This window comes from Mesorhizobium sp. Root695 (genome assembly GCF_001428185.1).
In the GTDB taxonomy this organism is placed as follows: Bacteria; Pseudomonadota; Alphaproteobacteria; order Rhizobiales; family Rhizobiaceae; genus Mesorhizobium.
This window is the reverse complement of record NZ_LMHO01000012.1, coordinates 1-226,061: the sequence shown is the minus strand read 5'-3', so window position 1 is coordinate 226,061 and position 226,061 is coordinate 1. Positions and strand designations below refer to the sequence as shown.

General features: G+C 63.6%; 214 protein-coding genes and 1 riboswitch (1 of these 215 running past the window's edge). Of the genes, 93 read left to right on the top strand and 121 right to left on the bottom strand.

All coding sequences use genetic code 11. The features are described 5' to 3' along the window. Nucleotides 1-745: the 3' portion of a 3-keto-5-aminohexanoate cleavage protein gene (locus ASD99_RS14165; protein WP_057144006.1), read on the top strand. The gene continues 218 nt to the left of window position 1, outside the view; only the last 745 of its 963 coding nucleotides appear in the window; the start codon falls outside the window, past its left edge; the stop codon is at nucleotides 743-745. A gap of 48 nt (nucleotides 746-793) precedes the next feature. Continuing rightward, on the top strand, nucleotides 794-1,672 hold the full coding sequence (locus tag ASD99_RS14160) for an SMP-30/gluconolactonase/LRE family protein (protein ID WP_056581755.1): 879 nt from the start codon (nucleotides 794-796) through the stop codon (nucleotides 1,670-1,672). Between the two features lie 127 nt (nucleotides 1,673-1,799). Here the strand turns inward: ASD99_RS14160 and nanR are convergent, their stop codons facing one another. Next, nucleotides 1,800-2,501 (bottom strand): transcriptional regulator NanR, encoded by a 702-nt coding sequence (gene nanR / locus ASD99_RS14155; RefSeq protein ID WP_320410770.1) that lies wholly within the window; start codon nucleotides 2,499-2,501, stop codon nucleotides 1,800-1,802. 199 nt (nucleotides 2,502-2,700) lie between these two features. Here nanR and ASD99_RS14150 point away from each other — a divergent pair, with 199 nt between their 5' ends. The 5 genes from ASD99_RS14150 (at nucleotide 2,701) to ASD99_RS14130 (ending at nucleotide 9,250) form a co-directional block, all read left to right on the top strand. After that, entirely contained in the window at nucleotides 2,701-4,302 is a 1,602-nt protein-coding gene (locus ASD99_RS14150) for an ABC transporter substrate-binding protein (protein ID WP_082525201.1), read from the top strand. A 93-nt stretch (nucleotides 4,303-4,395) separates the two neighbouring features. Then, the gene (locus ASD99_RS14145; protein WP_057144004.1) at nucleotides 4,396-5,352 is read left to right on the top strand and encodes an ABC transporter permease; all 957 of its coding nucleotides are present in this window, start codon (nucleotides 4,396-4,398) and stop codon (nucleotides 5,350-5,352) included. Beyond that, nucleotides 5,345-6,253 carry an oligopeptide ABC transporter permease gene (gene opp4C, locus ASD99_RS14140; RefSeq protein ID WP_056581747.1) on the top strand — a complete coding sequence of 303 codons (909 nt, stop codon included), beginning with the start codon at nucleotides 5,345-5,347 and terminating at the stop codon, nucleotides 6,251-6,253. Before ASD99_RS14145 ends, opp4C begins: the two co-directional genes overlap by 8 nt. Next, nucleotides 6,250-8,325, top strand: coding sequence for an ABC transporter ATP-binding protein (locus ASD99_RS14135; protein ID WP_200950994.1), 2,076 nt, complete (start codon nucleotides 6,250-6,252; stop codon nucleotides 8,323-8,325). Before opp4C ends, ASD99_RS14135 begins: the two co-directional genes overlap by 4 nt. A 28-nt stretch (nucleotides 8,326-8,353) precedes the next feature. After that, nucleotides 8,354-9,250 carry a dihydrodipicolinate synthase family protein gene (locus ASD99_RS14130; RefSeq protein WP_056581745.1) on the top strand — a complete coding sequence of 299 codons (897 nt, stop codon included), beginning with the start codon at nucleotides 8,354-8,356 and terminating at the stop codon, nucleotides 9,248-9,250. Nucleotides 9,251-9,326: 76 nt separating this feature from the next. Here ASD99_RS14130 and ASD99_RS14125 read toward each other — a convergent pair whose 3' ends face one another. Then, nucleotides 9,327-9,779, bottom strand: a complete 453-nt coding sequence (locus ASD99_RS14125) for a GntR family transcriptional regulator (RefSeq protein ID WP_056581742.1) — start codon at nucleotides 9,777-9,779, stop codon at nucleotides 9,327-9,329. A gap of 273 nt (nucleotides 9,780-10,052) precedes the next feature. On the opposite strand from ASD99_RS14125, the gene ASD99_RS35120 reads away from it, so the two are divergent. Then, complete coding sequence (locus tag ASD99_RS35120; RefSeq protein WP_274533694.1) at nucleotides 10,053-10,412, top strand: GntR family transcriptional regulator; 360 nt, start codon at nucleotides 10,053-10,055, stop codon at nucleotides 10,410-10,412. After that, nucleotides 10,400-10,753: a GntR family transcriptional regulator gene (locus tag ASD99_RS35115; RefSeq protein ID WP_274533693.1), complete on the top strand. Its 354-nt coding sequence runs from the start codon at nucleotides 10,400-10,402 to the stop codon at nucleotides 10,751-10,753. The genes ASD99_RS35120 and ASD99_RS35115 overlap by 13 nt, the downstream gene beginning before the upstream one ends. Here the strand turns inward: ASD99_RS35115 and ASD99_RS14115 are convergent. The 8 genes from ASD99_RS14115 to ASD99_RS14080 form a co-directional block, all read right to left on the bottom strand. Continuing rightward, complete coding sequence (locus ASD99_RS14115) at nucleotides 10,720-11,175, bottom strand: MaoC/PaaZ C-terminal domain-containing protein (protein WP_056581932.1); 456 nt, start codon at nucleotides 11,173-11,175, stop codon at nucleotides 10,720-10,722. The two genes, ASD99_RS35115 and ASD99_RS14115, sit on opposite strands and share 34 nt — an antisense overlap. Continuing rightward, nucleotides 11,172-12,248 (bottom strand): Gfo/Idh/MocA family protein, encoded by a 1,077-nt coding sequence (locus ASD99_RS14110; RefSeq protein WP_057144003.1) that lies wholly within the window; start codon nucleotides 12,246-12,248, stop codon nucleotides 11,172-11,174. Before ASD99_RS14110 ends, ASD99_RS14115 begins: the two co-directional genes overlap by 4 nt. After that, on the bottom strand, nucleotides 12,241-12,570 hold the full coding sequence (locus ASD99_RS14105; protein ID WP_056581739.1) for an L-rhamnose mutarotase: 330 nt from the start codon (nucleotides 12,568-12,570) through the stop codon (nucleotides 12,241-12,243). Before ASD99_RS14105 ends, ASD99_RS14110 begins: the two co-directional genes overlap by 8 nt. 9 nt (nucleotides 12,571-12,579) lie before the next feature. Further along, nucleotides 12,580-13,692: a mandelate racemase/muconate lactonizing enzyme family protein gene (locus ASD99_RS14100; RefSeq protein WP_057144002.1), complete on the bottom strand. Its 1,113-nt coding sequence runs from the start codon at nucleotides 13,690-13,692 to the stop codon at nucleotides 12,580-12,582. Between the two features lie 5 nt (nucleotides 13,693-13,697). Further along, nucleotides 13,698-14,795: an ABC transporter ATP-binding protein gene (locus ASD99_RS14095; protein ID WP_056581735.1), complete on the bottom strand. Its 1,098-nt coding sequence runs from the start codon at nucleotides 14,793-14,795 to the stop codon at nucleotides 13,698-13,700. A 4-nt stretch (nucleotides 14,796-14,799) separates the two neighbouring features. Continuing rightward, on the bottom strand, nucleotides 14,800-15,666 hold the full coding sequence (locus ASD99_RS14090; RefSeq protein ID WP_056581733.1) for a carbohydrate ABC transporter permease: 867 nt from the start codon (nucleotides 15,664-15,666) through the stop codon (nucleotides 14,800-14,802). Between the two features lie 2 nt (nucleotides 15,667-15,668). Beyond that, nucleotides 15,669-16,565 carry a carbohydrate ABC transporter permease gene (locus tag ASD99_RS14085; protein WP_057144001.1) on the bottom strand — a complete coding sequence of 299 codons (897 nt, stop codon included), beginning with the start codon at nucleotides 16,563-16,565 and terminating at the stop codon, nucleotides 15,669-15,671. A 135-nt stretch (nucleotides 16,566-16,700) separates the two neighbouring features. Further along, the gene (locus ASD99_RS14080; RefSeq protein WP_056581721.1) at nucleotides 16,701-18,020 is read right to left on the bottom strand and encodes an ABC transporter substrate-binding protein; all 1,320 of its coding nucleotides are present in this window, start codon (nucleotides 18,018-18,020) and stop codon (nucleotides 16,701-16,703) included. Nucleotides 18,021-18,188: 168 nt separating this feature from the next. Between ASD99_RS14080 and ASD99_RS14075 the strand changes: the two genes are divergently transcribed. After that, nucleotides 18,189-18,974 carry an IclR family transcriptional regulator gene (locus tag ASD99_RS14075; RefSeq protein WP_056581718.1) on the top strand — a complete coding sequence of 262 codons (786 nt, stop codon included), beginning with the start codon at nucleotides 18,189-18,191 and terminating at the stop codon, nucleotides 18,972-18,974. A 63-nt stretch (nucleotides 18,975-19,037) separates the two neighbouring features. Further along, nucleotides 19,038-19,877 (top strand): amidohydrolase family protein, encoded by an 840-nt coding sequence (locus ASD99_RS14070; protein WP_056581712.1) that lies wholly within the window; start codon nucleotides 19,038-19,040, stop codon nucleotides 19,875-19,877. Between the two features lie 21 nt (nucleotides 19,878-19,898). Here ASD99_RS14070 and ASD99_RS14065 read toward each other — a convergent pair whose 3' ends face one another. The 8 genes from ASD99_RS14065 to ASD99_RS14030 form a co-directional block, all read right to left on the bottom strand. Further along, the gene (locus tag ASD99_RS14065) at nucleotides 19,899-20,870 is read right to left on the bottom strand and encodes an ABC transporter permease (RefSeq protein WP_057144000.1); all 972 of its coding nucleotides are present in this window, start codon (nucleotides 20,868-20,870) and stop codon (nucleotides 19,899-19,901) included. 1 nt (nucleotide 20,871) lies between these two features. After that, nucleotides 20,872-21,822 carry an ABC transporter permease gene (locus ASD99_RS14060; RefSeq protein WP_057143999.1) on the bottom strand — a complete coding sequence of 317 codons (951 nt, stop codon included), beginning with the start codon at nucleotides 21,820-21,822 and terminating at the stop codon, nucleotides 20,872-20,874. After that, on the bottom strand, nucleotides 21,819-22,562 hold the full coding sequence (locus ASD99_RS14055; protein ID WP_057143998.1) for an ATP-binding cassette domain-containing protein: 744 nt from the start codon (nucleotides 22,560-22,562) through the stop codon (nucleotides 21,819-21,821). The genes ASD99_RS14060 and ASD99_RS14055 overlap by 4 nt, the downstream gene beginning before the upstream one ends. Beyond that, on the bottom strand, nucleotides 22,555-23,292 hold the full coding sequence (locus ASD99_RS14050) for an ATP-binding cassette domain-containing protein (protein ID WP_057143997.1): 738 nt from the start codon (nucleotides 23,290-23,292) through the stop codon (nucleotides 22,555-22,557). The genes ASD99_RS14055 and ASD99_RS14050 overlap by 8 nt, the downstream gene beginning before the upstream one ends. A gap of 72 nt (nucleotides 23,293-23,364) precedes the next feature. Continuing rightward, entirely contained in the window at nucleotides 23,365-24,552 is a 1,188-nt protein-coding gene (locus tag ASD99_RS14045) for an ABC transporter substrate-binding protein (RefSeq protein WP_057144115.1), read from the bottom strand. Nucleotides 24,553-24,577: 25 nt separating this feature from the next. Next, complete coding sequence (locus ASD99_RS14040) at nucleotides 24,578-25,747, bottom strand: extracellular solute-binding protein (protein WP_057143996.1); 1,170 nt, start codon at nucleotides 25,745-25,747, stop codon at nucleotides 24,578-24,580. Beyond that, complete coding sequence (locus ASD99_RS14035; RefSeq protein WP_057143995.1) at nucleotides 25,744-26,904, bottom strand: CaiB/BaiF CoA transferase family protein; 1,161 nt, start codon at nucleotides 26,902-26,904, stop codon at nucleotides 25,744-25,746. The genes ASD99_RS14040 and ASD99_RS14035 overlap by 4 nt, the downstream gene beginning before the upstream one ends. Before the next feature lie 2 nt (nucleotides 26,905-26,906). Continuing rightward, on the bottom strand, nucleotides 26,907-27,458 hold the full coding sequence (locus ASD99_RS14030; protein WP_056581681.1) for a MaoC family dehydratase: 552 nt from the start codon (nucleotides 27,456-27,458) through the stop codon (nucleotides 26,907-26,909). A gap of 197 nt (nucleotides 27,459-27,655) precedes the next feature. Between ASD99_RS14030 and ASD99_RS14025 the strand changes: the two genes are divergently transcribed. Beyond that, nucleotides 27,656-28,753: a lactonase family protein gene (locus ASD99_RS14025; RefSeq protein ID WP_156388988.1), complete on the top strand. Its 1,098-nt coding sequence runs from the start codon at nucleotides 27,656-27,658 to the stop codon at nucleotides 28,751-28,753. Nucleotides 28,754-28,799: 46 nt separating this feature from the next. Here the strand turns inward: ASD99_RS14025 and ASD99_RS14020 are convergent, their stop codons facing one another. The 3 genes from ASD99_RS14020 to ASD99_RS14010 all read right to left on the bottom strand — a co-directional run bounded on the left by ASD99_RS14020 (nucleotide 28,800) and on the right by ASD99_RS14010 (nucleotide 31,361). Continuing rightward, nucleotides 28,800-29,783, bottom strand: a complete 984-nt coding sequence (locus ASD99_RS14020) for a Tim44 domain-containing protein (protein ID WP_056581675.1) — start codon at nucleotides 29,781-29,783, stop codon at nucleotides 28,800-28,802. A 72-nt stretch (nucleotides 29,784-29,855) separates the two neighbouring features. Beyond that, nucleotides 29,856-30,149: a zf-TFIIB domain-containing protein gene (locus ASD99_RS14015; RefSeq protein WP_056581674.1), complete on the bottom strand. Its 294-nt coding sequence runs from the start codon at nucleotides 30,147-30,149 to the stop codon at nucleotides 29,856-29,858. Nucleotides 30,150-30,371: 222 nt separating this feature from the next. Next, nucleotides 30,372-31,361 carry a zinc-dependent alcohol dehydrogenase family protein gene (locus ASD99_RS14010; RefSeq protein WP_056581672.1) on the bottom strand — a complete coding sequence of 330 codons (990 nt, stop codon included), beginning with the start codon at nucleotides 31,359-31,361 and terminating at the stop codon, nucleotides 30,372-30,374. A 102-nt stretch (nucleotides 31,362-31,463) separates the two neighbouring features. Here ASD99_RS14010 and ASD99_RS14005 point away from each other — a divergent pair, with 102 nt between their 5' ends. Both ASD99_RS14005 and ASD99_RS14000 read left to right on the top strand, forming a co-directional pair. Further along, nucleotides 31,464-32,366 carry a LysR family transcriptional regulator gene (locus tag ASD99_RS14005; protein ID WP_057143994.1) on the top strand — a complete coding sequence of 301 codons (903 nt, stop codon included), beginning with the start codon at nucleotides 31,464-31,466 and terminating at the stop codon, nucleotides 32,364-32,366. Between the two features lie 223 nt (nucleotides 32,367-32,589). Next, complete coding sequence (locus tag ASD99_RS14000) at nucleotides 32,590-34,236, top strand: acetolactate synthase large subunit (protein WP_057143993.1); 1,647 nt, start codon at nucleotides 32,590-32,592, stop codon at nucleotides 34,234-34,236. Nucleotides 34,237-34,287: 51 nt separating this feature from the next. On the opposite strand, the gene ASD99_RS13995 is transcribed toward ASD99_RS14000, so the two are convergent. From ASD99_RS13995 to ASD99_RS13960, 8 genes are all read right to left on the bottom strand, one after another. Beyond that, complete coding sequence (locus ASD99_RS13995; protein WP_027036162.1) at nucleotides 34,288-35,457, bottom strand: substrate-binding protein; 1,170 nt, start codon at nucleotides 35,455-35,457, stop codon at nucleotides 34,288-34,290. 42 nt (nucleotides 35,458-35,499) lie between these two features. Continuing rightward, nucleotides 35,500-36,201, bottom strand: coding sequence for an ABC transporter ATP-binding protein (locus ASD99_RS13990; protein WP_057143992.1), 702 nt, complete (start codon nucleotides 36,199-36,201; stop codon nucleotides 35,500-35,502). Nucleotides 36,202-36,203: 2 nt separating this feature from the next. Continuing rightward, nucleotides 36,204-36,908: an ATP-binding cassette domain-containing protein gene (locus ASD99_RS13985; RefSeq protein WP_056581654.1), complete on the bottom strand. Its 705-nt coding sequence runs from the start codon at nucleotides 36,906-36,908 to the stop codon at nucleotides 36,204-36,206. Continuing rightward, complete coding sequence (locus ASD99_RS13980; protein ID WP_056581652.1) at nucleotides 36,905-37,891, bottom strand: branched-chain amino acid ABC transporter permease; 987 nt, start codon at nucleotides 37,889-37,891, stop codon at nucleotides 36,905-36,907. Before ASD99_RS13980 ends, ASD99_RS13985 begins: the two co-directional genes overlap by 4 nt. Next, the gene (urtB, locus tag ASD99_RS13975; RefSeq protein WP_057143991.1) at nucleotides 37,888-38,745 is read right to left on the bottom strand and encodes an urea ABC transporter permease subunit UrtB; all 858 of its coding nucleotides are present in this window, start codon (nucleotides 38,743-38,745) and stop codon (nucleotides 37,888-37,890) included. The genes ASD99_RS13980 and urtB overlap by 4 nt, the downstream gene beginning before the upstream one ends. Nucleotides 38,746-38,749: 4 nt before the next feature. Beyond that, the gene (locus ASD99_RS13970) at nucleotides 38,750-39,871 is read right to left on the bottom strand and encodes a class II histone deacetylase (protein WP_057143990.1); all 1,122 of its coding nucleotides are present in this window, start codon (nucleotides 39,869-39,871) and stop codon (nucleotides 38,750-38,752) included. An 83-nt stretch (nucleotides 39,872-39,954) separates the two neighbouring features. Next, nucleotides 39,955-42,681, bottom strand: coding sequence for a LuxR C-terminal-related transcriptional regulator (locus ASD99_RS13965; RefSeq protein WP_056581643.1), 2,727 nt, complete (start codon nucleotides 42,679-42,681; stop codon nucleotides 39,955-39,957). Then, complete coding sequence (locus tag ASD99_RS13960; RefSeq protein WP_057144114.1) at nucleotides 42,678-43,364, bottom strand: GNAT family N-acetyltransferase; 687 nt, start codon at nucleotides 43,362-43,364, stop codon at nucleotides 42,678-42,680. The genes ASD99_RS13965 and ASD99_RS13960 overlap by 4 nt, the downstream gene beginning before the upstream one ends. 182 nt (nucleotides 43,365-43,546) lie before the next feature. On the opposite strand from ASD99_RS13960, the gene ASD99_RS13955 reads away from it, so the two are divergent. From ASD99_RS13955 to ASD99_RS13940, 4 genes are read left to right on the top strand one after another with little or no spacing between them, the layout of a single operon-like run. Next, nucleotides 43,547-44,848 carry an ArgE/DapE family deacylase gene (locus ASD99_RS13955; RefSeq protein ID WP_057143989.1) on the top strand — a complete coding sequence of 434 codons (1,302 nt, stop codon included), beginning with the start codon at nucleotides 43,547-43,549 and terminating at the stop codon, nucleotides 44,846-44,848. After that, nucleotides 44,845-45,903 carry a phosphotransferase gene (locus ASD99_RS13950; RefSeq protein ID WP_057143988.1) on the top strand — a complete coding sequence of 353 codons (1,059 nt, stop codon included), beginning with the start codon at nucleotides 44,845-44,847 and terminating at the stop codon, nucleotides 45,901-45,903. Before ASD99_RS13955 ends, ASD99_RS13950 begins: the two co-directional genes overlap by 4 nt. A 4-nt stretch (nucleotides 45,904-45,907) precedes the next feature. Beyond that, on the top strand, nucleotides 45,908-47,212 hold the full coding sequence (locus ASD99_RS13945) for an aspartate aminotransferase family protein (RefSeq protein ID WP_057143987.1): 1,305 nt from the start codon (nucleotides 45,908-45,910) through the stop codon (nucleotides 47,210-47,212). Nucleotides 47,213-47,228: 16 nt separating this feature from the next. Continuing rightward, nucleotides 47,229-47,885 carry a GntR family transcriptional regulator gene (locus ASD99_RS13940; protein WP_056581622.1) on the top strand — a complete coding sequence of 219 codons (657 nt, stop codon included), beginning with the start codon at nucleotides 47,229-47,231 and terminating at the stop codon, nucleotides 47,883-47,885. Between the two features lie 4 nt (nucleotides 47,886-47,889). Here the strand turns inward: ASD99_RS13940 and ASD99_RS13935 are convergent, their stop codons facing one another. From ASD99_RS13935 to ASD99_RS13915, 5 genes are read right to left on the bottom strand one after another with little or no spacing between them, the layout of a single operon-like run. After that, on the bottom strand, nucleotides 47,890-49,194 hold the full coding sequence (locus ASD99_RS13935) for an NAD(P)/FAD-dependent oxidoreductase (RefSeq protein ID WP_056581619.1): 1,305 nt from the start codon (nucleotides 49,192-49,194) through the stop codon (nucleotides 47,890-47,892). Next, nucleotides 49,191-50,174 carry a branched-chain amino acid ABC transporter permease gene (locus ASD99_RS13930; RefSeq protein ID WP_056581931.1) on the bottom strand — a complete coding sequence of 328 codons (984 nt, stop codon included), beginning with the start codon at nucleotides 50,172-50,174 and terminating at the stop codon, nucleotides 49,191-49,193. Before ASD99_RS13930 ends, ASD99_RS13935 begins: the two co-directional genes overlap by 4 nt. Continuing rightward, a complete protein-coding gene (locus tag ASD99_RS13925; protein WP_056581615.1) occupies nucleotides 50,171-51,079 on the bottom strand; it encodes a branched-chain amino acid ABC transporter permease in 909 nt (302 codons plus the stop codon). The genes ASD99_RS13930 and ASD99_RS13925 overlap by 4 nt, the downstream gene beginning before the upstream one ends. After that, nucleotides 51,076-51,843: an ABC transporter ATP-binding protein gene (locus ASD99_RS13920; RefSeq protein ID WP_057143986.1), complete on the bottom strand. Its 768-nt coding sequence runs from the start codon at nucleotides 51,841-51,843 to the stop codon at nucleotides 51,076-51,078. Before ASD99_RS13920 ends, ASD99_RS13925 begins: the two co-directional genes overlap by 4 nt. Beyond that, on the bottom strand, nucleotides 51,840-52,637 hold the full coding sequence (locus ASD99_RS13915) for an ABC transporter ATP-binding protein (RefSeq protein ID WP_057143985.1): 798 nt from the start codon (nucleotides 52,635-52,637) through the stop codon (nucleotides 51,840-51,842). Before ASD99_RS13915 ends, ASD99_RS13920 begins: the two co-directional genes overlap by 4 nt. Nucleotides 52,638-52,763: 126 nt before the next feature. Between ASD99_RS13915 and ASD99_RS13910 the strand changes: the two genes are divergently transcribed. The 7 genes from ASD99_RS13910 to ASD99_RS13880 all read left to right on the top strand — a co-directional run bounded on the left by ASD99_RS13910 (nucleotide 52,764) and on the right by ASD99_RS13880 (nucleotide 58,667). Next, nucleotides 52,764-53,498 carry a GntR family transcriptional regulator gene (locus ASD99_RS13910; RefSeq protein WP_082525230.1) on the top strand — a complete coding sequence of 245 codons (735 nt, stop codon included), beginning with the start codon at nucleotides 52,764-52,766 and terminating at the stop codon, nucleotides 53,496-53,498. Further along, the gene (locus ASD99_RS13905) at nucleotides 53,495-53,977 is read left to right on the top strand and encodes a DUF3830 family protein (RefSeq protein ID WP_056581606.1); all 483 of its coding nucleotides are present in this window, start codon (nucleotides 53,495-53,497) and stop codon (nucleotides 53,975-53,977) included. The genes ASD99_RS13910 and ASD99_RS13905 overlap by 4 nt, the downstream gene beginning before the upstream one ends. 1 nt (nucleotide 53,978) lies before the next feature. After that, nucleotides 53,979-54,332 (top strand): TIGR04076 family protein, encoded by a 354-nt coding sequence (locus ASD99_RS13900; protein WP_057143984.1) that lies wholly within the window; start codon nucleotides 53,979-53,981, stop codon nucleotides 54,330-54,332. Then, the gene (locus tag ASD99_RS13895) at nucleotides 54,329-55,384 is read left to right on the top strand and encodes an aldo/keto reductase (RefSeq protein ID WP_057143983.1); all 1,056 of its coding nucleotides are present in this window, start codon (nucleotides 54,329-54,331) and stop codon (nucleotides 55,382-55,384) included. The genes ASD99_RS13900 and ASD99_RS13895 overlap by 4 nt, the downstream gene beginning before the upstream one ends. Next, on the top strand, nucleotides 55,381-55,809 hold the full coding sequence (locus ASD99_RS13890) for a hypothetical protein (RefSeq protein ID WP_056581601.1): 429 nt from the start codon (nucleotides 55,381-55,383) through the stop codon (nucleotides 55,807-55,809). The genes ASD99_RS13895 and ASD99_RS13890 overlap by 4 nt, the downstream gene beginning before the upstream one ends. A gap of 48 nt (nucleotides 55,810-55,857) precedes the next feature. Next, the gene (locus ASD99_RS13885; RefSeq protein ID WP_057143982.1) at nucleotides 55,858-57,117 is read left to right on the top strand and encodes an ABC transporter substrate-binding protein; all 1,260 of its coding nucleotides are present in this window, start codon (nucleotides 55,858-55,860) and stop codon (nucleotides 57,115-57,117) included. 146 nt (nucleotides 57,118-57,263) lie between these two features. Then, entirely contained in the window at nucleotides 57,264-58,667 is a 1,404-nt protein-coding gene (locus ASD99_RS13880; protein WP_057143981.1) for an FAD-binding oxidoreductase, read from the top strand. Between the two features lie 15 nt (nucleotides 58,668-58,682). On the opposite strand, the gene ASD99_RS13875 is transcribed toward ASD99_RS13880, so the two are convergent. The 8 genes from ASD99_RS13875 to ASD99_RS13840 form a co-directional block, all read right to left on the bottom strand. Next, complete coding sequence (locus ASD99_RS13875) at nucleotides 58,683-59,483, bottom strand: ABC transporter permease (protein ID WP_057143980.1); 801 nt, start codon at nucleotides 59,481-59,483, stop codon at nucleotides 58,683-58,685. Further along, a complete protein-coding gene (locus ASD99_RS13870) occupies nucleotides 59,480-60,352 on the bottom strand; it encodes an ABC transporter permease (protein WP_056581591.1) in 873 nt (290 codons plus the stop codon). The genes ASD99_RS13875 and ASD99_RS13870 overlap by 4 nt, the downstream gene beginning before the upstream one ends. Then, the gene (locus ASD99_RS13865) at nucleotides 60,349-61,452 is read right to left on the bottom strand and encodes an ABC transporter ATP-binding protein (RefSeq protein ID WP_057143979.1); all 1,104 of its coding nucleotides are present in this window, start codon (nucleotides 61,450-61,452) and stop codon (nucleotides 60,349-60,351) included. The genes ASD99_RS13870 and ASD99_RS13865 overlap by 4 nt, the downstream gene beginning before the upstream one ends. A 76-nt stretch (nucleotides 61,453-61,528) precedes the next feature. Next, nucleotides 61,529-62,554, bottom strand: coding sequence for an ABC transporter substrate-binding protein (locus ASD99_RS13860; RefSeq protein ID WP_057143978.1), 1,026 nt, complete (start codon nucleotides 62,552-62,554; stop codon nucleotides 61,529-61,531). A 52-nt stretch (nucleotides 62,555-62,606) separates the two neighbouring features. Further along, nucleotides 62,607-63,605, bottom strand: coding sequence for an AraD1 family protein (araD1, locus tag ASD99_RS13855; protein ID WP_057143977.1), 999 nt, complete (start codon nucleotides 63,603-63,605; stop codon nucleotides 62,607-62,609). A gap of 32 nt (nucleotides 63,606-63,637) precedes the next feature. Beyond that, nucleotides 63,638-64,414, bottom strand: a complete 777-nt coding sequence (locus ASD99_RS13850) for an SDR family NAD(P)-dependent oxidoreductase (RefSeq protein WP_057143976.1) — start codon at nucleotides 64,412-64,414, stop codon at nucleotides 63,638-63,640. Between the two features lie 11 nt (nucleotides 64,415-64,425). Next, nucleotides 64,426-66,153: an IlvD/Edd family dehydratase gene (locus ASD99_RS13845; RefSeq protein ID WP_057143975.1), complete on the bottom strand. Its 1,728-nt coding sequence runs from the start codon at nucleotides 66,151-66,153 to the stop codon at nucleotides 64,426-64,428. After that, nucleotides 66,150-66,908: a FadR/GntR family transcriptional regulator gene (locus ASD99_RS13840; protein ID WP_244497733.1), complete on the bottom strand. Its 759-nt coding sequence runs from the start codon at nucleotides 66,906-66,908 to the stop codon at nucleotides 66,150-66,152. Before ASD99_RS13840 ends, ASD99_RS13845 begins: the two co-directional genes overlap by 4 nt. A 94-nt stretch (nucleotides 66,909-67,002) precedes the next feature. On the opposite strand from ASD99_RS13840, the gene ASD99_RS13835 reads away from it, so the two are divergent. After that, complete coding sequence (locus ASD99_RS13835; protein ID WP_057143973.1) at nucleotides 67,003-67,932, top strand: aldose 1-epimerase; 930 nt, start codon at nucleotides 67,003-67,005, stop codon at nucleotides 67,930-67,932. Between the two features lie 33 nt (nucleotides 67,933-67,965). Here ASD99_RS13835 and ASD99_RS13830 read toward each other — a convergent pair whose 3' ends face one another. The 8 genes from ASD99_RS13830 to pcaQ all read right to left on the bottom strand — a co-directional run bounded on the left by ASD99_RS13830 (nucleotide 67,966) and on the right by pcaQ (nucleotide 76,037). Beyond that, complete coding sequence (locus ASD99_RS13830; protein WP_057143972.1) at nucleotides 67,966-69,411, bottom strand: aldehyde dehydrogenase; 1,446 nt, start codon at nucleotides 69,409-69,411, stop codon at nucleotides 67,966-67,968. Between the two features lie 33 nt (nucleotides 69,412-69,444). Continuing rightward, nucleotides 69,445-70,230, bottom strand: a complete 786-nt coding sequence (locus ASD99_RS13825; protein ID WP_057144113.1) for a coniferyl-alcohol dehydrogenase — start codon at nucleotides 70,228-70,230, stop codon at nucleotides 69,445-69,447. A 2-nt stretch (nucleotides 70,231-70,232) separates the two neighbouring features. After that, nucleotides 70,233-71,294, bottom strand: coding sequence for a branched-chain amino acid ABC transporter permease (locus tag ASD99_RS13820; protein ID WP_057143971.1), 1,062 nt, complete (start codon nucleotides 71,292-71,294; stop codon nucleotides 70,233-70,235). Beyond that, nucleotides 71,291-72,187 carry a branched-chain amino acid ABC transporter permease gene (locus ASD99_RS13815; RefSeq protein WP_056581564.1) on the bottom strand — a complete coding sequence of 299 codons (897 nt, stop codon included), beginning with the start codon at nucleotides 72,185-72,187 and terminating at the stop codon, nucleotides 71,291-71,293. The genes ASD99_RS13820 and ASD99_RS13815 overlap by 4 nt, the downstream gene beginning before the upstream one ends. Continuing rightward, nucleotides 72,184-72,912 carry an ABC transporter ATP-binding protein gene (locus ASD99_RS13810; protein ID WP_057143970.1) on the bottom strand — a complete coding sequence of 243 codons (729 nt, stop codon included), beginning with the start codon at nucleotides 72,910-72,912 and terminating at the stop codon, nucleotides 72,184-72,186. The genes ASD99_RS13815 and ASD99_RS13810 overlap by 4 nt, the downstream gene beginning before the upstream one ends. Beyond that, nucleotides 72,909-73,652, bottom strand: coding sequence for an ABC transporter ATP-binding protein (locus tag ASD99_RS13805; RefSeq protein ID WP_057143969.1), 744 nt, complete (start codon nucleotides 73,650-73,652; stop codon nucleotides 72,909-72,911). The genes ASD99_RS13810 and ASD99_RS13805 overlap by 4 nt, the downstream gene beginning before the upstream one ends. A 21-nt stretch (nucleotides 73,653-73,673) precedes the next feature. Further along, nucleotides 73,674-74,990 carry an ABC transporter substrate-binding protein gene (locus ASD99_RS13800; protein WP_056581555.1) on the bottom strand — a complete coding sequence of 439 codons (1,317 nt, stop codon included), beginning with the start codon at nucleotides 74,988-74,990 and terminating at the stop codon, nucleotides 73,674-73,676. Nucleotides 74,991-75,119: 129 nt separating this feature from the next. Further along, entirely contained in the window at nucleotides 75,120-76,037 is a 918-nt protein-coding gene (pcaQ, locus tag ASD99_RS13795; protein WP_056581551.1) for a pca operon transcription factor PcaQ, read from the bottom strand. Nucleotides 76,038-76,130: 93 nt separating this feature from the next. On the opposite strand from pcaQ, the gene pcaD reads away from it, so the two are divergent. The 6 genes from pcaD to pobA are packed head-to-tail and all read left to right on the top strand — an operon-like array spanning nucleotide 76,131 to nucleotide 80,943. Then, nucleotides 76,131-76,940: a 3-oxoadipate enol-lactonase gene (gene pcaD / locus ASD99_RS13790; protein WP_057144112.1), complete on the top strand. Its 810-nt coding sequence runs from the start codon at nucleotides 76,131-76,133 to the stop codon at nucleotides 76,938-76,940. Continuing rightward, nucleotides 76,933-77,340, top strand: coding sequence for a 4-carboxymuconolactone decarboxylase (gene pcaC, locus ASD99_RS13785; RefSeq protein ID WP_056581543.1), 408 nt, complete (start codon nucleotides 76,933-76,935; stop codon nucleotides 77,338-77,340). The genes pcaD and pcaC overlap by 8 nt, the downstream gene beginning before the upstream one ends. Beyond that, nucleotides 77,330-78,085, top strand: coding sequence for a protocatechuate 3,4-dioxygenase subunit beta (gene pcaH, locus ASD99_RS13780; protein ID WP_057143968.1), 756 nt, complete (start codon nucleotides 77,330-77,332; stop codon nucleotides 78,083-78,085). Before pcaC ends, pcaH begins: the two co-directional genes overlap by 11 nt. Then, nucleotides 78,085-78,699 (top strand): protocatechuate 3,4-dioxygenase subunit alpha, encoded by a 615-nt coding sequence (gene pcaG / locus ASD99_RS13775; protein ID WP_057143967.1) that lies wholly within the window; start codon nucleotides 78,085-78,087, stop codon nucleotides 78,697-78,699. The genes pcaH and pcaG overlap by 1 nt, the downstream gene beginning before the upstream one ends. Nucleotides 78,700-78,718: 19 nt before the next feature. Then, a complete protein-coding gene (locus tag ASD99_RS13770; protein WP_057143966.1) occupies nucleotides 78,719-79,771 on the top strand; it encodes a 3-carboxy-cis,cis-muconate cycloisomerase in 1,053 nt (350 codons plus the stop codon). After that, nucleotides 79,771-80,943 (top strand): 4-hydroxybenzoate 3-monooxygenase, encoded by a 1,173-nt coding sequence (gene pobA, locus ASD99_RS13765; protein ID WP_057143965.1) that lies wholly within the window; start codon nucleotides 79,771-79,773, stop codon nucleotides 80,941-80,943. The genes ASD99_RS13770 and pobA overlap by 1 nt, the downstream gene beginning before the upstream one ends. Nucleotides 80,944-80,953: 10 nt before the next feature. On the opposite strand, the gene ASD99_RS13760 is transcribed toward pobA, so the two are convergent. Next, complete coding sequence (locus ASD99_RS13760) at nucleotides 80,954-81,424, bottom strand: NUDIX domain-containing protein (RefSeq protein WP_056581522.1); 471 nt, start codon at nucleotides 81,422-81,424, stop codon at nucleotides 80,954-80,956. Between the two features lie 172 nt (nucleotides 81,425-81,596). Here ASD99_RS13760 and ASD99_RS13755 point away from each other — a divergent pair, with 172 nt between their 5' ends. Then, nucleotides 81,597-82,130: a sterol desaturase family protein gene (locus ASD99_RS13755; RefSeq protein WP_056581519.1), complete on the top strand. Its 534-nt coding sequence runs from the start codon at nucleotides 81,597-81,599 to the stop codon at nucleotides 82,128-82,130. Between the two features lie 24 nt (nucleotides 82,131-82,154). Here ASD99_RS13755 and rsgA read toward each other — a convergent pair whose 3' ends face one another. Then, nucleotides 82,155-83,192 (bottom strand): ribosome small subunit-dependent GTPase A, encoded by a 1,038-nt coding sequence (rsgA, locus tag ASD99_RS13750; RefSeq protein ID WP_057143964.1) that lies wholly within the window; start codon nucleotides 83,190-83,192, stop codon nucleotides 82,155-82,157. A 395-nt stretch (nucleotides 83,193-83,587) separates the two neighbouring features. On the opposite strand from rsgA, the gene ASD99_RS13745 reads away from it, so the two are divergent. Then, nucleotides 83,588-84,622 (top strand): LacI family DNA-binding transcriptional regulator, encoded by a 1,035-nt coding sequence (locus ASD99_RS13745; protein WP_057143963.1) that lies wholly within the window; start codon nucleotides 83,588-83,590, stop codon nucleotides 84,620-84,622. Between the two features lie 10 nt (nucleotides 84,623-84,632). Here the strand turns inward: ASD99_RS13745 and ASD99_RS13740 are convergent, their stop codons facing one another. Both ASD99_RS13740 and ASD99_RS13735 read right to left on the bottom strand, forming a co-directional pair. Further along, a complete protein-coding gene (locus tag ASD99_RS13740) occupies nucleotides 84,633-85,556 on the bottom strand; it encodes an alpha/beta hydrolase (RefSeq protein ID WP_082583286.1) in 924 nt (307 codons plus the stop codon). Between the two features lie 10 nt (nucleotides 85,557-85,566). Then, nucleotides 85,567-86,715, bottom strand: a complete 1,149-nt coding sequence (locus ASD99_RS13735) for a Gfo/Idh/MocA family protein (protein WP_056581509.1) — start codon at nucleotides 86,713-86,715, stop codon at nucleotides 85,567-85,569. 173 nt (nucleotides 86,716-86,888) lie between these two features. Here ASD99_RS13735 and ASD99_RS13730 point away from each other — a divergent pair, with 173 nt between their 5' ends. From ASD99_RS13730 to ASD99_RS13685, 10 genes are all read left to right on the top strand, one after another. Next, nucleotides 86,889-88,235, top strand: coding sequence for an ABC transporter substrate-binding protein (locus ASD99_RS13730; RefSeq protein ID WP_056581508.1), 1,347 nt, complete (start codon nucleotides 86,889-86,891; stop codon nucleotides 88,233-88,235). Nucleotides 88,236-88,300: 65 nt separating this feature from the next. After that, a complete protein-coding gene (locus ASD99_RS13725; RefSeq protein WP_244482709.1) occupies nucleotides 88,301-89,164 on the top strand; it encodes a carbohydrate ABC transporter permease in 864 nt (287 codons plus the stop codon). After that, on the top strand, nucleotides 89,161-89,997 hold the full coding sequence (locus tag ASD99_RS13720) for a carbohydrate ABC transporter permease (protein ID WP_056581503.1): 837 nt from the start codon (nucleotides 89,161-89,163) through the stop codon (nucleotides 89,995-89,997). Before ASD99_RS13725 ends, ASD99_RS13720 begins: the two co-directional genes overlap by 4 nt. A gap of 5 nt (nucleotides 89,998-90,002) precedes the next feature. After that, nucleotides 90,003-90,824, top strand: coding sequence for a sugar phosphate isomerase/epimerase family protein (locus ASD99_RS13715; protein ID WP_056581928.1), 822 nt, complete (start codon nucleotides 90,003-90,005; stop codon nucleotides 90,822-90,824). Between the two features lie 11 nt (nucleotides 90,825-90,835). Then, complete coding sequence (locus tag ASD99_RS13710; protein ID WP_056581500.1) at nucleotides 90,836-91,912, top strand: Gfo/Idh/MocA family protein; 1,077 nt, start codon at nucleotides 90,836-90,838, stop codon at nucleotides 91,910-91,912. Beyond that, the gene (locus ASD99_RS13705) at nucleotides 91,912-92,730 is read left to right on the top strand and encodes a sugar phosphate isomerase/epimerase family protein (protein ID WP_056581496.1); all 819 of its coding nucleotides are present in this window, start codon (nucleotides 91,912-91,914) and stop codon (nucleotides 92,728-92,730) included. The genes ASD99_RS13710 and ASD99_RS13705 overlap by 1 nt, the downstream gene beginning before the upstream one ends. Next, the gene (locus ASD99_RS13700) at nucleotides 92,730-93,563 is read left to right on the top strand and encodes an alpha/beta fold hydrolase (RefSeq protein ID WP_057143961.1); all 834 of its coding nucleotides are present in this window, start codon (nucleotides 92,730-92,732) and stop codon (nucleotides 93,561-93,563) included. Before ASD99_RS13705 ends, ASD99_RS13700 begins: the two co-directional genes overlap by 1 nt. Further along, nucleotides 93,560-94,282 (top strand): ribulose-phosphate 3-epimerase, encoded by a 723-nt coding sequence (locus ASD99_RS13695; protein ID WP_057143960.1) that lies wholly within the window; start codon nucleotides 93,560-93,562, stop codon nucleotides 94,280-94,282. The genes ASD99_RS13700 and ASD99_RS13695 overlap by 4 nt, the downstream gene beginning before the upstream one ends. Then, entirely contained in the window at nucleotides 94,279-95,301 is a 1,023-nt protein-coding gene (locus ASD99_RS13690) for an ROK family protein (RefSeq protein ID WP_057143959.1), read from the top strand. Before ASD99_RS13695 ends, ASD99_RS13690 begins: the two co-directional genes overlap by 4 nt. Continuing rightward, nucleotides 95,294-96,394, top strand: coding sequence for an ABC transporter ATP-binding protein (locus ASD99_RS13685; RefSeq protein ID WP_057143958.1), 1,101 nt, complete (start codon nucleotides 95,294-95,296; stop codon nucleotides 96,392-96,394). Before ASD99_RS13690 ends, ASD99_RS13685 begins: the two co-directional genes overlap by 8 nt. A 74-nt stretch (nucleotides 96,395-96,468) precedes the next feature. Here ASD99_RS13685 and ASD99_RS13680 read toward each other — a convergent pair whose 3' ends face one another. After that, complete coding sequence (locus tag ASD99_RS13680; RefSeq protein WP_057143957.1) at nucleotides 96,469-97,797, bottom strand: dicarboxylate/amino acid:cation symporter; 1,329 nt, start codon at nucleotides 97,795-97,797, stop codon at nucleotides 96,469-96,471. 172 nt (nucleotides 97,798-97,969) lie between these two features. Between ASD99_RS13680 and ASD99_RS13675 the strand changes: the two genes are divergently transcribed. The 3 genes from ASD99_RS13675 (at nucleotide 97,970) to ASD99_RS13665 (ending at nucleotide 101,827) form a co-directional block, all read left to right on the top strand. Next, a complete protein-coding gene (locus ASD99_RS13675; protein WP_057144111.1) occupies nucleotides 97,970-99,946 on the top strand; it encodes a sensor histidine kinase in 1,977 nt (658 codons plus the stop codon). Next, nucleotides 99,943-101,334, top strand: a complete 1,392-nt coding sequence (locus ASD99_RS13670) for a sigma-54-dependent transcriptional regulator (RefSeq protein WP_056581480.1) — start codon at nucleotides 99,943-99,945, stop codon at nucleotides 101,332-101,334. Before ASD99_RS13675 ends, ASD99_RS13670 begins: the two co-directional genes overlap by 4 nt. A gap of 67 nt (nucleotides 101,335-101,401) precedes the next feature. Continuing rightward, entirely contained in the window at nucleotides 101,402-101,827 is a 426-nt protein-coding gene (locus ASD99_RS13665; protein ID WP_056581478.1) for a GNAT family N-acetyltransferase, read from the top strand. Here the strand turns inward: ASD99_RS13665 and ASD99_RS13660 are convergent, their stop codons facing one another. The 9 genes from ASD99_RS13660 to murA all read right to left on the bottom strand — a co-directional run bounded on the left by ASD99_RS13660 (nucleotide 101,828) and on the right by murA (nucleotide 112,439). After that, on the bottom strand, nucleotides 101,828-102,943 hold the full coding sequence (locus ASD99_RS13660; RefSeq protein ID WP_056581477.1) for an anhydro-N-acetylmuramic acid kinase: 1,116 nt from the start codon (nucleotides 102,941-102,943) through the stop codon (nucleotides 101,828-101,830). After that, entirely contained in the window at nucleotides 102,943-103,956 is a 1,014-nt protein-coding gene (locus ASD99_RS13655; protein ID WP_413813935.1) for a serine hydrolase domain-containing protein, read from the bottom strand. The genes ASD99_RS13660 and ASD99_RS13655 overlap by 1 nt, the downstream gene beginning before the upstream one ends. 5 nt (nucleotides 103,957-103,961) lie before the next feature. After that, complete coding sequence (locus ASD99_RS13650) at nucleotides 103,962-105,710, bottom strand: ABC transporter ATP-binding protein (RefSeq protein WP_057143955.1); 1,749 nt, start codon at nucleotides 105,708-105,710, stop codon at nucleotides 103,962-103,964. Further along, complete coding sequence (locus tag ASD99_RS13645; protein WP_056581469.1) at nucleotides 105,707-106,546, bottom strand: ABC transporter permease; 840 nt, start codon at nucleotides 106,544-106,546, stop codon at nucleotides 105,707-105,709. Before ASD99_RS13645 ends, ASD99_RS13650 begins: the two co-directional genes overlap by 4 nt. Beyond that, the gene (locus ASD99_RS13640; RefSeq protein ID WP_057143954.1) at nucleotides 106,546-107,505 is read right to left on the bottom strand and encodes an ABC transporter permease; all 960 of its coding nucleotides are present in this window, start codon (nucleotides 107,503-107,505) and stop codon (nucleotides 106,546-106,548) included. Before ASD99_RS13640 ends, ASD99_RS13645 begins: the two co-directional genes overlap by 1 nt. A gap of 34 nt (nucleotides 107,506-107,539) precedes the next feature. Further along, nucleotides 107,540-109,057 carry an ABC transporter substrate-binding protein gene (locus tag ASD99_RS13635; RefSeq protein ID WP_057143953.1) on the bottom strand — a complete coding sequence of 506 codons (1,518 nt, stop codon included), beginning with the start codon at nucleotides 109,055-109,057 and terminating at the stop codon, nucleotides 107,540-107,542. Between the two features lie 146 nt (nucleotides 109,058-109,203). Then, nucleotides 109,204-110,127, bottom strand: coding sequence for an N-acetylmuramic acid 6-phosphate etherase (murQ, locus tag ASD99_RS13630; protein WP_057143952.1), 924 nt, complete (start codon nucleotides 110,125-110,127; stop codon nucleotides 109,204-109,206). Between the two features lie 177 nt (nucleotides 110,128-110,304). Then, nucleotides 110,305-111,186 carry an N-acetylglucosamine kinase gene (locus tag ASD99_RS13625; RefSeq protein WP_057143951.1) on the bottom strand — a complete coding sequence of 294 codons (882 nt, stop codon included), beginning with the start codon at nucleotides 111,184-111,186 and terminating at the stop codon, nucleotides 110,305-110,307. Further along, nucleotides 111,183-112,439 carry a UDP-N-acetylglucosamine 1-carboxyvinyltransferase gene (gene murA / locus ASD99_RS13620; RefSeq protein WP_057143950.1) on the bottom strand — a complete coding sequence of 419 codons (1,257 nt, stop codon included), beginning with the start codon at nucleotides 112,437-112,439 and terminating at the stop codon, nucleotides 111,183-111,185. Before murA ends, ASD99_RS13625 begins: the two co-directional genes overlap by 4 nt. A 179-nt stretch (nucleotides 112,440-112,618) precedes the next feature. Here murA and ASD99_RS13615 point away from each other — a divergent pair, with 179 nt between their 5' ends. Beyond that, nucleotides 112,619-113,479 carry a MurR/RpiR family transcriptional regulator gene (locus tag ASD99_RS13615; RefSeq protein ID WP_056581443.1) on the top strand — a complete coding sequence of 287 codons (861 nt, stop codon included), beginning with the start codon at nucleotides 112,619-112,621 and terminating at the stop codon, nucleotides 113,477-113,479. 152 nt (nucleotides 113,480-113,631) lie between these two features. Then, a complete protein-coding gene (locus ASD99_RS13610; RefSeq protein ID WP_057144110.1) occupies nucleotides 113,632-114,321 on the top strand; it encodes an SDR family NAD(P)-dependent oxidoreductase in 690 nt (229 codons plus the stop codon). Between the two features lie 447 nt (nucleotides 114,322-114,768). Here ASD99_RS13610 and ASD99_RS13605 read toward each other — a convergent pair whose 3' ends face one another. Then, on the bottom strand, nucleotides 114,769-116,124 hold the full coding sequence (locus ASD99_RS13605; protein ID WP_057143949.1) for a glutamine synthetase family protein: 1,356 nt from the start codon (nucleotides 116,122-116,124) through the stop codon (nucleotides 114,769-114,771). Between the two features lie 246 nt (nucleotides 116,125-116,370). Then, nucleotides 116,371-117,069 carry a GntR family transcriptional regulator gene (locus ASD99_RS13600; protein WP_057143948.1) on the bottom strand — a complete coding sequence of 233 codons (699 nt, stop codon included), beginning with the start codon at nucleotides 117,067-117,069 and terminating at the stop codon, nucleotides 116,371-116,373. Between the two features lie 392 nt (nucleotides 117,070-117,461). On the opposite strand from ASD99_RS13600, the gene ftsZ reads away from it, so the two are divergent. From ftsZ to ASD99_RS13570, 6 genes are all read left to right on the top strand, one after another. Next, complete coding sequence (gene ftsZ / locus ASD99_RS13595) at nucleotides 117,462-118,499, top strand: cell division protein FtsZ (RefSeq protein WP_056581926.1); 1,038 nt, start codon at nucleotides 117,462-117,464, stop codon at nucleotides 118,497-118,499. Between the two features lie 184 nt (nucleotides 118,500-118,683). Further along, nucleotides 118,684-120,081, top strand: a complete 1,398-nt coding sequence (locus tag ASD99_RS13590; protein ID WP_057143947.1) for an SWIM zinc finger family protein — start codon at nucleotides 118,684-118,686, stop codon at nucleotides 120,079-120,081. Beyond that, nucleotides 120,078-121,499 carry a DUF5691 domain-containing protein gene (locus ASD99_RS13585; protein WP_057143946.1) on the top strand — a complete coding sequence of 474 codons (1,422 nt, stop codon included), beginning with the start codon at nucleotides 120,078-120,080 and terminating at the stop codon, nucleotides 121,497-121,499. The genes ASD99_RS13590 and ASD99_RS13585 overlap by 4 nt, the downstream gene beginning before the upstream one ends. A 31-nt stretch (nucleotides 121,500-121,530) precedes the next feature. Further along, a complete protein-coding gene (locus ASD99_RS13580; RefSeq protein WP_057143945.1) occupies nucleotides 121,531-122,610 on the top strand; it encodes an ATP-binding protein in 1,080 nt (359 codons plus the stop codon). Between the two features lie 4 nt (nucleotides 122,611-122,614). Next, nucleotides 122,615-124,864 carry a DUF5682 family protein gene (locus ASD99_RS13575; RefSeq protein WP_057143944.1) on the top strand — a complete coding sequence of 750 codons (2,250 nt, stop codon included), beginning with the start codon at nucleotides 122,615-122,617 and terminating at the stop codon, nucleotides 124,862-124,864. After that, nucleotides 124,857-126,083, top strand: coding sequence for a VWA domain-containing protein (locus tag ASD99_RS13570; RefSeq protein WP_056581419.1), 1,227 nt, complete (start codon nucleotides 124,857-124,859; stop codon nucleotides 126,081-126,083). The genes ASD99_RS13575 and ASD99_RS13570 overlap by 8 nt, the downstream gene beginning before the upstream one ends. 60 nt (nucleotides 126,084-126,143) lie before the next feature. On the opposite strand, the gene fba is transcribed toward ASD99_RS13570, so the two are convergent. From fba to ASD99_RS13555, 3 genes are all read right to left on the bottom strand, one after another. Then, on the bottom strand, nucleotides 126,144-127,208 hold the full coding sequence (gene fba, locus ASD99_RS13565; RefSeq protein ID WP_013532928.1) for a class II fructose-bisphosphate aldolase: 1,065 nt from the start codon (nucleotides 127,206-127,208) through the stop codon (nucleotides 126,144-126,146). Between the two features lie 163 nt (nucleotides 127,209-127,371). Further along, nucleotides 127,372-127,845: a 6,7-dimethyl-8-ribityllumazine synthase gene (locus ASD99_RS13560; protein ID WP_056581416.1), complete on the bottom strand. Its 474-nt coding sequence runs from the start codon at nucleotides 127,843-127,845 to the stop codon at nucleotides 127,372-127,374. Between the two features lie 77 nt (nucleotides 127,846-127,922). Next, nucleotides 127,923-128,123, bottom strand: a riboswitch (FMN riboswitch). 70 nt (nucleotides 128,124-128,193) lie between these two features. Continuing rightward, nucleotides 128,194-129,363 carry an MFS transporter gene (locus ASD99_RS13555; protein ID WP_057143943.1) on the bottom strand — a complete coding sequence of 390 codons (1,170 nt, stop codon included), beginning with the start codon at nucleotides 129,361-129,363 and terminating at the stop codon, nucleotides 128,194-128,196. 49 nt (nucleotides 129,364-129,412) lie between these two features. Between ASD99_RS13555 and ASD99_RS13550 the strand changes: the two genes are divergently transcribed. Further along, the gene (locus tag ASD99_RS13550; RefSeq protein WP_056581410.1) at nucleotides 129,413-129,952 is read left to right on the top strand and encodes an Lrp/AsnC family transcriptional regulator; all 540 of its coding nucleotides are present in this window, start codon (nucleotides 129,413-129,415) and stop codon (nucleotides 129,950-129,952) included. A gap of 10 nt (nucleotides 129,953-129,962) precedes the next feature. On the opposite strand, the gene mtnA is transcribed toward ASD99_RS13550, so the two are convergent. Both mtnA and mtnK read right to left on the bottom strand, forming a co-directional pair. After that, complete coding sequence (gene mtnA / locus ASD99_RS13545) at nucleotides 129,963-131,057, bottom strand: S-methyl-5-thioribose-1-phosphate isomerase (protein ID WP_057143942.1); 1,095 nt, start codon at nucleotides 131,055-131,057, stop codon at nucleotides 129,963-129,965. Next, a complete protein-coding gene (gene mtnK, locus ASD99_RS13540; RefSeq protein ID WP_057144109.1) occupies nucleotides 131,054-132,328 on the bottom strand; it encodes an S-methyl-5-thioribose kinase in 1,275 nt (424 codons plus the stop codon). The genes mtnA and mtnK overlap by 4 nt, the downstream gene beginning before the upstream one ends. A 135-nt stretch (nucleotides 132,329-132,463) precedes the next feature. Between mtnK and ASD99_RS13535 the strand changes: the two genes are divergently transcribed. From ASD99_RS13535 to ASD99_RS13520, 4 genes are all read left to right on the top strand, one after another. Then, nucleotides 132,464-133,975 carry a sugar ABC transporter ATP-binding protein gene (locus tag ASD99_RS13535; RefSeq protein WP_057143941.1) on the top strand — a complete coding sequence of 504 codons (1,512 nt, stop codon included), beginning with the start codon at nucleotides 132,464-132,466 and terminating at the stop codon, nucleotides 133,973-133,975. Between the two features lie 82 nt (nucleotides 133,976-134,057). Beyond that, entirely contained in the window at nucleotides 134,058-135,053 is a 996-nt protein-coding gene (locus tag ASD99_RS13530; protein WP_023808756.1) for an ABC transporter permease, read from the top strand. A 49-nt stretch (nucleotides 135,054-135,102) separates the two neighbouring features. After that, nucleotides 135,103-136,155, top strand: a complete 1,053-nt coding sequence (locus ASD99_RS13525) for a substrate-binding domain-containing protein (RefSeq protein ID WP_057143940.1) — start codon at nucleotides 135,103-135,105, stop codon at nucleotides 136,153-136,155. A gap of 102 nt (nucleotides 136,156-136,257) precedes the next feature. Further along, nucleotides 136,258-137,103 (top strand): acyl-CoA thioester hydrolase/BAAT C-terminal domain-containing protein, encoded by an 846-nt coding sequence (locus tag ASD99_RS13520; protein ID WP_057143939.1) that lies wholly within the window; start codon nucleotides 136,258-136,260, stop codon nucleotides 137,101-137,103. Between the two features lie 75 nt (nucleotides 137,104-137,178). Here ASD99_RS13520 and ASD99_RS13515 read toward each other — a convergent pair whose 3' ends face one another. Beyond that, nucleotides 137,179-139,233, bottom strand: a complete 2,055-nt coding sequence (locus tag ASD99_RS13515) for a bifunctional aldolase/short-chain dehydrogenase (protein WP_057143938.1) — start codon at nucleotides 139,231-139,233, stop codon at nucleotides 137,179-137,181. 91 nt (nucleotides 139,234-139,324) lie between these two features. Next, nucleotides 139,325-140,290, bottom strand: coding sequence for a sugar-binding transcriptional regulator (locus ASD99_RS13510; protein WP_056581392.1), 966 nt, complete (start codon nucleotides 140,288-140,290; stop codon nucleotides 139,325-139,327). Between the two features lie 197 nt (nucleotides 140,291-140,487). On the opposite strand from ASD99_RS13510, the gene ASD99_RS13505 reads away from it, so the two are divergent. The 4 genes from ASD99_RS13505 to ASD99_RS13490 all read left to right on the top strand — a co-directional run bounded on the left by ASD99_RS13505 (nucleotide 140,488) and on the right by ASD99_RS13490 (nucleotide 147,526). Next, nucleotides 140,488-142,128: an acyl-CoA synthetase gene (locus ASD99_RS13505; protein ID WP_056581389.1), complete on the top strand. Its 1,641-nt coding sequence runs from the start codon at nucleotides 140,488-140,490 to the stop codon at nucleotides 142,126-142,128. Between the two features lie 227 nt (nucleotides 142,129-142,355). Beyond that, nucleotides 142,356-142,961: a TetR family transcriptional regulator gene (locus ASD99_RS13500; RefSeq protein ID WP_056581385.1), complete on the top strand. Its 606-nt coding sequence runs from the start codon at nucleotides 142,356-142,358 to the stop codon at nucleotides 142,959-142,961. Between the two features lie 49 nt (nucleotides 142,962-143,010). Next, complete coding sequence (locus ASD99_RS13495) at nucleotides 143,011-144,153, top strand: efflux RND transporter periplasmic adaptor subunit (protein ID WP_056581382.1); 1,143 nt, start codon at nucleotides 143,011-143,013, stop codon at nucleotides 144,151-144,153. Nucleotides 144,154-144,385: 232 nt separating this feature from the next. Beyond that, nucleotides 144,386-147,526, top strand: coding sequence for an efflux RND transporter permease subunit (locus tag ASD99_RS13490; RefSeq protein WP_057143937.1), 3,141 nt, complete (start codon nucleotides 144,386-144,388; stop codon nucleotides 147,524-147,526). 80 nt (nucleotides 147,527-147,606) lie between these two features. Here the strand turns inward: ASD99_RS13490 and ASD99_RS13485 are convergent, their stop codons facing one another. The 16 genes from ASD99_RS13485 to ASD99_RS13415 form a co-directional block, all read right to left on the bottom strand. Then, complete coding sequence (locus ASD99_RS13485; protein ID WP_056581377.1) at nucleotides 147,607-149,316, bottom strand: APC family permease; 1,710 nt, start codon at nucleotides 149,314-149,316, stop codon at nucleotides 147,607-147,609. 256 nt (nucleotides 149,317-149,572) lie between these two features. After that, nucleotides 149,573-151,942: a DUF1989 domain-containing protein gene (locus ASD99_RS13480; RefSeq protein WP_057143936.1), complete on the bottom strand. Its 2,370-nt coding sequence runs from the start codon at nucleotides 151,940-151,942 to the stop codon at nucleotides 149,573-149,575. A gap of 127 nt (nucleotides 151,943-152,069) precedes the next feature. Next, on the bottom strand, nucleotides 152,070-152,699 hold the full coding sequence (locus tag ASD99_RS13475) for a sarcosine oxidase subunit gamma (protein ID WP_057144108.1): 630 nt from the start codon (nucleotides 152,697-152,699) through the stop codon (nucleotides 152,070-152,072). Further along, entirely contained in the window at nucleotides 152,692-155,673 is a 2,982-nt protein-coding gene (locus tag ASD99_RS13470) for a sarcosine oxidase subunit alpha (RefSeq protein ID WP_057143935.1), read from the bottom strand. Before ASD99_RS13470 ends, ASD99_RS13475 begins: the two co-directional genes overlap by 8 nt. Next, the gene (locus tag ASD99_RS13465) at nucleotides 155,673-155,948 is read right to left on the bottom strand and encodes a sarcosine oxidase subunit delta (protein ID WP_056581369.1); all 276 of its coding nucleotides are present in this window, start codon (nucleotides 155,946-155,948) and stop codon (nucleotides 155,673-155,675) included. Before ASD99_RS13465 ends, ASD99_RS13470 begins: the two co-directional genes overlap by 1 nt. Nucleotides 155,949-155,965: 17 nt before the next feature. Beyond that, the gene (locus tag ASD99_RS13460) at nucleotides 155,966-157,219 is read right to left on the bottom strand and encodes a sarcosine oxidase subunit beta family protein (RefSeq protein WP_056581365.1); all 1,254 of its coding nucleotides are present in this window, start codon (nucleotides 157,217-157,219) and stop codon (nucleotides 155,966-155,968) included. 36 nt (nucleotides 157,220-157,255) lie between these two features. Continuing rightward, on the bottom strand, nucleotides 157,256-158,563 hold the full coding sequence (gene glnT / locus ASD99_RS13455; RefSeq protein ID WP_057143934.1) for a type III glutamate--ammonia ligase: 1,308 nt from the start codon (nucleotides 158,561-158,563) through the stop codon (nucleotides 157,256-157,258). Between the two features lie 97 nt (nucleotides 158,564-158,660). Further along, nucleotides 158,661-159,989, bottom strand: coding sequence for an FMN-binding glutamate synthase family protein (locus ASD99_RS13450; RefSeq protein ID WP_056581359.1), 1,329 nt, complete (start codon nucleotides 159,987-159,989; stop codon nucleotides 158,661-158,663). Nucleotides 159,990-159,995: 6 nt separating this feature from the next. Further along, nucleotides 159,996-160,721, bottom strand: coding sequence for a GXGXG domain-containing protein (locus ASD99_RS13445; protein WP_057143933.1), 726 nt, complete (start codon nucleotides 160,719-160,721; stop codon nucleotides 159,996-159,998). Nucleotides 160,722-160,725: 4 nt separating this feature from the next. Next, nucleotides 160,726-161,622 carry a class II glutamine amidotransferase gene (locus ASD99_RS13440; RefSeq protein WP_057143932.1) on the bottom strand — a complete coding sequence of 299 codons (897 nt, stop codon included), beginning with the start codon at nucleotides 161,620-161,622 and terminating at the stop codon, nucleotides 160,726-160,728. Nucleotides 161,623-161,707: 85 nt separating this feature from the next. Further along, nucleotides 161,708-162,031 carry a hypothetical protein gene (locus ASD99_RS13435; protein WP_056581350.1) on the bottom strand — a complete coding sequence of 108 codons (324 nt, stop codon included), beginning with the start codon at nucleotides 162,029-162,031 and terminating at the stop codon, nucleotides 161,708-161,710. After that, nucleotides 162,028-162,717, bottom strand: coding sequence for a hypothetical protein (locus tag ASD99_RS13430; RefSeq protein WP_057143931.1), 690 nt, complete (start codon nucleotides 162,715-162,717; stop codon nucleotides 162,028-162,030). The genes ASD99_RS13435 and ASD99_RS13430 overlap by 4 nt, the downstream gene beginning before the upstream one ends. A 45-nt stretch (nucleotides 162,718-162,762) precedes the next feature. Next, on the bottom strand, nucleotides 162,763-164,157 hold the full coding sequence (locus tag ASD99_RS13425; protein WP_056581344.1) for an APC family permease: 1,395 nt from the start codon (nucleotides 164,155-164,157) through the stop codon (nucleotides 162,763-162,765). A gap of 14 nt (nucleotides 164,158-164,171) precedes the next feature. Beyond that, nucleotides 164,172-164,333: a hypothetical protein gene (locus ASD99_RS34080; RefSeq protein ID WP_082525195.1), complete on the bottom strand. Its 162-nt coding sequence runs from the start codon at nucleotides 164,331-164,333 to the stop codon at nucleotides 164,172-164,174. Nucleotides 164,334-164,347: 14 nt separating this feature from the next. Then, nucleotides 164,348-164,725, bottom strand: coding sequence for a hypothetical protein (locus tag ASD99_RS13420; protein WP_056581341.1), 378 nt, complete (start codon nucleotides 164,723-164,725; stop codon nucleotides 164,348-164,350). A gap of 12 nt (nucleotides 164,726-164,737) precedes the next feature. Then, nucleotides 164,738-165,025: a hypothetical protein gene (locus ASD99_RS13415; RefSeq protein ID WP_056581339.1), complete on the bottom strand. Its 288-nt coding sequence runs from the start codon at nucleotides 165,023-165,025 to the stop codon at nucleotides 164,738-164,740. A gap of 287 nt (nucleotides 165,026-165,312) precedes the next feature. Between ASD99_RS13415 and ASD99_RS13410 the strand changes: the two genes are divergently transcribed. Genes ASD99_RS13410 through ASD99_RS13395 form a run of 4 tightly spaced genes read left to right on the top strand, consistent with a single transcriptional unit; the run spans nucleotide 165,313 to nucleotide 169,096 of the window. Next, a complete protein-coding gene (locus ASD99_RS13410) occupies nucleotides 165,313-166,446 on the top strand; it encodes an aminomethyltransferase family protein (protein ID WP_057143930.1) in 1,134 nt (377 codons plus the stop codon). 41 nt (nucleotides 166,447-166,487) lie between these two features. After that, nucleotides 166,488-167,084 (top strand): dimethylamine monooxygenase subunit DmmA family protein, encoded by a 597-nt coding sequence (locus ASD99_RS13405; RefSeq protein ID WP_056581333.1) that lies wholly within the window; start codon nucleotides 166,488-166,490, stop codon nucleotides 167,082-167,084. Continuing rightward, entirely contained in the window at nucleotides 167,081-168,046 is a 966-nt protein-coding gene (locus ASD99_RS13400) for a PDR/VanB family oxidoreductase (protein WP_056581330.1), read from the top strand. Before ASD99_RS13405 ends, ASD99_RS13400 begins: the two co-directional genes overlap by 4 nt. Nucleotides 168,047-168,055: 9 nt before the next feature. After that, on the top strand, nucleotides 168,056-169,096 hold the full coding sequence (locus ASD99_RS13395) for a heme-dependent oxidative N-demethylase family protein (RefSeq protein ID WP_056581326.1): 1,041 nt from the start codon (nucleotides 168,056-168,058) through the stop codon (nucleotides 169,094-169,096). On the opposite strand, the gene ASD99_RS13390 is transcribed toward ASD99_RS13395, so the two are convergent. Continuing rightward, the gene (locus ASD99_RS13390) at nucleotides 169,093-169,812 is read right to left on the bottom strand and encodes a helix-turn-helix domain-containing protein (RefSeq protein ID WP_056581322.1); all 720 of its coding nucleotides are present in this window, start codon (nucleotides 169,810-169,812) and stop codon (nucleotides 169,093-169,095) included. The genes ASD99_RS13395 and ASD99_RS13390 overlap by 4 nt on opposite strands. A 258-nt stretch (nucleotides 169,813-170,070) precedes the next feature. Between ASD99_RS13390 and ASD99_RS13385 the strand changes: the two genes are divergently transcribed. Continuing rightward, complete coding sequence (locus ASD99_RS13385) at nucleotides 170,071-171,429, top strand: NAD(P)-binding domain-containing protein (RefSeq protein ID WP_057143929.1); 1,359 nt, start codon at nucleotides 170,071-170,073, stop codon at nucleotides 171,427-171,429. A gap of 15 nt (nucleotides 171,430-171,444) precedes the next feature. Here ASD99_RS13385 and ASD99_RS13380 read toward each other — a convergent pair whose 3' ends face one another. The 6 genes from ASD99_RS13380 to ASD99_RS13355 all read right to left on the bottom strand — a co-directional run bounded on the left by ASD99_RS13380 (nucleotide 171,445) and on the right by ASD99_RS13355 (nucleotide 178,229). Continuing rightward, a complete protein-coding gene (locus ASD99_RS13380; protein WP_057143928.1) occupies nucleotides 171,445-171,822 on the bottom strand; it encodes a GFA family protein in 378 nt (125 codons plus the stop codon). 31 nt (nucleotides 171,823-171,853) lie between these two features. Then, entirely contained in the window at nucleotides 171,854-173,836 is a 1,983-nt protein-coding gene (locus ASD99_RS13375; RefSeq protein ID WP_057143927.1) for an ABC transporter permease, read from the bottom strand. Then, the gene (locus tag ASD99_RS13370) at nucleotides 173,833-174,918 is read right to left on the bottom strand and encodes a quaternary amine ABC transporter ATP-binding protein (RefSeq protein ID WP_057143926.1); all 1,086 of its coding nucleotides are present in this window, start codon (nucleotides 174,916-174,918) and stop codon (nucleotides 173,833-173,835) included. The genes ASD99_RS13375 and ASD99_RS13370 overlap by 4 nt, the downstream gene beginning before the upstream one ends. A 76-nt stretch (nucleotides 174,919-174,994) precedes the next feature. Further along, nucleotides 174,995-175,969 (bottom strand): ABC transporter substrate-binding protein, encoded by a 975-nt coding sequence (locus ASD99_RS13365; protein ID WP_057143925.1) that lies wholly within the window; start codon nucleotides 175,967-175,969, stop codon nucleotides 174,995-174,997. 417 nt (nucleotides 175,970-176,386) lie between these two features. Then, nucleotides 176,387-177,151 carry an SDR family oxidoreductase gene (locus tag ASD99_RS13360; RefSeq protein WP_057143924.1) on the bottom strand — a complete coding sequence of 255 codons (765 nt, stop codon included), beginning with the start codon at nucleotides 177,149-177,151 and terminating at the stop codon, nucleotides 176,387-176,389. A 289-nt stretch (nucleotides 177,152-177,440) separates the two neighbouring features. Continuing rightward, nucleotides 177,441-178,229 (bottom strand): 2OG-Fe(II) oxygenase, encoded by a 789-nt coding sequence (locus tag ASD99_RS13355; protein WP_057144107.1) that lies wholly within the window; start codon nucleotides 178,227-178,229, stop codon nucleotides 177,441-177,443. A gap of 103 nt (nucleotides 178,230-178,332) precedes the next feature. Here ASD99_RS13355 and ASD99_RS13350 point away from each other — a divergent pair, with 103 nt between their 5' ends. Next, nucleotides 178,333-179,265, top strand: a complete 933-nt coding sequence (locus ASD99_RS13350) for a LysR substrate-binding domain-containing protein (protein ID WP_056581300.1) — start codon at nucleotides 178,333-178,335, stop codon at nucleotides 179,263-179,265. A 21-nt stretch (nucleotides 179,266-179,286) separates the two neighbouring features. Here the strand turns inward: ASD99_RS13350 and ASD99_RS13345 are convergent, their stop codons facing one another. Genes ASD99_RS13345 through ASD99_RS13335 form a run of 3 tightly spaced genes read right to left on the bottom strand, consistent with a single transcriptional unit; the run spans nucleotide 179,287 to nucleotide 183,875 of the window. Beyond that, nucleotides 179,287-180,438 (bottom strand): efflux RND transporter periplasmic adaptor subunit, encoded by a 1,152-nt coding sequence (locus tag ASD99_RS13345; RefSeq protein WP_057143923.1) that lies wholly within the window; start codon nucleotides 180,436-180,438, stop codon nucleotides 179,287-179,289. A gap of 15 nt (nucleotides 180,439-180,453) precedes the next feature. Then, complete coding sequence (locus ASD99_RS13340; protein WP_057144106.1) at nucleotides 180,454-183,630, bottom strand: efflux RND transporter permease subunit; 3,177 nt, start codon at nucleotides 183,628-183,630, stop codon at nucleotides 180,454-180,456. Then, the gene (locus tag ASD99_RS13335; RefSeq protein ID WP_056581291.1) at nucleotides 183,624-183,875 is read right to left on the bottom strand and encodes a hypothetical protein; all 252 of its coding nucleotides are present in this window, start codon (nucleotides 183,873-183,875) and stop codon (nucleotides 183,624-183,626) included. Before ASD99_RS13335 ends, ASD99_RS13340 begins: the two co-directional genes overlap by 7 nt. A 244-nt stretch (nucleotides 183,876-184,119) precedes the next feature. Here ASD99_RS13335 and ASD99_RS13330 point away from each other — a divergent pair, with 244 nt between their 5' ends. Beyond that, on the top strand, nucleotides 184,120-184,710 hold the full coding sequence (locus tag ASD99_RS13330; RefSeq protein ID WP_057144105.1) for a TetR/AcrR family transcriptional regulator: 591 nt from the start codon (nucleotides 184,120-184,122) through the stop codon (nucleotides 184,708-184,710). Between the two features lie 333 nt (nucleotides 184,711-185,043). On the opposite strand, the gene ASD99_RS13325 is transcribed toward ASD99_RS13330, so the two are convergent. The 14 genes from ASD99_RS13325 to ASD99_RS13260 all read right to left on the bottom strand — a co-directional run bounded on the left by ASD99_RS13325 (nucleotide 185,044) and on the right by ASD99_RS13260 (nucleotide 199,630). After that, entirely contained in the window at nucleotides 185,044-186,066 is a 1,023-nt protein-coding gene (locus tag ASD99_RS13325) for a LacI family DNA-binding transcriptional regulator (protein WP_056581922.1), read from the bottom strand. Between the two features lie 124 nt (nucleotides 186,067-186,190). After that, nucleotides 186,191-186,982, bottom strand: coding sequence for an ATP-binding cassette domain-containing protein (locus ASD99_RS13320; RefSeq protein WP_057143922.1), 792 nt, complete (start codon nucleotides 186,980-186,982; stop codon nucleotides 186,191-186,193). 3 nt (nucleotides 186,983-186,985) lie between these two features. After that, complete coding sequence (locus tag ASD99_RS13315) at nucleotides 186,986-187,972, bottom strand: ABC transporter permease (RefSeq protein WP_056581921.1); 987 nt, start codon at nucleotides 187,970-187,972, stop codon at nucleotides 186,986-186,988. A 120-nt stretch (nucleotides 187,973-188,092) separates the two neighbouring features. Then, the gene (locus tag ASD99_RS13310; protein ID WP_056581285.1) at nucleotides 188,093-189,028 is read right to left on the bottom strand and encodes a substrate-binding domain-containing protein; all 936 of its coding nucleotides are present in this window, start codon (nucleotides 189,026-189,028) and stop codon (nucleotides 188,093-188,095) included. Between the two features lie 235 nt (nucleotides 189,029-189,263). Further along, complete coding sequence (locus ASD99_RS13305) at nucleotides 189,264-190,298, bottom strand: ABC transporter permease (RefSeq protein ID WP_056581282.1); 1,035 nt, start codon at nucleotides 190,296-190,298, stop codon at nucleotides 189,264-189,266. Next, the gene (locus tag ASD99_RS13300; RefSeq protein ID WP_056581279.1) at nucleotides 190,295-191,833 is read right to left on the bottom strand and encodes a sugar ABC transporter ATP-binding protein; all 1,539 of its coding nucleotides are present in this window, start codon (nucleotides 191,831-191,833) and stop codon (nucleotides 190,295-190,297) included. The genes ASD99_RS13305 and ASD99_RS13300 overlap by 4 nt, the downstream gene beginning before the upstream one ends. Before the next feature lie 104 nt (nucleotides 191,834-191,937). Then, nucleotides 191,938-193,089: a fumarylacetoacetate hydrolase family protein gene (locus ASD99_RS13295; protein WP_057143921.1), complete on the bottom strand. Its 1,152-nt coding sequence runs from the start codon at nucleotides 193,087-193,089 to the stop codon at nucleotides 191,938-191,940. Nucleotides 193,090-193,258: 169 nt separating this feature from the next. After that, nucleotides 193,259-194,128, bottom strand: coding sequence for an aldose 1-epimerase (locus ASD99_RS13290; RefSeq protein ID WP_082583264.1), 870 nt, complete (start codon nucleotides 194,126-194,128; stop codon nucleotides 193,259-193,261). Between the two features lie 16 nt (nucleotides 194,129-194,144). Then, complete coding sequence (locus tag ASD99_RS13285) at nucleotides 194,145-194,900, bottom strand: SDR family oxidoreductase (protein ID WP_057143920.1); 756 nt, start codon at nucleotides 194,898-194,900, stop codon at nucleotides 194,145-194,147. Between the two features lie 16 nt (nucleotides 194,901-194,916). Continuing rightward, entirely contained in the window at nucleotides 194,917-195,648 is a 732-nt protein-coding gene (locus ASD99_RS13280; protein ID WP_056581269.1) for an ATP-binding cassette domain-containing protein, read from the bottom strand. 3 nt (nucleotides 195,649-195,651) lie between these two features. Next, the gene (locus ASD99_RS13275; protein WP_057144103.1) at nucleotides 195,652-196,629 is read right to left on the bottom strand and encodes an ABC transporter permease; all 978 of its coding nucleotides are present in this window, start codon (nucleotides 196,627-196,629) and stop codon (nucleotides 195,652-195,654) included. Between the two features lie 76 nt (nucleotides 196,630-196,705). Further along, complete coding sequence (locus tag ASD99_RS13270) at nucleotides 196,706-197,683, bottom strand: sugar ABC transporter substrate-binding protein (RefSeq protein WP_057143919.1); 978 nt, start codon at nucleotides 197,681-197,683, stop codon at nucleotides 196,706-196,708. 25 nt (nucleotides 197,684-197,708) lie between these two features. Further along, nucleotides 197,709-198,911, bottom strand: coding sequence for a mandelate racemase/muconate lactonizing enzyme family protein (locus ASD99_RS13265; RefSeq protein WP_056581260.1), 1,203 nt, complete (start codon nucleotides 198,909-198,911; stop codon nucleotides 197,709-197,711). After that, nucleotides 198,908-199,630, bottom strand: a complete 723-nt coding sequence (locus ASD99_RS13260) for a FadR/GntR family transcriptional regulator (protein ID WP_056581258.1) — start codon at nucleotides 199,628-199,630, stop codon at nucleotides 198,908-198,910. Before ASD99_RS13260 ends, ASD99_RS13265 begins: the two co-directional genes overlap by 4 nt. 100 nt (nucleotides 199,631-199,730) lie before the next feature. Here ASD99_RS13260 and ASD99_RS13255 point away from each other — a divergent pair, with 100 nt between their 5' ends. The 8 genes from ASD99_RS13255 to ASD99_RS13220 all read left to right on the top strand — a co-directional run bounded on the left by ASD99_RS13255 (nucleotide 199,731) and on the right by ASD99_RS13220 (nucleotide 207,388). Continuing rightward, nucleotides 199,731-200,636 carry an SMP-30/gluconolactonase/LRE family protein gene (locus ASD99_RS13255; RefSeq protein ID WP_057143918.1) on the top strand — a complete coding sequence of 302 codons (906 nt, stop codon included), beginning with the start codon at nucleotides 199,731-199,733 and terminating at the stop codon, nucleotides 200,634-200,636. Between the two features lie 141 nt (nucleotides 200,637-200,777). Then, nucleotides 200,778-202,061: an NAD(P)/FAD-dependent oxidoreductase gene (locus ASD99_RS13250; protein ID WP_057143917.1), complete on the top strand. Its 1,284-nt coding sequence runs from the start codon at nucleotides 200,778-200,780 to the stop codon at nucleotides 202,059-202,061. A 105-nt stretch (nucleotides 202,062-202,166) separates the two neighbouring features. Further along, nucleotides 202,167-203,051 carry an ABC transporter permease gene (locus ASD99_RS13245; protein ID WP_057143916.1) on the top strand — a complete coding sequence of 295 codons (885 nt, stop codon included), beginning with the start codon at nucleotides 202,167-202,169 and terminating at the stop codon, nucleotides 203,049-203,051. Then, a complete protein-coding gene (locus ASD99_RS13240; protein ID WP_057143915.1) occupies nucleotides 203,048-203,920 on the top strand; it encodes an ABC transporter permease in 873 nt (290 codons plus the stop codon). Before ASD99_RS13245 ends, ASD99_RS13240 begins: the two co-directional genes overlap by 4 nt. Next, entirely contained in the window at nucleotides 203,905-204,969 is a 1,065-nt protein-coding gene (locus tag ASD99_RS13235; protein WP_057143914.1) for an ABC transporter substrate-binding protein, read from the top strand. The genes ASD99_RS13240 and ASD99_RS13235 overlap by 16 nt, the downstream gene beginning before the upstream one ends. A 267-nt stretch (nucleotides 204,970-205,236) precedes the next feature. After that, nucleotides 205,237-205,845 (top strand): cupin domain-containing protein, encoded by a 609-nt coding sequence (locus ASD99_RS13230; protein ID WP_057143913.1) that lies wholly within the window; start codon nucleotides 205,237-205,239, stop codon nucleotides 205,843-205,845. Next, nucleotides 205,835-206,920 carry an ABC transporter ATP-binding protein gene (locus ASD99_RS13225; protein WP_056581235.1) on the top strand — a complete coding sequence of 362 codons (1,086 nt, stop codon included), beginning with the start codon at nucleotides 205,835-205,837 and terminating at the stop codon, nucleotides 206,918-206,920. The genes ASD99_RS13230 and ASD99_RS13225 overlap by 11 nt, the downstream gene beginning before the upstream one ends. Nucleotides 206,921-207,073: 153 nt before the next feature. Beyond that, nucleotides 207,074-207,388, top strand: coding sequence for a hypothetical protein (locus ASD99_RS13220; RefSeq protein ID WP_057143912.1), 315 nt, complete (start codon nucleotides 207,074-207,076; stop codon nucleotides 207,386-207,388). Between the two features lie 29 nt (nucleotides 207,389-207,417). Here ASD99_RS13220 and ASD99_RS13215 read toward each other — a convergent pair whose 3' ends face one another. Further along, complete coding sequence (locus ASD99_RS13215) at nucleotides 207,418-208,122, bottom strand: SOS response-associated peptidase (RefSeq protein ID WP_057143911.1); 705 nt, start codon at nucleotides 208,120-208,122, stop codon at nucleotides 207,418-207,420. A 167-nt stretch (nucleotides 208,123-208,289) separates the two neighbouring features. On the opposite strand from ASD99_RS13215, the gene ASD99_RS13210 reads away from it, so the two are divergent. After that, nucleotides 208,290-208,643 (top strand): nuclear transport factor 2 family protein, encoded by a 354-nt coding sequence (locus ASD99_RS13210; RefSeq protein ID WP_057143910.1) that lies wholly within the window; start codon nucleotides 208,290-208,292, stop codon nucleotides 208,641-208,643. A gap of 98 nt (nucleotides 208,644-208,741) precedes the next feature. Here the strand turns inward: ASD99_RS13210 and ASD99_RS13205 are convergent, their stop codons facing one another. Then, the gene (locus tag ASD99_RS13205) at nucleotides 208,742-209,221 is read right to left on the bottom strand and encodes an SRPBCC family protein (RefSeq protein ID WP_056581225.1); all 480 of its coding nucleotides are present in this window, start codon (nucleotides 209,219-209,221) and stop codon (nucleotides 208,742-208,744) included. Then, the gene (locus ASD99_RS13200; RefSeq protein WP_056581221.1) at nucleotides 209,218-209,574 is read right to left on the bottom strand and encodes an ArsR/SmtB family transcription factor; all 357 of its coding nucleotides are present in this window, start codon (nucleotides 209,572-209,574) and stop codon (nucleotides 209,218-209,220) included. The genes ASD99_RS13205 and ASD99_RS13200 overlap by 4 nt, the downstream gene beginning before the upstream one ends. A gap of 159 nt (nucleotides 209,575-209,733) precedes the next feature. Here ASD99_RS13200 and ASD99_RS13195 point away from each other — a divergent pair, with 159 nt between their 5' ends. After that, nucleotides 209,734-210,084 (top strand): ArsC family reductase, encoded by a 351-nt coding sequence (locus ASD99_RS13195; protein ID WP_057143909.1) that lies wholly within the window; start codon nucleotides 209,734-209,736, stop codon nucleotides 210,082-210,084. A gap of 56 nt (nucleotides 210,085-210,140) precedes the next feature. On the opposite strand, the gene ASD99_RS13190 is transcribed toward ASD99_RS13195, so the two are convergent. From ASD99_RS13190 to ASD99_RS13180, 3 genes are read right to left on the bottom strand one after another with little or no spacing between them, the layout of a single operon-like run. Further along, nucleotides 210,141-210,497, bottom strand: a complete 357-nt coding sequence (locus tag ASD99_RS13190) for a DUF488 domain-containing protein (RefSeq protein WP_057143908.1) — start codon at nucleotides 210,495-210,497, stop codon at nucleotides 210,141-210,143. A gap of 19 nt (nucleotides 210,498-210,516) precedes the next feature. Then, complete coding sequence (locus ASD99_RS13185; RefSeq protein ID WP_057143907.1) at nucleotides 210,517-211,773, bottom strand: aminopeptidase; 1,257 nt, start codon at nucleotides 211,771-211,773, stop codon at nucleotides 210,517-210,519. Then, nucleotides 211,770-212,762: a LysR substrate-binding domain-containing protein gene (locus ASD99_RS13180; RefSeq protein ID WP_057143906.1), complete on the bottom strand. Its 993-nt coding sequence runs from the start codon at nucleotides 212,760-212,762 to the stop codon at nucleotides 211,770-211,772. The genes ASD99_RS13185 and ASD99_RS13180 overlap by 4 nt, the downstream gene beginning before the upstream one ends. Nucleotides 212,763-212,857: 95 nt before the next feature. On the opposite strand from ASD99_RS13180, the gene ASD99_RS13175 reads away from it, so the two are divergent. The 3 genes from ASD99_RS13175 (at nucleotide 212,858) to sbmA (ending at nucleotide 215,748) form a co-directional block, all read left to right on the top strand. Continuing rightward, entirely contained in the window at nucleotides 212,858-213,082 is a 225-nt protein-coding gene (locus ASD99_RS13175; protein ID WP_056581919.1) for a hypothetical protein, read from the top strand. Nucleotides 213,083-213,212: 130 nt separating this feature from the next. Then, complete coding sequence (locus ASD99_RS13170; protein ID WP_057143905.1) at nucleotides 213,213-214,373, top strand: YbfB/YjiJ family MFS transporter; 1,161 nt, start codon at nucleotides 213,213-213,215, stop codon at nucleotides 214,371-214,373. Nucleotides 214,374-214,488: 115 nt separating this feature from the next. Then, a complete protein-coding gene (sbmA, locus tag ASD99_RS13165) occupies nucleotides 214,489-215,748 on the top strand; it encodes a peptide antibiotic transporter SbmA (RefSeq protein WP_056581204.1) in 1,260 nt (419 codons plus the stop codon). Between the two features lie 36 nt (nucleotides 215,749-215,784). On the opposite strand, the gene ASD99_RS13160 is transcribed toward sbmA, so the two are convergent. After that, entirely contained in the window at nucleotides 215,785-216,783 is a 999-nt protein-coding gene (locus tag ASD99_RS13160) for a polysaccharide deacetylase family protein (RefSeq protein WP_057144102.1), read from the bottom strand. 193 nt (nucleotides 216,784-216,976) lie between these two features. Here ASD99_RS13160 and ASD99_RS13155 point away from each other — a divergent pair, with 193 nt between their 5' ends. Continuing rightward, on the top strand, nucleotides 216,977-217,642 hold the full coding sequence (locus ASD99_RS13155) for a tetratricopeptide repeat protein (RefSeq protein ID WP_056581202.1): 666 nt from the start codon (nucleotides 216,977-216,979) through the stop codon (nucleotides 217,640-217,642). Further along, nucleotides 217,639-219,072: a ribosome biogenesis GTPase Der gene (gene der, locus ASD99_RS13150; protein ID WP_056581199.1), complete on the top strand. Its 1,434-nt coding sequence runs from the start codon at nucleotides 217,639-217,641 to the stop codon at nucleotides 219,070-219,072. The genes ASD99_RS13155 and der overlap by 4 nt, the downstream gene beginning before the upstream one ends. A 28-nt stretch (nucleotides 219,073-219,100) precedes the next feature. Here der and ASD99_RS13145 read toward each other — a convergent pair whose 3' ends face one another. Continuing rightward, nucleotides 219,101-220,024: a LysR substrate-binding domain-containing protein gene (locus tag ASD99_RS13145; protein WP_057143904.1), complete on the bottom strand. Its 924-nt coding sequence runs from the start codon at nucleotides 220,022-220,024 to the stop codon at nucleotides 219,101-219,103. Nucleotides 220,025-220,143: 119 nt separating this feature from the next. Between ASD99_RS13145 and ASD99_RS13140 the strand changes: the two genes are divergently transcribed. The 7 genes from ASD99_RS13140 (at nucleotide 220,144) to ASD99_RS13110 (ending at nucleotide 225,720) form a co-directional block, all read left to right on the top strand. Next, nucleotides 220,144-221,433: an MFS transporter gene (locus ASD99_RS13140; protein WP_057143903.1), complete on the top strand. Its 1,290-nt coding sequence runs from the start codon at nucleotides 220,144-220,146 to the stop codon at nucleotides 221,431-221,433. Nucleotides 221,434-221,582: 149 nt separating this feature from the next. Next, nucleotides 221,583-222,767, top strand: a complete 1,185-nt coding sequence (locus tag ASD99_RS13135; protein WP_057143902.1) for a cell wall hydrolase — start codon at nucleotides 221,583-221,585, stop codon at nucleotides 222,765-222,767. Nucleotides 222,768-223,021: 254 nt separating this feature from the next. After that, nucleotides 223,022-223,429 carry an AtpZ/AtpI family protein gene (locus ASD99_RS13130; RefSeq protein WP_056581189.1) on the top strand — a complete coding sequence of 136 codons (408 nt, stop codon included), beginning with the start codon at nucleotides 223,022-223,024 and terminating at the stop codon, nucleotides 223,427-223,429. Between the two features lie 59 nt (nucleotides 223,430-223,488). Continuing rightward, a complete protein-coding gene (locus ASD99_RS13125; RefSeq protein WP_056581917.1) occupies nucleotides 223,489-224,247 on the top strand; it encodes a F0F1 ATP synthase subunit A in 759 nt (252 codons plus the stop codon). Nucleotides 224,248-224,330: 83 nt separating this feature from the next. Then, on the top strand, nucleotides 224,331-224,555 hold the full coding sequence (locus ASD99_RS13120; RefSeq protein ID WP_006206606.1) for a F0F1 ATP synthase subunit C: 225 nt from the start codon (nucleotides 224,331-224,333) through the stop codon (nucleotides 224,553-224,555). A 63-nt stretch (nucleotides 224,556-224,618) separates the two neighbouring features. Continuing rightward, on the top strand, nucleotides 224,619-225,218 hold the full coding sequence (locus ASD99_RS13115; protein WP_056581188.1) for a F0F1 ATP synthase subunit B: 600 nt from the start codon (nucleotides 224,619-224,621) through the stop codon (nucleotides 225,216-225,218). Nucleotides 225,219-225,228: 10 nt separating this feature from the next. Next, a complete protein-coding gene (locus ASD99_RS13110; protein WP_056581186.1) occupies nucleotides 225,229-225,720 on the top strand; it encodes a F0F1 ATP synthase subunit B in 492 nt (163 codons plus the stop codon). The last annotated feature ends 341 nt before the right edge of the window (nucleotides 225,721-226,061 follow it).

The following is a 226,061-nucleotide window of genomic DNA, read 5'->3' as shown; positions in this document are numbered from 1 at the left end:
GCCCGAGGCCTTTGCCCGCTTCCTGCCGCGCGTCAAGCAAGGCACCAACGCCGCCATCAACATCACCACCGGCGGCAGCCCCTACATGAAGGTCGAGGAGCGCGTGCGCCCGGCCGCCCAATTCAAACCCGAAGTCGCCTCGCTCAACATGGGTTCGATCAATTTCGGGCTCTATCACCTCGCCGACAAATACGAGACCTTCAAGTTCGACTGGGAAAAGCCGCATCTGGAAGCGACGCGCGATCTCGTCTTCCGCAATTCGTTCAAGGACATCGAGTACATTCTGGCGACTTGCTACGACAACGGCACGCGCTTCGAGTTCGAGTGCTACGACATCGCCCATCTCTACAACCTGTCCCACTTCGCCGACCGCGGGCTGGTGAAGCCGCCTTTCTTCGTGCAGTCGGTGTTCGGGTTGCTTGGCGGCATCGGCACCCATCCCGAAGACGTCGCGCATATGAAGCGCACCGCCGACCGGCTGTTCGGCGACCAGTTCCGCTGGTCGGTGCTGGGCGCCGGCGCCAGCCAGCTCCGCATCGCCGCGCAATCGGCGGCGCTTGGCGGCAACATCCGCGTCGGGCTGGAGGACAGTCTGTGGGCGGGCAAGGGCAAGCTTGCCAAATCGAACGCCGAGCAGGTCTTGCTGGCCCGCAAGATCATCGAGGGGCTCGGCATGGAAGTGGCGACGCCCGACGAGGCGCGCGAGATCCTGTCATTGAAGGGCGGCGACAAGGTCGCTTTCTGACGCCGCCAGACCAATCGCTGCGTGACGCCAATACCCGAGGAGGACGGCATGAAGATCGAAGTCGTTGTGGACGTGAAGACTACGCTGGGCGAGGGACCGCTGTGGGATGTCGAACAGGAGCGCCTGTACTGGATAGACAGTTTCGACGGACGCGTGTTTCGGGCGACCTCCGACGGGCGCGAGATACGGTCCTGGGACGTGCCGATGAAGATCGGCTCGATGGCGCTGCGCAAGGACGGCAACGGTGCGGTGGTGTCGCTGCAGCGCGGCTTCCATCTGCTCGATTTCGCCACCGGCGATGTGACGCTGATCCACGACCCGGAGCCGGACAAGCCGATGAACCGGCTCAACGACGGCAAGGTCGACCGGCGCGGCCGCTTCTTCGCCGGCTCAATGGATACGATGGAAGAGGGGCCGTCCGGCGGCCTCTACAGGCTCGATCCGGATTTCTCCGTCACCCGCATCGATTCCGGCATCATCTGCTCCAACGGTCCATGCTGGAGCCCCGACGACCGTACCTTCTATTTTGCCGACACCTGGACCGGCGAGATCTGGGCCTATGATTATGATATTGCCACCGGTGCCGCCACCAACCGGCGCACCTTCGTGCGTGTCGACACCAGCCGGGGCGGTGCGGCTGACGGCTCGACTGTCGATGCCGAGGGCTATCTGTGGAATGCGCTGGTCTATGACGGCCGGCTGGTGCGCTACGCGCCGGATGGCAGCATCGACCGCGTTATCGACATGCCGGTCAAGAAGATCACCAGCGTCATGTTCGGCGGACCGAAGCTCGACACCCTCTACGTCACCTCGATGGCCAAGCCGCCGCTGCCGCGTTTTCCCGGCGACGGCGTTTTGCGCGGCAGCCTGTTCGCCATCACCGGCCTTGGCATCAAGGGCGTTGCCGAACCACGCTTCGGTGGCTAACGGTAGGAAGCATTGAGCCAGCCTCCGAAGCCGGTTTGATCAGTGCAACAGGCTGTTGGCCGCAGCGGTCAAGCACGGTTTCGTGCTGCTGATTTAAGTTCGAGAGACGCTGGCTGCACGGGCGCGTCTAGTCCGATTTCGCAAGGCTCGAATTGAACTTGCGGCGGGCGTTTTCCAGATGCTCGCGCATCGCTCGGCCGGCCGCCTCCGGATCATGCTGCTCGATGGCTTCGAATACGTTTTTGTGGCCGGCAAAGCTCCTGCGGTTCTCGACTTCGGTGTTGGCCATGTGGATGCGCTGGTTGATCAGCCATTCCACCAGCGCTTCGTGCGCGGCGAGGAAGATCGGGTTGCCGGGAATCGCGGTCAGCACCCGGTGAAAGGCGACATCGGTGACGGCGAAGGCACGGGCGCGCGGAATGGCGCGTTCGTTCTCGGCAAGTGCCGCCGCAAGCGCCTCGACCTGTTCGCGCGTCGCCACCTCGGCGGCATGGCGCGCGATCGAGACTTCGAGAAACAGCCGCAGCTGCTCGAAATGGCCAATACCGTCGGGCTGGTCCATCAACAGATGCGCCGTGCCGGTCAGTTGCTCTAGCATGTTGCGCGGCGTCGGCCGCGTCACCTTTGGCCGCTCGCCGCTGTTGATGCGCACCAGTCCCATTTTCTCCAGCGCAAACAGCGCTTCGCGCACCGAGGGGCGGCCGACATCGAACATCGACATCAGGTCGCGCTCGGACGGCAGCGAGGCGCCGACCGGATAGACCTTGTCGCGGATCATCTCCTCCAGGCGGAGGCGGACTTCATCGGACAATTTTTTTCGAACCGGCATATTGTGCATGGTCTACCTTTTAAGCTATTAGACCAGTCGCCGCAAGTGAGGACTTGCGGGACGGAAGGGTTGGAGGAGGCCGCCGCCGGCCGATGGCGCGGCGGTCGGCGCGACAGACGAGGGTCTGACGCGGGAGCAGGCCTGGAGCAGGGGCATCGCCCCGATTTCGGCCGGCGGAAAGCAACGGGAGGAGAATTCCATGAGACGACTGTTGATGAGCCTTGTGCCGGCGCTGGCGTTGATGTTTGCCGCCGTGGCCGCCAAGGCCGAGGGAGGCGGCACGTTCCGTTCCGCCATGCGCACCGGCTGCATCGAGATGGGCACGCTGCACACCACCTGCGGCCACCGGCTGGACGAGACGGTGCTGCAGGGCCTCGTCCACATCAAATGGACAGGCGACGGCGTGCAGCCGATGCTGGCCGAAACCTGGAAGACGCCGGATGGCGGCAAGACCTATGTCTTCAGCCTGCGCCATGGCGTCAAATGGCATGACGGCACGCCCTTCACCGCCAAGGATGTAGTGTTCAGCCTCAACCTTTATGCCAACCCCAAGGTTGGCTCGCCCTGGGCGCAGAAGCTCGGCGCAGTGGCTGGGTACAAGGCTTTCCAGGATGGCTCGGCCTCCTCGCTTGCCGGGGTCAAGGCGATTGACGACATGACCGTCCAGATCGAACTCGACAGCGCCAAGCCGCTATGGGTCGAGCTGCAGCTTATCGCCATCAGCATCTTTCCCGAACACATTCTCGGCAAGGTCGCGCCCGGCGACATCAAGGGCAACGCCTTCTGGGTCAACCGCGTCGGCACCGGTCCGTTCATCTGGAAGAAATACGAGAGCGACCAGTATGTCGAGGTCGACCGCAATCCCGATTATTTCCTCGGTGCGCCCAAGCTCGACCGCATCATCTACCAGATCTACAAGGACGTGCCGCCGATCATCGCCGCACTCGAGACGCAGGAGGTCGACGCCATGTCCTATGAGGGCGGCGGCGTGCCCATCTCCGAACTCGCCCGGCTGCAGAAACTCGACTACCTGACGGTGCTGCCGAAATTCTCCGCCGGCCTGCCGACCTACCTGCAGTTCAATCTGGAGAACAAGCGCTTCGCTGACGTGCGCGTGCGACAGGCGATGCTCTACGCCATCGATCGCAAGGCGATCATCGAGACGGTCAAGCAGGGCGCCGGCGAGCTTCTAAACACGCTGTTCCCGCAAGATTGGGCGCGCGCCAAGGATCTCGAGCCCTACGACTACAATCCCGACAAGGCCAAGCAGTTGCTTGCCGATGCCGGCTGGGACGCCAGCCAGCAGGTGGATTTCATCTACTATTATTCCGACCAGATGAACGTCGACACCGTCACCGCCATCCAGAGCTATCTGGCCGCCGTCGGCGTCAACATTGAACCGCGCCTGCTCGATCCGGCGGCGATCAACCAGGTCTATGCCGACGGCAGCTTCCAGATGGGCTTCTTCGCCAACGGCATGGGGCTCGATCCCTCGCTGGGCTCGCCGCTGGTGGTCTGCGGCGCCAAGCCGCTCGGCTTTGGCTACTGCAACCCCAAGGTCGACGAACTGTTCAACAAAGGGCTGGAATCGAACGATCGCGCGGTGCGCGCCGAGAGCTACCAGGAAGCCTCGCGTATACTCAACCAGGAGCTGCCAAAGGCCTGGCTGTGGAACGAGGTGCGGCCACTGGCTTTCAACAACCGCATCGTCGGCCTGCCACAGCACTTCAAGGAACAGCCGCTCGTGATCTTCAACCACCCCGTCTACAACGAAGTCGAGAAGTGGGAAGTGGCGAAATAGGCCCCTGCGTAGACGTCCTCATCGGTGGGGCATCAGCTCTGGAACCTCATGCCCCATCGCCTCAACAGCCGCCTTCAACGATAGGAGAGGCCGGTGCTCAGCTATCTCCTGCGAAAGCTGCTGCTCAGCATCCCTGTGCTGTTCGGCGTCACTGTCATCGTCTTCAGCATCGCGCACGCCATGCCGGGCGACGCCGTGCTGGCGATGATCACGGCGGAGGCGCCATCGAGCGAGGCTCTGATCGCGATGCGTCGCGGCGAACTCGGCCTCGACCAGCCACTCTACGTCCAATACCTCAACTGGATCGGCCAGATCCTGCACGGCAATCTCGGCCGCTCCTTCGTCAATGGCCGCAGTGTCGGCGACATCATCGGTGAGCGCCTGCCGATGACGCTGGAACTGATGGGGGTGGCGCTGCTCGTCGCCTTCATCATCGGCACCACGCTGGGGGTGATCTCGGCGCTCAGGCAATACCGGCTGACGGACTATTCGCTGACGCTGGGCGGTTTCGTCGGCGTGTCGATCCCGGATTTCTTCATGGGATTGCTGCTCGTCTACGTCTTTGCGCTGGAACTGCGCTGGCTGCCGTCGTCGGGCATTTCGACGGCGGGCGACAGCTTCTCGCTCGTCGACAATCTCAGGCATCTGATTCTGCCGGCTGCCGCACTCGCGCTGTTCCGCGCCGCGATCTTCATGCGCTATGCCCGCGCCGGCATGCTCGAAGTACTGAACCAGGACTATATGCGCACCGCCAGGGCCAAGGGCTTGCGGCCCAGCACGATCACGTTACGCCACGGCCTGCGCAACGCGCTGATCCCGCTGGTCACCGTCTTCGGGCTGACCTTGCCGACCCTGTTCGGCGGCTCGGTGGTGATCGAGACCATTTTCCAGTGGCCGGGCATCGGCCTGATGTTCATCGATGCGGTGGTGAACAGGGATAGCCCTGTGATCATGGGCTATGTGCTGATCACCGCCATCATCGTGATGCTGGCCAACCTCGCGACCGACCTTGCCTACAGCGTGCTCGACCCTAGGGTGAGCTATGACTGACGCCACCGCCGCCGACTTGACGATTGCCTCCGGCGCCTCGCGCGGCCTGTGGAGCGAGGCAGCGCGCCGCTTCCTCAACCACCGCCTGGCGACGCTGGGGCTGGTCATGCTCGCCATCGTCGTGCTCGCCTGCGCACTGGCGCCGCTGATCGCGCACTATGGCCCCAACGACATCGACCTGCGCGGCCGCAATCAGCCGCCGGGCGGCGGCCACTGGCTGGGTACCGACGGCACCGGCCGCGATATCTTTGCCCGCATCCTTTATGGCGGTCGCATCTCGCTGACGGTCGGCTTCGTCGCCGTGGCAATCTCGGCGGCCATAGGCATTTTCATCGGCTGCGTCGCCGGCTATTTCGGCGGCAAGGTCGACCTCTTCCTGATGGGCCTGATCGACATGGTGCTGACCTTTCCGCGCCTGGTCATCATCATCGCTTTTGTCGCCGCGGTCGGACCCAGCATCCTCAACACCATGGTGGTCATTGGCCTGCTCAGCTGGCCGTCCATCGCCCGGCTGACGCGTGGCGAGATCCTGGCGCTGCGCAACCAGGAATTCGTCCTCGCCGCGCGCTCACTCGGCACCTCGCCCTCGGTCATCATCCTCGAGCATATCCTGCCCAATGTGCTGAGCCCGATCCTGGTGGCGATCACGCTCGACGTTGCGACAGTCATCCTGCTCGAGGCCTCGCTGTCCTTCCTTGGCCTCGGCGCGCAGGCGCCGGCTGCCAGCTGGGGCAACATGCTGCGCGATGCCCGCACGCTGTCGATCCTTGAGAGCCAGCCCTGGATGTGGATCCCGCCCGGCGCGATGATCGCGGTCGCCGTGCTGAGCATCAACTTCGTCGGCGACGGCCTGCGCGACGCGCTCGACCCGCAGCACATCATGGGCGGGAGCACGAAATGATGGGCGCCGACGCACTTGCCATCGACGGGACCGCAAAGTGGATCGGGCAGCAAGCGGTGCTTTCCGTTCAGGGGCTGAGCGTCGAGTTCGGGCCTCGGGACAGTTCCGTCTATGCCGTCAACGACGTCTCCTTCGAGCTTGCCGAAGGCGAGTCGCTGGCCATCGTCGGCGAGAGCGGCTCGGGCAAGTCGGTCACCGTGCAGACGCTGATGGGGCTGATCCGCAAGCCGCCGGGCCGCGTCACCGCAGGCCGAGCGCTGTTTCGTGGCCGCGATCTTCTGGCCATGCCCGACAGCGACTTGCGCCAGATACGCGGCCGCGACATCGCCATGATCTTCCAGGATCCGATGTCGTCGCTGAACCCGGTGCTGAGCATCGGCCTGCAATTGACCGAGGCGCTGCGCGAGCACCAGGGGTTGAATGAGGCCGAGGCCGAACGTCAGGCGCTCGACATGCTGGACCTCGTCGGCATCGCCAACGCGCCGCAGCGCATGCGTGCCTTTCCACACCAATTCTCGGGCGGGCAATTGCAACGTATCGGCATCGCCATGGCGCTGGTCTGCAAACCGTCGATCCTGATCGCCGACGAGCCGACCACGGCCCTCGACGTCACCATCCAGGCGCAGATCGTCGAACTGGTGGTGCGCCTGCAAAAACAGCTCGGCATGGCGATCATCTGGATCAGCCATGACCTCAGCCTTGTCGCCGGCTTCGTCGACCGAGTTGCGGTGATGTATGCGGGCTCGATCGTCGAACAAGCACCGGTCGATGAGCTGTTTTCGGCGACGACACATCCTTACACGATCGGCCTGTTGAACTCGATTCCGTCGCTGACTGCGGCAAACACCAGGCTGGTGCCGATCAAGGGCGCGCCACCCAACGTCACTCTGCCGCCGACATTCTGCGCCTTCGCGCCGCGCTGCGATTATGCCGAGGTGCGCTGCCGCGAGCAGAGACCGCCGCTGGAAACGGTCGGCGCCGGCCACACCACCGCGTGCTGGCGCTGGCGAGAGGTGGCACGATTACCGCGCACGCCGGCAGCCGCATCAAGCGCGGCACCGGCAGCGGCGCCCAAGCAGGAACCGCTGCTTGTCGTCTCCGATCTCAAGGTGCATTTCCCCATCCGACGCGGTGTGCTCAAGCGGCAGGTCGGCGCTGTGCACGCGGTTGATGGGGTCAGCTTCGAGGTGCTGCGCGGCGAGACGCTGGCGCTGGTCGGCGAAAGCGGCTGCGGCAAGTCGACGACCGGCCGCGCCGTGCTCGGCCTGGAGCGCCCGAGCGCCGGCAGCGTCCTCTTCGAGGGCAGGGACTATGCCGGCGCGACAGGCGATGAGCTCAAGCAGCGCCGTCGCGACATGCAGATGGTTTTCCAGAACCCGTTCGGCTCGCTCAATCCGCGCATGACCGTCGGGCGCATCATCGGCGAGGGGCTGCGCGCCCAGAAGATCGGCACCCGGGCGACGCGTGGCGTCCGTGTCAGCGAATTGCTGGCGCTGGTCGGCTTGCGGGAAGCGCTGCGCAACCGCTACCCGTTCGAACTCTCCGGCGGCCAGCGCCAGCGCGTCGGCATTGCCCGCGCGCTGGCAGCCAATCCGAGATTCATCATTGCCGACGAGCCGATCTCGGCGCTCGACGTCTCCATCCAGGCGCAGATCGTCAACCTGCTCGACGACCTCAAGGCGCGCCTCGGCCTGACCTATCTGTTCATCGGCCACGATTTGTCGATGATCCGCTATCTCAGCGACCGCGTCGCGGTCATGTATCTGGGCCGGATCGTCGAGATCGGCACCACAGCAGCGGTGTTCGGCAGTCCGCTGCATCCCTATACAAGCGCGCTGCTGTCGGCGATCCCGGTGCCGGACCCCAAGGCTGGCGGCACACGCCGGCGTATCGTGCTCGGCGGTGGCGTACCCGATCCGTCGAAGCCGCCGCCCGGCTGTCATTTCCATCCGCGTTGCCCGATGGCCACCGACATTTGCACCAGGGCAGACCCGCAGGTGCGCGATTTCGGCTCTGGCGTCTCCGGCCAGCATCTCGTCGCCTGCCATCATGCCGGCGATGCCACCCCATGACTCTCCTGGAAAGACCGAGGATCCCCAAATGACCAAGGAATTGGCGGGCATGTATGCCGCCCTGATGACCGGACTGAGCGATGCCGGCGAATTCGATCCGCAGCGCCAGCGCAACATCAGCGACTATGTCCTGCGCCAGGGCCTGGCGGGACTCTATGTCGGCGGCAGCAGCGGCGAATCCGGCCTGCTGACGGTGGACGAATTGCTGGTTCAGCAAGAGGTGGTGTTCGCTGGCGCCACAAGCACCGGCGTCAGGCTGATCGCCCATGTCGGCATGCCGAACCTGCGCGATTCCATCCGTCTGGCGCGGCAGGCGCAAAAGCTCGGCTATCACGCGCTGTCGGCGCTACCGCCGCATTCCTATCCGTTCTCCGACGAGGAGGTCTTTGGCTATTACCAGGCGCTGGCGGCGGCAACGGATCTACCGCTGATCGTTTACGAAATCCCTTTGCGGACCGGCCGGCCATTGCCGCTCAGCCTGCTGGTGCGGTTGCTGGATCTGCGCAATGTCGTCGGCATCAAATACACCTCCACCGACCTGTTCAAATATTCGCTGCTGCGCAAACGGCAGCCGCAAAAATTGTTCTACTATGGCTTCGACGAAATCTATGCCGCCGCCGGCATGCTTGGCACCGATGGCGGCATCGGCACCACCTACAATCTGCTTGGCAGGCTGTACGTGGCGGTGGATCAGGCGATCCGTGCCGGCGACCTGGCCCGAGCGAAAACACTGCAGATGGTCTCGCAGGACTTCGTCGAGGTGCTGCTGGAAACCGGCGTGCTGCCGGGCATGAAAGCGGCCTTCCGCGTCATCGGCGTCGATTGCGGCCCGACCCGTGCCCCAATGGCGCTGGCTGTCGCCGACGCCGAGGACAGGATGCGCGCGGTTCTCTCCCGCCCGGCGGTGAAAGAGTGGCTTGCGTGAGAAGCGTCAGCGCGACGGCCATGCGGCCGCGTGAAGATTGGGGCGGCTCCTCACCCAATGACACTATGAGCGGCGGTCAACGGATCACTGGCCAAAGAGATCCGGACGGGCGACGTTGAGCCGCTGCACCGTGCCCAACACTTCGCGCAGATGCCGCCATGCGCGCGCCTGCCTGTTTTGCCTCGCCGATTTCCACGGCCTCGAGGATCGCCAAATGCTGGGCGAGCAGCGTTTCCAAGTATCCGGGCTCGGGCAGGCTCAGATAGCGCACACGGTCCATCTGCAGCTTGACCACCTGGATCACCCGCCAGCTCTTGGGCAGGCCGGCCTCTTCGCACAGGTTGCGATGGAAGGCCTCGTCGAGTTCGAGGAACAGCTCGCGGTCGCCCTCGGCCACCGCCTTGGCCTGCTGGGCAAGGTTCACCCTGCCTGCCGCGATCAAGCCGCCGGAGCCGTGGCCGTCCAGTCTCTGCACGACGGAGACCTCGAGCGCCTCGCGAATGAACTGCGCTTCCTCGACGTCGCTCACCCGGATCGGCGCGACGAAGCTGCCGCGCTGCGCCAGGATGTCGATCAGCCCTTCATCGGCAAGCCGGAGGCGATGGCCGGCTGCGGCGCGCCGAGGATGGCGTGCAGGTTAGCGGCCACGTTCGGTCGGGCAAGTCTCGAAAATGATGCTGAATGTGTGCGTATACGGGCATACTTATAGCCACTCGGGGAGTCTTCGGTTCCGCTGGCACCATGTGAACGGGAGCGTCGGTTGCGAGGATTTGCGGAAAGCGTGATGCAGGGACCGCGGACCGTGGCCGAGCAGGTCGCCAATGTCCTGCGCGAGGCCATTGCCAATGGAACCATCAAGGCAGGCACTCCGCTGCGCCAGGACGAGGTGGCCGAGCAGCTCGGCTTCAGCCGGATGCCCATTCGTGATGCCCTTCGCCAGCTTGAAGCCGAGGGCATTGTTTCCATCCACCCGACAAAGGGCGCGCAGGTCGCCCGGATGGACAGCGTCGAGATCAGTGAAATCTACGCCCTGCGCGAACTGCTCGAAAGCGAGGCGCTCCGGCTCTCGGTACCCAGCCTCGCCGACGAGAAGCTCGATGAGGCGGAACAGGTGCTCGATCAGATCGATGCGGAGCGCAATGTCGGCCGTTGGGGGCCCTGAACGGGGACTTTCATCTGGCTCTCTACGACGCCTGCGGCAACCATCGACTGCTCAGCCTGATCGAGGCCCACCACAATGCAGCCGATCGCTACGTCCGCATCCTGCTGTCGAACCTGGACTATCGCAACCGCTCGCAGACGGAGCATCGCGACCTGCTGGCCGCCTGTCGGCGGCGCGATGGCGACAAGGCCACAAGAATTCTGAGGCAGCATCTGCGCGAAGGAAGCGAGACGCTGGTCAGCGCAATCAGGGAGATGGCCTGTCGCGAAAATCCTGACGGCGTGGCTCACGGGCATTGCGATGGGCTTCAGCCCTGCGCCGGCCTGCGTTCGACGATGTAGATGTGGTCGGCCGCGAGCACCACGTCACCGCGCTGGTTGATCACCTCGCAGCGCTCGATCACCCGCCCTGAACCCGGCCGCTTCGGATCGTCTTCCTTGGCCGCGATGGTGGTGCGCGTGCGGATCGTGTCGCCGATGAACACCGGCTTGATGAAGCGCAGCCGATCATAGCCATAGGAAAACGCGACGGGGTTGATGACGGTTGCCGTCAGCCCGATGCCGACCGAGAACACCAGCGTGCCATGCGCAATGCGCTGGCCGAATGGCGTCGTCTTCATGAACTCGGCGTCCATGTGGTGCGGGAAGAAATCGCCGGTGTGGCCGGCATGGACGATGAAGTCGGTCTCGGTGATGGTGCGGCCGCCGGTGAGGCGCGAGGAGCCGATCTCGTAGTCCTCGAAATACTGGATCTGTTCCATCAGGGTCTTTCCGCGATCGGTGTCGCTGGTGCCGCACTCGACTGATAGGCGGCCTCGACCAGCGCCATCGTGCTCCACGCATCCTCAACTGGACTGATCAGCGTAGCATCTTCTCCGATAGCAAAACGCTGGACATTGGCCATGCGGCCAACGAAGGCGTCGGGGAACCACTCGCCGGCGAGCGGCACCGCGACCCAGTCCGTTCCGCCTTTCGGATGGATCTCCAGCACATCCGGTTCGCCTGTGGGATAGTCGAGATTGAGGCCGAGCTTGAGATAGGCGGCGCCCTCGGTGCCACAGATGCGGAACTCGCAGGCCTGGTGCCGGCGGCCGAACTTGTGGTCATGATTGATCGACAGGGCGCAGCGCACGGTGTCGCCATAGTCGAGAATGGCACTGGTGCGCGTCTGCGCCACGGCATGGTTGGGATGGCCAAGCGTCTTGGCGTGGACACCTCTGGGGTCGCCGAGCAACTGCCGGATCAAGTCGAGATAGTGGATTGAGTGCATGGCGATCTCGACGCGTGGCGCCTTGAGCAGGAATTCCCACAGCTCCCACGGCGTCGCCAGCGCCAGCCAGGCGTCGAAGTCGACGACCTCGCCGAGCCAACCCTTGGCGATGGCGTCCTTGAGCGCCAGCATCATCGGTGCGAAGCGCAGCTGGAAGTTCACCGCCGCATGCAGCTTCATGGCGCGGCAGATTTCGAGGATCGCGGTCGCCTCGGCAAGGTTGCTGCCCATCGGCTTCTGGATCAGCGCCACCGCGCCATTGGGCAAGGATTTCAGCACATCGGCATGACGCGACGGCGGCGTGGCGAGATCGAAGATCGCACCCTCGACGGCAGCAGCCTCCCCGGCCGAGCGAAAGGCTGTCACACCCCATTGGCTGGCCAGTTTTTCAGCTCTGGCATGGTCCGGATCGTAGAGGCCGGCGACCGGAAAACCGGCTTTCCGGTAGGCCGGGAAATGCGCGTCGCCGACGATCGATCCGGCGCCGAAGGTGACTATCGGCCGGGGCTTGGAGGGTTTGGGCCAGGACTGGACGAGCAAGGCAGGGTCGAAACCGCCTTCAGTCATGATGGAAGACCTCATCCATCTCGGCCCACCACTCGCCTTCCTTGCGCGTCGCCAGCGGCTCCTGGCAAGGCATGCAGACAGCCCACCATTCTTGCGTCTTCGGGTCGGCCGCCATCTTGGCCATGTCGGCTTCGTAGTCGCTACCGTGGTATTCGAATGTGCTGAACAACAGGTTCTCCGGCCGCTTCAGGTAGATCGAATAATTCTTGATGTTGCAGGCCGAGATCATCGTCAGCACGTCAGGCCACACGGCGGCATGCAGGCGGACATACTCCTCGACCTTTTCCGGCTTCAGCCCCAGAACCATTCCCATCCGCCGCATGCCCGTCTCCTATCTGGTGATCGCCGTGGTGAATTCGGCGATGCTCATGGCCTTGACCGCGTCCCAGTCCCAGTCGATGCCGATGCCCGGCTCGTCGGGCGCCAGCGCCTGGCCATCCTCGATGCGCATATGCTTGCCAGTTAACTGGTCGAGTTGCGGAATGTACTCGACATATCGGCCGTTCTGAACAGCGCAGGTCAGGCTGACATGCAGCTCCATCAGGAAATGCGGACAGACCGGAATGTCGAAGGCCTCCGCCGCGTGCGCGATCTTGAGCCAGGGTGTGATGCCGCCGATGCGGCCGACATCGACCTGGACGATCGAGCAAGCGCCTTTCTGCATGTATTCACGGAAATGGCGGATGGAGTAGAGCGACTCGCCAATCGCAATCGGCGTCGGCGTCGAGTTCGACAATCGCACATGCCCGTCGATGTCGTCGGCCGGCAGCGGCTCCTCGATCCAGGCGAGGTCGAGCTCACGCAGCCTTGCGGCGCGCCGGATCGCCTCGTCGATCGAAAATCCCTGATTGGCGTCGGTCATGATCTCGTAGCCGTCGCCGACCGCCTTTCGCACCGCCGACAGGCGGGCAAGATCTTCCGAGCCGTGCGGCCTGCCGATCTTCACCTTCGAGCCGCGAAAGCCCTTGGCCTTTGCGGCCAGCGCGTCGTCGACCAGCGCCTGCGTCTCGATGTGCAGCCAGCCGCCCTCGGTCGTGTAGAGCGGGCAGCGATCCTTGGCGCCGCCGGCCAGCTTCCACAGCGGCAGGTTCTGCTTTTTCGCCCGCAGATCCCAAAGTGCGGTATCGATCGCCGCGATCGCGATGGCCGTGATCGCTCCGATGGTGGTGGCATGGGTGGCGAATTCGAGATCGTGCCAGATCGCCTCGATCATGTCGGGGTCGCGGCCGATCAGGCGCGGCACCAGATGATCGGACAGGAGCCGCATCACCGACGAACCGCCAGTGCCGATCGTGTAGCTGTAGCCGGTGCCGACCGCGCCGTCGGAATCGGTGATCGTGATGATCGGCGTTTCCTGGCTGACGAAGCTCTGGATCGCGTCGGTGCGCTTGACCTTGGGCACAAGGTCCACCATCCGCAGTTCGACTTTCTCGATTCTGGCCATGCCGATCAGCTCCGCAATGTCTTTCCGGTCTCAGTGGCAAACAGATGAGCCTGCGACATGTCGAGGCTCATGGCGATCCGCTCGCCCGGCCTCAGCGGTCTCGGGTTCAGCATGCGTGTCACCCAGTCTTCGCGGTTGAATTCGACGAATACCAGCGTCTCGTTGCCGAGCGGTTCGGTGACCGTGATCGGCAGTTCGATCTGATGGACATCGGCAGCACCCCCGGAGCTGATACCATGCCCGGTCGGATAGATGTCGTCCGGCCGCAGTCCGAACACGACCTTGTCGCCAGTCGCGACATTGGCCTTGAACTGGCCGGGCAGTGGCAGTCTTTCGCCGCTGGCGAAAACCATCTGGCCGTCATCGATCGTCGCCTCGTGCAGGTTCATCGGCGGCGAGCCGATGAAGCCGGCGACGAAGCGCGTCGCCGGCCGCCGAAAAACTTCGTCAGGCGTGCCGACCTGTTCGATATGGCCGTCGCGCATGATGACGATGCGGTCGGCAAGTGTCATCGCTTCGACCTGATCATGGGTGACGTAGATCACCGTCGACTGCACCTTGGCATGCAGCTTCTTGATCTCGGTGCGCATTTGCGTGCGCAATTTGGCGTCGAGGTTGGAAAGCGGCTCGTCGAACAGGAACACATCGGGGTCGCGCACGATGGCGCGGCCCATGGCGACGCGCTGGCGCTGGCCGCCCGACAGTTGCGACGGGCGGCGGTCCAGCAGCGTGTCGAGGCCGAGGATGGCCGAGGCCTCGGCGACCCGGCGCTCCATGTCTTCCTTGGCCGCCCCCGCGATCTTCAGCGAGAAGCCGAGATTCTCGCGCACCGTCATGTGCGGGTAGAGCGCGTAGGATTGGAACACCATCGAGATGTTTCGCGAGCGTGGCGGCAGGTCGTTGACGACGCGCCCGCCGATCTCTATCGAGCCGGCGCTGATCTCTTCCAGTCCGGCGATCATGCGCAACGTCGTCGACTTGCCGCAGCCGGACGGGCCGACCAGCGCGATGAACTCGCGGTCGGCAATATCGAGATCGATGCCGTGCACGATCCCGATGTTACCGTAGCGCTTGGTTAGCTTGGAGAGGGAGACGGTTGCCATTGGATCAGCCTTTCACCGCGCCGGAGGTCAGGCCCCCGACAAGGTGTTTCTGGACGATGTAGGTGAGGGTGAGCGCCGGGATGATCATCACCACGGCGAGCGCGCACATGCCGCGCCAGTCGATGGTGAACTCGGCGGTGTAGTCGAGCAGCCCGACCGGCAGCGTCTTGGCGCTTACCGACCGGGTCAGCTGCGAGGCCAGCGCGAACTCGTTCCAGCAGGTCAGGAAGGCGAAGATCGCGGCCGACGCGATGCCCGGCCCGGCGAGCGGAAACTCGACCTGCCAGAAAGCCTGCCAGCGCGTGCAGCCATCGATCTGTGCCGCTTCCGCGAGATCCTTAGGCACCTGACGGAAGAAGCCGTCGATCAGCCAGATGGTGAACGGCACGTTGAGCGCGACATAGGCAAGGATCAGCCCGAAATGCGTGTCGATGATGCCAAGCCGCACGTAGAGGAAGAACAGCGGCAGCGAGAGCGCGATGCCGGGCACCGTGCGCGTCAGCATCAGGCCAAGGAACACGCTGGACTTGCCGCGGAAGCGGTAGCGCGCGAAGGCATAGCCGCCGGCCATGCCGATGGCCACCGCAATGACCGTCGAGGTCACCGAGATGATCAGCGAGTTGCGGAAATATTCGATGACAGGGATGCCACCCTTGCCGATGCCGCTGAACATCGAGACATAGGCGTCGAACGAAATCTCCTGCGGGATCCACACCGGCGGCTTGGCCATGATCTCGACGGTCGGCCGCAGCGACGAGATGACGATCCACAGGCCCGGCAGGCAGATCGTCAGCATCGCCAGGAACAGGCCGATGCGATAGACGACGCTGAGCAGGCGGCGCTTCAGGCGGGCGGAAGAATTCTCGTCCATCTTCACCACTCCGCACCGATCTGCGTGCGCGCCGCAGCGAGCTTGTTGAAGAAGTAGACGGTGAAGGCGATCGACAGCAGGATCGAGAAATAGGCCATGGCGTTGGCCATACCCATGCGCCCGTCGCTGTAGGCGGTGCGCGCCACCAGCGTCCACAACAGCTCTGTGCGGCCCGCCGGTCCACCATCGGTCATGATCTTGACGATGTCATAGGCGCGCGCCACGTCGAGCGAGCGGATGGTCATGGCGATGTAGGCGAAAGGCATGACGAACGGCCACGTCACATAGCGGAACGTCTGCCACGGCGTGCAGCCGTCGACCCGCGCCGCCTCGATCGGCTCCTTGGGCATGGCGAGCAGACCGGCGAGGATCAGGATGGCGAAGATCGCGGTCGACGACCATATCTCGGCGATCGAGATGGCGATGAAGGCGAGATGGCCCTCGATCAGCCACGGTATGGCGTCTTGCGTGATGCCGAGCGACTGCAGGGCATTGTTCACCAGGCCGATATTGTCATTGAACATGAACTTGAACTGGAAGCCGACGAGGATCGGCGAGAACATCATCGGAAACATCATCAGCGTGCGCAGGATGCGCTGGCCGCGCGTCGCCTTCTCGACCAGCATCGCGAGGCCGAGGCCGAGCAGCATTTCAAGATTGAGCGCGATGGTCAGCAGCAGCACCGTGCGGCCGAAGGCCCACCAGAAATCGGTGTTGGACAGGATCGAAATATAGTTCCGGATGCCGATGAAGACGTAGAACGTTTCGGGTCGCGTCAGGCGGAAAGGCGTGAAGCTGGAATAGAGCGATAGCAACAGCGGGATCACGACAACCGCCGCCAGCACGATCATGGCCGGAAGCAGCAGCAGGAATGGCGCGGATGGCTTGAAGCCCTTCATCAGAATCCTTGAGGTGTTTGCATTTGGACGGCGCTGCGTGGGCCGGGAGCGAAGGTTAGCGTAAACCGCCGGCATCCCGCGAAACGCGATCACCTCCCCCATTCATGATGGGGGAGGCAGCCTCGGGAGTGGTTTCTACAGCTTGCCTGCGTCCTGGAGGATTTGCGTCGCCTTGACGGCAGCTTCATCCAGTGCCTGCTTCGACGTCTTGTCGCCGAGGATCGCCGCCTGCAACTCGGGATAGACGGCGTTCGAGATCTCGATCCATTCAGGCGTCTGCGGCACGGCAAAGGCGTGCTTGGCCTCCTCCTGGAAGGCGGTAAGAACCTCCTTCTTGTAAGGATCGTTTTCGGCCTGCTTCAGGTCCCAGTCCCAGACCGCGGTGCGGGTCGGCAGCGGACCTGCGGCGGCCTCCAACTTCTGGCTGTCTTCGTTGGTCAGCCACCAAACCAGGGAAGCCGCGGCCTCCTTGTGGGGGCAGTTCTCGGTCACCGAGAAGCCATGGAAACCGGACCAGCCGGTGCGCTTGCCCGAAGAGCCCTTAGGCGCGACCTTGACGCCGACATTGCCGGCGACCTTCGACGATTTCGGATCGTTGAAGAAGCCGGCCCATCCCGGCCAGTCGAGATTGATGGCGACGGTGCCCGAAGCAAAGCCCTGGCCGAGATCGTCCCAGAGATAATTGGTGGTTCCGGCTGGCACGGCCTTGGCCTTGTAGAGGTTGACGAACCAGTCGAGCGCCCGGACGCCAGCCTCGGAATTGAAGACCGGCTTGCCGTCCTTGTCGAGATACTCGCCGCCCTCGGCGACGACCATCTCGAAGAAGCGGCCGTTGATCGCCTCTTCCTTGCCGGCGAACTGCGTGCCGTAGAAATTGGGCGGATTGGCGAAGAACTCGGCCTGGTCGGTGACTTCCTTCCACGTGTCCGGCGGCACCAGGTCATAGCCGTATTTCGCCTTGAACTTGGTCTTGTTGTCGGCGTTCTCGTACAGGCTTTTCTGGTAGTAGAGCGCTGAAACGTCGAACTGGGCGCGCGGCAGCATCTCCAGCTTGCCGTCGATGGTAGCCGACTTGATGGTCGACGGCACGAAGGCGTCTATCTCTGCCTTGGGCAGCAATTTGCTCAGGTCGGTGTAGAGGCCCGTATATTGCGGCGCGAAGGATGAATGGTTCCAGCCGACGCACCAGTTGGTGCTGCCCGAAGCGATGTCGGACTTGAGCTCCTTGTCGATGTCGAAGCCGTTCTTCTTGGTCAGGATGTTGACCTTGGCGCCGGTCGCCTTTTCCCATTCGGGAATGCGCTCGTAGAGTTTTTCATATTGCTGGCCGCCGATCAGCTTCACGTCGACGGTCACGCCTTCGAACTTACCGGGCAGGTCGCCGGCAAGGGCAGCGCTTGCACTGAATGCAAGCAACAATGCGCCGGCGGACACGCCGGAAAGCAGTCTGTTCATTTGTATCCTCCCTTGGTGCGCCTCAGCGGCGACCGCAACTCGTCTGATGACAAGAAGTGCTACATTCATATACAAACAAAACATTCATGGATACGTCAAGGCGAAATTTGTTTCCGCCGGACGCGTTGCTGCGTATATGAAGGGTGAAATTCACTGGAGGGATGAGTCATGGACGACAGCGAAGACGAGCGTTATCGCGCGCCGGCGCTCGACAAGGGGCTCGATATCCTCGAACTGCTGGCGGGCGTTGATGGCGGTCTGACGCAGGCCGAAATCGCCAAGAAACTCGACCGCAGCCCCAACGAATTCTACCGCATGCTGGACCGGCTGGTGCGGCGCGGCTACGTCACCAGGCTCGACGGCGACCGCTATTCGCTGACGCTCAAGCTGTTCGGCCTGGCGCAGTTGCATGCTCCGGTGCGGCGGCTGGTTTCCTACGCCACGCCGCTGATGCGCGAACTGGCCGAGACTTCGCAGCAGGCCAACCAACTCGTTGTTTTTGATCGTGGTTCTGCCGTCGTCATCGGTCAGCAGGAGGCGCCGAACTATTGGGGCATATCGATCCGGGTCGGCTCGCACATCAGCCTGTTCGACACCGGGTCGGGGCACGTGCTGCTTGCCTTCCGCTCGCCGGAAGAGCGGCAGATGATGATATCGGAGCATGTCCGCAGCACCGACAAGACGGCGCAATCGGCCGAGTTCTTCACCCGTCTCGACCAGATCCGCGACCGCGGCTACGAGATGATGGCTTCGATGCAGACCGCCGGCGTCTTCAACCTCTCCGCCCCGGTGCGCAGTTCCGACGGCAAGGCGATCGCCGCGCTGTCGATTCCCTACATCACCGTCGTCAACGCGCCTTCGGCGCCCGACATCACAAGGACGATCGAACTGCTGCTGGTCACGGCTGGAAAGCTGTCGCACCTTGCCGGCTCCGCAGTCGGCTCATCGGCATAAATTCTTATTTGAATGAAGAATTCTTCCGTGAGATGATTTGAAAAGCCGGAGGAGAAGCCAGCCATGATAATCGACACCCATCTGCATCTCATCGATCGCTCGGCCCTGCGCTATCCCTGGCTCGCCGGTGTGCCCGCGCTCAATCGCGATTTCTCCTATGAGGACTACGCCGTGGAGGCGCAGCGTGTCGGCATCGAGCGCGTGCTGCATATGGAGGTCGATGTCGATCCGGCCGACATCGAGGCCGAAACCGTTCGGGTCGAGGGGCTGTCACGGCAGCCCGGCAGCATGCTGGCCGGAGTGATCGCGTCCTGCCGGCCCGAAGAGGCGGACTTTCCCGCCTATCTCGAAAGGCAGCGAGCAAACCCATTCGTCAAGGGCTTCCGCCGCGTCCTCCATGTGATGCCCGACGAGCTCTCGGACGGCGCCGTGTTTCGCGACAACATCAAGCGGCTTGGCGGCACCGGCCTGACCTTCGATCTCGTCGTGCTGCCGCACCAGATTCCCAAGGCGATCGCGCTTGCCGACCTGGCGCCCGACGTGCAGTTCGTCCTCGACCATTGCGGTGTGCCCGACATCAAGGGCAACAGCGAACATCCGTGGCGCGAACACATGAGCGAGATTGCGCGGCGCCCGAATGTGGTGGCCAAGATTTCCGGTGTCGTCGCCTATGCCGATGCCGGCAACTGGGCGGTTGAGACGCTGCGCCCTTACGTTGAGCACACAATCGGTGCGTTCGGCTGGGACCGCGTTGTCTGGGGCAGTGACTGGCCGGTCTGCACGCTTGGCGGCGGGCTGTCGACCTGGGTGGCGGCGACCCATGCGCTGCTTGTCGGTTGCAGCATTGCGGAGCGCGACAAGCTCCTGTCCGCGAATGCCCGCAAGCTGTGGCGGCTCGACTAGCCCAGTTGCGTCGCCGTCGCGTCAGATCGTCGTCGAGACGTGCCGTTCGCGGCCATAGAGCGAGACCAGCAGCACGATGATGAAGCCGAGCGCGGCCTGCACCGCGGACGGCTGGAAGCCGAGGCCGATCAGCAGCGTGTTGATCTCGGTCAGCACCAATACGCCGGCGATCGTACCGAGATAGCTGCCCCGGCCACCGACAAGTGCTGCGCCTCCTACGACGACCGCTGCGATGGTCTGGAACAGATAAGGCTGGCCGACATCGCCATAGGCCGAGCCGGTGAAACCGAGCAGCAGCACGCCTGCCACGGCGGCGAAGAAGGCGCTCGCCGCATAGGTGACGACCCACATGCGAACCGGATCGATCAGCGCCAGCGGTGCCGCGCCCGGATTGCTGCCCAGCGCGTAGAGCCGCCGACCATAGGGCGTCCGATCAAGCACCAGCACGACGAGCGCCGCCAGCACGACCAGGCTTGGCACCAGCCACGGAACCGGCAGTGGCCCGGCCGATCCGCCGATCGACACGAAGCTGGAAACCGCTTGTGGCGCGGAGCCTGAGGGGAAGCCGGCTGTCCACAGCAGCACCAGCCCTTGCACCACCATGCCGATGCCGAGCGTGACGATCAACGGCTGTATGTCGAGGCTGCGCGAGATCAGCCCGTTCAGCCCGCCGATGACGAGCGCCAGCACGCCGACGAGGCCGCAGACCAGGACAAAATTCCAGCCATCGCCATAGAGCTGCGCGGCCACGACATTGGCAAAGCCGATGACGAAAGGTATCGACAGGTCGATGCCACCCATGATGACGACCAGCGTCTGCCCGATCGAGGCCACGGCGAGCAGCGAAGCGAGCACAAGCATGGCGCGTATCGCAAACGGCGCCGAGTAGCCGGGAATGAGAACTGTGCCGGCGAGATGCAGAAGGGCAGCGACACAGAAGGCCCCGACGACGCGGGCGTTGGATGTGGCGAACAGGTTTCGGCGCAAAACCATGTCAGCGACCCCTCATGGAAAAACGTTCCTGAAGCGCGGTCAGCATCACGGCCAGCACCAGTATCGCGCCATAGGCGATCTGCAGCACGAAGGTCGAGACATTGAATGTCGTCAGCACGCTTTGCAGGAGGAAGATGTCGATGGCGCCAATGGCGGCACCGGGGACGCCGCCACGGCCGCCGGCCAGGCTGACGCCGCCAAGCGCGACGGCGGCGATGGCGATCAGCGTGTAGGTCGGCCCGATATTGGGGTCGGCGGAGCCGATGAGCGCGGTTAGCATCAGTCCGGCGCATCCGCTGAAGATGCCGGTCATGACATAGGCGATGAAGCGCACGCGCGTGACATCGACGCCGGCGGTGTAGGCGGCACGGTCGTCGCTGCCGACTGCCATCAGTTGGTCGTAGTAAGGGGTGCGCCGCACCAGCCACCAGGCAATGAACATCAATGCCAGCGGCAGCATCGACAGCGAGCCGGACAGTGCCTTGAGCCAGGCCGGCGCCGGGCCGATCGGCGCTGGCAGGATCGTCAGCGTCACACCGGTCAGGATCAGATAGGTGCCGAGCGTGGCGACGATCGGCTGGATGCGCACGATGGTCGCCAGAAAGCCGTTCGCGGCACCTACCAGCGCGCCGACGAGCAGCGCCGCCGGAACGAGCACCAGGGGCGATGAGATGCCGGCGCCGAGGAACAGCAACTGGATCGCAAAAGCGTTGACGAAGCCCATCAGCGGCCCGACCGAAATGTCGATACCGCCACGGCCGGCGAGGATGACAGGCGTGGAGGCGATGGCCGCGCCGATCAAGGGCGCAGCCAAGCCGACCAGTGCACCCCAGGAGCCCGGCTGGAACCGCCCCGGGCTGAGGATGAGATTGACCGCGAGCAGAATGACCAGCAGCACGACCGCGAAGCCGACGTTTCGCCCAAGGGACAGGAGACGCGCAACAGGGCTCATGCCGCACGTCCGAACATGGCTGATATGACGCTGTCAGTGGTGAGCAGGTCGCCGGCGATCTCGGCCGCGACCTCGTTTTCGCGGAACACCAGCACGCGATGGCACAGGAGAAGAATCTCCTCGATCTCGCTGGACAGGATGACGAGCCCCATACCGTCGGCGGCTAGCGCGCGAAAGACGTCGTAGAGAACGTGCCGCGTCGCCACGTCGACGCCGCGCGTAGGATCGTTGAGAAGCAGGATCGCGGGCTCCAGCGCCAGCGCGCGAGCCAGCAGCACCTTCTGCTGGTTGCCGCCCGACAGGGTGGTGATCGGCGCATCGGGCCGGGGGGCGACGATCGACAATTTTTCACGGTAGATATCGTAGCGCGCCTTGCGCGCCGCCGGGCTGATCAGCCCAAGCCGCGTATCGCGCGGCAGTGTCGAGACGGCGAAATTGTCGAGCACCGACTGCGTCGGAAAAATGCCGTTCGCACGCCGGTCGCGCGGCAGGTAGGCGATGCCGCTGGAGACGGCCTTGCGGAAGCCGGTGATCTTGCGAGGCTCACCGGGCAGGTCGAGCATGATCGAGCCCCCATGCGGCGGCTCCAGGCCAGCCAGCATCTTGAGGAACAGTTCCTGGCCGTGGCCGTCGAGGCCGGCAAGGCCGACGATCTCGCCCGGAGCGACCGCCTGCGTGATCGAGCTGGCGCCGGGCGCAATAATGAGGTCACGAACTGTGAGGGCAGCGCGATCAGCCATGCGCCAGCTCCGCCGCCGTGCGTGGCGCCATCGCCTTGAGAAGTTCCGCAGGTGTCGAGGCGCCGCGCTCTTCGGTGCGCACGACGCTGCCGCCACGCAGGATCGAGATGCGATCCGAAAGCGACATCACCTCATCCATGCGATGGGTGATGAACAGGATGAGGCAACCTTCGCCGGCCAGCGCGCGCATCAGGGAAAACACGGATTCGCGATCGGCGAAGTCGAGCGCGGCGGTGACCTCGTCGAGGATCAGGATTTTTGGATTGCGCACGATCGCACGAGCGAGAACGACAAGCTGTTGTGCTGCGAGCGGCAACAGGCCGGCTGGCATGTCGAGAGACACGTCGGTGACGGCGAAGCGTTTCAGCGCGGCGGCGGCCCGGTCGCGGCGCTCGTTGCGGGGAACGACGCGCTGGACCAGTCGGTCGAGGCCGAGCAGGATGTTGTCCATCACGCTGCGGTCCGGTGCGATCAGCACCTCCTGGAACACCGTGGCGAAGCCTTGCGCCTGAAGCGCCGACGGGCTGGCGCCTGAAAACGGCTTGCCCTGCAGCAGGATCGCGCCGCTGTCCGGCTGGACGATGCCGGACAGGAGCTTGACCATGGTGCTTTTGCCCGAACCGTTCTCGCCCAGGATCGTGTGGATCGTCCCCGCCCGGAACGCGATCGACGCGTCCGCGAGCGCGACCGTCTCGCCGTAGCGTTTGGATATGTTTTTGATTTCAAGCATGTCGCGTTTCGATGCTGGCAAGCCGGCTCCGCGAAGGGAACCGGCTTGCTGAGAGGCTGGTTCGCGCAGGCGTCACTTTGCGCAGGGGTCTGGCACCTTCGAGTAATCCCATCCCTTGGTCGGCGCCGGGTTCGAGAAATAGGCGTCGAGCCATTCCTCCGGCATCGGATCTTTTGGCGGGATCGGGAAGATCGAGACGGCATCGGTCGTCATGCAGTCCTTGTACCAGGCGCCGAGATCGGCGCTGTGCACCGGCGGGATCGGGATCAGCAGCGTGTTCAGCTTCGGCTTCTGGCCGTCGAGCATGCGCTCGCCGACGCGGAACAGCGTCTCGGCGGTCCAGTGCGGCAGCACCGCATGGCCTTCGAAGCGGTACTTGTCGGGGTTGGCCTTCCAGTAGCCCAGCGCATCGCCGGTGATCGAGCCGGTGATCAATGGCGTCGGCCGGCCGGCTTCAGCGAAGGCCTCGGCGACGACGCGGCTTTCGCTGCCGGTCGTCCACACCGCATCGATCGGCGCCGGATTGGTGGCGATCGCCTGCAGCACCACCGTCTTGGTGACGTTGGCCGTCCAGTTGCCGTTGACGTTGCGCGAGATCTTCAGCTTTGGATTTTCGGCCAGCGCCTTGTCCGCGCCCTGGCGCTCCTGCACCACGATCGGGTGACCGGCAATGCCTTCGACGAGCAGGATGCTGGCACCGTCCGGCTGCGCCTTGCCGATCGCCGTCATCATGTCATAGCCCCAGCGCGCATAGTTGGAATCGACATTGATCGCGTTCGGGCTGGTCACCGAACCGGCCGCGGTGATGAACGGAATGCCGGCCTTGGCGGCGGCATCAATGGCATCATCGAGTGCCGTCGCCGAGCCCGGGATCGAGGTGATGATCGAGCACTTCTTGTCGATGAAGGCACGGATCTGGTTGATCTGTTGGCTGGCGTCGTTGTTGGAGTCCGACACCTCGAAGCTGGACACCGTTCCGTCGGCGATCAGCCCGTCGACGAGACGCTTCAGCTCCTTGGTCACCGTCACCCGCCATGGATTGCCCTGGTAGGATTCCGAGTGGCACCACTTCCACGGCTTCGGCGGCGCGGTGAAATTGTCCCAGGCCGAGGGCAGCACCTTCTGCGGCGCGCCGTCATACTGCGCCTTGAGTTCGGTCGGCAGCCCGCCGATGACCCCTTGCACATCCTGCGCAAAGGCGGTCGTTGCAAGCGAGGCAAGCGCCGTTGCGGCCAGCAGGCCGCGGATCATTCCTGTCATCTTGTTCTCCTCCGTTCGGTTTCGTTCAGGCTCCTCCACCGGCAGCGCCGGACACCTGCGTCGGAGAACTTTCCCGAAACAGGCGATTGTGATCGGCAACGACCTCGGCGGCTTTGTGCCGGGAGGTCATGCCGGAAAGGATGCGGTCGGACGCCGCCTGCTGAAACGCCATGTAGCCATCATGGCGTGGCCGCACCCATGCGCCTTCCAGCGTCGCGCGCGTATCCCGATAGAAATTGCCGGTCGCTTCATTGACGGTCTGGTCCTCCCAGGCCGCGGCATGGCCGGGCTGACCGCCGGCAGCGGCATAGGCGCCGCGCTGGACGTCGCCGCTCGCGGCCCAGTAGGCGAAATCGATCGCGGCATCTCTGGCCTTGGAAAAGGCTGATACGGCTATCCCGGTGCCGCCGAGCGCTGAGCCGATGGGGCCGCTATAGCCAACGACCGGGATGTCGGCGAACGCCAGCCGGTTCGCGCGAAAACCCGCCATTGCATAGGAAACGTAACCGTAGATCAGCGGTGCACAGACGATGCGGGAGCCAGCCTCCGCCATGCGCTCCGAGACGGCAATCGGATCCATCTCGAAACACGCAGGTTCGACCAGCGATGCGATCTCGCGCATCGTCTCAAACACTTCACTGCCGGCCTCAAGATCAATGAGATCGTGGGACGGATCGGTTGTGCAGGAATGCCCGAGATTGCCGGCAAGCGTGTAGAACACCATCAGCACATGAGGGGGGCGCAACGGCAGCAGCACGCCGCCTTGCCGGGCGAGATCGAGCACCTCGCTCCAGCGCGCCGGCGGCGCATCGAGCGCATCCGGCCGCCATGCCTGGACTTGGGCCGCCGCGTCGATAGGAAACGCCCATTGCCGTCCCTGCCAAGTGTAGCTTGGATAGGACCGGCCGACACTGCCGGAACTGAGGGCAGCACGCTCCGCCTCGCGGCCGGCTATATCCAGCGGCTCGAGGCAGCGCTCAGCCGTGATCTGGCCGACATGCGGATGGTCGATGACGATCAGGTCATAGGCGCGCGCCAGCTCTTCGACCGGGAAGGATTCGAAATCCTGCAGCGAGCGCTTGTCCCATTCGATGGCAATACCGGTCTTCTGCTCCCAGAGAGAGGAGCAGGCGACCATCGGATCGTAGCCGCGCGGATGGCTCCAGGTCATGCCTTTGAGCTTGGGCGAACTCACAGGCCGAACTCCGCGCGGATTGCAGCACTGTGCTCGCCGATGCGCGGTGCCGCCCGATCGACCTTGGCTCTGACGCCATCGACCCTGAGCGGCGAACTGGTGGTGAGGATCGAGACATCGTCTTCGCGCGTCACCGTCTGCAGCATGTCGAGCGACTGGAAGCCCTCGCTTGCCAGCATCTCCGGCCAGGTCAGCACCTTGGCGCACCAGATGTCGGCGGGTTCGAGGATGGCAAGCCATTCGTCGATGGTCTTGGTGGCGATCCTCTGCGCGATGATCGCCTTGATGTCGTCGCGCGCCGTGAACCACGATGCGGGCTTGTCGCGATAGGGTGCCAGCGCGCTGAGCGACAGCAGATCGGCCAGCTTGGGGATCGGCGTCATGGCGATGGCGAGATAGCCGTCCTTGGCCGGGTAGACACCGTAAGGCGCCGACAGATAGGCATGCGCGCTGCGGAAGTTGGAGCGCTTGGGCAGGCGGCGGCCATCGTTGAGATGCGTCGTCAGCACCTCGAACTGGAAATCGACCAGTGCTTCCAGCAGGCTGGTCTCGATATGGCTGCCCTGGCTGGTAATGCCGCGCCGCACCAGTGCTGCCAGAATGCCTTGCGCGCAGGCCGCACCCGCCAGCATGTCGCCGATGGCAAGTCCGAACGGCACCGGCCCCTGGTCCTCGTCGCCATTCAGCCACATCACGCCGGAGCGCGACTGCGCCAGCAGGTCCTGGCCAGGGCGTTTGACCCAAGGACCGTCCTCGCCATAGCCGCTGATCGAGGCATAGACCAGCCGCGGATTGATCTTGCGGACCGCCCCGTAGTCCAGGCCGAGCCGTTCGATGACGCCCGGCCGGAAATTCTGGATCAGCACGTCAACCTTGGCCAGAAGGCCGCGCAGTACCGCAAGATCCGCCTCGTTCTTGAGGTCGATAGCGAGACTTTCCTTGGCCCGGTTGATGGCATGGAAGATGGTGGAATCGCCGCCGATCTCGGTGTCGCTGAGATAGAGCCGACGCGACAGGTCGCCGCCATCCGGACGCTCGATCTTGATCACACGGGCGCCGAGATCGAGCAGCCTGAGTGAGCAATAGGGCCCGGACAGGAACTGGCTCATGTCGACGACGACGAGACCGGCGAGCGGCAATTCGGCTGCTGCCGGCATCTTCACTTCTCCGTCTTGCCGACGAAGTCGGCCGGGTTGCGGTACTTCACCGTCTGCAGATGCTCGCAATAGAGAACGAGCTCGCCCTCGCCCTTGAACACTTCATAGCTGGCACGGATCAGGCCCATCTCCTTGTAGCGGGGCTTCTTGTCGAGGTTGGAGCGGATCGAATAGATCGTATCGCCAATGAAGACAGGCTTTATGAAGCGGAGCTTGTCGTAGCCGTAGGAAAAGGCGTTGACGCAGTTGGTGGCGACCAGCCCCAGGCCGGCTGAAAAGACGAAGGCGCCGGCGATCAGTCGCTTGCCGAAAATACCTTCGCTTTCGGCAAACATCTGGTCCTGCACATAGGGGTGGATGTCCAGCACCAGCGTGTTGAACAAATGGCTGTCGCCTTCAGCCATGGTCCGTCGCAACGACCGGATTTTCTGGCCGACCGGCCAATCCTCGTAGAACCAGTTCTCGGCATTCCACACCGGCAGCGCGGCATGGTCCTCGGGCATGTCTTTTGGGTGCGTCGAGGCGACGCCGACGGTGGGCGCAAGATCGTTCATGGCCGACACCGCCAGCCCTGCGTGGAGCGCGTCTTAGCTGTCGGAGAACGCATCAAGGCGTCGAAATGCAAGACGTTTCCTCCCGTCAATCTTCTTTTGTAAATAGTATTTTCACATATGGGGTTGCGTTGCAAGCGTGAACAGGCGAAATTTTGGCTGGTCCCGCGCCCCGAAGCGGCGGCGGGGCAGGGGAGGAAATCATGCGTGCCTGTCTGGTCTTTGTCGGCAGCCTGAACCGGGAAGCGCCGTATTTTCAGGGCGCGCGGGGCGTCGGTCTCGGCGTCTACAGCTTTGACGAGACGACGCTGGAAACACGAAAACTGGCCGAGACCAATGAGGTCGACAACCCGACCTTCCTGTCGGTGACGCCGGACGGCTCGCATCTCTATGCCAATTCGGAAGTCTTCAACTGGCGCGAGGGCACCGTCTCCGCCTACAGCTTCGATCGAGCTTCGGGGACACTCATTTATCTGAACAAGCAGCCGTCGCTCGGCAGCATCACCGCCCATAACACCATCACCCGTGATGGCACGAAGCTGCTGGTCGCCAACTATGGCATGGGCGAGGGCGGCCCGGATCGAGCCGTGGCTGTCTATGGCTTCGACAAGAGTGGCGCGCTGTCGGCGCCGCTGGCCAGCGTTTCGCATTCCGGCACCGGCCCGAATGCGGCGCGGCAGGAGCGCTCGCATGCCCACAGCGTCACCGAAACCATTGCCGGTGGCATGGCCATCGTCGCCGACCTCGGCATCGATCGGCTGGTGTCCTACCGTATCGGGCACGATGGCAGCCTGAGCAAATCAGCCGAATCCGCTTTGCCGCCGGGTGCCGGCCCGCGTCATCTTGCCTTGCATCCGAACGGTCGCTTCGTCTTTGTCATGAACGAGCTGGATTCGACCATCGTGTCGATGGCGCTGGACGAAGCCACCGGCAAGCTGTCGATCATCGATGCAAAGCCGGCAGTGCCGGCCGAGGCGCGCGACAGCAATCATTGCGCCGATATCCAGATCGCTTCCGACGGCCGTTTCGTCTACGGCTCCAACCGTGGCCACGACAGCGTGGTCATCATGGCGGTCGACCAGAACACCGGCGCGCTGAGCCTGGTCGGCTATGTCCCTTGCGGGGGTGCGACGCCGCGCAACCTGGCGCTGACGCCGTCAGGCGGCCATCTGTTCTCGGCCAACCAGAATGGCGACCGCATCTCGATCTTCGCGCGCGACGCCGACAGCGGCATGCTCACCGACACCGGGCGCGCCATCGAGATCGGCACGCCGATGTGCGTCAAGATCGCGCGTTGAACGACCGCAACTCCGCATCGAAGCCTCGGACATAACCGGCCGGGGCTCAAGCCTGTTGTATTGCCGAGAGCTTCCAGCTCGATCCATTCTCACGCACGAATGTCCACAGCTCAGTCGTCTCTGTCGGATGGTCCTCGTCGCCCGCGACGACTTTGCCACTGGCCCGTTCGCGCATCACGTCACGAGACTCGTAGCGCAATGCGGCCGTGGCGTAGTCGCGCTCATCCTCGCGCCAGCTTTCCGCGATGTCGGCCTGCAGCAAAGTAATGTCCGTTACCTCGTTCCTGAGACCTTTCTGGGCATTGTCTGCCAGCTCTTCCGACAGATAGGACACCATTTCGGGGGTCGTCGCCCGGCGCAGAGCGGCATGGTCTTCGCGCCCGAATGCTTCCTGGACATCGGTCAAAAGCTGCTGGAATGCGTCGAGGTCGGTCTGAGCCAGCGTGATCTCCTCAGAGCCGGTGGCCGGAGAGCCTCCGCCCGAACCGCCGCCGAAGCCGGGAATTGTGAAGGAGCCTGCAGTCTGCTGCTGTGCCGTTGCGCGGTTCTCAAATCGCGAAGCCTGGGCATTGCCGGCACCGGCGAGCGCCGGGGCAGGACCACGGGCCGATTGCGAGCGGAAGAACCTGATAGCCAGCATGATCGCACCACCGATGAGCAGCGCCTGAAGCAAGAAGCCGAACATGCCGGCGAGGCCGCCGAAGCCTTGGCCCACAAGCAGGCCGATCAGGCCGCCGAGCAGCAGACCGCGCATCATTGTTCCACCGAAGCCGCTCATGAAGCCGGGTCTCTGCAAGCCGGCCGGTTGCCGGGCCGCGTTGTTCACACCGGTGTTGGGCGTCATCGAACGCTCGACCGGAGCGGTCGGCGCTGGCGCGGTCCTGGTCGGCGGTGCCGATTGGAACGTACGCATGCCACGACTGCCGAAACTGCCGCCGCGACGAGCCTCGGCATGATCCATCGCGACCATCGAGAATGCCAGGAACAGTCCTGCAAAGAGGGCGGTAAATCGGCTTGTGCGAGTCATCATCGGGATGGACCTTATCCATGTGGTTTCGGAAATCTTCTGTAAACGCCCGCACGCGTATCGGGCGTCATGCGGTCAATCGAACAATTCTTCGAAGAATGATTTCTTGCGCTTCGGATAACGGTGGCCCTGCGAGCGGGAATAATCGTCATCGCGGCCCTGCCCATGTTGCGGCTGGGAGAATGCTGCCGGCTGCGGCGCGGGCGACGCCCCCCTGCCGGAACGCTCGATGATCTTGTCGAGTTCGCCTCGATCAAGCCAGACGCCGCGGCACTGCGGGCAGTAATCGATCTCGATACCCTGGCGTTCGCTCATCACGAGCGCGACGCGGCAGGAGGGGCAAACCAAACCAGGGAGGGAAGATGTCATATGGGGCTCCAAACCAAAGGAATGAGCCCGCTTGACCGAAAAGGATGGAAACGGGCCCGTTAAAGCGGTCCGACATCACAATCACCAGAAGCGATCGTCAGAGGGGCCCGGCCCGCACGAGACAGTTAGGAATGCGGAGCCGCGCCTTCAAGGGCGATCTTGCCGGCAAGAATGAATTGTTCGCCATCGCGGCTGGTGTCTGAAGACGAGGATGGTTGCTGCTTAGAGCGTCACCACGATCTTGCCGAACTGCTCGTTCGATTCCAGATAGCGATGCGCCTCGACGATCTGGTCGAACGCAAAGGTCCGGTCGATGATCGGCCTTAGGGTCCCGGTCTCAAGTCCTTCGAAGATGAACGCCTTGGCGGCCTCCAGTTTGGTCGGGTCGCTAGTGATCTCGTGGACGAGGTAGCCGCGCAGCGTCAGCCTCTTGGCCAGCACGGCTGACAGCGGGAACGGCGTCGGCTCGCGGCTGAGGCCGCCATATTCGATGAGGATGCCGCCACGCGACATCGCCGCTGTCAGGGACTCGAAGATCGGGCCGCCGATCGGATCGAACACGACGCGCACGCCTTCAGGCCCTGCGATCTCATTCAGCCGTGCCGTCAGACCCTCCTCAGCCAGGACCACGACTTCAGCCGCACCGGCGTCGAGCAGCGTCTGCTTCTTCGCCGAAGTCCGCGTCACCGCGATCGCGGTCGCGCCGACCCTGTTGGCGATCTGGATCGCGGCAAGCCCGACACTGCTCGATGCCGCGGTGATGACGACATGGTCTCCGCTGTGCAGCTTCGCGATGTCGATCAGGGCGCCATAGGCGGTGAGATACTGCATCCAGACGGCCGCCGCCGCTTGCCAATCAAGTGACGGGGGATTCCTCACGACGAGTCCGGCGGGATAGGTCGCAAGCTCGCCATAAGCCGGCCAGCGGATCATCGATTGCGGTGGGATGACACTGACGCTGTCGCCTGGCGCGAAATCCTCAACACCTTCGCCCACCGTCTCGATGACACCCGCCGCCTCGAGGCCAAGCCCCGAGGGCAGCTTCGGCGTCTCGATATAGGCGCCAGCACGCAGCAGCGCTTCGGCGCGATTGAGGCCGAGCGCCTTGACGCGGATTTGAACTTCGCCGGGACCCGGTCGGGGAACTTCGACATCCTCGATGCACAGAACCTCGGGGCCGCCATGCTGGTGAAAGCGAATCATGCGTGTCATTCGGGATACTCCAAATCATCTGAACCGAATGAGCTATGCAGCTGGGCTTTCCGGGGATAAATGGCTGTAGGAGGAGAACAATAGAAACCAGGAGTTTTGAATATGGATCGGCTTGAGAGCATGGCCGTGTTCGTCAGGGCCGTTGACCTCGGTTCGTTCGCGGCCGCGGCAGTCGCACTCGATCTGTCCGGACCGATGGTCGGCAAGCATGTCCGGTTTCTCGAGGAACGGCTGGGCGTGCGGCTGCTCAACCGGACCACGCGCCGGCAGAGCCTGACCGACTTCGGCCGTGCCTACTATGAACGCTGCCGCCTGGTGCTGGCCGAGGCCGAGGCCGCCGACGCGCTCGCCGCCGACCAGTTCTCCGAACCGCGTGGCAAACTGCGCGTCACCATGCCGGCGCATTTCGGTCGCCACTGCGTGACCCCAGTGCTGCTGGGGCTGGCGCGGCAATATCCGATGCTGGAACTGGACCTTTCGCTCAGCGACCGCTTCGCCGACCTTGCCGAGGATGGCTACGATCTGGCGATCCGGACCGGCACCCTTGACGACAAGGCAGGCGTGATCGCGCGCCGCGTCGCGCGCCAGGGCATGGTCGTTTGCGCCGCGCCCTCCTATCTGGAAACCCATGGCGAACCGCGGCGGATCGAGGATCTCGCCGACCATCACGCCATCGTCTACCGCCGGGTTGGCCAGATCGTTCAGCCGTGGCTGTTTGCGCGCGAAATGCAGCCAGCTCTGGAGATCATGCCGGTCGGTCGGATACGCCTCGATGATCTCGATGCCATCGCCGATGCGGCCGTCGACGGCATGGGACTTGCCTGGCTACCCTATTGGCTGGTCCGCGATCGCCTTCAGGCCGGCGCATTGGTGGCGCTGTTGCCGGATGAGCCGCGCTTTCTCTACGACTGCTACGCGCTTTGGCTGAAGACGCCACATCTGCCGCTGAAGGTGCGGCTTGCCGTCGACGCGCTGGCGGCTGCCTTGCAGAAATCGATGGCCTAACCTTGGCGTCCGCCTCTCGGTGAGGATCGCGCCGATATTCCTTGACCTTGGCACGGTCAACGATCAGTTCATCGCCGCCATCACCCGTCGACAACAAGGACACAATTCGGGTTTCTTCTGCAAAGCCGGTAAAAGAGTGCACACTTCGGGTCTTTGAGGCGTCGCGTTCCAGTGCCATATGAAAGTGGCTGACGGATTGAGCGCATTGCGGGAGAGACGGTCTATGACCAAAGGTTCGGATCTGTTCGTCGCGGCCCTCGAAAACGAAGGGGTCGAACGGATTTTCGGCATTCCGGGCGAAGAAAATCTCGATATCGTCGAATCCATCCGCCGCTCCTCGATCCAGCTGATCCTGACCCGCCACGAGCAGGCGGCGGCCTTCATGGCCGCCACCTATGGCAGGCTCACCGGCAAGCCGGGTGTCTGCATCACCACACTTGGCCCCGGCGCGCTCAATCTGACAACCGGTTCGGCCTATGCGCTGCTCGGCGCGATGCCGATGATCATGATCACCGGCCAGAAGGGCATCCTGTCATCCCGGCAGGCGCGCTTCCAGATCGTCGACATCGTCGCGGCGATGAAGCCGCTGACCAAGCTGTCGCGTCAGATCGTCTCGCCGAAGATGATCCCGTCGCTGGTGCGCGAAGCCTTCCGTGTCGCCCAGGAAGAACGCCCAGGCCCCGTGCATCTGGAGCTGCCGGAAGACATTGCAGCGGCGGAGTGCGAATCGGTCGCGCTCGTGCCGACGCATCCCGTCGAACTGCCCCTGGCCAGTGCGGTCGCGCTCGATCGCGCGGCCCGGATGATCATGAAGGCCAAGCGTCCGCTGTTGATGTTCGGCGCGGCGGCGTCGCGGCCGCGCTCGACCTCCGACCTCGCGCAGTTCGTGTTGCGCACGCAAATTCCCTACTTCACCACGCAGATGGGCAAGGGCACCGTGCCTGGCGGAACCGAGCTCTACATGGGAACGGCGGCACTTTCGGAGCGCGACTATGTGCACGAGGCCATAGAGCAGGCCGATCTGATCATCACCATCGGCCACGACACGGTCGAGAAACCGCCCTTCATCATGGGCGCCAAGGAGCCTGAAGTCATCCATGTCGGCTATCAGTCCGCGGATGTCGAGCAGGTCTATTTCCCGCAAGCGGAGATTGTCGGCGACCTCGGGCCTTCGCTCAAGCTGCTGGCGGACCGCATCGAGGGCAACATCCCCAACGCGCAGGCTTTGCTGCCGCTGCGTGAAGGTATTTTGAGTCGGATCGCCGCGCGCGCCACCGAAGATCGCTTCACGCCGCAGCGCATTGTGCATGACGTGCGCGCCGTGATGCCGGCCGACGGGATCCTCGCCCTCGACAACGGCATGTACAAGATCTGGTTCGCGCGCAACTACCGGACGCGCATGGCAAACACGATCCTGCTCGACAATGCGCTGGCCACCATGGGCGCGGGCTTGCCGTCCGCGATGATGGCGGCACTGCTCTATCCGCAGCGCCGTGTCATGGCGATCTGCGGCGATGGCGGCTTCATGATGAACAGCCAGGAATTGGAGACCGCCGTCAGGCTCAAGCTCAACCTCGTCGTCCTGCTGCTCGAGGACCACGCCTACGGCATGATACGCTGGAAGCAGGCGGTCGACGAGTTTCCGGATTTCGGCATGACCTTCGGCAATCCGGATTTCGTCAAATATGCCGAGGCCTATGGCGCCAAGGGGACCAGAGTTGGCGCGATCGCCGAATTGCGGCCAACGTTGGAACAGGCCTTCACCGGCGGCGGCGTGCATCTCGTCGTCGTGCCGATCGACTATTCCGAGAACACCAGAGTGCTTGTCGACGAGTTGCGCGAGCGGCTCCCTGCGCCCCAGGCATCCTGACGGCGGCAACAATGCCGCCGTCAGGGTTGCCTGGAACTGGTGCCGAAGCGCCTAGACCTTGCAGTAGGGCGTTACCGGGGCGATGGTGCCGAAATCCTTGACGATCTCGTAGCCGATGCCGTCGGCCGCCGCCTTGCCGACATAGGAATGGCACAGCGTGTGGTTGTTGGTGGCGTCGACGCGGATCTTGCCTTGCGGTGCGTCGAACTCGATCGACGGCAGCGCGGCCAGCACATCGTCGTCCTTCAGCGATCCGGCCTTCTCTGCGGCCAGCGCGTAGAGATGAAGGCCGTTGTAGCCGGCCTCGCCGATGCCGTTGACCATCTTTTCCTGGCCGAACTTCTCCCGGAAGCTCGAGATGAACTTCTTGTTGACCGGGTTGTCGAGCGCCATCCAGTAGGGCTGCGGCGCGTAGGTGCCGGCGGCCACGCCCGGCGGCAGCGCGTCCTTGTTGAAGACCTCGTCGAGTGGCGCGATCAGCGGCTGCTTGATGTCGAAGCTGCGATACTGCTTGAGCTGGGTGACGGCGTCGTTGCCGACCACCATCGACCAGACGACATCGGGCTTCAGCGACTTGATCTTCTGGAAGGCCGGGCCGAAATCGGTGGTGCCGAACGGATAGTAGTCGGCACCGATGATCTTGCCGCCGGCCTTCTCATAGGCCGCCGTGATCGCCTCGGTCATCTTCTGCGGCCATGCATAGTCCGAAGCCATGACATAGATCGTCTTGCCCAGGGTCTCGGCCACCCATGGCATCATCGGGTCGACCTGCTGCATCGGGATCGGTCCGGTGGCGACGAAGTAGCGGTTGCATTCACCACCTTCGAAATTGGTCGGGTAGAAGAACAGCTTCTTGGCCTTCGAGGTGACCGACAGCGTCGCGCTGCGCTCCGGCGAAATGATCGTGCCCATGATCACGTCGACCTTGTCTTCGTTGATGAGCTTGCGCGCCTTGTCGATGGAGCCCTTGGTCGTGGTCTGGTTGTCTTCGATGATGAGTTCGACCTGGCGCCCGCCAATACCGTTCGCGGCGTTGAGCTCGGCGGCGGCGAGCTTGTAGCAATTGAGCAGCGTCTCGCCGAGGATCGCCTGCAGCCCGGTGATCGGGATCGACAGGCCGACCTTGACTGTGTCTGCGGCGCGCAGGATCGACGGCGCGCCGACGATGGCGAAGGCGGCTGCAGCGCCGCCGGATTTCAAGACAGTTCTTCTGCTTATCATTGTTGTGTTCCCTTCCAGTCCCAGGCGCGCCCCATGCACGCCTTACAAAGCCAACAGGTCCTTCAGCAGGGTTTCGTCGGCGAACGCTTCCGGTGCGCCTTCATGGACAATCCTGCCCTTCTCCATCACCAGGCAGCGGTCCGCCGCCTTGAGAACGAGATCGAGATTCTGCTCGACGAGAACGATCGCGATGCCGCGCTCGCGGGCGATGCGCGGCACCAGTTCCGCGATCGACTGCACGATGTTCGGCTGAATGCCTTCCGAGGGCTCGTCGAGCAGCAGCACCGAGGGCAGGCCGCACAGCGCGCGGCCGATCGCCAGCATCTGCTGCTGGCCGCCCGAAAGCGTGCCGGCGACCTGCGCTTCGCGTTCGCGCAGGATCGGAAAATAGCCGAAGATGTCGGCCGGAATGCCGCCGTCGCTACGGTCCTTGGCGGCGCGGGTGCCGACTTCGAGGTTTTGCCGCACCGTCAGCTGGTTGAAGATGCCACGGCCCTGCGGCACATGCGCGATGCCCGCCCGCGCGCGGCGGAAGGCCGGCGCATTGGTTAGGTTCTGGTCGCCGAGGATTATCGCGCCACCGCTCGCCCGCAAGCCGCCGGCGATGACGCGCAACAGCGTCGTCTTGCCGGCGCCGTTGCGGCCAAGCAGGCCAACGACTTCGCCGGGCGCGACACTGAGGTCGATGCCGTTCAGCACCGGGAGCAGACCGTAGCCGGCGGAGACCGCCATTGTCCGGAGCATGGTCAGCGCCTCCCCAGATAGACGTCGCGGACCATTTCGTCGGTCTCGATGTCATGGAAAGGGCCGTTGCGCAGCCGGCGTCCCTGATGCAGCACCAATGTCTCGCAGTTCAGCGCCCGCACGAAGCGGATGTCGTGCTCGACGGCGACGATCGAGAATTCGCCCTTGAGTCGCAGCAGCATGTCGGCCGTCGCCAACGTCTCTTGCGGTGTCATGCCGGCGGTCGGCTCGTCGAGCAAAAGCAACCGTGGCTCGATTGCCAGCGCCATGCCGATCTCCAGCCATTGCTTCTGGCCGTGTGCGAGTTCGCCCGCCAGCGTAGCAGCACGGTTGGTGAGCGCGACCAGTTCCAGCAGTTCGCCAACCGAGCGCACAGGCGAGGGCGCGCCCCAGCGCGCGACCTTCAGATTGTCCTCAACCGAGAGGCTCGGGAAGACAGACGGGATCTGGAACTTGCGGGCGATGCCGAGCCGGGCGATGCGGTGCAACGGCAGGCCGGCTATGTCTTGGCCGAGGAAGCGCACGCTGCCGCTGGTCGGGCGAAGCGTGCCGGTCAGCACATTGAGGAACGTGCTCTTGCCGGCACCGTTCGGCCCGATGATGCAGCAAAGCTCCTTGTCTCGTACGGTGAGGTTCAAGGCTTCCAGCGCCTGCAGCCCGCCAAAGCGGATGCCGACATTTTCGGCCTGGAGCAGGATGTCGCTCATTGCGCGCGCCTCCCGCCTTTGAACAGGCCTTTCAGCCGCGCGTAGATCGACAGGATGCCGTCCGGCAGGACGAAGACGATGATGACGAAGACGCAGCCGAGCAATAGCGGCCATAGGCTCGGGTTGAAGCTGCTGATCGTCTGCTGCGCCCGTTGGATGAAGATGGCGCCGAGCACCGGCCCAAGCAGCGTGCCGCGCCCGCCGACCGCCACCCAGACGATGACTTCCGTCGACAGCAGCAGTCCGGACAGATCGGGCGCCACCAGCCCTGCCATGCAGACGTAAAGGGCGCCGGCAAGTCCGGCGATCGCCGCCGACAGGACGAAGGTCACGAGCAGCCGCAACGGCGCATTGTGGCCGAGCGCTGCCGCGCGGACTTCATTGTCCTGGATGGCGGTCAGCACCGTGCCCCAGTGGCCGCGGCTGATCGACCACAGCGCCAGCACGGCCACCGCGACGATGGCCGAGACGAAAATGTAGCTGGGCAAGTCCTGGCTCAGATCGACATGCAGCCCGCCGAGATCGAACTCGATCGGCGGGATCCCGATCAACCCGCTATCGCCGCCGGTGACCGAACTCCACGAGACTGCAGCCTGCTGGCAAATGACGCCCATCGCCAGCGTGACGATGGTGAAATAGCTGCCCCGAATGCCGCCGAAGAACAGGAAGTAGCCGATGATGGCGGCGACGAAAGCAGCACCAGTGACTGCGCCGGCAAGGCCGAGCAGGCTTCCGAAGGGAATGGCGTCGTTGAGCGTGACCAGCGCCATGATGTAGCCGCCAATGCCGAAAAAGGCGGCGTGGCCGAAACACAGGATCCCGGTGCGGCCCCAGAAGAAGTCGAGGCTCGCCGCGAACAGGCCGAAGATCAGCGCGTCGCGGATCACCGTTAGCTGGTAGCCATCGGCGAACAGGGGATAGACGACCGCGAGCACCACGCAGACAACGAAGACCAGCAGCCAGTTGCGGTCGCGGGCGATCATCGCGACGCTCCATTGAACAGGCCGTTGGGCCGCAGACGGACAGCGACGATGGCCGCGAGCAGCACGATCGCCTGCGCCAGTGATGGCGAGATCTGGTAGTTGAGGACGCTGGTCAGCCCGCCGACGAAGACGCTGCCGGCGACGAGGCCGCCGATCGAGCCGACGCCGCCGACAATGACGACGAAGAAGGCGTTGGCGAGATAGTTCACCCCCATCTGCGGCAGCACGATCGCCAGCGGCGCGACCAGTCCGCCGGCAAGCCCTGCGATGGCCGCGCCGAAGGTGAAGGCGATGGCGTAGGTGCGTCGCGTGTTGATGCCGACGCCCTCGGCCATCTCGCGGTTCTGGATGACGGTGCGGATGTCGAGCCCGAAGGATGTCCGGCTGATCAGCAGGATGACTCCAAGCAAGGTCAGCATGGCGATGCCGATCAGGATCAGCCGGTAAGCCGGATAGACGGTGAAGAAGAGATCGAGCGTGCCCTCGATCGGCGGCGTCACCGGTTTGGCACCGAGACCGAAGGTCAGTTCCAGCCCTTGCTGCAGGATCAGGCTGACGCCCCAGGTGGCAAGCACGGTCGAGACTGGCCTGGAATAGAGATGGCGGATGATGGCGAACTCGAGGATGCAGCCGACTACCGCGCCGGCGATGGGCGCCGCGGCCAGGCCCAGCCAGAACGAGCCACCCACGCTCTGGATGAAATAGACCGCGAAGGCGCCGACGGTGACGAACTCGCCATGCGCTAGGTTGGTCACGTTCATCAGCCCGAAGCTGATCGCCAGCCCGAGCCCGACCAGCATAAGGATGCTGATCAGCGTCAGCGCATTGAGAAGCGTGGTGATGACAAAATCCATCGCGTCAGGCCGCACTGGCGAGGCGTTGGCGCAGGCCGGCGAGCAGCCCCTCTGCGGCGTCGATCACCGCGGCCTGGTGCGGCTGCAAATCTTGCCCGGCCCATTCGTCGATATGCTCCGACAGCGGGTCGACCACCTCGGTGCGGTGATTGGCCAGCGTCTCGATCACGGCATGGCCGCAGAACGGCACATAGCCTTCTGAGTAACCGCCTTCATGGGTCATGATCAATCGACCGTTCGATGTTTCGGCGGCCAGCGCCACCATCCGCGCGGCGAGCCGCCGGAAGCACTCGCTGTTGAGCATCATGCGGCCGAGCGGATCAAAGCCGGACGCATCGAAGCCGGAGGCGACGATGACGAAATCCGGCCTGTAGGCGCGCAACGCCGGGGCGACGACGCGGTCGAAGGTCGCTTCATAGGCGCCGGTCCCGCTGCCGGCGGGCAGCGGGATATTGATGTTGTAGCCTTCGCCGGCGCCCGTGCCGTTGTCGGCCAGCGCGCCCCGCCCGGTCGGGTAGAGATTGTCCTGATGCAGGGAAATGGTCAGCACCGACGGGTCGGAATAAAACACCCTCTCGGTGCCGTTGCCGTGGTGTACATCCCAGTCGACCACGGCGGCGCGGCCGAGCAGGCCTTCGTGCTGCAGCCGGCGCACGGAGACGCCGATGTTGGAGAACAGGCAGTTGCCCATCGCCTGGTCGGGTTCGGCATGGTGCCCCGGCGGCCGCGCCAGCGCATAGGCATTGTCGACGCGGCCGGTCAGAACGGCGCGCATGGCGGCGTAGGTGGTGCCGGCCGACAGCAGGGCGATGTCGAAACTGTTGAGGCCGATGGGCGCCTGCGGCCCGGCGAAACCGGAGCCGCGCTCGCTGAGCATGCGGATATCGTCGACATGGCGTTGCGTGTGCACGCGCAGCAGGTCCTCGACCGAGACCGGCTCCGGGATGATCGGCACCAGATGGCGCGACAGGCCGCTGACCTGGATCAAATTGTTCAGCCGGCGCTTCGAGCCGGGCGATTCCAGATGGCGGCCGGGTTCCACGAAACGGCCGGGAGGCATCATGTCGGCGCTGGAGCCGGTGTCATGCCACATCAGCTGTTCGTGAAAAACGTAGCCTGTCGCCATCCGCAGCGTCCTCTGAAAACCCGGTGACGCTAGCAGGCTAACGATCATGTGGCCCGACCCGAAAGAGGGGTTAAGCCGGTTATCTATGCCCCTCCTTTCGGAGGGGTATGGGCGCCTGCGGACCCTTGCGTGGCGCGCACCGCCTGGACTCGGTTGGTCACCGCCAGCTTGCCGAAAATGTTCTTCAAATGCCATTTCACCGTGGTTTCGCTCACCGACAATGCAAGGGCGATATCGCGATTGGACATGCCCTCGGCGAGATAGCGCAGCAATTCGGCCTCGCGCTGGGTGAGCTGTTCCTTCTCAACGGCTGGTGCGGCCAGCTTGCGTGTCGCCACGGGCATCGCCTGCGCGGCGTCGATGATGCGCGTCGCATAGGCTGACAGTGCGGGATCGGTCTTTGCCTGAGCCGCACGCAGGCGCATCAACCCTTCGACCACAGACCTTCCCTCGTCGACGAAGGAACGGATGAAGCCGGAGGGCTGGGCAAGGCGCAGCGCGCCGAGCAGAGTGCGGTCGGCCTCGCGTTGGTCATGGGCGGCGCTGGCTGCCTTGGCGCTCAGGATCAGCGCCAATATATGGCGGCGCATGCGCCCGCTGCTTCGCGTTCGCTCCAGCAGCGCGTCGAAGACCCGCGCGGCATCGGCATAGGATTTCTCAGCGGTCAGCAGGCGGCCCTCGGCAAAGAACTCGAACTCGTTGGCGGTGGTGATGATGGTCGACGCGTCGGCCTCTCCGCCGCGATGCTCGGCCAGCAGCGCGCGCGCCTCGGCATTGCGGTTCTGGTCGAGCAGCACGCGTATGCGATCATGCATGATCATCGATGCCAGGCGGCGATACACCGTGCCGCGCACGCGTTGATAGACGCGCTCCAGCATATCCAGTGCTGCTTCGGTGCGACCGGTCAACTGCAGCACGCGGGCGTAGGTCGGCACGCTGGCCAAGGGATAGACGATGACCGCCGCGCCTTCGATCTGCGGGCCGAGATTCTCGACCAGGGTCAGCGCCTCGCCCGATGCATTGGTTTCATAGGCAAGCTCGGCAAGCAGCGTTCCGGCCAGGGCCTCGGCATAGGAGTTTGCACCGATCCGCGCCCTGGCCTCGATGATGGCGTTGCGCAGCAGCCGCTCTGCGGCGGGCAGGCGGCCCGCCGAACGCTCGACGACGGCCATGTAGCAATTGGCAATGGTGACGCCGAGCAGGCTACCGCTTCGCTCATGCGCCCGTCGCGCCGCATCGATCGCGGCGCGCGCACCTTCGAGGTCGCCCAGCGCATAGAGATTGTAGCCAATGACATTGGCGGTCGCGCCCTCCATGAACCAGGCATCGGGCGCGATGACGCGCAGGGCCGCAAGTGCCGTGTCGCGCGCCTGATCGAACTGCTCCAGCGTGCTGTGCACGGCAGCGGCGAGAACCACGAGCTCGGCCTCGATCGTGGTTCCGGTCATGGTGCCTGGGTCACTGCTGTCAGCCGGTCCGGTCTCGACCAGCTTGCGCGCATTGCTTAGCGTCTGTTGGGCAATCTCGGGCTGGCTGCTGTGCACCGCCAGCCACAGCACGACGAGCTGCAGCCGGATGCGCTGGTCGATCAGTTGCCTCGGCAGCAGCGCCAGCAACTGGCGTACGTAAAGAAGCTGGCACTGGGCGATGAGGTCGAGCGCATTGTTCTCCACGAACACCGCCGCGCGAGCCTGGTCGCCGGCGGCCAGCGCGTGCCCGATCGCCTCGGTCAGCATCTTGCGCTCGCCGAACCATTCGGCGGCCGCCAGATGCAACGGCGCGATCATTTCCGGTTCGCGCCGTTCCATTTCGCGGGTGAGGAAATCGTGGAACAGATGATGATAGCGGAACCAGCGCCGTTCTTCGTCGAGCGGCACCAGGAACAGGTTGCGCGTCTCGATTTCGGTTATCGCCGCCTCGGCGTCGGCCGCCCGCATCACCGCCCGGCAGGCCTCCGCGCTGAAGCGTTCGAAGATCGAACTGTAGAGCAGAAACTTCGCGATCGCCGGCGGCAGTTCCAGGAACACTTCGCCCATCAGGAAGTCTGCGACGTTGCGGTTGGCGCCGGTGAAATTGCCGATGACGGTTTCAGGTGCATGCGCGGCACTCAGTGACAGGGAGGCCAGTTGCAGGCCGGCGGCCCATCCTTCTGTCCGTGAACACAAGGTTTCCACCGTGCCGCTGCTGACGCTCAGGCCCAGCTTCTCGTTGAAGAAAGCTTCGGCTTCGGACGAGGCGAAACGCAGATCGTCGGGACCGATTTCGAAAACGTCGCCAAGCACCCGGAGCTTGCCGAGCTGCAGGTCGGGCAGGCTGCGCGAGCCGATGACGAAGGCGACGTTGGCCGGCGCCTGCCGGGTCAGGCGCTCCATGAACCGCTTCACCGCCGGCGCCTCGACAGCGTGGTAGTCGTCGAAGAACACGGTGATGTCGGCCTCGCGCGCCGCCAGACCCGCCACCAATGCTGCGAGCACGACATCGAGCTGCGGTATCGGGCTCGACTGGAAGGCGAGGTCGAGCTCGGCAGGGCTCTGGACCAGATGGCGCAGCGCGCCCACCAGATGCGACAGGAAGGCGCCCTCATCATTGTCCGTCGCCTCGCACGACAGCCATGCCGTCAACCGGCCGTGGCGCGCGACTTCCGCAGCCCATTGCGCCATCGTCGTCGACTTGCCGAAGCCCGCCGGCGCGGCGAACAGCACGATGCGCGTGTCGATATGGCGCTCCAGCATCGACAGAATGGTCTCGCGGCGCACCCATCGGCGATGCTGCGGCGACGCTTGGCTGACGGATTGCGGACCTGTTCTCATCTAGGTCGCGCAACCTGTCGGTTCTCCGAGGAGAGCGAGGCTCCTTTGCCATTGCTCCACTCCGCTTCGATCAGGGGAATCTGCGGTGCGGCATCGCGCGGCAAGGTTCCCTTGATCCGGGGATCGTCGACTATTTCAAATCCGGTCGCGAAGGGCACGAACCCGCAGGCACTGTAGAAGCCGATGACGCTGTGATGATCGAAGCTGCTTGTATGCAGCCAGATACGGTTAGGGTTAAGGCGCCAAGCGAGATCCAGAGCGCCGGCCATCAGCCGCTTGCCGAAACCTTTGCCGGTCAGGGACGGGAACAGGCCGAAATAGGTGATCTCGATCTCGCTGCTGTCAGCGACGACGAATTCAACCATGCCGAGATGGGCGCCGGTCTCGTCATGGCCGTAGTAGAGATGCTGGCGCGGGTCGGCAAAATGCGCCGCAATCTCGGCGTCAGACATTTCGGAAACGCGATCCCACAGCCAGGGCGCGCCGATCTCGAGAAAGATCGCCCGATACGAAGCGCAGTCGGGCATGGTGATCCGGGTCATGGCCAAGGGCTTTGCGAGACCGGGCTGCGGCGCGCGCGCCTCCATCCACGTCACTGCATTGGCGAGCTTGCCCGCCGGCAGGCGCCAGTAGCCAGTGGCGAGATCGGTGATGTTGGCCGGCATCGTGTCTTCGCTGATCAAGTCATTCCTCGTCATGTCTTCCAGACAGCAGTATCGGCTTGCTGCATCCGATGCCAACTCCCCAGCAGCGTGGCGGCATCGAACGGCAAGCTCTGGCCTGACGTTTCGGCCCATATGCCTCTTGTAATTCACAGGAATGGCATATGAGATATGATACACCACCCAGACGAAAGTGAAATATCATGCCTGAACGGATTGCGAACGAGGCCATTCTCAGCGCGGTCGATGACGGCTTCGCGCGACAGGTAGCGTTCCTGCAAGACCTCGTGCGCTTTCCCTCCCAGCGTGGCGAGGAACACGCCGCGCAATCGTTCATGGCGGCTGCCTACGAGGCTGACGGCTATGCGGTCGACATGTGGCGTGTCGATGTCGACGCGATTCGCGACCTGCCGGGTTTTTCACCCGTGGCGGTTTCGTATGACGACGCCTTCAATGTCGTTGCCACCCACACACCGAGAAACGCGACCGGCCGCTCGCTGATCCTCAACGGCCATATCGATGTCGTGCCGACAGGGCCATCCGACCGCTGGCTGCGCGATCCCTACGATCCGGCGATCGAGGATGGCTGGATGCATGGCCGAGGTGCCGGCGACATGAAGGCAGGTCTGTCCGCCTGCCTCTATGCGCTGACCGCCTTGCGCTGTCTCGGCTATCAGCCGGCCGCGAACGTCTACCTCCAGTCGGTGGTCGAGGAAGAATGCACCGGCAATGGTGCGCTCGCCTGCCTGCAGCGCGGCTACCGCGCCGATGCCGCCTTCATTCCCGAACCGCTGGAGCCGAGACTGATGCGGGCACAGGTCGGGCCGATCTGGTTCCGGGTCGAGGTCGACGGTGATCCGCAGCATGCGTCGGGCGCTTTCTCGGCCGGCGCCAACGCCATCGAAAAGGCGTTCGTCATCATACAGGCGCTGAAGCAGCTCGAAATCGTCTGGAACGCGCGCAAGGTTGATGACAAGCATTTCCGCGATCACCCGCACCCGATCCGATTCAACCTCGGCAAGATCGAAGGCGGCGAGTGGACATCGAGCGTTCCGGCGCGCTGTGTCTTCGAGATGCGGGTCGCAACCTATCCCGGTCAGAGTCTCGAAGACGCCAGGGCCGAGCTCGAGGCATGCATCGCCGATGCAGCGCGTGCCGACCCGTTCCTGGCCAACCGCCCGCCGAGCCTCACCTACAACGGCTTCATGGCCGAGGGTTATGTTCTGGAGGGTGCCGACGAGATGGAAGCCGTGCTGCGGCGCAGCCACACCGCCGTCTGGGGCGAACCGCTGACGGAACACGTCACCTCGGCGACCACGGATGCGCGTTTCTTTGGCCTCTACGCCGACACGCCGGCGATCGTCTATGGCCCGATCTGCCGCATGCCGCATGGCTATGACGAGGCCGTCGATCTGGATTCTGTACGCAAGGTTACCCAGACCATAGCGCTGTTCATCGCCGACTGGTGCGGTCTTGAGCCGCTCGATCCCGAGGCGAGCTCATGAATGCAGCTGTGCCCGACGGTTTCGGCGAAACGCTCGCCGAGGACGCGCCTGACGTTTCGATCGCCGACGCGCTGGCCATCTTGCGCCGGCACTACGGGCTCACCGGCACTGCGCGTCCGTTGCCTGGCGAGCGCGATCATAACTTCCACATCCAGGCCGACGGCGAGGGCGAGTTCGTCCTGAAGATCTCGCACCCGGCGGAAGAGGCCGGCTTCACCGATTTCCAGAACAAGGCGCTCGACCACATTTTTGCAGTCGACCCCACCTTGCCGGTTCCCTCGGTGCGCAAAAGCCTTGAGGGCGAGGCGCAGTTCGCGGTCAGTGTCGGTGGATCGGCACCGCGCATCATCCGGTTGGTGACCTATCTGCCAGGCCAGTTGCTGTCGCGCTCGCCGACTTCCGAAGCGCAGGATCGCAACCTCGGCATCTTCCTCGCCCGCCTTGGCCGGGCGCTGCGCGGCTTCTTCCATCCCGCCGCCGGCAGCGACCTGCTCTGGGATATCCGAAAGGTCGCCAAGACGCGGCCGATGATGGCGCATATCGCCGATGCCCATCACCGGGCCATGGTCGAGCGCGCGATCGACTCCTTCGAGGAGCATGCGGCGCCGGTCATCCCGACCCTGCGCGCGCAGATCGTCCACAACGACATGAATTCCTACAATGTGGTCATGGACGCGTCGCGGCCGGAGGTCGTGAGCGGCATTCTCGATTTCGGCGATATGATCCATTCGCCGCTGATCTGCGATCTTGCCATCGGCGCCGTGTACCGCTGGCCGGCGGAAGGCCATCCGCTGGCACCGGCCGCGCGCTTTGTCGCCGGCTATCAATCGGTCCAGCGGCTTGAGGAGCAAGAGATCGGCATTCTCTTCGATCTGATCCGCGCCCGCATTGCTCTGATCGCCAACATCGCCAGCTGGCAAGCCGAGCGCTTTCCGGCCAAGCGCGACTACGTGCTCCGGCTCATCACCGAGGTCTGGGCGTCACTCGAACGGCTGGACGAGCTTTCGTCCGTGGATGCCCGCCGCTATTTTCTCGACCATTCCAATCCGGAGTAGATGCGTGTCCCAGTCTTCGCCTTATCCTGCAAATGCCGACGCGGCTGCGTCGGAGCACGCGCTGCTCGAGCGCCGCGCCAGGCTGCTCGGGCCGACCTACCGCGCCTTTTATCGCAACCCGATCCATCTGGTGCGCGGCAGCGGTGTGTGGCTCTACGATGCACAGGGCCGCAAGTTCCTCGACGCCTACAACAACGTCGCGTCGGTCGGGCACTGCCACCCGCGCGTCGTCCAGGCGCTTGCGGGGCAGGCCGCCACGCTGAACACCCACACGCGCTATCTCAGCGAGATCATCCTCGACTACGCGGAGAAACTTCTCGGCACCGTTCCAGCCCATCTCGGCCACGCCATGTTCACCTGCACCGGCAGCGAGGCCAATGATCTTGCCATCCGCATCGCCCAGCACTCCAGCGGCGGCGCCGGGGTGATCATCACAGACTTTGCCTATCATGGCGCTACGATCGCGACGGCGCAGCTGTCGCCGGCGGCGGTCGGAGCAAAGGGCGTGCCCGCGCAGCACCGCACCGTGTCGGCGCCGGACACATTCCGAGACCATGGCCGAGCCGCGCATGATTTCGCCAGGAATGTCGCCGCCGCGATCGAGGACATGCGCGCGCAAAACATCCGGCCGGCCGCGCTGCTTCTCGACTCAGCCTTTTCCAGCGACGGCATCTTCTTTCCGGATGCCGCGGTCATGCGCGAGGCTGCCGACCACGTGAAAAAGGCCGGCGGCATCGTCATTGCCGATGAGGTCCAGTCCGGCTTCGGACGGCTTGGCCAGGGCATGTGGGGATTCGCCAATTATGGCATCGAGCCCGACATCGTCACGATGGGCAAGCCGATCGGCGACGGGCATCCGATGGGCGCGGTGCTCGTGCGGCCGCAGCTTGTTGCCTCCTTCGGCTCAAACACGGGCTACTTCAACACATTCGGCGGCAATCCGGTCGCGGCCGCAGTCGGCCTCGCCGTTCTCGAGGTGATCGAAGGCGAAGGACTGATCGAGAATGCCCGCAACGTCGGTGCCTACACAAGTGAGCTGCTGTGCGCGGTGCAGAGCCGGCATGCCATGGTCGCTGACGTCAGGCACAACGGCCTTTATTTCGGCGTCGAGCTGACGGCGGACGGCGACGAGGCTCTGGCCGCCACCAAGACATCGGCGGTCGTCGAAGCCATGCGAGAGGACGGCGTGCTGATCTCGTCCTGCGGTCCGCGCGGCAATGTGCTGAAGATCAGGCCACCTCTGCCGTTTGCCAGGGACAATGCCGAGCAACTGGCCGAGACACTCGATCGCGCATTGTCGAACTGGTGATCGGAGCGGGCCGCGTATGCTGAAGCTTGAACATCAAACCCTGAATGACCGCGCCTATGGCGCGCTCAAGCAGGAGTTGATTTCAGGTGGCTTCAGCCCAGGGCAGACGCTGGTCATTCGCAAGCTCGCCGAGACGTTCGGCATCTCGACGACGCCGATCCGCGAGGCGCTGCAGCGGCTGGTCGCTGAACGGCTGCTCGAGATGCAGAACAACCGCTCGGTCATCGTGCCGTTGCTGTCCGCGCCAGCCTTCGAGGAACTGACCCGCATCCGTATCGCCGTCGAGGGACTGGCGGGCGAGATGGCGGCGTCGCGGATGACAGAGAGCGGGCTCGTTGACATACAGGGCACGCTCACCGGCATGCAGTGCGCCATCGAGGCCGGCGACGCCAGAGCCTACCTGACACTGAACCAGGCGTTCCACTTCGCCATCTACCAGCAAGCGGGCGCGCCGATCCTGCTCAACATGATCCGCGACCTCTGGGGGCGGGTTGGGCCCTATCTCAAGCTGCTGATGCAGGCCGATCGCTACATCCCGCAGTCGAACGACGCGCATCGCAAGATCGTCGCCGCACTGGAGCAGCGTAGCGGCCCCACTGTGCGGACTTTCATAGAAGAGGATATCGCTATGGCGGCCGCCGTGCTGTCGGCAAACCTGGGCAAGGTGAAGTGACCGCCTAGCTCGTCCCGTCCAGCCGGTCGCGCAGCATGCTCCAGCCCAGCAGCAGGTTTGGTGCATGCCGCAGCACGGTATGGAACGGGATTGGCGCCGGCGCAGCAAAGGACAGCGGCAGGTCGCGCGCGTCGGTTCCAGCGGCCCAGTCCGCCAGCACCTTGCCCATCGCCGTGGTCATGGCGATGCCCCGGCCGTTGCAGGCGCGCCCGGCGATCAGGCCCGGCCCGAGGTCGATCAGGTGCGGCAGGAAATCAGGTTCGACCGCTGCCATTCCCGACCAGCTATAGGCAAGCGGCGGCAAGTCGGGCAGACCAAGATGCCGGCCAAGCCGCCGCCAGATCGTCTGCGGTACACGCGAGTCGGCGCCAGCGCCGAGAATATGCATGCCGCCGCTGATTAGACGGTTGTCCGCGTCGAAGCGGAAGGTGAAGAGATTTCGCCTGGTGTCGCCGACACCTTGCCCGCCGGGAAGCAACCCGCTGCGCACGTCACGAGGCAGTGGCGCTGTGGCGATCTGGAAAACCCTCAACGGAAAATAGGTTCGTTGCAATGACGGGTTGAGGGACCAGCCATAGGCGTTGGTGGCAATCAACACCTTTGCGGCGCGCACCGAACCCGTAGGCGTCTTCAGCACCCAGCCACCGGCCATGCGATCGACCGAGGTGACGCGCGTCTGCTCGAAGATCTTCGCGCCGGCCTTCTCCGCCGCATCGGCGAGCCCGCGCGCATAGGCGACCGGATTGAGCACGCCGCCGGAACGATCCATCCAGCCGCCGACATAGCCTGGCACACCCGTCAGTGCTTCGATTTCCTGCCGATCCAATGTGGCTGCCGGCCGGCCACGCTGTGCCCATTGACCGGCACGTGACTTGACCTTCTCGAAGGCGGCAGGCGAATGCGCCGGCTGGATCCATCCGTTCTGGACCGCGTCGCAGTCGATGCCGTGCTGCCGGATCAGGCGGAAGACCAGGTCGGCGCTGCCAGCGGCGAAATCGATAAGCCTTTCGCCGCGCGAAGGTCCGAGGTGGGCCAGTATGTCGGCCGGGTCCATCTTGGCGAAGTTCGGCACGACGAAGCCCGCATTCCTGCCGGTCGCGCCCCAGGCGATGAATTCGGCTTCGAGAAGGGCGACGGAAAGTCCTTTCCCGGCGGCGTGCAGCGCGGTTGAAAGGCCGGAAAAGCCGCCACCGACGATGGCCAGGTCGACATCGAGGTCGTCCTGCAGCGTCGGACGCTCGCGGCGGTTGCGGCTGACAGCATGCCACAGCGAAGCGCCTTGTGCCTCCTGCCGGACCACGGCATTCATGACCCGGAACTGCTCTCGCCCGCAGCGATCTTCGCCCGCTTGCTGAAGCGTGGCCGTCGCGGCCTGTCGCCGAACAGGCCGTTCGGCCGGATCAGCAGGATGACGCAGAGCATGACGCCGATGGCGGCGATCTGCAGCGCGGCGGCGCGAGCCTGTTGTTCCGGCGGGAACAGGATGCTGGTCAGCGTGCCCGATCCGGCCCATATCGCCCACACCAGGATGCTGCCGATGACGGCGCCGAGATTGCTGCCCGAGCCGCCGACGATCAGCATCACCCAGACCTGGAAGGTCAGGATCGGCAAATAATTGTCCGGCGCGATGAAGCCGGTGAAATGCGCCTGCAGCGCGCCGGCCAGCGCCATGATGGCGCCGCCGACGGCAAATGCCTGGACGCGGTAGAAACGCGCGCTCTTGCCAAGCGAGATCGCCGCCCGCTCATCCTCGCGCAGCGCCTTCAGGACACGTCCCCATGGACTGCGCGAAAGATGTTCCAGAGCGAGATAGGCGACCAGCGTGACCACCGAAACGACGGCGAGGTTCGACAAGTTGAACAGCAGCGGCGTCTCGGCAAGGCCGCCGAACGGGCGCGGGATGAAACCGATGCCGAATGGTCCGCCCGTCAGCTTCTGCGCATTGAGCGCGACCAGTTGCACGACGACTGCAACACCGAATGTGGTGATCGCCAGATAGTCGGATCTGAGCCGCAGCGTCGCCATGCCGGTAAGGGCTGCGGCGATGCCGCCGACGACCATGGCGCCGAGCCAGCCGACAAGGATCGGCAGGCCGAAGCCGCCAAGCCGTGCGGCATCGTCCGGTGTCGTCAGCAGCGCCGATGTATAGGCGCCAATGGCGACAAAGCCGGCAAGGCCGACATTGAACAGGCCGGTCAGACCCCATTGCAGATTGAGCCCCAGCGTGACCAGCGAGAAGATCAGCGCGGTGGTCAGGAAGAAGGCGCCGTAGCCGAGCAGGTCCATCAGCGTTCCCTCACACCAAACAAGCCGATCGGCCGCACGAACAGCACCGCCATCAGGATGATGAAGGAGACGGCGGCGCGCCATTCGGCGCCGATCAGCTGCACCGCACCGGCTTCGGCGAGCCCGATGATCAGGCCGCCGAGCACGGCGCCGGGGATGCTGCCGATGCCGCCGAGAATGGCGGCGGCGAACATCGGCAGCAGCATGTCGAAGCCCATGAACGGGCGGATCTGCACCAGAATGCCGATCATCACGCCGGCCACGCAGGCGAGCGCCCCGCCGATGACCCAGGTGACGCGCACCACGCTGGCGACGTCGATGCCGACGATGCGGGCCAGTGCCGCGTTCTGGCTCAAGGCCTGCATCGAGCGGCCGGTCTGCGTACGCGTCATCAACAGATGCACGCCGAGCACCAGCACCGCGGTCAGCAGCAGCAAGGCGATCTGGTCAGGCGTGATGCGGATGCCGAAGCCGACCGGCATGGCGATCTGGATCGCCCGGCTGAAATAGGTCGGCCGCGAGGTGAAGGTGAATTCGAGCAGGCTTCTCAGCGCCATCGAGGCGCCGAAGCTCGCCATCACCACGATGATCGCCTGCCCTTGCGAACGCAGCCGCGCGAACAGCACCTTGTCGAGCAGCAGCGCCAGGAGCGCGGTGAAGGCCATGCCGACGACCAGCGCGACAATCAGCGGCCAGCCAAAGGAGAGCGGTGCGATCGGCGCCACCTTGCCGAAGGTCGCGCCGATGGCGCTGACGACGGCCAGCGTCGCATAGGTGCCCCAGGCCATGAAGTCGCCATGGGCAAAGTTCGAGAAACGCAGGATCGAATAGGTAAGCGTCACGCCGATGGCGCCGAGGCCGATCATCGAACCCGTCAGCAATCCGTCGACGACAAATTGCAGGCTCATGCCGTGCCTCCTTTGCCGGCGTGCCCCGTCTTCTCTGCACCAAGCGGGCGCTGGCCGAGATAGAGTTCGGCGACGACCGGGTCGTTCCACAGTTCGGCGGCGATGCCCTCGTGCCGGTCCTTGCCCTCGACCAGCACATAGGCGCGGTCGCCGATGGCGAGCGCTGCTTTGGCGTTCTGTTCGACCAGTAGGATGGTGACGCCGGACTTGCGGATGCCGGCCAGCATCTCGAACACCGTCGAGACGAATTTCGGCGACAGGCCGGCCGACGGCTCGTCCAGCACCAGCACTTTGGGGTGGACGATCAGCGCTCGTGCGACGGCCAGCATCTGCCGCTGTCCGCCCGAGAGGTTGCCGGCGGCGGTGCGACGCTGGCGGACGAGGTCGGGGAACGCCGCATACATTTCCTCGATGCGGGCTGGGATTTCGCGCCGTTCGAGGATGCCGCAGGCAACTTTCAGATTGTCCTCGACCGACATCAGCGGAAAGATGTTTTCGGTCTGCGGCACGAAGGCCAGCCCAAGCCGCACCATGGTGTGCGCGGGGGCGGCGGTGATATCCTTGCCGTCCAGAAACACCGTGCCGCCGGTGATCGGGACGAGGCCGGCGATGGCCTTGATGAAGCTCGACTTGCCGGCGCCGTTGGGGCCGAGGACGACGACGATCTCGCCCTTTTTGACGGTGATCGAGGCGCCGCGCACGATCGGCACGCCGGGCTCGTAGCCGGCTTCGAGGTCGCGGACATCGAGAACGATCTCGCTCATGCCACGCCTCCGAGATAGGCCTCGATGACGCGCGGGTCGTGAGCGACTTCTTCGGCCGTGCCTTCGCTGAGCAACTGGCCGCTCGCCATGACCAGGACGCGATGGCAGAGCCGCGTCACCATGTCGATGTTGTGCTCGATCAGCAGGAAGGTGATGCCGCGCGCATTTATGTCGCGGATGCGGTCGATGATGACTTCGAGCAGCGTCGCGTTGACGCCCGCGGCCGGTTCGTCGAGCAGGATGATCGCCGGATCGGCCATCACGACGCGGGCGAGTTCGAGCAGCTTGCGCTGGCCGCCGGAAAGCACGCGCGCCGGCTCATGTGCAAGGTGGGTGAGGGTAACCAACTCAAGCAGTTCGAGCGCCTTTGTCCTGGCGGCTCTTTCCTGTGCGGCGACGCGCCATGGCCTGACGAAATTTGCGAGCAGCTCCTCGCCGGCCTGACCCTGTGCCGCCAGCATGATGTTTTCGATCAGCGTCAGATTGGGCAGCGGGCGCGGGATCTGGAAGGTGCGGCCAAGGCCACGGCCGATGCGCAGATGTGCAGCTTCGCCCGAGACAGACGTGCCGTTGAGAAGAATCTCGCCGCTGGTCGGCAGGATGCTGCCGGCGAGCAGATCGAACATCGTCGTCTTGCCGGCGCCATTGGGGCCGATCAGGCCGAGGATTTCTCCCGCTTTGACGTCAAACGAGACGTTGTTGACCGCGACAAGGCCGCCGAACCGCCTGACGACATTCCTTGCCGTCAGAACCGGCGCGCGGGTTTCCCCTTGCCGCTTGGTTGCCTCGCTCATCAAACCCTCTGGCCGAAGACGATCGTTGCCGTCTCCTGATTATGATTTGTGATCACACTTGCTTTGATCACGCTATTCGGCTTTAATTTCATCCGCAAGCCGAAAACCGGCCAAGAACGGAATTCCATGCAAAAGGCTGCCATCGAAAAGAACAACGAGGCGATCGCGGCCCAGCTTGCGCCGGTCGGCCGCGAGACAGTGCAGGATCGTGTGTATTCCGAACTGCGCCGCGCCCTGATCGGCGGCCTGTTCGAGCCGAGTCAGGTGCTGACCATCCGGGGTTTGGCTGACGCCTTGGTCACCTCGACCATGCCGGTGCGCGAGGCGCTCGGCCGGCTGATCACGGAAAAGGCGCTGGAGGCGCTGCCCAACCGTTCGGTGCGCGTGCCGCCGATCACACTGGAACGCCTCGATGATCTCTTGCGTGCCCGCATCCTGATCGAGGGCGAGGCGATCGCGCTGGCCGCCGCCCGCATGGGTCCGCGCCAGATCGCCACCATCGAAACCATTCTGGGCGAATGGGACGAGATGCGGGCGCTGAAGCACAAGAAGGACGTCGATCGCGAAGTGACGCTCAACCAGAGCTTTCATTTCGAGATCTACCGCTCCTGCGGTTCGGCCGTGCTGATCCCGATGATCGAGAGCCTGTGGCTGCAATCGGGTCCCTGTATTCGTGTCGCCATCTATGCCTTCTCGGAAGCCGGCGAGGTAGACACCGCCCAGTACCACCGCCGCATCGTCACGGCGCTGGCCACGGGGGATGCGCAGGCGGCGCGCGAGTCGCTGGTCGCCGACATCAGCCGGCCCTTCACCTTCCTGCGCAGCAAGCTGCAGGCTGCCGCCGCGAAAGACCAGACATGACCTCCATCAGGATCACCGAGCCGCGCTCGAAGCTTTCCGTCACGGCGCTGTTGCTGCCCGGGAAAGCACCGGAAAACGCTGCCTTCCTCAAGGCGTATCTCGGCACGCCACGTGTCGTGCCAGGCATCCATGCGATGTGGACGGGGCCGGAAATCTCCTGTCCGGTTCCCGCCGCCGATATTGAGGGCCAGGCCTATGCCAGGCCCTTGCCGGCCGAGAACGCGACGCTGACGCCGCAGCCAGGCGACATCGTGCTGTCCTATGTGCCGCCACGCATGTGGGGCGGCAACCCCAATGCGATCTTCGACATCGGCCTGTATTACGGGCAGGGGGCGCGGCTGCTGTTTCCGATCGGTTGGCTGGCCGGCAGCGTGGTGGCGCAGGTACGGGTCGAAGAGCGTGATCAGTTCGCCGCCGCTTGCGGTGTCATCCGCCGCAACGGCGCCTGCGATGTCACCTTCAGCCTGGTGGAGGCCTGAAATGGCCGACGACAGTTTCGAGCTGTTCGACCTTCGCGTCGAGGCGGTCATCCCTGAGGGCAAACCGATCTATTGCGGCGCCAAGGCCGGCGACTATTTCGAGCTCAAGGGCGAGATGCTGTCGATGCCTGCAGGGCAGGGGTTTTCGATTTATTCGATCTCCGCCGTGTTGCCGCTGCTGGCAGCCAAGCAGCGTCCTACCCACCCGAACGACTGGATGACCTCGGACGCCGAGATCGCCTGTCCCGATCCCAATTGCGCCAGCCGGCTGAGGATCGTCAGGCTGGCCAAGCGGCGGTTCAGCCATGCCGAGACCACGGCCGTGCCGCTGCCGAAGGAGAATGACCTGACATGATCGCCAAGACCTTCGAACTCGGCCCCGGCTACACCATCTCGCGCGTCATTCGCGGCGGCTGGCAACTGGCCGGTGGCCACGGCGCCATCGACCGCAGCCAAGCGGTGGCCGATCTGATCGCCACCTTCGATGCCGGCATCTGGACCTATGATTGCGCCGACATCTACACCGGCGTCGAGGAACTGATCGGCGCCGCTCGTCTGCGACTGGCCAGCGAGCGCGGCCTCGACGTTGCGGCCAGGATGAAGGTGCACACCAAGCTGGTGCCCGACCTTGAACGGCTGGCCACCATCAGCCGCGATTACATCAGGGGCATCGTCGACCAGTCGTTGCGGCGGCTGAAGACCGAGCGGCTCGATCTCGTCCAGTTCCACTGGTGGGATTATGACCAGCCTCGCTACGTCGAGGCCATGGGCTGGCTCAACGAGCTTCGGCTGGAAGGCAAGGTGCGCAATCTCGGCACCACCAATTTCGACACGCCGCGGCTTGCCGAAATCCTCGCCGCCGGCATCCCGCTGGTCAGCCAGCAACTGCAATATTCGGTGCTCGATCAGCGGCCGGGCACCAGCCTGGCGGCGCTGGCAAAACAGAACGGCGTCAGCTTCCTCTGTTACGGCTCGGTGGCCGGCGGCTTCCTCAGCGACAAATGGCTCGGTGTGGCGGAACCGGCCACGCCGCTCGAAAACCGCTCGCTGGTCAAATACAAGCTGATCATCGATGATTTCGGCGGCTGGGACTTGTTCCAGCAGTTGCTTCAGGCGCTGAAGGCCGTTGGCGATCGTCACGGCGTCGACCTTGCCACCATCGCCAGCGCCTGGGTGCTGGAGCAGCCGCAAGTGGCGGCCGTTATTGTCGGCGCCCGCAATCAGGCGCATGCGCTGGCCAATGCGGGCATCATGGATGTTGCGCTCGATGCCGAGGACCGGGCGCGGATAGCGGCCATCATCGCGCAAGGCACCGGCCTCGAAGGCGATGTCTACACGCTGGAGCGCGACCGCCACGGCCGCCACGGTTCGATCATGCATTACAACCTCAATGCGGGGAAGAAATGAGCGGCGAACCCTCCCTGTTTTCGCGCGCCAGCGCCGAGGTCATCGACCTGCATCGCTTCTTCGTCGACTGGTTCGTCGCCGCGCGAGCCAACACGGTGGACTTCGGCCGCTTCGAAGGCGCCATGGGCGAAGACTTCGGCATGGTCGCGCCGGATGGGCAGATCCTCGATCGCCAAGCGGTCGTCGATCATGTTCGCACCAGCCGCGCCTCTTGTGACGACGGTTTCGCGATTTCGATCGAGGACATCCGGCCCGGCTGGCAGGACGCCGACACGATCGTCGTCTTCTACGTCGAGGCGCAGCTGCGCGCAGGCAAGCATAGCCGCCGCCAGTCGAGCGCCGTCTTCACCACCAGTTCATCGGCGCCCAACGGCGTCGAATGGCGACATCTGCATGAAACCTGGCTGCAGGTGCCGGAACGCTGAACAGGCTCCAGAGATCAGATACAGTTGAGTAACGAAAGGGGAACAACAATGACAAAGACGATACTCCAACTCACCACCGCGCTCGCCCTCGTGACGATGGCGGGTGCCGCGCAAGCCGCCGATTGCAAGATCACCGTCGGCCTCGTCATGGAACTGACCGGGCCTGCCGGCGAATACGGCCAGGCCGGCGCCAAGTCGGTCGAGATGGCCTTCCGTGACATCAACGCCGCCGGCGGCGTGCGCGGCTGCGATCTCGTCACCGACACGCGCGACAGCCAGAGCCAGGGCAACATCGCGGTCGATGCCGCCACCCAGCTGGTTCAGGTCAAAAAGGTCCCGGTCATCATCGGCGGCATCATCTCGTCGGTGTCGATCCCGATCCTGACCTCGGTGACCGCGCCAGCCAAGATCGTCCAGGTCTCGCCGGCGTCGTCCTCGCCGACGCTGACGGCGCTCGGCCGCGACGGCAAGACCAACGGCATCTTCTTCCGCACCATCACCTCGGATGCGCTGCAGGGCGTCGCCGCCGCCAAATACGCCATCGACAAGGGTTTCAAGAAATTGTCGATCATCCATGTCAACAACGATTTCGGCGTCAACATGGTGGCCGAATTCTCGCGCGCCTACAAAGCGCTCGGCGGCACCATCGTCTCCGACACGCCTTACAATGAAAAGCAGTCGAGCTATGCCTCGGAAGTCACGGCGGCGATGGCCGGCGAACCGGACGGGCTCTATCTCGTCAGCACGCCGGTCGATGGCGCTACGGTTGCCCGCACCTGGATCTCGCAGGGCGGCGTGCAGAAATTCCTGCTCAATGATGGCATGAACAGCCCTGATTTCATCGAGTCCGTCGGCGCCGACTATCTGAAGGAAGCCTACGGCACCTCCTCCGGCACCAGCCCGACGGCCTCGACGGAGTATTTCACCAAGAACTACAAGGAATTCTCCGGCATCGAGCCGTCCAATCCGGCGGCCGACCGTTCCTATGATGCCGGCGCGATTGTTGGTCTCGCCATCGCCATTGCCGGCTCGGAGGATCCGGCCAAGATCAAGGACGCGATGTACAAGGCGGTCGATCCGGCCGGCACGCCGATCTTTGCCGGCAAGGAAGAGTTCACCAAGGCGCTCGGCCTCATCAAGGACGGCAAGCCGATCCGCTACGAAGGCGTCATCGGCCCGGTTGCCTTCGATAAATATGGCGACATCACCGGCCCGTTCCGGCTGTGGAAGATCGTCGACGGCAAGGTGGCGACCGATGGCGAAATGACCACCGATGACGTCAACGCGTTGCAGGCGAAACTTCAGTAAGACAACGTATTTCTCCGGTATCGATCACGGTCCCATCGTGGTCGATACCGGACGATTGTCCTGTTTCACATTACCGCGGACACGGACGACGTCGCTTTGCGTGGACGAGCGTTTGACCGGCAGGCGATCATCGATAGGATCGGCCGATGTCGCCTGAAATCCAACAGCTCCTGTCTGTTCTCGACAACCGGCTAGGTGCGGGCGGCGTGCTCGCCGGCGCGGATGTGGACCAGCGCTATCGTGACGATCCCGACGGCAAGCTGGGTGCGCTTCCCGAAGCGGTGCTGCGCCCGCGCGACACACAAGGCGTCGCGGCAGCACTCGCCGCATGCAACGATCTCGGTCAGCCACTTGCCGTGCAGGGCGGACGCACCGGGCTGACAGGTGCTGCGCGTGTGCAGCCGGGTGAGGTGGTGCTGTCGCTGGAGCGGATGACCAGCCTCGCCGTTCCGGATAGCCGGGCTGCGAGCATCGTCGCTGAAGCGGGCGCGACATTGCAGGTAGTGCAGGAAGCAGCCGACGGCGCCGGGCTGATGTTCGGCATCGATATCGGCGCACGCGGTTCGGCCACGATCGGCGGCAATATCGCCACCAATGCCGGCGGTATCCGCGTGCTGCGCTATGGCATGTGCCGGGCGCAGGTTCTGGGGCTGGAAGCCGTGCTTGCCGACGGCAGCGTGCTGACGTCGCTCAAGGGCCTGCCCAAGGACAATTCCGGCTACGACCTCAACCAGCTCTTCATCGGCACGGAAGGGACGCTCGGGGTCGTCACACGCGCCGCGCTCAGGCTGCATCCCAAGCCGGCGTCCGAGGTCAACGCTTTCTGCGCGCTCTCCTCGCTCGATGCGGCGATCGCGCTGCTTGGGTTGCTGCGGCAAAAGCTCGGCCCGCTCCTGTCCGCCTATGAGGTCAATTTCGCACCGCTCTATGACCTCATGGTCGCCAGCATGGCCATGCCGGCGCCGCTGCCGGCCGGCTCGCCCGTCTATGTGCTGGCCGAGATCCAGGGCAGCGAGCCCGAACGTGACGGCGAGCGCTTCGCCGAGGTGTTGATGCAGGCGGTCGAGGACGGCGTCATCGACAATGTGGTCGTCTCGCAGTCACCGCGCGAATTCCGTGCCCTCTGGGACGTGCGGGAGGACGCCAATCGCGTCCTGTTTTCGATCAAGGGTTTGATCGGCGTCGACGTCAGCATCCCGTTGGCCCGGATGGGGGCATTCCTGCGGGAAGCGGATATCGCCATCCATGCCGTGGATCCCGGCGCCGACATCTATGTCTTTGGCCATCTCGGCGACGGCAATCTGCACTATCAAGTCCTGACGGTCGATCCGGCGGCGGCATATGACATCGTCTATCGCGGCGTGGCAGCTGCCGGAGGTGGTGTTTCGGCCGAACATGGCATCGGCATCGACAAGAAGAAGTGGCTGCATCTGGTCCGCAGTGATGCCGAAATCGCCACGATGCGGCGGCTGAAGGCAGCCCTTGACCCCAGAAACATCCTCAATCGGGGACGGGTCTTCGACCTCAACCCAATCGCCTTCTCCCGATGACGATTGCCCGGCAACTCAAGTCCGTTCCGTCGCGACTTGCCTGGGGATGAGAAAACGGGCGGCGAGCACGCAGAGCAGCACGGTGAACATCAGGATCAGCGCCACTAGCGCATTGATGTCGGGTGAGAAACCAAGCCGCATCATCGCCCACAGCCTGACCGGCAGCGTGCTTTGCGTGCCGGTGACCAGGATGGTGATCATGGTCTCGTCGAACGACAGGGCGAAGGCCAGGATGGCGCCGCCGACGATGGCGCTCGACAGGTTTGGCAGGATAATGCGCCAGAACGTCTGCCAGCCCGTGGCACCGAGATCGTAGGACGCTTCGATCAGCGTGCGGCTCATCGACTGCAGCCGCATCAGCACCGTGCGGTAGACGATGGCCAGCACGAAAACCGTATGGCCGATGACGACCGTCAAAAGCGAACGTTCGAGGCCGATTTCGCGGAAGAAGATCAGCAGCGCCAGACCGCTGATGATCGGCGGCATCAGGAACGGCAGGAAGATGATGAACTGCAGCAGCGACCGCCCGGAGCGGCGACTGTGATAGTAGAGCGCCAGCAGCGTTCCGCTGACAACCGACAGGATGACGGTGCTGACACCGACGATCAGCGTGGTGCGCAAGGCAACCAATATGTCGTGATTTTCGGCCAGCGCGACATAGGTCGAAAGGGTCGGAGACGACCAGTCGACATTGCCATGCGAAATGGTGAAGAACGACGACACGATCGGTACGAACAGCGGGCTGTAGAGCAGCAGCGCAACCAGTGTCGTGATCGCGGCCAGAAAGATGGTGGACAGCCGGGGCAGGGCGCTCATACCGAAATCCCCCGATTGCGCCCGAAGCGTTCGCCGATGAGGATCGCCGCGATCACCACGACTGCCAGCGCCACCGACAGCGCTGCGCCGAACGGCCAGTTGTAGGCCGTGCCGAACTGGCTGTAGAGGATGCGGCCGAAGGTGAAGCCGCTGATCCCGCCGACCATTTGCGGCGTCAGGAAATCGCCGATCGCCAGCACGAAGACGAAGCTCGCCGCAGAAGCGACGCCGGGCAGGCTGAGCGGCAAGGTGATGCGCAGGAAGGTCTGCAAGCCGCTTGCTCCGAGATCGTCGGACGCCCGCAGCAGCACCTGCGGAATCCGCTCCAGCGACAGGAAGATCGGCAGGATGGCGAAAGGGATCAAGAGCAGCGTCAGCGTCAGCAGGATGGCGTTCATGTTGAACACGAAAAGCGTCGACGGCTCCTGCAGGATGCCGAGCGCCACCAGCGCCTTGTTGAGGAAGCCGTTGAGGCCGAGGATGCTGCGGATCGCATAGATCTTGATGACGTAGCTCATCAGCAGGGGAACCAGCAGCAACATCAGCAAGGCATAACGCCACCGCCCTTTCAGCGTCGTCAGGAAATAGGCGGCGGGATAGGCAAGCAGGATGCAGATGATGGCCACCGAGACGCACAGCACGATGGTATTCCAGAACACCGGGAGAAAGATCGGATCGGTGAAGAACCTGATATAGTTGCCCAGGGACAAGCCGTAGACGATCGTGCCCTGGTCGACGCTGAAGAAACTGTAGCCGAGGAAGATCGCCAGCGGCACCAGGACGAAGATCACCGGCAACGCAAACGCCAGCACTGTCACCAGCAGCGACAGCCGTCTTTCGGCAGGCAGTGTCGAGCCGGTTTCGCTCATGCCAGCACCAGATGGCCTTCATGCGGCGCAAACGAGAGCGATACAGCCTCGCCGGATTTGAGCGCGCTGCCGTCGACCCGGCTCGGCACGCGCAGCCGCAAGCGTTGCGCGGCATTGTCGGCGCCAGCCGTGATGGTGACGACGGTCGACGAGCCAGCAAAGGCCATGTCGGAGATCGTGCCGGAAAAACGGTTGTCGGTGTCCTTTGCATCCGCAAGATGCAACGCTTCTGGACGGAACGCAGCGTAGGCGCCGGCGCCTTCCGCTGCGACCTTCAAATGCGGCTGGTCGCTGATCGAACAAATCAGGTGCCCGAGCGGTGTCTCGATCGACCTCAGCTCGCCCCGGACGGCGCCAAGTTTTCCGGCCACCAGATTGTTCTCGCCGAAGAAGCGCGCGACGAACTCGCAATTCGGCTTGTAGTAAAGGTCGTGCGGCGTGCCGAGCTGGCGGATATGGCCGGCCTCCATCACGCAGATCCGATCGGCCATGCCGATGGCTTCTTCCTGGTCATGGGTGACGAACAGGAAGGTGGTCTTGATTTCGCGCTGGATGGATTTCAGGAACTCCTGCATCTGCCGGCGCAGTTCGAGGTCGAGTGCGGCGAGCGGCTCATCGAGCAGGATCAGGCGCGGCTGGCAGATCAGCGCACGGGCGAGCGCGACGCGCTGGCGCTGGCCGCCGGAGAGCTGCGCCGGAAAGCGGTCGGCGAAACGCCCGAGTTGGACCAGGTCGAGGGCCTCCGCGACACGGCGCGCAATCTCCTTGCGCTGGATATGGCGAACCGAAAGCCCGTAGCCGACATTACCGGAAACGGTCAGGTGCGGAAACAGCGCATAGTCCTGGAACACGGTGTTGAACGGCCGTCGGTTGATCGGCATTCGGCTGATGTCTTGCCCGTCAAGCCGGATCTCGCCTGACGTCAGCGGCTCCAGTCCGCCGATCAGCCGTAGCACCGTGGTCTTGCCGGAGCCCGAAGGCCCGAGCACGGTGAGGAACTCACCGTCCCGGATCGACAGGTCGATGTCGTGCAGCACGGGGACCGTGCCGTAGGATTTCGAGACGGACCGCAGCGTCAGCAGGTCGGTGTTTTGGTTCATGAGATACTCTCGCATACGCTTCGGCGGTCCGGAACCTCCGGACCGCCGGGTCCTTCGAAGGCACAGTGCGGAAATATCAGGGCGTCGCCTTGACCTCGTTCCACATGTCCGAACGCTTGAGCGGGTCCTCGACATTGTTGAGCCAGACCAGCTTGTCGTTGCCGCCGGCGCTGCCGGTTTCCGTCACCGTGTTGCCGAAGCCGGTGCGCTCGGAAAGCTCGCCGCCGACCTTCTTGCTCAGCATGAAGTCGATCCATTTCTCGGCCGCCGCATTGTCGCGGACACCCTTGGAAATGACCCAGTTGTCGAGCCAGGCAAGCGCGCCCTCGCTTGGATTGACGTAGGCGACATGGGCGCCGATCTTCTGCAGTGCCTTGACCTGCTGCTGGCCATAATTGGCCCAGATCAGGGCCACATCATTGTTCTGGTAGATCTGCTGCGCCTCGTCGGCGGTGGTGTAGAAGCTCAGCACGTTGCGCTTGAGTTCGACCAGCTTGGCCTTGACCGCCGCCATCTGCTCTTCGCTGAGGTTGAACGGATCCTTGTAGCCGAGCGTCAGTGCGGTGAACGAGAAATTGTGCTCGCCATTGTCGTATGCCAGCACCTTGCCCTTGTAGGCCGGGTCCCACAGAACCGACATCGAGGTCGGCGCCGGCTTGACCTTGTCGGTGTCGTAGATCAGGCCGATGGAGTCGAAGCAGAACGGAATGCCGTAGACCTTGCCATCCTTGGTGACGCCGCTCACCGCCGTCAGATCGCGGAAGCGCGGCAGCACTTCTTTCTGGTTGGCGAGCTTCGTGACGTCGATCGGCGACACCAGATCGGCCTTGATATAGCGCTGCAGCTGGGCGGTGTTGACGGCGAAGACGTCGAAGTCCTGGCCTTCGCTGCCCTTGATCTTGGCCCAGATCTCGTCATCGCTGCCGATGAAGACGACATCGACGCCGATGCCGGTTGCAGCGGTGAAGTCCTTGACCCAGTCGGCATCGGCGTAGCCGTCCCAGGCCAGAACCCGCAGGTTCGCGGCGAGCGCCGCCGATGTCATCAGGCCGATGCCAAGCCCGATCGTTGCCATTCTTAGAAACAGTTTTTTCAGTCCCATTTTCAATCTCCCATTATCATTCTGGTGGACCGCACTTTCCGGACTTTCGCCGTCACAGCTGGGTGACAGCGACCAGTCCCTCGTCCGGCACCGACACCATCCGGTTGCGCAGTGGCTTGCCGAATGTCTGTGCCTGGATTTCATATTCGTCGCCGGAAGCCGTCTTGACGCCGGAGGCGTAGCTCATCACCGCGGCGCCGAAGAAATAGGCATGCAGGTCGCCCGCCCTGCGGTGCATCGGGTAGCGGAAATGGAAATGTTCGAGATTGGCGATCGAGTGCGACATGTGCGCTTCGCCCGACAGGAACTCCTGCTCCCAGATAACAGCACCGTCGCGCAGGATGCGCGAATGGCCGCGCACTTCGTCGGGCAGGTCGCCGATCAGCAGCTCCGGCCCGATCGAGCAGCAGCGCAGCTTGGAATGGGCGAGATAGAGGTAGTTCTCCGCCTCCGTCACATGGTCGGAATATTCGTTTCCGAGCGCATAGCCGATGCGGTAGGGACGGCCGTCCGGCCCATTGACATAGAGGCCGACGATCTCGGCTTCTTCGGCGCCGGCGCGCGCGAAAGCGGGCATCTGCAGCGGCGCACCGGGCGGTACGACACAGGTGCCGACACCCTTGAAGAACCATTCGGGCTGGATTCCGATCTGCCCGGGGGCGGGCTTGCCGCCTTCCAGGCCCATGCGGAAGATCTTCAGCGAGTCGGACTCCTCGGCGTCTTCGCCATGGGTCAGCACATGCATCTTGTCGCGTGCGGCGGCACTGCCGGTATGGGTCAGGCCCGTGCCAGTGACGAGGAAGCGCGCCGGTTCCGGGTGGTCGACCGGGGCCAGCACACGGCCATCGCGCAACAGTTGGTCGTAGTCGATCGTCGCTGTGCCGGTCCGCTTCTCGACCAGCGCTGCGATCGACGCGCTCTGGGCGATCGCCGCTTCGGCCAACTCCAGCACGGTGCTGGTCTTTTCGAGCGGGTGCAGATGATTGCCGTCATCCGAGACACGGCCAACCCGTCTCTTGCCGTCGGCCATTTTGAACTGAACAAGACGCATGAACTAACCTTCTTTCTTTGAAGCCGTACGGGTCACACCCAGCCCGCATCAACGATGAACTGCTGGCTCGTGCACATGCGGCTGTCGTCGGCGGCGAGGAACAGCGCCATGCGCGCGATATCGGAGGGTTGCAGCCGGTCGGGCAGGCACTGCCTTTCCGCGATCTGGCGTTCGCCGGCCGGGTTCAGCCAAAGGCGCATCTGGCGCTCTGTCATCACCCAGCCCGGCACCATGCAGTTAACGCGGATGCGTTCGGGGCCAAGCTCGCGGGCCAGCGCCCGCGTCATGCCGTAAACAGCGGCTTTCGCGGTGACATAGGCTGGGCAATCCGCATCGCCGACCATCCAGGTGATGGAGCCGAAATTGATGATCGAGCCGCCGCCCAGCGTGCTCATCTGCGGACGCACCGCCTGCGCCGCGAAGAACTGGTGGCGCAGATTGACCGCCATGCGGTCGTCCCAGTAGGCAACCGTCACGTCCTTGGTCTGGTGGCGGTCGTCATTGCCGGCGTTGTTGCACAGCGCCTGGATAGGGCCATTGTGCTGCATCGCCTGGACGGTTGCCGCCTGCAACTCTTCGACGTTGCGCAGGTCGCAGGGAATGAACAGCGGTGCGGCATGTCCCTCGGCCGCAATCGCATCGGCCAGACGCCGTGAAGGCTCCTCGGCCATGTCGACGAAGGCGACGCGGCTGCCTTGCGCGCAGAAATGGCGCACCAGGCTTTCGCCGATGCCACTGCCGCCGCCGGTTATGAAGACGCTGCGGCCCTTGAGACTTGGATAGATCGCGTAGCCGATTTCATCCGTCATCGCGCCCCTCTCTAGTGCGAATGCCGAGGAATGCCGGCATCGCGCCGGCCGACGAGAAAGTCGAAATCGCAGCCCTTGTCAGCCTGCAGAACGCGCTCGACATAAAGGCTCTGATAGCCGCCTTCCGGCGGCGCCGGCGGCTTCCAGTCACGCCGGCGGATTGCGAGCTCTTCATCCGATACCAAAAGCTCCAGCCGGCGGCCGGCGACGTCGAGCTCGATAAGATCGCCGTCGCGCACCAGCGCCAGGGCGCCACCCGCGGCGGCTTCCGGCGCCACATGCAGCACCACGGTGCCGTAGGCGGTGCCGCTCATGCGCGCGTCCGAAATGCGAACCATGTCGGAGACGCCTTGCTTCAGCAGTTTGGCCGGCAGCGGCATGTTGCCGACCTCGGCCATTCCGGGATAACCGCGGGGCCCGCAGTTCTTGAGCACCATCACCGAGGAGGCGTCGATGTCCAACTCCGGATCGTCGATGCGGGTGTAGTAGTGCTCGATGTTCTCGAACACCACCGCCTTGCCGCGATGCTGCATCAGTTCGGGCGTTGCCGCCGACGGTTTGATGACCGCCCCGTCAGGCGCCAGATTGCCGCGCAGGATCGAGATGCCGCCCTCCTTGGTCAGCGGCTGGCTCAGCGGCCGGATCACCTCGCTGTTGTAGTTGGGCGCGCCGTCGATCAATTCACCGATGGTCTTGGCGCTGACGGTCATGGCGTCGCGATGAAGAAGCCCCACTTCATCAAGCGACGCCATGACCGCAGCTAGCCCCCCGGCGTAGTAGAAATCTTCCATCAGGAACCGGCCCGACGGCATCAAATCGACAATCGTTGGAACGTCACGGCCAAGGCGGTCCCAGTCGTCGAGGCTGAGATCGACACCGACCCGGTTGGCGATGGCGATCAGATGCAGCACCGCGTTGGTCGAGCCGCCGATCGCGCCGTTTACGCGAATGGCGTTCTCGAACGCTTGCCTGGTGAGGATCTGCGCGATCGTAACGTCCCTGCGGACCAGATCGACGATCTGGCGTCCGGCCATCTGGGCGAGCACGCCACGGCGCGAATCCACCGCCGGGATCGCGGCATTGTCCGGCATGCCGATGCCCAGCGCCTCGACCATGCTGGCCATGGTCGAAGCCGTCCCCATCGTCATGCAGCTGCCGGCCGATCGACTCTGGCCCTGCTCGGCGGCGAGGAAGTCGGCGACCGGCATCCGGCCGGCCTTCACTTCTTCGGCGAATTTCCAGACATGCGTGCCCGAGCCGATATCCTGTCCGCGGAACTTGCCGTTGAGCATTGGCCCGCCGGAAACCGCGATGGTCGGCAGGTTGCACGACGCAGCGCCCATCAAGAGTGCAGGCGTGGTCTTGTCGCAACCGACCAGCAGGATGACGCCGTCGATAGGATTGCCGCGGATGGACTCTTCGACATCCATGCTGGCCAGATTGCGAAACAGCATGGCGGTGGGGCGCATGTTGCTCTCGCCCAGTGACATCACAGGGAATTCGAGCGGCAAGCCGCCGGCTTCATAGACGCCGCGTTTGACGTGATCGGCGAGCGCGCGCAGGTGGGCATTGCACGGGGTCAATTCGGACCAGGTGTTGCAGATGCCGATCACCGGGCGGCCGTCGAAAGCGTCGGCGGGAATGCCCTGATTCTTCATCCAGCTGCGGTGCATGAAGGCGTTCTTGCCTTCACCGCCGAACCACGCCTGGGAACGCAGCTTGCGTTTCTTGTCCGTCACGATGCCTCTTCCCGATCCTGGCGACGCTTGTTGCGGTTCTCGACGCTGCGGCGCACGTCTTCCTCGGCATTGTCGATGAGCACCAGCAATGCCTTTTGCGCGCCGATCGCGTCGCCGGCGGCAATCTTCTCGGCCACTTCCCGATGCAGCGGCAAAGAATGGCGCTGCCCGTCCGGATTGTCGTTGGAGAGGCGAAAGCTCATCACCAACGCGGTTTCGACCAGTGCCGCCAGTGAGCCGATCAGCTCGTTGCCGGTCATGCGCAGAATGGTCTGATGGAACAAAAGGTCTGGCTTGGCGAAGCGGTCGCCATCGTCGACAACCGCTTCCATTTCGGCCAGCGCGGCATTGATCTCGGCAATCTGCGTCGGTGTGGCGCGCTGGGCCGCGAGGGCGGCCGACATCGGTTCGATGGCGCGCCGCAGCTCGAACAGCGCCCGGACATCCTCGGCGCTAACGCCGCTGGCGTAGCGCCATGACAGGACGTCCGGATCGAGGAAATTCCAGTCGGAGCGGGGACGCACCCTTGTGCCGGTCTTCGGCCGCGATTCGACTAGCCCTTTGCCGGCCAGAACCTTGATCGCCTCGCGCAGAACCGTGCGGCTGACCCCCAGCATCTCGCTGGAATCGTCGGCATTGGGCAGTGCCTCGCCGGGCAGGAAATCGCCTTGCACGATGCGCAATCCGATCTGCTCGACAACAGTCGCATGCAACGCCGTAGAGCCGCTGGAGACCGCCACTGCAACCCTTGACATGCGCGCAGCGCTGAAAGATTTCTTATTCTTCATACTATTCATATGATATGTCTTATAGGCGTTGCGGGTGGAGTCAAGGGATGGGGGAGTGCCGATGACAAAGAATTCCGCTGCCGTTGCCGGGCAGCACCAAGCGCTGATCTCGATCAGCGATCGCATTGCGACAGTTGAAATTGCTCCGGCCGCCGGCGGCGCGCTGGCATCGTATCGCTGGCGGCAAAACGGATCCGTCATGGACTGGCTGCGCCCTGCGGATCAGGCGGCGATCGACAGCCGCGATGCCGGCGCCATGGCCTGCTTCCCGCTGGTTCCCTATTCCAATCGCATAAGGGGCGGGCGGTTCGAATTCGCGGGCCGCGCCGTCGAGCTGCCGACCAGCTCCGACGATCCTCATCACGAGCATGGCCATGGCTGGCGTCGGCCATGGACAGTCGTGCGGCACGAAGCCAGCACCACCGTCCTATCCTATCGCCATGCCGCCGATTCCTGGCCGTGGAACTATGAAGCAAGGCAAGCGATCTCGCTTGTCGATGGCGGGCTGGTCATTGCCATCTCGCTGCGCAACCTGTCGGATGCGCCGATGCCGGCAGGCTTCGGCCTCCATCCCTATTTCCCGTCGACGCCGTGGACACATATCCAGGCGCGGGTGTCCGGCATGTGGGAGACCGACGCGGAAATCCTTCCCACCCGGCACGTCCTGCCGCTCGCTGGCTCCAACCCGACCACGGGCTTCGACGTGTCGGAGACGGACTTCGACACGGTCTTCACCGGATGGGCGCGCCGCGCCCGGATCTCCTGGCCGGAGCATGGGCGGCAGCTGGACATCGAGGCCGAGGCGCCGCTCGATTTCCTCGTGCTCTACACACCGCCCGGCGAGCCGTTCTTTTGCGCCGAGCCGGTCAGCAACATCACCGATGCCTTCAACCGCAAAGGTGACGCTGGCATCGACACCGGCTGCATCATACTGGCGCCTGGGCAAACGCGGTCCGCAAGCGTTCGCTTCACGCCTTCCCAGGCGGTCTGATCGCCCATGCCGAGCCGCCCAAGCGAGGCCGGGTCAGAACGGATAATGTTGGCCCGGATCCTCGATCGTCACCCAGCGCAAATCGGTGAACTCGGCGATCGAGGCCTTGCCGCCGAAGCGGCGATAGCCTGAGCCCTTGACGCCGCCGAACGGCATCTGCGCCTCGTCGCCGACGGTCGGGCCGTTGATGTGGCAGATGCCGGCTTCGATGCGTGCGGCGACGGCAAACGCGCGCTTGATGTCGCGGCTGAAAACGGCTGACGACAGGCCATACTCGGTGTCGTTGGCGACACGCACGGCCTCATCCTCGCCCTTCACCCGGATCAGCGGCTTGACCGGTCCGAAGGATTCTTCGGCGTAGACGCGCATCGCCGGCGTGACATGGTCGAGCAATGTCGCCTCCACCACGGTGCCTGTGCGCTTGCCGCCTGCCACCAATTTGGCGCCCTTGGCGACAGCGTCGGCGACGAGCTCCTCCATCTTGTCGGCCGCTTGGCTGCTGATCAGCGATCCGAGCACGACATGGCCGCGCGGATCGCCGGCCGGCAGTTGCGAGGCGCGGGCGGCCAGCTTGGAAACGAACTCGTCGGCGACCTTGTCATCGACGATCAGGCGCTCGGTCGACATGCAGATCTGACCCTGATGCATGAAGGCGCCGAACGTGGCCGCGTTGACCGCCGCGTCGATGTCGGCATCGTCCAGCACCAGCAGCGGCGCCTTGCCGCCGAGTTCGAGCAGCGCCGGCTTCAGATGCCGCCCAGCGAGTTCGGCGATGATCCTGCCGACCTTGGTCGAGCCGGTGAAGTTGACACGCTTGACCGAGGGATGCGCGACCAGCGCCTCGACAATGCCGGCGGCATCCTTGGGATCGTTGGTGACGACATTGATGACGCCCTTGGGCAACCCTGCCTCGACCAGCACCTGGCCGATCAGCCGGTGCGTACCGGGGCACATTTCGGAGGCTTTCAGCACCACCGTGTTGCCGCAGGCGATCGCCATCGCCACGGCGCGGGTGCCAAGAATGACCGGCGCGTTCCACGGCGCGATGCCGAGGCAGACGCCGGCCGGCTGGCGGATCGCCATGGCCAGCGTGCCCGGCTTGTCCGAAGGGATGATCTCGCCGGAAATCTGCGTCGTCATCGCCGCCGCCTCGCGCAGCATGTTGGCCGCCAGCATGACGTTGAAGCCAGCCCAGGGGCCGGTCGCACCGGTCTCTTCCATCATCAGCTTGGTGAATTCGCCGACCTTGGACGCCATCACGTCAGCAGCCTTTGACAGCAAGGCGCGGCGCTCGCCAGGCCCGGTCTTCGACCATGCTGGGAAGGCGGCCGTTGCAGCTTCGACCGCGGCATTGGCGTCGGCGATGCTGGCCGCGGCGGCGCGTGTCGCCAGTTTGCCGGTGAACGGATCCATGCGGTCGTAGGAGGCCGAGCCGGACGCATCCCTTTTGTCGCCGTCGATCAGAAGTCCGATATCCATTGTAGTCTCCATCGCTCCGATTAGGCTTCCTGGTTAGAAGCCGAGCACTTCGGCATTGATCGACGCCTCGAGGCCGCCGTCGACCGGCACGTTGGCGCCGTTGATCCAGCGCGCCCCATCCGAGCACAGGAACAGCACGACAGGGGCGATATCGCCCGATGTGCCGGCGCGCCCAACCCTGGCGATGTCGCTGTCGACACGGGCGTCGCCGAGCACGGTGCGGAACTGTTTCAGGATCGGCGTCTCGACCGGTCCGGGGCTCACCGCATTGACGCGGATGCCACGCCGTCTGAACAGATCATTATGCGCCGCGCGGAAGGTCCACAACAGCAGCAGTTCCTTCGAGACGGGATAGCCTTCCTCGTTCTGGACAGCATGGTCTTCGACCACCTTGGCGACATCGGGAAACCCCTTGATGCCGACCATCGTGGCGGCGCGGTTGAGATTGGCGCGCCAGCCGTATCCGGCAATCGACGCAACGTTGACGATCGCGCCGCCTTCACGAAGTCTTGGCGCCAGGCCTTCCGACAGAGCCCGCAGCCCGAAGAAATTGACAGCCAGCGTCGACGCCGCGCCGGTGTTGCCGGAGAGGCCGGCGACGTTGCAGAGCGCGTCGAGGCGCTGCGGCAGGCGAGCGATCAACTCGTCGACACCGGCCTTCGACGAGATATCGGCCTTGACGAAGCTGCCGACCGGAGCAGTCGGCTCACGCACATCGACACCGATCACGTCGGCGCCAACCTGGCCGGCAAGTTCCGCCGTGCGCGCGCCGATGCCGGAGGCGACACCGGTGATGAGGATCGTCTTGCCGAAAAGCATGGTCATGCCTTCTCCCGATATGGTGTGGCTTGCGGTGGCGAAGGCATTGCATCGCCATCGGCGGCGGCTGGGAACCTGACGCGGTAACCGACCGGCAGCAGGCGAAGCCCAAAACGCTCCTCGATCGTCCCCCACAGGCCGCGCGGCAGGAAAAGCGAGAACAGCACGGCGGTGGCGCCGAGCCCGACCAGGTACCAGACGCCGGTGCCGCCGAACCACGTCTCGATGAGGAAGAACACCAGCGCGCCCAGAATGGCGCCCTCGAACGTGCCGATGCCGCCGACCAACACCATGAAGATCATGTAGGCGGTCCACTGGACATTGAAATAGGTCTTCGGCTGAAAGGTGATCGAGGTCGCCAGCCACAGCGCCCCGGCAATGCCGATACCGAAGGCGGCAAGCACGAACAGCAGCCGCTTGGTGCCGGTGACGCGCACGCCGACCGACGCGGCGGCATCCTCATTGTCGCGGATCGCCCGGATCGCAGCACCGGTGCTGCCGCGCAGCAGGCCAAACAGGATGGCGAGCAGGGCGGTCATCGACGCCAGCGCGAGCCAGTAGATCGCTGCCCGCCTGGCGCCCGCGTCATAGACATTGAGCGAGATCAGCGATGTGCCGGTTTCGCCCTGCACCAACCGGTCGAGATTGACCAGAAGATGCGTCAGCGCCGCGATCACCCACATGCCGATGGCGAACTCGCCATTCCTCAGCCGCAGCATGAACAGCGAGAGCGGCCAGGAGACGGCGCCGACAATAATTCCGGAGGTGAACAGTGCGAGGAACGGGTTGATGCCGGCATCGGCCAGCCGGATGGCGAAATAGGCGCCGAGCCCGAAGAACACCTGTTGGCCGACCGAGACCAGGCCGCCGAAGCCGGCCAGCGCGTTCCACATCGCCGCCAGGATCACATAGATGAACAAAGCCGTGATCCGGTCGACCGCGCCGGCCGACAGGAAGTGCGGGGCAACTGCAAGCAGCGCGATGATGACAGCCACCGCAATCGCGGCGATGCGCGACGTCGCCGTGCCGCGCTCGATGACTGGCGAGGTCGAGACGGCGCTCATGTTGGCTTCCTCGTGGGCAAGCGCTGCAGGCCGCGCAGGCCGAGGCCCGAAGTGGAGAGCCGAATGAACAACACGATCAGGAATGCGACATGGCCGCCGATCAGAAAACCTTGCGGATGCACCTGCGCGCCGAGTGTCTGCGCAAGCGCCAGCACGATGCCGCCGATCAGCGTTCCCCACAGCGACCCGGCGCCACCGATGACTGCCGCCTCGAAGGCGAACAGCAGTTGCGGTGCGCCGGCATAGGGATCGAAGGTGGAGCGCATGCCGAGGAATGCGCCGGCAAGGCCGACCGTGACCATGGCGATGGAAGCGGCGATGGCATTGGCGCGGCGCGCGTCGACCCCGACCAGGCCGGCTGTATCCGGGTCCTCCGAGGTGGCGCGGATTGAGCGTCCGAGCCTTGTGTGGGTCAGGAACAATTGCAGCCCACCCAACAGGATGACGGCACTGGCGAACATGATCACGGCGAGCTTGCCGACATAGATGCTGCCCGGCCATTCCCAGGAATCATAGGACAGGCTGCCGATATAGGGCGCCAGCGAACGCGTATCGGCGCCGAACTGCTCGAAAAGCAGGTTGTCGATGACGATGGCGAGGCCGAACGTCGTCAGGATCGGCAGCAGGGCTCCGCCGCGCGCGCTGCGTTCAAGCAGGAAGCGCTGCAGCACCCAGCCGATCGCCGCCATCAGCGGCAGCACGATGAGCAGGCCGACAAAGGGTGAGATGTGGAACCGCGCGGCGAGCCACCACAGGGCAAAGGCGGCGAACACGGCAAGGCTGCCATGGGCGAGGTTGATGATGCGCATCACCGAAAACATGAAGGACAGGCCGCAGGCGATCAGCGCGTAGTAGCCGCCGAGAAGGATGCCCTGGATGATCTGGTTGCTCATGCGGGAACGCTCCCGGGGCTTTTCCGGTGCAGCCCGAAATAGGCCTTCGTCACATCCTCGCGCGAAACTGCCTTGCTCGGCCCTTCGAGCGCGACACGCCCTTCGAGCATGCAGATAACCCTGTCGGAAACCGCGAGGGCGCGGTTGAGGTCCTGTTCGACGAGGATGATGGTCGTGCCTGAAGCGATCAGCCCTTGCAGTGCGGCATAGACACGGTCGACGATCAGCGGCGACAGGCCGAGCGAGACTTCGTCGAGCAAAAGCACGTCGGGATTGCTCATCAGCGCGCGGCCGATCGCCGTCGCCTGCTGCTCGCCGCCTGACAGATGGCCCGTCTTGGCATGGCGGCGCGGCTTCAGATTGGGGAACATCTCCAGCACCTTGTCGACGCTCCAGTCGCCCGGCCGGCCGGCGGTCTTGCCAAGCAGAAGGTTCTCCTCGACCGTCATCTGCACGAACAGTTTTCGTCCCTCCGGCACCAGTGCAATGCCCATGCCGACACGCTTGTGCGATGGCACATTGCTGAGATCGGCACCGCTGAGCAGCGCGCGGCCGGCCGCCGGCTGATGCGCGCCGGCGATTGCCCTCAGCAGCGTCGTCTTGCCTGCGCCGTTGGCGCCGACCAGTGCCAGCGTTTCTCCGCGTTCGATCGTAAAGCTCACACCACGTACCGCTTGCAGCAAGCCATGCCGCACAACCAGGTTCTCGACCGAAAGCAGGCTCATTTCGGGCCTCCGCCGAGATAGGCTCGCACGACCTCGGGGTCGGCCATCACCGTTTGCGGATCGCCATCGGCGATGATCTTGCCGGCGTCCATGCAGATCAGCCGCTCGGCCACCTGCAGGAGAATATGGACGATGTGCTCGATCCAGACGATGCCGATCTTGCGCCGGCGCAATTCCTTGATCGTGTCTACGAGTTCGCCGGCTTCACCGTCGGTCAACCCGCCGCCGATCTCGTCCAGCAAAAGCAGCGTTGGTCTTGCGGCAAGCGCGCGCGCCAGTTCCAGACGCTTGCGGTCGAGCAGGCCGAGCGTTTCGGCGCGCCGGTTGGCAACGCCGAGCATGCCGCACAGTTTCAAGGAGCCGAGTGCTTCCTCATAGGCCTCGTCGCGGCCAAGGCCGGCGCCATGCGAAGCGGCGACGAAGACATTCTCGAAGGCGGTCATGCCGCTGAACGGTTTCGGCACCTGGTGCGTGCGCACCAGGCCGAGCCGGCAGCGCTGCATCGCCGATAGCGGCGTCACCTCGCCACCCTTGAAGCTGACCGTACCCGAGCTTGGTGGAAAGGCGCCGGCCAGCACGCTGAGCAGCGTGGTCTTGCCGGCGCCGTTCGGGCCGACGATGCCGACAGCCTCATTGGCAGCCATGCTGAAATCGACGGCATCCAGCACCACAAGCGCGCCGAAGCGCTTGCAGATACCGGCGGCAGCGAGGATCGCCTGTTGCTGCGGATGGGTCACCAGGCGATCCTCGTCAGCGGTCCATCAGCCGTTGTAAGGCAGAAGCTTGGCTTCGACGGGCACTTTCGGATCGGTGGCGTTCTCGGTCACGACGTAATCGAGCGGGAATTTGCTGCCTTCCTTGGCGGCGACCCACTGCGTGCCGATAATCGGGCCGGGCGACACATTGGCCACCGGCCCGCTGGTGAAGTCGACCTTGCCGACCATCGTCTCGGTTTTCAGTGTGCTAAGCGCCTTGGCCACGGCGGCCTTGTCCTTGGCGTTCGTGCTTGCCTTCAGCGCCTCGAAGCCGGCGTCGAGCAGCGACATCGAAGCACCGAGCTGCTGCGTCCACTGCTTGCCGCTCGCCGCCTCGTAGCCATCGGCCAGCTCGATGCCCGAAACACCGGTCAGCGGCGACTTGTAGGGGAAGGCCTTGTGCCAGTAGGCGGCGCTCGAAATCTTCATGCCGAGATCGCCGAGTGCCTCGATGTCGGACGGGAAGAGGCCAGTCTTGGCGACCTGGCAGATCTTGATCTGCTTGATCAGCCCCTGCTGCGCCGCCTGCCGCCAGAACGCCGCGAAATCCGGCGGGATCGGGAACGAGTTGAAGATCTCGACGCCTTCCTGCTTGAACAGGGCGATCTGCGAGGAATAGTCGGTGGTGCCGGTTTCATAGGCGCCGGGATCGACAATGGTGAAACCTTGCTTGGCCAGCAGCGGCGCCAGGTGGGCGCGGATGGCATTGCCGTCGGCGTCGTTCGGATACATGACGCCGACCTTCTTGTTGGTCTCGATCAGGTTCCATTGCGAGATATAGGCCTTGAAGAACTCGCCGACGCCGAAGCCGAAATGATAGGTCCATTTGAACGGCGAGGGCGCATCGGGCTTGGCGCCCCGGCCGAAATACCAGGCCTCCCACGGCATGACCGTCGACAGGCACGGCACGCCGGCAGCCTCGCAGGCGTCGGCCACCGGATTGATCACCTCCGGCGTCGATACCGCCAGCATCAGGTCGATGGCCTGGTTGTTGATCAGGTCCTTGGCCAGCTGGCCCGCGCGGGAGGGATCCGATTGCGTATCCTGATCGAGTATCTCCACGCTGTATTTCTTGCCGCCGATCTCAATGCCGCCGGCCAGCGCCTTGCGGGCGAGATCGAGCACATAGCCGTCGGTTTGGCCGAAGCCGGCGAGCGGCCCGGTGCGCGGGCTGACGAAGCCAACCTTGAGCGTGTCGCCGGCCTGGGCAAGGGCGCCGCGGCCGCCAAGCGTGAGCGCCGCGCCGCCAGCGATCGAGGTGGCGATGAACTGGCGCCGCGAAATGCCTGGAATACTGGATTTGCTGCCTGGTGCGTGAGTCATGCGTTCCTCCCTCTGTGCTCCTCAGTCGCCACAGTGCACCAGCGGTTTGGTTCGGTAAAATGATATTTTGCGGTGTTTCGTTAACCCCTGGGTTAGGAAACTCGGGACGGACAGCGGCCATCTCTAGCCCTAGCTGCCCCGCCTTGCCGCTTCGCGGACGGTCTGCAGCAGGATGGAGAAGGCCGGCGAGGGCGCGGCATCGGTCCGCATCGTCAGGCCGACCGGTCCCTTGGTTTCCTCGGTGTTGACCGGCAAGGCAACGAAGGCGCCGCTGCCCAGCTCGTTGGCGACGACGCCGGCCGAAATGATCCAGACGGCATTGCTTTGCCGCAGGAAGGCGCGGCCGAAGGAGTCCGAGACGGTTTCGATCTCGGTTGCCGGCGCCGTCATGCCGTTGGTGATGAACAGGCGGTCGACGAAGGGGCGGATGACCGATTCCCGCGTCGGCATCAGCATCGGGAATTCGTCGAGCCGTGCGAACACATCCTGTTCCGGATCGAGCAGCGGATGTCCCGCCCGCACCACGAACAGCACCGGTTCGGAGTAGAGGTGCTCGAAGAAGAAGCCGGTCATGTTTTCCGGCGCCGCCAACCGTCCGACGACGAGATCGAGCGCGCCGGTGCGCAACTGTTCGAGCAGCACCGCATTCTCGCCGGTGACGATCTTGATCGCCGCACCGGTACCCTCCTTGAGGAACAGGCTCATGGCAAGCGGCATCACCCGAGCCGACACCGTCGGCAGCGCGCCGATGCGGATCGGGTGCCGGTTGACCGCTCCGTCCTGGCGGACGGAATCGACGCCTTGCTTGAGTGCCGTGATCGCCGTGCCGGCATGGCGAAGGAAGATTTCACCGATGCGCGTCAGTCGGATGCCGCGGCCGTCGCGCTCGACCACCGCCACCCCCAGCGCCTCTTCCAGTTCCCGCAATGTCTTGGTGACCGCCGGCGGGCTGACATGCAGCAAGTCAGCCGCTCGCGCCACGCTTCCTTGTCGCGCAACTTCCAAGAATGCCTGCAGGTGGCGGAACCGGATGCGGCTCTCGGACATGGATTTGATAACCCCTGAGTTAAGGAAATGGCGTAAAATATCATTTTACCGAACCAAACGCCTTGTGCAATGTGGGGACGGAGGACCGAAATCGTGCCATTCGTAACCATAGGCGGCATCACGCTGCATCATCGCCACATCACAGCGGCCGGCAATGCGCGCCCAATCATATTCATCAATTCACTCGGCACCGACTTTCGGATCTGGGACGAAATTGTCTCGGCGCTTGATGGTGAAATGCCGCTTCTGGTCTATGACAAGCGCGGTCACGGGCTATCCGATATCGGCGACATCAGGTCAATCGACGATCATGTCGATGACCTCTTAGGCCTCATCGATCATTTCGGGTTGAGCAAGGTGGTGCTGTGCGGTCTGTCGGTCGGAGGTCTGATCGCACAAGGCTGCTATCGCAGGCGCCCAGAAATTGTCGAAGGCCTGATCCTGTGCGACACGGCCCACAAGATCGGCACGACAGAGAGCTGGAACACACGCATCGCGACGGTCGAAAGCAAGGGCATCCAGGCCATTGCGGATGGCGTGCTCAAAGTGTGGTTCACCCCCGCCTTCCACGCGGCGCGTCTGGCCGAGCTCGACGGCTATCGGAACATGATGACGAGGCAAGCGCTTGCAGGTTACATTGGGACTTGCGCGGCCGTTCGCGATGCGGATTTCACCGATGCTGCACGTCACATCGCGGTGCCAACGCTTTGCGTCGCCGGCGACCAGGATGGCTCGACGCCTCCCGATCTCGTCCGCTCGCTGGCCGAGCTGATCCCCGGCGCTCACTTCGAGATCATTCCCGATGCAGGGCACATTCCTTGCGTCGAACAGCCTGAAGCACTGATCGCGCTGATCCGCAGTTTTATCGCATCGCTTGCCCCTGGAGCAGAAACCCATGGATGAAGTCCCCGGCAACGCAGCCAGATATCGCACCGGCCTCGCGGTGCGGCGCTCGGTGCTCGGCGACCGCCATGTCGACCGGGCCGAGGTCGCCGCGACCGATTTCGACCAGCCTTTCCAGGAGCTGATCACCGAGGCGGCCTGGGGAACCGTGTGGGCACGGCCGGGCTTCACCAAGCGTGAGCGTTCGATCGTCACGCTGGCGCTGCTGGCCGCACTCGGCCATGATGAGGAGGTTGCCATGCATGTGCGCGCCACCGTCAACACCGGTGCTTCGCGCGACGATATCTGCGAGGCGTTCCTGCATGTCGCCATCTATGCCGGCGTGCCGGCCGCCAACCGCGCCTTCAAGATCGCCAAGGACGTATTTTCGGAAATGGACGGAAGCCAGAATGCCCGCTAAGTCCGGCTCGAACCGGAGACCCGAGACCGGCGCCTTCTTCCAGCGCGACCGGACCTGGCATCCGCCGGCGCTGACGCCGAACTACAAGACCTCCGTGCTGCGTTCGCCGCAGAAGGCGCCGCTGTCGTTCGACAACACGCTGTCGGAGATTGCAGGCCCGGTCTTCGGTCACGCCATGCTGGGCGAGCTCGACGCCGACCTGATCCACAATTTCGCCAGACCCGGCGAGAGCGCCATTGGCGAGCGCATCATCGTCTATGGGCGGGTGCTCGACGAACGCGGCGTTGGCGTGCCCGGCGCGCTGCTCGAATTCTGGCAAGCCAATGCCGGCGGCCGCTACCGCCACAAGAAGGACGGCTATCTGGCGCCGCTCGACCCGAATTTTGGCGGCTGTGGCCGCGCTATATCAGGCGAGGGCGGCGGCTATGCCTTTCGCACCGTCAAGCCCGGTCCCTATCCCTGGCCGAACGGGCCGAACGACTGGCGGCCATCGCACATCCATTTCTCGGTCTTCGGACACGGCTTCGCGCAGCGGCTGATCACGCAGATGTATTTCGAGGGTGACCCGCTGATCTGGCAATGCCCGATCGTGCGCGGCATCCCCGACAAGGCAGCCATCGAAACGCTCATCGCCACGCTCGACATGCAGGTGACAATCCCCTTCGACGCGCGCGCCTACAAGTTCGACGTCGTGCTGCGCGGCCGGTGTTCGTCGCTGTTCGAAAACAGGCTGGAGGGCAATTGATGGCCCAGTCGCTCGACCGGCTCAGGGAGAGCCCCTCGCAGACCGCCGGACCCTACGTCCATATTGGGCTGACGCCCAATTTCTGCGGCATCGGTGGCGTCTATCCGACCGACCTTGGCACCACGATGGTCAACGACAAGACCAAGGGCGAGCGCATCGGCCTGCGCATCCGGGTGCTTGACGGCACCGGTACGCCGCTCAAGGACGCGTTGATCGAGATCTGGCAAGCGGATGCGGATGGGCTCTACAACTCGCCGGCAGAACTGCGCGGTGCCGCCGATCCGAACTTTCTCGGCTGGGGCCGTTGCCCGACCGACATGGACACGGGCCTGTGCACGTTCGAGACGATCAAGCCGGGCCGCGTGCCTTCGAGCGATGGCCGCCTGATGGCGCCGCACATCACGCTCTGGATCGTCGCCCGCGGCATCAATCTCGGCCTGCACACACGGCTGTATTTTTCCGATGAGGAAAAGGCCAATGCCGGGGATGCGATCCTGGCGCGCATAGAGCACCGCGTTCGCGTGCCGACGCTGATCGCCGAGCGCCAGGGCGACACCTACGTCTTCGACATCCATCTCCAGGGGGAGAAGGAAACGGTCTTCTTCGACAGCTGATGGTCAGGAGGAGCAGGACATGACCGTATCGCCCTTCGACCATCCACTGCTCTCCGCTCTTCTCGGCGACGAGGAAGCGGCGAGACACTTTTCCGTCGAGGCGGAAATCGATGCGATGCTCGCCTTCGAACGGGCGCTGGCGCAAGCCGAGGCCGAAAACGGGATCATCACCAAGGATGATGCCGCAGCGATCCTGGCCACACTTGCCACATTCCGGCCCGACACCGCCTTGCTGCGGGCTGCCATCGCCAGGGACGGCGTCATCGTGCCGGAGCTGGTGCGCCAGATCAGGGCGGCGGTCGGCGAACCGCACGGCCAGAAAGTGCATTTCGGCGCAACCAGCCAGGATGTCGTCGATACCGGCCTGATGCTTCGGCTGAAATACGTCGTCGAGCATCTCGGCCTGCTTCTGACCGAAACTGTCATGCGCATCGCCTCGCTCGAAGAGCGTTTTGGCGGTAGGGCGCTGACCGGGATGACGCGCATGCAACCGGCGATTCCGATCAAAGTGGCGGATCGCACAATGGCGTGGCGGGCGCCGCTGCAACGGCACCAGGAGAGGCTGTCGGAGCAGTCCGAGCGTCTGCTGGTGGTGCAGTTCGGCGGTGCCGCAGGCACGCTGGAAAAGCTCGGCGGCAAGGGGCCTGCGGTGCGCGCAGCCCTTGCCACCAAGCTGGGCCTTGGCGACGCCCCGCAATGGCATAGCCAGCGCGACGCGCTCGCCGACTTTTCCGGCCTGATGTCGCTGGTGACCGGCAGCCTCGGCAAATTCGGCCAGGACATCGCGCTGATGGCGCAAGGTGGAACCGAGATAGAGCTTTCCGGTGGCGGCGGCTCGTCGGCCATGCCGCACAAGCGGAACCCCGTGAAGGCCGAAGCGCTGGTGGCGCTTGCCCGCTTCAACGCCACGCAGCTTTCCGGCATGCATCAGGCGCTCGTGCATGAACAGGAGCGCTCGGGCACCGCCTGGACGCTGGAGTGGCTGCTGCTGCCGCAAATGATCGTCGCGACCGCCGCGTCGCTACGCCTTGCCGCCGAACTGGCCGCACAGGTCGAAGGTCTCGGCCACTGATGCGCACACAAATCGTCATCATCGGGTCCGGACCGTCCGGCCTGCTGCTCGGCCAGCTTCTGGCCGGCATCGGCGTCGAGACGGTCATTCTGGAACGCGCGAGCCGGGAGCATGTGCTTGGCCGCGTGCGGGCAGGGGTGCTCGAACAGGGCACGGTCGAGCTGCTGGAACAGGCCGGCGCGGCGGTGCGGCTGCATGCCGAAGGGTTGCCGCATTCCGGCATCTCGCTCGCCTTCGACGGACGCCTGCACCGTATCGACCTCGAGGTACTCACCGGCGGCAGGCATGTCACCGTCTATGGCCAGACCGAGGTGACGCATGATTTGATGGACAAGCGCGACGCGGCAGGACTGACCACGATCTACGAGGCGGCAAATGTCACGCTGCACGATTTCGACGGCGCCGCGCCTTTCGCCACCTATGACCGGGACGGGGTCACGCATCGCATCGATTGCGACTTCATTGCCGGCTGCGACGGCTATCATGGCATCAGCCGCAAATCGGTGCCCGAGCGTGCGCTGAAGACCTTCGAGCGGCAGTATCCGTTCGGCTGGCTCGGCGTGCTGGCCGAAGTGCCGCCGGCCGACCACGAACTGGTCTACGCCAATCATGAGCGGGGTTTTGCGCTGTGCTCGATGCGCTCGACGCATCGCAGCCGCTACTATGTGCAGTGCCCCGAGGGCGACCGCGTCGAGGCGTGGTCGGATGGGCGCTTCTGGGACGAGTTGCGCCGCCGCTTGCCCGAGCAGACGGCCGCAAGCGTCGTCACCGGGCCATCCTTCGAGAAATCGATCGCGCCGCTGCGCTCCTTCGTTGCCGAGCCAATGCGCTTCGGCAGGCTTTTCCTGGTCGGCGACGCCGCCCACATCGTGCCGCCGACCGGCGCCAAGGGCCTCAACCTCGCCGCCAGCGACGTGCGCTATCTCTTCTCGGGTTTGCGCGACTTCTACCGCGACAAAACCATGGCTGGCATTGATTGCTATTCGCAGAAGGCGCTGGCACGGGTCTGGAAGGCGGTGCGCTTTTCCTGGTGGATGACGACGATGCTGCACCGCTTTCCCGACACCGGCGAGTTCGGCCAGCGCATCCAGGAGGCCGAGCTCGACTACCTCGTGCAGTCGCGTGCCGCATCGACCGCGCTCGCCGAGAACTATGTCGGCCTGCCCTACTGAGGGCTGCGGATCATCCGGCGCCTTGTTGCCTGGCAAAATCCAAAAGCATCGGGCGCTGCCCCACGAGGATCTTCACTTCGGCCTCGGGCAAGGTGAACCACCCCGCTTTGTCGACCTCTGGGAACGCCTTGAGGGATCCCGACCTTGGCGGCCATTCCATGGTGAAGCTGTTGCTCTTGATGGTGGCCACATCGATGTCGATGGTCGCCTCGACAGACCAGGCCGAGACGATCTTGCCGCCCGGTTGCCTGTAGTCGCCGAGACGCTCGAAGGAGCCATCGACCTTGACGCCGAGCTCTTCCTCGGTCTCGCGTTGCGCTGCCGTCAACTCGTCCTCATTCTCGTCGACAAGACCTTTCGGTATCGACCACGCACCATCGTCCTTCTTCGCCCAGAACGGTCCGCCTGGGTGGACCAGCAGCACCCTGAGATCGCCGTCGCTGCGGCGATAGATCAGCAATCCCGCGCTGCGTTTTGCCATTTTATACGTCCGTCTGCGAAGCCGGCAGCCTGCCGATGGTCCTTGAATCGTTGACGCGAACCTTGCACCAAGGGATTGCGACGCTATGTCTGGCGCGTCTGCATTGCACCTCACTCGCGAGTCCGGCAATGTGACACCATCGCTTATTTGGCGGCACGAAGGCTAGGTGACGATGCAACTCGGTCTTATTGGCTATTATAGCGACTTCGTGGTGTATCCGCTGGTGATCGCCGTGCTGGCGGTGGCCGGGCTGCTCGAGGCCGGCGAAGAGAGTGCGCCAGGCTGGATCGGCACGGTCCTCGCCTGTCTCGGCCTCTGGACGCTGACCGAATACCTCCTGCACAGGTTCGTTCTTCACCACATCCCCTACATCAAGGACCTGCATGATCGTCACCATGTCGAGGAGCGCAGTTCGGTGGGCACGCCGACCTGGCTCAGCCTCGGGGTGCATGCCCTGGTCGCGTTTGTGCCCGTTTGGGCGGTCTCGGACTTCGCAACCGCGAGCGCGGTAAGCTGCGGGCTGATGCTGGGATATCTCTGGTACATCAGCGTCCACCACATGATTCATCATTGGCATCCAACCCATCCGAGCTATCTCTACACGCTCAAGCGTCGCCATGCCGTGCACCATCACATCGACGAAACGGCCAATTTCGGTGTCACGTCGGCGCTTTGGGATCGGATCTTCGGTACCGCGCGGCTCTGAAACAAGGGGCCTGCGTCCCGCCGCTCAACGCCTCTTTCCGCGACCGCCAGGAAACTTGGCTCCGCGCGGCCCGCTCTGGACCGGTGTGTTGTTCTGGTTTTCGTCGGACAGTTTGCGCCAGCGGGCAAGGCGCTCCGGATCGAGCGTTCCGGCCTTTAGGGCCGCCTGCACCGCGCAGCCCGGCTCGTGCACATGCGTGCAGTCGCGGAACTTGCACAGCGGCGCGAGTTCGGTGATTTCGGCAAACAGCGTGTCGATGCCGGAGGCGACGTCGCTGACCTGCAGCGTTCGCATTCCCGGCGTGTCGATCACCCAGCCGCCGCCGGCAATGGCGTGCAGCGATCGCGACGTGGTGGTGTGGCGTCCCTTGGAATCGTGCTCGCGAATGCCTCCGGTCTGTTGCGGCGATTGCTGCGCCGATCCGGCCAGCGTGTTGACCAGTGTCGATTTGCCGACGCCGGAAGAGCCGATCAGCGCCACCGTCTGGCCTGCACCGCACCATGCGGCGAGCGCGGTCGCGGCATCCGATGTGCGGGGATTCAGCATCACCACCGGCAATCCACGCTGCAACGCGGCAGCCCGCCTTTCATACGTCTCGGCGTCTTCAGCGGTATCGGCCTTGGTCAGCAAAATCACCGGCGTCGTTCCGGCCTCGTTGGCCAGCGCCAGATAGCGCTCGAGGCGGGCGGGATTGAAGTCGGCATTGCAGGAGGTGACGATGAACAACGTGTCGACATTGGCCGCGGCGAGCTGCGGCACCCTGCCGCCCTGGGTGCGGCGTTCCAGCACCGTCTTGCGGTTCAGGCGGCGCTGCACAAGGTGGTCATGCCCATCAACCAGCACCCAGTCGCCGACGGCATAGTCGCCGGTGTTGGCCTGCGCCGGCAGCGTCAGATCGAATGGCCCTGCCTGGGACAGGCCGGTCAGGCGGTCGCGATGGACCGAGGCGATCCGCGTCGGGATAAGATTGGCTTCGCCGGGCTCGAGCTGGTCGCCAAAAAATTCCGTCCAGCCCAGGCTGGCAAGCGATGGCGTGGAGTGATCCGTCACGGCTTTGACCACAGCGTCGCAGACATTAGACAGTATCCCTGGCAAAATCGAAGGAGAGGCGGACCACCCTCGGGCGGGCGATTGCTCAGCTGTATGGGCGGCATGGTGGCATTTGGCAAGATGGAGCCTTGCTGATGGCTGAGCGGCAATCTTGCGTTCGAAACCAATCCCTTGATCGCCGAGCCGACGATACGCGCCATGCCCCGTTTTGTACCTCGAAGCCTGTATTGCCAGCTTCGCGGCGTCAATAAATTATTTGACGTACGCAATATTTTTGCGCTGTATTGGGAACTGTAAAAATTTGACTGAATAAGTTCGCTCACGCATTGCCGCTTCCGGTCAACGGTCGCATGACTGGTGACAGCCCAATCGTGTCGGCAATGACGGCAAGGGGACCTGAAATATCGATGGCGGAGAAGACACACCGCACGATGGATGACTTCGCCCAGGCATGTGGCGTGTCTCGGCCGACGCTGTCCAAGTATTTCGACGATCCGGCGAGCGTGAAGCCGGCGACGCGGGCGCGCATCGAAGCCGCGCTGCGCTCTTCGGACTATCAGCCGAACCTTTTCGCGCGCAACCTCAACCGCAAGCGTACCCGCAACATTGGCATCGTCGTACCGACGATCACCGATCCATTTTATGCCGAGATGGTCAGCCGTATCGAATTTCGCTGCCGCGACGAGGGCTATTGGCCGATCGTCATCTCCTCGCATGGCTCGCCGAAGCTGGAAGCGGAGTCGGTCAGGACGCTGCTGTCGCTCAAGGTCGCCGGTGCGATCATCGCCCCGCTTGGGCTGGCCTCCGACCGCGGCGTTTTCGACAAGCTCGGACAGGACATTCCTATCGTCTATTTCGACACCTATATCGAGGGCGATACGCCGTTCGTCGGCAACGACAACCGGCAGAGCGTGTCGACCATCGTCGACTATCTGTGCCGGTCGGGCGAACCGCCGATCTATCTCGACATTCCGCATGTCAACCACAACTCCGGCGAACGCCAGGAAAGCTACATCGTCGCGATGGAGAGCGCCGGGTTCAAGCCAGTCGTCATCGAGGCCGCGCGCGACTACACCTGGGACTTCGAACGCATCGGCTATGAGCAGACGGAAAAAATGCTGGAGGCCGGCACCTTGCCCGGCCGCACCATCCTGTGCGCCAATGATCGTCTCGCCTTTGGCGTGATGGCGGCCGCGTACTCGCGGGGCCTGAAGGTCGGCCGCAAGCCCGATTGCGATCTGCGGGTTGCCGCGCATGACGATCATCCGCTGAGCCGCTACACCTGTCCGGCGCTGACCACCATGGCGCAGGATTTCACCGCCATGGCCGGGCGCAGCGTCGAGATCCTGTTGGCCTTGCTGGACGAGGCCGATCCGCCGAAGCAAAGCTTGGCCCGCACGGTCAAGCTCGGCGCCACCCTGGTGATGCGTCAGTCGGCCTGATCTTTCGGGGTCAGGGCCCCTTGTCGAATTGGCGCCAGGCCGCCGTCGCCTCGGCCACCGCTTGCCGCGCGGCAGGGATATGGCGTCCCATCGAGACGAAGCCGTGGATCTGGCCCGGCCATTGCCGCAGGATCACAGGCACGCCTTCGGCTTGCAGGCGCGCTGCATAGGCTGCCCCTTCGTCGGCCAGGATATCGCAGCCGGCAAGCGCCACGAATGCCGGTGTGACGCCGGCGAGATCAGGCGCCAGCAAGGGCGAGACGCGCCAGTCCATGATGTCGTCGGGTGTTCGTACATAGTGGTCGCGGAACCATGCCATGGTGGCGGCCGTAAGTCCGAAGCCTTCGCCGAAAAGCCGGTAGCTGTCCGATGTCTGCCGCGCATCGGTGTTGGGATAGATCAGGATCTGCGCGGCAAGCGGCGGAACGAGCCCATCGCGGGCAAGCAGCGCCAGCACGGCGGCGAGATTGCCGCCGGCGCTGTCGCCGGCAACACCGATGCGCGCCTTGTCGATGCCGAGATCGGCGGCATTCTCGGCCATGAAGCGAAGTGTTGCCAAGCAATCCTCGAGCCCGGCGGGAAATTTGTGTTCCGGCGCCAGGCGGTAGTCGGGGCAGACAACGGCGCCAACGAGATTGGCCAATAGGCGGCAGATCTCGTCATGCGAATCGAGATTGCCGATGACCCAGCCCCCGCCATGCGCCCCGGTTTGCGGCGCGCCGATGCCGCGATGGATGCGGAGCGCAATAGGCCCGTTCGGCCCGTCGATCTGCTGTTCCAAGGTCGTTGCGACCGGCTCACGCTCGCCCTGTAGCGTCGGGAACGAGGCGTTGTAGGCGGCGCGTGCCGCCGCCACGCTGCCGGTCTCGAACGGCTCGCCGCCGGCTGCACGACCAATTTCGAGGACGCGCAACGCATCCGGATCGAGCTTCATGATCATACCCTCAGGCCAGCAGGTCGCTTGCCTCTTCCTCGGTCAGCAGGGCCGGCTGGACGACATCGCCCGCGACGGCGACCGAGCCCTGTGTTTCACCGGAGCGCAGGATCGCCTCCATGATCTCCAGCACATGCAGCGCAAGGCTGCCGGAGGCGCGTGGCGCGTTGCCGCTTTGAAGCGAGCGCACCAGATCGGCGACGCCGAGCATGCGGTAGTTGGCGCGGTCGGGTGCCGCATAAGGCCAGTTGCGGGCGCCGTAGAGCTCACCTTCGCTGGCGAAATCCCTCCACTCGGCGCCGCGTTCGGACAGCGACACGGTGCCGCCGAACGTATCGGGGTCAGGCAGGCGCAGCGAGCCTTCCGTGCCGTGCAGTTCGATCGGATGGTTGGAGTGGCGAAAGACATCCCAAGAGGCGCCGAAGGTGACGGTCGCGCCGGAGCGGAATTCGAGAAGCGACAGCACGTTGGTCGGCGTGCCGACCTTGAACGTGGTGTTCTTGAATGGTCCCTCGGCTGATATCAGCCGCTCCTCCTGGCCGCGCGTCGCCATCGCCATGACGCGCTCGACCGGACCGAGCAGATTGACCAGCATGGTCAGATAGTAGGGGCCCATGTCGAACACCGGGCCGCCGCCCGGCTGGTAGTAGAATTGCGGGTTGGGATGCCAGTGCTCCATCCCGCGGCCCATCATGAAGGCGGTGCCGGTGACCGGGCGGCCGATGGCGCCGTCGTCCATCAGCCGGCGGGCGCGGCGTCCGGCAGCACCGAGGAAGGTGTCGGGCGCAGAGCCGAGCAGCAGGCCGCGTGATCTCGCCTCGTTGACCAGGCGTTGTCCGTCGGCGGCCGAGGTGGCGAGCGGCTTTTCGGTGAAGACGTGCTTGCCGGCCGAAAGCGCGGCAAACGAAATGTCGAAATGCGCAGCCGGAATGGTCAGGTTGAGGACAAGATCGATCTCGGGATCGGCCAGCAACGCATCGACACCGAGCGCCCTTATGCCATATTCCTTGGCCCGCACCGTCGCCATATCTGCCGAGATATCGGCGCAGGCGCGCAATTCGATGCCGCCGAAGAGAGCGGCATTGCGCAGGTAGGTCATCGAGATGTTGCCGCATCCGATGACGCCGATCCCGAGCTTCGTCTTTGATTTTCCGTGCATTTTCGATCGTACCTCCCAACGCGGTCATCGTCTGTCGAATCCGCCCGGTCGGTAACGGATCGCTTTCGCAAAGGGCTATACAACATTTTAAATATTGACGCGCGTAAAATTTTTATACAACATGCGAAAATGCTGGCGCGATATCGGGAGGCTGCCAGCCCTAGGAGGAGAAAATGACAGACATGAAAAAACGGCCGACCGCCGCACCTAAGCCTGTGGGTCATGTGACGATCGCCGATCGCCGGCAATTTCTCATCGGTTCCGCCGGCCTTCTCGGCGCGGCGGCGTTCGGGGCAGGGACATCCCTTGGCATTGGCCGTGCTCGTGCCCAGTCACGCGCCGAAATCAGCTTCGCCAGCGCCGCCTTCTTCGGCAAGGAGACCTTCGGCGACCTGATCAAGGCCTTCAACGAATCGCAGGACCGCGTCCTGGTCAAGAACATCGAATTGCCGCCGCCGAGTTCCTCGACGGAGGTCTACCAGGGCCTGGTGCAGCAACTCGCCCGCCGCACCGGCACGCCCGACGTCTTCAGCCAGGACGTGATCTGGATCGCCGGCTTTGCCGCCGCCGGATGGGCGTTGCCGCTCGACGAGTACTTCCCGGCCGACAAGCGCGGCGCCTACTTCACCGGAACCCTCAATGCCTGTACCTATGGCGGCAAGCTCACGGCCCTTCCCTGGTTCATGGATTCGGGCATGTTCTATTACCGCAAGGACGTGCTGGAAAAGCATGGCGGCAAGGTGCCGGAAACCTGGGCCGACATGGCGACCATTGCGGCTGCCGCGCAGAAGGCCGGCGATATCGATTTCGGCTATCTCTGGCAAGGCAAGCAGGCCGAGGTTTTGGTCTGCGACGCGGTCGAGATCATCACCTCCAACAACGGCGCGATCCTGGCACCCGACGGCAAGTCGTCGCTGATCAACCAGAAGGGCGCGGTGGAGGCGATCCAGTTCCTGCACGACACCATCGCCACCGGCAAGATCAGTCCCCAGGACGTGCTGTCCTGGGACGAGGAGCCGTCGCGCCAGCCCTTCACCTCGGGCAAAGCGATGTTCATGCGCAACTGGTCCTATGTCTACCCGATCGCCCAGGACGCCAAGGCTTCCCAGGTGGTCGACAAGGTCGGCGTCGCGCCGCTGCCGTCATTCCCCGGCGGCAAGAGCTCGGCCTGCCTCGGCGGCTACCAGCTCGGCGTCAATGCCAACTCGAAGCAGCGCGAAGCCGCGATCGAACTCTTGACCTGGCTGTCGTCGACCGAGACCCAGCACCGCATCGCGCTGAACTTCGGCCTGGCGCCGACACGCCCCGCGCTGTTCCAGGACGCACAGATCAAGAAGGAACAGCCGTTCATGGCCAGCCTGGAAAAAGTATTCACCGGCGCCACGGCACGGCCGATCACGCCCGAATACGCCAAGGTGACGCTGGCCCTGCAGTCCGGCATCTCCAAGGCGCTGGTTTCCGGCAACGTCCAGGCCGAGATGGACGCACTCGCAGCGCAAATCGACAAGATCGTCGGCTAACCATGTCCGCGGCGGCCACTGTTTCCGGTATCGGCCGACCGCGGCGCAGGGCGCTTCCCAGCGCCATGTGGGCCTTGCTCCTGCTGACGCCGGCCTTCGTGTCGCTGGCGTCAGTCTCCTTCTACCCGATAGTCAATGGGCTCTATCTCTCGCTGACCAACACCTCGTTGATCACGCAGGAGCAGGGTTTCACCGGCTTCTCCAACTATGTAGAACTGTGGGGCGACCCGCAGTTCTGGAACGCCTGGTGGCACACAATGTGGTTCACCGCCGCCTCGACCGTGCTGGAGACGGTGATCGGGCTCGGCATGGCGCTCATCCTGTGCGAAGCCTTCAAGGGGCGCGGGCTCGTCCGCGCGGCCATGCTGGTGCCGTGGGCGATGCCCACTGTCGTCACTTCGAAAATGTTCGGCTGGCTGTTCGACGGCCAGAACGGCATCATCAACTACATCCTCCTGCATGCCGGGCTGATCGACCAGAACGTCAACTGGTACGGCTCCACCGACACGGCGATGATCACCATCATCATCGCCGACGTCTGGAAGACGACGCCGTTCATGGCGCTGCTGCTTCTGACCGGATTGCAGACCGTTCCCAATTCGCTGATCGAGGCGGCGCGCATGGATGGCGCCAAGGGCTGGATCACCTTCTGGTATATCCGCCTGCCGCTGCTGATGCCAACCTTGCTGATCGCCGGCTTGTTCCGCGCGCTCGACGCCTTCCGCGTCTTCGACCTCGTCTATGTGCTGACCGGAGGAGGTCCGGCCGATTCGACCGAAACGCTGTCGACGCTGTCCTATAAGGTGCTCTTCTCGACGCTGCAGTTCGGCTACGGCTCCGCGGTCTCGACGGCGATGTTTGTCACGGAGGGTCTCATCGCGCTGGTGTTCTGCCTGTATCTCGTTCGCCAGATCAGGAGGGCGGGATGAACGACACGCGCTCACCGATGCAGACGTTCTTCATCTATGCCGGTGCCGTGCTGATCCTCGTCTGGTCGGGCGGTCCGTTTCTCTGGCAGTTCTCGACCTCGTTCCAGCTCGACAAGGCGTTGACGTCGGGCTCGCCGTCGCTGATCCCGCATCCCTTCACGCTGGAGCACTACTACAACGCCTTCGTCGAGAAGCAGCTTCACCGCTACGTCTGGAACTCGCTGGTGGTTTCGCTGGCGACGACCTTCCTGTGCCTGTTCGTTGGCTCGCTGGCCGCCTTCGCGCTGTCGCGGCTCAACATCAAGGGCCGCTTCGGCATTCTCATGGTCATCCTGTCGGTGTCGATGTTCCCGCAGATCGCATTGGTCGGGCCGCTCTATCTGGTCGCCACCAATCTCGGCCTGCTCGATACCTACACGGCGCTGATCATCACCTATCTGGCGCTCGGCCTGCCGCTGGTGACCTGGGTGCTGTTCGGCTATTTCGAGACGCTGCCGCGCGAAATCGACGAGGCGGCGCGCATGGACGGTGTCAGCATTCCCGGCCTGCTCTGGCGCATCATCCTGCCGATGTCGCTGCCCAGCCTGGTGACGACTGGCCTGCTCGCCTTCATCACCGCGTGGAACGAATTCCTGTTCGCGCTCGCCTTCACCTCCAACATCGACCGGCAGACGATCCCGGTCGGCATCGCCAACTTCACCAACCTCTATTACGTCCCCTGGGGCGACATCGCCGCGGCGTCCGCCGTGGTGACCGTGCCCTTGATCCTTCTGGTGCTGTTCTTCCAGCGCCACATCATCGAAGGACTGACCCAGGGCGGCGTCAAGGAATGAACGACATGACAAAGACGAAGCTCAAGGTCGGCTGCCAGACTTTCACCTGGGAAATGCTTGGGGACCGTTTTGCCGGCGGCCCGGACGATCTGCTCAAAGCGATCGCCGATGGCGGCTATGCCGGCATCGAGATCACCGACACCATGATTGGCGGCTATGCCGACAGGCCGTCACAATTCGCCACGGCACTGAAGTCATCGGGCCTTACTCTTGTCTCCTTCGCCTTCGGCTCGAAGAGCGGCTTCACGCTGAAGGAGGAGATCGGCGCCGACCTCGAAACCGCCAAGCGCTGGATCGACTTCGCCTCCGCATTTCCTGGCGCGTTGGTGTCGATAGGCTCTGCGACGGTGGTCTCCGACGGTCCGCGCGAGGACAAGTTCGCGATCGCGGCCGAGGTCTACAACAGGGCCGGCGAGCTTGGGCGCAAGGCTGGCGTCGAGGTGGCGGTGCATCCGAGCTCGCACCACAACACGCTGCTGTTCGACCGCGCCGACTACGACACGATCTTTGCCTTGCTCGACCTCGATCTGGTCGGCTGGGTGCCGGATACCGGCCATATCCTGCGCGGCCACAAGGACATGGCCGATACGCTGCGCACCCACCGCGACCGCATCCGCTACATCCACCTGAAGGACGTCGATGCCAACGGCACCTGGGCCATGCTCGGCAAGGGCGTCTGCGACACTCCTGCGGTCATCGAGATCGCCGGCACCGCACCGCGCTTCAACGGCTGGCTGGTGTTGGAGGAAGAATCCGAAACGGCCGCCGCCGATCCCGCCGGCGCGGTCAAGACCAACCGCCAGACAGTGCGCTCCTACGGCGCTTGAAGAACGAGACGATGATCAAGAAACAGGACAGACGCCTCAGGGTCGGCGTGCTCGGTTGCGGCCCCATCGCGCAGTTCGCGCATCTGCAATCCTGCGTCAAGGCCGGCAATGCAGACCTTTACGCCATCTGCGACGCGGCACCCGACCTGCTCGCACGCATGGGCGCCACCTACGAGCCGCGGAAGATCTATGCCGACTACGACGCGATGCTGGCCGACCCCGAATTGGAAGCCGTGATCGTCGCCACCTCGGACGTCTATCACGTACCGATGTCGATCAAGGCGCTCGATGCCGGCAAGCATGTTCTGTGCGAAAAGCCGATCGGCACCTCGGTCGAGGAAGGCGAGGCGCTGGCGCAGGCGGTCAGGCGCTCGGGCAAGATCCTGCAGGTCGGCCATATGAAACGCTTCGATCCGGCGCTGGAGGCGGCGCGCGATTTCGTCCGCGACGAGATCGGCGAGGTGCTGGCGCTGAAGGCCTGGTATTGCGATTCCACCCATCGCTACACCAACACCGATGCCGTGCAGCCGCTGCCCGTCACCAGCAAGCTCGCGAAGAAGCCGGCGGGAAATCCGAAAGCGGATCTCAGGCAGTATTTCATGCTGGCGCACGGCTCGCATCTGGTCGACACCGCGCGCTTCCTGTGCGGCGATATCGTCGCCGTGCGTGCCCGCCTCAATGAGAAATTCGGCGCCTATTGCTGGTTCGTCGAGACCGAATTCGCCAGCGGTGCGCTCGGCCATCTCGACCTCACCGTTGCCGTACGCATGGACTGGCACGAAGGCTTCCAGCTCTATGGCGAGAACGGTTCGGTCATCGCCAAGACCTTCAACCCCTGGTACTTCCGTGCCAGCGAGGTTGAGATCTTTCACGAGAAGACCGCCACCGCTCACAAGCCGCTTGGCGCCGACGGCCATTTCTTCCGCCGCCAACTGGAAGGCCTTGCCCAAACGGCGCTGGAAGGCACGCCGATGCGCGGCGCCAATGTCGAGGACGGCATTGCCTCGATCCGCGCCATGGTTGCCATTGCGCGTTCGGTGGAGACCGGTGAGCGGGTGGAACTCGCCTCGGTTTCGGGAGCGGTCTGATGCGTCTCGGCATTTTCGCCAAGACTTTTTCGGATGCCGAACCGGCCGTCGTGCTGACGGCGGTTAAGCAGGCGGGCTATGAGACGACGCAGTTCAATCTTGCCTGCGCGGGCCTGCCGTCGATGCCGGATGCGGTGCCGGCGGATGCCGTCACAGCGATCCGCGCCGCCGCGCAATCGAGCGGCGTTTCACTTGCAGCGCTTTCGGGCACCTACAACATGGCGCATCCCGACAAAGCCGTCCGCGACGACGGCCTCAGGCGCCTGGCCGTGGTCATCGAGGCTGCTGCTGCCCTGGACATCCCGCTGGTCACGCTCTGCACCGGCTCGCGCAACGCCGCCGATCAGTGGGCGTATCATCCCGACAATGCCACGCCGGCCGCCTGGTCCGACATGGCTGCCGAGATGGAGAAGGCGCTGGTGCTGGCCGAGGAGGCCGGCGTCGATCTCGGCATCGAGCCCGAGCAGGCCAACATCGTTACCTCAGCCAGGGATGCGATCAGGCTGATCGCCGAGATGGGATCGAAGCATCTGAAGATCGTGCTTGATCCGGCAAACCTGTTCGAATACGCGACGCCCGGCGAGGCGCGCGCCATCGTCGCCGCAGCGATCGACGAGGCTGCCGGCCATATCGCCATGGCGCACGCCAAGGACCGCTATAGTGACGGCCGCTTTGCCACATCAGGGCAAGGCATCGTCGATTTTCCGGATTTCGCCGCGCGGCTGAAAGCTTCGGGCTTCGACGGGTCGCTTGTCACCCACGGCCTGTCCGCCGACGAAGCACCCGGCGTCGCCGCCTTCCTGCGAGGGCTCCTCTGATGGGCGTCGCGCCGACGATCCTGCTTCGCGATGATGCAGCGCTTCGTGTCTTCGATACGGGGCAGGGCGGACTTCCCGTCATCTTCCAGCATGGCCTTGGCGGTGACGCGACGCAGGCCGCGCAGAACTTTCCCGACAGTCCTTCATACCGCCGGCTGACCGTCGAATGCCGCGCGCAGGGCGGTTCCGACGCCGGCACGACACGGCCCTTTTCGATCGCGATGTTTGCCGATGATGTGCTGGCCGCCGCCGATGCGGCCGGCCTCGACCGCTTCGTCGCCGGCGGCATCTCGATGGGCGCGGCCATCGCCTTGCAGCTTGCCGCCCGGTACCCGGACCGCGTCCTGGGTTTGGTGCTTGTTCGCCCTGCCTGGGCCTTCGACGCGGCGCCACAAAACATGCGGCCCTATGTGGAAGTGGCGGAGCTTATCCGCAACCGTCCACTGGATGAGGCGCGAGACGCCTTCGCGGCCTCCGCCACGGCGGCTCGCTTTCGCACCGAAGCGCCGGACAATCTTGCCTCGCTGCTCGGCTTCTTCGCGCGCGACAACGCGGCCGTCTTCGCCGAGGTGATGCAGGCGATCGCAAATGATGGGCCCGGTGTGACACGGGCAGAGGCCGCCGCCCCTGCAATCCCCACGGTCGTCATCGGCAGCTGTATCGATCTCGTCCATCCGATGGCGACCGCTCGCAGCCTTGCCGGCGTCATCCCCAACGCGGCCTTTGCCGAGGTGACGCCGAAAGCCACCGACAAGGAGCGCCATTTCGCCGAGATCCGCGCCACCATCGGCAGCTTCCTCAAAGATCGTTTCAACAATCAGGACCAATCATGACTTCAAAGCCCCTGTCAGGCCCGGCCGCCATCGCCGCATTGCCGCGTGATCGCATGATCGCCGAATTCTCGCTGTGGTCGGCCAATCTCGCCAACTTCGAGAGCGATCTCAGGCGTATCGAGCCCTATGTCGATCTTCACCACATCGATGTTGCGGACGGGCATTTTGCCCCGTCCTTCCTGTTCTTCCCCGATCTCGTCGCTCGCATCGCCGGGCTGACGACTAAACCCATCCATGTTCATCTGATGGTCGATGAAGCAATCGTCGAGGCACAGACGCGCCAGTTCATCGAAGCAGGCGCCGACATGATCAGCGTCCATGCCGAGAATGGCGAGGCGGGATTGCGCGCCGTTAGGTTGGCGCGTGAGCTCGGCGCCGAAGCCGGCGTCGTGCTCAGGCTGGAGACGCCGGTCGGGACGGTGACGCCTTTCGTCTCCGAGGTTGCCTTCGTAACGCTGCTTGGCACCGCAATCGGCGTCAAGGGCCAGAGCCTGTCGGACAAGGCCTGCGACAGGCTGGGCGCTGCCCGCGCCACCCTGAGAGAGGCCGGCCGCGAGGCGGAAGTGGTCCTGGCGGCCGATGGCGGCATCCGTCACGAGACCGTGCCATTGCTGCGTGCCGCCGGTGCCGAAACAGTGGTTCTCGGTTCGCTCGCCTTCGGCGACAAGGATCTCGCCGGCCGCATCGGCTGGCTGCACGGATTGAAGGCAGCGGCATGACAATAGAAGCCGCCCTTGCGATCGATCTTGGCGGGACGGAGCTTCGTGCCGCCCTGGTCGACCGTGAAGGCAAGATCCTGGCATTCGCGGCGGTGTCGACGCAGGCGCAAGCCGGCCCCGATGTGGTGATCGGCCAGATCGAGGCGCTGGCGGCCACCGTCCATGCCGAGGCTCCGGCACTCTCGATCGTCGGCGTCGGTGTCGGTGCGCCGGGGCCGCTCGATCCGCTGGCCGGCATCGCTGTCGGCCCGCCGACACTCTCCGGCTGGCTGGACGTGCCGCTTGCCGACATCCTCGAACGGCGGCTCGGCCTGCCGGTGCGGCTGGAGAACGACGCCAATGCCGCGGCACTCGGCGAATGGCGCTTCGGCGCCGGCCATGGCGCTCGCTCGCTGGTCTTCGTCACGGTTTCCACCGGCATTGGCGGCGGTGTCGTCGTCGACGGGCGCATCCTGCATGGCCGCCGTGGCCTTGCTGCCGAGATCGGCCATATGACCATCACCAGTGAAGGCGAGCGCTGCGTGTGCGGTGTCGTCGGCTGTTTCGAGGCCATCGCCTCGGGAACCGCGCTCGGCCGCCGCGCCACCGCTGCCACGGCCGCCGGCGACGGCTCGGCCTTGCGGCGCCTCTCCGTGGATGCGGAGGTGACCGGCCGCCATGTCGTCGAGGCGGCACGGCTGCGGGACGGTCTTGCCTCCGCCTTGCTGGAGGAAGAAGCGCGCTGGCTGGGCGTTGGCTTTACCAACCTCTTGCATCTCTATTCGCCCGATGTGCTGGTCGTCGGCGGCGGCATTGCCAATGGGCTCGATCTGATGCTGCCGACCATCGAGGCGACCATCAGGCAGCGGGCCATGCGCGCCTATCGCGACGTGCCGGTCGTTCAGGCCCAGCTTGGCCGCCATGCCGGACTCGTCGGCGCCGCCAGCCTTGTCCTGTTCGATGATGTGGGCACGATTGCCGCTCGCATGCCTGTCGGTCCAAGCACATATCCGGATACGAGGAGGGACTTCAATGGCTGAGCTCAAGCTGCGCGGCGTGCGCAAGTCCTACGGCAATGCCGAGGTGATCAAGGGCGTCGACCTCGATGTCGGCGACCGCGAGTTCGTCGTCTTCGTCGGCCCGTCCGGCTGCGGAAAGTCGACGCTGCTGCGCATGATCGCCGGCCTTGAGAAGATCACGTCCGGCGATCTCATGCTCGACGGCGCGCGCATCAACGAGGTCGATCCTTCAGAACGCGGCCTCGCCATGGTGTTTCAGTCCTATGCGCTCTATCCGCATATGACGGTCGCCGACAATATGGGCTTCGCGCTGAAGATCGCCGGACTGCCGCTCGCCGAGCGCGACGCCAAGGTCAAAGCGGCGGCCGAGGTGCTGCAACTGTCGCATCTGCTCGGGCGGCGGCCGAAGGAGCTGTCCGGCGGCCAGCGCCAGCGCGTCGCGATCGGCCGCGCCATCGTGCGCCAGCCGAAAGTCTTCCTGTTCGACGAGCCGCTGTCGAACCTCGACGCCGCACTGCGCGTCAACATGCGGCTGGAACTGATGCAACTGCACGAACGGCTCGCCGCCACCATCGTCTACGTCACGCACGACCAGACCGAGGCGATGACCATGGCCGACAAGATCGTCGTCCTCAACGCCGGCACCATCGAGCAGGTCGGCACGCCGCTCGATCTCTATGCCAGGCCAGCCAATGTCTTCGTCGCCGGCTTCATCGGCTCGCCGAAGATGAACATGCTGCCGGTCAGGGTTCTCTCGGCCAATGCGGATGGCGTTGCGGTTGCTTTGCCGGGCGGGTCCAGCGTGGTCGTTCCGGTCGAGGCGGGTTCGCTTGTGCCCAACAGTGAGCTGCTGCTTGGCATAAGGCCGGAACATATCCGCATCGCGGATGCGGGCCAGTTCAAGGGCGAGGCGGTGCTGGCCGAGCGACTCGGCGGGCTGACCATCCTGCATGCGGATATTGGCGAGAAGACGAGGCTTGTCGTGCAGACCGAAGGCACCGATATGACCCCGCTGCACAGCCCCATCGCGCTGCAGGCCGATCCGTCTCGCTGCCATCTCTTTGCGGCGGATGGCGAGGCGCTGGCGCCTTTGGCCAAAGCCCGTACTGCCTGACATCGTTGTGGGCAGTACGACAACGGCCGGAAGCAGCAAGCCTCCGGCCGTCAGCATTGGTATTGAGCAGTGGATTACTCGGCGGGAACGACGTCCGCCGGCAGGCTGTCGTCAGCAGTGCCCGCCAGGGCCCTGGCCAGCTTGGCCTCGTCGAGTTCGCCTTCCCAGCGCGCCACCACCAGCGTGGCGACGGCATTGCCGACGAAGTTGGTCAGCGCCCGGCACTCCGACATGAAGCGGTCGACGCCGAGGATCAGCGCCATGCCGGCGACCGGCACCGCAGGGACCACCGACAGCGTGGCGGCAAGGGTGATGAAGCCTGCCCCGGTAATGCCGGCGGCGCCCTTGGACGAGAGCATGGCAACCAGCAGCAGCAGGATCTGGTCGCCGATCGACAGGTGGATGTTGGTTGCCTGCGCGATGAACAGCGCCGCCAGCGTCATGTAGATGTTGGTGCCGTCAAGGTTGAAGGAATAGCCGGTCGGGATGACCAGCCCGACCACCGAGCGCTTGGCGCCGGCCTTTTCCATCTTCTCCATCAGCGAGGGCAGGGCGGCTTCCGACGAGGATGTGCCCAGCACCAGCAGCAGCTCTTCCTTGATGTAGCGGATCAGCGCCAGGATCGAGAAGCCGTTGTAGCGGCAGACGGCACCCAGCACGACGAAGACGAACAGAAACGACGTCACGTAGAAGGTGCCGACCAGCATGGCGAGGTTGATGACCGCGCCGATGCCGTATTTGCCGATGGTGAAGGCCATGGCGCCGAAGGCGCCGATGGGGGCGGCCTTCATCAGCACGCTCACCAGCTTGAAGATCGGCGTCGTCAGCGCTTGCAGGAAATTGAGGACGGGCGTGCCCTTGTCGCCGACCAGCGCCAGCGCAATGCCGAACAGTACCGAGAAGAACAGCACCTGCAGGATGTCGCCGTCGGCGAAGGCGCCGACGATGGTCGAGGGGATGATGTTCATCAGGAAGCCGGTGACCGACTGGTCGTGCGCCTTGGCGGCGTAGGTGTTGACGGTCGACACGTCTAGTGTCGCCGGGTCGATGTTGAAGCCGGCGCCCGGCTGCACGACATTGGCGACGACGAGGCCGATGATCAGCGCCAGCGTCGAGAAGGTGAGGAAATAGAGCATCGCCTTGCCGGCGACGCGCCCGACCTTCTGCAGGTCGCTCATGCCGGCAATGCCCGTCGTCACGGTGAGGAAGATGACCGGGGCGATGATCATCTTGACCAGCTTGATGAAGGCGTCGCCAAGCGGCTTCATGCTTTCGCCGACGGACGGATAGAAATGGCCGAGCAGGATGCCGACGGTGATCGCGACGAGCACCTGCACGTAGAGTTGGGCATAGAAAGGTTTGCGCTGCGCGGCAAGCGCGCCTGATTGGTCTGCGATGTGCATCGAACTCTCCCTGGCCGGATAGGGCGGAATGCACCGCCCTGCGTGACTTCTCCCATCGCGGCGCTCCGGTCGCGCGCCGCTAGCCAGGACTTTTGCAAGCGTCGTGCCAGATCGGGGAAAGGCCGGAATCCACGGATTTCCGCCTTTGTCGGACGCCGCGCGGGCAATGCCTGTGCGGATTTCCGCACAGGCAGCGTTTGCCTGGGCGGATTTTCGCATTACACTGGCCGAAAAGCCGCGAACAAAAGGGAGAGGGCAGACGCCGCAAGCAGGCACCGATAGCGAATCCCAAGGGTTTGCCGGGCGTGAGTTGCTGCGCGAGGCGGTGGCCCGGCTGCGCGATGGCCGCTGGCTTGTCGTGGTCGTCGCCCTTGCCGTCCTGGCCGGTGCAATCGCCATTGCCGGGCGCATTGCCTCCGGCCAGGCGGCCGACAATTTGCGTGACGGTGCGCTGGCCGCTCTGCCGCTGGCGGCGGGAACCCTGACCGGCGAAATCGAAAAGCAGCGCCTGGTTCCATTGGTGCTGGCGCGCGACGATGCGGTGCGCGGCGCTCTGCGCCGAGCCGGAAAGATGGAAGAGAAGGCCCTCAACGACAAGCTCAAGGCAATTGCCGGCGATGCCTCGGCGTCCGCCATCTATGTCATCGACACAGCCGGCATCGCGATATCAGCCAGCAATGCCGGCGAGCCGACCAGTTTTGTCGGCATCGACTACAATTTTCGGCACTATTTCAGGGAAGCCATGGCCGACGGTGCCGCCAGCCAATATGGCCTCGGCACGATCAGCGGCAAACCGGGCCTTTACCTGGCCAGCCGGGTCGACGATGGCGGCAAGCCGCTTGGCGTTGCGGTGTTGAAGGTCGAACTCGACCGCGTCGAAGCCAATTGGCGCTCCAGCGGCTTTCTCGTTTTCGTCACCGATGAACGTGGCGTGATTCTGGCCACCAGCCAGCCTGACTGGCGATTTCATGCCCTGGCGCCGCTCTCGCCCGCTGACACCGCCGCGGCCCACGAGCAGCTTCAGCTGGCCGATGCCAGCTTCGAACCCCTGCCGCTGCGGCGCGGCGCCGGTGACGGCCTGGCGACGATCGACAGTGCCGGAAAATCACGCCAGTTCGTCGAAGTGGTGCAGGATCTGCCCGGAGCGGCTCCCGGCTGGCGTCTCTGGCTGCTGACGCCCGCCGACGCTGCTCTCTCCTCCGCGGCCAACACAGCGCGCCTGACGACGCTGCTGGGGCTGCTGCTGATGGGCCTGCTTGCCTACGTGCTCACTCGGCGCCGGCGCGCCCGCCGGCTGCGGCAGGAAGCGCTGGCGCGCATGAACGTCGAACTGGAAAGCCGGGTCAGCATGCGAACGGCCGAGCTGACGCGTTCCAACACCGCACTTGCCGGCGAAATCGCCGAGCGCGAGAACGCCGAGGCCAAGGTTCGCCGGCTGCGTGACGATCTCGCTCAGGCCAACCGGCTTTCCATCCTCGGCCAGATCGCCGCCGGCGTGGCGCATGAGATCAACCAGCCGGTCGCCGCGATCCGCACCTATGCCGAGAATGCCGGCCGCTTTCTCGACAGCGGCAAGACCGGACCGGCCAGCGGCAATCTGACGTCGATCGTCTCGATGACCGAACGCATCGGCGCGATCACCAGCACCTTGCGCACCTTCGCCCGCCGGCCCGGCGTCGCCGCCTCGCCGCTGCCGGTGCGCGAGGCGATCGACGGTGCGCTGTCGCTGCTGTCTGGGCGCATCCGCGATTCCGGCGTGACCATCGTCAAACCGCACGGCAATGCCTCGCCGACGGTCATGGCGAGCCGCATCCGGCTGGAGCAGATCCTGGTCAATTTGTTGCAGAATGCACTGGATGCGATGAAGGACCAGCCCGATCCCCGCATCGAGATCGAACTTGCCGAGCGCGACGACAGGGTGCTGATTTCGGTGCGCGACAATGGTCCGGGCCTCGGTCCGGAGGCGGCCGGCAATCTGTTCATGCCGTTCCAGACCACCAAGGAGAAGGGGTTGGGCCTCGGGCTGGTGATCTCGCAGGAGATCGCCCAGGAACTGGGCGGCACGCTGCGGCTTGATCCCGGCGGCGCCAGCGCCCCCGGCAGCACCGGAGGCGCCTCCTTCACCATCGATTTGAGGCGAATAGAATGACGCAGGGATCAGGGCTGGTTGCGCTCGTCGACGACGATGCGGATCTGCTTCATGCCACCACGCAATCGCTCGAGCTTGCCGGCTTCACCGTGATCGCATTCAGCGCCGCCGAGGCAGCGCTTGCCGTCGTCGATGGGACTTTCGAGGGCGTTGTCGTCAGCGACATCCGCATGCCGGGCATGAATGGCTTGCAGCTGTTCGATCGCATCAAGGCGATCGACGCGGATATACCCGTGATCTTGATCACCGGCCATGGTGACGTGGATCTTGCGGTGGCCGCGCTAAAGGACGGCGTCTACGATTTTATCCCAAAACCCTATGCCGCGGATCGCCTTGTCGAGGCGCTGAAACGGGCATCGGAGAAACGGCGTCTGGTGATGGAGAACCGGCGACTGCGCGAAGCCGCGGCACTGGCCGCCGACGGCCTGCCGCTGATCGGCGAGGCGCCCGCCATTAGAAGGCTGCGCGAAACCTTGCGGCAGATCGCCGACATGGATGTCGACGTGCTGGTCGAGGGTGAGACGGGAACCGGCAAGGAAGTGGTGGCGGACCTCCTGCACAGATGGGGGCGGCGGCGCGCCAAACCCTTCGTAGCGCTGAATTGCGGCGCCCTGCCGGAGACCGTCATAGAAAGCGAACTGTTCGGCCACGAGGCGGGCGCGTTCACCGGCGCGCAGCGGCGGCGGATAGGCAGCATCGAGCATTCCAGCGGCGGCACGCTGTTTCTCGACGAGATCGAATCCATGCCGTCGGCCCTCCAGGTCAAGCTGCTGCGGGTGCTTGAAACGCGCAGCGTCACCCCGCTTGGTTCGAACGAGACCCGCCGTGTCGACCTCAGGGTCGTCGCGGCGACCAAGGTCGATCTCGGCCGGCCAGACCAGCGCGGCGATTTTCGCGAGGATCTGTATTTTCGCCTCAACGTGGTGACGCTGCGCATCCCGCCCTTGCGCGAACGGCGCGGCGACATTCCGATGCTGTTCGGGCATTTCCTCGGCAAGGCCTCGGAACGGTTCGGCCGGCCTGTCGCCAAGGTGAACGCGGCGGTCGGCGACCATCTCCACTCGCACGCCTGGCCGGGCAATGTGCGTGAACTCGCGCATTTTGCCGACCGCGTCGCGCTCGGTCTCGGACCGGAGGATGAGGTGAGGGTGGTGTCCGCAGACGTGCCGGAGCCAGAGGCAACACTGCCCGAGCGGGTCGGCCACTATGAGGCGCAACTGATCCGCGATGCGCTGCGCGACAATGGCGGCGATGTACGCGGCGCCATCGACGCGCTTGGCGTGCCGCGCAAGACCTTCTACGACAAGCTCAAACGCTACGGCATTGCCGCGTCCGAATTTCGCAATGGCGGCGATCAGGACACGCACCCTGTTCGTGGACAGGTATAGACATTGCGCAAGGCCGCTGCGCTTCGTAACGCTGGTTCGTATCCAGCTGCGCATCTCGGAAGAAGCCATGAACACGACCCTTGAAACCACGGCAAATCCCTTGCCGGAGGAACTCGCCTTTCTCGGGGAACGTCTGACGGCGTTCAATGACGGCGATGTCGGCGCGTCCGAAAGAAAGGCGCTTGCCGTGTTCGTGCGCGACGAGGGTGGCGCGGTCGTCGCCGGCATCTCCGGCTACACGGCCTGGGGCTGGCTCTACGTGCAATGGCTGTGGGTCGATGAAAGGCTGCGCGGCCAGCACATGGCCGGCAGGATGCTGGACGCGGCTGAGCAGGAAGCGATGGCGCGTGGCTGCCAGAACGCCTGGATCGACACTTTCAATCCGAATGCCGCCAAGGTCTATCAGCGTCAGGGTTACGAGCCCTTTGGAACGCTTGCCGATTTCCCTGTCGGTCGCAGCCGCATCTTTCTGAGGAAGAAATTGATTTCCTGATCAGCCCGCAAGTTTTCCGCCGCGCATCGGCTGCGGTGCGCCGGTGGTGCTCGGAAAACTGATCGGCAGGCCGCGCAGCACGCGCACCGCGAGGAAGGCGAAGCATTCCGCCTCCACCGCGTCGCCGCTCCAGCCGAGGCTTTCGGCCTGCACCACCTCGACGCCGGCGCGGCTGGCCAGCATTGCCATCATCGTCGGGTTGTGGCGGCCGCCGCCGCTGACCACCAGTTTTTTTGGGCGGCTTGGCAAAAGGTCGAGCGCCTTGCCGACGGCGCCGGCGGTGAAGGCGGTGAGCAGCGCCGCACCATCCTCGGCATTCAGGCCGTCCGCCATCGCGGCGCCGAAGTCGAAACGGTCCAGCGATTTGGGATAGGGCTTGCTCAGATAGGGGTGCTGCAATAGCTTGGCGAGCCGGGCCTCGTCGACCGTTCCCGCACGGCCAAGCGCGCCGTCGCGATCCATGTCGCCGAGCCCCTTCGACTTGATGAAATCGTTCAGCGGCGCGTTGGCGGGGCCGGTGTCAAAGGCAATGACGTTGTCGGCGCCGTCCCACCAGGTGATGTTGGCGACGCCGCCGAGATTGAGCACGGCGACCTCACCACTGGCGCCGGCGTTGCGCATCAGCGCGGTGTGATAGGCAGCGGCCAGCGGCGCGCCTTGCCCGCCGGCGCGCATGTCGGCCGAACGGAAATCATAGGCGACCTTGGTGCCCAGTATGCTGTGCATCAGCTCGCCGTCACCCAATTGCCGGGTCTGGCCGATACGTCCGACCTGCGGCGCGCGATGCAGCACGGTCTGGCCGTGAAAACCGACGACGCCGATATCGGCCATCGTCATCCCATAGCCTTCGACCAATTCCTTGACCGCCGCCGACTGGGCACGCGTCAGGGCTTCCTCCGCCTTGCGAAAAATCGCCGGCTCCGGCCCGACGAAATTCCAGGCTCTCGCCGCCGTCAGCGTCTCTTCCAGCAGGGTGCGGATCGATGGGGGATAGGGCATCAGCCGATAGGTGCCGAAATCCTCGATCCGCTCGCCATCGGTCTTGATCAGCGCGACGTCGATGTTGCCGTCAAGCACGGTGCCGGTCATCAGGCCGACGGCCCAGATTGGTTCCATTATTGCGCTCCATTCATGAGATCACCGACCGTTTGCCGAAGCTGAACGATTCCGCTGTCGAAATGACGTGTCGGATGGATCCGGTTGGTGAGCAAGGTCCAGGCCCTGCCTCTGTCGAAGTCGATCCACAATCCCGTGCCGGTAAAGCCGGTGTGGCCGATGGTTCCCGGGCTGCACAAGGCCCCGCCGGGCCAGCCCTCATAGGGGCGCTCCCAGCCATGGGTGCGGGTGGCGGACAAGGGCGTGCGCATCAGCGCAATTGAACGCTCGGATGCGCCAGTGCCATCCAGCAGCCCTTGCGCGAAATCGAGGACGGAAGCGGCTGTTCCGAACAGGCCGGCATGCCCAGCGCCCTGCAGCGCCGAGCAATTGTCGTCGTGGACCTCGCCGGACAGCACGCGATGACGCCAGGTGCAGTCTTCCGTCGCCGCGGCGACATCGGGCTCCGTTGACCAGGCAAAGCCGGGGCCGGGATCCATGTCGCGGATGATCTTGCTCGACAGCAGCTCCAGCGCGAAGCCGAGCAGGATGAAGTTGATGTCGGAATAAACGGGATCGCGGGCCCGCCATTCGCGCTGCAGGATGAAGGCGCGCAGCAGTTCGGGATCGCGTCCGTAGGTGTAGATCGGCTCGACGGCTGGAAACGGCGTCTGGTGGCCAAGGCACTGCCGGAACGTCACTTTCCGCTCCCAGGCCTCTGCATCATACTGGCGCAGGTCCGGCAGGACAGAGACCAGCGGCGCATCGAGATCGATGACGCCGTCTTCCGCCAGCGCCAGGATGCGCGGTGTTGTGAAGATGATTTTGGTCAGGGACGCCAGATCGAACCAGGTGTTGTCCTGCATGGAGCGGGGCTTCGGCACGAGTTGCGCCGAGCCGATCGATCGGATGATGCGGTCGCCGTTACGGTTGACAGCGCCGAGCACGCCGCCGGGAATGCGTTTGGCGGAAACCGACGCTGCGAGCGGCTGGAAGGCGCGATCGAAGAGTTGGGCGAGGTCATCAGAGGGGATCGCAGTCACGCTTCCGCCCTCGCCATATGATCGCTGCCGAACCGCTCCCACCTGGCCGGAGCCGGCTCGAACCCGCGCGGGCGCACCAGCGAGGGCACCTGGCGCGTGTCGAGCTCGAAATGCTCGTGCCGTCGGTCGACGGTCGGAACGGCGGCGATCAGCTTCTTCGTATAGGAATGCTTCGGCTTCGACAGCACCGAGGTCGCATCGCCGATCTCGACGATCTGGCCGGCATAGATGACGGCGATGCGATGAGCGATCCGCTCGACGACCGCCATATCGTGCGAGATGAACAGATAGGCCAACCCGAATTCACGCTGCAGGTCGACCAGCAGTTCCAGCACCTTGGCCTGCACAGAGACATCCAGCGCCGAAACTGCTTCATCCAGAACCACGACAGACGGGTTCAGCATCAGCGCGCGGGCAATGCACAGCCTTTGTCGCTGGCCGCCGGAGAATTCATGGGGATAGCGCTCCAGACTGTTTTTCGGCAGGCCGACGCGTTCCAGCAGGCTCGCCATCCTGACCCGCGTTCCGGCATCCAACCGGCCGCCTGTGGCGATCACCGGTTCGGCCAGGATGCTCTCGATGCTGAGCCTAGGGTTGAGCGAGGCATAAGGGTTCTGGAACACCATCTGCACGGGCAGGGCGCTCTGCTGCACGGAAGCATTTCGAGCGCCGACCGTGAAGCTGCCGCGTGTCGACCGCACCAGCCCGAGCACGGCGCGCGCGGTGGTGGACTTGCCCGATCCACTCTCGCCGACGATGGCCAGCGTCTCGCCCGGCATCAGGTCGAAATCGACGCCGTCGACGGCATGCACCGCTCCCGTGGCGCGGCTGAAGAAACTGCTCTTGAGGGGGAATCGCACCACCAGACCATCGACCTTCAAGGCCGGTTCTGTGCCTGCGCCCTTGTCGCGCCGTCCGTCCGAGCGCGTCGTGCCGCCGTTGGTGAAATGCGGCACCGCATGCAGCAGATGCTGCGTATAGGGGTGCTGCGGACTGTCGAGGATCTGGTTGAGCTCGCCTTGCTCCACGGCCTGACCGTTTTGCATCACCATCACCTTGTCGGCGATGCCGGCGACCAGGCCGATGTCATGCGTGATGAAGATCATCGACATGCCGGTTTCCCGCTTCAACTCGGCCAGCAGCGCCATGATCTGCGCCTGCACCGTCACGTCGAGCGCCGTCGTCGGCTCGTCGGCGATCAGCAGGCGCGGATTGCAGGCCAGCGCAATGGCGATCATCACCCTTTGCAGCATGCCGCCAGAAAGCTGGTTGGGCGTGTATTTCAGCCGCCGCGCGGCATCGGGAATGCGCACGCGGTCGAGCGCATCCTTGGCCGCTGCCGTGGCTTGTCTTCCGATGAGGCCACGGTGCAGGCGAAACGATTCCTCGATCTGCGAGCCGATGGTCAGCACCGGATTGAGCGAGGTCATCGGCTCCTGGAAGATCATGCCGATCTCGGCGCCGCGAATGCCGGTCAGTTGCGGTTCAGTCGCGGTCATAAGGTCGAAGAGGCTGCCGTCGGCGCGTTTCAGCTTCATGGCGCCGCCGGTGATGCGGCCGCCGCCGAAATCGATGAGACGGTTGATCGATAGCGCCGTGACGGATTTGCCCGAGCCGCTCTCGCCGACAATGGCAAGTGTTTCGCCGTCGGCTAGGTCGAAGCTGACGCCGCGCACCACTTCATTGGCTTGCGGATTGCGGCCGAAGCCGACGCGCAGGTCCGAGACGGAGAGAAGCGGGATCATGCCGGCGCCCTTCGCATCTTCGGGTCGAGGATATCGCGCAGGGCGTCACCCAGCAGATTGAAGCCGAGGATGCTGATCATGATCGCCAGACCGGGGAAGATCATCAACCAGGGCGCCGTTTCCATCAGATTTCGGCTGTCGCTCAGCATCAGGCCGAGCGAGGCGGCGGGTGGCTGCGTGCCGAGCCCGAGGAAGCTCAGACCCGCTTCGGTCAGAAGCGACCAGGCCAGGGCAAGCGTCACCTGCACCGTCAATGGCGCCACCAGATTGAGCAGCAGATGCCGCGTCACGATGTAGGATGAGCTGCTGCCGAAGGTGCGCGCAGCATCGACGAATTCACGTGCCTTGAGCGACAGAGCAGGGCCGCGCACAACGCGGGTGAAGATCGGCGTGTAGACGATGCCGATGGCAACGATGCTGGTCCATGTGCCCGGCCCTGCAACGGTGACGATGAGCAGCGCCAGGAGGATCGCCGGGAAGGCCAGCAGCACATCCATGATCCGCATCACGACACCGTCCCAGCGGCGCCCGAGCCAGGCGGCGGCCAGTCCCAGAACCGTGCCGGCAAGGGTCGCGAAGGCCACCGAGAAGAAGGCAACCGTGAACGACTGGCCGATGCCCGCCATGAGCCGGCTGGCCACGTCGCGGCCGAACAAATCGGTGCCCATCCAGTAGGCGCCGTTGGGCGCGTGCAGCCGGTCGACCCGGTATTGCGTGATGGGATTGTGCGGCGTCAGCCCCAGCATGCCGAGGATGGCAATCAACAGATAGACGCCGACGATGACGCCGCCGATGCGGCCGCTGCCGTGGCTGAAGATGGCGCGCAGGATGCGCATCAGGACTCTCCCAGCCGGATGCGCGGATCGAGCGCGACATAGGCGAGGTCGACCAGGAGATTGACGATCATGAAGTTGAAGGCGATGAACAGCACGCTGCCTTGCACCAGCGCGTAGTCGCGTTGCTGGATCGCATCCAGCACCATACGGCCAAGTCCCGGCAGGGCGTAGATCTGCTCGACGATGACGGCGCCACCCAGCAGATAGCCGAACTCGATGCCGCTCAAGGTGACGACCGGGATCAGCGCATTGGGCAGGGCGTGCCGCCAGATGACGCTGCGCGCCGAGGCGCCTTTGCTGCGGGCGGTGCGGACATAGTCGTCGCTCAACACATCGAGCATAGCCGAGCGCGATATGCGGGTGACGGATGCGGCGAAGGCGAAGCCGAGGGTGATGGCGGGCAGGATCATCTGGCTGAGATTGCGCAATGGATCTTGCCAGAGCGGCGCGAATTCGCCCATCGCCGGCAGCACGCCGAAGCCGGCCGACAGCATGTAGATGATCAGCAATCCGAGCACGAAGCTCGGCGTCGACTGGCCGATCATGGCGACGATGCGCACGCCCAGATCGGACAGTTTCTCATTGTGCGTGGCGGCGAATATCCCGGCAGGCATGCCGACCACCAACGCGATGATCATCGACAGCACGGCCAGCTCGAGCGTGAGTGGAAAGCGCTCGAGGATGACATCGAGCACCGGCCGGCCATAGGTGACCGAGATGCCGAGATTGCCGTGAAGGATGCCACCAATCCAGCGCCAGTACTGGATGAACCAGGGCTGGTCGATGCCGAAATAGGCGGCGAGCGAGTCGCGTTGCGCCGGCGTCAGCAGGCCAGCTTCGGTGCCCAGCATCGCCGTGATCGAATCGCCCGGCACCATCCGGATCGCCACGAAGACCAGGATGGACACGCCAAGCAGGACGAGAGGAAACGTCGCCAGTCGTCGCATCAGATAGTTCACGCGAAGAAGTCCTCTCGTCCAATACCTGCGGCGGCTACTGCTGGATGGTAACCTTGCTCAGGCTGAACAGCGTGCCCGTCGGCGTCGGCACGAACCCGGCTATGTTCTTCTGCTGGGCCGTGTAGCTGTAGGAGGTGTAGAGCCAGATCCACGGCGACATTTCGGCGAGGTGCTTCTCGAACTCGGCGAAGATCACCTTGCGCTTCGCCGGATCGGTCTCGGCGCGGCCCTGCTGCATCTGGCTGTCGAGCGTGTCGTCGATGTAGTTCGCCACCTTCTGCAGATTGCGCGCCTTGGTCCAGTAGCGGTTGTACATTGTGTAGGGGTCGGCGCGGCCGCCGTTGAGCGCGATCGCCATGTCGAAATCGCCCTTCAGCCAGGCGTCGACATAGACGTTGAGCTCCATCATCTTGATGTCGAGCTTGACGCCGATTTCGGCGAGTTGCGACTGGATGACCTGGGCTTCCGCCGCCGCCGTCGGCGGCTCGCCGGTGGCGCCGATCACGGTCGCCGAAAAGCCATCGGCAAAGCCGGCTTCAGCCATGAGCTTCTTGGCCTTGTCGAGATCGCGTTTGTAGCAGAACAATTGGCTTGGGTCGGTCGCCAGCGCCGGGATGGTCAGCGGTCCGGTGACCTTGCCCTCGCCGAGCGAAGCGGTGTCCAGCACCTCCTGCCGGTCGATGGCGCAAGAGATGGCCTGGCGCACCTTCAGTTCGGTCATCGGCTTGCGCGACGGATTGAGCTGCAGCACATGATAGGCCAGCACCGGCACGCGGTTCAGCTGCAGGCTGGCCTCCTTCGGCACCAGTGTGGCGACAAGCGGATCATTGAGCAGCGCGAAGTCGATCTGCTTGGTGCGAATGGCGGCCAAGATCGCCGCTTCGTCCGGCAGCACGCTGATCTCGATGCCGTCGACGCCGGTAGCACCCCCGGCCCAGTCCTTGTTGGCGCTCAAAACCTCCTTGGCATTGGGGTCCCACTTGTCGAGCTTGAACGGGCCTGAGCCGACCGCCTTGGTGCCGATCGAGCCGGCCTTGATTTCGCTTGCCGGAACGATGGCCGCGTTGACGTCGCTCATCGCCGTCAGGATGGGCGCATCCGGCTGCGACAGATGAAACACGACGGTGGCCGGATCCGGCGTGTCGATGCTGGCGATCGACAGGAAGTTGGCGCGGGCAGCCGCACCGGTCTTCTCGTCGAGGATACGCTCGAACGATGCCTTGACGTCGGCCGAGGTCACAGCCGTGCCGTCCTGGAATTTCGCCTTGGGATCAAGCTTGAAGGTCAGCGCCTTGCCGTCCTTGGAGAACTCCCAGGATGTGGCGACGGCCGGGATGATCTGCAGGCTGGCGTCGACCCGCACCAGCGGCTCATAGATCAGCTCCAGCAGCCGCAGCGATGAAAAGGCCGTCTGCTTGTGCGGGTCAAGCCCGGTGGCGTCCTGCGACCAGGCCATGTGCAGCGTTGCTGCTTGCGTCGAAACCGTCGCGATGCCGAGCATCGCCGCCAGCGTGATACCCGACAGCAGTGTTCTTGTAAGATGCCCTATCATTGTCGTCTCCCATTTTGATTTGACTTGATGCCTTGCAGTTTCTGCCGACCGCTTCCAAGACACACGCGCTTTGGAGTATCGGCCCAGTCTATGCGGCCTCGCGCCGTCTTGTCTAAAGCGGCTTTAGCCGTCTTGCTCATGCGGCTTCATGCCGTCCTCTCGCTAATTGCCTTTCGCAAGAACCCTCCGGCGTTGCCGAGCGCCGCGCGCGCCTCCTCGACACCCATGCCGGTGATCGTCACCAGGATCGCCAGCTTCACATCATTGCCGGTCTGGCCGAGCACCTGTTTTGCCTGCTGCGCCGAGCAGCCCGTCGTCTGCATGACGATCCGGATCGCCCTGGCAACGAGTTTCTTGTTGGACGGGTTAAGATCGACCATCAGGTTCTGGTAGCTCTTGCCGATGCGGATCATCGAGGCGGTGGTCAGCATGTTGAGCACCAGCTTCTGCGCGGTTCCCGATTTCAGCCGGGTCGAGCCGGTAAGCACTTCCGGGCCGACGACCGGCGAGATGGCAATGTCGGCGATGCCGGCAATGGTCGACGCCGGATTGCAGGACAGGGCAACCGCTGTTGCGCCCACCTGCCGGGCATAATTCAATCCGCCGATGACATAGGGCGTACGGCCACTGACAGCGATGCCGACCACGACGTCGTCCGATGTGAGCCCGATCTCCTGCAACGCCCTGGCGCCCATTTCAGGATCGTCCTCGGCGCCTTCCGTCGACCGCACCAGGGCGTCCGGGCCACCGGCGATCAGGCCGACGACCATGCCTTCAGGCACGCCGAAAGTCGGCGGGCACTCCGAAGCATCGAGAACGCCGAGCCGCCCGCTGGTGCCGGCGCCCATATAGATCAGCCGGGCGCCTTTCTGGAAGGCAAGCACGATCCGATCCACCGCGGCCGCGATGTCAGGCACGACCTTTTCGACAGCCACCGGGACGGCCCTGTCCTCATCGTTGATCTTGCGCAGGACGTCGACGGTCGGGAGCACGTCGATGTCCATCGTCCTCGGGTTCCGGCCCTCGGAAATCAGCCGGTCCAGCTCGGACATCAACCCTTGTTCAGTCATTCAGTGCTTTCAAAACCATACCGCACAGCCGGAACAGCAAGGCACGCCGACCGACACCAGCACACACGAACCAAGGGTCCGTCGTCGCTACCCTGTTTTCTTTCGTTAACTTTTTAGAATTTGATATTCATACCGTCAACACAAATTTGGAATATTTTATTCCTTATGGGGCAAGCGCTACCGACCGTCGAGGGACCTTTTGGCAAGAATGATCGCGCCCGACACGGCATCGCCGTCAGCCGGCTTCAGGCGGCGCCGGACATCGGGGGAGAGCCAGGGTTCAAGCGGACTGGCGAGGCCGCCCAGCAAGGTCACTCGGGGCGCGCCTTTTCCGAACAGCACCCGCACCAGCGTATCGACTTGCTCGGCAGCACTTTGCACGATGCGCCGTCCGGCCGGATCGCCTTGATCGGCATGGCGCAACACCATCGGCGCCAGTGCGGCATAGTCGGTGGCACTGGCGCGGTCCATCCAGGCGACCGCTTCCATCGGGTCACCCTCGAAGCGCTGCATCATCTCCGCCAGAAGGGCTGTCCGCTCATGCCGGCCATCATGGGCGCGCAACGCCAGTTGCACGGCTTTCAGGCCAAGGTGAGCGCCGCTGCCCTCGTCGGAGATTGGAAAGCCGTAGCCGCCGACACGCAGGTCGCGGCCGTCGACAAAGCCAAGGCCGATGGAGCCCGTTCCGGCGATGACAATGGCGCCGTCCTGGCCGGAATGCGCGCCCAGGCAGGCGCCGACGCCATCGCTGACGAAATCGATGCTGGCGAACGGATGCACGATCGCCTGCAATGCGTCCAGCGCACCCTTGCGGCCGATGCCGGCAAGGCCAATGCCAGTGTGGATCCGGGCTATCTCCGCAGCCCCGAAGCCTGCTTCCTCGATCGCCGTGCCAAACGCTTTTGCGACCGACGCCCAGGCCGCATCGATGCCGAGCCGTGTTGTCGCCGGGCCGGACAGACCTTGTCCCAGCACGTTTCCCTGGCCATCCTCGATGCGGGCGCGGCAGCCGGTGCCGCCCCCGTCGACGCCCAGAAAATAGTGTTCCGCGCCGTTCATGCGCTCAGCCGCTCTATGTCGGCGCCGCACAGACGCAGCTTGCGGTCCAGCTGTTCATAGCCGCGGTCGAGGTGATAGACCCGATTGATGGTCGTCTCGCCCTCGGCGACCAGCGCCGCCAGCACCAGTGACACCGATGCGCGCAGGTCGGTGGCCATCACTGGTGCGCCGTGCAGTTTCTTGCCGCCACGCACCAGCGCCGTGGTGCCCTGCAGCTTGATATTGGCGCCGAGCCGCATCAGTTCGGGCACATGCATGAAGCGGTTCTCGAAGATGGTTTCGCGCAGCAGCGATGCACCCTCGGCGCAGCACATCAGCGCCATGAACTGCGCCTGCAGATCGGTCGGAAAACCGGGATAGGGTTCCGTCGTCAGGTCGGCGGCTTTAAGCGGCCGGTCGCGTGAGACGATGAGCCCGCGGTCGCCGGGCCAGACGCTGACGCCGGTGGCCTCCAGCAGTTGCACCGCCGAGGCCATGTGCTCGAGCCGGGCATGCGTCAGCTCGAGCTGGCCGCCGGTGATCGCCGCGGCGATGGCATAGGTGCCGGCCTCGATTCGGTCCGGGATGATGTCGTGCCTGGCGGCATGCCAGCTGGTGCCGCCGGCGATCAGGATGCGGTGCGTGCCGGCGCCCTCGATGCTGGCACCCATGGCGTTGAGGCAAGCGGCGAGATCCGCCACTTCGGGTTCGCGCGCCGCGTTGAGGATCTCGGTTTCGCCCTTGGCCGTGGTCGCCGCCATCATTGCGGTTTCCGTTGCCCCGACCGACGGCGAGCTCAAGACGATGCGCGTGCCGGTCAGCCCGTTCGGGGCAGCGGCGACGATCGAACCGTTCTCGATGGCGATCCTGGCGCCCAGTGCCGCGAGCGCCGCGACATGCATGTCGACCGGCCGCGCGCCGATCGCGCAGCCGCCCGGCAGCGAAACCCTGGCATGGCCGAAACGCGCCAGCAGCGGCGCCAGCACGAGCACCGTCGCCCGCATCTTTCTGACCGTATCGTAGGACGTCTCCTTGGAGACGGCGGCACTGGTGTCGATCGTTGCGGCATGCGCCGACCGCGTCACCTCGGCACCGTGCAGCCGCACCACGCCGAGCATGTTTTCGACATCGGTCACATCAGGCAGATTGGTCAGTTCCAGCGGGTAGGGGCTGAGCAGGGCGGCCGCTATCTGCGGCAAGGCAGCGTTCTTGGCGCCGGATATGGTGACCGCGCCTTCCAGTCTTTGTCCGCCGACGATCCGCAATCTGTCCATGAGCTGAAACCTTGTGCGACGAAAGCCGGCCACACTCGGGCGGCTCTCTCTGGAGATGCTGCTCCGAATCCCGGATTTGGCCTGGTCCAGTTCGAGAATTAATTCTACGTTCTTGGCTGTCAATCGGAATTGGAATATTTTATTCCTTAGCCCGGCACCTGAAAGCGCGAGGAAATCCCGTGTCCGTCCTGAACAGGATCAATGCGAAGCTCGACGGCATGGCGCCTGGCGATCGCGAGATCGGCCAGTACATCGTCGACAATCCGGACCAGATGCTGCGGCTGTCAACGGCGGCTCTGGCTGCCGAGATCGGACGCAGCCAGTCAAGCGTCGTCAAGTTCAGCCAGAAGCTCGGCTATGCCAGTTACCAGGAGCTGAAGCTCGCCGTCAGCGAGGCCAAGGCGCAGGAATGGCAGGTGCCGGCCGGCGTGATCCACGGGTCGATCGAGGTCGGCGACAGCTACCAGGTTATCCTGAAGAAGCTGATCGGCAGCAAGCTTCTGTCGATGCAGCGGACCGCCGAGGCCAACACCGAGCGCATCATCTCCAGGACGCTGGAACTGCTGGACAAGGCGCGCCGCATCCATCTGGTCGGCGTCGGCGCCTCCTCGCTGGTGGCGCGCGATTTCTCCTACAAGCTGATGAAGCTCGGCCGCAATGTCCTGCACGACAGCGACAGCCACATCCAGATGGCCAATGTCTCGACGCTGGGGCCTGGCGATGTTCTGTTCGCGCTGTCCTATTCCGGCGCCAGCATCGAAACCTTGCGCATTGCCGAGCTTGCCCGCAAGCGCGGCACGACGGTGATCGCCGTCACCGGCCTGCACGACAATCCGCTGAGCCGGGTCGCCGACATCCGCCTCTACACCATTGCAGACGAAGAGCGTGCGCGCTCCTCCTCCATCACCGCGCGCGACGCGCAGCTGACGCTGACCGACCTGTTGTTCATCCTATTGGTGCAGAAGCAGCCGGATGCCAATGAGTATGTCCACAACAGCGAAGTGGCGGTCTCGGTGCTGAAGGCGGAGCGGTCTTCGTAGCGCCAAGGGCGATACTGGACCGCGCAACGCCGGTTCTGCAGCCGCCTGGCTCAACAACCGCAGCAATGCACCTCTTGCCTGTCAGCCGCGAAGGCGCGACCCTGCCGGATCTGGCGAAACGCTTCCGCCGAAATCCGCAAAGGGAGAAAAATATGACATCCGATGTGGCCGTTATTGCAGGCGCCGGCGCTGGTCTTAGCGCCTCGCTGGCGCGCCTTCTCAGCCGGGAAGGCTTTCACGTGGTTCTGGCCGCCCGCAACGTTGAGAAGCTGAGCGCTCTGGTCGACGAGACCGGTGCGCTGGCCGTCGAAACGGATGTTGCCGACGCTGCGTCCGTCGCCAGGCTGTTCGACGCCGCCGACAAGGCCGGCCCGCTGGCGCTTGTGGTGTTCAACGCCAGCGCGCGCACGCGCGGCCCGATCGCCGAGCTCGATGCCGAAGCGGTCAAACAGGCATTGCTGGTCGGCGCCTATGGCGGCTTCCTGGTCGGCCAGCAGGCGGCGCGCCGGCTGCTTGTCCGGGGGGGTGGATCGATCCTGTTCACCGGCGCCACCGCCAGCGTGAAGGGATTTTCCGGCTCGGCCGGCTTTGCCATGCCGAAGTTTGGCCTGCGCGGCCTGGCGCAGTCCATGGCCCGCGAACTCGCCCCGAAGAACATCCACGTCGCCCACTTCATCATCGACGGCCAGATCGAGCCGCCCGGACAGGCAGCCGATCCCGACCGGCCGGACCGCCGCCTGTCGCCGGACGCCATCGCCGAGGCCTATCTCGCTGCCCATCGCCAGCATCGCAGCACCTGGAGCTCGGAGATCGAGCTGCGGCCCTGGGTCGAGACGTTTTGACAATCCAGATGATCGCCTAAGGGCCAGCTGATGGCCTAAGGAAAAGTAACGCGATCCTTCAGCTGCTGCTTATATATTACGCAATGTTCATATTCTGTGGTGCTAAGGTACTTATACAATACATAAAAAGGCACAGTGTAATATATACGTTTGTTTAACGTCGGTTGTGCATGCTGCGGGCTTTCCCGCGTTGATTGAGAACGCGCATGCCGATTACACGTCGTACACTCCCTGTGAATGGATTGGTCGTCATCGACAGCAATGCGGCCCTGGCTCGCGCCTGTCTGACGCGATTGGGTTTCGGTGCGCAGGAAGCCCGAGGCCTGCCGACTGTATCGCGGTTGCCGGGCCACGACCGATCGATGCGCGCCAGCCCGGTCGCGCTGGCTTAGCTGTATGGATAGATGTCAACCTCATCGATGTCGGCAGCGGTGAAGACGGTCGGGCCTAAACGCTCTCGAGATAGGTCTCGATCTCAAAATCGCTGACATTGAGCGCGAACGTGTTCAGTTCCTGGCGTTTGCAGGCGACGAAAGAGTCGCGCAGGATTGCCGGAAAGATCTCCGCCACATGCGTCCCGCCTTCAAAGGCGGCGATCGCGGACGCCCAGTCCGGCGGCAGCTTTGCCGGCGGAAGGCCTTGGGCATCGCTGCCGATCGGATCGCCTGGCGACAACTGTCTTTCAATGCCTGTCAGCGCGGCGCCCAATATGGCCGCAAGCACCAGATAGGGATTGGCGTCCGCTCCCGAAACCCGATGCTCGATACGGCGCGCAGCGGTCGGTCCGCCTGGAATACGGATCGCCACCATGCGGTTCTCATAACCCCAGGCAACCGCGGTGGGCGCATAGGATCTTGGGCGCAGCCTGCGGTAGGAGTTGAAATGCGGCGCGAACACCAGCGTGCTCTCGGCCATCGCCGCAAGCAGGCCGCCGACCGCATGACGCATGATCTCCGAGCCCTGATCGGTGCCGTCGTCGAAGACATTGCGCCCTTCGCCGTCGACCAGGCTGAAATGGACGTGAAAGCCATTGCCGGCCCGGTCGCCATAGGGCTTGGCCATGAAGCAGGCGGCAAAGCAGTGCTTGCGGGCAATGCCCTTCACCGTGCGCTTGAACAGCACCGCGTCGTCGGCAGCCCGCAAGGCGTCCGCAACATGGTTCAGATTGATCTCGAACTGACCGACACCGTTTTCGGCGATGGCCGTGTCGACGGGAATGCCTTGCGTCCGGCAGGCCTCATAGACGTCGTGGATGAAGGATTCGAAATCGTCGATTTCGTCGATCGACAGCGCCGCATCGGAATCGAGACGGCGCCCAGTCACCGGCGAGACAGGTCCGACCGGCCGCTGCGACTGCGGATCGACGAGGTAGAATTCGAGTTCCGTTGCCGCGACCGGGGTCAGGCCCAAAGCCTTGTAGCGATCGAGGATGCGGGCCAGCGCCCGTCGCGGGTCGCCGAGATAGGGCGCGCCGGTCTCATCGGCGAGCCAGAGCGGGATGAGCGCCGTCGGATGGGCAGTCCACGCCACCGGGAGAATGCCGCGCCCCGTCCATTGGCAAAGTCCGTCGGCATCGCCGGTCGAGAACACCAGGGTGTTGCCTTCGATGTCCTCGCCCCAGATATCGAGCCCGATCAGCGAATAAGGCATGCGCAGCTTGCCTTCCAACGCCTTCCTGGCCTGCTCGACCGGAATGCGCTTGCCGCGCATGATGCCGTTGAGATCGCACACCGCGGCCCTCAGGCTCTGGATGTCGGTTCTGCTTTCAAGCCAGTTCAAAACGTCCGCAATTGCATCGCTCAATTTCTAACCTCTGGATTTTGAAGGTCCCGCCGACTGACCGGCCGCACTGTCCCTGGTAAATATAGCTTGTGAGTTTTCGGGAAGCATATCCGGCTGATGCCAGATATTTTCCTTATTTTTTCAATTCACTAGCTGGGATGTCGGGAGGCATTTCAAAACCAATTGCGCGATCTGCGATCGCAACATAGAGGCAAGAAGCCGGAAAGCCAAGGGGCATCGCCCGAATCCGCACAAACGCGACGCGCATCAGTCTCTCGCCTTCGGAAATCTGGCCTGCTGCAGGATATGCTTAGCGCCTTCGTCGATGTCACGCACAATGGCCGCGCGTGCGCGTTCCCCATCCTGGGCCTCGATCGCCGCGACGACTTCCTCGTGATAGTCGATGTCGAGAATGGAGGCGAGGTCATCCTCGAACCCCATGGCGAGATTCCTGAGGAAAGGGCCGACCTGCATCCATACGGTCTCGATCAGGAAGATCATCTGCTCGTTGCCGCAATGGCGATAGATCGAGAATTTGAAGTCGTGGTTCTTGCGCAGATAATCGTCGATATCGCCCTTGCGGGCAGCCAAGGTCAGGTCGGTGCAGTGACGCCGAATCGTCCGCAGATTGTTGCCGTTGATGCGTTTTGTCGCCAGTTCGGTCGCCGAGCCTTCGAGGGTCGTGCGCACGGCGCTCAACTGCGAAAACCGCTCGGCCGAAATGACTGGCACCTCCACGCTGCCGTTCGGCATCGGGCTCAGCGCGCGCAATGCCTGGAGCCGCATGAAGGCGCTGCGCACCGGCATGTCGCTGGTGCCGAGTTCCTTGGCGAGTTTGCGCGAGGTCAGCTTCTGGCCCGGCGTGAACTGGCCGGACATCAGCGCCCGCACGAGCTCCAGATAGACTTTCTCATGCAAGGGAACAGTGTCGACGGCGGTCAACCCGAATTGTGTTTTGTCGGCCATTGCGGGGCGCTACTTCATTCGTTCTGAAATCAAGCCTGACGACAACAGCCGCAGATAATCTCGCCTGGCCGAGCGCGGCGAGAACGCCGAAGTCAGCGATTTATCAACACATGATAGACGCTTCGATCGTTGCGCGGCAAGCCAGCTCGCCACCCTGCCGGCAGTTGCACTCAAAGTCTTGCGGCCAGATTGTTGGGCGCTCTGCCAATTTGTGCAAAACCATCATCACAAATCTTGACCTTGCGCGCACTTGCACCTCTGGCCGCTCTCTGGCTTTTTGGGGTACCCATCGCAACGGACTGATTCGCGTCATGCCGCTCGATTGCAATATGCCCAAGGCAGTCTGCGGGTGGGTCGTGAAGCGCGCGCAATTTGGCGAAGGAGAAGCAGGCATGGCCGAGTTCAAGAAGCCCGAAATCTCCGAGATGAGACCCAAGATCACCGTTATCGGCGTCGGCGGCGGCGGCGGCAATGCCGTCAACAACATGATCGCCGAGCAGCTTCAGGGCACTGAGTTCATCGCCGCCAACACCGACGCGCAGGCGCTGACCATGTCGAAGGCGACGCGGCTGATCCAGCTTGGCGCCCACGTCACCGAAGGACTGGGCGCCGGATCGCTTCCCGAGATCGGCCGCGCCGCGGCCGAGGAATCGCTCGACGAGATCATGGATCATCTGGCCGGCACGCATATGTGTTTCGTCACCGCCGGCATGGGCGGCGGCACGGGAACCGGTGCAGCTCCAATCATCGCCCAGGCGGCGCGCAAGGCCGGCATCCTGACGGTCGGCGTCGTCACCAAGCCTTTCGCCTTCGAGGGCAGGCGCCGCATGCAGATGGCCGAAGAAGGCATCGAACGGCTGCGCGAGAGCGCCGATACGGTTATCGTCATCCCGAACCAGAACCTGTTCAGGATCGCCGACGCCAAGACCACATTCGCCGATGCGTTCGTCATTGCCGACCGTGTGCTCTATTCCGGCGTCAGCTGCATCACCGATCTCATCGTCAAGGAAGGCCTGATCAATCTCGACTTCGCCGATGTCAAATCGGTGATGCGCGACATGGGCCGCGCCATGATGGGCACCGGCGAGGCCTCCGGCGAAGGCCGGGCGATGAAGGCGGCGGAAGCCGCGATCGCCAACCCGTTGCTCGACGAAGTGTCGATGAAGGGCGCCAAGGGCGTGCTGGTCTCGATATCGGGCGGCAGGGACATGACCCTGTTCGAGGTCGACGAGGCCGCCACCCGCATCCGCGAAGAGGTCTACGAGGACGCCGACATCATCGTCGGCGCGATCTTCGACAAGAACATGGAAGGTCGATTCAGGGTCTCGGTGGTGGCGACGGGTCTTGACCGTGCGTTTGGAGCAGAGGAAGCCGATGCCGGCATCGCGCGCGATCACGCGGGCCAGCCGCCGGCGCGCACGCTTCAGTAGAGCGCATCCAGCTATATCCTCGCCAGGACATGCCTGGCTGAGGGGAGATCGCGGATCGGCCCTTGCGACGCAAATTAACGCGGCCGGCTGTATCGATCTCTGGCGCACTTCTGCTACAACAATCCTTCACATCAGGCCATCTATACTGACAACCGGGATTCGTTCGAGCAACGAGGGGCGCGGCTTGGATTTCGACTTGAAGACCATCGAGGCGCTCGCGCCCGACCAGGCGTCGTTGAGCGCCGCTTCCAGGCTGACCAGGCAATCGAACTGGCCACGGCTCGAAAAGAACGAACAGCTGGCGCTCATCTGGGGGGAATGCCAAGGCTCAGGCTCCAATCCTTATCGCGTGGTCGTCGACACCGGTGACCATGGCTACAAATGCACCTGCCCGTCGCGAAAATTTCCCTGCAAGCACACCTTGGCGCTGATGTGGATCGCCGCCACCACTCCGGCCAGTTTTGCCGCGGCCGGCGCGACGCCGGAATGGGTGAACGATTGGCTCGGCCGTCGCAGGAAGACCGCATCGCAGCCTCTGGAGACGAGGCCCGTTGCGGGCAGCAAGAGCATTAGCGAAGCCGCGCAAGACGACGAACGCGTTGTTGTCGAGGACGCGGCTTCGGTCGAGCGTCGCGAGACAGCGCAGCGCAAGCGGGCTGACGACACCCGATCCTCCGTGTCGGCGGCGCTGGATGAGCTGGATCAATGGATCGCCGACCAGCTGCGGCTTGGTCTTGCCGGCTTTGTCGACAACAGCAGCGACCGTTGCCGACGCATCGCGGCGCGGCTGGTCGACATGAAGGCGACGGCACTTGCCGGCCGCATCGACGAGATACCGTCACGGCTGATGGCAGTGCGCAATGAGGAACGGCCGGATATGGCGATCCGCGAACTTGGCCAGCTCGTGCTGCTGGCCAAGGCCTGGCGATCGGCACCCGACGATCCGGAATTGAAGCGGCTGGTATCGACTTCCGAAAGTCGCGAACAGGTGCTCGCCAATCCCGACGCGACACAGATCGAAAGCGTCTGGGAGGCGCTCGGCGAGAAGATTGAGTCACGCCGTGACGGTCTTGTCAGCCATTCGACCTGGCTGCTCGACCTGAACAGTGCCACCCCGCAATTCGCCCTGCTGCTGGACTTTTTTCCGGCTTCCGCCGGTCGCCGATCCAACGCCTTCAAGTCTGGCGCCCGTTTCGAGGCCAGATTGGTCTTCTATCCGGCGCGGCAACCGCTGCGGGCATTGCTGGCGGACCGCAAGGGTGACATAGCCTCCGGTGATTGGCCGGATTTCAGCTTTGGCGTATCCGATCCGCTCGCGGACCATGGTGCTCGCCAGGACACTGCGCCCTGGATCACCGATTCTCCTGTCATGCTGCCGCCCGGAGCGGTTCTGCTGGACGATCGGGGTGCCTCCTGGTGGCAGGCCGCAGGCGATCCGCATGGCATCGCATTGCCAATCGCCGGCACCATCAACGCAACGCTGCTTGGGCTGAACCTTTCGGCAACGGCGGCACTCTGGAACGGGAGCCGCCTTGACCTCTTGGCGGCGCAAAGCGGCTTCGGGAGGCTTGATCTGTCGTGAATGAGAGCGAGCTGACCGGGTTGGCGGCCATGCGCGATTGCTGGATCACCGGAGGAGCCGCCTTCGACCTGGCTCCGGCCGCGTGGAAGGCGATCGCCGGCAACGCAAATCCCGACGAGCGCGAGCGCCGGCTGCTGGCCATCGCCGCGCAGGCCATCGAAATCGCCTTGCGGCCGGCCGCGCCGAAGACGCTGAAGCAACGGCCGCCACTGCCAAAGCTTGCCTTGCCGATGCTGCCGGAGCAGCTACGACCGCTTTTGCGAGCCGCGCTGAAGCATGCAGCCGACGCAAGGTACAAGACACGCGTGGCGACGCTCGTCGCCAGCCGAGGCTTTGTGCTGCATCCGATGGACTGGATGCCTGCTGCGTCGTATCGGGAAAGTCCGGATGTTTATGCCCCGTGGGTCGACTGGCAAGCAGGTGTGGATGGCGAAAAGCAGTCCAGCCGGGAGCAACTGACCGCAGAGACTTGGGACGACTTCTATCCTGCCGCGCGCCGTATCGCGCTGGCCGATTTGCGCCGCACCGCACCGGCTTTGGCCAGACAGCTGATCGAGGCCAAGGGATCAAGTGAGGCGGCGGAGATCAGGTCCGCGCTCATCGAACTCATGGGCGTCGGGTTGAGCGCCGATGATGCGCCGTTCCTGAAGGGCCTCTTCGCCGATCGGTCAGGCAAAGTGCGCGAACTGGCTGGCCGGCTGCTGGCAAGATTGGGAGAGCAAGGCAACCCACGCGATGGCGGGCTGGAAGATGCGACGGCCGAGCTGGCCGCCTTCATCTCGGAAGGCAACTCCGGATTTTTCCGCCGCCGCACCACCTACGCACCGGCAAAGCTTAAGTCGCCCAGTCAAGAAAGCCGTCGCATCGATTTGTTTGCGACCTGTTATCTCGGCGATCTCGCAGCCCGCTTCGGCGTCACCGAGTCCGATTTCGTCGGGGCATGGCAGTTCGGCTTCGACGACAAGGCGGATCTCTTTTTCGTTCGAATGGTCTCGGTGTCCGGCGGCGAGGCGGCCGTGGCGCATTTGGCGGACACACTTGTCGCAGAAGGCGGCAAGCCGGCGCTTCTCGTCCTCCATCTCATGGCGCGCCTGGACAGCGGCAGGAAGCGTGCCTTGATCAGACAAATCCTGAAAGACACGGTCGATCTTCACGCGCTCATCCAGGTCGAAGGCGTCGAAGCAGGCTGGCTGGAATGGGGAGACCTGACAAACGGCCAGACGCTCCCGGCATTGCGTTCCGCTGTTGCGGGTAACAACGAGCCCTTGCAGCGAAGCGTCGACCAGATACTGGAAACCTTGGGCCTTCTCGCCACCGCGGCGACGGCGGAAAAATTGATCGGGGACGTTGTTGCGGCTGGCATGGCTCCGGCGGCGCCTTCGCTAGGTCTTCTGCGCCTCAACGCATCACTGGCCTGAACCAACACACCATCAATCCGGAGAACAGCAAATGAACGCAGCCATCCGTCTTCCGGTAGAGCAGGCCTACGCCACCGAGTTGCAGTCACTCGCACGCAACGACGACCGGCAAAGGCCCGCCGGATGGAGCCTCTCGCCAAAGGCGGTGCTGACCTATCTGCTCGGCGGCAAGGCTGACGACGGCACGCTGATAACGCCCAAATATGTCGGCCGCCGGCGGCTGATGGAGACCGCCGTGGCGACGCTCGCCACGGATCGCGCGCTGTTGCTGCTCGGTGTTCCGGGCACGGCGAAATCCTGGGTGTCGGAGCATCTCGCCGCCGCCATCATGGGAGACTCGACATTGATCGTGCAGTGCACGGCCGGCACCGATGAGAACCAGATCCGCTATGGCTGGAACTACGCACAGCTTCTGGCAAAGGGCCCAAGCCAGGACGCGCTGGTGCCGACGCCACTCTATCGCGCTATGAACGATGGCAAGCTCTGCCGCCTCGAGGAGCTGACGCGCATGGGCTCCGATGTGCAGGACACGCTGATCACCGTGTTGTCCGAAAAGATGATGCCGATCCCCGAACTCAACACCTCGATCTATGCGCAGCGCGGTTTCAACATCATCGCCACCGCCAACAACCGCGACAAGGGCGTCAACGAGCTGTCCTCGGCGCTGAAGCGCCGCTTCAACGTCGTCGTGCTGCCCCTGCCTGAGGACATGGCGGAGGAAGTGGCGATTGTCTCCAAGCGGGTCGGCGAGATGGCCGGCGGTCTTGACCTGCCGGTACCGAAGAATGTCGTCGAGGAGATCTCCCGGGTGCTGACCATTTTTCGCGAGTTGCGCTCCGGTGCGACAGCCGACGGCAAGGTGACGCTGAAGACGCCGTCCGGTTCGCTGTCCACGGCCGAAGCCATTGCCACCATGGTCGGCGGCCTCAGCCAGGCGGCCTGGTTCGACAGCGGCAAGCTTGGCGCCGAAGGCCTTGCCGCCAGCCTCGTCGGCGCGATCGTGAAAGATCCCGTGCAGGACAAGCTGGTGCTGGAAGAATATCTGGAAACCGTGCTCAAGAAGCGGCCAGACTATGCCGGCTACTACGCGGCCTTGAACGCGGCGATCTGACGCCATGGCGCTCAGCGACGTTTCCTATTTCGGCATACGCCATCACGGGCCCGGCTCCGCCGACAGCCTGGTGCAGGCGTTGCAGGAGTTGAAACCGGTGGCCGTGCTGATCGAAGGGCCGGCCGACGCGTCCGCGCTGCTGCCACTGCTCGCCCGTCCCGAGATGCAGCCGCCGGTGGCGCTGCTTTGCTATCCGGAGGACGATCCGGCCTCGACGAGTTTCTGGCCGTTTGCCGAGTTTTCGCCGGAATACCAGGCGGCCCTATGGGCTGTCGCCAACAACGCCACATTGCGCTTCATCGACCTGCCGTCGTCGGCCCGCACCGCACCGGTTGACGGCACGGAGGATACGGAAGCGAAGGAAGCGGGAGCCGAGCCAGACAATGACGCGGCGCCGCATCTGCGTGACCCGATCGGGACGCTGGCACAAGCTGCCGGCTATGAGGATGGCGAGAGCTGGTGGTCTGATATCATCGAGCAGAACCCGCAGCCGGGCCCCATCTTCGCCGCCATAGCGGATGCGATGACGACGCTGCGGGACGGCGAAGGTCCGCTTGCGGCGCTCGAGGCGAAACGCGAAGCGCATATGCGGCTTGAAATCGCCGCCGCGCGCAAGGAATTCGACGGTCCGATCGCGGCCGTTTGCGGCGCCTGGCATGTCCCGGCCTTGCAGGCAACACGGCCGCAGAAGGACGACCAAGCGCTTCTCAAGGGGCTCGCGCGGCGCAAAAGCATGATGACCTGGGCGCCATGGACGGGACCGCGTCTGGCGCTCGGTTTCGGCTATGGCGCAGGCGTCGTCGCGCCCGGCTGGTGCAAGCATCTGTGGCGCACACGCGGTCGCCATGACGCGGCGACTCTATGGCTGGCGATGATCGCGGCGGTGCTGCGGGCCAAGGGGCACATAGCCTCGACCGCCTCGCTGATCGAGGCCGAAAGGCTGGCCCGCACGCTGGCCGTGATCCGCGAGCGTCCAAAGCCCGGTTTCGAGGAACTGCGCGATGCCGCGATCGCCGCTCTGTTCAACGGCGAAGCGCTGCTGTGGGCGCTGGTCGAAGCCGAACTGCTCCTGGGCGCGGATGTTGGTGAAATTCCGCCCGACACCCCGCTGGCGCCGTTGATCGAGGATCTGCAACGCAACCAGAAAGCAGCGCGCCTGAAGCCCGAGGCGCTGGAGCGCGAACTGTCGGTCGATCTGCGCAGCGAGAGCGGGCTGTTTCGGTCGACCTTGCTGCACCGGCTGAACGTGCTGGGCGTGCAGTGGGGCAAACTGACCGACAGCGGTCGCAGCCGCGGCACGTTTCGCGAGCGGTGGACCCTGTCGTGGGAGCCGGAATATGCCGTGCGCCTGGTCGAGAACCTGGTCTACGGACCGACCATCGAAAAGGCCGCCAATGGCCGCCTGATCCAGATGATCGGTGCGGCGACGTCTCTCGATGCGTTGGCGGCACTGGTTCAGGGCGCCATCACGGCAAACCTGTCGGAGGCCTCGACGGCCGGCTTGGCGACACTAGAGGAACGCGCGGCGCGCAGCAGCGAATGCCTGGAAATTCTGGCGTCGGTGCCGCCGCTCGCCGACATCATCCGGTATGGCGAGGCCCGCAAGACGGAAACCGCCCGCCTGTCCGGTCTGCTGGAGCGGCTGATCGTCGAAGGCGGGATCGCGCTTGCCTATGCCGCGCGCGACCTCGACGCCGAGGCTTCGACGGCGCTGGTCGGCGCCATGCGCAAGGCCGACGAGGCGATCAGGCTGGTCGAACCCGAGCAGGACGTTCTGGACGCCTGGCGCATTGGATTGGCCGCCGTGCTCGATGGATCGCGATCGACGGCACTCGTGGCGGGTTGCGCCGCGCATCTGCTTTACGAAGCCGGCCATTTGTCCGCCGACGCCGCGGCGGCCCTGATCGCACGGCGCCTGTCGCCGGGCACGCCGGTCGCCGACGCGGCAGGGTTCTTCGAAGGCTTCTTCAGCACCGCCGCTCAACGGCTCATCTATGACGAGGCATTGCGGGGAGCCGTCGATGCCTGGCTTACATCCGTCGATGAGGAAGCCTTTGTTGCGTATCTGCCGCTGTTGCGCCGGGTTTTTTCGCATCTTGACTCGATGGAGCGGCGGCGGCTGATCGAGGCGGTGCTCGGCCGCGCCAGGCGCTTGCCGGCGGGGCTGACGCCGACGCCGGATGGCGGTGAGGTGTGGCGCCGGCACTTGGAACGGCTTGGGCCTTTGCTGATGAGCGAGACCGGCAATGGATGAAGAGGCCGATATCGGCGAAACCGAATCGGCCGGCGACGAACGGGAGCGCCGCTGGCGCCTGGCGATCGGTGCGGATGACGAGTCTTCGTCAGCGCTGTCCGGCAATGACAAGCGGCTTTCGGCGGCGCTCGATGCACTCTACGGCGATGGCGCCGGCGATGCTGCCGCCGATCCGCGCAAGCGGCGCGGCGGGCTCGGGCGCTCGGCGCCGAGGGTGGCGCAGTGGATGGGCGATATCAGGTCGTTCTTCCCCGCGCAGGTCGTCCAGATAGTCCAGAAGGATGCCTTCGAACGGCTCAACCTGAAGCAGATGCTGATGGAGCCGGAATTCCTCAAGGCGATCGAGGCGGACGTCAATCTCGTCGCCGACCTGATTTCGCTGCGCTCCGTCATGCCGGCCAAGACCAAGGACATTGCGCGTACGATCATCGCCGATATCGTCGCCAAGTTGATGCAGCGGCTGGAGCAGAAGACGGCCGAGGCGATACGCGGCGCGGTCGAACGGTCGCAACGCACCAACCGCCCACGCCAGCGCGACATCGACTGGCCGCGTACGATCTCGGCCAACCTTCGCCATTACCAGCCCGAGTACAAAACCATCGTGCCGGAGAAGCTGGTCGGCTTCATGCGCAAACAGCGAAGGCTGGTCGACCTGGATGAGGTGGTGCTGTGTGTCGACCAGTCGGGCTCGATGGCAAGCTCGGTGATCTACGCCTCGATATTCGCCGCGGTGATGGCTTCCCTGCCGGTCGTGCGGACCAAGCTCGTCTGCTTCGACACGGCGATCGTCGATCTGACAGAGGAGCTCAGCGATCCTGTCGAAGTCCTGTTTGGCGTGCAACTGGGCGGCGGCACCGACATCAACCAGGCCGTCGCCTATTGCGCGGACCGCATCGAACGGCCGACCAAGTCGCATATGGTGCTGATCACCGACCTTTATGAAGGCGGCAACGGCCAGGAATTGCTGCAGCGGCTTGCAGCACTCGTTCGCTCCGGCGTCAACGTCGTGGTGCTTCTGGCGCTGACCGATCAGGGCAGGCCTGGTTATGACCCCAAGATGGCGGGCTCAGTGGCCGCCTTGGGCATTCCGGTTTTCGCCTGCACGCCGGATCTGTTTCCAGACATGATGGCGGCAGCATTGCGTCGGGAAGATATAGGCGCCTGGGCGGCCGGCGCCGACATCAAGCTTGTTCGAGCCGAAGCCGAAGCGCCGGAGTGAAACAGCTGGTACCAGAGCTGCCAAGGTGCTCCTGGCAGCTCTGGGAAAGATCGCTGGAGCTCAGCCGAACTTCGGGTCGAGACTGCCTGACTTGTAGCGCTTGGCCATCTCCGCGACCGGCAGCGGCTTGATCTTCTGCGCGTTGCCGGCGGTGCCGAACTGTTCGAAACGCTCCTTGCAGAGCTTGCGCATCGCCGCCATGGCAGGTGTCAGGTACTTGCGCGGGTCGAACTCGCTCGGGTTCTCGGTCAGTACCTTGCGGATGGCGCCGGTCAGCGCCATGCGGTTGTCGGTGTCGATGTTGATCTTGCGCACGCCGTGCTTGATGCCGCGCTGGATCTCCTCGACCGGCACGCCCCAGGTCGGCTTCATCTGGCCGCCATATTTGTTGATGATCTCCTGCAGGTCCTCCGGCACCGAGGACGAGCCGTGCATGACCAGATGCATGTTCGGCAGCCGGCGGTGGATCTCCTCGATGACGTTCATGGCCAGCACCGCGCCGTCCGGCTTGCGCGAGAATTTGTAGGCGCCATGGCTGGTGCCCATGGCAACCGCCAGTGCATCGACATGGGTGTCCTTGACGAACTCCACCGCCTGTTCCGGATCGGTCAGCAACTGGTCGTGGCTGATCGCGCCTTCGACGCCGTGGCCGTCTTCCTGTTCGCCGCCGCCGCTCTCCAGCGAGCCGAGCACGCCGATCTCGCCTTCGACGGACACGCCGCCCCAATGCGCCATGTCGACGACGCGTTTGGTGATGCCGGAATTGTATGCGTAGTCGGCCGGGGTCTTGCCGTCTTCCTTCAGCGATCCGTCCATCATGACAGACGTGAAGCCGTACTGGATCGCGGTGACGCAGGTGGCTTCGTTGTTGCCATGGTCGAGATGCATACAGACCGGAATATCGGGATGGATTTCGACCAGCGCGTCGATCAGCTTGGCCAGCACCACGTCATTGGCATAGGCGCGCGCGCCGCGGCTCGCCTGCAGGATGACCGGTGACTTGGTCTCCTCGGCGGCCTCCATGATGGCGAGGCCCTGTTCCATGTTGTTCATGTTGAAAGCGGGCACGCCGTAGCCGTATTCGGCGGCGTGGTCGAGCAATTGTCTCAGTGTTATGCGAGCCACCCAATAGTCTCCCGTATCTGGTTTCAAGCGCAACGTCACGGGCCGGCCGATTGCCGCCCGGCCCTTGATGCTTCTGGCCGGATTTCAACGGAACCGCAACCTTCAGCGGTCTTCTCGATCGCAATTCTTGTTGCAGGGTTGAAATCCGGCCTGTTTGGTGACCTCAGGCCGCGATCAATTCCCGCGCCGCCAGGATCTGCACGCAGGCATTGGCCGCTTCCTTGCCCTTGACCGCGAAGTGCTCGAAGAAGAAGCGGTGGTGCTCGGCGCTGTCGTGGTAGTTGTGCGGGGTGAGCACCGCCGACAGCACCGGCACGCCGGTCGACAGCTGCACATTCATCATGCCGTCGATCACCGCGCTGGCGACGAACTCATGCCGGTAGATGCCGCCATTGACGACAAAGGCGGTGCCGAGGATCGCGGCATAGCGGCCGGTCCCGGCCAGGGTCTTGGCATGCAGGGGAATTTCATAGGCGCCCGGCACGTCGAAGACATCGACGGTGAAGCGCTCGCCTCCGAGAGTGGCCAGTTCCGCCTCGAAAGCACTTACACATTGGTCGACGATGTCGGCATGCCAGCGCGCGCGAATGACGGCAATGCGAACAGTTTCATAGTCTTTGTGGGAATGCTGATTCATGGGTCCATCCTTCCGTTTCGAACCAGAATCAGGACGCACGATACGCAATCCGGCCCGCCGGGGCGGTCCGTCTTGCATTTCGTTCTCTTCCATCCGGACTTTAACCGTCGGCTCCGGAATCACACCGGATCTGCTGACCTTCCCGAAACCGGAAAGCGCTCGCGGGCTTGGGCCTGCCGCATGACCCCGAAAACCGGAATCGGTTTTCGGAAAGGTATCATGCGCAACTAAGAGTCCTTACCGCCGGTGGGGACTTTCACCCCGCCCTGAGAACATTAACGCCATTTGTATGAAAGGGCAGGGCGCTGCTGTCAACCGTGAGAAGGTTGGGCCAAGCACGTTCGGCCGCTACCTCGTGCGCCAAGCCGCCGCCGACGTGGCAATCAGCATCAGCACTGCCGCAACCGCCGCGCATATGGCGAAGCCGAAGCTGGAATAGAGCGGTCCGAAGCTGGTGGTGCCGACGAAGACCGCGAGATAGGTCACCGCGCTGTTCAGGCCCATGATCGTGCCGCGCCGCGATGGATCGAGCGCTGACAGGCGCATCACCAGGACGTTCAGGCCGAAATGATTGGCCAGCCCCCAGACCGCGACCATGGCTATGGTCACACCGAAACTGCCGCTCGTTGCGGCCATGGCCACGTAGACGACGGCGACCAGGAGATAGGCGAATGGCATGACGCGTCGTGCGCCGAGCCGATCGATGACGCCGTCGAGGAGAGCAGCCGTGCCGAAGCCGATGCCATAGGCAAGGGCTGCCAGCCCATTGGCGCTGACCGGCTGCCCAAGCCCAACGTGAAGGTGGTCGCCTAGATAGCCATAGACACCATAGAACGCGGTCATGAAGGCGGCGCAGGCAATGAGAAGCGGGACGATGCCGGGAATGCCGAGCGCGTCTATTGGCGTCGGCGCTGGGCCGCTCTTCCTGACGTCGCTCAGCGACGACAGTGCGAGGCCGGCCAACGCTAGCATTGCCAGTAGCGCGACCGCAGCGAAAACGGCACGCCAATGCACGAGATCGGCAAGTACGGCCGACAGCGAGACGCCGGCCACCATGCTGAGCGTCCATCCGGTGAGCACGACGCCGATCGTGCCGCTCTCCCTGCCCGGTGGAGCGATGGCCGCGGCGCTGGCATAGATTGCCGGCATGGCGATACCGGCGGCAATGCCGGCGAGCAGCTGTGCCGCGACCAGCATGATCACAGTGGGTGCCGCGGCACTCGCGACCAATGCCAGTGCCAGCAGCAACAGTGCGCCCTGCAGCATCCGGCGTGCACCGAGCCGGTCGATGTAGCGGGCCAGGAACAGGGCGCTTGCGGAGGTGCCGAGACCGAACGACGCCGCCGCAATCATCACGGTCGGCACGCTGGTCCCGAACGACGAGGCCACTGCAGGTGCGATCGGACCCAGCACAAGCGAGTTCGAGCCGATCACGGCGATGCAGCCCGTCAAGAGATAGGCGAGCGCCGGGATCGGCGCTCGGGCAGTCAACGGTGCAACTTGATCAATGTTCGACATATCAGCATAATGGCCGTATTTTATTCAGCGGAGAACCGGGAATTTCGCCATGGATGAAGAAACAGATGGCATTCTGCAGAACAGGGCTGCGGCCCGCGATCTCGACGCGACAGACCGAAGAATATTAGGCGTCCTGGTCGATGACGCCACGATCAGCTATGCCGAACTCGGCGATCGCGTTGGCTTGTCGCCACCCGCAGCGCATGAGCGGGTCAAACGGCTCCGGCGCAGCGGCGCCATCCGCAACACGGTCGCCATCATCGATCCCCGGGCGGTGAAGAAGCCTTTGCTTGCCTTTGTCCACATCGACACCAGGGGCTGGGGAAAGACGCCGGAACTGATGGCGGTCTCGCAATATCCCGAAGTCGAGGAGATCCATACCGTCGCCGGTGATACCTGCATGCTGCTGAAGGTCCGCACGGAAGACACCAGGGCACTCGAAGGCCTTTTGGCGCGCCTGTACGAAACGCCGGGCGTCACCTCGACGCGCAGCTATGTGGTTTTATCGACCTATCTCGAGCGACCGGTGCAGCCGGGCATTACAGAGACATGGCCCACGCCGAAGCATATGGCCGAGCCTCTGTACTAGAAGTGAGCGGCTACGCTCGCTCGGGGAACATCGCCTTCAGGCCCTCGCGTGATGCCTTGGCGACACCGCGCTCGGTGATTAGGCCGGTGACCAGCCGCGCCGGCGTCACATCGAAGGCCGGGTTTGCCGCCGGCGTCGTCTCAGGCGATATGCGAACCTGGGCAATCTCACCGGCAGCGGTCTTGCCCCATACCAGCGAGACCTCGTCGGCCGGGCGCTGCTCGATCGGGATCTCGGCCAGCCCGTCATGCACCGTCCAGTCGATGGTCGGCGACGGCAATGCGACATAGAACGGCACATCATTGTCGGCGGCGGCGAGCGCCTTGAGATAGGTGCCGATCTTGTTGCAGACATCGCCGTCGGCGGTGGTGCGGTCGGTGCCGACAATGACCATGTCGATCGCGCCGCGCTGCATCAGATGGCCGCCGGCATTGTCGACGATCAGCGTATGCGGCACGCCGTGGCCGGCCATCTCCCAGGCGGTCAGCTGGGCACCCTGGTTGCGCGGCCGTGTTTCATCGACATAGACGTGAACCGGAATTTCGGCCTCCGTCGCCAGATAGATAGGCGCGGTGGCGGTGCCGTAGTCGACGGTCGCCAGCCAACCGGCATTGCAGTGGGTGAGGATGTTGACCGGCTCGCCCTTCTGCTTGCGTGCCGCGATCGCCTTGATGATGGCGAGACCGTTTTGGCCGATGGCGCGGTTGAGGCCGACATCCTCATCGGCGATCTCGCCGGCGCGCCGATAGGCGGCCGCGGCGCGCTGGTCTGCCGGCAGCGGTCGCAGGAAGCGCCGCATCTCATCCAGCGCCCAGCGCAGATTGATCGCGGTCGGACGCGTTTCGTGCAGGGTCTCCCACACGGCGTCGAGCGCTGCATCCGACGGATCGTCAGCCATCTGCATGGCGACGCCATAGGCCGCTGTGACGCCGATCAGCGGTGCGCCGCGCACCCACATGTCGCGGATGGCGGTGGCGATGCCGGCAACCGTGCCGATCTTCTCGATGCGGAAATCATGCGGCAGCCAGCGCTGGTCGATGATCTCCACCGAACGTCCGTCGTCGCTCAGCCAGATGGTGCGATAGTGGCGGTCGCCGACGTTCAAATGCTGCTCTCCTGTTCGATCAACGCGGCCAGTTGGTTGACCTCGTCGACGCTGTGGATCTGGCGCCGGTTGACGGCGAGATGGCGACCGAATTTCAGCGCCTTTGCTTCACAACTGGCGCGCAGATCCTCGTCGGCAATGGTCTCGAAATCGGCATTGTGGGCGAGGCCGAGGATACGCCGGTGGACCTCGATGCCGGCAAAGCCGAGCAGGTCGGTCCAGATCTGGTGCAGCACATGGTCGAGCGCCTGCTCGGCGCCGAGCCTGTCGCCCTGATCCTCGAACAGGCTCTTCTGATAGAGCATGCCGGTACGCTCGGTGCGCCACAGATGCGAGAATTCGGCGCGGAATACGACCCAAGTCTCGACCGTCACCTCGAGCAGATAGGCGCGCATGGCGTCGCGCTTGCCCTTCTGCTCGTGGCCGCGCTGCGAGAAGAACGACATCCAGAAATTGGCAAGCAGCATGCCGACATCGAAGGCCATCGGGCCGTAGAAGGCGAATTCCGGATCGATCATCCGGGTTTCGGTGTCGGTTACCATGATCGAGCCGGAGTGCAAATCGCCATGCAGCAGCGTCTCCGCATTGGCGGCGAAGATGTGCTTCAGCCGCTGCGCCTCGACCTTGAGGTCACGGTCGGCACGTAGTTCGGCGACAAGGCCGTCGAGCTGCGGCGAGGTGTGACGGTTCATCTTGGCATCGAAATAGGGATCGGAGAACACCAGGCTCTCGGTGATGTCGCAAAGCTCGACATTGTCGGCGAACAGCGCCAGATCGGCCTTGCGGTCCTTGGTTGCCATGTGCAGGTCGGAGCCGCGAAACAGCGTGCGGGCCATGAACAGGCCGATATCCCGGGCAATGTTCGGCAATTGCCGGCCTTCGATCAGCGCCCGCCGCAGGATGATGTGCGGCGGCGCAAGATATTCCATGATGATCAGCGCCTGGCCTTCATCGAAATAAAGGATCGCCGGCACCGAGCCCGGCGCGCGCGCCTCTTGCCTTGTCAGCGCGTGATATTCGAAGAAGGAGCGCTTCAACGGCAGCGGCCAGCTGTCGCCGACCAGGCGGACATAGGGCAGGGCCTGCTTGACCACCGCCGCACCGCTTGCGCCCTCGACGATGAACACCAGGTTGAGATTGCCGTCACCGACCTCGCGGACCTTCCAGCGTGTCGTGTCCTTGCCGATCATCGCGCATAGCGCCTCGTTGTCACCGAGGCGGGCAGCCAGGGTCTCTACCGACAGAGCTTCGAACGGCAATTTTTCAGTCATCGTCATCCTCCCGCATATGCGCTCCGAACATAACGGAGGCATGGCGGCCGGGCCAAGCTAGGAAGCGATCTGGCAATTGTCAATCGTGTTGACAATTGACGATACAGCCCATAGCGTCATGTCAGGGAGGAACGCATGGTCGGCAATGCCGTGTTCCGCGTAGAGGGACTGAGGAAATCCTTTGGCCATAACGAGGTGCTTGGCGGCGTCTCGCTCGAATTGCATGCCGGCGAAGTGACCGTGCTGATGGGCGCCAACGGCGCCGGCAAATCCACCCTCGTCAAGATCGTCTCCGGCGTCTACGAACGCGGCGGCGGCACGATGGTGCTCGCCGGCCAGGATTTCGCACCGAAAACCCCGGCTGAGGCAATCCGCGCCGGCGTCGTCACAGTTCACCAGAACATCAATGACGGTGTCGTCGCCGATCTCGCCGTCGCCACCAATTTGACTCTCGACCGGCTGAGCGGCAGCGGCGCGCCGACCCTGTTCAATCCGGTCCGTGTGCGCAGAGAGGCCAAGGCGGTCGCCGACCGCATGGGGCTGGCCATCGATTTGAAGGCGCGGGTGAGCGATCTTTCGCTGGCCGATCGCCAGATGGTGGCGATTGCCCGCGCGCTGGCGCACCAGCCGAAAGTGCTGATCCTCGATGAGCCGACTTCATCGCTCTCCAGCGCCGAGGCTGATCGGCTGTTTGCGCTGATCGACAGGCTGCGCGAGCAAGGCGTGGCGATCCTCTATATCTCGCACCGCATGTCGGACATCAGGCGGTTGGCCGATCGCATCGTCTCGATGCGTGACGGGATCGTCTCGGGCATTTTCGACAAGAAACCGCTCGACTATGAGGGCGCGGTCAACGCCATGCTCGGCCGCAAGATCCATCTCGACCAGATCATTGTCAGGGATTCGGCCAATGCTGTCATCAAGATAGACGGCCTGCGCATAACACCGGGCGCCCGACCGATCTCGCTGACGCTCGGCGACGGCGAGGTCGTTGCTATCACCGGCCTCGTCGGCGTCGGCAAGACGGCGCTTGCCGAGACCCTGTTTGGCGTGCGCAAGCCGCTCGCCGGCACCATGACGATGAACGGCAAGCCTTATGCACCGAATTCGACGGGTGAGGCGATCGCCGCCGGCGTGTTCCTCGTCGCCAAGGACCGCGGCGAGAACGGCATCGTCGGTGGCTTTAACATCGAGCGCAATGTCAGCCTGCCATTCCTGAAGCGGATGTCGAATCTAGGCGTGCTCAAGCGCCGCCTCGAACGCATCACGGCCCGCCGGCAGATCGAGGAATTGGGCATCGTCTGCCGTTCCGAGAAGGACGAGATGTCGGAGCTGTCCGGCGGCAACCAGCAGAAGGTGATGGTCGCCCGCTGGATGGCCCAGGATGCAAGACTGTTCATTCTGGACGAGCCGTTTCAGGGCGTCGATATTTCCGCCAGGCGCGACATTGCCGCCAAGCTCAGGGCGAGTGCAAACGGCCGCGCCACGCTGCTGTTCGTCACGGAGCTCGACGAGGCGCTGGAGACCGCCGACCGCATCCTGGTCATGTCGGAGCAGACCATCGTCGGCGAACACCGCAATGCCGATGTCGATCTCGATCGCCTGCTGGCCGAGGTCGCCGGCGGGCCGTTGCACAGCGCGGCCTGAAGGGCGTGGCTAACAGGAATTGGAATGGAGAGAGCATGGGTTCGAGTTGGGTAAAGACGGCAGCAGCGCGCGGGAGCGCCGAATGACATTGCGCGACCACGCCATCCGCTACGGGTTCATCGTGCTCTTGTTCGGGCTCGTCGCCTATTTCTCGATCGCGGCCGACGGTTTCGTTTCGCCGCAAAGTGCGGTCTTCATCTTCCAGTCGGTCGCCATCACCGGCGTGCTGGCGCTCGGCGTCACCGCCACGCTTGTCGTCGGCGGCTTCGATCTGTCGATCGGCTCGGTCGCCACATCAGCCATGATGGCGGCGGCCTATGTGATGGTGGTGCTGGAGCAGAACGCCCTTGTCGCGGTCGTTGTCTGCTTGCTGATCGGCGCCATTGTCGGCCTGATCAACGGCTGGCTGATCGTCTACATGCGCGTGCCCGACCTGCTGGCGACGCTCGGCATGATGTTCCTGCTCGTCGGCCTGCAGCGCATTCCGACCGAAGGCCGCTCGATCGCCACAGGCATGACCATGCCGGACGGTTCGGTCGCCAATGGCAAGTTCAGCGATGCCTTCCTGGCGCTCGGCCGCCACCGCTTCGACTTCTTCATCCCGAACCTCATTCCGGTGTCGGTGGTGGTGCTGCTCGTGCTCGCCGTGCTGATCTGGTTCTTCCTCGAATACACCCGCTTCGGCCGCATGATGTATGCCGTCGGCAGCAATGAGCGCGCCGCCGAACTCGCCGGCGCGCCTGTCAAGGCATACAAGATCTGGGCCTACGTTATTTCAGGAGTTTTTGCCTCGATCGGTGGCATTTTGCTCGCCGCCCGGCTTGGACGCGGCGACATCGCCTCGGGTAATAATCTGCTGCTCGATGCAGTTGCCGCGGCGCTGATCGGCTACGCGGTGCTTGGCGCCGCCAAGCCGAACGCCTTTGGCACCGCCATTGGCGCGCTGTTCGTCGGCATTTTGCTGCAAGGCCTGACGATGATGAACGCGCCTTACTACACGCAGGATTTCGTCAAGGGCGTGGTTCTGGTCGTCGCCCTTGTCTTCACCTTTGCGCTTTCGGGCAGGGGCAGGAGGTAGCTTTCGACCGGAACAGGATTTGGGTTCAACAAGAGTGGAGGAAAACTAAGTGAACATCACAAGAAGACTTCTGGGGAAGGTGGCGCTCGGACTGGCCGGCGCAACCATGCTGATGCAGTTCCCGGCGCTGGCCGCGGACAAGCCGGCGCCTTTCGACAAGCCTGGTGTCAAGATCGCACTGGTGCGTTATCTCTCGACCGGCGACTTCTTCCAGGCCTATCTCAGCGGCGTCGAGGCGCAGTCGAAGGCGCTCGGCATCGACCTGCGTGTCCTCGACAGCCGCCAGGATGCCGCCCTTCAGTCCGACATGGTCGATCAGGCCATCGCGCTCGGCGTGCAGGGCATCATCATCCAGCACGGCCTGACGGAATCGATGAAGGACGCCGCGCAGCGCGCGGTTGACGCCGGCATCAAGGTGGTGGCCTTCGACGTCAATGTCGAAAACCCCAAGATCCCGCAGATCGAACAGTCCGATCGCGACTTGGCCCGCCTCGCGCTCGAGCAGGCGGTCAAGGACAATGGCGAGAGCTGGAATGCCGGCTACGTCTATGTCGCCGGCATCGCGCCGCTCGACCGCCGCAACGAGACCTGGGTCGACGTGAAGAAGAAGTATGCCGGCATCAAGGAAGTCGCGATGTTCGGCACGCTCGACAACCCGATCGCCAACTCCGTCGCCAACCAGGCGCGCTCGGTGCTGTCGGCCCACCCCGACATCAAGGTGATGTTCGCTCCCTATGACGAATTCGCCAAGGGCGTGAAGATCGCCGTCGACGAAGCGGGCCTCAACAAGGGCATCAAGATCTATTCGGCCGACATCTCGACGTCCGATATCGCCGCGATGCGCGAGCCCGACAGCGCCTGGGCGGCCACCGCCGCGACCAACCCGGCCGTCGTCGGCCAGGTCTCGGTGCGAGCGCTGGCGCAGTTGCTGGCCGGCGAAGACCCCGGCCACAACGTCGTCGTGCCGCCGACGCTGATCACCCAGAAGGACCTCATCGACAAGGACATCAAGAACATGGAGGACCTGTCGGCCAAGCTGCCGCAGTTCGCCCATGCCGATGTCGCGATGCCGGCCTGGATGCCGAACCCGAACGCGAAGTAGGCTTCGCTATCGAAGGCCGCTTGCAGCCGCTTGCTGCAGGCGGCCTTTTTGCCGAATATTTGCAGCCGGCGCGCAGGTTCTGGCCCAAGGTTCGGTGCGTATATGGAAGTCCAGGCTGTAATCGAGGAAAACCTGTCCGGCGCCGTCGCCGGAACATTGTTTCGATGCCCGCACGCCACCACCGGTGTCGTGGTGTTGGGTGGGTCGAGTGGCCGCGTCGATGTCGGGCGCGCGCGGCTGTTTGCAAACGAAGGCTCGTCTGCCCTGGCCGTGCAATGGTTCGGCGGCGAGGGCCAGGCTCCCGGAATATGCGAGATTCCCCTCGAAACCTTCTTTGCGGCAACCGATTACCTCCTCGAAACAGGATGCCGCCGCATCGTTTATGTCGGCACATCCAGGGGTGCCGAGGCTTCACTGCTTGCGGCGGCCCATGACCAGCGCATCAACGCTGTGGTCGCAATCAGCCCATCGTCGGTGGTTTGGGGAAATATCGGTGCGGGCCGGGATGGTGTCAGCTGGCCTGAACGATCCTCATGGTCGCTCGACGGTGTCCCGCTGCCGTTTGTGCCGACGGATCCGAATTGGAGCCGAGAGTACGCAGATGGCCTGGTGTCTTACCGCGGGCTTTTCGAACATTGTTTGAAAACCTTCGAACGCGAAGCAAAGGCGGCGACCGTTCCCGTTGAGACCGCATCGGCCGAGATCCTGCTTGTCGCAGGTGGCGACGATGCCCTGTGGCCCTCCCTATGGTTCGCGACAGACATTGTTCGGCGGCGAGACAACACAGGCAAGGTCACGCGCCTCGTTTCGTCGCCCGATGCGGGCCACCGCATTCTGTTGCCGGGGGAGGACACACCACGCTCGACATTGCATGCACATGGAGGCAATGACGAGGCAGATTCAGAGCTGGGCAGAGAGGCTTGGGAAGGCATCCGAGACCTGGTGTAGCAGCAGTTCAAGAATACCTTCCTGGCTATGAGGCGCGAAACTCCCAGATTCCGCGCCCGTCTCGGCCGGTTCCGCCTACCGCAGCGCTGCCGCGATATTGCCGCCGTCGACCGTCGTCACATCGGCAGTGGTTCGGTCGGCCAGCGCGTGGTGCAGGAAGGCCTGCGCCACGTCCTGTGCCGTCACTTCCTGGCCGAGCAGATTGCCGGACATGTAGTCCTTCTCCGACACGCCGCGCGCACCCGAACGGCTGGCGATCATGGCGTCGGTCAGAAGCCCTGAGCGGATGCGGTCGGCGTTGACGGCGTTGGAGCGGATGCCATGCGCGCCATAGTCGAGCGCGTATTGCCTGGACAGGAACAGTGTCGCCGCTTTCGGCACGCCATAGGCGCCGAACTTCGGCCCTGGGTTGACCGCTTGTTTGGAGGTGTTGAACAACAGCACGCCGCCGGTGCCCTGTTCGAGCATGATGCGCACGGCGTTCTGCGCCACCGACTGGTGGGCGAAGAAATTGAGCTCGAAACTCTTGCGCAAAAGCGCGTCGTCGAGCTCGCCGATGCGGCCTTCCCAGGCCGCCCCTGCATTGGACACCAATATGTCGACACCACCGAACATGGCGACCGCCCTGTCGAAGGCGGCGCGCACCTGTGCCGGGTCGGTGATGTCTGCGGCGACGCCGATCGAATTGTTGCCGGCTTTCTTGGCGGCCTCTGCGGCCTTTTCGGCGTCGAGATCGACGACGACGGCATGGGCGCCATTGTCGGCGAACAGCTTTGCCGTCGCCGCGCCGATCGCGCCGGCGCCGCCGGTGATCAGCACCACCTGGCCGGTCAGCGGCTTCGGTTTGTTGGAGGCGAGCTTGGCCTGTTCCAGTGACCAGTATTCCAGCGGGAACAGGTCGGCCTTGGCGAGCGGATGGAACCGGCCGACCGCCTCGGCGCCACGCACCGCCTCGATCCACATCTCGCCGACATCCGACGCGATCTTCGCGTCCTTCAGCGTGCGGCCATGGCCGAACATGCCGAGGCCCGGCACCAGCGTCAGCCGCGGCATCTGGTCGAGCATGGTGCGCTTGACGTCGTCGAGCGCATCATTGGTTTCGAAATAGGCGCGGTAGTCTTTGGCGAAGGCGTCGACATGGCTCTTGATTACGGATTTGTAGTCGCCGGCCTTGTCCGCATCGGGCGCCGGCAGCGCCATCGGGCCGGTCTTGATGCGGATCGACAGATCGGGCGTCGACACGCCGCGTCCGGCATAATCGGCAATCTCGGATGAACTGATGAAATCGACGATTGCCGGCGAAGTGCGGAAATCGCTGATCATGCGATCGAAGCGGCCTTCGCCGCGCGCTACCGCCACCGCGCCGCGCAGCATCGGTGCAATGGACGCCGGTGTCGCGAGCTTTGCCGGCAAGGCTACCTTTGCAGCCTGAGGCTTGCCGTGAGTGGCGATGTAGTCCTCGGCGACATTCACATAGTGGATCATACGGTCATAGGCTTGTTTGGCATCGTCGCCGAAGGTGAAGATGCCATGCTTGTCGAGGATCAGCCCTTCGACGGTCGGGTCGGCATCAAAAATATCGGCGGCTGCCTTGGCGAGGTCGAAGCCGGGCATGATGTAGGGCACGTAACCCATCTTGCTGCCGAACACCGTCTTCACCAGCGGCTTCGAGTCTTCCTGGTCGACGATGGCCAGGATGGCGGTCGAGTGCGTGTGGTCGACGAATTTGTGCGGCAGGAAGGCATGCAGCAGCGTCTCGACCGAGGGGTTGGGGGAGGATGGATCGATGAGGTTGACACGTTGCAGCGCGACCATGTCCTCGTCGGCCAGTCTGTTCAGTGCGCGCGCCTTGAGCAGCGGCTTGAGCTTGACCGCTGGCAGGCCCTGCGGCTCGATGACGCCCATGTCCCAGCCGCTGCCCTTGACGCACAGCACGTCCCATTCGTCGCCGACGAGATCGGTCGCTGTCGTCTTGCAGGAGGTGTTGCCGCCGCCATGCAGGACCAGCCTTGGTTCGCCGCCCAGTAGCCGGGTCGTGTAGACGCGCAACGCCAGGTCGCGGCCGACACCCTTTTTCGCATAGTCGGCAACGAGCTTTTCGGCGGCATCGTCATTCCACAGGTTCTTCATGTTCGCTTCGTCCGGTTGCTGTCTTTGATGGTGAAACAGGAATGCCGCGACGCTTTGATGACAATGCGCCGGCGGCGGAGAGGAGGATATTCTAGGAGGCCTTTTCTGTCGTGGCAGCCGCATGGTCCAGGAGCCGCTGCGCCATGCGCGCGCCGACGACCAGATGCGTGCAAAGGCCGCCGGCGATCGCCGCCAGCAGCGGCTCGAACTTGCTGTCCTCCTGCACGACCATCAGCCGCCTGGCGATGGCGCGCAGCGAAGCCAGCTCGGCGGAGATCACCCGGCGGTTGTAGCTGCAGTCGAGCACCTTGCCCTCGGCATCGATGATCTGCCCGGCGATGACGCCGGCAGCGCCTTGCCGGCGCAGTTCCGCCATTTCATCTGGCGTCAACGCGCCGCATTTGACCAGATGGCTGTCGGCGTCGACCGCGCCGACAGAGTACAGCGCCAGATCGCATTCACCGACACCTGACAACTGCTCGCGGATCACCGGCTCGGCACGCAGCGCGCGCGCCAGCTCTTCCGTCGACAGCACCAGCGGCGCGTAGAAGTTAAGCCCCTTGGCGTTCAGCCGTCGCGCGATTTCCATTGTGCATTGGTCGGGCCGGTAGGAATAGGGCGCGCCGAGATTGCCGCAGAGCTGCACCACAGTGACATCCTGCAGGTCGGCATAGGACATGATGTCGGCGATCATGTAGACGGTGCGGCCCCAGGCGACGCCGATGCGGTCGCCCTTCTTGACCAGCTCGAGGAACACGCTTGCCGCCAGCACGGCGATTTCCGTCGACGGGTCGGCGATATGGTCATTTTCCGGCGCGATCCAGACGGCGTCGAGGCCCAACGCATCCTCGAGCTTGCGCGCCAGCACATCGTCGGTGAAAAGCTGGGTCGAGGTCGAGATGTTGACGATGCCGGTCTCGCGCGCCTTGCGCAGATACATGGCGACCGAGGCACGGGAAATGTTAAGCTGGCTCGCCACCTGGTCCTGCCGCAGGCCATGGGCATAATAGAGCCAGGCGGCCTTGTGGATGAGTTGTTCTGCCGGTCGGATCGCCATGCCGTCTCCTCGGCTGACATTATTCACGGCCTTCGACAAAAGTCAAATTGAACAAAAAATCCAAAAACCTCGCTCGTGTCTTGACGGGGATCAAGGCGAAGCTGGGTGCAGTGCCTGACAGGCTTCGCTACAAGAATGGTGACGTGGGCTGGAGCCTGTGATTAGAAGTCTCCAGCCAGGAAGCAAGGGGAGGCGGGATGGGCAATCCTTACGAACAGGATCTCGACAAGAACGCGGCCAACCACCAGCCGTTGACGCCGCTCACCTATCTGGAGCGCGCGGCCAAGACCTATCCCGACCATATCGCCATCGTTCATGGCCGCCAGCGCATCGACTATCGCAATTTCTGGCAGCGGTCGCTGAAGCTTGCCTCGGCGCTTCAGAAGCGCGGCATCGGCAAGGGTGATACCGTCACCGTCATGCTGTCCAACACGCCGCCGATGCTGGAGGCGCATTTCGGCGTGCCGATGACCAAGGCGGTGCTGCATTCGCTCAACACCCGCCTTGATGCGGCGGTCATCGCCTTCCAGCTCGACCATGCCGAGACCAAGGTGCTGATCGTCGACCGCGAGTTCTCCAGCGTCGTCAAGCAGGCCCTGGAACTGGCCAAGGTCAAGCCGCTGGTCATCGACTATGATGATCCCGAATACGCGGCCGACACACCCTATCCGAAGGGTGAGCGCATCGGCTCGCTCGATTATGAGGACTTCGTCGCTGGCGGCGACGAGGATTTCGCCTGGGCGATGCCCGACGACGAATGGGATGCTATCTCGCTCAATTACACTTCCGGAACAACGGGCAATCCGAAGGGCGTCGTCTACCACCATCGCGGTGCGGCCCTGATGGCCTACACCAACACCATCCATGCCGGCATGGCCAAGCATGCGGTCTATCTGTGGACGTTGCCGATGTTCCACTGCAACGGCTGGTGTTTTCCCTGGACGCTCGCCGTCCAGGCCGGCACCCATGTCTGCCTGCGCTGGGTGCGGCCGAAGCCGATCTACGATGCGATTGCCGATCACGGCGTCACCCATCTGTGCGGCGCGCCGGTGGTCATGTCGGTGCTGATCAATGCCAGGGACGAGGACAAGCGGGAATTCCCGCAGATGGTCACTTTCAACACGGCCGCAGCACCCCCGCCGGAAGCGGTGCTGTCGGGGATGGCCGATGCCGGCTTCGCCGTCACCCATCTCTACGGCCTGACCGAGACCTATGGTCCGGCGGTCGTCAACGAATGGCATGGCGCGTGGGACGATCTCGAAAAGAGCGAGCGCAGCGCCAAGAAGGCGCGGCAGGGCGTGCGCTATGCGGCGCTCGAAGGCCTGACCGTGATGGATCCCGAGACGATGCGGACGACACCGGCCGACGGCGAGACCATTGGCGAGGTCATGTTCCGCGGCAACATCGTCATGAAAGGCTATTTGAAGAACCGTAAGGCGAGCGACGAGGCCTTTGCCGGCGGCTGGTTCCATTCCGGCGATCTCGGCGTCATGCACGCCGACGGTTATATCCAGCTCAAGGACCGCTCCAAGGATATCATCATCTCGGGCGGCGAGAACATCTCCTCGATCGAGGTCGAGGACGCGCTCTACAAGCACCCGTCCGTTGCCTCTTGCGGTGTCGTCGCCAGGCCTGACGACAAATGGGGCGAGGTGCCTGTCGCCTATGTCGAACTGAAGCCCGGCAAGGCGGCGACCGAGGCCGAGATCATCGAGCACTGCCGCGCGCTGCTCGCCCGCTTCAAGGTCCCGAAGGCGGTGATCTTCGCCGAAATCCCAAAGACCTCGACCGGCAAGATTCAGAAGTTCCGGCTGCGCGAGATGGCCAAGGTCGCCTGAGACCTCGTCGCTGCTCTCCTCTAGTTACGACTTTCGCGGTTAGGCAAAGCCTCCGCGACCTCGTCATCAACTCTGAGGAATCGAAGCGTGTGGCGGCCGACAGCAGGCCCTCTGTCACCATCTGTCACCAATCGTACGCGTACACAGAATCCGCGTTGACAGGTCGCCCATTTCGATTTACGAGTGACGAACGTTGAAATTCGTCACTCGTAAATTGACAGAGGATCATGTCCGAAGCCGCTACCATAGTCGCCGACGCCGCCCGACAGGAAAATGTGACGCGCATTCTCGACTGCGCCGAGCGCCTGTTCCGGCACTATGGCTACGGCAAGACCAATGTCGCCGACATTGCCCGTGAACTCGGCATGTCGCCGGCCAACATCTATCGCTTCTTCGCCTCCAAGGTGGAAATCCACCAGGCCGTCTGCGGCCGGATGCTCGGCGCCAGCTACAAGATGGCCTACGAGATCATGCACCTGCCGGTGAGCGCCGAGGAGCGCCTTAGGCGCTACGTGCATGCGCAATACAAGATGACGATGGAGGTCATGCTTGACGACAAGAAGGTCCACGAGATGGTCATCGTCGCCCTCGAACGCGACTGGGGCGTGATCGACAAGCATGTCGACAGCATTCACGACCTGTTTGCGGAAGTGATTCGCGACGGTATCGAGGCCGGAGAGTTCAGGCAACAGGACCCGGTGACCGCGTCGCGCTGCTTCGGCGCCGCCACAGTCATCCTGTGCCATCCGCAGATGGTGGCACAGTGCCTTGCCAAGACCAACCGGGCGATGCCCGACGACCTGATCGACTATGCGATCAAAGCTCTGAAGTAATAGCCGCCCAACGCCGGTCGACCATTTATCTCCAGTCGGGAGTACCAATATGTCTTTGTCCAGCTCCATTCTCCGCAAGCTGCCGGTTGCCGGCCTGATCGTCGCGGCGCTCGGGCTTGCCGGCTGCAGCCAAGAGAAAGCTGAAGTCAAGGATATCATCCGCCCGGTCAAGGTCGTCGAGATCGCGAAGGCGCATGACACCCGCACGCTCTCCTATTCCGGCTCGGTGCGGGCCCGCACCGAAAGCGCCCTGGCTTTCCGCGTCAACGGCAAGATCACCGAGCGTCTCGTCGATATCGGCCAGCATGTGGCCGCCGGCGATGTGCTCGCCCGCATCGACCCCATCGACTACGACCTGTCGGTCAAGAGTGCGCAGGCATCGCTTGATGCCGCGGATCGGCAGGTCGAGACATCAGAGCTTGCCCGCAAGCGCGCCGAGCAGCTGTTTGACAAGAAGTTCGCGCCGAAATCGCAGCTCGAGCAGGCGACCCTGAGCTACGACCAGGCCGTCGCCACTCGCGATTCCGCTCGCTCGACGCTTGCCCAGGCCAGGAACCAGGTCGGCTATACCGATCTCAAGGCCGACAGGGATGGCATCGTCACCGCGGTCAGCGCCGATGTCGGCCAGGTGGTCGGCTCCGGCGCGCCGGTGGTCACTGTTGCGGTCGACGGTGAAAAGGAAGTGCTGATCGCCGTGCCGGAGATGGAGATAGCCGAATTCAAGCCGGGCAAAATCGTCAAGGCGGGCTTCTGGTCCGACGACGCGCTGGCGCTCGACGGCAAGGTCCGCGAAGTCGCCGGTAGCGCCGATCCGCAATCGCGCACCTTCGCCGTCCGCGTCAGCCTGCCTAACGATCCGCGTGTGCTTCTCGGTATGACCGCCAGCATCGAAGCCTCGGCGGCCAATGAGCGGCAACTCGTCTCGATCCCACTGAGCGCACTGGCCGAGCAAGGCAAGCAGTCGATCGTCTGGACCGTCGATCGCGGCGCCGACACCGTTCACGCCCGTCCGGTCAAGGTCGCCGCGTTCGCCGCCGATGGCGTGCGTGTTGCCGAGGGACTGAAACCCGGCGATGTCGTGGTCGCTGCCGGCACACAGTTCATGACCGAGAACCTCAAGGTGAAACTCGCCGGGGATGCGGCGCTGCAGTCCGCATCTGCGGCAGACGGCGACGCCAAGCAGGTGCGCTGACGACAGACAACCGGCTGCGCGTTCCCGCAGCCGCTGGTTTCCGGGCGGCAATCGCTCGAACCGAGGCGCTCGATTGATGTAACCCCCACATCGATTTTCGCGTCCCACCGCGATGAGCGTTTCTCCGCTCGGAGAGCCTTGCCGCCCGGAAGCCACTACCGAACCTGGATTTTGCTCCGCGCCAGGACTTCGCATCGGCGCGCTGACGATCAAACGAAGTGGACGATCACCGATGACCAATTCCACGGAAGAGAAGCGGCCCTTCAACCTGTCGCGCTGGGCAATCGGCCATCCGTCCATTGCGCGGTTCCTGTTCGGCCTGATCATCATTTCCGGCGCGCTCGGCCTGATGCGCATGGGCCAGAAGGAAGATCCCGATTTCACCTTCCGGGTCATGGTCGTCCAGGCGATCTGGCCGGGCTCCTCGATCAAGGAGATGGAAGACCAGGTCGTCAACAAGATCGAGCGCAAGCTGCAGGAGACGCCGCATCTCGACTTCGTGCGCTCCTTCACCCGCGCCGGAAGCGCCATCATCACAGTGCAGATCAAGGGCGATACCAGCGCCGCCGAGGTGACGGACGCGTTCTACCAGGTGCGCAAGAAGGTCGGCGATATATCAGGCGATCTGCCGCAAGGCCTGCTCGGCCCGTATTTCAACGATGAGTTCGGCGACACCTTCATCACCTTGCATTCGATCAGCGGTGACGGCTTCAGCTATCCCGAGCTGAAGAAGTTCGCCATCCAGGCACGCGACATGCTTTTGACGACGCCCGGCGTCGAGAAGGCGGTCATCATCGGCGACCAGCCGGAGAAGCTCTATATCGACGTCTCGTCCAAGGCGCTGGCCGAACGCGGTCTGACGCTGACCGATCTGCAGAACGCGATCAAGGGACAGAACAATGTCGACCCGGCCGGTTCCGTCGACACCGGCACCAATTCGGTGCGCATTTCCGTCGAAGGCGATGTCAGCAAGGTTGAGGACATCAGGAACCTGCGCCTGCGCGCCGGCGGCCAGGTCACAAGGCTTGGCGACATCGCCACGGTGACCTCGGGGCTGGAAGATCCGTTCCAGCGCAAATACCGCTTCAACGGCCATGACAGCGTGCAGCTCGGCGTCGTCATGGCCAAGGGCTTCAAGGTCACCGATGTCGGCAAGGATGTCGAGGCGACCTACAAGCGCTTCGAGGAGGCGCTGCCTTACGGCGTTTCGGTCGACCAGATTTCCGACCAGCCGGGCGTCGTAACGGATGCGGTGGCCGAATTCATGCATGCGCTTGGCGAAGCGCTCCTGATCGTGCTGGTCGTTTCCTTCCTGTCAATCGGCTGGCGCTCGGGCCTGGTCATCGCCATCGCGATTCCGCTGGTGCTCGCCGCCACCTTCGCCATCATGTACGAGCTCGGCATCGACCTTCAGCGCATCTCGCTCGGCGCGCTGATCATCGCGCTCGGCCTGCTCGTCGACGATGCGATGATCGTCGTCGAGATGATGGAGCGCAAGCTGGAGGAGGGGCTGGTCAAGGTCGAGGCGGCGAGCTTCGCCTATTCTTCGACCGCCTTCCCGATGCTGACCGGCACGCTGATCACCACCGCCGGCTTCATCCCGGTCGGCTTCGCGGCCTCGACGGCCGGCGAATATGTCCGCACGCTGTTCTATGTCGTCGGCATCGCGCTGACCGTGTCGTGGTTCGTCGCGGTCTATTTCACGCCGTGGCTCGGCAACATGATCCTCAAGCAGCGCAAGCATGCCGGCAACCATCATGATGTCTTCGACACCCGTTTCTACCGCCGGCTGCGTGCCACGGTGGGCTGGGCGGTGCGCCATCGCATCATCGTCCTGGTGATGACGTTGGTGACCTTTGGTACCAGCCTGTGGGCCTTCCAGTTCATCCCGCAGAACTTCTTCCCACAATCGTCGCGGCCGGAAATCCTCGTCGACCTCTGGCTGCCGGAAGGCACCAGCATCAAGGAAGTCGAGGCGCAGGCCAAGGCGCTTGAAACCAAGATGATGGACGACAAGGACAAGCGTTTCATCGCCACCTATATCGGCGAAGGCGCGCCGCGCTTCTTCCTGCCGCTCGACCAGCAGCTCAGCAATCCCAACTTCGCCCAGATGCTGGTGATGGCCAATGATGAGCCGGCGCGTGAACGGCTGATCGTCAAGCTGCGCACTGTTCTGGCCGAGGACTTTCCGTCCGTCCGCGCCAAGGTCGATCGCCTGTTCCTGGGTCCGCCGACCGGCTGGCCGGTGCAGATGCGCGTCATGGGGCCGGATCGCCAGGAGGTGCGCCGCATCGCCGACCAGGTGAAGGCGAAGTTCCGTGAGGATCCGCTGCTTGGCGCCGTGCATGACGATTGGCTCGAACCCGTGCCGGCGATGAAGCTGGTCATCGACCAGGATCGTGCCCGCGCACTCGGCGTCACCTCGCAGCGCATCCGCCAGATGTTGCAGGCGACGATGTCGGGCGCGCCGCTCGACGACTTCCGGGACGGCGAGGAGACGGTTTCCATCGTCGCCCGCGAGCCGGATGCCAGCCGCAGCCTGCTGTCCTCGGTCGACTCCGTCTACATCCCGACCGACTTCGGCGGCTTCGTGCCGCTGTCGCAGGTGGCCAAGGTTGTCCCGGTGCTGGAGCAAGGCATCGAGTGGCGCCGCGACCGCCTGCCGACCATCAGTGTGCGGGCAACGCTGCCCGACGGTATTCAGTCCAATGACGTCGTCACCAAGCTGTACAAGGACATGCAAGGCCTGCGCGACGGCCTGGCGCCCGGCTACAAGATCGAGATCCAGGGCGGTGCCGAGGATTCGGCGGAAAGCCAGGCCTCGATCGCTGCCAAGGCGCCGATCATGCTGGCCGTCATCGTCGTGCTCCTGATGATCCAGCTGCAGCATTTCGGCAAGGCGATGCTGGTGCTGGCAACCGGTCCGCTCGGCATCATCGGCGCTGCCGCGGCACTCTTGATCAGTGGCGCTCCGTTCGGCTTCGTCGCCATCCTCGGCGTCATCGCGCTGCTCGGCATCATCATGCGCAATTCGATCATCCTGGTCGACCAGATCGACCAGGATATCGCCGCGGGCATGGATCGTTACGAGGCGATCATAGGTTCGGCCGTGCGCCGTTTCCGGCCGATCACGCTGACGGCGCTGACGGCGGTGCTGGCGCTGATCCCGATCTCGCGCGGCGTCTTCTGGGGGCCGCTCGCCTACGCCATGATGGGTGGCATTCTGGTTGCGACCGTGCTGACCATCCTGGTGCTGCCGGCAGGCTACGCCCTGTTCTTTGGCCGGGAGCCCAAGAAAGTCGTCGAGAAGGAAGGCGATTTGGCTTCCAGCGAAGAAGCCGAAAGGCCCCAACTGGCTCTGGCGGCTGAATGAGATATCGGCCGGTCGAGTTTCGACCGGCCGATTTTCCTTCCTGTTACGGGTTCCCGTGCGGCCGACCTTTCACGAAGACGTCAGATGACGAAGAACCAGTTGGCGAGCAGCATCACCACCACGCCGGCGACCAGCGTCAGATAGGGCAGCATGCCCGCCTTTTTGACCGAGAGGTCGGCCCCCGCCATGCCCAGGTCGGCCAGCATATGGTCGGGGAATTTCCCCTTGTCCTGGATGTAGTGGCGGAAGCAGAACACCGGAATGATCAAGGCTGCGGTGATCAGCCCGGCCCACAGCGCCATTGGGTTCCACACCTTGGCGCCCGCGCCCATGAAGATGGCGTTGACATAGGCAAAGATAGCCCCGACCCCGAGCAGCCAGCTCGGCGCCTTCCAAGGCCGCACGATATGGCCGTTGTCGATGCGGTGGATCCAGCCGGCGTTGAGGTTGAGGAAGTTGAAGATGATGTAGCCGCAGTTCGATACGGCGAGGATGAAGAAGAAGCTCGTCGCGTCGGCCGAGGCGATCGCCAGCACGATCAGGTTGAAGCAAAGATCGGTCCACATCGCCCGCGTCGGTGCGCCATGCTCGTTGACATGGCTGAGATAGCGCGGCAGCCAGCCGTCGACCGAGCCCTGGTAGAGCGTGCGCGAAGAGCCTGCCATGGCGGTCATGATGCACAGCACCAGCGCCAGGATCATTAGCATGACCAGGAGGCTGTGGATCAGCGCACCGCCGCCGACCATGCCGGCCAGCGCATCCGCCACGCCCGAGCCGTCGACGATCGGCGTCGCCAGCATGCCATTCAGGCCGAGCACGCCCTGGAAGGTGAAGGGCACTAGGATGAACAGCAGCATGCACAGCAGGCCGGAATAGAAGATGGCCTTGAACGTGTCGGTACCCGGGTTCTTGAACTCCGAGGTGTAGCAGACGGCGGTCTCGAAACCGTAGGTCGACCAGGCGGCGATGAACATGCCGCCAAGCACCAGTGTCCAGCCGGCGATGTTCCAGGCGCCGGGCTCGGGTGCATAGGCGGCCGCCAGCGGCACCAACGGCGAGAAATTCGCCCAGTCGATTTGGCCGGTGATAATCGGCACCACGCCGACGATCAGCATCGGGATGATGACCAGCAGGCCGATATATTTCTGCACATTGGCCGTGCCGAGGATGCCGCGATGCTGGATGGCGAAGATGATCAGCATCAGCACGGCGCCGATGCAGAAGGTCGCGTTGAACGTGAACGAGACCGGTCCCAGCGTGTGACTGTAAAGCGTCCAGTTGCGGATCGCCGGCGTTGCCGCGGCGGTCACCGCCGTGATGGCGTCGGCGGCACTGGTTCCGGCATGCGCGGCGATATAGGCGACGACATCCGGTGAGGCATCGGTGAACAGCGGCACCGGCGCCAATGCGTTGAGGATATAGGCGGCGGCGATCGAGCAGCCGAGCGACAGCACCGGCGACCAGGCGAACCAGTTGCACCATACCGACAGCGGCGCGATGAACTTGGAGTAGCGCAGCCAGGCGGTGGCGCCGTAGATCGAGGCGCCGCCCGACTTGTTCGGAAACAGGCCGGCGATTTCGGCATACGTGAAGGATTGCAGGAAGCCCATGATCATGGAGGCGATCCAGATCCCGAAGGCCAGCGTGCCGGTCGTGCCGGCAATGCCGCCGATCGAAAACAGGACGAGGGCAGGGACGCCGCTTGCCACCCAGAAGGCGCCGCGCCAGTCGATATTCCGGTGCAGCTTGCTTTCCGCCGGCTGCTCCAGTGCAGTCGCAATTGTGCTCATGTGTCTTTGTTCCCCATTTTGATGTTCCCCCGTTCGTGACGGCCGCGACTTCGCGAGGCTTCATCATCGACGCATGCTTTGCGCGGCTGCCGGTGTTTCCACTCAGTCGCATTTTTTTCTTAACAGTGAAGATTGATCCGGCGCGCTTTCAGGTCAAGCGTTTTGTGAAGCCGTGCACATCACGCTTGTGAGCACGCAGGCTCACACACTCGGCGACGTCATCGACCGACCGGTCTGTTCGTCGCGAAAGTGGCCGTCAGGAGCGCGGTTTGGTCTTCTGCGGATCGTAATGCGCAAAGGCGACGACGCGCGCCGGCAGTCGCTTGGCATGGCCGTCGAACTTGCCGATCTCGACCTCGGTGCCAATGGCCGAATGGGTGACGTCGAGTCTGGCCAGCGCGATGTTCTTGTTCAGCACTGGCGAGCGCGTGCTCGAGGTGACCACGCCGATCTGGGCGCGGCCGACATGCACGCAGTCGCCATGGCCGACAGCGACATTGGCGTCGATATCGAGGCCGACCAGCCTTGTCTGCGGGTGCTCCTTGCGGCGGATCAGCGCTTCGCGGCCGATGAAATCGTCGGTCTTGCTCTTTAGCGGCACGGTGAAGCCGATGCCGGCCTCGAACGGGTCGGTCTGGTCGGAGAATTCGTAACCGGCGAAGATCAGCCCGGCCTCGATGCGCACCATGTCGAGAGCCTGCAGCCCCATCGCCTTCAGCCCGTGCGGCTGGCCGGCCTCCCAGATGGCGTCGAACACTTTTTCGGCGTCGCGCGGATGGCACCAGATCTCGTAGCCGAGTTCGCCGGTATAGCCGGTGCGCGAGACGACGACCGGAATGCCGTTGCCGCCACCGATGCGGGCGACGGCGAAACGGAACCATTCGAGTTCATCGATCGATGGCTGCAGCGGCGAGGTCCAGATCACTTCCCTGAGGATGTCGCGGCTCTTCGGTCCCTGCACGGCGACATTGTGCATCTGGTCGGTGGAGGAACGCACGAGTACGTTGAGGCCGAGTTTCGTCGCCGTCTCGCGCAGCCATTCGCCGGACAGATCGTCGCCGCCGACCCAGCGGAAATTGTCCTTGCCGAGGCGCAGCAGCGTGCCGTCGTCGATCATGCCGCCATGCTCGTAGCACATGGCCGAATAGACGACCTGGCCGACGCCAAGCTTCTTGACGTCGCGGGTCAGCGTGTATTGCAGCAGCGCCTCGGAATCCGGGCCAGTGACTTCGAACTTGCGCAGTGGCGACAGGTCCATGATGACCGCGTCCTGCCGGCAGGCCCAGTATTCGGCGATCGGTCCGTCCTTGGCGAAGGAATTGGCCAGCCAATAGCCCCTGTACTCGACGAAGTTGCGGGTGTGCTTGGCAAAGCTCGAATGAAAAGCTGTCTCGCGGGTCATTTTCGGTTCCGAATCGGGCGTCATGCGTCTGGCGATCGCTCGCGAGAATTTGTGCTGGCCGGAATAGGTCCGCACATGGATGTCGGACGGGTTCCAGCCATTGGCCGGCGTCGTGTCGTCGGGGCAGGCGGAGGATACGCAGACGATGTCGGTGAGTGCGCGCAACAGCACATAGTCGCCCGGCCGCGACCATGGCTCGTCGGACACCATGACGCCATGCGCGTCGATCGCGGTGTTGAAGAAGAAGTTGATCGCCATCCAGCCGGCGCGGGGCGTGACGCCCTTGTCGGCCAGCGCACGGTTGAAATTCTCCGAGCAGTTGGTGTGGCCGGGGTAACCTATATCGTCGTAATATTTGGCAGCGCAAGCGAGCGCGAAGGCATCATGGCGGCCGCATGTGTCCTGTACCACCTCGACGAGCGGCTCCATGTCCTGGTCGTAATATTTCGAATGCAGGCCGGGCATCGGGTAGCTCGCACCCATCAGCGTGCGCGTCGTCGTCACGTCGAGCGGATGGTCGCGGCCCTTGTCCAGCTTGCGCGCCGAAAAGCACTGGAAGTCGGTGCACTGGCGCCCGTCGACGTCGATGATTTGCAGATAATCGCCGGCTTTGACGAAATAGGATTCCGCGGTCGCCGAATGGACGCGCAAATCGAGCACCGGCTCGGCGAGCGGATCGGCCAACTGCGATCTCACCGCCGGACGGATCGTGGCGCGGCGGACTATGGCGGTGAGGGGCGTCGCCGTGTCGTGGCCATCGACCAGCATCGGTCCGCCGGGGGCGGCGATGACCATCGAGCCGTCGCGTACGACCGCGAAAGACTGTTCGGTGCCGGCCGGTGTGGCGCCGCCGAACACGCGCACCGCCTTGGCCTGATCGAGCTGCACCTGCCGGCGCGCGAGCCCGCCCCGCAGGGATGCGAGACTGTCGTCGCCCTCGACTAACAGCGCCTTGATGCCGGCGGCGTTGCTGTTCGATGTTTCCCCAAAAATGCCAGGGTCGGTCGCGCCGGTCCTGTCCCAGGCCAGAAGTTCGCAGGCCTGGCCACCCTCGACATTGCGCACGGTGATCGTATCGCCGGCTTCGATCTCGACGAGCACCGCGCCGTTGCCCTGGATCGTATAACGCTCCATGCCGGGCGGCAGCGCGATCTGGCCGGGCCTCAGGATGAGGCTCGGCCGGGGCGGTCCGGCTGCAATTGCGGGGTAGGGCGACTGGCTCATCTCAGCCTTGCGGTTCGAGAAACAAGTTTGCCTGTGTGTGAAATTACTTTAGCAGCAAGAATAGCAGTGCGATCGCGTTTGGCAAGGCGGAGGTGCCGTGCAGCGCGTTGCCGGCATTGGCAAAATTCTACGCCAGTTCCTCAGAGTGGCTGATAGCAACTCCATATTCCGCAGCCGAGTCGAGCAGAGTATGCCAAAGGCTCTCGGCAAACGTCGCAAACACCAGAAGATTGAACACCGCCAGGCCATCCGGCCGATCATTCCCGCGCCAGAGCGTGACGCTGGTGTGATCCATCGACGTTGCGGCGGCAGCGCCGATCAGGAATGCTCCCACGTGCAGGTCGATCGACGACAGCTTGGCGAGCATCGCCCGCGCCTTGACTCCGGAAATGCTAATCAGAACGCGTGCGTGCGACTGGTCCGACAGCGAAGCGGGACCGGACAATGCCGGCACAAGCGTTTGCAACGTGTGCTTGCCACCCGCCGACAGGACAAAAAACTGATCCGGTCCAGACCAGATCAGCGTGGCGTCCTTGCCTTGGACCGCCTTGGGTGCATCAGGAGCAGTAACGCCGAAACGGGCCTTGGCCGCCTTTGCCAGTTCGGCCCCTTTGCCGCGCCGCGCCATCACCTGGATCAGGTCGAAATTGCGGATCTCGGTCAGCGAGACGCCGGCCTCGACACCGCGCGTGCCATGTGCGCCGGTGACAAGCGCATGCTCGAGTGGACTGCGGGGAGCCCAGGAGAAATCAACCACGCTGGCGCCCTCCATCCGGATCGTAGAAGACGGGATTGCAGAGTTCGACGTCATAGTCTTCGCCGCGCAACGGGTCGTGCGCATGGACGATCTCGCCGATGCGCTCGCGGCCACGTTCGACAAGCGCGAGCCCGATCCACCGGTCTGATGTCGGCGAGAAGCAGACCGAGGTGACGTAACCCTGGTCATTGCCCGGGCCGGGCGTCTGCCCCTTCGGGATGATGTGCGCTCCGGAGCGCAGCCTGCGTGCCTTGTCCGCCGGCTTGATGCCAACCACGACCTGCCGGTCCGGCGCGATCAGCGCTTCGCGTCCGGCCATGACGCGGCCGATATAGTCTTTCTTGGTCGACATCATCTTGCCCAAGCCAAGATCGGCCGCCGTCGTCGTCCCGCTCAGTTCCGGTCCGGCGATGTGGCCCTTTTCGACGCGCATGACGCCGAGCGCTTCGGTGCCGTAAGGCGTCACGCCGAACGGCGCGCCTGCCAGCATCAGATTGCGCACCAACGCGTCGCCGTAGCGCGCCGGCACCGAAATCTCGAAGGCCATCTCGCCGGAGAACGAGATGCGGAACAGCCGTGCCTTGAGGCCGCCGCGCAAAGTCACTTCGCGTGCGCCCATGAACGGAAAGCCTTCGTTCGACAGGTCTTCGGCCGGATCGACGATCTCCTTCAGCAGGTCACGGGTCTTGGGTCCGGCAATCGAGAATTGCGCCCACTGGTCGGAGACCGAGGTCAGCTGCACGTTGAGTTCGGGAAACAGCACCTGCCGGCAGAATTCGAGATGCTGCATCACCAACCCGGCCTTGGCCGTGGTGGTGGTCAGGAAATAATGATCTTCGGCCAGCCGCGACGTCGTGCCATCGTCGTAGACGATGCCGTCCTCGCGCAGCATCAGCCCGTAGCGCGCCTTGCCGACGGCGAGGCTGGAGAAGGTGTTGATGTAGACGCGATCGAGGAAGGCGCCGGCATCCGGGCCGTGCACGTCGATCTTGCCGAGCGTCGAGACATCGCAGAAGCCGACGCCGCCGCGCACCGCCTTGACCTCGCGGGTCACCGATTCCAGCCAGTCCTTCTCGCCGGCGCGCGGATACCATTGTGCCCGCTTCCACAGGCCGGTGTCGACGAAGATCGCGCCCTGTTCCACGGCCCAGTGGTGCGACGGCGTCAGCCGCGTCGCATGAAAAGTCTCGTCGCGATGATGGCCGGCGAAGGCGCCGATGGCGACGGGCACGTAAGGAGGCCGGTAGATCGTCGTGCCGGTCTCGGGGATCGACCGGCCGCTGACAGCCGCCATGATGGCGAGGCCGGCGACATTCGAGGTCTTGCCCTGGTCGGTGGCCATGCCGAGCGTCGTGTAGCGCTTCAGATGCTCGACCGATTCAAAGCCTTCGCGTTGCGCCAGTTCGATGTCGGAAGCGGTCACGTCATGTTGGTAGTCGACAAAGGCCTTGCCCTTGCCGGCGACATGCCAGAGCGGCGTCAGCGAAAAGGCCTCGTCATCGGCGACAGGCGCGGCGCCCGGCGTACCATTGTGCCCCGCGTCACGCGCCGCTGCCGCGCCGGCTGCAAACCCCTGGCTCAGGCAGGCGCCTAGGCCGAAGTCGCCATTGGCGGCGCCCGCGGCAACCATGCCTGGAGGCGCGCCATCCGGCACGAAAGCGGCGATGTCGTCGCGCCATTTCGGCCGGCCGCGATGATAGGAGGTCAACCCGACCGCCGGGTTCCAGCCGCCGGAAACGGCGAGGCCGTCGGCTTCGACTTCGGCGCGCGCGCCGCCGGTGAGCGACACCGCGATTTTCCTGACGCCGTCCTTGCCGCCATCGACACCGCTGACGGCGCCATGCAGCACCGGGAAGCCGCCCTTGGACGCCAGTGAACGATGCGCCGGCGATACGTCAGCCCGCGCGTCGATGACCGCGGCAAACTGCAATCCCGCCCCGAGCGCCGTCTCGACCGTGCGCCAGCCATCTTCATTGTTGGTGAACAGCGCGAGACGCTTTGCCGGTGTCGCCGCATAGCGCGCGACATAGGTCCGCATTGCCGAAGCCATCATCACGCCGGGCGTGTCGTTGCCGGCAAAGACGATAGGCCGCTCGAAGGCGCCGGCCGCAACGACGCAGCGCTTCGCCACGATCCGCCACAGGCGCTGGCGCACCTGGTGCTCAGGTGGGGAGGGCAAATGGTCGTTGACCCGCTCGATCGCGCCATAGGTGCCGCCATCGTAGACGCCGAACAATGTCGTGCGGGTCATGATGCGCACGTCGGGCATTGCCGCGAGCTCAGCCAGCGTTCGCGGCAGCCATTCGGCTGCCGGAACACCATCGATCGTGCCACCGTCCGACAGCAGGCGGCCGCCGGGGACAAAATCCTCTTCGCACAGGATGACGCGGGCGCCAGAGCGGCCGGCTGCCAATGCCGCGGCCAGACCGGCCGGGCCTGAACCGGCGATCAGCACGTCGCAATGCGCCCATGCCTTGTCGTAGTGATCGGGATCGGCAACGCCGGCGGCGCGGCCAAGGCCGGCGGCGCGGCGGATCGCCGGCTCGTAGATCGCTTCCCAGAATTTCGCCGGCCACATGAAGGTCTTGTAGTAGAAGCCGGCGACGAAGATCGGCGCGAACAGCTGGTTGACCGACATCACGTCGTGGCGCAGCGACGGCCAGCGGTTCTGGCTGGCGGCCTCAAGCCCCTCATAGAGTTCGGCCGTGGTCGCCTTGGTGTTCGGCTCACGCCTTGCGCCCGTGCGCAGCTCGACCAGCGCGTTGGGTTCTTCCGAACCTGATGTCAGGATGCCGCGCGGACGATGGTATTTGAACGAGCGGCCGACCAGCTTGACGCCGTTGGCTATCAGCGCCGAGGCGAGCGTGTCACCCTGGAGGCCGGAGAAAGCCTTGCCGTCGAAACGGAAGTTCAACGGCGCCGAGCGGTCGATGAGACCGCCATTGCCGAGCCGGTGTGTCTGCGCGCCGGCCATCACGCACCGACCTTCGCAGCACCAGCACCGGCCGCCGGCTCGACCGAAGAAATCTCGTGCGTTAGCGTGTTGCGGGTGACCTTCAGCCAGGCCCGGCAGCCGCCGCCATGGTACCAGTATTCGTTGGTCTCGCCGGCGACATTGTCGCGCAGATAGACATAGTCGAAGACCTCGTCTTCCGAGGCGCCGGCTTCGGGCCGCACCGGCTTGGCGTCGCCGAGATAGGTGAACTCGCCGAGTTCGCGTTCGCCGCAGAAGGGACAGACAATGCGCATGCTGTTCTAGACCGCCTTCAATGCAGGTTCGGTTGGGCGCCCTGGCCCTTTTCGTCGATCATCGCACCGCGCCGGAACCGATCGAGGCGGAACCGTGCAGCCTCTTCGTGCGGCACATCACGGGCCAGAAGGTGGGCAAAGACAAAGCCGGATCCTGGTGTCGCCTTGAAGCCGCCATAGCACCAGCCGGCGTTGATATAGAGCCCGTCAACCGGCGTCTTGTCGATGATCGGCGAGCCGTCCATCGACATGTCCATGATGCCGCCCCACTGGCGCAGAAGGCGCACGCGGCCGATCATCGGCATCAGCGCCATGCCGCCCTCGCAGACGTCCTCCATCACAGGCATGTTGCCGCGCTGGGCGTAGGAGTTGTAGCCGTCAATATCGCCGCCGAAGACCAGCCCGCCCTTGTCGGACTGGCTGACATAGAAATGGCCGGCGCCGAAGGTCATGACGCCAGGGATAAGCGGCTTGATCGCCTCGGAGACGAAGGCCTGCAGCACATGGCTTTCGATCGGCAGGCGCAGGCCGGCCATCGCCGCGACGCGCGACGAACTTCCGGCAACGGCCATGCCGACCTTGCCGGCGCCGATCTTGCCGCGCGATGTCTCGACGCCGGTCACCTTGCCTTTGGCGTCGCAGGTGAAACCGGTGACTTCGCAATTCTGAATGATGTCGACGCCGAGTGCGCTCGCCGCGTGCGCGTAACCCCAGACAACGGCGTCATGCCGCGCCGTGCCGCCGCGCCGCTGCAAGAGCCCGCCTTGCACGGGGAAGCGCGCATTGTCGAAGTTCAGGAACGGTATCATCTTCCTGACCGCGGCGAGGTCGAGCAGTTCGGCGTCAATGCCGTTGATGCGCATGGTGTTGCCGCGCCGCGCATAGGCGTCGCGCTGCGCGTCGGAGTGGTAGAGGTTGATGACGCCGCGCTGGCTGACCATCGTGTTGTAGTTGAGGTCCTGCTCCATCCGCTCCCACAGCTTCATCGACAGTTCGTAGAAGCCGGTATTGCCGGGAAGACCGTAATTGGAGCGGATGATGGTGGTGTTGCGGCCGGCATTGCCGGAGCCGATCCAGCCCTTTTCGAGCACGGCGACATTCTTGATGCCGTACTCGCTGGCCAGGAACCAGGCAGTGGCCAGCCCGTGGCCGCCACCGCCGATGATCACCACGTCGTAGCGGTCCTTCGGCGTGGCGTCGCGCCAGGTGCGTTGCCAGTTCTTGTGGCCGGACAAGGCGGCGCGGGCGAGCGAAAAGATCGAATATTTCATCAGTTCATTCCGAGGTCGCTCGCGTCGCGCTGGTGGTCAGATATCCAGCGTGTGGTCGCGCTCCCATTGCGTGAAGTGCGAAGCATAGGAATTCCATTCCTGGTGCTTCAGCTTTAGGTAGGCCGACGAGAATTCCTCACCCAGCGCCGCCTTGAGCGATTTGTCCTTGTCGAACTCGCGCAACGCGTCGAGCAGGTTGAGCGGCAGCCTCGGCGCGCCCTTCACCGTATGGCCGTGCTGGTACATGTCGATGTCGTAGCGCTTGCCGGGATCGGCCTTCGAGCGGATGCCGTCGAGGCCGGCCGCGATGATCACAGCCTGCAGGAGATACGGGTTCGCCGCACCATCCGGCAGGCGCAGCTCGAAGCGGCCGGGGCCGGGCACGCGCACCATGTGGGTGCGGTTGTTGCCGGTCCAGGTCACCGTGTTCGGCGCCCAGGTCGCGCCCGAGATGGTGCGCGGCGCGTTGATGCGCTTGTAGGAATTCACCGTCGGGTTGGTGATCGCGGCCAGCGCGGAGGCATGCTTCATGATGCCGCCGAGGAAATTCCTGCCCTTGGCCGAGAGACCGAGTTCCATCGAATTGTCGGCGAACACGTTGGTCTTGCCGGCTTTGTCCCAGACCGAGATATGGGCATGGCAGCCATTCCCGGTCAGGCCCTGGAAGGGTTTGGGCATGAAGGTCGCGCGCAGGCCATGCTTTTCCGCGATCGACTTGACCATGAACTTGAAGAACGAGTGCTTGTCGGCGGTCGCCAGCGCGTCGTCGAAGGCCCAGTTCATCTCGAACTGGCCGTTGGCGTCCTCGTGGTCGTTCTGGTAGGCGCCCCAGCCGAGCGCCAGCATGTGGTCGCAGATCTCGGCGATAACGTCGTAGCGGCGCATCACCGCTTGCTGGTCGTAGCAGGGTTTTGAGGCGGTGTCGTATTCGTCGGAAATCGTCTTGCCGTCGGGCGAGATCAGGAAGAACTCGGCCTCGACGCCGGTCTTGACATGCATGCCGTCACTGGCGGCCTCCGCGATCAGCCGCTTCAGCGTGTTGCGCGGTGCCTGGTCGACCTCCTTGTCGTCCATGATGCAGTTGGCGGCGACCCAGGCGACCTCCGGCTTCCACGGCAGCTGGATGACCGAATCCGGATCCGGTACCGCCAACATGTCTGGATGTGCGGGCGTCAGGTCCAGCCAGGTGGCGAAGCCGGCAAAGCCGGCACCGTCCTTCTGCATGTCGGCGATTGCCTGTGCCGGCACCAGCTTGGCACGCTGGCCACTGAACAGGTCAGTGTAGGAAATCATGAAATATTTGACGCCGTTCTCTTTGGCGAATGCGGCGAGATTGTTCCCCATTATAGTTCCTCGCTTATGGTATTTTGGAAGCTGTTGTGTCTCTTTGCTGGAGCATGATCTTTTCCGAAAACCGGATTCCACTTTTCGGGATCATGCTCTAGAAGCCGTTTTTCCCCGGTATCCAGTTGGTGCCGGCCAGCGGTACGCCGGCCATGGCGGCTGCCTCGATCGTCAGCGCGACGAGGTCCTCGGGTTCGAGATTGTGCAGGCTGTTCTTGCCGCAGGCGCGAGCGATCGTCTGCGCTTCCAGCGTCATCACTTTGAGGAAGTTCGCCAGCCGGCGTCCGGCGGCAATCGGGTCGAGCCGTTTCATCAATTCGGGGTCCTGCGTGGTGATGCCCGCGGGGTCGCGGCCCTCGTGCCAGTCGTCATAGGCGCCGGCCGTGGTGCCGAGCTCGTTGTATTCCGCCTCCCAGCGGGGATCGTTGTCGCCGAGCGCGACAAGGGCAGCCGTGCCGATCGAGACCGCGTCGACGCCCAGCGCCAGGGCCTTGGCGACGTCCGCGCCGTTGCGGATGCCGCCGGAGACGATCAGCTGCACCTTGCGGTGCATGCCGAGATCCTGCAGCGCCTGCACCGCCGGCCGGATGCAGGCAAGCGTCGGCTGGCCGACATTTTCGATGAACACTTCCTGGGTCGCGGCGGTGCCGCCCTGCATGCCGTCGACGACGACGACATCGGCGCCGGCCTTCACCGCAAGCGCGGTGTCGTAGTAGGGCCGGGCGCCGCCGACCTTGACGTAGATCGGCTTTTCCCAGTCGGTGATTTCGCGCAGTTCGAGGATCTTGATCTCGAGATCGTCGGGCCCAGTCCAGTCAGGGTGGCGCGATGCCGAGCGCTGGTCGATGCCTTTCGGCAGCGTGCGCATTTCGGCGACACGGTCGGAGATCTTCTGGCCAAGCAGCATGCCGCCGCCGCCGGGCTTGGCGCCCTGGCCGACGACGACTTCGATCGCATCGGCCCGGCGCAAATCGCGCGGGTTCATGCCATAGCGCGACGGCAGGTATTGATAGACCAGCTGCTTGGAATGGCCGCGCTCCTCCTCGGTCATGCCGCCGTCCCCCGTGGTGGTCGAGGTGCCGGCTAGCGTCGCGCCGCGTCCGAGTGCTTCCTTGGCAGGGCCGGACAACGATCCAAAGCTCATCCCGGCGATGGTGATCGGGATCTTCAGCTCGATCGGCTTCTTGGCGTGACGCGAGCCCAGCACGACGCTGGTGTCGCAGCGCTCGCGATAGCCTTCGAGCGGATAGCGCGAGATCGAGGCGCCGAGGAACAGAAGGTCGTCGAAATGGGGCAGTTTGCGCTTGGCGCCGCCGCCACGGATGTCATAGATGCCGGTCGCCGCGGCGCGGCGGATTTCGGAAAGCGTATAGTCGTCGAAGGTCGCGGATTTGCGCGGCGTCGTCGGCGGGTTCTTGTAGGTCATGCTGCCTCAATACGCGTCGGCGTTGTCGATATTGAAATTGTAGAGCGTGCGCGCCGAGCCGTAGCGCTTGAACTCCGACGGCTTGACGCCGGTGACGCCGGCGCGGTCGAGCAGGCCTTGCAGCAATTCCAGATGCTCGGGCCGCATCTCCTTGGCGATGCAGTCGGCACCCAGGCTGTCGACCTTGCCGCGCACGAACAGCCGCGCCTCGTAGATGGAATCGCCCAGCGCGTCGCCGGCATCGCCCAGCACCACCAGATTGCCCGATTGCGCCATGAAGGCCGACATGTGGCCGATATTGCCGTACACGACAATGTCGATGCCCTTCATCGAAATGCCGCAGCGCGACGAGGCGTTGCCTTCGATGACCAGCAGGCCGCCTTTGCCCGTGGCGCCGGCATATTGGCTGGCGTCGCCTTTGATGGTGATCGAGCCCGACATCATGTTCTCGCCGACGCCTGGGCCTGCCGAACCATGCACGGTGATGGTGCTGCCGGAATTCATGCCGCCGCAGTAATAGCCGACGCTGCCACGCACATCGATGGCAACAGGTTGGTCGACGCCGACGGCGACCGAATGACTGCCTTTCGGGTTCAGCACTTCCCATGCCGTTTCGTTCGAGCCGGGCGCCAGATTGTGCAGCGCCTGATTGAGCTCGCGCAGCGACTGGTGGTCGAGATCGAAGACCCGAGGGTCGTGCGCCGCCGTCCTTGAAAGCTTGGTTGCCGGCATGAACTCAATGCTCCCAGAAATAGACGGTTGCGGGCTCGGGTTCCCAGACCCTCGCATTGTCTATGCCGGGCAGTTTGGTCAGCGCGCGATATTCCGAGCCGAAGGCGACATACTGGTCGGTTTCGGCCATCACGGCGGGCTTGCAGGCGATCGGGTCGCGCACCACGCCGAAGCCGTTCTTGGTGCCGACGACGAAGGTGAAGAAGCCGTCGAGATCGGAGAGCGTGCCTTCCAGCGCCTCGCCGAGATTCTTGCCATGCGCCATCTGCGACGAGAGATAGGCGGCCGCGACCTCGGTGTCGTTCTCGGTCTCGAAGGTCATGCCTTCGCGGATCAGCTCGCGGCGGACATTGTTGTGGTTGGACAGCGAACCATTGTGCACCAGGCACTGGTCGGCGCCGGTCGAGAACGGATGCGCGCCCATCGTCGTGACCGCCGATTCCGTTGCCATGCGGGTGTGGCCGATGCCATGCGTGCCGGTCATCTTGCGGACATCGAAGCGATCGACGACCGCCTCGGGCAGGCCGACTTCCTTGTAGATTTCGACAACGTCGCCAGCGCCCATGATGCGGATGTCGGGGCGCAGCGCCTGGATGGCTTTGCGCGCCTCATCGATCTTGGCGGGCGTGGTCTTGACGACCGCATGGGTGGATTTCACCGCGATCGTCACCGGCGTGCCAATGGCCTTGGCGAGCTCCGCCTCGAGACCGCGGAAATCGCGGTCGGGCTTGGCTGACTGGATGGTGATCTTGGCCTCATTTTTGGACGGCGCGCCATAGATGGCAATGCCGGCGCTGTCCGGTCCACGATCGCTGAGCGAGATCAGCATCTGCGACAGCATCGCACCAAGCTGGGGTTCCAGCGACTTGTCCTTCAAAAACAATCCGACAATTCCACACATGTCAGCCTCCCGGCGTTTGTAGCTAAGAGATGATGTATCGAATGAGTCCCATAAATTCAATCAAATGAAAAAAATTTTCCTCTAGTTACGCGTGCGGCCCAATGCCGCTCTGCGCACTGTCGCCGTCTCGCCGGGCATTGTGAACCCATTTGGCGGTGCGAATGCGGGCGATCTTGTAAGCGTCGAGAATCGACAAGGCATAGATGAGGAAGCCGCCGGCGTGACGACCGACAAAGCTGGCGTCTGTCGGCGCGATCTTGGCTGTGACCCATGCCAGGATCACCATGAAGAAGAGGAACTGCAGGCCGCGCACCGGTACGCCCAGCATGACGTGCCCGCTTACCGGCAGCACGATTGCCGCGCCGAGAACCAGATAGGGGTTGGTGGGTGCAGGGATGGAACTGGTCATGCGGCCTGCCGTTCGCTTTTGTTGATGGCGTCGCGAAGCGCCGACACCGACACCAGCAGTCTCTCGATCAGCGCGGCATCGAGTGTGGCGTCGCCAAATTCGGCCTGCCGGAAAACGCCATAGCGCGCCCGATCGGCCTCGGCCAGCAGCCAGACGATACGTATACCCTTGGGCGTGATCAGCATTTCCTTGGCGCGCCCTTCAGCAAAGATCTCGATATGGCTGGCGATGAGGCCTTGTGGGAAGCGCGCCACCCTGCGGTCGGTGCGCAGCACCGCCTCGGCAGGAAATCCCGGAGCTTTGGGCAGCGTATGCTCTAGATGATCGAAATTGGAGAAGCTCGTCGGCGAGCCCGGCCGCATCATCATGTCGAACGTCGCTGGCACCGCGACCTCTTCGGTGATCGAAACACTGAGCCAGCGCGCCGGCAGTTTCCGCGTCGCCAGCGTATCGACGATGGTGCGCACCTGGACGCGTTGGCTGTTCCACGATCCTTCCCAGGTGATGACGCCGGCGGTGCCGTCCGAAACATTGGCAGCGTCGGCGATGACTGTGCGGATGCGGCCCTGCTCGACGGCGAGCGCCATCGAGGCCCTGCTGCGGCTGACACGCGCCTGCCAGGCAAGGTGAAGGACGAGAGCCAGGACAATGGCCCCGGCCAGCAGTGCTGATGTCACCTCGGACATTTTCTCACGCCAGGCCCGCCCGGGATCCGAACGGGCCTACTCCCATCAATAGCCCTGCGGCTTTGGCCACGGCATGGTGAATTGGTCGCCGCGCCGCACGAATTTGTAGCGATAGAAATGGAACCACAGGGAGATCAGGAAATAGAAGGCGACCATGGCGATCAGTTGCGAGCCGAAGCCGAGGAAGATGGCGAAGAAGGTCACCACACACAGGCTGAACAGCACGATGGCCGGGATCGGATGAAAGGGGTGCGTGTAGCCGCGCCGGATGGAGCCGAGCGGCCACTTCTTCCTGAACATGATGATGTTGATGCTCATGAAGGTGTATTGCAGCACGCCTGACAGGATCGAGAAGGTGATCGCCTGGTTGAGGTCGGCGATGAAGGCGAAGGCTAGCGCGATCGGCAGCAGGAACAGGATCGAACGATAGGGCGTGCGATATCTCGGATGCACAGCCGAGAACCATGTCGGCAGATAGCGGTCGCGACCGAGCGAGAACCAGGCACGCGCCGCATCGTTGATGCAGCCATTGGCCGACGCCAGTGCGGCAAGCAGCGTCGCGACGAACAGCAGGTTCTCGAGCAGCGGGCTGCCGGTAAGCTTGCCCGCGTCCCACAGCGGGTAATAGGTGATGCCAAGATATTCCCACGGCATCATCGAGGCGCAGACATACCAGGTCATGGCGGCGGCGATCAAAAGCGTGATCATGCCGGCCATGGTGCCGTAGGGCAGCGAACGGGCGGGCGAGCGCACTTCCTCGGCGGCCTGCGTGGTGCCCTCGATGCCGAGATAGTACCAGATGCCGAACTGGAAGGCGGCGATGACGCCTATCCAGCCATAGGGGAGCGCATTGCCGGGAGTGACCAGCTCGTTCAGCTTCAGCACCGCGCCTTGCGTCCACGGGCTGACCGAAAAGAACAGGATGACGATCGAGATATAGGCGATCGCGGTGATGACGAAGTTGACGTTGAGCGTCATCAGCACGCCGCGATAGTTCAGCCACGCCAGCACGACGATGGTGGCGGCGATGAAGGAATTGTGGGTGAGCCCTTCGACCCCCGCCTTGGCGACGATCGTATCGCCGAGCAGGATGGCGTCGGACACTTCGAGCATGGTGTAGGCAAAGACCAGGAACAGAGCGACGTTGAACGCCATCAGCGGCCCGACGATGTGCTTGGCCTGCGCATATTGGCCGCCTGCGGCGGCGACGGTCGATGTGACCTCGGAATCGATCATCGCGACCGAGGTGTAGAGCAATCCGACGACCCAGCAGACGATCAGTGCTGCCAGCGCACCACCCTTGTCGGCGGCAAAGTTCCAGCCGGTGAATTCGCCGACCAGAACGATGCCGACGCCGAGTGCCCAGACATGGGCGGGGCCAAGCACGCGCAGCAGTGAAACCCTGTCCCCGTGAATTGCCGGTTCAAGTGTGACCGTCATTGTTCAATCCCCACTCAGATCCGGTGTTTTTCGGAAGCGGCTTCAAGCTCGCCTTCGCGCGATGAGGTCAGCACCTCCTCGGAAAAGGTCGTGTCGACCTTGAACCAGTCATAGAGCATCCACAGGGCAAGCACGATCGAGATGCCCCAGCATGCATAGGAGAGTAGCGTCCACATGGTGCGTCCCTCGATTACTTGTCGTCGAATTTTTCGTTGATGACGTCGCGATATTCGCGGTCGGATGCGCGGAACAGGAAGACGAAATAGCCGATCAGCACCGCGGCCATGATGACCAGCGTCGGCCAGTCGATGACATAGTGGAAGCGGTTCTGGATGATGTCGTGCGCGGTCTCGGGCGTGTAGCCGAGCTTTTCCCAGATCGAGGCCATCGTCGGGTTCTGGCCGAGCGCTTCCCACGTCTTGGCGTCGAGCGCGTCGATGGATTTCGCCGCACCGGCAAGGCCCAGCTTGAGCGGCAGCCACAGCGCCACGAAAATGGCGACCACGACGACGGCGATGTCGAAAACCTGCCCGGCCTTGCTCTGCTCCGGTGGCGTGTAGCGGGACATCTCTTCTACCCCTCAGGACTTGCGGTTGCGGAACGCGTCGGCGTTCTTGATATCGAGCCCGTAGATGAACTCCTTGTCTTCCTTGTAGTGCTTGACCATCGCCAGGATCGCGGCCGTGTTGAAGATCAGCACTGCAGCGGCGGCGATCGCGACCACGGCCTTGATGCCGCCGTGCGGGATGTAGGGCCATGTCATCAGGAGGACGAAGAGGATCGTCGCCCACAGGCAAACGATCAGGAGCGCGGATCCGCGCACGTCGGAACGATACAGCGCTTCGATGCGCTGCTGCATGTCTGACATCGGCTTTCCCCTTTTTCCAACGCTCGACCCCGAATTGGCCGCCCGTTGCCCTCTTTCAAGAGAGTGAAATTTTTTTCATAAATTCAGTCCGAATTCCGCAATTGTCAAGCGCGATTTACGTTGGGTTAACTGTTTGCTTCGCGCGGCTGATTTTGCCTGACAATGAAATTAATTGCTTATGGGGATTGCGGCACCCGGAGGTTTGCGGTCAATATTCGGCCAAAGCTCCCGCCGCTGCGCAGGGGGCAGGGAACAGCTAAAGAATTTTCGAAACGGAGGACGAGCGGATGACGGCATCCTGGAGATTTTCGACCCTGGCGGATCGCCATCGCGCGCTCGGTTCGAAGCTCGAAGACTGGAGCGGCATGGGAACTGCCTGGACCTACGACAAGGATGCCGACGAGGAGTACATTGCCATCCGCACCAAGGCCGGCCTGATGGATGTCTCCGGCCTCAAGAAGGTCCACATCACCGGGCCGCATGCTTCACACCTGATCGACCTGGCGACGACGCGCGATGTCGAAAAGATCTACCCCGGCAAGTCGGCCTATGCCTGCATGCTGAATGAGGCGGGGAAATTCACCGACGATTGCATCCTCTACCGCACCGGCCCCAATGCATGGATGGTCGTGCATGGCTCCGGCACCGGCCATGAGGAGTTGCAGCGGGCAGCGATGGGGCGGGATGTCTCGGTGCGCTTCGACGACAATCTGCACGATTTGTCGCTGCAGGGTCCGACAGCGGTCGACTATCTCGCCCGGCACGTGCCGGGTATCCGCGACCTCAACTATTTCCACCACATGCAGACGCAGCTGTTCGGCTTGCCCGTCATGATCTCGCGCACCGGCTATACCGGCGAACGCGGCTACGAGATCTTCTGCCGCGGCCAGGATGCCGGCACGATCTGGGACAGGATTCTCGACGAGGGCAAGAGCGCCGGCATCATTCCATGCCGCTTCACCACGCTCGACATGCTGCGCGTCGAAAGCTACCTCTTGTTTTATCCCTACGACAATTCGCAGAAATACCCGTTCGACAATGAAGGCCCCGGCGACACGCTGTGGGAACTCGGCCTCGACTTCACCGTCAGCCCCGGCAAGACGGGGTTCCGGGGCGCCGAGGAGCATTACCGCCTGAAGGGCAAGGAGCGCTTCAAGATTTATGGCGTTCTGCTGGACGGCAAGGAGCCGGCCGATGAGGGCGCGCTGGTCTATCGCGACGGCAAGAAGGTGGGCGTGGTGACCTGCGCCATGTATTCGCCGCTGGTCAAGAAATCGATGGGCATCGCCCGGCTCGACGTCGATTGTGCGGTCAAGGACACCAAGCTCGAAATCCGCAACAAGAGCGGTGCCATCAAGGCCACCGCTCAGCCACTTCCCTTCGACGATCCCAAGAAGGCCAAGCGCACGGCGAAAGGTTGAGGCATAGTCAACGGCGAGGGGTTTGAGGCACGAAGACTTAAATGGCAGCCAAAAGTATCATCAGCCGGCCCGTTTACGGAACCTTGTCTCCGCAACCCGGCAAACAGCATCTTTTTATCGCGGATGCGGAAGGGGCGCTGGCGATAGCGGAGATGGCCGAGAGGGCGCCGCCCGGGTTTTTCGACGACGCCGAAATCGTCTTCATTCCCGGGCCTGACGGCAAACACATCGCCGCGCTCGAAGCGCTGAAACCGGCGCAGTTTCATCAGGCGCCGTCCTTCGCCAGCCTGCTGCCACGGCTCAGGCAGACACTCGCCAACGCGCATATGGGCGTGCGCCTCTATCTCTCGGGCACCGAGGGCCTGATCGGCCAAGCGATGCAGGTGGCGCTGGAAACCGGCATCGACCACACCTCGATACAGACCGAGCACCGCGGTTCGCTGGCGCGGCGCATGCAATGCGTCCACTGCAAGGGCATCACCGAGAACGTGACCACGCAGCCGGCGACCTGTGCGCATTGCGGCCTGCTGCTGCTGGTGCGCGATCACTATTCCAGGCGCATCGCGGCGTTCCAGGGCGTCTGCATCAATGCGGAAGATCGCTCAGAGATTCCTCCGATGGAGGAGATTTTTCGATGAGCACCGGAACAACAAAACTCGATGTCGTGGTCAGCGATGTCGTCCCGGTCAACGATCTGGTCACCCGCTTCCATTTCCGCCGGCGCGACGGCGAGCTTTTGCCGACCTTTTCCGGCGGTGCCCATGTCGTGGTCGAGATGCGCGATGGCGAGCGCACCCGGCTCAATCCCTATTCGCTGATGGGCTCGCCGCTCGACACGCGCGAATACACGATCTCCGTGCGGCGCGACGATGTCGGCCGTGGCGGCTCGCTGTTCATGCACCGGAGCGTCAAGCCCGGCATGGAGATGGTGGTCAGCTATCCGGTCAATCTGTTCTCGCTCGACCTGCGCGCCAGGAAGCATCTGATGCTGGCCGGCGGCATCGGCATCACGCCGTTCATGGCGCAGACCGCTCAGCTTGCGGCGGAAGGCGGCAATTTCGAACTGCACTACACCTGCCGCACCGCATCGCTCGGCACCTATGCCGATGTGCTGCGCGAACGCTACGATCGCCGGGTCAGGCTCTATCATGACGACCTTGACGAGCGCATCGAACTCGACCGGTTGCTGTCGACGCAGCCGCTCGGCACGCATCTCTATGTCTGCGGCCCGGCGGGGATGATCAACTGGGTGCGCGATCGCGCGGCAAGCCTTGGCTGGCCGGCGGAAACCGTGCATTTCGAGCATTTCGCGGCACCCCAGCCCGGACTGCCGTTCGATGTGACGCTCGCCGTCAGCGGCAAGACGATCCGCGTCGATGAGCAGCAGAGCCTGCTGGAAGCGATCGAGGCGGCCGGCGTCGATCCGCCCTATCTCTGCCGCGGCGGCGTCTGCGGCCAGTGCGAAACCAACGTCATCTCTTCGGACGGCAAGTTCATCCACAACGACCATTGGTTGAGCGAGGAAGAGCACCGTTCGGGCAAGAAGATCATGCCGTGCGTGTCGCGCTTCGAAGGCCAGTCGCTGGTCCTGGAGCGGTAGGAGAAAATCATGGGCATCACCTTTCGCAAGGAAACGTTCCGCGACGACTTCACCTTCAAGAACAGCCCGGAGCACATCAAGCGCTTCCCGTTTCCGTTCCACGAAGACGCCTACATGTATGCGGTCAACATCGAGCCGCATGTCGTCGGCCCGAAGGGCAGCGTGCTGGAAAACCTGATCGACGTCGACGAGCACTATGTCGCCGAGATGCAGGACCGCGCGCTGGTGCTGGCCGAGGATCCGCTGCGCTGCCAGTCGCTGCCGCACATGACGCTGGCCGGCTGGGACCTGCTCGAGCTTTTGATGGAGCAGCAGGCTTCAGGCTATCCCGAGCATTTCACGCTGACGCGCGACGGCGACCGCTGGCGCTGGATCAACCGGCCGCTAGGCATCGACGACACCTTCACCTTCGGCGACACCTCGACGCTGCCTTACGGGCCGATGGAATACATCACGCGGCAGAGCCAGGGCGATTTCTGCATCCTCGACCAGCGTGACGGCAATCTGTGGATGGATGCCGGCATGGTCACCACCCAGGCCGACTGGTCGCTCGATTTCGACATCGGCATGAACTTCTTCGAATGGCACGCGCCGGTACCACTGGCGCATGAAAAGGGGATTTTTGTCAGGGCGCTGAAATTCCTCACCAACATCCAGCAAGGCAAGCCGGCCCGGCGCCTGAACTGGACGATGACCATCAACCCGCGCCTCGACACCAGCCCGGAGAACTACCACAAATGGGGTCCGGACCGCACCACGGTGACGCCGGAGAATGTCGGCGACAAGGTGCATCTTCGCGTCGAACTGCAGAGCTTCTGGCGGCTGCCGCGCTCGAACGGCATCGTCTTTCCGATCCGCTGCTATCTGATCAAGATGGACGAACTGGTGACGCAGCCGAAATGGGCACGGCGCCTGCATCGCGTCATCCGCGACCTTCCAGACGAACTCGCCACCTACAAGGGGCTCACGCGCTATCGGCCGACGCTAGTCGAATGGCTGTCGAAGCTGGATGATGGCAGTCCGACGAGCCCGGGGTTCGGACCGGACTAACCCGCGCTGTTTTGCGGATAGCAGATGATCGAGAGATAGCGCATCGGCAGTCGCGTCAGTTGCTCCGGTCCGTGCGGTGCGTCGGCGTCGAAGAACAGGCTGTCGCCGGGCTTCATCGGGTAGAGGTTGCTGCCGTGCCGATAAACGACCTCGCCTTCGAGCATGTACAGGAACTCCATGCCCTCATGCTGGAAGGTCGGGAACACGTCGGAATCCTCGGTCAGCGTGATCAGGTAGGGTTCGACGACGACGCCGCTGGTGTTGGAGCCGATATGGCCGAGCAGGTTGTACTGGTGACCGGCGCGCGTGCCGCGGCGCTCGACATCGAGGCCTTCGCCCGCCTTGACGAAGACGGCGCTGCGCTCCTCCTCGAAGCGGCGGAAGAATGCGGTGACGGGAACGCCGAGTGCCCGCGACAGCGCCTGCAACGTAGTCAGGGAGGGCGAGGTGATACCGTTCTCGATCTTCGACAGCATGCCGAGCGAAATGTCGGTGGCGACGGCGAGATCGGCGACGGTGATGCCGAGCTTCTTGCGGAAGGCCCGCACCTCGCGGCCGATCGCGACCTCCAGCACCTTTTCGCGGGTGTCGCGAATGGCATGCGGGTTCTGCGTCAGCGGCGCGCGGATGGTTTTCCCGTCGGCCGAGACCTTTGGCAGCGGCTTGGCCTTTGCGGCCGTGGGACCAGCCTTGGAATCGGAAGTTTTCTTCGCCATGTCGCCCCCGGCACTCCTGCGGATTTATTTCACTCTAGGTGAACATGTCAGGTGCCGATACAGCAGCGCAACCGGGACGGCAAGTCGCCTGAAAGCGCATGCGCATGATACGGTGTTTCTCTGGGTTCGGTTTTGGCCGGAAATCCACCACGGCGGAACCTTGTTTCCGCACGGGGCTGTTGACAGCACGAAAGGGCCAATTACTGTCCCTGTGAGTGAAATTTGTTTCGTAAGAGCAATTCAGATCGGAGGCCTGCCATGAAAAGTCGCGTTGCCGTCATCGGAGCCGGACCGTCCGGCCTGGCACAGCTCAGGGCCTTCAAGTCGGCGGCCGACAAGGGCGCCGACATCCCCGAAATCGTGTGCTTCGAAAAGCAGTCGGATTGGGGCGGCCTGTGGAACTACACCTGGCGCACCGGCCTCGATGAGCACGGCGATCCGGTGCACGGCTCGATGTATCGCTACCTCTGGTCGAACGGACCGAAGGAATGCCTGGAATTCGCCGACTACACCTTCGAGGAGCATTTCGGCCGGCCGATCGGCTCCTATCCGCCGCGCGCCGTGCTGTGGGACTACATCAAGGGCCGCGTCGAAAAATCCGGCCTGCGCAAATGGGTGCGCTTCAACAGCCCGGTGCGCATGGTCACCTTCTCCGACGCGACGAAGAAATTCACTGTCACCGCCCATGACCGCACCAACGACGTCACCTATTCGGAAGAATTCGACAATGTCGTCGTCGCTTCCGGGCATTTCTCGGTGCCCAACGTGCCCTATTTCGAAGGTTTCTCGACCTTCAACGGCCGCATCCTGCACAGCCATGATTTCCGCGACGCGATGGAGTTCAAGGGCAAGGATATCCTGATCATCGGCCGCTCCTATTCGGCCGAGGACATCGGCTCGCAATGCTACAAGTACGGCGCTAAATCGATCACCTCCAGCTACCGCTCGAAGCCGATGGGCTTCAAATGGCCTGACAATTGGAAAGAGGTGCCGCTGCTGCAGAAGGTCGTCGGCAAGACCGCGCATTTCAAGGATGGCACCACCAAGGATGTCGACGCCATCATCCTGTGCACCGGGTATCTGCATTCCTTCCCTTTCCTCACCGACGACCTCAAGCTCAAGACCGCCAATCGCATGTGGCCGCTGGATCTCTATGAAGGCGTGGTGTGGGAGAAGAATCCGAAGCTGTTCTATATCGGCATGCAGGACCAGTTCTACACCTTCAACATGTTCGACGCGCAGGCCTGGTTCGCCCGTGACGTCATCATGGGCCGCATCAAGCTGCCCTCGGCCGAGGCGATGGCGGAACACGGCGCGAAGTGGCGCGCGCGCGAGGAGACGCTGGAAGACGCCGAGCAGATGATCTGGTTCCAGGGCGACTACACCAAGGAATTGATGGACCAGACCGACTATCCCGGCTTCGACGTCGAGGCGGTCAACCAGACCTTCATGGAGTGGGAACACCACAAGGGCGAAGACATTATGAGCTTCCGCGACCACGCCTACCGCTCGCTGATGACCGGCACCATGGCGCCGCTGCACCACACGCCTTGGCTGCAGGCGCTGGACGATTCGATGGAGAGCTATCTCGAGGTGAAGGGCGTCGCGGCGGAATGACGGATCGGCTTACCCTCAGGCCGGCGCCGCGACCCAGCCGTGACGACTCTTGCCGTAGACAGACTGTGTCGGCGCCGGGAATGACGGGTCGCCGAAGCAGCCGACGGCAACGGCCACCGCTGCGGGTCTCCGTGACGGATACCAGAAGACCGTCGAGCCGCACGTTCCGCAGAAATGGAAGGTGACGGGAAAGCCGCTGTCGGAATCGCGTTGGTATGACTGGAATGAGCCGCTGATCTCGGTCTCGGCGGCAGCAAAGAAGGCGGCGATCCCGAACGGACTGCCGGTCCGCCGCTGGCAGTCCAGGCAATGGCAAAGCGAGACCTTGGCCGGCTCTTGCGGGCAGTGGATCTGCAATTGACCACAGGTGCAGCGAGCTGTCCGGCTTGTCATCACTCTCTCCTTTGCAGAGTTCGGCAGAATCCTACCCCAGCCTTGCCCTGGCCTTCGCCGTCCAGGCGCTGAACAGCCGGTCGGCGACGATGCCGATGAAGGCGATGGCGAGACCGGCGACGATGCCACGGCCGGAATCGGCCTTGGACAGCGCGATGAACACTTCCTGACCGAGGTCGCGGGTGCCAACCATGGCGCAGATGATGATCATCGCCAGCGCCATCAGGATCGTCTGGTTGACGCCCAGCATGATCTCCGGCAGCGCCAGCGGCAATTGCACGCGAAAGAAGGTCTGGCGCGGCGTACAGCCCGAAACTTTGGCCGCCTCGATCAGCGCCGGCGACACCTGCCTGATGCCATGATTGGTGTAGCGGATGGCCGGCACCACCGCGAAGGCGACGGTGGCAATCATCGCGGTGACGTCGCCGACCCTAAACAGCATCACCACCGGAATGATGAAGCAGAAGGACGGCAGCACCTGCAGCGTATCGATGACCGGCGTGACGATCTTCTCGAAGCGGTCGCTGCGTGAGGCCATCAGGCCGATGGGGATGCCGATCAGGCACGCCATGAAAGCCGAGATGCCGCAGAGATAGACCGTCGCCATGGTTTTTTCCCACAGGCCGGTGACGGCGCAGAAGGCGGTCAGTGTGGCGACCAATACCGCCAGCCGCAGGCCGGAGAGCTGATAGCCGGCAAGGCCGAGCAGGAAGACGGCACCCAGCCACGGAAACCCTTCGCAGAAGGCGCGCAGCGGATTCAGCACGTTCAGGATGAGCGCCACGCGAAACGCCTCGATCGTGTCGAAGAAATTGACCGTCACCCAGTTCACCGCCGCTTTCCACAGCGACGCGGTGGTGAAGGTGATCGCTTTCGGCACCGCCGCGAAGGCCGGCACGAACAGGCCGAGCAGCGTTGTGACGACAAGGATGGCGATGGCCAGCGTCAGGTTGGGGTAGCGCCACCAGAATCTCGCTCTCATCTCCCGGTGGACATGGCCCTTTGCTTGTTTGTGCGCGATGGCCTGGCTCAACCGATCGAGCGCGATGGCCAGCGCCACGATGGCGAGACCGGCTTCCATCGCTTCGCCGACCTTCAGCGCGCGCAGGGCCAGAAGCACGTCGTAGCCGAGGCCGCCGGCGCCGATCATCGAGGCGATGATGACCATATTCAGCGCCAGCATGATGACCTGGTTGACGCCGATCATCAGTGTCGACCGCGCCGACGGTAGCAGCACCCGCCACAGTTTCTGCCGCGCCGTGCAGCCGGCCATTTCGCTGAAATCGTCGATCTCGGGCGGCACCCGCGACAGCCCCAGCATCGTCGCCCGCACCATCGGCGGCGTGGCGAAGATGGCCGTCGCGATCATCGCCGAAACCGGGCTGTTGCCGAACAGCAGCAGCATCGGGATAAGATAGGCGAAGGTCGGGATCGTCTGCATCAGGTCAAGGGCAGGGGAGACGATGAGCCTTTCCGCCCACGGCTTGCGCCACGCCCAGATGCCGGCGAACAGCCCGGTGACGATGCAGAACGGCACGGCGATTGAGATCAGCGCCAGCGTCAGCATGGCACTGGTCCATTGGCCGAACAGGGCGATGTAGAGGAAGCAGCCACCGACCAGCAGGCTGAGTTTTCTGCCGCCAACGGCATGTCCGGCGAGGAAAGCGGCAGCGCAGACGCCAACCCAGGACAGGCGCGGCAGGACATAGGCATCAGTGCCGTGACCGATCTTGAAATTCTTGGCCAGCAGATTGAGCGCGAAATCGAGGGGAACGCCGAGCACCGCGGTGATCGAGCGGGTCAGCCACGACAGGTTCGACTTGATCCAGCGCATCAGCGCACTGACCCAGTCGGCGATCGGCACGACGGCGCTGGCCGGATAGTTGACCGCCCAGGGCAGGCGGTCCTGCAACAGGAACACGACAAGCACGGCGGCAAGCGCGAACGCCCAGATCAGCAGCCAGATCTGAATCGGCCGCGACCTTGCCTCGCTGGCGCTTGCCGTCACCGTCATGCGCCGGCCCTTGAGCGATCGATGCCGGCCAGCAGATCGATCACCGCTTGCGGCGTCACCTCGCCGATCGGTTTGCCGGTGCCGTTGACCACCGCGAACGGCTTGTTGGCGGCAACGATACCGGCTGAGAAGCTGGCGATCTTGGCACCTGGCGCCACCGTGCCGCCGTGCTCCGAGCCGTCGCAGGCGCGCATCAGGCTGCGCGCCGAAATCACCTTGGCGCGGTCGACGTCGCGGGTGAACTCGGCCACGTAGTCGGTCGCCGGATTGACCACCAGCTCCTCCGACGTGCCGATCTGGATGACCTCGCCGTCCTTCATGATGGCGATGCGGTCGGCCAGCCGGATGGCCTCGTCGAAATCATGAGTGATGAAGACGATGGTTTTGTGCAGCATGGATTGCAGCCGCATCAGCTCGTCCTGCATCTCGCGGCGGATCAGCGGGTCGAGCGCCGAGAACGGCTCGTCGAGGAACCAGATTTCCGGTTTGGTCGCCAGGCTGCGTGCGATGCCGACACGTTGCTGCTGGCCGCCGGAAAGCTCGCGCGGATAGAAATGCTCGCGACCGCTTAAGCCGACAAGCTCGATCACCTCGCGCGCCCGTGCCTCGCGTGTCGGCCGATCCTGCCCCTGGATGCTGAGCGGGAAGGCGATGTTCTCCAGCACATTGAGATGCGGCAAGAGCGCAAAATTCTGGAAGACCATGCCCATGCGGTGTCGGCGCAATTCGATGAGTGCTGCATCCGAGATTTTCAGCAGGTCATTGCCCTCGAACTCGACCTTGCCATGGGTCGGCTCGACCAGCCGCGACATGCAGCGCACCAGCGTCGACTTGCCGGAGCCCGACAGGCCCATGATGATGAAGATCTCGCCCTGGCGGATTTCGAGATCGACGGCGCGCACCGCACCTACCAGCCCGGCAGCGGTGACGTCGGCCATGCTGGCCTTGCCGTCGCGTTCACGGATGAAACTGGCCGCGTTCGATCCGAACAGCTTCCAGACATTGCGGCAGGCAAGTTTTATCGGACGGACATCTTTTGGCGCGCCCGCTCCGTTCAACCCCTGTTCAGTCTTCACCGTCATTCAAACGTCCTTCTGGAACATCAACAGTGAGGCCCGGCTGATCATGCAGCCGGGTCTCATTTTCCAGTTGGAACAATCACTGCGCCCAGGCTTTCCAGTCGGCCTCGTGGGCGGCGATCCAGGCAGCGGCGACGTCTTCCGGCGTCTTGCCGTCCAGGTCGATCTCGCCGCTCATCTTGTTGAGCTCGTCTGTGTCGATCGTGTAGGCCTTCGCCACCTTGTAGGCGACAGGCCATTTGTCTTTCATGCCGGACCAGGAGTATTTCCAGATCTCGCCATGCGGCTTGCCGCAGTCATATTTGGCGTCTGGGTTCACGCCCCATTTCGGGTCGTTGTAGCACTCGGGTGTGTATTCGGGGAATTCGACCCACTCGCCCTTGTATTTGGCCGGCGCCCAATGCGGCGAATAGATCCACAGCATGATCGGCGCCTTGCGCTGATAGGCAGAATCCAGCTCGGCGAACATCGCCGCGTCGGTGCCGGCATGGATGACGGTGAAGGGCAGTTTCAGCGCCTCGACACGCTCGTCGTCAAAGCCTTCCCAGGTCACCGGACCTCCAAGATAGCGACCCTTCGGTGCGGTCTCCGCCGTCGAGAAGGCTTCGGCGCATTTCGGATCCTTGAGCGCTTCCCAGTTGGGCAGGCCCGGGCATTTCTCTTTCATGTATTCGGGAAACCACCATTCTTCCTTGGCCTTGGGTCCGAGCTTGCCCAGCCGTTCGGTCTGGCCGGTGGCATCGGAGGCCTTCATGGCTTCGCCGGCGGTCGTGTCCCAGAACTCCAGGCCGATATCGAGGTCGCCATTGGTGAGGCCGGTGGTCAGGCTGGAGAGGTAGTCGGCGGTGGGATACTCGACGGTGTAGCCGAGCTTTTCCAGGATGCCGCCGAGGATCTTGGCGTTCAGATTGACGCTGGTCCAGTCGAACAGCGCGATCTTGATCGGATCGTTGGACTCCGGTGCGGCGGCTTGGGCGGAAGGTGTCAGTGCACTCGCCGCGGCGACTGCGAAGGCTCCCATTGTTAGGTTCGAAATCACACTGCGAAGTGACATGCTTGTTCTCCTTCAAGCTGTGAAAATTATCGTTCGTTCCCTTCTTGCGGCTTTTCTTGATTGTGTTGGAAAGACTGGTCTTTGCGCAAGGCCGTCGGCGCCAAATTGTTGCCCCGGCTTTGGCCAGCGCAGGCAAGATGGTGCTCAATTCTAGTGATGATGGAACAGGATTGGAGTGTCCGCGTCATGGCTGCCGACGGATCGCTGCGGGAGCGGTCATCTGCGGATCGATTGCCAGTCTTGCGGCGCCCTGCAAGGTGCGAGCCATCAAGGTTCCATGTTCTCGGCTGTCGACCGGCAAGCCCCAACTCGCCAAGGCCGTTTCATAGGATGAAATTATATATACCAAGGTTCATGTCGTGCAACGACTAACGCCTCACGGGACATATAAATTCACACTGCAGGCGAAGTCGAACCCTACCAACAGACGTAGCCGCCATCGACAATCAGGTCGAGGCCGGTGACGAAACTCGCTGCGCGGCTGGCCAGGAACACCGTCGGCCCGACCATTTCCTCCGGCGCCGCCATCCGCCCCATCGGCGTGTCGCGCTTGAAGATCTTCACCTCTTCCGCCACCTCCGGCCGCTTGTTCATCGGCGTCAGCGTGTAGCCTGGGCTGACGACGTTGACGCGCAAGCCGCGATCGGCCCACTCCATGGCGAGGCTCTTCGACATGTGGATGACGGCGGCCTTCGAAGAGTTGTAGTGCGCCTGCGTCAGGCCTCTGTTGACGATGGTGCCCGACATCGATGCGATGTTGATGATCGAGCCCTTGCCTCGCGCCAGCATCTTGCGCGCTTCGGCCTGACAGGACAGGAAGACACCGGCGACATTGACCTCGTGCACCTTCCGCCATGTCTCCAGCGGCATCGTTTCGGTGGGTTCAGAGCCGGCAATGCCGGCATTGTTGACTGCGACGGTCAGCGCACCGAGTTCCGCCTCGACGCGATCGATCGCCGCCGCGAGATCGCTCTGCGACGTCACCGTTCCGGTTAGCACCAGCGCCTTGCGGCCGAGCGCCGTGATCCGGTGCGCGGTTTCGTCCAGCCCACCCTTCGACGCATGGCCGAAACAGGCGACGTCGGCGCCTGCCTCGGCCAGTCCGATCGCGATTGCCTGGCCGATGCCGCTGCCGGCGCCGGTGACCAGCGCGACATCGCCGTCCAGCTTGAAAAGATCCATCGATAGCCCTCCCTGCCTCTGGGAGGGTATGCGCTGAACCGTGCTTCGATCAAGCGCCCGCGCGCAAGCGGCGTCGACGCTCAGAAATAACCGCTCGACGCGGCCGTGGCTTCCTTGCGGATTTCGACGCCGTCGACCAGGATCTTGTCGACCAGTTCGTGGTGGACTCCGCTTTCCCCATTCGGCTGCTCCCAAGGAAACCGAAAGCAAGGCAAGCAGATTGTCGACAATCTAACAAGAGGTCATCTTCGGATTCCTGGGAACCGCTGGCATGGCTGTTTCTTCAGCCTCAGGCTGCGCGGCCGTAGAAACCGACACGCTCCTCGGCGCTGAACATCACACCGGGCTTCTCATAGTAGGAAAACACCGCGATCATGCGCTCGCGCTCGCCTTCGACTGTGGTGACGCGATGCGCGGTGTTCTTGCCGCGGAAGACATTCAGCGTGCCCGGCTTCATGCGCAGGATTTTTGCATCGGGGTCACGCCCTTCAAGCAATCTGGCGACGCCATCATAGTTCGGATTGTCGTCAGATCGCAGATCGGTGCGATATTCGAGGTCGCCGCCACGCTCCGCTGCCTGCAACAACAGCGTCGTCGTGAATTCCGAACGGTCGAAATGCCAGTTCAGGGCCTCGCCGGCGCGATAGGCCATGACGTTGGTTCGGGCCAGCGGATCCTGCATGACATGCAGTCTGGTCTTGCCCATCGTTGCCGCCAGGAAGTGCAGCAGCGGCCCGTATTCGTAGATGGCGAGCACGACGCTGCCCGGAATCTGGTCGGCGCAGACGGTGTGGCTTGTTGTCTCGACCTTGCGCAGCGCCGGATGGTCGGGCGCAAGCTCGGGAATGTCGGGCTTGAAGTAGATGTTGTGCATCCGCTTGTGCACATGCGATCGCGCGGCCATCACCGGCTGGATTTCGCGCACGGCTTTCTCAGCCACGCCGGGGCGCAAAAACTCTTCGAGATTGAACATGCCGTCGGCTTCGAGCGCGGCGATGGATTGTTCGACGAGGCGTTGCCATTCGGCGCTGCCTTCGCGATCGAGCGGGTAGCGGTCGAGATCGAGAATGTCTTTCATCGTCATAGCTCCGAAGGTTGTGGGCCCTATGAGACGGCAAAAAAATCTTTCTCTCAATGCGGAAAATAGTTAGGATTGAGCAAGAAAAACTTATGGAGGGGATATGGAACGCCTGCCCCCGCTGAATGCGATCAAGGCTTTCGAGGTTGCGGCGCGTGCCGGCAGCTTCACTCTGGCCGCCTCTGAACTCGGCGTGTCGTCGGCGGCGGTCAGCCAGCAGATCCGCAATCTCGAAACCTGGTTCGGCAAGCAGCTGTTCGTGCGCAGCGGCAACCGCATCGCGCTCACCGACGCCGGCCACGCCATCTATCCGCAGACAGCGAAGGCTTTGGGCGACATCGCCGCCATAGGCCGGCGCATGCTGGAGGGCGGCTTGCGGACGCGTCTGGTCGTCAGCGTGCCGTTCTCGCTGGCCGAACTGTGGCTGGCGCCGAGGCTGGCGATGCTTCTCGATGCCTTCCCGCAGATGGCGATCGACGTTCGGGTCGAGGACGACCCGGTCGACCTGATGCGCCAGAACATCGATCTGCGCATCAGCTATGGCGACTATCACTATCCCGGATTGAAGCTCGTCCGTCTCGTCCACGACGACGTCCTGCCCGTCTGCGCGCCGGAATTCTGGCGCCGGCACGGCAATGGCGATCCCAGTCTGGCCGATCTGCACGAGAGCCAATTCATCCACACCAATTGGGGGCCGAACTATGCCTCGCACCCGACTTGGGCGGATTGGTTCGCGGCCTCCGGCGGCAGCCGCTCACCCGATCCGTCGCACGGGCGTCGCGTTGGCCTGTCCAGCCTGGCGATCGCCTCGGCGAGGTTGGGCCTGGGCATCGCGCTTGGTCAGCGGGTCATGGCTCGCGCCGATCTGGAAGCGGGGCGGCTGATCGAGCTCTCACCCGTATCGGTTCGCCTCGGCCATCCCTACTGCGCGTTCATGCCGCCGGCCAAGGCCGACCGCGCCGATGTCGCCGGCCTGGTGGAACTGCTCACGAAAACGGCGCCCGCGACCTGTGGGAAGGTCGGGGCGCCGCGCTGAAGCCGGACCTGACGGGGGTGTTCAGGTTGCCGGCTTTTCCGGCATCGGCGACACCGGTGCTCCGGGGCCGATCTTCTGCAGATTGCCTGTGATCACCTGGTCGCCCTCGGCGACGCCGCTCAGTATGGCCACCTGATCGCCGCTCGTCGGCCCGAGCGAGACCAGCCGTTGATCGACCGTGTTGCCTTTGCCGACGACGTAGAGATATTTGCCGAGCTGGCTCGAGCCCAGCGCGGTCTGCGGCACCATCAGCGCGTCGGCCTGCTGCCTCACATGCAGCCGGACCCGAACATACTGGCCAGGCAGCAGCGTGAACTTGCCGTTGCCGATCGTGGCGCGTGCCGTGATCGTGCCGGTCGAACGGTCGACCGAATTGTCGATGAAGGTGAGTTCGCCCTTCTGGCTGGCCTCGGTCTCGCCGGGAAGCAAGACCTCGACCTCGATCGGGCCGTTCGCACGGGCCTGCTCGATTTCGGCCAGATCCGTCTCGCTCGGATTGAAGGTGACGTAGATCGGATCGAGCTGCACCAGCGTGTTGAGCACCGTGCCGGCGACGCTGACCAGGGTTCCGACCGAGGCCTGGTTGCGGCCCAGGCGTCCGCCAAACGGCGCGCGGATTTCGGCATAGCTCAGATTGAGCTCTGCCGTTCTAACGGCAGCCTGGTTGAGCGCCAGCGACGCCTGCGCTTCGCGCAAGGTGCTGGTGCGCTGGTCGAAGCCGTCCTTGGCGAGGTAGCCGCTCTTGGCAAGCTCGGTGCCGCGGCCAAGGCTGGAGCGGGCATAGTCGAGCGTCGCCGTGTCGCGCTGTACCTGGGCCTTCGCTTGGTCAAGAGCCGCCTGGAAGTCGTCAGGTGAGATCTTGTAAAGAAGATCGCCTTGCCGGACGTCGACCCCGTCAGCAGCGATCTGCTCCTGCAGATAGCCAGGAATCCTGGCCTGCAAGGTGATGCTGCGGATAGGCTCCGTCCGCGCGGCATAGTCGAGATAGATCGGGATCGTCTTTCTGACGACGCTGACCACCGGCACCGGCATGACGAACGCCGCAGGAGCAGGCGCCGCGCCTGCCGTGCCGGCATTGAGGCTGAGATTGCCCATGTCGAGCAGGTGGACGCTGGCCACCGAGATCGCACCCAGCGCGACAGCCGTTCCCAACGCGATTTTCCATTTACGCATGATTAGTCTCCAATCTTATTCGGCCGCTTCCGCCAGGGGAGGGAAGGCGGGTTCGGCGGTTGGTTCATTGTCTTGAGAGGCGGGCTCGTCATTGCCGCGGCGTTCGCGCAGCTGTTCGATGACCGCGTAGAACACCGGCACGAACACCAGCGACAGGATGGTCGCCGCGACCATGCCGCCAAACACGGTGGTGCCGATCGACTGCCGGCTTGCCGCACCGGCGCCGGTCGCAAACATCAGCGGCAGCACGCCGAGGATGAAGGCGAAGGCCGTCATCAGGATCGGCCGCAGCCGCAGCCGTGCTGCTTCCATCGCCGCATCGACGATACTGAGGCCTTCTTCGCGCCGTCGCCGGGCGAACTCGACGATCAGGATCGCGTTCTTGGCCGCCAGTCCGATCAGCATGACGAAGCCGATCTGCGAGTAGACGTCGATCTGCATGCCACGCACCCACAGCACCACGAACGCGCCGAACAGTGCGAGCGGCACCGCCAGCAGCACCATGAACGGCATCGCCCAGCTCTCATATTGCGCCGCCAGGATCAGGAAGACGAAGACGATAGCGAGGCCGAAGACGACGGACGCGATCGATCCTGCCTTGAGTTCCTGGAAGGTGATGCCGGTCCATTCGAAACCGAAATCCCTGGGCAGTGCGGTGGCCGCGGCCCGTTCCATGGCAGCGACCGCCTGGCCCGAGGAGAAACCCGGTGCGGCACCGCCGTTGATCGAGGCCGAGGCGTTGTTGTTGTAGTGCGGTACGGTTTCCGGGCCGACGAAGGGCACGAGTTTGCCCAGCGTCGAGAGCGGCACCATGCCGCCGGAGGCGTTGCGTACATAGAGCCGCGAAATGTCGGCGGCACCCGCACGTGCATCCTTGTCGGCCTGGATGGTCACCCGGAAGGTGCGGCCGAACAGGTTGAAGTCGTTCACGTAAAGCGAGCCGAGATAGATCTGCAGCGTGTTGAACACATCCGGCAGGTTGAGGCCGAGCAGTTTCGCCTTGCTGCGGTCGAGGTCGTAGTTGAACTGCGGCGTCGAGGTCGAGAATGGCGAGAACAGCTGCTGCGGGTTGATCTCCGGCTGCTTGCGCGCCTCGGCGATCACCGCTTGCGTGGCATCGTTGAGGGCCGAACTGCCGCGACCGGTGAGATCCTCGACGACGAATTCGAAGCCGCCCGTGGTGCCGATACCCGGTATCGACGGCGGATCGAAGCTCAGCGCGAAGGCTTCCGGAATCTGCATCAGCTTGCCGCGTACGTCGGCGACGAGCTTCGAGGCACTCTGGTCGGGGCCGCGTTCCTCCCAGGGCTTCAGGATGGCAAATTCGACCGCCGAGTTCGATTGCGCGGCACTGGTCAGGAAGTTCAGGCCGCTGATCGAGCCGACAATGTCGACGCCGGGCGTTGCCTGCAGGATGTCGCGCGCCTTTTGCGCCACCGCGTCGGTGCGTTCCAGCGACGCGCCGTCGGGCAACTGGATGACGACGAAGAAATAGCCCTGGTCCTCGACCGGAAGGAAGGTCGAGGGCAGGCGCTGCCAGACGAAGTAGGTGGCGACCAGTCCGGCCGCGAACAGGCCGAGCATGATCCAGCGCAAGCGGATGAGAATGCGCACGCCATTGGCATAGGCGTGCGACAGCCTGTCGAAGCCGGTGTTGAACCAGCGGAACGGGGCGAACTGCGTCTCGCCGCGATGCCGCAGGAAGGCAGCACTGAGCGCGGGGCTCAGCGTCAGCGAGTTGAAGGCTGAGATGCCGACGGAAATCGCCACCGTCAGCGCGAACTGGTTGTAGAGCTTGCCGGAGACGCCGGGAATGAAAGCGACCGGCACGAACACCGCCATCAGCACGGCGGTGGTGGCGATGATCGGACCGGTGACCTCGGCCATTGCGGCCTTCGTCGCCGCGAGCGGCTTGAGCCCGGCCTCCAGCTGTCGTTCGACATTCTCCACCACGACGATGGCATCGTCGACGACCAGGCCAATCGCCAGCACCATGCCGAGCAGGGAGAGCATGTTGAGCGAGAAGCCGAGCATCTCCATGACGACCAGCGTCGCCACCAGCGACACCGGAATGGCGATGGTCGGGATGATTGTCGTGCGCCAGCTCTGCAGGAAGATGAACACCACGGCGACGACCAGCACCAGCGCTTCGCCAAGCGTGATCAGCACGTCATGCATCGACGCCGAGACGAAGCGGGTGGTGTCGTAGTGCATCGCATAGGAGACGCCCTTCGGGAACCGTCCCGAAAGCTGCTGCATCTTGTCCTTGACGCGCTGCTGAAGATCGAGCGCGTTGGAACCGGGCATCTGGTAGACGGCGAGCACCACGGTCGGGTCCTTGCCGAAGAAGGCCGACGACGAATATTGCAGCGCGCCGAGCTCGATGCGGGCAACGTCGCGCAGCCGCACCAGCGAGCCGGTATCCGTGTTGGCGCGCACGACGATGTCGCCGAATTCCTTGGGATCGCTCAAGCGGCCGACGGCATTGACCTGCATCTCGAAGGCAGTACCGGCCGGAGCCGGCGACTGGCCGATCTTGCCGGCCGCCACCTGGACGTTTTGCTCTGCGATGGCGTTTTGGACGTCGACTGCGGTGATGCCGAGATTGGCGAGCTTGTCGGGATCGAGCCAGACGCGCATCGAATAGCGACGCTCGCCGAAGATCTGCACGTCGCCGACGCCGGGCAACCGCTTCAGCGGATCGACCACCTGCAGATAGGCAAGGTTGCTCAGTGCCACCGGATCGACCGAACTGTCGGGCGAGGTCAGGTTGACGATGAGGACGAAATTCGGGTTCTGTTTCTTGATCGTCACGCCGCCCTGGTTGACGATCGCCGGCAGCGACGAGGCGGCCTGCGAGACGCGGTTCTGGACGTCGACGGCTGCTGTGCTCAGCGAATAACCGACATCAAAGGTGATGGTGATGGTCGAGGAGCCGTCATTGGAGCTCGTCGACGACATGTAGGTCATGCCTTGCACGCCGTTGATCTGCTGCTCCAGCGGCGTCGTCACCGTGTCGGCCACCACTTGCGCGCTGGCGCCCGGATAATGGGCGCTGACCACGACCTGCGGCGGTGTGATGTCGGGAAACTGCGAGACGGGCAGCAGGAAATAACAAATCGTCCCGGCGAGCACCATGATGATGGCGATCGCCGAGGCGAAGATCGGACGGTGGATGAAGAAGTTTACCACGAGACGCAAGCCTCCCCGGCCGCTCTTGCCCGCCCGAAGGCGCTGGCAACCCTGGACAACTGGCCGTGCCCGTCACGGGAGGCTTCCCGTGACCGCAGCAACGGCACCTCGCCACGCTGCCCATCGGCAAGCGAGCGAAGCATCTTCTCGAAAGCGCGGGGGTCGACCCCATCTGCTTTCATGACCAGCCGGATCATCGGATCCCGGACGGCCTCATCTATGGTAAGATCGCGGCGCTGCGGCATTGGCCGGCTCCTTGTCTGTCGATTCGCAGCCCATGCTCGCGAACCGTTTTTCATCTCTTCACCGGCCGGAGCCGCATGAATTGCAGTTTTTCGCTCATTCCGATCTGGCAGGACCAGTTCACGGCCTTGTTATTGACGGAAGGCGACATAGGTGTTACCAGTAAGTAACATTTGCATAGTTACAGACCGGTAACACCCTAGTCAAGAGGTGGCCGTGGTTTTTAGGAAACGAAAGGAGATCATGATGACAGACGGCGTCGTGGAGCGCTCACGTCCCCGGGATCGAATCCTGGAGACGGCACGCGACATGTTCCACAAGCATGGCATCAAGGGCGTCGGCGTCGATGCTATCACCGAAGCTGCCGGCACGAACAAGATGACGCTCTACCGTCACTTCGAATCCAAGGACGAGCTGATCGTCGAATGTCTGCGCGCCAATGCGGCTAAGGCCAGCGCCATGTGGGATGCATTCGAGGCCGAATTTCCTGGTGACAAGCTTGCGCAAGTGCACGCCTGGGTTCGCAAGGCGGCTGCCATGCTCAATGCTGACGGCCGTGGCTGTGACATGGCCAATGCCGCCGCTGAGCTGACCGAGCCGGACCATCCGGCCAGGCTGGTGATCAAGGAGCTCAAGGAAGCCCAGCGCGCGCGCCTTGTGACGTTATGTCGGGATGCCGGCATTGGTCAGGCCGAGCTGCTCGCCGATACGCTGTCGCTGCTGTTCGAGGGCGCACGTGTCAGCGTGCAGACCGTGGGTACCGAAGGTCCGAGCACGCAGTTCGTGCGCATGGCCGAAGGGTTGATCGTATCCTTCCGGGGCACCGCCGCCGGTTGAAATCCGCCGCGACTGTTGGCGATTTGCCGGTCTGCGACCGAGGGATTCCTAGCGCCCCCTTGGCGCAGGGCGGCACCGGAATTTCCGACGGCTGAACGAAAAAAGCCCGCTGCCGGGAGGAGGTGGCAGCGGGCTCGATTTCGAATGTGGCGCGGGAGGAGGTGCACCCCATTCAGCGTCGGCATCGCATCTGGGAGGAGTAGATGGCCGACAACCAGAACCTATGAGTTGCCCAATGATTCGGCAACAATGAATTGTGCATAGCTGCTGTGCAGATTCGCCGGGTCAATTGTCTTACAAATCTGGAAACAGGCTTTGCCGGGGCCGCCCACCTCACTGCACCGGCACGTTTTCCCTGAAGATCAAGCGCGGTTCGATGAACTTCCGCGTCAGATAGGGTGCGGAGGACGCAATCGAGCCGAGCAGGCGAATGACCGACTGTTCCGCGATCAGCCGGGCATTCTGGTCGATGACGACATCGAGCAGGTCGTCGACGAGGTGGCCCCGTGTGTCCTTCGTCAAGTCGTGGCAGATGAACACCGGCTTGCGGTTCGGCCTGGCTTCCCGGATCGCCTTTGCAATGCCCGAGTGTCCGGCTCCGACGCAATAGATGCCGAGCAGCTCAGGCTCGTTGTGCAGCGCCTTCATGGTCTCGGTGTAGCTGACGTCGGGCTCGTCGTTGATCTCGACGGCGCTGCTAACCGTCAGGTTGGGGAACTCTTCATTGAGCACGGAGCGGAAACCCATTTCGCGTTCCTCGTGGCCGCGATAGGAGCGCGAGCCGACGACCATCGCCAGATGGCCGGTGCGACCGCCAAGGAAGCGTCCCATCAACAGCGCCGCCGTTCGTCCCGCCCCCCGGTTGTCGATGCCGACATACGCCGATCGCGGCGCCGCCGGAACGTCGGACACCAGCGTCACCAGGCGCATGCCGGCGTCGACGATGTCGCGCAGGATGTTGCGTGTGCGCGGATGATCGACGGCGATGACACCGACACCATTGGCCCTGAGCGACAGGTTTTCGACGGCTGTCTGCAGTGCGTTCGGCGAGATACCGGCAAGGTTGTGGACCCGGCACGAGGCGACGAGCGGCAGGCGCGCGGCATAGTCCTCGATATGCCCGGCGAGATCGCGCATGAAGGCATTGCTGCCGATGGGCAGCAGGAATTCGAGATGGGCGGGCCGTGACGGCAGCGTCACCTGATCGGCGACCGGCAGGTAGCCGAGCTGCTTGGCCGCCTCCATGACGCGCTGCCGGTTGGCCGCACTCGCACCCGGCCGGTTGTTGAGCGCCCTGTCGACCGTTGCGGTCGACAGTCCGCAGCTGCGGGCGATATCGGCGACGGTGGCTTTCATGCCGCAACCCACAGCCCGCAATTGCGGGCGATATCCGAGACGGTGGCTTTCATGCCGCAACCCTATGCGCCGATAAGCGATGCGATTTGAGGTGACGGTTTGATTGCCGCCCATCACCCGATAGTCAGTGCGATGGCTTGCCATCGGCGATGGCATCGCGGATTTCCTTGTCCGACATGCCGGTGATGATCCGCTCGACCTCCGCCACGCTGGTTTTCTTCGGGTCGATGTCGTCGGCGACCACCTTGCCCCGGCGCATGACGACGATGCGGTCGACCACTTGGAAGACATGGTGAATGTTGTGCGCGATGAAAATGCAGGAATGGCCGGAATCGCGGGCGTTACGCACGAAACTCAGCACGCCCTGTGTCTCGGCGACGCCGAGATTGTTGGTGGGCTCGTCCAAGATGATCAGGTCGCTGTCGAAATGCATGGCGCGCGCGATCGCCACCGCCTGGCGCTCGCCGCCGGACAGCGAGCCGATCGGCGTCGTCGGCGGGATGTTCTTGGAGATGCCGACCTGCTTGAGCAGGTCGCGGGCGACCACGTTCATGGCGTCCTGGTCCATCCGGTTGAGGAAGCGCGGCGGCTTGATCGGTTCGCGCCCGAGGAACAGATTGCGGGCGATCGACAGTTGCGTGACCAGTGCCGAGTCCTGGTAGATCGTCTCGATGCCTTGGGCGATGGCGTCGCTGGTGCTGCGCAAATTCACCCTCTTGCCGCGGATGAAGATGTCGCCGCTGGTCAGCGGGACCGCACCCGAAAGCACCTTGATCAGCGTCGACTTGCCGGCGCCATTGTCGCCGAGCAGGCCGACGATCTCGCGCTCATTGACGTGGAAATTGGCATCCTCCAGCGCCTGCACGCGGCCATAGGACTTGCGGATGTTCTGCATGCGGATCAGCGGCCCGGCCATCGTTCAAGTCCCCGCCTGATGCCGGCGTTCCAGCCATGAATGCAGCGCCATCATGCCAAGGATGATGGCGCCGATGAAGATATTGTAGGCAAGGCCGGGCACGCCGATCAGCACGATGCCGTTGCGCATCACGCGCAGGATCAGGATGCCGAGCACGGTGCCGATGATCGTGCCGCGCCCGCCGGTCAGTGCTGTGCCGCCGATCACCACCATGGCGATGACTTCGAGTTCATAGCCGGTGCCGCTGTTGGGGTTGGCCGCGGAAGTGCGCAGCGAAGAGATGACGCCGGCGAGCGACGCCATGACCGACGACAGCACGAACAGGCCGATCTTGACGCCGCTGACGTTGACGCCGCGGGCGCGCGCGGCGCTGGGGTTGCCGCCGGCCGCCTGAATCCAGTTGCCGGTTCGGCTTTGCGTCAGCACATAGCCGAGCGCGATGGCCGCGGCGATGAACCAGAACAGCGACATGTAGATGCGGAACGGCCCGATGAAGAAGTCGCCGACCAACGCCTCCGCCAGCCAGCTGCCTTCGGCGCTCCAGGTGCGCTGCGGAAAACCGTCGGTGACGAAAAGAGCGGTGCCGCGCACCACCAGCAGCATGCCGAGGGTCACCAGGAAGGATGGGATCTTGAGCTGTGTCACGAACCAGCCATTGACCAGCCCGATGAAGGCGGCGACCAGCAGTGCGGCGACAAAGCCGACCTCAAGCGAGGTGAGGCCGCTGTTGAACAGCGTCCACATAAGTACCGGCGAGAAACCGAACAGCGAACCGACGGACAGGTCGAATTCGCCCGACGTCATCAATAGCGTCATCGCCAGCGCGATCAGGCCGAGCTCGACCGTGAAGGCCAGCGTGTTGGAGATGTTCTGCGGCGACAGGAAGTCGTGATTGAAACCCCAGAAAACGGCGATCTCGACCACGAGCAGCACGAAGGGGCCAAATTCTGGCCGCGCGATCAGGCGTTGGATGAGCGAACGATTTTCCACGAGCAACCCGCGACATGAGTGGAAAGGCTGAGCCCTGCACATTCGCGTGCAAAGGGCTCGGCGAAAACGGAGACGTCAGTCGCGACCGCCGGGCGGTCGCGACTGTTGAGGGCTGGGATGTCACTTGCCGGACAGGATGTCGTCGTAGATCTGCGCGGTGTCCTTTTCGTAGAGCGCGCCGGTGATGACGTTGAAGCCCGGAGGAATGCCGCTGGCGGCCATGTTGGCCAGCGAAAGCGCGACATAGCTGGTCGCCTGCGGGTCCTGCCACTGGCCGGCATTGACGTAGCCGTTCAGCACTTCCTGGGTGGTGTCGAGCGAGTTGCCCCATCCGACTACCGGGATTTCGCCCGCCTTGATGCCGGCCTGGTCGAACACCCGCTTGATCGAGCCGGTGACAAGGTCGCCGAGACCGATGATCGCCTTGACCTTGGCCTTGTTGGCGGTGAGGTAGTCGACCATGCGGTTGATGGCTTCAGCCTGGTCGAGCGTCGCTTCGGTGATTTCATAGGTGATGCCGAGCGGCTCGAAGACGCTCTTGATGCCTTCTTCTTCCTGGACGCCATAGGTGGCGCCGGGAATCTCGACCGGCATCCAGACGAAGTCGCCCTTCTTCACCAGGCCCTTGTCGACCAGATACTGCGCCCAGTGCTTGCCGAAGGTGACATTGTCGCCGCCGACATAGGCGTTGAAGTCGGCTTTCGGGTCGGGCGTGTTGAAATTGATGATCGGCACTTTCGCTGCCCGCGCTTCCTTGACGATCTCGATCAGGCTGCCCGGATCGGGGCTCGTGGTGACGATGCCGTCGGCCTTGGCGGAGAGGGCAGCGCGAACCGCTTCCTGCTGCGAGGCGACATCGCCATTGTGGAACGAGGTGTTGACCGTGTTGCCAGTGTCCTTGGCCCACTGCTTGGCGCCGGCCAGGAAGTAGGTCCAGACCGGATCGGCCGGGCCGCCATGCGAAATCCAGTAGAATGTCTTGGCCTGTGCCGCTGCCGGTATCACCATCAGCGCCACCAACAGGCCGTATAGAACGAGTCTTAGCCGTGTCAGCATTTGATTTCCTCCCGTTTGTAGATGGTCAGTTCCGATTCCGTCCTTGTGTTCCGGCGACCGCCGGATTGCGTCTTTTGCCAGCGCCGGTTGGATGCATCAGAGCATTCCCTTTTTCGACGGATGGCAAGCCTCTATCTGAAAGTCGTAGTTGTCGTCCGACGAGGCGCCATCAACGCTCCCATCAGATTGCATCAGTTCAGGTGATTTTCCGACTGTCGGATATTGGTGTCGAGGCTCAGCCGAGCAGATTGTCTTCACCGTGTCCAGCACGCAGGTTGCGCCACATCCTGAAGAGCCGGTCCACCGCCAGCGCGAGCACGGTCAGGGCGCCGGTGGCGAAGGTGCTCCACGCGGCATCGACGTCAAGCAGGTTCATTGCGCTCAGGATCACCTGGACGAGCAGGATGCCGATCACCGCGCCAATGACGCTGCCATGGCCACCTGAAAGCGATGTGCCGCCGATGATGGCCGCCGCAATCGCCAGCAGCATGAAGCTGCTGCCGTCACCGGGGGCGACGGAGCCCTGGGCGCCGACATGGATCACGCCGGCCAGCCCGGCTATCGCACCCATCAGCACCAGCGTCAGCAGCCGCACCTTGGGCGTCGGAATGCCGGCATAGGCAGCGGCTTGGCTGTTGCTGCCGACGGCCTGGACCCGGTAACCAAAGCGGGTGCGATGGAGCACGACGTGCATCGCCAATGCCAGCAGGGCGAAAACGATGCAAGCCGCCGGCACCACCGCGAAGGCCTTGCCTGACAGCGTCGTGAAGAAACCGCTGTTTGCGCCTGGCGGTGCGATTGTCTGTCCCTTGCCGGCCACCAGTGACAGGCCCTCGATCATCCACCAGGTGCCAAGCGTCACCACCATGGCCGGCAAGCGCAGCGTGATCGCCAGCAGCCCGTTGATGAGGCCGAGGCCAGCGCCAAGCGCGATCCCGGCCAGGGCGGCAAGCCAGGGGTCGATGCCGGCAATCATCAAAAGGGCTGCGGCAGCCGCCGCGAGATGGAACGCCGCGCCCGCCGAAAGGTCGATGTCGCGCATGGTGAGCACGAACACCATGCCGATAGCCAGCAGGCCGGGCAGGGCGGCTTGCCCCAGCAGTAACGACAGATTGGCCGGATCGAGGAAGGAGGGCTGGAGCCAGCCGAGCAGCCCGACCAGGGCGGCGAGCCCGACAGCGGCACCGGTTTCTGCCGGCAGCCGAATGCGGCGCCCCGGCTTACGGTTCGCCGATCCGGCTAAGGGCGGTGCGGTATCGGTTCTGGTCATGCAACGCCCTCGCGACTGGTCTGTTGGCCTTCGCCCTCTGCCTCGCCCGGCGCAATCAGCTGCAGCAGCCTCGCGCCATCCATGTCGGCGCCGGCGATCTCGCCCGCGAGCCGGCCCTGGTGGAAAGCAAGGATGCGATCGCTCAAGCCGGTCAGCTCGGACAACTCCCTCGAATGCAGCAGCACGATGCATCCGCTGGCCGCCATCTGCCGGATCAACGCGTAGATCTCCTGCTTGCTGCCGATATCGATGCCGCGCGCCGGCTCGTCGAGCAGCACCACTTGCGGACCGATTTCCAGCCATTTGGCGATGATTACCTTCTGTTGGCCGCCGGCCGACAGCGAGCCCGCCGGCGTCGAGGGAGCGGACCTGATGCGCAGCGCCTCGATCTGCCGCGCGGCGCGGCCGAGCGCCATCACCGGTGAATACCAGCGCGACCCCCAGTCGCGTGCGCCGACGACAACGTTCGCCAGGTTGAAGGCGATGGACTTGTCTTGCATCAGCCCGTTGCCGCGCTCGCCTGAAATCATGCAGATGTTACGCCGCGCCGCCTCTGTTCGTGTCTTCGGCAAGCCGTCCCCGTCCGGGAAGCGCACTCTGCCCGCGCCCGCCTTTTGCGCTCCGAACAAAAGGGCAATCAGGTCCGACACGCCGGAGCCGGCAAGCCCGGCAAGGCCGACGATCTCGCCCGCGCGCGCCGCAAAGCTGACGTCGGACAATCTACCGCCGCCAAGCCCCGAAACCGCGAGTTGCGGCCGCAGCGTGCCGGCAAGCGTCGGCATGGCCCTGAGCGGCAGCGGAAACAGCGATTGGCGCAACTGGCCGATCATCGCTTCCTCCGATGTCGTCAGCTCCTGGCGCGCCTTTGACAGCACGTCGCGGCCGTTGCGGATGACCGTCAGCTGGTCGGCGATGGCCAGCGCATCCTTCAGCCGGTTCGAGGCGTAGAGCATGCTCATGCCCTTGCCCTTCAGTCCTCGCAGCACCGCGAAAAGCCGATCTGTCTCGCGTCGGTCGAGCGCCGAATGAGGGTCGTCGAGGATGAGCAGTCTCGGGTTTTCCAGAAGCGCACGGGCGATCGCGATGAGTTGCCGCTCAGCCGGCCCGAGCTCGCCGAGCGGCGCGTGGACATCGACGGCGAGACCAAGCTGGCGAAGCAGGTCACGGCTGCGCGCCTCCATTTCGCGCCGCGAGATCAGCCCGTTGTGCAGCGGTTCGCGGTTGACGAACAGATTGGCCAGAACCGGGCGCTCCGGAAACAGCCCGGCCTGCTGCAGGACGACGCCGATGCCGAGCTTTCGCGCCGCATTGGGGTTGCTGATCGTTGCCCTCTTGCCGTCAAACTCGATGGTGCCGCTGTCCGACCGGACGATGCCCGCCAGCACCTTTATCAGCGTCGATTTGCCGGCGCCGCTTTCGCCAACCACCGCGTGGATCGAGCCGCGCTCGATCACAAGGTTCATGTCTTCGAGCACGACCGTGCCGCCAAAGCGTCTGGCAACATTGCGCACGAATAGTATCGGCGAATCAGACATACGGACGGCCCCCCGACCGCGCAGCGATCTTGGAGCGGATTGCGTCCGCAGTCACCCGGCTTTCGCATAAAATTGTGTTGATGGCGATCCGGGGCAAAAGCCGGCTAGATGAGGTCGGCCTTCGCCAGTTCCCGCATCAGATGGCTGGCGCCGTAGGTCCAGGGCGGGCAGTCAGGCGACAGCCGCACACGGTTGACCAGCACACCGAATTTTTCCGACGAGATGGTGACGATGTCGCCGACCTTGTGGGTGAAGCCCTTGCCTTTCTCGCCGCGATCCTTCGACGGCACGAACATGGTGCCGAGATAGAGCGCCAGCCCGTCCGGATACTGGTGGTGCGGCCCCATGGCGGCGACAACCAGTTCTTCAGGCGAGCGGCTGATCTCGGCCATCGAGCTTGCGCCCTCCAGCGAAAACCCGTCCTCGCCCTCGACCTTCAGGCGCACGACGGCCCGCTTCACGTCATCGATCGAGAACGTGTCGTCGAACAGCCGGATGAAGGGACCGAGTGCGGCCGAGGCATTGTTATCCTTGGCCTTGCCGAGCAAAAGCGCCGAACGCCCCTCGACGTCGCGCAGATTGACGTCGTTGCCGATGGTGGCGCCGACGATCCTGCCGCTTGAGGCGGCGATCATGGCGATCTCGGGCTCCGGATTGTTCCAGGTCGACACCGGGTGCAGGCCGACATCGGCGCCGAAGCCGACCGAGGCCATCGGCTGGCACTTGGTGAAAATCTCGGCGTCGGGGCCGATGCCGACTTCCAGATATTGCGACCAGGCGCCGCGCGCGATGAGCTTGGCCTTGATCTCCATCGCTTCGGACGAACCGGGCTTCAGCTTCGACAGATCGTGGCCGATCAGTCCGGCAATGTCGGCGCGGATGGCGTCGGCTTTCTCCGCCGAACCGCGCGCCTGTTCCTCGATCACCCGTTCCAGCAGGCTGACGACGAAGGTGACGCCCGAGGCCTTGACCGCCTGCAGGTCGACCGGGGAGAGCAAATACGGTTTTGCCGGATCGCGCTTGGTCTCGAAACTGTTGGCGGCGATGTCGTCGAGCGATCCGATCGGTCTGCCCTTGGCCGATAGCACATGGCCGGCAGGATCGGCCATCTCGCAGATGTCACGCACAGTCGGTGCCGTACGTGACGTAATGTCGAAAACCGTGCCGTCGCGGACCGTGACCACGAGGGGATGTGGGGCGGCCGGTGATCGGGCGCGGCCGAGAAAGACACCATCGTCATCAGGCAGAAAGATCATGTTCGTTACCACTCTCTCGTCACAGGGCAGGATGTTTCAACATTGTGGAGTGCCATGGTCGCTTCTTCAAGTCGGCGTGTGGCAGAGCGACAGACGCCCAACGGAAAAGGCCTATGTCCGGCCATGTCCCTGCACCGACTAACGCCGCTTCGCAACTCCGGATTCGGCGCTAGAGCTCGTCCCAGCGTAGACGCAAATGCGCGCTTGTCGATCTGCCTTGTTCCAGCGTCGTCAGGCCGCTGCCATGATGGGCGTCCACGACATGTGAAACCGGTTCGAAACAGAAGAAATCAGCATCTCGTGCCGGCGAATAGAGAACGAAGACGTTCAGCGTCGACGATGCCTCGAGCGTGACAATGATGGCGTCATCCGGCTGGGCGATCGAGGCACGGCCGTCCCAGCCTTCGAACGCATTGTTGACCCAGGTGTCGGGAAGGAGCGCGGTTTGCGAAAAATCCCAGTCCGGCCGGGAATTGAGCGACACAGCCGCCGTCGGCAGGTGACGTTCGTCCTCCAGCCAGACCCTTGCCGCAGATGCTTGGAGAGAGGTGCGCGGGCCGCGCGGAAACCACGGATGGAAGCCGAGCCCGTAGGGCAGGCACATGGCGGCGCGGTTCTCAACGGTCAGGATCGCGGCCAGCGCGCCATCCTCCAGCGCGTAGCGGGCACTTGCATGGTAGCGATAGGGCCCGATTGCACCGTTTTCCAAAACCAGCTCCATTTCAGTGCCGGTTCGTCGTGTCAGCCGCCACGGCTTTTGAAAACCGTCGCCATGGAGCGGGAACGGCTCGCCTTCGACATTGGGTTCGATCGCATGGTAGCGCCCTTCGAACTCGAAGCCCCCGCCGGAAATACGGTTCGACCATGGAATCAACAGTTGAGACCCGAACTTCAGCAGACCCGTCGATGGCTTGATAACAGGCATGGGCACCCGGCCCGGGCGCAGCGCGTCGTAGCGCAGGATGGCGGCGCCCTGGCGAGGGCTCACCACCAGGCTTGCGCGCCCGTCGGCAAGCTCGACCGCATCACTATTTGTCATCGACGGAACGCCACTTCTACCAGCCACCATCGACATTGATGTTCTGGCCGCTGATCATGTCCGAGTCTGGGGAGACAAGGAACAGCACGAGATCGGCGACATGCTGCGGCTCGATGCGACGCTTCAAGCTCTGGTTGGTCAGAATCCAGTCGTTGTATTCCTGGAGCCGTTCTCCGAAAACGCGCTTCTCCGCCTCGGAAACGACAGCGCCCGGCGACACTGCGTTTACGGTAATGCCGTGCGGTCCCAATTCCCGCGCCAGAGACTTCGTGAGACCCAGCATGGCGCCCTTCGAAGCTACATAAGGCACGTAACCCTCCCAGCGGCCGTTCAGCGTCACCGAACAAAAATTGACGATCCTCCCGTTGCCCTTCTTCTTCATGCCAGGAGCGCAGGCGCGCGCCAGCGCGAAGGCAGCCGAGGAATTCACGCGGATCTGGTCCTCATATTCGGCGAGGGAAAATTCCTCGAAGGGACGGTTGATGATAAGCGCCGCGTTGTTGATCAAGATGTCGATCGCGCCCTCTTCGTCGGCGAGCGCCCTGACCGCCGCTTCGGCTTCGGCCAACTGGTTCAAGTCGCAGCCGATATAGACGATCGCACCCTTGCTCGCCGACGCCAATTCAGCCGCGATCCCAGGTCCTTCGACAGTCTCGGGGCGGTCAAGCAAAAGCACGCGAGCGCCGGCGCGTGCAAGTGCGGCAGCCTGGGCACGGCCGAGCGAACCCAGACCGCCCGTCAACAGCGCAACTTTGCCCGAAAGGTCCGTCATCACCGTTACCCGCTTCTCAAAGCACGTTGTGGACTTCGTCGATGGAGGTTTCCTCGATGCGCTTGTCGAGCACGACCTCGCCTCGCGCCATCGCGACCACGCGATCACAGCAGTCAAAAACGTGATGCATGTTGTGGCTGATGAAGACGCCGGTGACACCCTGCTCCTTCAAGCCGCGAACAAAGCCGATCACCTTCTGCGTTTCCTTGACCGAGAGATGGTTGGTCGGCTCGTCGAGAATCATCACTTTCGACTTGAAGTGCATGGCGCGCGCTATGGCGACGCCCTGCCGCTGGCCCCCTGACAGTTCACCGACCAGCGCATCGGGCGAGCGCAGATGCAGATCGACATTGGCGATCGCCTTGATGCTTTCGCTGCCCATCTTCTTCTGGTCGAGGATGCCCACGCCGAACACGGAAAACCGCGTCGGTTCCCGCCCGATAAACAGGTTCCTGGCAATCGACATGGTGGGAACCATGGAATTGTATTGGTAGATGGTCTCGATACCGAGGTTCATCGCATCGCGCGGCCTGGCGATCCGCACCGGCTTGCCGTCGACCAGGATTTCACCCTCATCGGCTGTTTGGACGCCGGATAGAATGTTGATGAGCGTCGACTTGCCGGCACCATTGTCGCCAATCAGCCCGAGCGCCTCGCCTCGCTTGAAGTCGAGGCTCACGCCCTTCAGTGCATGGACGCCCGAGTACCATTTGTGAAGATTGCGGACGGAGATGATCGCGTCGTCCATATCTCAATTCTCCATCTTGATCGCCTTGGCACGCTTGCGCATCCAGGCATTGGCGACGACGGCGAAGATGGTCAGGAAGCCGATCGCGAATTTGAACCAGTTCGCGTCGACTTGCGAGAGCACAAGCCCGTTGTCGATAATGCGGATGAGGATCGTGCCGATAATACCGCCTGCGACCGTACCGATGCCGCCTGCCAGCGAAGCGCCGCCGATGACCGCTGAGGCGACTGCTTGGAGTTCCAGACCCTCGCCGATGGAAGGCAGAGGAGAGCCCAGTCTCAGCACCTGCAACATGCCGGCGAAACCGGACAGCATCGAGCAAAGCATGAAGCATGCGAGTTTCACCCTTGCGGTCGGAATGCCCATCGAGGCGGCAGCGGGATGGAAGCCACCGGTGGCCTTTATCCAGTTGCCGAAATTGGTTCGGGAAAGCATCAGCGACGTCAGCACGGCAATTCCGACAAACCACAGGAACGACATGCGGAACATGTGGCCGGGACCGACAAACGAGGTGAACAGCCAGTTCGGCAGATCCGCGGGAAGCAGGGGTGGAAACCCGCCCGAGACGACGATCGTCAGCGACCGGGCGATGAACAGCATGCCAAGCGTGGTGATGAAGCTCGGGATCTCGAACCGGATCGTCACATAGCCGTTGATGAAGCCGATAGCCGCGCAAACGCCAAGGCCGGCCAGCAAAGCGAGTGGGAAAGGCACACCCTCGACCATGAGGACGGCCATGGACATCGGCATCAGCGCAAACACCGATCCAACCGACAGGTCGAACTCGCCGCTGATCATCAAGATCGTGACACCGATGGCGACGAGGCCCGTTTCCGGCAGAATGCCGAGTATGCCACGAAGGTTATCCTGGTTGAGGAACACGCCATCCGAGCGGATCTCGAAAATCACCACCAGAAGCACCAGCAGGATCAGTCCAGCCAGTTCCGGTTTTTCCAGATAGGTCTTGAAGAGGCGTTTCAAGGCAGGCTCCAGGAATGAGGCGAGGGACCACCCGGCGGCGCGGGCACCGCCGGGTGAACACATGGCGCGTGTGGGCCTAACGCAGACCTTGCGCGGAAAGCGTCATGATCGCGTCGGCCTGGTCCGGGCGTACGATGCCTTGGCCCGTATCGATGTCGGAGGGTGCCAGACCTACCTTCTTGTTCAGGTAGGCTTCCATCACCGGCATGAAGCCCTGCATGTAGGGCTGCTGGTCCACCAGGGCCTGCACATAGCCCTTCTGCATCTGCTGCAGGACTTCCGGCACCAGATCGAAGCCGCCAAGGAGAACCTTGCCCGGCGCGACACCGCGATCCTGCAAGGACCGCGCAACGCCCGCGCACCAGAAGCCGGTGTCGAAATAGGCGGTGGTGTCGGGATGCGCGTTGAGATAGGCGCCGACACGATCGGACGTGACCGCAAGGTCTGTTCCGCTGTCAATCCGCTCCCATGAGACCTGGCGGTCGGGATGGGCGGCCTTGTACTCTTCCAGGAACTGTATCACGCCTGCGCCGCGACTTTCCGACCAGTTCTGGCCTGGTGCGGAAATGCCGACCAGAATCTTGATTGGCCCTTCTTTCGGGAAGCTCTCGGAAATCGCCTTGCCGAGCGAATAGCCCGCCGGCTTGAAACCTTGCCCAATGAAGGCCTGCCGGGCATTGCCCCTGGCGCCTTCTGTGTCATCGACGTTGACGGCAATCACCAAGACGCCGGCGTCTCGCGCTTCCTTGATGACGTCGTCGAACGCCTTGTTGTCGACGATCGAGGTCAGCAAGGCATCCGGCTTGGCGGCAAGTGCTGCGCGCATGTTGGCGAGTTGCTGCTCGACCGAACCCTCGGTCTGGGTGAAGATCATGTTGCACTTGGCCTCGACCTTGCCGCAGGCATCGTCATAGCCCTTCTTCACCGCCTGCCAGAAGGTGTTCGAGGCTGACGAATGGTGCGTAAAGACGATGTTGAGCCCGTCGGCGCTGGCGATGGAAGGCCCCGCGAACAGCGTCGTGGCGAGCAAAAGCGTTGCAGTCAGTCGTTTCATTACTATTCCTCCCGTTGAGTGTTATTCAGATGTCCGCCTTGTCCGAGACGCGGCGATGGACGGTGTAGGCCCGACCGAGGTCGGGATTGAGTTCCAGCCCGAGGCCCGGGCCGGGCGGTACGGTGATCATGCCGTTCTTGACTTCCGGTAGCGCGGTCACGAGGTCGCGATACCAGGTCCGGTAGAATGCCCTCACACTCTCCTGTACGAGTGCGTTGGGCGCGTTGAGGGACAAATGTGTCGACGCCGCCAGAACCACAGGCCCAGTGCAGTCGTGCGGGGCGACTGGCAGGTGCCAGGCCTCCGCCATCGCGGCGATCTTGCGTGCTTCCGAAAGTCCGCCGCACCAGGAAATGTCCAGCATCACGATGCCTGCGGCGCCGGTCTCCAGCAGATCCCGGAATGCCCAGCGACTGCCCAAGGTTTCTGACGCCGAGATCGGCGCCGGGCTCGCGGCCTCATAGCGCTTGAGATCGCCGAGGCTGTCCATGCGGATCGGATCCTCGTGCCAGTATGTGCCATAAGGTCCGAGCGCCTTTGCGATCTTGATCGCGGGCAGGAGCTGCCACATCGAATGGAACTCGACCATGATGTCGATCCTGTCGCCGACGGCCCTGCGGATCTTCTCGAAAGGATGCAACGCGGCTTTGAGGTCGGCGGCGGTGATATCCTGCCCCCTGCTTTTCTCGGCGGCATGGTCGAAGGGCCAGATCTTCATGGCCGTGATACCGTCTTCAAGGAGTTCCGCCGCCAATTCGTCGGCGCGGTGGAGAAACCCGTTCAGGTCGTCGTAGCCTTGCTTCGTGCCGAGACCATAGTTTGCGGTGGTCTGTCCCTTGCCGTCCTTGATGTATTCGGTGCCGGCGCAGGTATTGTAGGTGCGGATGGACTGCCGTGAAAAGCCTCCAAGAAGCTGCGCTATCGGCTGGTTTGTCGCCTTGCCGAAAATGTCCCAGAGCGCGATGTCGAAGGCGGAATTGCCGCGAACCTCGGCGCCACTTGAGCGGAAACCGAGATAGCCAACCAGATCCGCGGACAGCAGATCGATCTGCAGCGGATCGCGGCCGATGACGCGTGGCGCAACATATTCGTGCAGGTATTCCGCGACCGTGCGCGCCATGAAGAAGGTTTCGCCAAGGCCGGTGATGCCTTCGTCGGTATGCACCTCGACCCAGAGCAGATTGGGCCGCTCTTCGATGCGAATGGTCTCGATCGCGCGGATTTTCATGCAATCCCCGCGTCGTTCAGCGCCTTGACGCTCTTGTCGAAATGCGCGGCCATGTGTTCGGCGGCAAGTTGCGGATTTCCCGCGATGATCGCTCGGGCAATATCAGCGTGACCCTCAATCATCTTGATCTGATCTTCCACGGAGGCGCGTGTACGCCAGCCGATCACCCAGGTGCGTCGCGTGACGCCGCTGAAGGCGGTGATGATCAACGAGAACACCGGGTTGTGAGAAGCCCGCGCGATCGCCTCATGGAATGCGATGTCGTGCTCCATGACGATCTCAGGCGTACGATAGTTCTCGCGCATCAGTCGCGCGTATTCTTGTATTTCAGCGGCCTCGGCATCGCTCCGCCGGAGTGCGGCGAGCGCCACCGTGCGCATTTCGATGGTGCGGCGAACATCATAAACCTGGTGGACGCTGATCTGTTCGGTGGTGACGCCGTGCTCGATCACCATCGACATGGCACCGATGTCGAGCTTGGCGACGCTGGCGCGCCGACCGGCGCTCATGTCGATGAGGCGCATCGCCGACAGCGATCGAAACGCCTCCCGCACCACCGTCCGCGAGACGCTGAGCCTGCGGGTCATGTCGGCTTCGCTTGGCAAGAGGTCGCCAGGGCCGAGTCCCTCGACGCGGATGTATTGGGTGATGGCCTGAATAGCGGCGCTGACCAGGCCGGGATTGGTCTCCTCCGGCATCATGCTACGATTGGCCACCATTTGCCCTCAACCTGTATGACATGTTTTCTTGAAATGCCTATATCTTTGTGAGATGTTGTCTGTCAAGTGACGCCAACAAGCGCGACAAACGAGGCAACGCATGGATAGCGGAGAGATGCAGGCGATTTTCGTGTTCGATGCCCGGGATGTCGTCGGGGAGAGCCTGATCTGGGACGAAAACAGGAAAACACTGATCTGGGTGGATATTATCGGGCGGCGTATCCACCGGCTCGATCCGGACACTCTCGATCACCAGAGCTGGCAAGCTCCGGACCTCGCAACCTCGATCGGCCTGCGCAGGAACGGTGGCGCAATCGTCGGGTTGCGAAAGGACGTGGCATTGTGGGATTTCGGGGAAAACTTCAGGGCGATCGCGACGATCGAACCGGATAGTCCGGACACACGGTTGAATGAGGGCGTGGTCGCCCCAGACGGCTCATTCTGGGTCGGAACCATGGAAAACAATATCGGCCCGGATGACCTTCCGCGCGATATTTCGCGGGATGCGGGGCGGATCTATCGCGTCGCCACGACCGGCATTGTGGAGGCGCTCAGCGCCGATCGTTTCGGTATCACCAACACCATGATCTGGATGGCGGATGATACCTTCGTCACGGCGGACACGATGAAGAACCAGATATTCAGCTATCGCTGGGATAGGGTGCAATCGCGAATAACCGACAGGCGCCTTTTCTTCTCGGACTTTCCGCGCGGTCTGCCAGATGGGTCGTGCGTGGATGCGGAGGGCTATGTCTGGAATTGCCGCGTTGCGGGCGGCGGCTGCCTCGTCCGCATTTCTCCCGGTGGAGTTCTCGACAAAGTCGTGGATCTGCCCTGCAGCTGGCCGACGAGTTGCGCTTTTGGTGGCGAGAATTTCGATACTCTCTTCGTCACGTCGGCGCGATTTACCATGAGCAGGGAGCACTTGCAGGCAAATCCGCAAGAGGGCGGGTTGTTTGCGGTGCGGACCGGCGTTCGGGGCACGCCGGCCAATCGGTTCGGATGAGAGATGGGTTTTTTCATCCGATGCAACTCGCAGTGCCGGGAAACCCTCGGCGAGATCTGCAAGTCGCCAGACTAGAACTCACTTTCAAAATGATGAAATGACATCTAGGATTTTCATTTTGCAATGAATCCCAGGTGACCCTTGCCCGCACCATTCTCCGATCCGATCTGGCGCAAGCCGCAGGCGGCTTCCAGATTTCAGTCGCTTTTTCCCAGTGGTGAAAAGGCCGATGTCGTCATTGTCGGCGGCGGCATCATGGGTCTGTCGACGGCTTTGCATGCTGCCCGGCTTGGCATGTCGGTGCAGGTGCTGGAAGCCGGCCAAATCGGCCAGGGTGCATCGGGCCTCAATGGCGGCCAGGTCATTCCCGGCCTGAAGTATGATCCGGAATGGCTGTTGGAGCATTATGGCCCGGAGCGCGGCGAGGCGCTTGTCAATTTTGCCGCCTCGACCGCCGATGCGGTCTTCGAACTGATCCGCGACGAAAAACTGGCTGTGCCGTTCGTTCGCAATGGCTGGATCCAGGCGGCGCACACCGAGGTCGCGCTGAAGGCGGCGGCGAACCGTGACCGGCAATGGCGGGCGCGCGGCGCCGATGTCCAGCTTCTGAGCGCGGCGGAGATCGCAGCCAGGACCGGCGCACAGGGCTATCTCGGCGGCTGGCTCGACCGCCGCGCCGGTGTGATCGATCCGCTCGCCTATACGTCGGAACTCGCGCGTGTCGCGGCCGCGGCTGGAGTGAGGATAGCCGAGCGCCAGAAGGTCGTACGGCTTACCAATGCCGCCGGTATTTGGCGTATTTCGACCGAAAACGGGACCGAGTTGCAGGCAAGAGTAGTCGTGCTGGCGACCAACGCCTATACGGATGGCCTGATCCCCGGTCTCGCCCAGACGATCGTTCCGCTACATTCCTTTCAGATCGCCACAGCGCCGCTGTCGCCCAACCTGGCCGCAACGATCCTGCCGGAAGGGCAGGCGGTGTCGGACTCCCGTCGCATCCTCGTCTACTACCGCAAGAGCGCCGACGGTCGGCTGGTGCTTGGCGGACGGGGTCGCATGGCGCTGCCGACGAGCGCTGGCGACTGGGCGCATCTCGAGCGCGCGCTGGCACGGCTCTATCCCTCGCTGTCCGGTGTCGCCATCGAGAAGCGCTGGTTCGGTCGGGTGGCGATGACGCCGGACCATCTGCCGCACATCCACGAGCTCGAGCAGGGCCTGCTGGCTGTGGTCGGTTGCCAGGGCCGTGGTGTCGGCCTGATGACCGCGCTTGGCGAGCGCATCGCTGGTTATCTCCAAGGTGGCGACGCCAGGCAATTGCCGTTCCCGCTTTCACCGATCCGGCCGATCCCGTTCCACGCCTTCCGCCAGGTCGGCGTCGCCGCGACCATCGCCTGGTATCGCTTGCTCGATGCGCTGGAGCGCTGACCAAGGGGATTCCCGTCATTGGGATTCCGTTTGGGGGATTCCTCTTGACAGTTTCATGAATATGAAAAATTCTAAGGTAATTTCAAAATTCCGATAGGCAGGTCGATGTCGACCCTAGTTGCAACATCAGCGCCAGAGGCCCGGTCTTCTTCGGGCTTCCGGGCCGCCATGCTGCTGCCGGGCGCTCTGGTCACTTTCCTGCTGATCCTGTTTGCCCTTGGCCTTGTGCTTTTCCTCGCCTTCCGCACCAATGACGGTTCGCTGCTCGGCGCCGGTTTCACCGCGGCGAATTTTGTCACGGTGGTGTCCGATCCGCTGTACTGGACGGTGACGCTGCGCTCGCTGGTCATTGCCGCTCTGGTCACGCTGGCCACGGTCGTTACTGCCTATCCCGTCGCCTACTACCTTGCCTTCCACGCCGGCCGGCGGCGCGGCCTGCTGCTGTTCCTGGTGACGCTGCCGTTCTGGACCAGCTATCTTCTGCGCGTCTTCGCCTGGAAGATCGTGCTCGCCTATAACGGCGTACTGAACTCGGCGCTGATCGAAAGCGGCATCTGGTCCGAGCCGACATTGGCCTTTCTCAACACGCCGGCCGCCGTCGTCGTCACGCTCGCGCACGCCTATGCGCCGTTCGCCATCCTGCCGATCTATGTGGCGCTGGACACGATCCCGAAATCGCTCGTCGAGGCCGCTTCCGATCTTGGTGCGCGGCCGTTCACCTCTTTCCGCCGTGTCGTGTTGCCCAATTCGATGCCGGGCGTGCTGGCAGCCGCACTCGTCGTCTTCGTGCCGACGGTTGGCGATTATGTCACGCCGGCTCTCGTCGGCGGTCCGGCCAGCACCATGATCGGTACACTGATTCAGGCGCAATTCGGCAAGGCCAATGACTGGCCGTTTGGCGCAGCACTCTCCGTCGCCGTCATGCTGGTCATCCTCTGCGTGGTGCTGGTCGCGCGCTTCGCCGATCGCAGATTTGGCAGCCGCACATGAGCGAGGGGCGGCACACACAGCGAGGCGGCGGCTGGCTTGGCGTCTACGTCGTCGCCTATCTGGTCTTTCTCTATCTGCCGGTCCTGCTGATCCCGCTGTTTTCCTTCAACAACTCGATCCAGGCAGCGTTTCCGCTGCAAGGCCTTACCGTGCAATGGTACGCGACGCTGTCCGGCAATTCGGCGCTGACCAGTGCGCTCTTGAACAGCCTCGTCATCGGTGTCATTGCCGCCACGGGTGCTACGCTGTGCGGCATCACCGTATCCTATATGGACCTCTATGGCCGCTCGCCGCTGGCCGCCACCATCAGCGCCATCGCCCGGCTGCCGATCCTGATCCCGGGTGTCATCGTCGGCATATCGCTGCTGATCCTTATCAACCTCATCGGTCTGGGGCCATCGCGCATCGCCATCGTTCTCGGCCACATATTGGTGGCGCTGCCGACGACCGTGGTGATCATGCGCAGCCGCTTCGCCGCCATCCCGAAAACCATTCGCGAGGCGGCTCTCGATCTCGGTGCCTCCGACTGGACGACCTTCCGGCGGGTCATGCTGCCGCTCAGCCTGCCGGCCATCGTCTCGGCCTTCATGCTGGCCTTCCTGATCTCCTTCGACGAATTCATCGTCGTCTTCTTCCTGGCTGGCACCGAGCCGACGCTGCCGCTCTACATCTGGAGCCAGCTGCGTTTTCCAAGGTCGCTGCCGACAGTCATGGCGCTGGGCACGTCGATCCTGGCGGTATCCTTTGTCATCGCCGCAGCAGCCGAAATCCTGCGCCATCGCGGCCTGTCCGCCACGGCGCCAAGACCCGCGGATCCATCACAACCAAAACAAACCAAGAGAGGAGAACTGCAATGGCATTCGACCTGATATCCGGAAAGACGGCCCGGGCCGGCCTCGCCGCCCTGGCATTGGCGCTATCGTCGACCGTCGCTCCCGCCGGCGACAAGCTGCAATATTTCACTTGGTCGGGCTACGAACTGCCCGATTTCAACAAGAGCTTCCTCGCCGCGCATACCGATGGCGTCGAGGCCTCCATCTTCGGCGACGACGACGATGCCTTCACCAAGGTCAAGGCCGGCTTCCGCCCCGACATTGCGCATCCCTGCTATGACAAGGTGGCGCGCTGGAACAAGGAAGGCCTGCTGCAGCCGATTGACACCAAGCGCATCAAGAACTGGGATTCGATCTTCCCGGTGTTCAAGAACCTGCCCGACCTGCAGGCCGGCGACGGCAAGGTCTGGATGGTGCCGTGGGACTGGGGCAACACCTCGATCCTCTACCGCACCGATCTGGTAAAGAATCCGGAAGCGAGCTGGAACCTGCTGTGGGACAAGCAGTATGCCGGCCGCATGGCGACCATCGACGCCGTGCATGACACGCCGATCGTTGCCGCGCTTCTGGCCGGCGTCAATCCGTTCGACATGACGCCCGCCGAGATGGACAAGGTGGCCGAGAAACTGCGCGAACAGCGCCCGCTGCTCTCCAACTACACCACCGACATGACCTCGGTCGAACAGGCGCTGGCCAGCGGCCAATTGGTCGCCGCCATGACCTGGAACGCTTCCGCCACCTCGCTGAAGAAGCAGGGAGTGCCGGTCGAGTTCATGAAGCCAAAGGAAGGCATGCTGACCTGGGCCTGCGGCTTCGTCATGCTCAAGGACGCCAAGAACGTCGATCTCGCCTATGACTTCATCAACAGCCGCCTGGACGCCGACTCCGGCAAATACCTGATCGAGGCCTATGGCTATGGCAGCTCGCTGAGTTCCGCCTTTGCCACAGTGCCGAAGGAAGAGCTGGAGAAATTGCAGCTGCCGTCCGACCCGGAAGTGATGCTGAAGACCACCATCTTCACCGGACCGATGAAACAGAATGACGACCTGGCGAAGATGTTCGAGAAGGTGAAGGCTGGAGGGTGAGTTGAGGCCTGCCTTCTCCCTTGTGGGGTGAGCAGCCGGTTCGCGTAAGCGAAGTCATCGTGCCATTGGCGCGATGAAAGGCCGGCGAACGCCGGGACGCTGCGAAGCAGCGGGGGGCCCGGCAGGGTGGATCGACTAAGCACGCCCGGCCCCTCGCAGGCTCAGGGCGTTCGAAGCTCGAAAAGCCAAGCTATTGGCTTTCGTTCGCTGCGCGAACCGCTTCTCACCCCACCAGGGGAGAAGCGTAAAGTAAACGAGGACGAATGGATGGACATGCTGGACGAAGCGGCTGAGAAGCCGAAAGACGATGCCGATATTCGCGTCGGCCGGCGCGTGCGGGCGCTACGGCTGGAGCGCAAGCTGTCGCTGGCCGATCTTGCGGCAAAAGCCGGCGTCTCGATCGGGGCGCTCAGCCAGATCGAGCGCGGCATGTCCTCGCTGCGCGTCAAGGTAATCTGGCCGCTCGCCGCCGCCCTCGACATCGAGCCGTCGGCGCTGATCGCCGACGGCAACGATGCGGCCAACGATCTCTATTGCGTGCGTGCCGACAAGCGGCGGCAAATTCCGGTCAAGTCGGAAGGCATCGCCAAGGCGCTGCTGTCGCCGCCGGGCGCGACGCTGACCGGCATGCTGGTGACGGTGGAAGCCCGCGGCGGCACGGGCGAGGCCTATGCCCATGCCGGTCATGAATTCGGCTTCGTGCTTGCCGGCGAGGTCGAACTGGTGGTGGATTCGACAAAATACGTGCTGAAGGCCGGCGACAGTTTTGCGTTCAAGAGCACGCTTTTGCACGCCTTTCGCAATCCGGGCGCCGAGCGTTGCCAGATCCTTTGGGTCAACACCACGAAGCCGTCCGAGGTTCGCGATGGCGCCTGATCCACTCGTCCGACTGCAGACGGTCTCGAAGATTTTTCCCGGCGGCATCGTCGGGCTCGACGCTGTCGATCTCGACATTATCAGCGGCGAGTTTATCACGCTGCTCGGACCCTCGGGCTGCGGCAAGACCACCAGTTTGCGCGTCATTGCCGGCTTCGAAAGCCCGTCGAGCGGCAAGGTGTTGCTCGATGGGCGCGATATCACGGCACTTCGGCCGTTCGACCGGCCGGTCAACACCGTGTTCCAGGACTACGCGCTGTTTCCGCACATGAATGTCGCCGAGAATGTCGGCTTCGGTCTGTCGCTGCGCAAACTGTCTGGCGCCGAACAGGCAAAACGGACCGGCGACGCTCTCGACATGGTCGGTCTTGCCGACAAGCTCCGCGCCCGCGTCTCTGAACTGTCTGGCGGCCAGCGCCAGCGTGTCGCGCTGGCGCGTGCCATCGTCTGCGAGCCGCGCGTGCTGCTGCTCGACGAACCGCTGTCGGCGCTCGACGCGCATCTGCGCGAACAGATGCAGGTCGAGCTGAAGCGGCTGCAATCGCGGCTCGGCACCACCTTCGTCATGGTCACCCATGACCAGACCGAGGCGCTGTCGATCTCCGACCGCATCGTCGTCATGAACAAGGGCCGCATCGAGCAGATCGCGCCGCCGGCCACCCTTTACGACCGGCCCGCCACGAAGTTTGTGGCGAGCTTCATCGGCACCATGAATCTCCTGCAATCACGGTTTGTCGGCCGCGATGGCGAGCGCTTGCGTTTCACCGCCGGCACCTTGCCGCTGGAGGCCATTTCTGAAACCGGCCAGTCACCCGGCGAAGGCGAGGTGCGGACCATTGGTGTGCGTCCGGAGGATCTGCTGGCGATGACCGAGGCCGTGCCTGGCACCGCGCCGGCGCGCGTCGACAGCATCGTCTTTCACGGCCGCACGCTGCGCCTGCATGCCGAACTCGAGCAAGGCGCACCTGTTGTCATCGACGCGCCGCGCCAGGCCGAGGGTTTTCAATTCAGCGCCGGCGACGTGGCGCATATCCGCCTGCGCCGTGGCGCCAATTGCCCTGTGCTGCCAAGCTAGTCTCAACAACATTCGCAAGGCGGCAGCACGACCGCGCGCGGGGCAGGTCCCGATCACCTTCCTGAGGGGGACACCTTCCAGCCGGCTGTGAACAAAAGACCATGGAACTAAGGAGGAATTGACTCGGCGAGGAATACATTCCTAGTTTGGCCGATGCCGGAACTGACCAACCGACCGCGCCGAAATGTGCAGACCCTGTGCCTCGCGCACGAAGTCGGGCAACTCATTCGTGTTCGATGCCGGCACTGCAACATCACGCGGCACTACCTGCCAGGCGAGCTTGCAAAGCTTGTCGGTGACATTCCCTTTTGGGATGTCGAACGGCATATGCGGTGTGAGCGCTGCAAGCTTCGCGAGCTTGACGCCGACATAATTTTGCCGAGCGCTGTCGAGCGCTTGAAAATTCGAGTCAGGCGCCTTGTCGAAATCCGCATGGTTCGCCGGGTGATCTGGCGAGACGAGGATTGAGGAAGCTGCTGAAAAGCTGATCCTGCATCCTAGAACAGAGACCCTTGGGCCGGAGCCTGCCGCGGAAACTTGATTTGTGTGGCTGGCTTCTCGACGATGACCAACGCGTCGTCTGGCGCAGTCCGCTGCAAATGCCGTGCTTCTGCCCACGGTGCTGTCAGCCAAGCCTCGGTCTCCTCCGACGTGGTCAGGATCACGGGCATAGCCTTCTCATGGATCGGCGCGATGAGGGCGTTGGGCTTGGTTGTCATGAAGGCAAATAGTTCGAAGTCACCAGGTCCGTCCTTGACCTTTCGCACGCCCTGCCAACGGGTCCGGAAACCGGCGAAAAAGAACAGCGGCCGGCTTTCGTCTCGGGCAAACCAGTAATTGCGCTGGATGCCTGTTTCTGGGTCTTTGTCGCTCGGTGCAGGACTGGGTTCGGCAAAACTGGTCACCGGCACGACGCATCTATGCTCTACCCCGACAAACTGTTGCCAGTGCGAATATTGTGGATTGCGAACGTTTGTCGTGCCGTAGTCGGCCTTGCCTTTCATGCGCTCTGGTGGCGTCGGCAACCCCCAAAGCAGTTTCGCCAGTTCGCGCTTCCCGTCTGCCGTGTTGCGAACGACGGGGCCGGGCTGATTGGGATAGACGTCAACGGAAGGTTCAAGATTGCCGCTGATATCGCGCAGTGTGCGCGTCCATTGACGGACCGCCTCTTGCGTCGTGGTAATGTTGTAGAGGTTGCACATGCGGCCAGCATTGCGGAATTGGCTCCTGTCCGCAACCAAATGTACGGGTCACATAACCTTGCCATTATCCACCGTGCTGACACGTATTGTCAGCTAAGACCGACCAGTAGATGGCAGGCTGGCAGGCGGTTCCCTATTTGCAGTGCGTCTGAACAGGAGGAACACAGATGACCATCGCGGAAATTGCCAAGGATTTTACCGAACTGCTCCAGCAGGGCGATCATGCGGGTGCGGCCGAGAAGTACAATGCCGACGATATTGTCAGCCTCGAAGCCATGGAAGGGCCGATGGCCATCGCCTGCGGCAAGGAGGCTCTCAGGCAGAAAGGCCAGTGGTGGCAGGAGAACAACGAAGTGCATGGCGGCTCGGTCGAGGGCCCCTATGTCAACGGCAACCAGTTCGCGGTGCGCTTCAAGTTTGACATAACGCCCAAGGCCACCGGCCAGCGTGTCACCATGGATGAAGTTGGCCTCTACACGGTCAAGAACGGCAAGATCACCGAAGAGCGCTTCTATTATTGAGGCGGAATACCACCGGCTTTACGAGCTTGCTTTCTTAGATCCCGGATTGAAAACAAGCATGACGGCCAGGACGACGTCCTGGCCGTCGTGTGAGAAGTTCAGATCGTCTTCACGTACTGCGCAAGCTGATCGGCCACCGTGCCCCAGCCATCGAAGAAACCCATCTCCTCGTGGTTCTTCCGGGTTGCTTCGTCGCGATGGATGGCGGTGGCGGTGTATCGCGTGCCCCGGCCATCCGGATGGAGGGAAATGACCGCGGTGATGAACGGCTCGCCTGACGGCCGGTAGCCCGGCAGCAGTGCGTCCGTCCACACCAGCCGCTCGTTCGGCACGATTTCGAGAAAACAGCAATGGCGGTCGTTGACCTCCTTGCCGTCGGGCGACTGCATGCGTGTCCGGAACAATCCGCCCGGCCTGAGGTCGATCTCGCAGTCGGTGATCAGCCACGGCTTCGGTGTGAACCACTGCTTGACATGCTCCGGCGTCGTCCAGGCGCGCCACAGCAATTCGCGCGGCGCATCGATGACGCGCTCCAGCACCAGGTCCAGTCTGGGATCCGGCTTGAAGAGATAGCTCATTCTTCTTTCTCCTTGAGGGTCATCACATAGGCGTCGAACTGGTCGAGGCGGCTCTCCCACAGCGTGCGCTGTTCGGCCAGCCAGGTTTCGGCGAGCTTCAATGGCTCGGGTGCCAGTTGATAGGTCCTGACCCGGCCGGTCTTTTGCGAGCGCACCAGTCCGCAGATCTCAAGCACCTTGAGATGCTCGATGAAGGACGGCAGCGCCATCTCGAAAGGCTCTGCGAGTTCGCTGACCGAGGCTGGGCTGCGGTTCAGTCGCTCCACAACGCGTCGCCGCGTCGGGTCGGCAAGAGCACGAAAGATGCCGTCGATGGGTGGAGGGCCGGGAGTTGCGGTCTGAAGGCTTGTCATGGTCGCTCCCGAGGCGCTGTCAAAAAAAGGCTCGACATATGCTTAGGAAAAAACCTTAGTATTGGCAAGGGCAAAAACAACGCACGCCGCAGAGCGCTGGCAAAGCGCGCGGCGCGTCCGTAATCTGCGATCAGATTCGAAATCCGAAGGGCCACTGTTTTGACGATCACCATGTACGGCATCACCACCTGCGATACGGTCAAGAAGGCGCGCGTCTGGCTGGAGGGTCATGACGTCGCCTACCGGTTTCACGATTTGAGGGCAGAGGGGCTGGACGCCAAGCGGCTCGATGACTGGGCGGGCAAGGTCGGCTGGGAAAAGCTGCTCAACAAGGCAAGCACGACGTTCCGCGAACTGGCGGACAAGGACAAGCAGGGCCTCGACGAAAAGCAGGCCAAAGCGCTGATGCTGGCCAAGCCTACGATGATCAAGCGGCCGGTGCTGGAGGTCGGCGACCGGATTCTGGTGGGGTTCAAGCCGGATGTTTATGAGCAGGCGGTGGGGAAGTAGAGCGACACTCGCCCCCGCCGCGTTCCTTCACGCCGGCCTCAGAAATTCCAGCCGCCTCAGTTTGTCCCGCGCACATATCCCGCCAGCGCCACCGCATTGTTATGCGCCTCGTCATGCGCGCCATAGAGCAGCGTCACCTTGCCGTGGCGGAGCAGGCCGCGCAATCGCCCAACCGCCTCTTCATTCCCATCCAGCTCAACACGATACCGCTCCCGAAACTCCGCCCAGCGCGCTGGCTCGTGGCCGAACCATTTGCGCAGCTCGTCGCTCGGCGCGATGTCCTTCAACCACAGCGCCAGTGCGGCGTCCTTCTTGCTGACACCGCGCGGCCAGATGCGGTCGACCAGAACCCGCTGCCCGTCATCGGGAGCGGGTGGCTCGTAGACCCGCTTGACCGCCAGGTCGAAGGTCATCGGACCCTCCGTAAGCGGGTCAGGCCCACTCGCCCTTGCGCATGACAGGCACGCGGGCGCCGTCCTTGTGGACACCGTCTACGTCGATCCTGTCCGAACCGATCATCCAGTCGATGTGGATGAAGCTCTTGTTGCCGCCGCGCGCGGCGATCTCGTCCTGGCTGAGCGAGGCGCCATCGACGAAGCACTTCGAATAGCACTGGCCGAGTGCGATATGGCAGGCGGCGTTCTCGTCGAACAGCGTGTTGAAGAACAACAGCCCGCTCGCCGAGATCGGCGAGGAATGCGGCACCAGCGCCACCTCGCCAAGGCGGCGCGCGCCTTCATCGGTGTCGAGTACTTTCTTCAGCACGTCCTCGCCCTTCGATGCCTTGGCCTCGACGATCCTGCCCGCTTCGAAACGAACCGAGATCTCATCGATCAGCGTGCCCTGGTAGGACAGCGGCTTGGTCGAGGAGACATGACCCTCGACGCGCCTTGCATGCGGCGTGGTGAAGACCTCTTCGGTTGGGATGTTGGGATTGCAGGTGATGCCGTTCTTGGCGGTCGAGGCGCCGCCCATCCATTCATGGCCCTCCGCCAGCCCAACCGTCAGGTCGGTGCCCGGTCCGGTGAAGTGCAGCGCATGGAAATTATGGCCGTTGAGCCATTCGGTGCGGCCGCGAAGCGCTGCATTATGCGCCGTCCAGTTGCCGATCGGGTCCTCCACATCCACGCGCGAGGCGGCGAAGATGGCGTCGGCGAGTTTCGCGACCGCAACATCGTCGGCATCATCAGGAAAAACCTGCCTGGCCCAGGCGAGGTCCGGATAGGCGACGATGTTCCAGTTGATGTCGAAGCCGGTGATCTTTTCCAGCGCTGGCTGGTAGGCCATCGAATTCGCCTTGTTGGCGCGCGCCACCTTCGCCGGATCCTGTGCCGACAATAGTGACGGATCCTCGCCGCGCACGGCCAGCCTTGCCGCATTGTTGGAAAAGGCCTTCGCCATGCCTTCGTAGAGCCAGCCGGCGGCGCGGTCGAAGCTTGCATCGGCGCCGAAGCGGTAGCGGGCCAGCGTCATCTCGTCGTCGTTGAAGATCGGCGTCACCAGGCCGGCGCCGGCCTTGTAGGCATGTTCGACAATCCGTCGGGTCAGCGGCAATGCCGCGATGGAGGATGTCAGCACCAGATCCTGTCCCGGCTGCAATTGCAGCCCGACCTTGATGGCGACTTCCGCCAGCCTGTCGAGCTTCACCGGGTCGATCGATGCGGAAACGCCGCGCGAATGTGTGGTCATGATCCTGCCTGCCGTAGTTTGATGTCCGACTCACCATAGATCGGCGCCACGGTGCTTTCCACCGCGATCGCACCGACGGTTTCGGCATTCGCGGACCCGAACTGCGCCATGGTCGCCTCGATCTCTTCCCTGATCCAGGCCTTGAAGTCGCGGACCTTGCGGCTTTCGGCCTTGGCGGACGAGGTCACCAGCCAATAGCCGAGGCCGCTCTGGGCGCGGATTCCGAAAGGCGCAACCAGCCGCCCGTCGGCCAGCGCATCGGCGGCGAGCAATTGCCAGCCCAGCATCACGCCATGGCCGGCAATCGCCGATTCCAGGCACAGCATCGGGTCGGTGAAACGCGCGCCCTTCAGGAAGGTGATAGGTGGAACGCCGGCCGTCTCGAACCAGCTTTCCCAGTTGATCATTGCCCGCTCGTCGGTGATCGCGCAGGTCTGGGCAAGATCCTCGATCGATTTCAGTTTTCTGGCGATCGCCGGCGCACAGACAGGGAAGACTTCCTGCGCCAAGAGCAGTTCCGTCCGCCCGCCAGGCCATTTGCCGTCGCCAAGCCGGATGGCGATGTCGATATCGGAATGATCGAGATTGGCCAGACGCACCGAAGCGTCGATGCGCAGCAGCACATTGGGATGCCGGTCGAAGTGGCGCGACAGTCGCGGCAAAAGCCACTTCGAGGCAAAAGCCGGCGCCACCGAAACCACCAAGGTGCACTGCGTCGCCTCGTCGGCCAGCGCCACGGCCTGGGCAAGCTCGCGAAATCCGGCACCAAGGCGGGTCGCGAAGACGGCGCCGAATTCGGTCAGCAACAGACCGCCCGCCGTTCGTTCGAACAGCGCCTGGCCAAGCTGCTTCTCGGTGCGGCTTATCTGCTGGCTGACGGCGCTGACGGAAACGTTGAGCTCACCGGCCGCCGCCGCCAGCGATCCGAGCCGGGCAACGGTTTCGACGGCGCGGAGGCCGTTGAGATGGACGCGGTTGAGCATAGCCATTTGAGTTTTTCTAAACCGACCCCGTTGAAATCTCAATTGTAAGAGATGTCGAAACGGCAGACCTTATCAGGGGAGACAGACCTGTGGAGCCGGAAATGCTGAGGATCTTGTCGTCGTCGCTGAAGGTCTTTTTCGCGAGCACACCATATGAACCGCGCTGGGAGAGCGAGGCGCAGAGATGGTTGACCGATCCGCTTTCGCATCCCGTGCTGAACACCATGTCGGAGCGCGAGCTTGGCGACGTGCCGTTCAGGCTGACGGCACGGCGAACAGTGCACGAGACGGCTTCATTGGATGCCGGTTTCGGCGGCCGCTGCTGAGCGGATGACACGCCTTCCGATTTAAGCATAGGTCCAGGCGATCACGGCGCCCTGCCGCTGTTCTGGCCCAACATCTGGCCCAACAAAAGGCGGATTGTCTCACCGGCTCGCGCACTTATTGTGCGCTGCGATGACATCCGTCGCCTCAACAGCGCTGCGTTTCGCTTTCGCCGGCATGGTTGCCATGGCTGTTGCCATGGGCATCGGCCGTTTCGTCTACACGCCGATCCTGCCCGGCATGATGGAGGAATTGCATCTGTCGCCGGCCGATGCCGGGTGGATAGCCTCCGCCAACTATCTCGGCTACCTCGTCGGCGCGTTTGCCGCGGCGGGCGGCTGGGCGCATGGGCGCGAGCGCCTGCTGATGCTGGCGGGGCTTGGCGCCAGTGCGGTCCTTGCCGCGCTGATGGGGCTGACCGACGCGATGGCCGCCTTTCTCATCATCCGCTTTCTGGCCGGTCTGGCCAGCGCCTTCGTCATGGTGTTCATGGCCAGCATCGTTTTCAGCCACATAAACGCTGCCGGTCGCGGCGACCTGCAGGCGTGGCATTTCGGCGGCGTTGGCCTCGGCATCGCGGTGTCCGCGGCGATGATGGCGGTGCTGGTCACCGAACATGCAGGCTGGTCGGCGGGCTGGCTGTGGTCGGCGGCAATTTCGGCTTGCGGCTTCGTACTCGTGGCATTGTTGGTCAACGAGGGCCCGCTCAGCAACGGCGAAGTCGCCCGTGAGCCTGCACTGCGGATGGATCGGTCGTTGATCAAGGTCGTCATTGCCTATGGCCTGTTCGGCTTTGGCTATGTGGTGACGGCGACATTCCTGGTCGCCATCGTCCGGCAAGGCGGCGGCAGCCGCGTCTTCGAGGCCATGGTGTGGATGGTCGCCGGTCTTGCCGGCTTTCCCTCGACCTGGCTGTGGCAGAAGATCGCTGCCCGGACCGGGCTCTATGCCGCCTATGCGCTGGCATGCTTCATCGAAGTTGTCGGTGTCACCGCCAGCGTCGCCATCGGCGGACGCACCGGGCCACTGCTTGGCGGCGTTTTGCTCGGCGGCACCTTCATTGCCATTACCGCCTTTGGCCTGCAGACAGCCAGACAACTGGCACCGCAGGCGCCGCGGCGGATCTTTGCCCTGATGACGGCTGCGTTCGGCCTTGGCCAGATCATCGGTCCGGTCGTCGCCGGGTTTCTGGCGCAAATGTCCGGCGATTTCTTCCTCGCCTCGATCACCGCCGCGGTCGTGCTGGTCGTCTCCGGCGCCATCACATGGTCGGCTGCGCCAAAATCGCCATGATTATGGGTTTGCTCGGAGCCAGGCATCGGGCACGGGCATTTTCTTTCCAACTAATGTGTGACTTTATGCCCGCCGTAGCCAGCTGATTTGCGCCCAGATCGAGGAATTCGCCACAGTGTTCGTATCCTTTTTCCCGCAGCCGAAGCTCTTTTTCTCTTCGGCCGCCGTCTGGAGCCTTGCGGCAATCCTGTTCTGGTTCTTTGGCGGCGAGCAGTTGGGAGCCGTATTCGGGCTGCCGCCCGCCGCCGCCGGCGCGCCGCCCATCATCGGCATCGCCATCCTCATATCGCCGCCGTTTCTGTGGTTTTATCTCTACTTTGCGTTTTGCGTGCTCGTCTTCTACGCATTCTGGAGCTGGTATTCGCCGCATCCGTGGCAGCGCTGGTCGATCCTGATGACCGCGGTCATCCTGTTTTTCATCTATTTCAACGTGCAGGTCAGTGTAGCCGTCAACGCTTGGTACGGGCCGTTCTTCGACTATGTGCAGGGACTGATGTCGGGGACTGGAAAGTCGACCAACGGCGAATTTTATATCGGATTGGCCGATTTTTCGTGGCTCGCGCTGGTGGGCATGAATGTGCAGGTGGTCAATGCCTTCATCGTCAGCCACTGGATCTTCCGCTGGCGCACGGCGATGAACAACTACTTCGTCGAGAACTGGGGCAGGCTACGCCATATCGAAGGTGCCTCTCAGCGTATCCAGGAAGACACGATGCGGTTCTCGCAGATCATGGAAGATCTCGGCTCCAGCTTTGTCCAGTCGATCATGACCTTGATCGCATTCCTGCCGGTCATGATCCAGTTGCAGGCCCATATAACCGAGTTGCCGATTATCGGCGCGATCCCGCAGCCATTGGTTGTCGCAGCCCTTGCCTGGTGTCTGTTCGGAACGATCTCGGTCATGGTTGCCGGCCTGAGACTTCCAGGACTGCAGTTCCGCAACCAGCGTGTCGAAGCCGCCTACCGCAAGGAACTCGTCTACGGCGAGGATCATGCGGACCGCGCCCAGCCGGCCACCACTGCCGAGCTGTTCGAGAATGTTCGTCACAATTATTTCAGGCTCTATTTCCACTACATCTATTTCAACGTCGTCCGTTACACCTACCTGCAGGCCGACAACATTTTCTCGCTGCTGATCCTGGGGCCGTCGCTGGTGGCGCACAAGATAACGTTCGGCGCGCTGAACCAGATATCGAACGCATTCGGCAAGGTGACCGGCTCGCTGCAGTTTCTGCTCACCTCCTGGTCGACCATCGTCGAACTGCAATCGGTCCACAAACGCTTGCGCGCCTTCGAGGCGACGCTGCAAGGCGAGCCGTTGCCCGATATCGATCAGCGCTATATGGCAAGACAGAGCGCCGAGGATCCGGCCTAAAAACCGAGGTCTTGGAAATCGAAACCGGTTGGCGGCTCAGCCGCCGACCGAAGCCTGCTTCTGGGCAGCGTCCTGGCGCGATACATAGTCGCGAAAACTGATGCATTCGACATCCTGCTTGACGCAGACGTCGCCGGCAAAGCGCTCCAGCGCGTTCCAGTAGGCGCCGTCATTCATCAGCGCGAAGTGGAAGCCGAGTTCCAGGGGAATGCGCTTGCCGGCATACTGCTTGTCGAAGGCCGTGCGGAAGGCATCATAGGTCCGGTTGGCGAACTCGTCCGCCTTGCTTGGCCGCTCGAAGCCGCCGGAATGTCTGACATAGAGATTGTAGTCCATGGCGATCACCGGCCTTGACTTCGGTCCCTCCGGAATCTGCGGCAGCGAAAAATGCACGATGCCGTTGCTGGCCGTCGGTCGGGCAGGGCCCTGCGAGACGCCACTCGCGTCGAATTGATAGCCGGCCGCCGGTAGCGCCTCGTAGAGCGTCTTGCTGGTCGACAGGTACGGCGCGCGAAAACCGACAACCGCATGCCGCACGAAATCGCGCCAGTCCTCAGGCTCGGGCGCGATGCCGTTGATCGCATAGGCGTTCTCGAGAATGTGCTCAAACGAACTGAACTCTTTCAGCCAGTCGGCCTTGCTCCAGTCCTTGCCGTCGAAATGGCCGCAGCCATGGCTGGCGATATCGTGGCCTTCATGCGCGGCAAGGCCGATCTGCTCGAGCCGCTCGGTGACTTCCTGCTTCGAGGCGGCAAAGCCGATGTTGGATTTGCCGGCGCTTTTGCCCGGTGCGGTGTATTCCTTGCGTGTTTCCGGCGACAGCAGGAAGACGCAGGAGAGAAAGTAGGTGAAATGCGCCCCGGTGCGCTGCGCCAGCGCCCGGCTGCGCTTCCACTGCGAAATGTCGCGGGCGCTGTCGAAAGAGATGATGACGACCTGTTTCGGCTTTGCCGGCGCCGGTGGATCGGCCAAGGCCCCGCCGGCAGTGGCGAACGAGGCGAGGGAAAACGCAAGAACACGCAACGGACGGTACATCGGCAATCTGATCTGCATTCTGGGGGACGTCTTGAAGCCGGCTATCGCCTAAATGTGGCGTGGGTGCGATGGGCCTTTTCGGCTGCCTGCCTCGGGAATAGGCGATTTTCCGGTTGAACCCCTTCCATGCCGACAAAATTTCGCTAAAACGCGGGCTGACAAAGGCCCGACCGGGCAGGAATGGTTTTGATAGATGTCGGACGACAGTTTTATTCGTGAAGTCAACGACGAGATCCGTCGCGAACAGGCGCAGGCGCTGTGGGACCGTTTTGGCCCCGCCCTGATTGTCCTTGCGATCCTCGTGGTGCTCGGCACCGCCGCCTTCGTCGGCTATCGCTATTGGGACGAGACGCGCGCCAACCGTTCAGGCGATGCGTTCTCGCAGGCGCTGAAGCTTGCCAATGACGGCAAGGACGACGAAGCCCTGACCGCGCTCGATCAGTTGGAGAAGGATGGCTACGGCGCCTATCCGTTGCTCGCCCGCATGCGCGGCGCGACCGTCAAGGCGAACAAGGGCGATATCGACGCCGCCGTCAAGGATTTCGACGAAGTCGCCGCCGACACGGCTATTCCCCAGGGCATTCGCGATATGGCGCGGCTGCGGGCAGCACTCCTCCTTGTGGACCACGGCTCCTTCGCCGATGTCTCCAGCCGTGTCGAAGCGCTGACATCCGACACCAACACGCTGCGCCATACTGCACGCGAGGCGCTCGGCCTTTCCGCCTGGAAGGAAGGCAAGACCCAGGATGCGCTGAAGCTGTTCGACCAGATCGCCGCCGATGACGGCGCCCCGCGCAACACCCGCGAGCGCGCAACGTTGATGTCCGAGCTGATCCGCGGGTCGGGCAGTGCGTCGTGACCTTCAAAGTCGCCATCATCGGCAGACCTAACGTCGGCAAATCGACTCTTTTCAATCGGCTGGTGGGAAGGAAGCTGGCGCTTGTCGACGACACGCCGGGCGTCACCCGCGACCGTCGTGTCCATGCCGCCAAGCTCTACGACCTGCATTTCGATGTCATCGACACCGCCGGCTTCGAGGACGCGGGCGCCTCGACCTTGCCCGGCCGCATGCGCGCGCAGACTGAAATCGCCATCCGCGAGGCCGACCTGATCTTCTTCACCATCGACGCCAAGTCCGGGCTGTTGCCTGACGACAGGACCTTCGCCGAGATCGTGCGCAAGTCCGGCAAGCCGGTGGTGCTGGTCGCCAACAAGGCCGAGGCGAAGGGCGCCCAGGGCGGTATGCTGGAGGCCTGGGAACTCGGCCTTGGCGAACCGATCCCGGTTTCGGCCGAACATGGCCAGGGCATGCCCGACCTGCGCGATGCCGTGATCGGCGCGCTCGGCGAAGCGCGCGCTTTTGGCGAAGAAGAAGATGGCGAAGACGAAGAAGTCGCGGCTGGCGAGGTTCTGATCGGCGAGGATATCGCCGATCCGGATGCCGAGCACACCTATGACGACACCAAGCCGATGCGCATTGCCGTCGTCGGCCGTCCCAATGCCGGCAAGTCGACGCTGATCAACGCGCTGATCGGCGAAGAACGGCTGCTCACCGGTCCGGAGGCCGGCATCACCCGTGATTCGATCTCGGTCGACTGGGATTGGCATGGCCGCCGCCTGAAACTGTTCGATACGGCCGGCATGCGCCGCAAGGCCAGGATCCACGAAAAGCTGGAAGTGATGTCGGTGCAGGACGGCCTGCGGGCCATCCGCTTCGCCGAGATCGTCATCATCGTGCTCGACGCCACTATTCCCTTCGAGAAGCAGGATCTGCAGATCGCCGACCTGATCATTCGCGAAGGTCGTGCGCCAGTGATCGCCTTCAACAAATGGGACCTGATCGACCATCCCCAGGAGCTTCTGGCCGAACTGCGCGAGAAGACGGAACGGCTTCTTCCCCAGGCGCGCGGCCTCCAGGCCGTACCCGTGTCGGCCGAGACCGGCCGCGGTCTCGACAAGCTGATGGATGCCGTCATCAGGACCCACAAGGTGTGGAACAGCCGCGTCTCGACCGGCAAGCTCAACCGCTGGCTGGAAGGCATCCTGGCACACCACCCGCCGCCTGCCGTGGCCGGGCGCCGGCTGAAGGTCAAATACGTCACCCAGGCCAAGACACGGCCGCCGGGTTTCGTCGTTCAGTGCTCGCGGCCCGATGCGATGCCGCAATCCTATGTCCGCTATCTCTCCAACAGCTTGCGCGAAGCCTTTGATATGCCCGGCGTGCCGATCCGCATTGCGTTGCGCACTTCGGACAATCCCTTCGCCGGCAGGTCGAACAAGCGCAAATGAGCGTCGGCGCTCGAAAGGCGCTTCCTGATCACGCCACGTTGCGCAAGCTGCTGTCGCCGGCCCGCGTATTTTCAGGCAGCGCTTGCCGCGCGGCGTCCCGCAGGATGTCGGCGAGGCGGGCCGCCACCGGCTCGGCCTCGGCGTCCTTGCGATGCAGGAACAACGCCATCTTGGGCAGCGCCGGCAATCCGGCGATCTCAGGCGTCATCGCGCTGACGCTGGCCGGCAGGCCGATGTCGGTCCGGATCGTCAGCCCTAGCCCCGCCGCAACCGCTGCCCAGATGCCGCCAAGGCTCGGGCTGGAAAAGGCCATCCGCCACGACAGCCCCGCCCTGTCGAGCGTTTCGGTTGCCACCGTGCGCAAGAGGCATGGCGCTTCGAGCGCCACCAGCGGCAATGGCTCGCCGCCACGCAGGCTGGTCTCGATGCGCTTTGCCGGGCCGATCCAGCGCATCTGCACATCGGCGACATGCTCGCTGTAGGGCAGCGTCTCGCCACCGTGCCAGGCGAGCGCGATGTCGAGGCTGCCTGATAGGATCCGTTCGGCAAGGTCGTGGCTGCGCGCGATCCTGGCTTCGATCTTGACCTTGGGGTGGGCGCGGGCGAAGCGGCCGAGCACGTCAGGTAGCACCGCCTCGCCGAAGTCCTCCTGCAGGCCGAGCCTTACCCAGCCCTCAAGCTCGACATCACGGATGGCGGACGCCGCTTCGTCATTGAGCTCGATCAGTCGGCGCGCATAGCCGAGCATGGTTTCGCCGGCCTCGGTCAGAGCGAGGCCGCGGCCGGACTTGCGGAAGATCGGCGTCGCCGCCTGTTCTTCCAGTTTCTTCAATTGCGCACTGACCGCCGATGTCGACCGGCCAAGCCGGTCAGCCGCCTTGGCAAAGCTGCCCAGTTCCATGCCGGTGACGAAACTGCGCAGGACGTCGAGGTCGAATGTCACGCGTGGCATATTATTAGTCCTGTTTTTCAGGATGGTAGGTTTAAAAGTTCCCGATTTTAAGGATGAAACTATGGCGGTAGAGACAGACCGTCAAGGCCAGACCACTGGCCCGGCACGGGAATGAAATCATGTCCGCCATCGTCAATTGCACTGACCGACAGCAGCCGGAACTTCTGGAAGATACCGGCTCCGCCGCGAAGGCATTCAAGCCCGGCCATCGCTGGAAGGTCCTGGGCATCGGCGTTGCCGCCAATGCCAGCTTCTCGGCCACTTTCTCCGGCATACCGGCAACGGCGGTCGTGCTTCGTCAGGGCTATCATCTGGGCAATGCCGAGCTCGGCCTCGCACTCGGTCTTCTCGGGCTGGGGGTCGCGCTCAGCGAACTGCCCTGGGGTCTGCTCACCGACCGCTGGGGCGATCGCCGCGTGCTTTTGATCGGGCTCGGCGCGACGGCGGCGTGGCTCCTGGTCATGGCGATGCTGGTCGTGCCGACAAGGATCGGTATTCCCGGCGTCACACTGCTCTCCGCGAGCCTGCTCGTCACCGGACTGCTCGGCGGCAGCGTCAACGGTTCGAGCGGCCGGGCCATCATGGGCTGGTTTCGAGAAAACGAGCGCGGCTTTGCCATGAGCATCAGGCAGACGGCGGTGCCGCTCGGCGGCGGCCTTGGCGCGCTCATCCTGCCCTCGCTTGCCTTGGCTTTCGGCTTTACCGCGGTGTTCGTGGTTCTGGGGGGTGCATCCGCTCTTTCTGCCGTGTTCGCGTGGCGCTGGCTGTACGAGCCGCCGGCGGCGGGCGAGGATCACCTCGCTTCGGCGGTCGCCGGACCGGCGCCGCTGCGCAATCGCGACGTCTGGCGTACCACCACCGCCATCGGCCTGCTCTGCTTTCCGCAAGTGGCGGTGCTCACCTTCGCGTCCGTGTTCCTGCATGACTTTGTTGGCCTGGGAACGGCAGCAATCAGCGCGAGCCTCGCCGCCGTGCAGATCGGCGCCATGGTCATGCGTGTCTGGAGCGGTCGCTTCACCGACCGCCACGGCAACCGCCGCCAGTTTCTTCGGTTGTGCAGTGTGCTCAGCGCGCTTGCCTTCCTGGTGCTTTGGCTGCTGGTTCTGGCCAGTCCCGCCATGTCGGGCGGACAGTTCTTCCTGATGGCTGTCCTTCCTGTTGTGCTGATTGTCGCGGGCATTTCGGTCTCCGCCTGGCACGGCGTCGCCTATACCGAGCTTGCCACGCTTGCCGGTGCCGGTCATGTCGGAACCGCGCTCAGCCTTGCCAACAGCTTCGTTTTCGTCGGCTTCTTCCTGGTCCCGGTGGCCATTCCGGGGCTCTTGCACCTCTGGTCGTGGTCCGGCGTCTGGCTGGCGGCCGCCATCTGCCCGCTGATCGCCTGGCCGATCTTCCTGCGCCCGGCCTGAGTTCACATGCAGGCCGCAAAACCGCCTGACTTCGCAACCACGACCTCGAGCCGACCGGGAAAACCCGATTGAACCCGTTAACGTCCCATCAAGGTTAATGCATCATTTTGCTCTCCAGTGGAGTCTGTAGCGTTCCTGGAGAGAGTTCCGTGCATCGACGTTTGTTGAAGCGGCTGATTGCCGCCGCCGGTGAGAGAAAACGTGGCTTTCTGACACCGTTCGTCATCGGTCTCGGCATCTGGATCGGCTTTCCGACCGTCGCCGCCTACCAGGACATGACGAGCCTCGTCTCCGGCCTTGAAGCATCGAGCACCCGCTGGAATTCCTATGTCGAGAAATCCGTTGCGGGCTCGACCCATGCGGCCGAGATGCCCTTTGTCGATTCCGACATCAATGGCTCCATCTCCGGATCTGGCGTCCACCTGGCCGGCGTCGGCAATGTGTCGTTTCGCGGCAAGGGTGGCAAGGTCAGCGGCACGCCCGATGAAGATCGCGTTGTGCGCGCCGAGAAGAAAGGGCGCATCGTCCAGGTATCTCCCGTGGCGCCGCCGAAGAACTTCAATGCCGGCTCGATCTTCGAGCGCACCTCCTCCTTGCTGCGGCCCAGCATGGACAGCGGCCTGAAGATGGCCTTTGCCAAGCCGCAGATCAAAGGCAAGGAAATCCAGATCGCCGCGGCGTTCCATGCACGCGAGGACAAGAAGCCGGATCCCGGCGTGCCGGCCATGCTGGCTTCGCTGGTCAACAATGATCATCCGGACGTGCTGGCGACCGCCTATGCGCAGTCCGAGCCCGACTATGCCAAGGCATCGCCCTTCGAAGCCCTGCTTCAGGACGAGCAGCCCAATGACGGCCGCTTCATTCCGCCGATGGCCAAGGGCGATCATTCGTGGATCCAGAACCCGTTGCCGGCCAGTGTCTTCTCCAAGAAGGAGCAGGCATGCCTTGCCAACGGCATCTATTTCGAGGCGAGGAGCGAATCAGTGCGCGGCCAGGCCGCCGTCGCCCAGGTCATCCTCAATCGCGTCCGCAACCCGACCTATCCGAATTCGATCTGCGGGGTCGTCTACCAGAACGACAGCTGGTTCAACCGTTGCCAGTTCTCCTTCGCCTGCGACGGCAGGAAGAAGCGCATCGACAGCCCGGTCGCCTACAAGACCGCCCAGGATATCGCCATGGCTGTCACCGCCGGCAAGATATTCATCCCGGAGGTCGGATCGTCGACCCACTACTACGCCCAATATGTCCATCCCGGCTGGGCGCGCACGATGCAGAAGATGACCAAGATCGGTCTGCATATCTTCTATCGTACCTATGGCGGCGGCTGGAGCTGAGCGAGCAACAGCCGCTGATCTCTGGCAAAGCGCATAGTCGATCAAAGAGCCATTGCCCGAGGGATTCGCGCCATGCATCCCCATCATCGCGGCGGGCACGATGTCGCACCTTTCTAAATAATTGATTTTGTTGCCTAAAATACATGGCAATGAACTTCCGCCCGTGGCTTGACGGGCGCAAACCCTCTAACTATGTTGCCGGCGACTTTAGAAGCGGACGGACGGTGACGGTCTGACCGGGCAGGGGGGTTGCGATGGCCGACAAGAATGGGCCAGACGGAACCGGAGAAACCGGCCGCGGCAAGCAGCATGAGCCCGACATCCGCGACGACGATCTCGAGCGCCGCCGGCGTGACCTTGAAGCTTCTCTTGCGACAAGGCGGCCGGACCGGCTCGAGGGGAAAGACGACGCGAAAGCGGGTGGTGCGGCCGGGTATGGCCAGGCGGTCAAACTCTCCAGCGAATTTATCGCTGGCGTGGTGGTGGGTGCCGGCATCGGCTGGATCATCGACCGTCTGGCGGGAACATCGCCATGGGGTCTGATCGTGTTTTTGCTGCTTGGCTTTGGCGCCGGAGTGCTCAATGTGATGCGTTCCGCCGGCGTTGTGGCAGAATTCGGACAGGGCGATAAATCGCGCCGTGACCAAGACGACAAGAAATGACCGCGCTTCATGTGCGGTAATGCTAACGAGGCCGTACGCGGCATTGACGGGGTTTGAACGTGGCAGCTGACAAGGTCGATCCGATCCACCAGTTCCATATCAACAAGCTGATTCCGATCGACATCGGCGGCTACGACCTGTCTTTCACCAATTCGGCGCTGTTCATGGTCACAACGGTGGTCGTCGCGGCTGCGTTTCTGTTTCTGACGACCTCGAGCCGCAGCCTCGTTCCTGGCCGCCTTCAGTCCGTCTCCGAGATGGCCTATGAGTTCGTCGGCAACATGTTGCGCGACGCCGCCGGCACGCAAGGCATGAAGTTCTTCCCTCTTGTGTTTTCGCTGTTCATGTTCGTGCTGGTCGCCAACCTGCTCGGCCTGTTTCCGTATTTCTTCACCGTCACCAGCCACATCATCGTCACCTTCGGCCTTGCCGTGCTGGTGATCGCAACTGTGGTCGTCTACGGCTTCATGAAGCATGGTTTCGGTTTCCTGAAGCTGTTCGTACCGCATGGCGTGCCGGTGTTCCTGCTGCCGCTGGTGGTGCTGATCGAGGTGATCTCCTTCGTGTCGCGCCCGGTCAGCCTCTCGGTTCGTCTGTTCGCCAACATGCTCGCCGGCCACATCACGCTGAAGGTGTTCTCCGGATTCGTCGTCAGCCTGAGCGCGCTAGGCGCGCTCGGCGTCGCCGGCTCGATCCTGCCGCTGGCAATGGCCGTGGCGCTGACGGCACTGGAACTGCTGGTCGCCTTCCTGCAGGCCTACGTCTTTGCCGTGTTGACCTGCATGTACCTCAACGACGCCCTGCACCCCGGGCACTGACCAAGAGTTTCCGGCCCGAGAGTTTCCAACATTGGCGTCGGATGGAATCGCAACGGAATTTTAGATCCAAAGGAGTTGACCAAATGGACGCAGAAGCAGCAAAGTACATCGGCGCCGGTATCGCTTGCCTGGGCATGGGCGGCGCGGGCATTGGCCTCGGCAACATCTTCGGCAGCTACCTGGCGGGCGCACTGCGCAATCCGTCGGCTGCCGATGGCCAGTTCGGCCGTCTGATCTTCGGCTTCGCCGTGACCGAAGCTCTGGGCATCTTCTCGCTTCTCATCGCGCTTCTGGCCCTGTTCGGCTGAGCACTCGGGAAGATTGGACAGGCCGGCCGCGCAAGCGGCGGGCCTGAATTTCAGGGATAGTCCATGTTCGTGACATCTGCCTTCGCGCAAGAGTCCGCGCCATCAGCCGATACCAGCCATGCCGCAACGGAAGGCGACACGCATTCCGGCACCAGCGTGCCTGCTGAAGCGCATGGCGCGTTTCCGCCATTCGATCCGGCGACGTTCCCGTCGCAGCTTCTGTGGCTGGCGATCACTTTCGGGCTGTTCTACCTCTTCCTCAAGCGGGTTGTGATGCCGCGCGTCGGGGGCATCATCGATGTCCGCAACGATCGCATCACGCAAGACCTCGACCAGGCAGCCAAGTTGAAGGGCGAGGCCGACGCCGCTGTTGCTGCCTACGAGCAGGAACTGGCGGAAGCCAAGACCAAGGCCAACGCGATCGGCCAGCAGGCCAACGATGCGGCCAAGGCCGAGGCCGAGACCGCACGTAAGAAGGTCGAGGCCGCGCTAGACGCGAAGCTTGGCGAGGCCGAAGCCCGCATTTCTTCCATCAAGGCCAATGCCATGAAGGAAGTCGGCAGCATTGCCGAGGACACCGCTTCGGCAATCGTAGAGGCCCTGGTCGGCGGCAAGGCCAGCAAGGCCGAGATCGCGGCCGCGGTCAAATCCGTGGCCCGGTGAGGAGCGCATCATGGACGCCACATCTCTTGCAACGCTTTGGGCCACGGTCGCCCTGGTCATTTTCCTGGGCGTTGCTGTCTACATCAAGGTGCCTGGCCTGATCGCCAAGGCGCTCGACGCCCGCGCAGCCAGGATCAGCAATGAGCTGGACGAAGCGCGCCGGCTGCGCGAGGAGGCCCAGCAACTGCTTGGCCAGTATCAGCGCAAGCGCAAGGAAGCCGAGCAGGAGGCCGCCGATATCGTTGCCGCCGCCAAGCGCGAAGCCGACATGCTTGCAGCGGACGCCCACAAGAAGACCGAGGATTATGTCGTCCGGCGCACCGCGCTTGCCGAACAGAAGATCGGACAGGCCGAACGCGACGCCATCAGCGAAGTCCGCGCCAGCGCCGTCGATATCGCCGTCGAGGCAGCACGCACGCTGCTTGCCGGCAAGATCGACGCCAAGGCCGGTGCCGATCTGTTCAAGGCTTCGCTCGCGGACGTGAAGTCGAAGCTGAATTAGGCGTTCCAACCGACCTGATGATCGAAAGCCGCCCGGGCAACCTGGCGGCTTTTTTGTTGTGGAAAACCAGATTGGCAAAGCGGCCGAGATCGTAATCTCCCCCCCTTGAGGGGGGAGATGGCCGGCAGGCCAGAGAGGGTCGCCGCGCGTGAAGCGCTGGCCTCTTCCTTGCTGAAAAATGGCGTGGTGCCCAGTCGAGCCGCCCCCCTCTTGTCGCCTTCGGCGACATCTCCCCTCGAGGGGCAGGGCTATCGCATATGAGCGATTGCCTGGATGAGATAGTCGTCATTCCAAGCGCATTTCTTGATGCGGTGGCTGATGGGGACTTTGTCGATGTCGGC

Bases quoted from the DNA above. Each gene is read 5' to 3' on its own strand.
- ASD99_RS14160 (WP_056581755.1), top strand. From the start codon at position 794: ATGAAGATCGAAGTCGTTGTGGACGTGAAGACTACGCTGGGCGAGGGA.
- nanR (WP_320410770.1), bottom strand. From the start codon at position 2,501: ATGCCGGTTCGAAAAAAATTGTCCGATGAAGTCCGCCTCCGCCTGGAG.
- ASD99_RS14150 (WP_082525201.1), top strand. From the start codon at position 2,701: ATGAGACGACTGTTGATGAGCCTTGTGCCGGCGCTGGCGTTGATGTTT.
- opp4C (WP_056581747.1), top strand. From the start codon at position 5,345: ATGACTGACGCCACCGCCGCCGACTTGACGATTGCCTCCGGCGCCTCG.
- ASD99_RS14135 (WP_200950994.1), top strand. From the start codon at position 6,250: ATGATGGGCGCCGACGCACTTGCCATCGACGGGACCGCAAAGTGGATC.
- ASD99_RS14130 (WP_056581745.1), top strand. From the start codon at position 8,354: ATGACCAAGGAATTGGCGGGCATGTATGCCGCCCTGATGACCGGACTG.
- ASD99_RS14110 (WP_057144003.1), bottom strand. From the start codon at position 12,248: ATGACTGAAGGCGGTTTCGACCCTGCCTTGCTCGTCCAGTCCTGGCCC.
- ASD99_RS14105 (WP_056581739.1), bottom strand. From the start codon at position 12,570: ATGCGGCGGATGGGAATGGTTCTGGGGCTGAAGCCGGAAAAGGTCGAG.
- ASD99_RS14100 (WP_057144002.1), bottom strand. From the start codon at position 13,692: ATGGCCAGAATCGAGAAAGTCGAACTGCGGATGGTGGACCTTGTGCCC.
- ASD99_RS14095 (WP_056581735.1), bottom strand. From the start codon at position 14,795: ATGGCAACCGTCTCCCTCTCCAAGCTAACCAAGCGCTACGGTAACATC.
- ASD99_RS14090 (WP_056581733.1), bottom strand. From the start codon at position 15,666: ATGGACGAGAATTCTTCCGCCCGCCTGAAGCGCCGCCTGCTCAGCGTC.
- ASD99_RS14085 (WP_057144001.1), bottom strand. From the start codon at position 16,565: ATGAAGGGCTTCAAGCCATCCGCGCCATTCCTGCTGCTGCTTCCGGCC.
- ASD99_RS14080 (WP_056581721.1), bottom strand. From the start codon at position 18,020: ATGAACAGACTGCTTTCCGGCGTGTCCGCCGGCGCATTGTTGCTTGCA.
- ASD99_RS14075 (WP_056581718.1), top strand. From the start codon at position 18,189: ATGGACGACAGCGAAGACGAGCGTTATCGCGCGCCGGCGCTCGACAAG.
- ASD99_RS14070 (WP_056581712.1), top strand. From the start codon at position 19,038: ATGATAATCGACACCCATCTGCATCTCATCGATCGCTCGGCCCTGCGC.
- ASD99_RS14065 (WP_057144000.1), bottom strand. From the start codon at position 20,870: ATGGTTTTGCGCCGAAACCTGTTCGCCACATCCAACGCCCGCGTCGTC.
- ASD99_RS14060 (WP_057143999.1), bottom strand. From the start codon at position 21,822: ATGAGCCCTGTTGCGCGTCTCCTGTCCCTTGGGCGAAACGTCGGCTTC.
- ASD99_RS14055 (WP_057143998.1), bottom strand. From the start codon at position 22,562: ATGGCTGATCGCGCTGCCCTCACAGTTCGTGACCTCATTATTGCGCCC.
- ASD99_RS14050 (WP_057143997.1), bottom strand. From the start codon at position 23,292: ATGCTTGAAATCAAAAACATATCCAAACGCTACGGCGAGACGGTCGCG.
- ASD99_RS14045 (WP_057144115.1), bottom strand. From the start codon at position 24,552: ATGACAGGAATGATCCGCGGCCTGCTGGCCGCAACGGCGCTTGCCTCG.
- ASD99_RS14035 (WP_057143995.1), bottom strand. From the start codon at position 26,904: ATGCCGGCAGCAGCCGAATTGCCGCTCGCCGGTCTCGTCGTCGTCGAC.
- ASD99_RS14030 (WP_056581681.1), bottom strand. From the start codon at position 27,458: ATGAACGATCTTGCGCCCACCGTCGGCGTCGCCTCGACGCACCCAAAA.
- ASD99_RS14020 (WP_056581675.1), bottom strand. From the start codon at position 29,783: ATGATGACTCGCACAAGCCGATTTACCGCCCTCTTTGCAGGACTGTTC.
- ASD99_RS14015 (WP_056581674.1), bottom strand. From the start codon at position 30,149: ATGACATCTTCCCTCCCTGGTTTGGTTTGCCCCTCCTGCCGCGTCGCG.
- ASD99_RS14010 (WP_056581672.1), bottom strand. From the start codon at position 31,361: ATGACACGCATGATTCGCTTTCACCAGCATGGCGGCCCCGAGGTTCTG.
- ASD99_RS14005 (WP_057143994.1), top strand. From the start codon at position 31,464: ATGGATCGGCTTGAGAGCATGGCCGTGTTCGTCAGGGCCGTTGACCTC.
- ASD99_RS14000 (WP_057143993.1), top strand. From the start codon at position 32,590: ATGACCAAAGGTTCGGATCTGTTCGTCGCGGCCCTCGAAAACGAAGGG.
- ASD99_RS13995 (WP_027036162.1), bottom strand. From the start codon at position 35,457: ATGATAAGCAGAAGAACTGTCTTGAAATCCGGCGGCGCTGCAGCCGCC.
- ASD99_RS13990 (WP_057143992.1), bottom strand. From the start codon at position 36,201: ATGCTCCGGACAATGGCGGTCTCCGCCGGCTACGGTCTGCTCCCGGTG.
- ASD99_RS13985 (WP_056581654.1), bottom strand. From the start codon at position 36,908: ATGAGCGACATCCTGCTCCAGGCCGAAAATGTCGGCATCCGCTTTGGC.
- ASD99_RS13980 (WP_056581652.1), bottom strand. From the start codon at position 37,891: ATGATCGCCCGCGACCGCAACTGGCTGCTGGTCTTCGTTGTCTGCGTG.
- urtB (WP_057143991.1), bottom strand. From the start codon at position 38,745: ATGGATTTTGTCATCACCACGCTTCTCAATGCGCTGACGCTGATCAGC.
- ASD99_RS13970 (WP_057143990.1), bottom strand. From the start codon at position 39,871: ATGGCGACAGGCTACGTTTTTCACGAACAGCTGATGTGGCATGACACC.
- ASD99_RS13965 (WP_056581643.1), bottom strand. From the start codon at position 42,681: ATGAGAACAGGTCCGCAATCCGTCAGCCAAGCGTCGCCGCAGCATCGC.
- ASD99_RS13955 (WP_057143989.1), top strand. From the start codon at position 43,547: ATGCCTGAACGGATTGCGAACGAGGCCATTCTCAGCGCGGTCGATGAC.
- ASD99_RS13950 (WP_057143988.1), top strand. From the start codon at position 44,845: ATGAATGCAGCTGTGCCCGACGGTTTCGGCGAAACGCTCGCCGAGGAC.
- ASD99_RS13940 (WP_056581622.1), top strand. From the start codon at position 47,229: ATGCTGAAGCTTGAACATCAAACCCTGAATGACCGCGCCTATGGCGCG.
- ASD99_RS13935 (WP_056581619.1), bottom strand. From the start codon at position 49,194: ATGAATGCCGTGGTCCGGCAGGAGGCACAAGGCGCTTCGCTGTGGCAT.
- ASD99_RS13925 (WP_056581615.1), bottom strand. From the start codon at position 51,079: ATGAGCCTGCAATTTGTCGTCGACGGATTGCTGACGGGTTCGATGATC.
- ASD99_RS13920 (WP_057143986.1), bottom strand. From the start codon at position 51,843: ATGAGCGAGATCGTTCTCGATGTCCGCGACCTCGAAGCCGGCTACGAG.
- ASD99_RS13915 (WP_057143985.1), bottom strand. From the start codon at position 52,637: ATGAGCGAGGCAACCAAGCGGCAAGGGGAAACCCGCGCGCCGGTTCTG.
- ASD99_RS13910 (WP_082525230.1), top strand. From the start codon at position 52,764: ATGCAAAAGGCTGCCATCGAAAAGAACAACGAGGCGATCGCGGCCCAG.
- ASD99_RS13905 (WP_056581606.1), top strand. From the start codon at position 53,495: ATGACCTCCATCAGGATCACCGAGCCGCGCTCGAAGCTTTCCGTCACG.
- ASD99_RS13900 (WP_057143984.1), top strand. From the start codon at position 53,979: ATGGCCGACGACAGTTTCGAGCTGTTCGACCTTCGCGTCGAGGCGGTC.
- ASD99_RS13895 (WP_057143983.1), top strand. From the start codon at position 54,329: ATGATCGCCAAGACCTTCGAACTCGGCCCCGGCTACACCATCTCGCGC.
- ASD99_RS13890 (WP_056581601.1), top strand. From the start codon at position 55,381: ATGAGCGGCGAACCCTCCCTGTTTTCGCGCGCCAGCGCCGAGGTCATC.
- ASD99_RS13885 (WP_057143982.1), top strand. From the start codon at position 55,858: ATGACAAAGACGATACTCCAACTCACCACCGCGCTCGCCCTCGTGACG.
- ASD99_RS13880 (WP_057143981.1), top strand. From the start codon at position 57,264: ATGTCGCCTGAAATCCAACAGCTCCTGTCTGTTCTCGACAACCGGCTA.
- ASD99_RS13875 (WP_057143980.1), bottom strand. From the start codon at position 59,483: ATGAGCGCCCTGCCCCGGCTGTCCACCATCTTTCTGGCCGCGATCACG.
- ASD99_RS13870 (WP_056581591.1), bottom strand. From the start codon at position 60,352: ATGAGCGAAACCGGCTCGACACTGCCTGCCGAAAGACGGCTGTCGCTG.
- ASD99_RS13865 (WP_057143979.1), bottom strand. From the start codon at position 61,452: ATGAACCAAAACACCGACCTGCTGACGCTGCGGTCCGTCTCGAAATCC.
- ASD99_RS13860 (WP_057143978.1), bottom strand. From the start codon at position 62,554: ATGGGACTGAAAAAACTGTTTCTAAGAATGGCAACGATCGGGCTTGGC.
- araD1 (WP_057143977.1), bottom strand. From the start codon at position 63,605: ATGCGTCTTGTTCAGTTCAAAATGGCCGACGGCAAGAGACGGGTTGGC.
- ASD99_RS13850 (WP_057143976.1), bottom strand. From the start codon at position 64,414: ATGACGGATGAAATCGGCTACGCGATCTATCCAAGTCTCAAGGGCCGC.
- ASD99_RS13840 (WP_244497733.1), bottom strand. From the start codon at position 66,908: ATGTCAAGGGTTGCAGTGGCGGTCTCCAGCGGCTCTACGGCGTTGCAT.
- ASD99_RS13835 (WP_057143973.1), top strand. From the start codon at position 67,003: ATGACAAAGAATTCCGCTGCCGTTGCCGGGCAGCACCAAGCGCTGATC.
- ASD99_RS13830 (WP_057143972.1), bottom strand. From the start codon at position 69,411: ATGGATATCGGACTTCTGATCGACGGCGACAAAAGGGATGCGTCCGGC.
- ASD99_RS13825 (WP_057144113.1), bottom strand. From the start codon at position 70,230: ATGCTTTTCGGCAAGACGATCCTCATCACCGGTGTCGCCTCCGGCATC.
- ASD99_RS13820 (WP_057143971.1), bottom strand. From the start codon at position 71,294: ATGAGCGCCGTCTCGACCTCGCCAGTCATCGAGCGCGGCACGGCGACG.
- ASD99_RS13815 (WP_056581564.1), bottom strand. From the start codon at position 72,187: ATGAGCAACCAGATCATCCAGGGCATCCTTCTCGGCGGCTACTACGCG.
- ASD99_RS13810 (WP_057143970.1), bottom strand. From the start codon at position 72,912: ATGAGCCTGCTTTCGGTCGAGAACCTGGTTGTGCGGCATGGCTTGCTG.
- ASD99_RS13800 (WP_056581555.1), bottom strand. From the start codon at position 74,990: ATGACTCACGCACCAGGCAGCAAATCCAGTATTCCAGGCATTTCGCGG.
- pcaQ (WP_056581551.1), bottom strand. From the start codon at position 76,037: ATGTCCGAGAGCCGCATCCGGTTCCGCCACCTGCAGGCATTCTTGGAA.
- pcaC (WP_056581543.1), top strand. From the start codon at position 76,933: ATGGATGAAGTCCCCGGCAACGCAGCCAGATATCGCACCGGCCTCGCG.
- pcaH (WP_057143968.1), top strand. From the start codon at position 77,330: ATGCCCGCTAAGTCCGGCTCGAACCGGAGACCCGAGACCGGCGCCTTC.
- pcaG (WP_057143967.1), top strand. From the start codon at position 78,085: ATGGCCCAGTCGCTCGACCGGCTCAGGGAGAGCCCCTCGCAGACCGCC.
- ASD99_RS13770 (WP_057143966.1), top strand. From the start codon at position 78,719: ATGACCGTATCGCCCTTCGACCATCCACTGCTCTCCGCTCTTCTCGGC.
- pobA (WP_057143965.1), top strand. From the start codon at position 79,771: ATGCGCACACAAATCGTCATCATCGGGTCCGGACCGTCCGGCCTGCTG.
- ASD99_RS13760 (WP_056581522.1), bottom strand. From the start codon at position 81,424: ATGGCAAAACGCAGCGCGGGATTGCTGATCTATCGCCGCAGCGACGGC.
- ASD99_RS13755 (WP_056581519.1), top strand. From the start codon at position 81,597: ATGCAACTCGGTCTTATTGGCTATTATAGCGACTTCGTGGTGTATCCG.
- ASD99_RS13745 (WP_057143963.1), top strand. From the start codon at position 83,588: ATGGCGGAGAAGACACACCGCACGATGGATGACTTCGCCCAGGCATGT.
- ASD99_RS13740 (WP_082583286.1), bottom strand. From the start codon at position 85,556: ATGAAGCTCGATCCGGATGCGTTGCGCGTCCTCGAAATTGGTCGTGCA.
- ASD99_RS13735 (WP_056581509.1), bottom strand. From the start codon at position 86,715: ATGCACGGAAAATCAAAGACGAAGCTCGGGATCGGCGTCATCGGATGC.
- ASD99_RS13730 (WP_056581508.1), top strand. From the start codon at position 86,889: ATGACAGACATGAAAAAACGGCCGACCGCCGCACCTAAGCCTGTGGGT.
- ASD99_RS13725 (WP_244482709.1), top strand. From the start codon at position 88,301: ATGTGGGCCTTGCTCCTGCTGACGCCGGCCTTCGTGTCGCTGGCGTCA.
- ASD99_RS13720 (WP_056581503.1), top strand. From the start codon at position 89,161: ATGAACGACACGCGCTCACCGATGCAGACGTTCTTCATCTATGCCGGT.
- ASD99_RS13715 (WP_056581928.1), top strand. From the start codon at position 90,003: ATGACAAAGACGAAGCTCAAGGTCGGCTGCCAGACTTTCACCTGGGAA.
- ASD99_RS13710 (WP_056581500.1), top strand. From the start codon at position 90,836: ATGATCAAGAAACAGGACAGACGCCTCAGGGTCGGCGTGCTCGGTTGC.
- ASD99_RS13705 (WP_056581496.1), top strand. From the start codon at position 91,912: ATGCGTCTCGGCATTTTCGCCAAGACTTTTTCGGATGCCGAACCGGCC.
- ASD99_RS13700 (WP_057143961.1), top strand. From the start codon at position 92,730: ATGGGCGTCGCGCCGACGATCCTGCTTCGCGATGATGCAGCGCTTCGT.
- ASD99_RS13695 (WP_057143960.1), top strand. From the start codon at position 93,560: ATGACTTCAAAGCCCCTGTCAGGCCCGGCCGCCATCGCCGCATTGCCG.
- ASD99_RS13690 (WP_057143959.1), top strand. From the start codon at position 94,279: ATGACAATAGAAGCCGCCCTTGCGATCGATCTTGGCGGGACGGAGCTT.
- ASD99_RS13685 (WP_057143958.1), top strand. From the start codon at position 95,294: ATGGCTGAGCTCAAGCTGCGCGGCGTGCGCAAGTCCTACGGCAATGCC.
- ASD99_RS13680 (WP_057143957.1), bottom strand. From the start codon at position 97,797: ATGCACATCGCAGACCAATCAGGCGCGCTTGCCGCGCAGCGCAAACCT.
- ASD99_RS13670 (WP_056581480.1), top strand. From the start codon at position 99,943: ATGACGCAGGGATCAGGGCTGGTTGCGCTCGTCGACGACGATGCGGAT.
- ASD99_RS13665 (WP_056581478.1), top strand. From the start codon at position 101,402: ATGAACACGACCCTTGAAACCACGGCAAATCCCTTGCCGGAGGAACTC.
- ASD99_RS13660 (WP_056581477.1), bottom strand. From the start codon at position 102,943: ATGGAACCAATCTGGGCCGTCGGCCTGATGACCGGCACCGTGCTTGAC.
- ASD99_RS13650 (WP_057143955.1), bottom strand. From the start codon at position 105,710: ATGATCCCGCTTCTCTCCGTCTCGGACCTGCGCGTCGGCTTCGGCCGC.
- ASD99_RS13645 (WP_056581469.1), bottom strand. From the start codon at position 106,546: ATGCGCATCCTGCGCGCCATCTTCAGCCACGGCAGCGGCCGCATCGGC.
- ASD99_RS13635 (WP_057143953.1), bottom strand. From the start codon at position 109,057: ATGATAGGGCATCTTACAAGAACACTGCTGTCGGGTATCACGCTGGCG.
- murQ (WP_057143952.1), bottom strand. From the start codon at position 110,127: ATGACTGAACAAGGGTTGATGTCCGAGCTGGACCGGCTGATTTCCGAG.
- ASD99_RS13625 (WP_057143951.1), bottom strand. From the start codon at position 111,186: ATGAACGGCGCGGAACACTATTTTCTGGGCGTCGACGGGGGCGGCACC.
- murA (WP_057143950.1), bottom strand. From the start codon at position 112,439: ATGGACAGATTGCGGATCGTCGGCGGACAAAGACTGGAAGGCGCGGTC.
- ASD99_RS13610 (WP_057144110.1), top strand. From the start codon at position 113,632: ATGACATCCGATGTGGCCGTTATTGCAGGCGCCGGCGCTGGTCTTAGC.
- ASD99_RS13600 (WP_057143948.1), bottom strand. From the start codon at position 117,069: ATGGCCGACAAAACACAATTCGGGTTGACCGCCGTCGACACTGTTCCC.
- ftsZ (WP_056581926.1), top strand. From the start codon at position 117,462: ATGGCCGAGTTCAAGAAGCCCGAAATCTCCGAGATGAGACCCAAGATC.
- ASD99_RS13580 (WP_057143945.1), top strand. From the start codon at position 121,531: ATGAACGCAGCCATCCGTCTTCCGGTAGAGCAGGCCTACGCCACCGAG.
- ASD99_RS13575 (WP_057143944.1), top strand. From the start codon at position 122,615: ATGGCGCTCAGCGACGTTTCCTATTTCGGCATACGCCATCACGGGCCC.
- ASD99_RS13570 (WP_056581419.1), top strand. From the start codon at position 124,857: ATGGATGAAGAGGCCGATATCGGCGAAACCGAATCGGCCGGCGACGAA.
- ASD99_RS13560 (WP_056581416.1), bottom strand. From the start codon at position 127,845: ATGAATCAGCATTCCCACAAAGACTATGAAACTGTTCGCATTGCCGTC.
- ASD99_RS13555 (WP_057143943.1), bottom strand. From the start codon at position 129,363: ATGTCGAACATTGATCAAGTTGCACCGTTGACTGCCCGAGCGCCGATC.
- ASD99_RS13550 (WP_056581410.1), top strand. From the start codon at position 129,413: ATGGATGAAGAAACAGATGGCATTCTGCAGAACAGGGCTGCGGCCCGC.
- mtnK (WP_057144109.1), bottom strand. From the start codon at position 132,328: ATGACTGAAAAATTGCCGTTCGAAGCTCTGTCGGTAGAGACCCTGGCT.
- ASD99_RS13535 (WP_057143941.1), top strand. From the start codon at position 132,464: ATGGTCGGCAATGCCGTGTTCCGCGTAGAGGGACTGAGGAAATCCTTT.
- ASD99_RS13530 (WP_023808756.1), top strand. From the start codon at position 134,058: ATGACATTGCGCGACCACGCCATCCGCTACGGGTTCATCGTGCTCTTG.
- ASD99_RS13520 (WP_057143939.1), top strand. From the start codon at position 136,258: ATGGAAGTCCAGGCTGTAATCGAGGAAAACCTGTCCGGCGCCGTCGCC.
- ASD99_RS13515 (WP_057143938.1), bottom strand. From the start codon at position 139,233: ATGAAGAACCTGTGGAATGACGATGCCGCCGAAAAGCTCGTTGCCGAC.
- ASD99_RS13510 (WP_056581392.1), bottom strand. From the start codon at position 140,290: ATGGCGATCCGACCGGCAGAACAACTCATCCACAAGGCCGCCTGGCTC.
- ASD99_RS13505 (WP_056581389.1), top strand. From the start codon at position 140,488: ATGGGCAATCCTTACGAACAGGATCTCGACAAGAACGCGGCCAACCAC.
- ASD99_RS13500 (WP_056581385.1), top strand. From the start codon at position 142,356: ATGTCCGAAGCCGCTACCATAGTCGCCGACGCCGCCCGACAGGAAAAT.
- ASD99_RS13495 (WP_056581382.1), top strand. From the start codon at position 143,011: ATGTCTTTGTCCAGCTCCATTCTCCGCAAGCTGCCGGTTGCCGGCCTG.
- ASD99_RS13490 (WP_057143937.1), top strand. From the start codon at position 144,386: ATGACCAATTCCACGGAAGAGAAGCGGCCCTTCAACCTGTCGCGCTGG.
- ASD99_RS13485 (WP_056581377.1), bottom strand. From the start codon at position 149,316: ATGAGCACAATTGCGACTGCACTGGAGCAGCCGGCGGAAAGCAAGCTG.
- ASD99_RS13480 (WP_057143936.1), bottom strand. From the start codon at position 151,942: ATGAGCCAGTCGCCCTACCCCGCAATTGCAGCCGGACCGCCCCGGCCG.
- ASD99_RS13470 (WP_057143935.1), bottom strand. From the start codon at position 155,673: ATGGCCGGCGCGCAGACACACCGGCTCGGCAATGGCGGTCTCATCGAC.
- ASD99_RS13465 (WP_056581369.1), bottom strand. From the start codon at position 155,948: ATGCGCATTGTCTGTCCCTTCTGCGGCGAACGCGAACTCGGCGAGTTC.
- ASD99_RS13460 (WP_056581365.1), bottom strand. From the start codon at position 157,219: ATGAAATATTCGATCTTTTCGCTCGCCCGCGCCGCCTTGTCCGGCCAC.
- glnT (WP_057143934.1), bottom strand. From the start codon at position 158,563: ATGGGGAACAATCTCGCCGCATTCGCCAAAGAGAACGGCGTCAAATAT.
- ASD99_RS13450 (WP_056581359.1), bottom strand. From the start codon at position 159,989: ATGACCTACAAGAACCCGCCGACGACGCCGCGCAAATCCGCGACCTTC.
- ASD99_RS13445 (WP_057143933.1), bottom strand. From the start codon at position 160,721: ATGCCGGCAACCAAGCTTTCAAGGACGGCGGCGCACGACCCTCGGGTC.
- ASD99_RS13440 (WP_057143932.1), bottom strand. From the start codon at position 161,622: ATGTGTGGAATTGTCGGATTGTTTTTGAAGGACAAGTCGCTGGAACCC.
- ASD99_RS13435 (WP_056581350.1), bottom strand. From the start codon at position 162,031: ATGACCAGTTCCATCCCTGCACCCACCAACCCCTATCTGGTTCTCGGC.
- ASD99_RS13430 (WP_057143931.1), bottom strand. From the start codon at position 162,717: ATGTCCGAGGTGACATCAGCACTGCTGGCCGGGGCCATTGTCCTGGCT.
- ASD99_RS13425 (WP_056581344.1), bottom strand. From the start codon at position 164,157: ATGACGGTCACACTTGAACCGGCAATTCACGGGGACAGGGTTTCACTG.
- ASD99_RS34080 (WP_082525195.1), bottom strand. From the start codon at position 164,333: ATGTGGACGCTACTCTCCTATGCATGCTGGGGCATCTCGATCGTGCTT.
- ASD99_RS13420 (WP_056581341.1), bottom strand. From the start codon at position 164,725: ATGTCCCGCTACACGCCACCGGAGCAGAGCAAGGCCGGGCAGGTTTTC.
- ASD99_RS13415 (WP_056581339.1), bottom strand. From the start codon at position 165,025: ATGTCAGACATGCAGCAGCGCATCGAAGCGCTGTATCGTTCCGACGTG.
- ASD99_RS13410 (WP_057143930.1), top strand. From the start codon at position 165,313: ATGACGGCATCCTGGAGATTTTCGACCCTGGCGGATCGCCATCGCGCG.
- ASD99_RS13405 (WP_056581333.1), top strand. From the start codon at position 166,488: ATGGCAGCCAAAAGTATCATCAGCCGGCCCGTTTACGGAACCTTGTCT.
- ASD99_RS13400 (WP_056581330.1), top strand. From the start codon at position 167,081: ATGAGCACCGGAACAACAAAACTCGATGTCGTGGTCAGCGATGTCGTC.
- ASD99_RS13395 (WP_056581326.1), top strand. From the start codon at position 168,056: ATGGGCATCACCTTTCGCAAGGAAACGTTCCGCGACGACTTCACCTTC.
- ASD99_RS13390 (WP_056581322.1), bottom strand. From the start codon at position 169,812: ATGGCGAAGAAAACTTCCGATTCCAAGGCTGGTCCCACGGCCGCAAAG.
- ASD99_RS13385 (WP_057143929.1), top strand. From the start codon at position 170,071: ATGAAAAGTCGCGTTGCCGTCATCGGAGCCGGACCGTCCGGCCTGGCA.
- ASD99_RS13380 (WP_057143928.1), bottom strand. From the start codon at position 171,822: ATGACAAGCCGGACAGCTCGCTGCACCTGTGGTCAATTGCAGATCCAC.
- ASD99_RS13375 (WP_057143927.1), bottom strand. From the start codon at position 173,836: ATGACGGTGACGGCAAGCGCCAGCGAGGCAAGGTCGCGGCCGATTCAG.
- ASD99_RS13370 (WP_057143926.1), bottom strand. From the start codon at position 174,918: ATGACGGTGAAGACTGAACAGGGGTTGAACGGAGCGGGCGCGCCAAAA.
- ASD99_RS13365 (WP_057143925.1), bottom strand. From the start codon at position 175,969: ATGTCACTTCGCAGTGTGATTTCGAACCTAACAATGGGAGCCTTCGCA.
- ASD99_RS13360 (WP_057143924.1), bottom strand. From the start codon at position 177,151: ATGGATCTTTTCAAGCTGGACGGCGATGTCGCGCTGGTCACCGGCGCC.
- ASD99_RS13355 (WP_057144107.1), bottom strand. From the start codon at position 178,229: ATGAAAGACATTCTCGATCTCGACCGCTACCCGCTCGATCGCGAAGGC.
- ASD99_RS13350 (WP_056581300.1), top strand. From the start codon at position 178,333: ATGGAACGCCTGCCCCCGCTGAATGCGATCAAGGCTTTCGAGGTTGCG.
- ASD99_RS13345 (WP_057143923.1), bottom strand. From the start codon at position 180,438: ATGCGTAAATGGAAAATCGCGTTGGGAACGGCTGTCGCGCTGGGTGCG.
- ASD99_RS13335 (WP_056581291.1), bottom strand. From the start codon at position 183,875: ATGCCGCAGCGCCGCGATCTTACCATAGATGAGGCCGTCCGGGATCCG.
- ASD99_RS13330 (WP_057144105.1), top strand. From the start codon at position 184,120: ATGACAGACGGCGTCGTGGAGCGCTCACGTCCCCGGGATCGAATCCTG.
- ASD99_RS13325 (WP_056581922.1), bottom strand. From the start codon at position 186,066: ATGAAAGCCACCGTCGCCGATATCGCCCGCAGCTGCGGACTGTCGACC.
- ASD99_RS13320 (WP_057143922.1), bottom strand. From the start codon at position 186,982: ATGGCCGGGCCGCTGATCCGCATGCAGAACATCCGCAAGTCCTATGGC.
- ASD99_RS13310 (WP_056581285.1), bottom strand. From the start codon at position 189,028: ATGCTGACACGGCTAAGACTCGTTCTATACGGCCTGTTGGTGGCGCTG.
- ASD99_RS13305 (WP_056581282.1), bottom strand. From the start codon at position 190,298: ATGACCAGAACCGATACCGCACCGCCCTTAGCCGGATCGGCGAACCGT.
- ASD99_RS13300 (WP_056581279.1), bottom strand. From the start codon at position 191,833: ATGTCTGATTCGCCGATACTATTCGTGCGCAATGTTGCCAGACGCTTT.
- ASD99_RS13295 (WP_057143921.1), bottom strand. From the start codon at position 193,089: ATGATCTTTCTGCCTGATGACGATGGTGTCTTTCTCGGCCGCGCCCGA.
- ASD99_RS13290 (WP_082583264.1), bottom strand. From the start codon at position 194,128: ATGACAAATAGTGATGCGGTCGAGCTTGCCGACGGGCGCGCAAGCCTG.
- ASD99_RS13285 (WP_057143920.1), bottom strand. From the start codon at position 194,900: ATGACGGACCTTTCGGGCAAAGTTGCGCTGTTGACGGGCGGTCTGGGT.
- ASD99_RS13280 (WP_056581269.1), bottom strand. From the start codon at position 195,648: ATGGACGACGCGATCATCTCCGTCCGCAATCTTCACAAATGGTACTCG.
- ASD99_RS13270 (WP_057143919.1), bottom strand. From the start codon at position 197,683: ATGAAACGACTGACTGCAACGCTTTTGCTCGCCACGACGCTGTTCGCG.
- ASD99_RS13265 (WP_056581260.1), bottom strand. From the start codon at position 198,911: ATGAAAATCCGCGCGATCGAGACCATTCGCATCGAAGAGCGGCCCAAT.
- ASD99_RS13260 (WP_056581258.1), bottom strand. From the start codon at position 199,630: ATGGTGGCCAATCGTAGCATGATGCCGGAGGAGACCAATCCCGGCCTG.
- ASD99_RS13255 (WP_057143918.1), top strand. From the start codon at position 199,731: ATGGATAGCGGAGAGATGCAGGCGATTTTCGTGTTCGATGCCCGGGAT.
- ASD99_RS13245 (WP_057143916.1), top strand. From the start codon at position 202,167: ATGTCGACCCTAGTTGCAACATCAGCGCCAGAGGCCCGGTCTTCTTCG.
- ASD99_RS13240 (WP_057143915.1), top strand. From the start codon at position 203,048: ATGAGCGAGGGGCGGCACACACAGCGAGGCGGCGGCTGGCTTGGCGTC.
- ASD99_RS13235 (WP_057143914.1), top strand. From the start codon at position 203,905: ATGGCATTCGACCTGATATCCGGAAAGACGGCCCGGGCCGGCCTCGCC.
- ASD99_RS13230 (WP_057143913.1), top strand. From the start codon at position 205,237: ATGGACATGCTGGACGAAGCGGCTGAGAAGCCGAAAGACGATGCCGAT.
- ASD99_RS13225 (WP_056581235.1), top strand. From the start codon at position 205,835: ATGGCGCCTGATCCACTCGTCCGACTGCAGACGGTCTCGAAGATTTTT.
- ASD99_RS13220 (WP_057143912.1), top strand. From the start codon at position 207,074: ATGCCGGAACTGACCAACCGACCGCGCCGAAATGTGCAGACCCTGTGC.
- ASD99_RS13215 (WP_057143911.1), bottom strand. From the start codon at position 208,122: ATGTGCAACCTCTACAACATTACCACGACGCAAGAGGCGGTCCGTCAA.
- ASD99_RS13210 (WP_057143910.1), top strand. From the start codon at position 208,290: ATGACCATCGCGGAAATTGCCAAGGATTTTACCGAACTGCTCCAGCAG.
- ASD99_RS13205 (WP_056581225.1), bottom strand. From the start codon at position 209,221: ATGAGCTATCTCTTCAAGCCGGATCCCAGACTGGACCTGGTGCTGGAG.
- ASD99_RS13200 (WP_056581221.1), bottom strand. From the start codon at position 209,574: ATGACAAGCCTTCAGACCGCAACTCCCGGCCCTCCACCCATCGACGGC.
- ASD99_RS13190 (WP_057143908.1), bottom strand. From the start codon at position 210,497: ATGACCTTCGACCTGGCGGTCAAGCGGGTCTACGAGCCACCCGCTCCC.
- ASD99_RS13185 (WP_057143907.1), bottom strand. From the start codon at position 211,773: ATGACCACACATTCGCGCGGCGTTTCCGCATCGATCGACCCGGTGAAG.
- ASD99_RS13180 (WP_057143906.1), bottom strand. From the start codon at position 212,762: ATGGCTATGCTCAACCGCGTCCATCTCAACGGCCTCCGCGCCGTCGAA.
- ASD99_RS13175 (WP_056581919.1), top strand. From the start codon at position 212,858: ATGCTGAGGATCTTGTCGTCGTCGCTGAAGGTCTTTTTCGCGAGCACA.
- ASD99_RS13170 (WP_057143905.1), top strand. From the start codon at position 213,213: ATGACATCCGTCGCCTCAACAGCGCTGCGTTTCGCTTTCGCCGGCATG.
- ASD99_RS13160 (WP_057144102.1), bottom strand. From the start codon at position 216,783: ATGTACCGTCCGTTGCGTGTTCTTGCGTTTTCCCTCGCCTCGTTCGCC.
- ASD99_RS13155 (WP_056581202.1), top strand. From the start codon at position 216,977: ATGTCGGACGACAGTTTTATTCGTGAAGTCAACGACGAGATCCGTCGC.
- ASD99_RS13145 (WP_057143904.1), bottom strand. From the start codon at position 220,024: ATGCCACGCGTGACATTCGACCTCGACGTCCTGCGCAGTTTCGTCACC.
- ASD99_RS13140 (WP_057143903.1), top strand. From the start codon at position 220,144: ATGTCCGCCATCGTCAATTGCACTGACCGACAGCAGCCGGAACTTCTG.
- ASD99_RS13130 (WP_056581189.1), top strand. From the start codon at position 223,022: ATGGCCGACAAGAATGGGCCAGACGGAACCGGAGAAACCGGCCGCGGC.
- ASD99_RS13120 (WP_006206606.1), top strand. From the start codon at position 224,331: ATGGACGCAGAAGCAGCAAAGTACATCGGCGCCGGTATCGCTTGCCTG.
- ASD99_RS13115 (WP_056581188.1), top strand. From the start codon at position 224,619: ATGTTCGTGACATCTGCCTTCGCGCAAGAGTCCGCGCCATCAGCCGAT.
- ASD99_RS13110 (WP_056581186.1), top strand. From the start codon at position 225,229: ATGGACGCCACATCTCTTGCAACGCTTTGGGCCACGGTCGCCCTGGTC.